The sequence below is a fragment of the Nocardia grenadensis NBRC 108939 genome (genome assembly GCF_001613445.1).
In the GTDB taxonomy this organism is placed as follows: domain Bacteria; phylum Actinomycetota; class Actinomycetes; order Mycobacteriales; family Mycobacteriaceae; genus Nocardia; species Nocardia grenadensis.
Genome location: NZ_BDCJ01000005.1, coordinates 1 through 183161, shown reverse-complemented (window position 1 = coordinate 183161; position 183161 = coordinate 1). Strand labels below are relative to the sequence as shown.

Below are 183161 nucleotides of genomic sequence, written 5' to 3'. Positions count from 1 at the left end.
TGGCGCACGATATCGCGGGCGGTTCGGCCCCGTTGAGCGCCGCGCTGTCCAAGCGGCTGCTGTGGGAGGGTGTCGGACTCGAACCCGATGTGGTGGCGCGGCTCGAAGCCGAGCTGAACGAGCACATCGCCGACGGCCGGGATGCCGGGGAGGCGATGGCGGCCTTCCGGGAGCGCCGCCAGCCCTCGTGGTCCGGCTCGATCAATGACGAATGGCCGAGCTGGGCGCGCACGAAATGGTCCGGGCAGCAGAGCCTGGACTGACGTCGCTCAGCCCCCGCCGAGCAGCACCACCAGGAACAGCACCGCCATCACGACCATGAGTATGGTGCCGATGACGCCCAGGATGAATCCGACGACGACCTGCGTGTGGCCACCGTATGCGCCGCCGGACTCCTCGATCTGATCGAGTGCGCGCTTACCCATCGCCCAGGCCACCGGCCCGGTCAGCCCGCAACACAGCACGCTGAGCGCACCGAGGAACAGCACCGCTGTCGCGTGCGGGTGCTCTACCGGCTTACCGATGGGCGCGTTGGGTATCACCACATGACGAATTCTACGGTGCGGTGCCGGATTTGCGGTCCGGGCACGGCGGATTCACTCCCGAACCGGCCGCTGACCGCACCCCGACACGCTCGATCGCCGCGCCGCGGCCGCGGTTCGCCGGGCCGTGGGCCGGGCGGGCGGGACGCCGTGCTCGATCGGTCAGGCGCGGCGCTGCCGGGCGGTTTCGGCCAGCACAACGCCCGCGGCGACGGAGGCGTTGAGCGATTCCACCGGGCCCGCCATCGGGATGCTCAGGACCGCATCACAGGTCTCCCGGACCAGCCGCGACAGTCCCTTACCTTCCGATCCGACGACGATCACCGTGGGGGCGGTGGCGTCGAAATCGTCGAGGGACAGATCGCCGCCGGCGTCCAGGCCCACGATCTGGACACCGGTAGCGGCCCAATCCTTCAGCGTGCGGGTGAGATTGGTGGCACGGGCGACCGGGAGCCTGGCAGCGGCGCCGGCGCTGGTCCGCCACGCGACCGCGGTGACGCTGGCACTGCGCCGCTGCGGGATCACCACCCCATGCCCGCCGAAAGCCGCGACCGAGCGAACGACGGCGCCGAGGTTGCGCGGATCGGAGATATTGTCCAGCGCCACCAGCAGTGCCGGCTCGGCGGATTCCTTGGCCCGGTTCAGCAGATCGTCCGGGTGGGCGTACCGATAGGGCGGCACCTGCAGCGCCACGCCCTGGTGCAGGCCGTTGGAGCTCATCCGGTCGAGATCAGTACGCGGCACCTCGAGTATGGAGATCCCGGTATCGGCCGCGAGGCGGACACTCTCGGTGAGCCGCTCGTCGTTCTCGGTACCCACCGCTACGTACAGCGCGCTGGCCGGAACCCCGGCCCGCAGACACTCCACCACAGGATTGCGGCCCAGCACCAGCTCGGGACCGTCCTCGCTCCGCCTACCGGCGGGGCGCCCGCGGCCGGGCGGATTGTTCTGCGCGGCCTTGGCCTTCGCCGCCGACCGCCGCGCCGCCGGATGCTTCGTGCGCTGTTCGGCCGGTGGTGTCGGCCCGCGGCCCTCCAGCCCGCGACGCCGCTTGCCCCCGGACCCCACCACGGCTCCCTTCTTGGTGCCGCCTTTACGGATCGCCCCGCGACGTTGTGAATTGCCGGCCATCAGCCCGCCTTTCCAGGGGTAGGTGCGCCCAGCGACCATTCGGCACCGTTGGGTGTATCGGTTACTTCGATTCCGGCCGCCTGCAGCCGATCGCGGACCGCGTCGGCGGTCGCCCAGTCCTTGGCGGCCCGGGCCTGCTGCCGCCGTTCGAGTTCGGCGCCCACCAGCACATCCAGGGCGGCGTCGGCGGCCGAATGGTCGGCGGCGGCGTGCCAGTGCGGGTCGAGGGGGTCCACGCCCAGGACATCGAGCATGGCCCGGATCTGACCGGCGTGTTCCCGGGCGGTGTCGAGCACGCCCGCGTCCAGCGCGCGGTTGCCTTCGTGCACGCCGTGATGGATCTCGGCGAGCGCCTTCGGCACCCCGAGATCGTCGTCGAGCGCGGCGGCGAATCCGTCGGTCCATTTGCCCATCGGAATATCCCCGCCGCGTTCGGCCACCCGCTGTATGAACGCTTCGACCCGCTGATAGGACTGGGCCGCATCGTGCAGCGCCTTATCCGAATATTCCAGCATCGACCGATAGTGCGCACTGCCCAGGTAGAAGCGTAATTCCACCGCGCGCACCGATTTCAGCACATTGGGAATGGCCAGCACGTTGCCGAGCGATTTCGACATCTTCTCGCCGCCCATGGTGACCCAGCCGTTGTGCAACCAGTACCGGGCGAAACCGTGCCCGGCCGCCTTGGACTGCGCGATTTCGTTCTCATGGTGCGGGAAGACCAGGTCCATTCCACCGCAATGGATATCGAATTCCGGCCCCAGATAGAACTCGGCCATGGCCGAGCATTCCAGATGCCAGCCTGGACGGCCCGGGCCCCAAGGTGACGGCCAGGTCGGCTCTGCCGGTTTGGCGGCTTTCCACAGCGTGAAATCACGGGGATCGCGTTTACCGAGGCCGGCGCTTTCGCCCTGGTGCACATCTTCGAGCCGGTGCCCGGACAGATGCCCGTAATCCGGGTAGCTCCGGACATCGAAATACACATTGCCTTCGGAGGCGTAGGCGTGCCCCCGGTCGATCAGCCGCTGCATCAAATCGACCATCTGGGTTATGTGGCCGGTCGCGCGCGGTTCGGCGGACGGCGGCAGCACACCGAGTTGCCGATAGGCCTGATCGAAGGCGCGTTCGTGCGTCGCCGCCCATTCCCACCAGGGTCGGCCGGCCGCGGCCGCCTTGGTGAGGATCTTGTCCTCGATATCGGTCACGTTGCGGATGAACGCCACATCCGAGCCGTTGGCCGCAAGCCACCGGCGCAGAATGTCGAAGGCGACCCCGCTACGCACATGACCGATATGGGGTAGCCCCTGTACGGTCGCCCCACACAGGTACACCGAGGCGTGGCCGGGTACCAGCGGCGTGAAATCACGCAGGGTCCGTTTCTCGGTGTCGAACAGGCGCAGCGTCACGGCAGTCGATCCTAGTTTCGTGTATGGATTGCACTCGAATTTGGTGCAGGGGGATATGGGCAGGGTAACGGTGCGGCCGGGTGTTCCGGCAGTCGGCTCGGCCGCGCGTGCGAACTTCGGTATTCCACAGGGGCACGGTCGGCGGTTGGCGCGGTGAGCGCTTCACCGGCTCGAACCGATCACCGGTCCGGGCCCGGCGCCGGGCCACAGGACTGTGCGGGCGACCTCGCGGGCCCTATGCCGGTCGCACCTCGCGACCGTCTCCGGGCTGTCCACTCGGCCGCTCCGGACAGTGCAGCAGCGCGGTGGCGACCGCGGCGATCCCCTCACCCCGGCCGGTGAGGCCCAGGCCGTCACTGGTCGTGCCGGAGACCGATACGGGCGCGTCCAGCAGATCACCCAGTACCTGCTGGGCCTCGGCACGACGCGGACCGATCCGCGGCCGGTTACCGATCACCTGGACGGCGGCGTTGACGACCTCGTATCCGGCGTTGTCGAGCAGCCGCCGGACTTCCTTCAGCATGGCGGCCCCGGACACCCCGGCCCATTCCGGCCGGCCGGTACCGAAGACCGACCCCACGTCTCCCAGGCCCGCCGCGGCCAACAGGGCGTCACAGAGGGCGTGCGCGGCGACGTCACCGTCGGAATGCCCGGCGCAACCGTCCTCGCCGGCGAACAGCAAACCGGCCATCCAGCAGGGACGACCCGGTTCGATCGGATGTACATCGGTGCCGATCCCCACTCGCATGTTCAGCACGGCGTCACCACCGGGTACGCAGCGCGCAGGGATTCGGCCAAACGCAGATCGAAGGGGGTGGTGATCTTGAATGCCAGCGGATCGCCGGCGACGGTACGCACCTCGACGCCCAGCCGCTCCACCAGGCCGGCGTCATCGGTCGCCGAGCCCGCGTCGGCGTACGCGGCGCGTAATGCCCGCGCGGCGAATCCCTGCGGGGTCTGGATGGCCCGTAACGCGCCACGGTCCGGTGTACCGGTGACATTCCCGCCGGAATCGACGGTTTTCACGGTGTCGACCACCGGCAGTGCGGGCACGACAGCGGCATGACCGGCACGCAGCTCGTCCACCACCCGGGCGATCAGCGCGGGCGGCGTGAGCGCGCGGGCCGCGTCGTGCACCAGGAAGAACGCTGCATCACCGGCAGCGGCGAGACCGGCGCGTACCGAATCGGTGCGCTCGGCGCCGCCGACCACGATCCGCACCGGCGCATCGGGGGGTAGGAGAGCTGCCGTCCGGTCGACGTGTTCGGCGGGCACCATCACAATGATCTCGTCGACGACCGCGGCAGCCACCAGCCCGTTCACAGCCAGTGTGAGCATGGGTGTGCCGCCGATCGGGACGAACGCTTTGGGTTCATCTGCACCCAAGCGCACGCCACGACCGGCGGCAGGAACCAGTGCTGTGACGGGACCGGCGTCACGGCCGGGACCGTCTGTTTTGTGCACGATCAGGAAGCCGCGGCGAGAACCTCGTCGAGAAGCGTCTCGGCCTTGCCGTCATCGGTGCCCTCGGCGAGCGCGAGCTCCCCGACGAGGATCTGCCGAGCCTTGGCCAGCATCCGCTTCTCGCCCGCGGACAGGCCACGATCCTGTTCCCGACGCCACAGGTCACGAACGACCTCGGCCACCTTGTTCACATCGCCGGAAGCGAGCTTCTCGAGGTTGGCCTTGTAACGGCGGGACCAATTGGTGGGCTCTTCCGTATGTGGCGCACGCAGCACCTGAAAAACCCGATCCAGACCTTCCTGGCCCACGACATCGCGGACGCCGACATATTCCGCGTTTTCCGCGGGAACCCGAACAGTGAGGTCACCCTGTGCGACCTTCAGGACCAGATACTCTTTCTGCTCACCCTTGATGGTGCGGGTCTCGATAGCTTCGATCAAAGCCGCCCCATGATGGGGATAAACGACGGTATCTCCGACCTTAAAAATCATGTGTCCCGTGCCCCTTTCGATGTTCACAGTTTAACACGCGACTCGATAACGGCGCGATCAACTGCGCAGGTCAGGGCCACAACGACCAGGTACTGGGGCTTGACAGGACGAGTTTGGTGTGCATCACGTTGTGCCCGAACGAGTGTCGGGCACGGGCCCTCCGAGGGCATATGAAAACGCACTCCGCGCGGTCACGCAAGTGGGTCGCGGAGGCCCGATCGTTACCGGTCAGCGCGACGTCCCGGGATCTACACGACACCCGGTCGGCGCACCGGCCCCCGACGCGCACCGGAGCGCTGCCGAGACTACGATCCGCGACCCGCCGGACACACCATGACGTGCGACAAATCACACAACACACGGCACGTAATCCCCCCTGACGCCGCCCGGTGCTCCCCGGTCCCGAACCCAACTACTACAGTGCCTAGTTGGAGTGCGCCCACTCGGACATGGAGGACAACCCGTGACTGCCCTGACTGCTGTGACTGCCGCTGGCCCGGTCCCGACCCGGCGGCGCCGCATGGTTGCGGCCGCCGCGCTCGCCGCCGGTGCGGCGCTCATCCTGTCCGGCTGCAGCGCCGGTCAGATCTCCCAGACCGCCGTACAGGTCGCCGCCATCAACGGCAACACGGCCAACGCCGGCGATATCGCCCTGCGCAATGTGCACATCGTGTTCCCCGGCAGCGCCACCACCACCCACACCGCCGGCGGCAAGGCCGCGCTCGCGCTGTCGATCGTGAACACCGGCGCGGTCGGCGCAGACGAACTCACCAGCGTCACCACCGACCTCGGGACCGTCCAGATCACCCCGGGTAAAGGCGGCAAACTCGAGATCGCCCCCTCCGAGACGATCGTGGTCTCCACCCCGCAGGCCGGCGTGGAAACCCACACCGGCGACGAAACGATCAAAACCGAAGGCGGCGAGACCACACCGGCCCGCATCGAGATCACCGGCCTCACCAAGGACATCATCCCGGGCCTCGCATACGACGTCACGTTCAACTTCAAGAACAACGGGAACGTCCTGGTCCAGGTGCCGGTCGACGCCGGCGTAGAAGCGCCCCGGCACGAATCGGAACTCTCCAAGAGCACCACGGGCTCGGCAGGCGGGCACTGAGCTTTCCCTGAGCCGATGCCGGCCTCCCGGTGCCGGAACTTACAGCTTCCGGCACCGACCGAATCGAGGAGGCTCGCTCCACAGGGCGGGCCCGATTAGCGAAGGTGGAGGTGTGGGCCTGCTCGCGAAAGTGGGGGACGTGGGCCTGCTCGTGAAGGTGCTGTGTTTTCGGCGCGCTGGCGCGCGCGGGGTCGAGGCCCCCTTGGTCTCGCCGTTTCGGCCTCGGGACTCGCGCTTCGCGCATGCGATGTGCGGTGGGCCGTCCATAGAGTGCGACCGTTGAGCACCTTCGGCCAAGGGGCGAGACGGCCGCAACCCTTCGAGGTGTCTCGTAAGACTCGACTCATGCGGGTTGCGTCGGCAGTCGATGATCGGAGATCGGATGCCGACTCGACCACTGGTCGGCCTGGCCCCCGATCGCCTTCGCGAACTGGCGCACCCTCTCGGCGCCGAGTCTTACGAGGCCCTGAATGGGTCGAGGCCCGTCCCGAGGGGGCCTCGACCCCGCGGCGCCGAAGGCGCCGCCAATAAACACTGTCGGCGGGGCTGCGTAGGGTGCGGCTGTGGCAGGGACCAAGAACAAAGCCGTCTATCGGTGTTCGGAGTGTGCGCACGAGGTCGCCAAATGGGTCGGTAAATGTCCCGGCTGCGGGTCCTGGGGGACCGTGGACGAGGCGATGCCGGTGGCGGCCGCGGCGGCGGGGCCGGCGCGGAAGGCGATGCTCCCGAGTACCGCCGCGGCGCCGATCTCCCGGATCGATTCGCAGACCACCACGGCGCGGCCCACGGGGGTTTCCGAGCTGGACCGGGTGCTCGGCGGCGGGATCGTCGCGGGGTCGGTGGTGTTGCTGTCCGGCGAGCCGGGGGTGGGTAAATCGACCTTGCTGCTCGAGGTGGCGCATCGCTGGGCGCGCCAGCGCGACGAGCGGGCTCTCTACGTCACCGCGGAGGAATCGGCGGGACAGGTGCGGTTGCGTGCCGACCGGACGGGTGCGGTGCACGACCGGGTGTATCTGGCCGCCGAATCCGATCTCTCGGTGGTGCTCGGGCATGTCGATCAGGTGAAACCCACACTGTTGGTGGTCGATTCGGTACAGACGATGCTGGCCGCCGATACCGACGGCGTGATCGGGGGTGTCACCCAGGTGCGCGCGGTGACCGCGGCGCTGACCTCACTGGCGAAGGCGAGCGGTATCGCCGTACTGCTGGTGGGGCATGTCACCAAGGACGGCGCGGTCGCCGGGCCGCGCACCCTGGAACATCTGGTCGATGTGGTGCTGCAATTCGAGGGCGACAAGAACACCACATTGCGGATGGTGCGCGGGATCAAGAACCGGTTCGGCAGCGCGGACGAGGTGGGCTGTTTCGAACTCCACGACGACGGAATCGCCTGTGTGACAGACCCTTCCGGCCTGTTCCTGCACCACCGCGCGGATTCGGTGCCGGGTACGGCGGTCACCGTCGCGATGGACGGGAAGCGGCCGCTGGTCGGCGAGGTACAGGGGCTCACGGTGGAAACGCAGGCACCGGCACCCCGCCGGGCCGTCAGCGGACTGGACTACAACCGGGTGGCCATGGTGCTGGCGGTGCTGCAGAGCCGGTGCGGTGTCTATGTCGGTAAACAGGATGTCTACGCGGCCACCGTGGGCGGTATGCGGCTCACCGAACCGGCCGCGGACCTCGCCGTCGCACTCGCCATCGCCAGCGCGGCTCGCGATACAGCGCTACCGCCCGGTTGGGTGATCCTCGGCGAGGTGGGGCTGGCCGGGGAGGTCCGGCGGATCACCTCGGTGACCCGCCGGCTCGCCGAGGCCGAACGACTCGGGTTCACCACCGCGGTGGTGCCGCCGGGTACCGACGGCAAGGCCACACCGATGACCCTGCACGAGGCGTCCGGCCTGCGCGGCGCGCTGCGGTTGGCCGGCCTGACCGAGAAATGACTCCCGCTCAGGCGATATTGAAAGGTTCGGGCGCGCTGCGCACCGAACCCATCTGCGCCACCACGTTGTAGGCACCCGCGGGTACCTGCACCCGCTCCCCCGCGCATTCCGGCTGCGAGGTCGCGCCGGTCCAGGTGACCGTGAACGCGGCCTGCTCACCGCGGTCGAGGGTGCGCACATCCGGGTCGCCGTCGGGGAAACAGTCCGTGCTCGCCCACAGTTGCCGCCCACCGTCGAGCGAGTGCACGGATACGCGCTGCAGCCCGGATCCCACGTCCCGGGTGCACGCCGCACCGGAGATATTGGTGATCACGATCCCGAACACCGGCTCTTCACCGACCTGGTAGGTGGGCTGCCCCACCGACACCTTGATGGCCAGTGACTGGTCGGCGCATTGACCGGCGGCCGCCGGGGTGGGTTCGCTGCTGCGCGTAGCCGATATCGTGCCGGACGCACGCGTGCCGGTCGCCGTGGTGGACGATGCGGCCGGCCCCGGGCCGGGCTCGGTGGTCTCGGAGGCCGATGCCACCGCGGCGGCATCGGGCGCGTCACCGCCCCGGGAGACGGTGACGGCCAGCCAGATCACCACCGCGAGCGCGACCACGAGCGCGCCGATGGCGAACACACGACGCCGCCAGTAGATCTCCGGCGGTAACGGTCCTGTCGGTTCCAACACGTGTCAACGGTAAGCGCAGCGGGCGGCAGCGGTCGTCAACGGCACACCCGAAGGTGCCGCCGGCAGCCGCCCACGGAGTCAGACGGTCTCGCCGATATTGCCGACCACGCGGTGTAGCTTCGCCCGGCCGTCGACCAGTTTGTAGGTGACGCAGGCGATCGCGCATTTACCGGCCTGCACCCGCTCGGACACGATCATCGACCGTTCCATCAGCAGGCTGCTGGTCTCCACCACGTGGCGGGCTTCGAGCTCGTCCACCGATTCGAGCCCCTCGCGGCGCCCGATCAGCATCGACGGCGTGACCTTCTCGACGATGCTGCGGATGAATCCGCCGGGCACCTCGCCGCCGTCCAGCGCGTCCAGCGTCGCTTTCACCGCACCGCAGCTGTCGTGGCCGAGTACCACGATCAGCGGTACATCGAGCACACCGACGCCGTATTCGATCGATCCCAGCACCGCGGCGTCGATGACGTGGCCCGCGGTGCGGACCACGAACATATCGCCGAGACCCTGGTCGAAGATCAGTTCCGCGGCGACTCGGGAGTCTCCGCAACCGAATAGCACGGCGGTCGGATGCTGGCCGGCGACGAGCTTGGCTCGATCGGCGGCTCCCTGACTAGGATGCAGCAGCGTGCCGTTCACGAAGCGCTCGTTTCCCTCGCGCAGCGACTTCCAGGCACTTACCGGGTTGGACTGAGGCATGGTGTCCATTCTGCACGATTTGATGTGCTCACTTGCTTCCGTCCCGTTACCGCGCGGCGTCGGGCCACGCCGAACCGGTGGAACTGCACGGTGAGGTGGATGGAGTGGGTCGGTGAGCAGCGCAGGTATCGGGAAGCCGGGTTCGGGCGGGCGCGGTGTCGTGTCGATCGAACCCGGCGCGATCGACTCCGACACCCTGATCGATTGGTACACGCGGACGGCCCGGGACCTACCCTGGCGGCGGCCCGGAGTGAGCGCTTGGCAGATCCTGATGAGCGAGATCATGCTGCAGCAGACGCCGGTGTCGCGGGTGGAACCGATCTGGCGGGAATGGGTGCGACGCTGGCCGGTGCCCTCGGCCATGGCGGCGGCGAGCGCGGGTGAGGTGCTGCGGGCCTGGGGGAAACTCGGCTATCCGCGCCGAGCCCTGCGCCTGCACGAATGCGCCCAGGTCCTCGCCGCCGAGCACGGTGACCAGGTGCCCGACGATGTCGAAGTGCTGCTCGGGCTGCCCGGCATCGGCGCCTACACGGCGCGGGCGGTCGCCTGTTTCGCCTATGGGCAACGAGTCCCGGTGGTGGACACGAATGTCCGCCGGGTGGTGGCCCGGGCCGTGCACGGCCGGGAGGCCGGTAATCCGGCCGCCCGCGATCTACGGGAAACCGAGGCGCTGCTGCCCGGCCGGATCGACCGGGCAGCGGTGTTCTCGGCGGCCCTGATGGAACTCGGCGCGACGGTGTGCGCCGCGCGGACCCCGGATTGCGGGCGCTGCCCGCTGCCGCGTTGCGCGTGGGTCGCCGCGGGCCGGCCGGCGGCCGAGTCGGTACGCCGGACGCAGAAGTACGAGGGTACCGACCGGCAGGCGCGGGGGCGGCTGCTCGACGTGCTGCGGGCCGCGCACGCGCCGGTGGAACGCGTCCGGCTGGATCTCGCCTGGACCCGCGATCCCGGCCAGCGCGACCGCGCATTGGATTCGCTGCTGGTGGACGGGTTGATCGAGCAGACCGACGATGGACGGTTCGCCCTGGCCGGAGAGGGCTGACGCCCGCCGCGGCCGGAGCGCTCAGGTCTCGGCGACAGTTCCGGGGACTCCGCGCAGGCGCGCGAGGAAACGCTCCACCTCGGCCCGGTAGTACGCCGGCTGGTCATCGTGCACCAGGTGACCCGCATCGGGAACCAGGACATGTTCGGCGGCGGGATGTAATTCGGCCATCCGGCGCATCTGCCCCGGCGGGGTGATCGTGTATTCGCCCTCTAGCAGCAGCGTAGGGACGGTGAGCCTGCCCCACTCCGCCCAGAACGACCGGGCACCCCACTCCTCCGAGATATCCCGGAAGGTGGCCACCTCGCCGTGCAACCGGTAACCGTCCGGGCCCCGCTGGAACGAATCCCGGAAGTAACGGCCGGCGACCGGGCCGAAATGCGCCACCAGGGCGGCCTCGTCCGCGAAGGGCTGCGGCCAGGCCTCGACCATCGCGGCCCAGTGGGCGGCGGTACGGCCGGTGAAATCGGCTGCCATATCCTCCACCACCAGCCCGCGCACCCGGTTCGGATGCGTGGCCGCGAACACCCAGCCGTGCAGACCACCCATGGAATGCCCGATCACGATCATCGGCTCGGCGATGCGCGCGGTGGCGGCGGCCAGATCGGCGACGAAAGCGTCGGTGGTGAGTTCGGGCGGTGCGGGGCGCCCGTGCCCGGCGGCGTCGAAGGTGAACACCCGGCCGTGGTCACGCAACCACCGGACCTGGTTCTGCCAGGTACGGGCGCTGCCCATCAACCCGTGCAGCAGCAGTATCGGGATCCCGGTCCCGCCTTCGTCGTGCAACACCGGGCCGAGTTTATTCACAACCCTCCACAGGGCGGGGTCGGCGCCACCGGGCGGTGCACGTAGTGACCCGCTGTGGCGTGCGGCACTGTCCCTCCCGGACTCGCGATACCTAAGCTCAGGGGTATGGCTGTTGTGAAGATCAATGCGATCGAGGTCCCCGAGGGCGCGGGTCCCGAGCTGGAGAAGCGGTTCGCCCATCGCGCGCACGCGGTCGAGAACTCCCCGGGGTTTCTCGGCTTCCAATTGTTGCGGCCCACGGCCGGCGAGAATCGGTATTTCGTGGTCACCCAGTGGGATTCCGAGGAGTCCTTCGCGGCGTGGCGCGACGGCCCCGCCAAAGAGGCACATGCCGGACAGCAGAACAAGCCTGTCGCCACCGGCGCTTCACTGCTGGAGTTCGAGGTCGTACTCGATGTAGCGGGTAAACCCGCGTCCTGATCGCCTCCCCCACACCGGCCACGCCGCCGACCACCGGCGGCGTGGCCGGTGATCGTTCGTGGACATATTGACGGCGGCGACGGCCGGTGTCACAGTTCGAGGTGAAAGCAAAGGTGATGCGGTAATCCGGTGAGAACCCGGAGCGGTCGCGCCACTGTGATGTCCGCGCCGGAACGGGTGGGCAGAGTCAGACACCGGCACCTGCGCACAACTCGCGAACCGGACGCGAGCATCCGGATGAGGAGGACCCACCATGGCCATAGCCCATGTCCCGAGCAGGGCCGCCGATACGGCGGCGACAGTGCTCGTCACAGTAGGCGTCGTCCTGCTGGCACTGCTGACGCTCTACCTGGTCGGATTCGATCAAGGCGCCGTATCGCGCGGCGGTATGTTCCTGCACGAGCTGATGCACGACGGGCGCCACCTGCTGGGTGTCCCGTGCCATTGAGTGGATCTTTCGGTGCCCTGCTGCTCCGTGGTCTGCTCGCCGGCCTGATCGCCGGTCTCCTCGCGGGTGTCGTCGGAAATTTCGTCGGCGAGCCCAAGGTCGATGCCGCCATCGCCATCGAGGAGGCCGCGGCTCCCACGCCGGAGCATGCCCAGGATTCGGGTACCGGACATACGCACGGGGAGACAGCGCACACGCACGGGGACGAGGCCGTGGTGAGCAGGCCGTGGCAGAAATTCGGGCAGTTCCTGGCAAACGCCCTGGCCGGGATGGCGTTCGGGGCGATCGTGGCGACCGCGGCGCATTACGCCCGGCGGTTCACCGCGCTGCCCGGTCATCGGTTGATACTCGGGCTGGGCCTGGGCGGCTGGGTCGCGGTGGTGGCAGTGCCGTTCTTCAAGTATCCGGCCAACCCACCGGCGGTCGGTGACCCGGAGACGATCAACGAGCGCACCCTGCTCTGGCTGGCCTCGGTGGTGCTGGGCCTGGTGGCCGTCACGGCCGGTGTGTACATCTGGAAGGCGCTGCGGCCGCGGCCCGAATCCCTCCGGCTCGTCGCGGCCGCGGCCGGATTCGTACTGGTGATCACCCTCGGCTACGTGCTGTTGCCCGGGGTGAACGAAGTGGGGGCCGACTTCCCGGCCTCGCTGCTGTGGGAGTTCCGCGCCGCGTCGCTGGCCGTATCCACCGCGCTGTGGGTCGGGATCGCTCTGGCCTTCGCCGCGCTCACCGAGTGGAGCAACCGCGGTGGTACCCGGGTAGCGGAGGCTGCTGCTACAGCGGGTTGATCCGGGGAGCGGTAGTCACCGGGCATGGTCGAGGTATGCACGACACCACGCTCGCCCACCCGGACAGTCCACTCGCCCGGCGGCCCGCAGCCGTCACCATCGCCTTCGTCGCGCTCGTGGCGGCCGTGGGCTGCGGTATCACCGAAGCCGCGGTCCGGGGCGCGTTGCTGGGCGACGCAGCGGATATCGGCGAGCTCACCGGCGGTTGGCTACTGCGCGCCGGGATCTATCTGGCGGTTCTCGGCGTCGCGTGGCGGATGCTGCGGGGCGAACGCTGGGCCAGGAATCTGCTGGCCGCCGGGATAGGCGTGGTCGGTACGGCCTCATTGGTCGTGGAGCCTGTTCGGATGCTCGCGAACGGAGGCGCCGGTGTGTTCGCCGATATGAGCGCCGCGACCGTATTCCTGGCGCTCACCCGGGCCGGCCATCTATGCGCGGTATTCGTCGCGATCCCCGCCATGTACACACGGGGCGCCCGGGCGTGGTTCCGGGCCGGACACGGCGCCGGTAGGCCCTGGTAAAGGCCCTTCCCTGTCCCGGGCCCGCGCGGGGCCCGGGACAGGCATCTCAGGATTCCAGCGCCGCGTCCAGGGTGATGTCGTCCACTCCGCCCAGGGCCTTGCTCACCGGGCATCCGGCCTTGGCCGCAGCGGCCGCGGCGGCGAAACCCGCCTCGTCGAGGCCGGATACCCGGCCACGTACCTTCAGTGCGATCCGGCTGATCCGGAAACCGCCCGCCGGGTCGGGGCCCAGGGTCACCGCGGCCGAGACGTCGAGGCTCTGCGGGGTACCGCCGGCCTGAGCGATCTCGTTCGACAGCGCCATCGCGTAGCAGGACGAATGTGCCCCGGCGATCAGTTCCTCCGGGCTGGTTGTGCCGTCGGCGTCATCGGCCGACCGCTTCGGGAACGACACCTCGTACTTACCGACCCCCGAGCTGATCAGCTCGACCTGGCCGGAGCCGTCCTGGAGACCACCGGTCCATGCGGTGCGCGCGGTACGTGTGGGCATCACGATCCTTTCGAAGACGATTCGTTGTGAGTCGGACTCGAACCTACTAGTACCCTCACTTGGTCGCAGTTCGTTCGTCGAGGCGGGCCAGCACCGCGGGCCAGACGTCCCGATGCCGGTCGCGGGCCGCTTCGTCGGCAAAACCGCTGTGCCGCAACCGCAACCGGATGCCACGGGGTTGTTTGACCAGTTCCACCCGCACCACCGTTTCCGCGCCCTCGGTGCCGCCGGCGCCGGTCACCCAGGTCATTTCGACGAGCCGGCCCGGTTCCAGACGGAGGAAGCGGCCGTAATGCGGCCGAGAGTTCCCCTCCTCCCGGGTCTCGAAATAGAACGGCTCGTTCACCTCGGGCCGCATCCGCACCGAGGACGGTTCCGCGAACCAGATATCGAAGCCCTGGGTCCACGCCAAGTAGAGGAGTTCGGGTGAAGCGGTCATCACCCGCTCCACGGTGAGTTCGTACGGCCGTGTGGACAGGTCCGGTACACGCACTTGCTGGTCGACCATCACTGGACCATACCCGCGCCGGGGCGGGTACTGCCGCAGATGCGGTGATCACGCGCCGCTGCCGACCGGCCCACCCGGAACCGGCGCATTCGTCGTCGGAATACCATTGCGGCACCGGTAATCCGGGTGTGCGCCGACGACCGAGCACAACAGACGAATAGGGTGGTGCAGGTGGAGAGTGCGCGATGACGGGCTGGCAGATGGTCGGGCTACTGGGCTGGGTCGCGCTGGCCGCGGCGCTGTTCGAAGTGCTGCGGCACCGTCGCCTGCTCGCACAAACCCGGCAGGCCCTGGACACCGCCGAACGCATGGCAGCGCGGCAGCAGCGGGAACTCGAGGTCGGCACGGAGCGCCTGCTGATCGCCCGGGAGCTGCACGATGTGGTGGGGCACAATCTCTCGCTCATCAATGTGCAGGCCGGAATGGCCCTCCAGCAGGTGGAGAACAAGTCCGCGAAAGCGGCGGGGACGGTCGCCGAGATCAAAACGACCAGCCGCAACGCGCTCGAGGATGTGCAGGCACTGCGCCACGCGATCCAGGCGGTGGAGCCCCTATCCGGCGCACCCGCGCAGCCGCCTCCCGATCACGACCCCGCCGACGCCGCGGATATCGGTCCGCGCGAGCGTGCGAGGCGTTCGCGCCGAGGTGGTTTCGGCCGCCGCGACCGGCCCGGCGTCGACCGGTCGCGAGCGAACGGCTCCAGCGCGGGCCGCCCGCCGGCCGCCACCCAAGCGCCGTCCCCACCACCTCGCGAACCCGACCCCACCATGTCCGACCTGGACGAACTCCTGCGCAAACCCCGGCTGGCGGGGCTGACGGTGCACACCCGGGTCCTGGGGACCCCCGATTCCCTGCCCGCGGCGATCGACGAGGCGGCCACCCAGATCGTCCAGGAATCCCTGGCCAATGTCGTGCGCCACGCCCCGGGCTCCGAGGCCACCGTGACGGTGCGCTACACCGGCGATTCGGTGGATCTCACCGTCGACAACACCCGTCCCACCGGCAAACCCGAACACGCCGGCCCCACCCGTGGGATGGGGATCATCGCCATGCGGGAACGCACTCACGCGCTCGGTGGCGGATTGACCGCCGGCCCCAAACCCAGCGGCGGCTACCGGGTTGCCGCGCGGCTACCGAGCCGCCCACTGCGGATCGCGATCGACCCCGATGCGCGGCCCCCGACCCGTAACGAGCCCGGCGACAACGATTCTCGCCGGCCGCCGGCACCGGTAGCGGTGACCTCCGAACCACGCGGAAGCGGCGGCTCCCCGGCCGATCCGGGACCCGCAGCACCCGAGTGACCCCGCGGTTCAGCCCGGGTTCGCGTCGCGACGCTCTTGCTCGGTGAACCCGGCCGCGCGGGCCGAGTCCGGTGCGCCCGCCGGGGCCTGTAGCCGCCGTGAATACGCCCCTGCTGCCCGGAACACCCCGGCGACACCCGCCGGCGCCGCCCCGTAGGTGATGGACTGCTGCGGGGCGAAGCCGAGACCGCTCCCGATCTCGACCGCGTCCATATTGGCGCCGAGAAACAGAAAATCCCAGCTGTAGACGTTCTGCTGCTGCTCGATCAGTGACCGCACGGCGGCATGCGTCCATTCGCGGCTCGAATTCTCGTGCCCGTCGGTGAGGACGACCACGATCACGGTGCCGGGCCGCTCCTCCTCCGGCCGGGCGGCCAGTTCCGCACCGAGATCGGTGACCGATCTGCCGATGGCGTCGTAGAGCGCGGTGCCGCCGCGCGGCTGCAGGACCGGCGGCGGGACCTGATCGATCGGGACATTCGAGTACACACATTCGTACTCGGTATCGAATTGCGCGAGGGTGACCCGCACTGCCTTCTCGACCTGCCGCTGCTCCTCGAAATAGGCGGCCAACCCACCCTCGGTATCGGATTTGATGGTCTGCATGGAGCCGGAACGGTCGAGCAGAACCGCGATCGTGGTCAGATCCGGATTCGTCATGGTGATACCCCCGATTCGTATCGAATGAACTGCCGTCACCGTACGCGCGCGCACCGACCGGAATGTCCCCCGCAGACCGGCAGGCGCGTCCTCTCACCCACACGAAAGGGCCTGCCCACCGGTGTGATACCGGCGGGCAGGCCCTCTGCCGACCTGTCGGCTACTCGCCCGAAGCGGCTTCGGTCGAACCCTCGGAGGCGCCGGTGAGCACGACCTCGGGCTTCTTCTCGCCGTCTTCCTTGGTGAGCTTGGCCTTCGGTGCGAAGGTGAAGCGGGCGTCCTCGCCGGAGCCTTCGCCGTCCCAACCCTCGACATCGACCTGGACGGTCTGACCGGGGCCGATCTCGCCGAAGAGGATCTTCTCCGAGAGCTGGTCCTCGATCTCGCGCTGGATGGTGCGGCGCAGCGGCCGGGCACCGAGCACGGGGTCGAAGCCACGCTTGGCCAGCAGGCTCTTGGCGTTCTCGGTGAGCGTGATCGCCATATCCTTGGCCTTCAGCTGCCGCTCGACGCGGGCGATCATCAAATCCACCATTTCCACGATCTGCTCGGTGGTGAGCTGGTGGAAGACGATCACATCGTCGATACGGTTGAGGAACTCCGGCCGGAAGTGCTTCTTCAGCTCGTCGTTGACCTTGAGTTTCATCCGCTCGTAGTTCGATCCCTCCGCATTGCTCTGCGAGAAGCCCAGACCCACGGCCTTCGAGATATCGGAGGTGCCGAGGTTCGAGGTGAAGATCAGCACCGTGTTCTTGAAGTCCACGGTCCGGCCCTGGCCGTCGGTGAGGCGGCCGTCCTCGAGCACCTGCAACAGGGTGTTGTAGATCTCCTGGTGGGCCTTCTCGATCTCGTCGAACAGCACGACCGAGAACGGCTTGCGGCGCACCTTCTCGGTGAGCTGGCCACCCTCTTCGTAGCCGACGTACCCGGGCGGGGCACCGAACAGCCGCGACGCGGTGAAACGGTCGTGGAACTCGCCCATATCGATCTGAATGAGCGCGTCGTCGTCGCCGAAGAGGAAGTTCGCCAGCGCCTTGGACAGCTCGGTCTTACCGACACCGGACGGACCGGCGAAGATGAACGAGCCGGACGGACGCTTCGGATCCTTCAGACCCGCGCGGGTGCGGCGGATGGCCTTGGAGACGGCCTTGACCGCGTCCTCCTGGCCGATGATCCGCTTGTGCAGCTCGTCCTCCATGCGGAGCAGACGGGTGGTCTCCTCCTCGGTGAGCTTGAAGACGGGGATACCGGTCCAGTTGGCCAGCACCTCGGCGATCTGCTCGTCGTCGACCTCGGCCACGACATCCAGGTCACCGGAGCGCCACTGCTTCTCCCGCTCGGCCCGCTTGGCGACGAGCTGCTTCTCCTTGTCGCGCAGCCGCGCGGCCTTCTCGAAGTCCTGCGCGTCGATCGCCGATTCCTTCTCCCGGCGCGCGTCGGCGATCTTGTCGTCGAATTCGCGCAGGTCCGGCGGCGCGGTCATCCGGCGGATGCGCATCCGGGCGCCGGCCTCGTCGATCAGGTCGATCGCCTTGTCCGGGAGGAACCGGTCGTTGATATAGCGGTCGGCCAGAGTGGCCGCGGCCACCAGGGCACCGTCGGTGATGGACACCCGGTGGTGCGCCTCGTAGCGGTCGCGCAGACCTTTGAGGATATTGATCGTGTGCTCGACGGTCGGCTCGCCCACCTGCACCGGCTGGAACCGGCGCTCCAGGGCGGCGTCCTTCTCGATGTACTTGCGGTACTCGTCGAGGGTGGTGGCGCCGATGGTCTGCAGCTCTCCGCGGGCCAGCTTGGGCTTCAGGATGGAGGCCGCGTCGATAGCCCCCTCGGCGGCACCCGCGCCGACCAATGTGTGCAGCTCGTCGATGAACAGGATGATATCGCCGCGGGTGTTGATCTCCTTGAGCACCTTCTTCAGGCGCTCTTCGAAATCACCGCGGTAGCGGCTGCCCGCGACCAGGGAACCCAGGTCGAGGGTGTAGAGCTGCTTGTCCTTCAGCGTCTCCGGGACCTCGCCGTTGACGATGGCCTGGGCCAGGCCCTCGACCACGGCTGTCTTACCGACACCGGGCTCGCCGATCAGGACCGGGTTGTTCTTGGTACGGCGGCTAAGCACCTGCATGACCCGCTCGATCTCCTTCGAGCGGCCGATGACGGGGTCGAGTTTGCCTTCCAGGGCCGCCTGGGTGAGGTTGCGGCCGAACTGGTCGAGCACCAGCGAAGTGGACGGGGTACCCGTCTCGCCCCGGGCGCCGGACTCCACGGGCTCCTTGCCCTGATACCCGGAGAGCAGCTGGATGACCTGCTGGCGGACCCGGTTGAGATCGGCGCCGAGCTTGACCAGCACCTGGGCCGCGACGCCCTCGCCCTCGCGGATCAGGCCGAGCAGGATGTGCTCGGTGCCGATGTAGTTGTGACCGAGCTGCAGCGCTTCGCGCAGGCTCAGTTCCAGCACCTTCTTGGCGCGGGGGGTGAACGGAATATGACCGGACGGGGCCTGCTGGCCCTGGCCGATGATCTCCTCGACCTGGCTGCGCACGCCCTCCAGCGAGATACCGAGCGACTCCAGGGACTTGGCCGCGACACCCTCACCCTCGTGGATCAGACCCAGCAGGATGTGCTCGGTGCCGATGTAGTTGTGGTTGAGCATCCGGGCCTCTTCTTGGGCCAGGACGACGACACGCCTCGCGCGGTCGGTGAACCTCTCGAACATCGCTCCCTCACTCTCCTGCTCCGGACTCTATGGCCGGCTGACGCCGTGGTGTGTCGTGGACAACCGTCGGCTTCAGCCTGCCATGAAGGCCAGGGGTTGCGGCCCCCGCCTCCCACTCTAGTTGGCAGGGGATTACGCCGCCGCCGCTCCACCCTAATGATGTGGGCCCGACAGCAGACCTATTCACTCATAACGCCCTTACCCACCGATTGGTTTCCCACTCCGGTTTTGCCCAGAGCGAACAAAACGACTCCCAGAGCTGGGGATATCGGATAGTCGGGGGGTGAGCGGCCGGGGGACGGCGGTCACAGATCGCGATCGGTGATCAGACCGCTGCGCATGGCCAGCGCGGCGAGCCGGACCCGCTTCTGGTTCTGCGGCAGGTCCTCGACCCCGAACTTGGCGAACAAGGCGCGCAGATGGGTCTTGACGGCGTCCACACTCAGGAACAGTTCATCGGCGATCTGCTGGTTCGTGGCGGGGGCCGCGAAACCGGCATCCCCTTTGAACGGGCGGCACAGCGCGACGAGCACACCCCGCTGCGCCTCGGTCAGTGAGCGCACGGTGGGCGTACTGGCGCCGGAGGCGCGGGTGGCGTCGTCGGCGACACCATTGAAGTCGTGGAAGGACACCAGCGAGGTGCCCACCCGGATACGGTCGCCGGGCATCAGCCGACGGCGGCCGTTGATGCGTTCGCCGTTGACGAACGTGCCGTTACGGGAGAGGCCGTCGTCCACGATGGTCCAGTGCGCGGCGAGGTATTCGACCGCGGCGTGCAACCGCGACACCTCGGCGTCCCAGCGCAGCGACAGATCGGCACTCGCGGAGCGGCCGACGGTGATCCGCTGCCGATCGGGGCTCAACATCACCTCGCACCTACGGCCTTCGTCATCGGTGAATCGAAGGAACGAACCGACGGATCCGGACACTGCGCCGATACCTCACCTCTCCATATCGGCAGCAACTGCCGAACACTGCGGACCTCTTGCACTGCGGCGCATGTGGCCCGGCCGATCACACCTATGGTGCCGGGCAGTTCGCCACTCGGGCAAGATGGAACGCCGCCGGGCGCAGCGGCCCCGGCGATCGACGCCGGGGCCAGCGGTAATTCCAAATAGCTATCGAGAAGACCAGCCGTCGGCGTGTTCCGCGAATAACCCGCACGCGCGACGGTTGAAAGAAGAACTATCCCTTCGCGGCCTTGTTGTACGCGTCGGTGATATCCGCGGAGATGCGGCCACGCGCGGAAACCTTGTGACCATTCCGGCGGGCCCACTCGCGAATAGCCGCGCTTTGTTCGCGATCCATGGTGGCGCGTGCCTTGGTGTTCCCGGATGCCGCGACAGCGGCCTTCACCCGACGCCGGCCGCTCACCCGGCGGGCACTGGTCACCCACTGCTCCAACTCGTCCCGAAGCTTCGTCGCATTCGTCGACGACAGGTCGATCTCGTACGACACCCCATCGATTGCGAACTCGATGGTCTCGTCCGCGATGGACTCACCGTCGACATCGTCGATCAGGCTAACGGTGACCTTCTTTGCCATGAGATGAACGTCCTCTCGAAATCGTGCGGCCCGCAATATCAGGCCGATTACCCGAGGCAAGAATACCTCGAATTCGGAAAATTCCAAGGCGAGCGGCCTGCTATGCAAACCGTTCGCTCAACGGCCTACCGGCCGCACTATTGGGAACAGTATCGTTTCCCGGATTCCCAATCCGGTGAGCGCCATCAACAACCTATCGATTCCCATACCGGTTCCGGTCGTCGGCGGCATCCCGTGTTCCATCGCGGCAAGGAAGTCTTCGTCGAGCACCATTGCCTCATCGTCACCGGCCGCGGCCAGGCGCGCCTGATCGACGAACCGCTCGCGCTGGATCACCGGATCCACCAACTCCGAATACCCGGTGGCCAACTCGAAGCCGCGGACATACAGATCCCACTTCTCGGTAACACCGGCCTGCGACCGGTGCTGCCTGGTCAGGGGGGACGTCTCCACCGGGAAATCACGGACGAAAGTCGGCACGTACAGCTTGTCGCCGTAGCAGTGCTCCCAGAGTTCCTCCACCAGTTTGCCGTGGCCGTAGCCCTTACCTTCGGGAATTTCCAGGCCGACCCGATCGGCTAGCTCGAGCAATTCCGGAACACTTGTTTCCGGGGTGATCTCCACCTCCGCCGACTCGGACAACGACGGATACATCTCGACCGTTGTCCACTCGCCGCTCAAGTCGTATTCCGAACCGTCGGCGAGGGTGACAACCTGCGTTCCCAGCGCTTCCTCGGCGACTTCTTGGATCAATTCCCGGGTCATGCGCGCGGAGTCGTCGTAGGTACCGTACGCCTCATAAGTTTCGAGCATCGCGAACTCGGGCGAATGGGTGGAATCGGCACCTTCGTTACGGAAGTTGCGATTGATCTCGAAGACCCGCTCGATCCCGCCGACCACGCACCGCTTCAGAAACAATTCCGGAGCAATGCGCAGGTAGAGATCCATATCGAGCGCATTGGAGTGGGTGCGGAAGGGCCGTGCGGCCGCGCCTCCGTGCAGCGTCTGCAGCATCGGCGTCTCGACCTCGAGGAAATCCCGGCGTTCCAGCGCATTGCGCAGTGCGCGCACCACCGCCACCCGGGTACGGGCCGTTCGGCGAGCCTCCGGACGCACGATCAGATCGACATAACGCTGCCGGACCCGCGTCTCCTCGCCCATCTCCTTGTGCGCTACCGGAAGGGGCCGCAGCGCCTTCGCGGCCATGGACCAGGAATCGGCCATGACACTCAATTCACCCGTACGCGATGAGATGACTTCGCCGTGTACGAAAACCATATCGCCGAGATCCACATCGGCCTTCCACGCCGCCAGCGCGTCCGCACCGACACCGTTCAGGCTCACCATGGCCTGCAATGTGGTGCCGTCGCCCTCCTGTAGCTGAGCGAAACACAATTTGCCGGTATTTCGCATGAAGATGACCCGGCCGGCCACACCGACGATCGTGCCGGTCGCGGTATCGGCCGCGAGATCCGGATAGGCGGCGCGGATTTCGGCCAGACCATGGGTGCGCGGCACCGAAACGGGATAGGCCTCCCCGCCCGATCCGAGCAGCCGCTCCCGCTTCTCCCGGCGGATCCGCATCTGCTCGGGGACGTCGTCGACCTCCACAGAGCGGCTGGATCGCCCCGCGGGAACAGCGCCCGCGGAGCCGCCGGATGACGAGATGTTCGGGTTGCTCACAGCGAACCACCCTAGCGTGCACCGCAAATCGATTCGTCATCCGCCCGCCCCAACCGCGCGATAAGGAATGACTTACGGAAGGCACAGCAGGGCGCGCCGGGAGAAATAGACCATTTGGTTGCTTAGAATTTTCCCGGGTCGCCACCGCGCGACGGAAATGTATTGTCGTCCGGCCGCATTCGGCCTAGGACAACAATTCAGAGAACGGCGAGCGAACGAACTTCCCTGGTGAAGTGCGCGGCACCGGTGGCAACGGAACGCATACCGGCGGCTTCCAGCGCCTTGTACCCGCCGACCAGATCGGTCGCGCGGTGCAGCCCCAATTGGCGCAACGACGCCGCGGCGAGGCTGGAGGTGTAGCCCTCCGAGCACACCACCACCCACTCGACATCGTGGTCGGTGGCCAGCGCCAGGCGCGCCGAGCTGCTGGGATCGAGCCGCCACTCGAGCACATTTCGTTCGATGACCAGGGCTCCGGGCAGTGCCCCTTCCCTGGCCCGCTGCGCCGCAGGCCGGATATCGACCAGAATCGCCCCGCGGGCGAGCGCGCCGGGCAGTTCTACGGGATGGATCCGCCGCAATTGCGCGCGGGCCTGGTCCAGCATCTGATCAATGGTCAGTCGCGACATCAGAGGTCACCTTCGGGCTGGTCGGTGAGAACGGTGTGAGTGCGCCGCAGGCTGCCGTGTCCGGTCACTTCGTAATAGGACATGGCGGTGAGCGGCGGCGAGTAGGCATGCACGCTGAGCGTGGGATCCAGCGGGCCGGTACCGGACGGGCCGGATACCGCGCTCCGGTCGGGGGCGCGCACGACATCGTGCACCCAGCCGATGGGGAACGCGGCCTGATCACCGGCGGAAAGCACCCGGTGTCGCAATTCGGTTCCGTTCCAGCGGTATTCGGCCAGCGCCCCGCTGAGTACGGTGAGCGCCCCGAGCGAACCGGCGTGATCGTGCAGTTTCGTGGATTTGTCCGGGGTCCAGCTGATCAGCCAGACATCGACCTCGTCGTCGGCGACCAGGCGGGTGGCCCAGCGGTCGACCGCCGGCCACAGACCGTCCGCGGGAAGCAGGTGGTCGTACCGTCCGGCGAGCACATCCTCACCGGTCTCGTCGGTCAGACGCAGCAGATCGGCCGGGCGCAGCCGCGTGGGCAGTGCCGGGGAGATCGGGCGATCGGGAATCGGATTCGCGGCCGCGGCGGAAGTGTCACGGGCCGACCGACGCACAACGGACGAGAGAACAGGCGAATGCATGAGCGCATCTCCAGGAAGTGAAAGAAACGGTCGAGGACTGCAGAATGCCTCGAACGATCGAGGCGAATCAGCCTCGACAACACTCGTGGGTACGCATGCGGTTCAGCACACGGTGAGTTTAGCAAGCCGGTGGCGGCTCGGCCACATTCGAATCAGCGGAATACGTCACAGCCGCGGGCCGCGGTATCAACCACGAGCGCGGCGCTGATTGCGTTCGAAGACCACCCGCAGCCCGGTGATCGTCAGATGGGGCTCGTGGTGCTCGATGGTCTCGGATTCATCGATGATCAGCGGAGCCGCCGCACCGGTGGCCACCACCGCGACGCCGTCATCGGCGAAACCCTCGATATCGTCCCGGATACGATCGACCAGCCCGTCCACCAGGCCGGCGAATCCGAAGATCGCACCGGACTGGATACATTCGACGCTGTTCTTGCCCACCACCGACCGGGGCCGGCTCAACTCCACCCGGCGCAATGCGGTCCGCTCGGTCAGCGCCTCGGTCGCGGTCTCCACTCCCGGTGCGATGACACCACCGAGGAACTCACCCTTCGCCGATACGAGATCGACGCAGATCGACACACCGAAATCCACCACGATCGCGGCACCACCGAATTGATGATGGGCGGCCAGACTGTTCACGATCCGGTCCGCGCCGACCTCTTTCGGGTTGTCCACCAGCAGCGGGATACCGGTCCGGACGCCGGGTTCCACCAGTACGTGCGGCACGTGCTGCCAGTAGCGATCCAGCATGAACCGCAGTTCACGCAAGACCGGCGGCACCGTCGACAAACCGGCCACACCGATCACCGCGTCGAGATCCGGGCCCACCAGACCCCGCAGACTCATCGCGAACTCGTCGGCGGTATGCAACGGATTCGTATGGATCCGCCAATGCCGGACCAATTCGGCCTGCGAGCCGGAGCCCGCGATCAGCCCGACCACTGTGCTGGTCGTCCGGACGTCGATGGTCAAGAGCATGCGCTCACCGCCGCCGCTCAGGCGAAGGTCAGGTTGCGCGGGCTGATCAGATCCGAGCCCGCCGGCGCATGCGCCGGATCCGAGCCCAGCTCGACCGGACGGTTACGGTCATCGACGAACACGACCTTCGGGTCGTACTCGCGCAGCTCGGCCTCGTCCATCATGCCGTAGGCAATGAGAATGACCAGGTCACCGGGGTTGACCAGATGAGCCGCGGCACCGTTGATGCCGATCACCCCGGACCCGCGCTCGCCCGCGATCACATAGGTTTCGAGACGGGCTCCGTTATCGATGTCGACAATGCAGACCTGCTCCCCCTCGAGCAGATCGGCCGCATCGAGAAGATCCTGGTCGATGGTCACCGACCCGACATAGTGCAGATCGGCATGGGTCACGGTGGCCCGGTGGATCTTCGACTTCATCATGGTGCGCAACATCATCGTCGCCTTTCTGTGTTTATCGGCGCGGGTCGGGGCCCTGTAACCCCGGTTCTTCACTCCGCCACTCAGTCGCTGCGCTCCTTCGCTCTGTCGCTCCAGAACCGAGGGCGGGCCCCGACCACGGAGGTAGACCATCCGGAATAGACAGAAGGTGAACGCCGTCGAGACCATCCGAAGCAGATGGAAGCGGGCCGTCGCGGTTGATGTGACCGGCAGTCTGCCGGGGGGCGATCGATGGCGCGTTCACTAAGGTTTCGTCCCGTCGGAGCTGCTCGGCGCGAACTGCCGAGTTCCAGGGGACACGATGTCGGCGTCGGGGTGGCCGTCCAACTGGGCTCCCAACCGAACCGGGGCGTTGTCGATCAGCCGGGTGGTGCCGACGCGGGCCGCGATCAGCAGCCGGGCATTGCCGGACTCGGGGGCGGGGCCCAGGTCGGCGGCGCGCAATTCCAGGTAGTCGAGTTCGATCCCGGGCGCGGCAGCCAGGACCGCGCGCGCGGCCTCCAGGACGGCGTCCCCGCCGGCCGCTCCGGAGCGCGCGCCGGCCAACAGGGCGGCCGACAGGGTGGTCGCGAGGCCGCGCTGGTCGGGATCGAGGTAGCGGTTCCTGGAGGAGAGCGCCAGGCCGTCGGATTCGCGCACCGTCGGCACCGCCACGATCTTCACGTCGAAGTCCAGGTCGCGGACCATCTGGCGGATCAGCGTGAGCTGCTGATAGTCCTTCTCCCCGAAGAATGCCTCGTGCGGGTGCACGATCTGCAGCAGTTTGGCCACCACGGTGAGCATCCCGGCGAAATGGGTCGGCCGGGAAGCACCCTCGAGATCGGCGCCGACCGGGCCGGGCTGCACGGTCGTCCGCGGGCCCGCGGGATACATATCCGCCGCGCTCGGCGCGAAGACCAGGTCGACTCCCTCGCCGCGCAGCAACTCCACGTCGGCGTCCAGGGTGCGGGGGTAGCTGTCCAGATCCTCGCCGGCGCCGAACTGCAGCGGGTTGACGAACACCGACACCACCACGACCTGATTGCTCCGCTTGGCGCGGCGCACCAGTTCGAGATGGCCTTCGTGCAGGGCGCCCATGGTGGGCACCAGGCCGACGGTGCGCCCGGTGCTACGCAATGCGCGAACGACTTTGCCGAGCACGGCCGGATCGTGTTGCACGGTGAGTTCGCCGGCGCGGTAGGCACCGCGCAGGGTCCCGTCTGTCATGCAGCCTCCCTCGATGCTGTTGTCAGAGGTCCGCGAAGGCCGAAGCGAAGGCGGAGGTACCGCATCATGCAGCCTCCCTCGATGCTGTTGTCAGAGGTCCGCGGAGGCCGAAGTGTTGGCGGAGGTAACGCATCATCGGTGGTCCTCCAACAGCTCGCGTAGTTCGGCGGGGGCCTGCGCCCGTTCCGCGGTGCGCCGCGACAGGGCCCGGTACCCGGCGGCGATTTCGGGGTCCGCTGCCGTGAGGGCCTCGAGGTGCGCGGCGACGGCCGCGGTGTCGCCGCGGGCCACCGGGCCGGTGAGCGCGGCCTGACCGCGGCGCAGCGCATTGTCCAGGGCGGCGGAGGCCAGCGGGGCCAGCAGGCGTTCCGGCAGACCGCCGGGCTGATCGTCGACCGTCTGCTGGCCCAGCAGGCCGGGTCCGGCCAGCGCCTCGCGCAGTGCCTCCACCGCGTCCAATACAAGCGTGACGAGATGGTTGCTGCCGTGCGCGAGCGCGGCGTGATAGAGCGTGCGGTGTTCCTCGGCCACCCGGACCGGTTCGCCGCCCATCTCGATCACCAGGGACTGGGCGATGGCATAGCCGATCTCGTCGGCGGCGGTGATCCCGAAACAGGCGTTGGCCAGACGGGGCAGGTCTTCGTCGTGGCCGGTGAAGGTCATCGCGGGATGTACGGCCAGCGGAAGCGCACCGGCTTCCCGGAGCGGGGACAGCACACCGATGCCGTTGGCCCCGGAGGTATGGGCCACGATCGTGCCGGGCCTTACGGTGCCCGAACTCGCCAGGCCGCGGACCAGACCGGCCAGCTCGGCGTCCGGCACGGCCAGGATCAGCAGCTCACTGCGGGCAGCGACCTCCTCGACCGGGAGGATCTGCGAATCGGGCAGCCGGGACCGTGCCCGGCGCACCGAAGCGTCGGATATCGCGGCGACGCCGAACACCACATGTCCGGCGCGCTCGAGCGCGGCGCCGAGGGCTGATCCCACACGTCCCGCCGAGACGATGCCTACCGTCAGTCGTGCGGGCGCCGGATCACCACTCGCGGCCGGGTTGCCAGGAGTCACGCGTGGCGAGGTCACCAGTGTCCTCTCGAAGTCGTTCCAGTCCCGCACTGCGGGTACCGGACGTTACGAGTCGAGGATAGGGCCGTCTCTCGCCGATGCGCCATGGGCGCCCCGGGTGATATATACCGCACTTCAGGAGCTGCGCTGCTCCTCTTCCTGACGCAGGTTCGCCATGATCTCGGCGACCGACAGCCGCCGGTTCCCGGCGGCATCGGGCCGGGTGCCGCGGCGGCGGGAATTCGCCGAACGCGGGAACAGGTTGGCCGCCGCGGTCGCGGCCGGTTCGCGGGGGTCTTCATCGATGGCAGTGCCGGTGACCACCGGCTCGGCCGATTCGGCTGCCGCGGTTATCGGCCCGGCGACCACCGGCGGGCGCGAGTCCGGAGCCTCACGCTCCGGCGCGGGCGGGCCGTGGAAGGGTTCGTCGCGCAGCAACGGGCCGTAGCGGTGCTCGCCGGCGTCGGGCTCGTCGTGCACCTCGGTGAACGCGTCCGCCCAGCTCGGCCCGGAGATGTCGGAGCTGGGCGCCCCGTGGGGCGGATCGTCGTCGAGCCGGACGATCGCCGTTTCGGCGGTGACCGGCGCGTCGTCGGGGCTCGCGAACCGCGGCCGGCCCGGGTGGTCGGTTTCGTAGACCGGGGTCACCGCTTTGCGTTCACCGGTATCGCTCGCCGGTTCGGCGGCCCCGGCTTCGGTATCGACCCAGCCGTCGGCGGCCTGCGACCAGCTCGCCGCGGCATTCGCCCAGGCGTCCACGGCCCGCCGTTCACCTTCGTCCGGCCCCTGCCAGCCGGGCGCGAGCCCCGGCCGGCCGTCCGTCCCGGGCAGCTCCTGGAGACGGAAGGCGGCCGCGCGCAGCGCGGGCCGCTCCTCCGGCAGGTCTCCGTCGAAGAGCCGCTCCAGCTGCCGCCGCAGCACCGTCAGCTCGGCGCGCAGCGCCGCCATTTCCGTCGCGTCGGCACCCAGTTCGGCACGCACCCGCGATTCGACCCCGAGTTCGTGTTCGCGGCGGGCACTGATCTCACGTTCGAGTTCGAGTTCGTAGATGCGGCGCAGATCACGCATCCTGGCCTGGTACCGGCCGGCCGCCCAGGCTCCCAGCACCGCCGCCCACAGCGCCACCACCAACCCCACCCGGATGAATTGCAGGCTATCGCTCAGCACGAGAAATACGCTGGCCACCAGACCCAGTAGGACGAGTGCACCGAGGAAGAGCTTGCCCACATCTTCCCGGCCGCGCGCGGAAATACTACTGCGGGACGGTGAAACCATGACCGCAAGGGTAGCCGCGATATTCGTCATCGCCCACGCCGGAAAGGGCGGGATCGATCACGGCGATCAGGCCTACGACGGCGCCGGATCGTCGGTCGGATCGTCGGGTGCCCGGCAGCAATATTCCAGCCACAGGGCGGCCACTACCAAGGCGATACCGGCACCGCATCCGATGAGCGCGCCCGGATAGTCCGCGTCGGCGGCCCGCAGATCCCCGCGCTGCGGGAAAATCCACAGCAGGAATCCGAGCCACACTCCGGCCACCAGCGAACCCACCTGGGCCGACGCCTTCGCCAGCGCGAGAGCCCGGGCGACGGTGATCGGGTGCAGTTGGCGGGAATCGGCGCCGATCTGCCTGTTGCTCACCCGGGTCCGGATATAGAAGCCCAGGGCGGCCTCCAGCATCGCGACCGGATACAGCGAGGCACCGGCGATGGTGGAGATCGGCGGGAAATTCGCGTAGGCCAGCCGCGTGGCCACCCAGGCGATCACCGCGGCGATCAGGACATTGGCCAGCAATTCCCGGATGCGGGTGGGTTTGAGCTTCATCCCCCCGTCGTCGCCATCACCCCGGCCGCCGCCGGTTTCCATATGGCCGCCGCCGCGAGTCATCGAACGTCCCTCGAAGGGGGTACCTGTGGCCCGCGGAGACCGCGGCCGAGGCGGGGGTATCGCATCATGGCACCGTCCTCGCGGCGGGTAGGAGCGTGAACTCCGTGCGCCGCACACCGTCACGTTCGGCGGGGTCCAGTTCCGCCAGTAGTTCGCGCACACGACGTTCGGTCCCGTCGACGGCCAGGGACGCGTCGGGCTCCACATCGAGCCACGGGATCAGTACGAACGCGCGGTGGTGCGCCTGCGGGTGCGGCAAGGTGAGTTCGGGAGCGGTGCTGCGCAGGGCACGAAGTCCGGTGCCGGCCCGCTCGGCGCAGGAGACGATGTCCACGTCGAGGGTCCGGGCACCCCAGCGCACCGTCCGCTCACGCCCGGCGGCCTGCTCCAACCGCTGTCCGTGCCGCAGCCAGGCACGGCAGTCGTAATCCGGATCCTCGGCCACCAGCACGGCATTGAGGAAATCATCCTGCTCCACCCCGCCCCACGGCGCGGTGGTGTACACCGGTGATACGGCCCGCACCCGGGCACCGAGCCCGGTGACGACACTGCGCAGCAGTTCGCGCCGATCCCCCATGTTCGAACCGATCGAGAGCACGGCACGCGTCACGGCGACCCCTGACCCCGGCGGCCCGCGGTGACGACCCGCACATCGGCGAAGTTGTGCGGGATGGGCGCGGCCGGTTTGTGCAGCACCACCTCGACATCGGTGACGCCGGGCACTTCGCGCACCCGGTCGGCGATCTCGGTGGCGACGGTTTCGATGAGATTCCGGGGCGGGCCCGCCACGATCCGCACGGCCAGCTCCGCGAGCGCGCCGTAGTCGACGGTGTGGGTGAGATCGTCGGTGGCCGCCGCGGCGCCGAAATCCAACCAGACGGTGAGGTCCACCACGAACTCCTGCCCATCACGGCGTTCGTGCTCGAAAACTCCGTGCCTGCCGAAAACCCGCAACCCCCGCAACTCGATCCGGTCCGGGCCGGGTGCCGGTGCGCTCACCGCGGAGTTCCCGGCTGTTGCGCGCGACGCCAGGCGTCGGTCACCGCGAGAGCGTCCTGAGATCCACGCACATCGTGGACCCGGACACCCCAGGCGCCGTGCCAGGCCGCGAGCGCGGACACCGTGGCGGTGGCGGTCTCCCGACCGGCCGGCGGGCGCGGACCGGCACCGTCGGCCAGCAGCGACCCCAGGAACCGTTTGCGCGAGGCGCCGATGAGCACCGGGAATCCGTCGGCGACGAACCGATCCAGGGCGCCCAGCAGCGCCCAATTGTGTGCTGCGGTTTTCGCGAATCCGAGGCCGGGATCCAGAATGATGCGGGCGGGTTCGACACCCGCGTCGATCGCGTGCCGCACCTGCACTCCCAGCTCGGCACGGACCTCATCCACCACATCGTCGTAGTGGTCGGCCGGTCCGGTGTGCCGGTAGTCCGACGCCGCCCGCCAGTGCATGAGGATCCACGGGATATCGGCGGCGGCGACAACCGCGGCCATCGCCGGATCGGCGCGGCCGCCGGAGACATCGTTGATCACCGTCACCCCGGCCGCGACGGCGGCTTCGGCGACCCGGGCCCGCATGGTGTCGACGCTGGTCGGTATCCCGGCCGCGACCAGCCCGCGCAGTACCGGCACCACCCGGTCGATTTCGGTCTCCACCTCGACCCGCACGGCGCCGGGCCGGGTCGACTCGCCGCCGACATCGATGATGTCGGCGCCCATCTCGTAGAGCCGGATACCGTGCTCGATCGCCCGCTGCGGATCCAGATAGCGGCCGCCGTCGGAGAAGGAATCACCGGTGACGTTGACCACGCCCATCACCACGCAGGAGCGGCCCGGACGCGGCTCCACGCCGGGCCGTGGCCGTACCCCGGTGAGGGTCGGTACGGCCACGGCCGTGCGCCGGTCGCTCACTTGCGCAGGATCAGGTCGAGGGCCTCGGCCCGCGAGGCCGAGCTGGTCTGCAGGATTCCGCGGACGGCCGAGGTGGTGGTACTGGCGCCGGGTTTGCGGATACCGCGCATGGCCATGCACAGATGCTCGGCCTCGACCACGACGATCGCGCCGCGTGGATCCAGTTTCCGCATGATCGCGTCGGCGATCTGGCTGGTCAGCCGCTCCTGCACCTGAGGGCGTTTGGCGTAGAGGTCGACCAGCCGCGCCAATTTGGACAGCCCGGTCACCCGGCCGTGCGGGCCTGGAATATATCCGACATGGGCGATGCCGTGGAACGACACGAGGTGATGTTCACAGGTCGAGTACATCGGGATATCGCGCACCAGCACGAGTTCCTGATGCTCCTCGTCGAAGGTGGTGTTGAGAACCGCGTCCGGTTCCACGTACAGCCCCGCGAACATCTCCCGGTAGGCGCGGGCAACCCGGGCCGGGGTGTCCAGCAGTCCCGGCCGGTCCGGGTTCTCGCCGACCGCGAGGAGCAGCTCGCGCACCGCCGCCTCGGCACGCGGCTGATCGAAGCGTCTACCGGTGTGCAGCGCGACCAGCTCCGCGGCGGGTGCGCCGCTCTCACCCAGCTCGGCGTGGATATCGGCCGGGTAGCCGTTGGTCTGCTGATCGGTCGACATTCGAGGACACCTCCACATCTCGGGCCCGGCAGTACACACCGGGCGCCGAACCCCTCCGAGCGTAATCGGCGGCGGTTTACTGCCGACCGTTCGGGCTGTCCCAGGAGTGCGGGCCACCACGGCCGGAATCCTCACCGGAGCCGTATCCGGATTCGTCGTGCCCGGGGTTCTGGTCGGGATGCGAGTACCGGGGCTGTTCCTGCCCGCCGCCGTAGCCGCGGTCGGCAGGCGGGGCCTGCGGTTCCTCGCGCGGCGGCCACCCCGGCGCCGACCAGCCTGCGGGGGCGCCGTAGTCCGGCCGGGAGCCCTGCGTGGCGCCGCGGGGATAACTGGGAGCGGGCTGCGGCGGGGCCGGGTAGCCGCTGGGCGGCCGGCCGTAACCGGGCTGCTGAACCGCGCCGCCGGGGAATCCCGCGGGCTGCGGCACGCTCCCGGCGAGCGCCGGGTCGCCCGGGCCGACACCGGCGGGGACGGCGGGTTGCGGAGGCCACGGTTCGCCACGTTCGGCGGCGAGCTCACCCGGGGTCTTCACCGGCGGTTTGTCCGACGGCACGCGATCGCCGAAATCGTTGAACGCGGTGATCCGGGGCCGCTTCTGCACCGCGGCGAGGATGGTTTCCAGATCCTTGCGGTGCAGGGTTTCGCGTTCGAGCAGGGCGGTCGCCAGATCGTCGAGCACATCGCGGTACTCGCTGAGGATCGCCCACGCCTCGGTGTGCGCGGCCTCGATGAGGTTGCGGACCTCGACGTCGATGGCGCCGGCGACCTCGTGCGAGTAGTCGGAGGCGGTGCCCATGGAGCGACCGAGGAAGGGATCACCCTGTTCCTGGCCGTACCGCACCGCACCGAGCCGGGAGCTCATCCCGTATTCGGTGACCATCGCGCGGGAGATCTTGGTCGCCTGGTCGATATCGGAGGAGGCACCGGTGGTCGGCTCGTGGAAGACCAGTTCCTCCGCGGCGCGCCCGCCCATGGCCATGACCAGCCGGGCGATCATCTCCGAGCGGGTCATCAGGCCCTTGTCGTCCTCGGGCACGGTCATCGCGTGCCCGCCGGTGCGGCCACGGGCCAGGATCGTCACCTTGTAGACCGGTTCGATATCGGGCATGGCCCAGGCGGCCAGCGCGTGACCGCCCTCATGGTAGGCGGTGATCTTCTTCTCGTGTTCGCTGATGATCCGGCTCTTGCGGCGCGGGCCGCCGATCACGCGGTCGACGGATTCCTCGAGCGCGTCACCGGTGATGGTCGAACCGTTCTCCCGCGCGGTGAGCAGGGCGGCCTCGTTGATGACATTGGCCAGGTCGGCGCCCGACATACCGACGGTGCGCTTGGCCAGGCCGTCGAGATCGGCTTCCGGGGAGATCGGTTTGCCCTGCGAGTGGACCCGCAGGATGGCGCGACGGCCGGCCAGGTCGGGATTGCTGACCGGGATCTGCCGGTCGAACCGGCCGGGACGCAGCAGGGCGGGGTCGAGGATATCGGGGCGGTTGGTCGCGGCGATCAGAATGATGCCGGTGCGATCGCCGAAGCCGTCCATTTCGACCAGCAGCTGGTTGAGGGTCTGTTCGCGCTCGTCGTGGCCGCCGCCGAGTCCGGCGCCACGCTGACGGCCGACCGCGTCGATCTCGTCGACGAAGATGATGCAGGGACTGTTCTGCTTGGCCTGCTCGAACAGATCGCGGACGCGGGAGGCACCGACACCGACGAACATCTCCACGAAATCGGAACCGGAGATGGTGAAGAAGGGGACGCCCGCCTCGCCGGCCACGGCACGCGCGAGCAGCGTCTTACCGGTACCGGGCGGACCGTAGAGCAGGACGCCCTTCGGGATCTTGGCGCCCAGCGCCTGGTATCGCACCGGATTCTGCAGGAAGTCCTTGATCTCGTAGAGCTCTTCGACCGCCTCGTCGGCACCGGCCACATCGGCGAAAGTGGTCTTGGGCATATCCTTCGACAGCTGTTTGGCCTTGGATTTCCCGAAGCCCATCATGCCGCCGCGGCCGCCGCCCTGCATACGCGACATCACGAAGATGAACAGGCCGAGCAGGATCACCATGGGCAGTACGAACAGCAGGATCTGGGTGAGCCAGCTCTCCTGTTTGACCACCGTGTTGTACGGGGCGCCCGAATCCTGAACGGCCTTGAAGATCTGAGCCGAGGTGTCGCTGCCACCGGGATACTTTGCGATGATCTTGTCGTGGCCCTGGGTGGCGTCGTTGCCGTTGTTCAGTTCGATCCGCAACTGTTGTTCGCGGTCATCGATCTGAACGTGGGCGACGTTCTCCTTGTCGGCGAGCTGGCTGATGGCCACCGACGTGTCGACGCTCTGCCAGCCGCGGGTGTCGTTGCCGAAGTAACTGAACAGATAGATCACGAGCAGAATGCCCGCGATTATCGCCAGGGTACGAAACACTGTCTTGCGGTTCATAGAGCGTCGGCCGGGCGGCCAGTCCTTTCAGGCGTCTCCGCGTTCTTGCCTAGCGATGCGTCGATCTCGGGCGACGCAACCCACATCCTTACCGCCCGCTGAGCGGATTCGGGTGCGGACATGCCACGTTACCGCGTACGGTCTAGTCGATACATCGCGCTTCCTGACTCGTCGCAAGCCAGTGGTTCGGCTGGTGATGGAGTTCAAGAGGTAAACGGCCGGAAAACCACGGTGGTTCCCGGGGTCGTGGTCTGTGATATCTCGTAGTGATCACAATCATGGCACGCATGTAGGACCGATGATGATCGCGTACGACCCGAGCGCAGGGGGTATGGACATAGTCGAGTTACGGACACCCACAGCAATCGTGCGGCACGGCGAAGGGCGATTGGTCGTCCTTCGCCCCGGTGCCGACGGCGAATCCGAGAGCGACGGCGAGCGGGTTCTCGACGTCGCGGTGACCGATCTACTGGAGGTGCGACTCAGCCGGCGAGCCGACGACGCGGTGGTCATCGAGATATATCTGCGCTATCCGACCCCCGTGCTGGTCGGCGTTCCCGCCGACCGGACGCCGCTGCCCGTATTGATCGCCGAACACGATGTACCGGCTGCCGCCGGCATCGTCGCCCGGATAAACGACCAGATCCTCGCCGCCCAGCGGATCGATATCGCCGCTCCCGAGCTGATCGCGCCACCCACCGAACAGACCGAGCACGGGCCGGTACGCGCCGATGTGGAGCGCGCGGTACGCCGGATGTCGGCCACCGGTCGGGGCGAGGCCGCGGTGGCCGATCTGGCCGGTTACGTCACACCTGACGAATACGTGCTGGAGACCGCGAGTGTCGTCGCCCACCCGCCGGTAGGCGACGACGACCCCTGCCTGTTCACCGTGACCACGACGCGGCTGCTGTTGGTCTCGCTCGGCACCGGTGAGGCGTATGCCCACGAACTGCCGATCCCCGTCATCATGCGGGCCCGCGCCACCGAGGAGGCGGTCTCGGTGGTGGAGGACATCCGGGTGCGGGACCGCCGTCCTCTGGTGGAAGTACACGACGGTAATACGACGATGTACTTCACCGCGATGGATCGCGCCGATTCCGAACGGCTGGCCACCGCGATCAACTTCGCCGTCCGGCTGGTCGCGGTGGACGGTGCCGCCGGCCCCGCCGACCCCAGCGTCGCGCATCTGTATTCGGAATGGGAGCTGCTGGTGGAGCGGCATTCCCTGGGCATGGTCGACGACACCCAGTTCCAGCGCTACGGCCGCGGGATTCTGCGCTCACTTCCGGGCATCTGAGCCCTGATCCGGCCGGGCCCACCGCCCGGCCGGACCGGTGCCCGTCCGGCTACTGCCACCCCACGAGACGCCGACGGGTTCGTTCCGGAGCCCATTCCGGTAACTCGGCGACGAGTTCGGCCAGTGAGGTGGCGGCCAGGCTCGCCCGCCACGCTTCGTGCGCCTCGGCCATCTTCACGGCGAGGAGGCACGGTTCGCGGCATTCCTCCGCGGGTAGTCCGCCGCGACCCTGCTGACGTATTTCACGGCATTCGTAGGGCGAGGCGCCGCCGTCCACCGCCTCGACGATCTGCAGCAGCGTGACCTCCGAGGCGGGCCGGGCCAGCCGGAATCCGCCGCGGGGGCCCGTGCTGGCACTCAGCAGGCCGGCCCGAACCAGGGCCTGGAGTTGTTTGGCGAGGTAGGGCGCCGGCAGATCGAAGTACTGGGCCAGCTGCGCCGCCGAGGCGGTCGTTCCCGGTTCGAGCTGCGCCAGCGAGGTGGCGCAGTGCAACAGCCATTCGGTACTCACCGGCAACTTCATGCCTGTGATTCTATCCAAGATATTGCAGATCTATTTAGTCCGAGATAATCTGCCGGCAGCAGCAGACCAGAGCTGGAGGAGACAGGCCATGACCATGCGAATCGCCGTCGCCGGCGCCACCGGCAATATCGGAAGACTCACCGTCGGGGCACTACGCTCCGCGGGCCACGAGGTCGTCCGCATCAGCCGCTCGCTCGGCGTCGACCTGCGCACCGGCGCGGAACTGGATACCGCCCTCACCGGGGTGGATGCCGTGGTGGACGCCATCAGCGTCGAAAGTACCGACCGCGCCGAGGTCGTCGACTATCTCGGCAGCACCACCCGCAACCTGCTGGCGGCCGAGCAGCGCGCCGGCGTGGCACACCATGTCCTGCTGTCCATCGTCGGTATCGGCCGGGTGGAGGGCAACGCGCACTACGCCGGGAAGCGGGAGCAGGAACGTCTGGTCACGGAGGGAGGTGTGCCGTGGACGATCGTCGCGGCCACCCAGTTCCACGATTTCGCCGCGACCGTCACCGGCTGGACCGAACAGGACGGCGTCGCCACCCTCGCGCCGCTGCTCGTCCAGCCGATCGCCCCGGCCGATGTCGCCGATATCCTCGCCGAACTCGCGACCGGCACGCCACAGGGCCGCTATCGCGATATCGCGGGACCGGAACCGCAGGACCTGGTCGATATGGCCCGCCGTACGAATGACGCGCGGGGTCGCTCGGTCCGGCTGGTGCCGACCTGGTCATCACTGTTCGGGCCGGAAATGGCCGGGAACACGCTGCTGCCCGCCGAGAACGCACGAATCGCCCCGACGACCTTCGACCAGTGGCTGGCCGCTCAGAGCCGGCCGTCGTGACCGGCCGCGCAGGCGGACGGCAGCCGGGCCGGCCGACGTATTCCGGGCTACACCAAACCGATGCGGCGCCAGGGGCTGGTCGGGCGGAGCCACAGGCGCATCAGTTCCAGGCGGCGGTCGACGCCACCGTCCTTCAGCTCGGCCAAGTCCTCACAGGCCTGCCAATAGGTCCAGCCGGTGAGGTAGGCGTCGCCGAACTGCCGCCAGTTGCGGTACTTGCGCTGGGCCAGCGGCAGCGCCCGGCCCAGATAGTCCCAGGCGACATCGGCTTCGATATAGCCGGCGGTGTAGGACATACGCGCCACCGCGACCACCCGCGCCAGATCCCAGGCGTGGATATCGGCCGGTAGGGGACGCGACAGGTGGTCGGTGAAACCGATTTTGATCGCCTGGGACCAGATGTCGTAGTCGCGGACGAGGGCCTCGGAATTGTCGATACCGCGGAACGAGGCAACCTGCCGTAGGAAGGCCCGGTGCCGATCGGCGCGTTCGCCGAACCGGTCGCGTTCGCTGGCGTTCAGTGAGGCGGTGACCAGTGGATGCACCAGGGCGTACAGCGGGGCGTGCATACCCTCGAGCAGCTGCTCCATGGACGCGCGCGCCTCGGTGCCGTCGGTGATCCCCCAGGCCCCGGTGAGGGTGTCGATGGCCAGCTCACGCCGGTCGCCGAGCGGATGGTCGCGTTCGGGCCCCAGCAGCAGCGCGTCGTGGAAGGCGTCCCAGCGCGCCGAATAGAAGGCGCCCAACGACAACGCGCGCAGGCGGTCATCGTCCATCTGCGCGCCGGACCAGTGGTCCTCCTCGCGCTTGTCGAGCTCCGGATAGGGGAACGGGGTCGGCGTGGGCAATCCGGCAGCAGCCATACCGTGAGTCTAGGACGCGCGGGCCCCGGCCGGTCCGGGCGACGTATTTTCACATTTGTTCCTTGCCCTGTCACAGGCTGTGTTCCAGCGCTAATGTGCATTCATGTGTAGAAACATCACCGTCTTGCGAGGTCTGGAGCCCGCCGCTACCGAGCAGGAGATCTATGCCGCCGCACTGCAGTACGTGCGCAAGGTCGGTGGCCTGTCCGGGTTGAGTTCGGCCACCAAGCCCGCCCTGGACAAAGCCGTCGCCGCCGTCGCCGCGGCCACCACCGAACTGCTCGCCGAATTACCCGACCGCCGGGTGCCTCCGGCGACCGAGCCGCCACTGCGCCGGTTGGCTCGCGAATCCCAATAGATCCCGGTATCGGACACCGCGACCGGGCGCGGTGTCTCGCACAGTGTGTCACGATCGATCCCGTGAGCTGATTCACAATGATCGGCCCAGCGGTTCCGAGCACGACGCAGTGGGAGAACGCAGTGACCAAAACCGAATCGGGACAACCCGACGCCACGGTGAAAACCGTGGACCCGACTCCGGACTCGGAGATCCAAGTCCTGAATCCCGCCACCGGCGAGGTGGTCGGCTCGGTACCGGATATGTCGGCCGAGCAGGTTGTCGCGGCCGTCGCCGAGTTACGCGAACACCAGCGCGCGTGGCAGGCCATCGGCGCCGACGAGCGCAAGGAATGGCTGCTCAAACTCCAGGACTGGATTATCGACAACACCGAGGTGCTGGCCGATGTCCTGCAGTCCGAGACAGGTAAACCGCGGGTCGATTCGCTCATCGATCCGATCTTCGGCAGTGATCTCATCGGCTATTACGCGCGCCGCGCCGCCAAGTTCCTCGCCGACGAGCATCCCGCCCCGCACAGTCCGCTCTCCCGGGTGAAACGGCTGACCACGGTATTCGAGCCGTATCCGGTGGTCGGTGTGATCACGCCGTGGAACTTCCCGCTGGCCATGCCGCTGCTCGATGTGATCCCGGCGCTGGCCGCCGGCGCGGCGGTGATCCTGAAACCCTCCGAGGTGACTCCCCTCTCCGCGCTCGAACTCGCCCGCGGCTGGGCCGAGATCGGCGCGCCCCCGGTGCTCTCCGTCGTCACCGGAGCGGGCGCCACCGGCGCGGCGGTGGTCGAGCACGCCGACTACATCCAGTTCACCGGTTCCACCGCGACCGGCCGTCGGATCGCGGCGGCCTGTGCGGCCCGGATGATCCCCTACAGCCTCGAACTGGGTGGCAAGGATCCGGCCATCGTGCTGGCCGACGCCGATCTCGACCGCGCCGCCCACGGCATCGCCTTCGGCGGCATGTTCAATTCCGGGCAGGTCTGTATCTCGGTCGAGCGGGTCTATGTGGAGGCGCCCGTCTACGACGAGTTCGTCGCCAAACTGACCGCCAACGTCAAGTCCCTGCGACAGGGCCGCGACGATCGCACGCCCCGCAACGATGTGGGCGCCATGGCCAACGAGAACCAGGTCGGCATCGTCCAGCGGCATATCGACGAAGCGGTAGCGGCCGGAGCGAAGATCCTGACCGGTGGCAAACGGACGGGTGTGGGCACCTTCTTCGAACCCACCGTGCTGGTGGACGTCGACCACTCCATGTCGTGTATCACCGAGGAAACCTTCGGGCCGACACTGCCCGTCATGAAGGTCGCCGACGAAGCCGAGGCCATCCGGTTGGCGAACGACTCCGTTTACGGGCTGTCCGCGACGGTGTGGACGGGAGACAAGGCACGCGGCGAACGGGTCGCCCGGGCGCTGCAGGCGGGCGCGGTCAATATCAACGACGTTTTCGCCAACCTGTTCAATTTCGCGCTGCCGATGGGCGGCTGGGGCGATTCCGGTGTCGGCGCCCGGTGGGGCGGCCCGAACGGGGTGCGCAAGTACTGCCGGGCCAAGGCGATCACCACGCCGATACTGCCCACCCAGGAACGCGAACTCACCTGGATGCCCTATGACCTCAACAAGATCCTGATCGGGCTCGGCGCCATGCGCGCGGCCGGAGCGCGCGGTATGCGCCGGATCGATATCCCCGCGCTGCTGCGACTCAAGGGAGACAACCGTGGCGAGTAGCACCGAATCCATCCGCGGCAAGGTCGTCGTCATCACCGGGGGCGCCCGCGGTATCGGCCTGTCCACCGCGATCGCCCTGGACAAGCTGGGCGCCAAGATCGCGATCGGCGATATCGACGAGAAGACCGTCAAGGAATCGGGCACCGGCCACGATTTCGACTACTACGGCCGGCTCGACGTGACCGATATCCAGTCCTTCACCACATTCCTCGACGATGTGGAACGCGAGATCGGGCCGATCGATGTCCTGATCAACAATGCGGGCATCATGCCGACCGGGCGACTGGTGGAGGAAACCGATCAGATCACCCGGCGGATCCTGGATATCAATGTCTACGGCGTGATCCTGGGGTCCAAGATCGCGCTGATCCGCATGCTCGCCCGCGGTAGCGGCCACATCATCAATATCGCGTCGCTGGCCGGCGAGACACATATTCCGGGTCTGGCCACCTACAACGCCTCCAAACACGCGGTGCTCGGTTTCACCGACACCCTGCGCGAGGAGTACCGGGGCACCGGTGTGGCGTTCTCTTCGGTGCTGCCGACACTGACCCGGACCGAACTCGGTTCCGGGGTGGCGGCGCCGAAGGGCCTGCCCGCGGCGGAACCGGAGGATATCGCCGCGGCGGTGGTCCGGCTGATCGCCAAACCTCGGCCCAAGGCCCGGGTCACCCGGGCGGCGGGCGCGATGTCGGTGTTCGTGAATCTGCTGCCGCAGTCGGTGGGTGATGCCCTCGGTCGGTCGATGGGGTCGGCCCAGACCTTCCTCGACGATGTGAACGCCGAGGAGCGCAAGGCCTACGAGGAGCGGGTCCGGGGGAGCTGATCCGCCGGTCGCCGTCACCGCGCCGCGGTCCGTCACCCGACGGGCCGCGGCGCACCGCCATCGGCCTGTCGAGACCCCACCGAAACTCTATTGTGATCAATATCACTTGACGTGCATAGTCGATGAAATGGCGGCGCGAGATCGTTTCGCGCGACCACCGCCGGATCGGACCGGAGTTCCATAGCCCGAGGTGACAGCACGCACCGGATGAACAGCTCTACCACTGCAAACGTGTCGGTTTTTACGTCGTATCGCCCGGCAATGCCCGACCGTCGGCGATCCGAAGAACTCATGATGCACATCACCGCGCCACCACATAAGCTGTCACTAACAAACCTGCTGACTGTTTCGGACCCGATATGCGGACCCACCGGACAAATTAGGGCTGGAAATTCAGCAACGATTCTGATAGCAAGGTGCTATGGACCCGCATTTGCGCGATCTGCGGTATTTCGTCGCCGTCGCCGAGGAACTGCACTTCACCAACGCCGCTCAGCGGCTGCACATCGCCCAACCGACCCTGTCGCGTCAGATCCGGCAGCTGGAACGTCAGCTCGATGTGGTCCTGTTCGATCGCAACCAGCGCAGTGTCGCGCTCACGGTTGCCGGTAAGGAACTGCTCAGCGGCGCCCGCAAGATCCTGGAGCTCTGGGGGACCACCAACAGCTCGCTGCAGGAGGCGGGCGAAGTCCTGCGTGTCGGCCTGCAATCAACGCTGGGTCGGGGACTGCTCAACGATCTCGAGAGCGCCAGTGGCCACCGATTGGCCCTGCATGCCGCCGCCTGGACCGACCCTTCCAGCGGCCTCGCCGGCCGCCAGGCCGATCTGGCGCTGGTCTGGCTCCCGCTGCCCGACCAGAACCGCTACCGCTGGCAGGTACTGCGTACCGAGCGCCGCTGGGTACTCCTACCGGAGAACCATCCCCGCGCCAATCAGGAAATGATCGATTTCGCCGACCTGATCGACGAGCGGTTCATCGCGCTGCCCGCCGAGGCGGGCGCCGTCCGCGATTTCTGGCTCGGTAACGACGCCCGCAACGGCCGCCCCGCCACCATCGGCGCGGAAGCCGCCACCCCCGAGGACCGGCTCGAGGCCGTCGGGCTCGGACTGGGCCTGTGCCTGCTCGCCGAGAACAACGTGCCGATGTACCGCTGGCCAGGGCTCACCGCGCGTCCGGTGACCGGCCTGCCGCCGTGCGAACTCGCGGTGGCCTGGCGTGCCGACGACACCCGGCCGACGATTCTCGAATTCGGCCAGCGAGCCGTTTCCGGCGGCTTCGCCGCGCCTCCCGCCATCCCGGCCTGATCCGGCGAAACGAACCGTGGGTAGGTGGGCTCGCCCACCTACCCACGGTTCGTTCAGGACTGTTCGCCGCCGTACACCCGCGGGTGTAGCGTGCCGATATAGGGCAGATCCCGGTACCGCTCGGCGTAGTCGAGGCCGTAACCGACGACGAATTCGTTCGGGATGTCGAAACCCACATTGGCGACCTCGACCTGGGTGCGCAGCGCGTCGGGTTTACGCAGCAGCGTCACCACCTCGAGCGAGGCCGGGTTGCGGGTGGAGAGATTGCGCATCAGCCACGACAGGGTCAGACCCGAGTCGATGATGTCCTCGACGATGAGCACATTGCGGCCGGCGATGTCCTTGTCCAGGTCCTTCATGATGCGCACCACGCCGGACGACGATGTGGAGGATCCGTAGGACGAAACGGCCATGAACTCCATCTGAGTCGGTATCGGCAGCGCCTTGGCCAGATCCGTCATGAAGAAGATGGCGCCCTTGAGCACACCGATCAACAGGAGATCGCCCTCCGGTGCGTCGGCCGGGTACCGCTTGGCGATCAGTTCGGCCAGTTCGCTGACCTTCGCCGCAATTTCTTCTTCGGTGATCAGGACCGAATCGATATCGTCCCCGTACACGTCAACTGGTTTCCCTTCGGTCTCGGCGTTCCCGATCGGTGCGGGCAAGTGTCAGCCTGCCATGCTCACGAACGACGACCAACCGCGTCCCCCGCTCACCGCCCCCCACCGCGACCCCGCCCTGCCCCCGCCAGGCCACCACCAGGTCGTCGATACCGCGGATATGTTTTCCGGTCACCCCGGAAATCCCCTGGGAGAGCAGCCATGCCCGCACCGCCCGGCGGCGCACCGCGGCGGCGGCCACCGCCAGCACAGCGCAGACCGGCGATCCGGTGCCGGCCCGCACCAGCAGCTCGCCGGCGAACTCGTCCAGAGCGGCATTGTCCTCACGCAACTGTTCGGCGGTCCGGGCCAGCGCCGGCGCCACCGCACCGCCGAGCACTTCCTCGAGCAGCGGTAGCACCTCGGTGCGCAGTCGTACCCGGGTGAACTCCGGGGCGCTGTTGTGCGGATCCTCGTAGGGCGTCAGCGCGAGGTCGGCGCAGAACTGCCGGGTCGTCTCGCGGCGGACCCCCAGCAGTGGCCGGCCCCACGGGCCATCGCTCGGGGCCATCCCCTGGATGGAACGCGCGCCCGAGCCCCGTCCGAGTCCCAGCAGTACGGTTTCGGCCTGATCGTCGAGGGTGTGGCCCAGCAGCACCGGCAAACCCGACCTGGCCTCGTCCAGCGCCGTGTAGCGCGCGTGCCGCGCCGCCGCCTCCATACCGCCGGCCCCGCTCACCTCGACCGGCAGCACCCGCGCGGAGCGGCAGCCGAGCGAACGCGCCGTCGCTGCGGCCGTGGCCGCGACCACATCCGATCCGTCCTGCAACCGGTGATCCACGATCAGGGCGTGCACTTCCGCGGCTTCGGCGAGAGCGGCCGCGGTGAGCGCCAGGGAATCCGCGCCGCCCGACAGCGCGACCGCCACGCACCGGCGCTGCGGGCCGAACCCGGTCAGCCACGCCCGCACCGCATGCCGCACACCGAGCACCGCGGGCGTCTCCGGTAACCGGATCGGCCGCTGTTCGGCGGAGGGCACCGCTCAGTCCAGCACGCGGGCGATCCAGCGCCGCGGTTCGTCGATCTCGTCGGTACGCGGCAGCGTATCGGCATCGGTCCAGATCACGTTGAACCGTTCCATTCCGACTGTACGCACCACCTCGTCGACGAAGGCCTTCCCGCGCACGTACTGCGCCACCTTCGCGTCGATACCGAGCAGCGCGCGCAGCAGGCGCTGCACCGGGTTCGCGGGCCGGGTCCGGCGTTTGTCGAACGCCGTCCTGATCTGCTCGACCGAGGGCACCACACTCGGGCCGACCGCGTCCATCACATGGTCGGCGTGCCCTTCCAGCAAAGTGCCGAGCAGCAGCAACCGGTCCAGTGCCGCCCGCTGTTCCGGAGGCTGGGTGGCCCGCAGCAGTCCCACCACGCCGCGCGAGGCCGGATCGTCGGAAACCTGGCCGCTGCGCCGCAGTTTCACCTCGGTGAGCAATCGGGACAGCATCTCCGAGGTCGCCTCGTCACCGATCTCGCCGAGCACCTCGACGTTGTCGCGCATATACCCGGCCAGCCACGGCGACGCCGAGAACTGCACCCGGTGGCACACCTCGTGCAGGCAGACCCACAGTCGGAAATCCGCCGCCGGCACCGCGAGCGCGCGCTCGACCCCCACGATATTCGGCGCCACCAGCAGCAGCGTGCCGTCCGGGCCGGTGAACGGGTCGTATTGGCCCAAGATCGCCGTGGACAGGAACGCCAGCATGGCGCCCACCTGCACTCCGGCCGGTTTACCGGTGAACAGGCCGGACCGGTCCGTGGTTCCGGTACCGGTCAGCTGGGCCATGGAATCGGCCGCCGCCCCGATCCAGCCGGGCCGGTCCACGACCCGGGCCGCGGGTACGGGCTGGTCGTCGAGCAGGCCGGTCACCGCCCGCACGGGCGCCTCGGCCCGCACCGAGGCCTCGCTCAGCTCGGCCACCGCCTGCTCCGCGGCCGGCCGGGAAGTACGGGGCCCGGCCGGTACCAGCGCGGCGCCGGTACGGGCCGCCCAGCGCCAGTCCACCGAGCCCGAGAAAGTGCGCCGCTCGTCACCGGAGCCGCCGTTCTCGGCCACTGTCCGGGCGCCGGGCCCATCGGGACCTTGTCGAATCGTCATGCGCCCTCCAGCCGTCAGGAACATCCACAGTTGCGCAGAGTGGTCGCGACGGCGTCCAGAGCGGGCCGACTGACCTCCGGGGGCCGATCGCTCGACATCAGTGTGAAGGTCAGGACCCGGCCGTCACGATCAAGCACGTAACCAGCCAACGTACTGGCGACCGACAATGTTCCGGTCTTGGCACGCACCCAGCCGGCACCGCCCTGATTCTGCGTGACATATCGGCTGCTCAGCGAGCCGGTACCGCCCGCGACCGGCAAATAGTCCAGCATCGGCACCAACCGGCTCGTGAGCGTGGTGGCGGCCGGTTCCGGCTGCGCCCGGCGGCCCGCGCCCGCACCCAGCGGCGGCGCGAGCGGCGCGGGCGCGCTGGTGGTGGGCTCGGCGTCCGGTTCGGGACCGGCCGCGGTATTGATGATCTGGTTCAGCAGCCGGGCGGGGATCCGGTCGTCCACCGAGAGCCCGCTGCAGTCGAACATCGTCACACCGGTCATATCGAAACCGTGCTCGGCCAGCACCGCCGCCACCGCGGCCGCCGCCCCCTCGAACGACATCGGCCGCCCGGTGGCCTGGGCGACCTCCCGGCCGATGGTCTCGGCCAGTACATTGTCCGAGTACACCATCATGTCGCGCAGCCGGTCGCGCAGCGGCGCCGAAGCGACCTCGCCCAGGCGTTTGGTACCCAGCGGTGCCGTGCCGATCCGCACTTCGGCCGGGTCGAGACCGAGCTCGGTGGCCAGCCGCCGGCCCACATCCAGCGCCGGACTCCCCGACCGCGGCGAATACTCGCCAGCGGGATCGAGTCGGCCACCGTCGAGCATCACCGATTCCAGTGGTGCGATCGAGCCGCCGGGGATATCGACCGGATCCCAGCCGCGGGCCATGGTCTCGCCCGTATAGACGGAGGTATCCACCACGATCGTGCCGGCCCGGATATCCGCGTTGCGCACCTGAGCGGCCAGATCCAACAGACTGCCCGCACCCGGGTAGTACCCCTGCCCGCCCGGCTGCGCGGTGAGCGTCGGATCACCGGCGGCCACCAGGACGATCTCATCGGGCGACGAACCCGCCACGACCTTGGTGTGCACTCGCTGATCTGCGGGCAGAGTGAGCAATGCCGCCGCGGTGGTCATGATCTTGGCCGTCGACGAGGGCACGCGCGGCTCGTCGGCGCGCTCACTCCACAACACGGTGCCACTGGCCGCATCGATGACCGATCCGGCGAAACCACCCAGATCGGGACTGGCGACCACCGGGCCGAGCGCCGCCGCGACACCCGCCGCGCTCGGCGCGGGCGCGGTATCCAGGGCCGGCGCCACCTCCGGCGAAACGATGGCCGGTGCGGGTGGCGCGACGATGGTGAGCCCACCGTGCCGGAACTCCGGCGTCCACGGTTTCAGGATCACCGCGGCCACCGCCGCCGCCCCCGCCAGCACCACCAGCACGATGATCGACCAAGTCCGTACGCCGCGGCGCCGGCGCGTGGCCGAACCATACATACCGCTGCCGCCCTGCACCACCACGTTGCCCGTCTTCTCCCATGTCCGGCGACTATCACACCCGAGCCCCCACTGAACCCATGTGCCCGCCGACAACAATATCGGTGTTCGGTTACCGTTCTCGGCGAACAACCGGGTGCGTCGGCGACGCCGGCCACCACGGCGCATCGTGAGAGCAGCGAAAGGAGTTGGCGTGGAGTTCGACGTCACCATCGAGATCCCCAAGGGTTCACGCAACAAATACGAGGTCGATCACGAAACCGGGCGTGTGCGCCTCGACCGGTTCCTGTTCACCTCCATGGCCTACCCGGCCGATTACGGCTACATCGAGAACACCCTCGGAGAGGACGGCGACCCGCTGGACGCGCTCGTCCTACTGCCCGATTCGGTGTTCCCGGGCGTCATCGTCGAGGCGCGCCCCGTCGCCATGTACAAGATGACCGACGAAGCCGGCGGCGACGACAAGATCCTCTGTGTCCCGGCCGGTGACCCGCGCTGGGACCACATCCAGGACCTCGGCGACGTCCCCGAGTTCGAATTGGCCGCCATCAAGCATTTCTTCGAGCGGTACAAGGACCTCGAGCCCGGCAAGTTCGTCAAGGGTTCCGAGTGGGTGGGCCGGGCGGAAGCGGAGGCCGAGATCCAGGCGTCCTTCAAGCGTTTGGAAGAACAAGGCCACTGAGGCTCAGCGGGCGGAACTCCTGCGAGCCGGCTTGGATCATGAGGTCGGTGATGCCCTGTCGGGCACAGGGGTTCTGCTCACGGGGTGAGCGGCACGCCCCATCAGGGGTGGGGTGGCACGCTCGCTCGCGAAAGGCGGGTGGCACATCCGTAGCGAGGACGGGGCTGTCCGTAAAGGCTGGAGGCAGGCTCACTCGCGAAGGTGGGGAAGTGAGCTTGCTCGCGAAGGTGCTGTGTTTTGACGCGCTGGCGCGCGCGGGGTTGAGGCCCCCTCGGTCTCGCCGTTTCGGCCTCGAGACTCGAGCTTTCGGCTCATGCGCTTTCGAGGCCGAAACGGCGAGACGGGCCTCAACCCTTTGAGGTGTCTCGCAACACTCGACACATGCGGTTACGTCGGCATTCGATGTCGGGCTCGCATGCCGACTCGACTCGAGACTCGAGCCGTCTCGGCTGGGGTGGGGTGGGGCTTGCCCGCGTAGGTTCTTTGTCCTGGCCGAGTTCATTGGACGGCGTCCGGGCGGCGATGAGAGGCTCACTCGCATGGATGAGTCCGGACACGGCGAGCTGATGATCACCCCGATCGACCACCGCCTGGTGCGCGGCGCACTCGAGCTCGAGCCGGCCGCGCACGGCGTCGTACCGCACCGGTTCCCCGCCTCCGCGCGCCGCCGGTTCGAGGACTCCTTCTTGACGATGGTAGAGGCCCAACCCACCGGCGCGCGCATAGTGTTCCGCAGCGAGGCCACCGTCGTCGAACTGGAGGCCCTGCCTACCCGCGTCGTCTTCACCAATGGGCTCGCGCTGCCGCACGGGGTATTCGAGATCCTGGTGGACGGCCGACTGTCCGGGGCGGCGAGCATTCCCACCGGCATCACGCATCGGATCGACGCCACCAGCGGAGCCATCGATACCGACCACGGTCCGGCGGGCACGGTGCGTTTCGCGAACCTGCCCGCGGGGCCGAAGACCGTCGAGATCTGGTTGCCGCACACCGAGTCCCTCGAATTGATCGCGCTGCGCACCGACGCGCCGATCGAACCCGCACCGGCACGGGACCGCACCTGGGTGCACTACGGCAGCTCGATCAGCCACGGCTCCAATGCCGACCGCCCCACCGGGACCTGGGTCGCCACCGCCGCCCGCGCCGCCGACGTGGACGTACTCAACCTCGGTCTCCGCGGTAACGCCCTGCTCGACCAGTTCGCCGCCCGCACCATCCGCGACGTCCCGGCCGATGTGATCAGCCTGGCGATCGGCATCAACCTGGTCAACGCCGACGCCATGCGGTCGCGCGCGTTCACCTCCGCGGTGCATGGTTTCCTCGACACCGTCCGCGACGGTCACCCCACCACGCCGCTGCTGGTCGTCTCGGCGGTTCTGTGCCCCATCCACGAGCACACCCCCGGCCCCTGCTCTCCGGAAGTCGTCGACAGCAGAGTGCTGTTCCGCGCCGACGGCGACCCGGACGATCCCACCCGGCTGACGCTGGTCCGGATGCGTACCGAACTCGCGCGCATCGTGGAACAGCGGGCCGTCGAGGATCCGAACCTGCATTACCTCGACGGACTGGACCTGTACGGCGCGGCGGATTTCGCCGAGCGGCCACTCCCCGATCGGCTACACCCCGATGCCGCCACCCATCTCCGCATCGGCGAACGCTTCGCCGAACGGGTATTCACCGCTCCGGGGCCCTTCGCCCGCTCTTGACCCGGTATATGCCGGATACGGCGGACCTCGGTTCGAGGCCCGCCGAGTCGCGGCGTTCAGCGCCCCTTGTACTCCGGGGTCCGCTTCTCGAAGACCGCCTGGATGGCTTCGGTCAGGTCCTCGGACGGCAGGAAGGCGGCGTTCCAGGCCGAGACGTAGCGCAGGCCCTCGGCGACCGCGGCGGAGTTCCGTTGTCCCAGCACATCCTTCACGCCCTGCACCACCAGCGGCGGGTTGGCGGCGATTTCGCGGGCGGTGGCGTGGGCTGCTTCCAGTACCGCCTCCTGATCGGCGAAGACATCGTTGACCAGGCCGATCTTCTCCGCCCGGGTCGCGTCGATGTCCTTGGCCGTGAAGGCCAGTTCACGCAGGTGGCCCTCCGAGATGATCCCGGGCAACCGCTGGAGCGAACCCACGTCGGCGACGATGGCGACCTTCGCCTCCCGCAGACTGAATTTGGCTTCCGCGCTGGCGTAGCGGATATCGGCGGCGGCGATCAGGTCCAGGCCGCCGCCGATGCACCAGCCGGAAACCGCGGCGATCACCGGTTTGCGGCATTCGGCGACGGCGGTGATCGAGGCCTGCAGGCGCCGGATATCGGCGAGGAAATCGGTCCGCGGGGCGGCGAGCGCGCGGTCGGCCATCAGCGGGCCGAAGGTGCCACTCATCGCGGGCAGATCCAGGCCGTAGGAGAAGTGTTTCCCGGAGCCGGTGAGCACGACGGCGCGGATCTCGGGGTCGGCGTCGAGGCCGTGAAAGATCTCCGGCAGTTCCCGCCAGAAATCCGGGCCCATCGCATTGCCCTTACCCGGTCCGGTGAGGGTCACCCGGGCGACGTGATCGTCGGTCTCGACGGTGAAAGCCTGCCAATCTGTCATCTGCCCAGCCTAAGGGGGCGCAGCGGGCGGCGGGCGCCGCCCACCGGACCGGCTCCGGTGCACGAGATCGTCCCGGCCGGCGAACGGCCTCGTCCGGTGAGTGGCGGAAAGCCACGCGGGACGCTGCGTCTCGCTCTACCCTGTGCCCATGCGCAGGTCGCTTCCACAGATAACCTGCCGGGTCTCGGATACTCTGATCGCCCGTGGCCACCACGGGCTGATCGTCACCGCGCCGGAATCGGCGACCGGTCCCGCGGAGACCGCCGAGGCGATGGAGGTGGACCTCGGAGCGCTCGTGCATTCGGAGGTCTTCCTACTGGGTGACGAGCCGATCCTGCTGCTGGTCTCGGCCGCGCACCGGGTGGATCCGGAACGTACCGGCGTGCGCCTCGAGGGCGCGCTCATTCCCGCGCCACCCCACCTGGTGATGCGCTACACCGGCCAGCTGCCGGGCAGTGTGGCGCCCGTCGGTCATCCGGCGAATCTGCCCACCTGGGTGGATTCGCGACTATCCGGTCATCGCGAACTGTGGGCCGCCGGTGGCAGCCCGGGGACCGTCTTCCGTACCTCGTACACCGAACTGTTGCGGATCACCGCGGGACTGTCCCTCGACCTGGATTGACCTCGCTCACCACCTTCCCGGACAGTGGACCAGCTCGCCGCGCCGTGCCGTTCCGGGCGTAGCGTCGGCGAGGTGACCGAAGCACCACGGCCCGATACCGGAATCCGGATCCCCGACGACCTCAGCGGTATCACCGCCGAGCAGTACCGCGCCTCGATGCGCCACTATCCGTCCGGCGTCACCATCGTGACGCTCGGCTCGGCCACCGGTCCGGTCGGTTTCACGGCGACCTCGTTCGCCTCGCTGTCCCTCGACCCGCCACTCGTCTCGTTCAACATCAGCCACACGTCGTCCAGCCTGGAGGCGCTGACCGCCGCCGAGTCCGTGGTGATCCATTTCCTCGGCGAACACCAGCGCCACCTGGCCCAGCGTTTCGCCCGGACCGCCGCGCACCGGTTCACCGATCCCGGCCTGTGGAGTGCGCTGGACACCGGCGAACCGGTTCTGCACGGCACCCCGCTGTGGTTGCGCACCACCGTGGAGCAGCTCATCCCGATCGGCGATCACACCTTCGTGGTCGGCCGGGTGGTCCGGGTGCACGACGACACCGGCGACGAAGCGGCCGCGGCTCCCCTGCTCTATTACAACGGCCGGTACTACCGGCCGACCCTGCTCGCCGACGACGTGGAATAGCGGCCCCGCCCGCTGACATCGGGTGTTACCCGTGGCCGAGTAATCTGTTCACCCGGTCGACCGCTGTTTGCCGTGCGGTAACCCTCGTATGAGAGAACCAGTCCGTCGGCTGGGCGATGGAAGGTGGGCCGGACTGATGCGGACGCAGGTGGACGCGGAGAGCGCGCTACGGCGGGCCGAGGCGGCGCCGCCGGCGCGCACCCTGGTCGATATCGTCACCGAGACGGCCGCCGCGTATCCCGATGCCCCCGCCATCGCCACGGCGGACCGCACCCTCACCTACGCGGAAGTGCGCACCGAGATCGAGAACTCGGTCCGGGACCTGGCCGCCGCCGGGGTGCGCCGGGGCGACCGGGTGGGTGTGCGGATGCCCTCGGGCACCTGGGAGCTCTACCTCACCATCCTGGCGGTGTTGCACGCCGGTGCCGCCTACGTCCCGGTGGACGCCGACGATCCCGAGGAGCGGGCCGACCTGGTCTTCACCGAGGCCCGGGTGACGGCCGTGGTGACGGCCGACGGCATCCGGCCGGTACCCGGGCGCCCGGACCCGGCGGAAGGCGGCGAGGCCGTCGAGCCGGCACCCACGGTCGACGACGATGCCTGGATCATCTTCACCTCGGGTTCCACGGGCACTCCCAAGGGTGTCGCGGTGACCCATCGCAACGCGGCCGCTTTCGTCGATGCCGAGGCCCGCATGTTCCTCCAGAACGCGCCGCTCGGACCCGGCGACCGCGTCCTGGCCGGACTCTCGGTCGCTTTCGACGCCTCCTGTGAGGAGATGTGGCTGGCCTGGCGACACGGCGCCTGTCTGGTGCCCGCACCGCGCGCGCTGGTCCGCACCGGCGCCGATCTCGGCCCGTGGCTGGTCCGGCAGGGCATCACCGTGGTGTCCACCGTCCCGACCCTGGCCGCGACCTGGCCCGCCGAGGCCCTGGAATCGGTCCGGTTGTTCATCTTCGGCGGCGAGGCGGTGCCCCCGGAACTGGCCGAACGTCTCGCCGACCCCGACCGTGAGGTGTGGAACACCTACGGCCCCACCGAGGCCACCGTGGTCGCCTGCGCCGCACTGCTGGACGGCACCGGGCCGGTGCGTATCGGTCTCCCGCTGGACGGGTGGGATCTGGTCGTGGTCGACGTCGACGGTGTACCGGTCGGCGAGGGCGAGACCGGTGAATTGGTGATCGGCGGCGTCGGACTGGCCCGCTATCTCGATCCGGCGAAGGACGCCGAGAAGTACGCGCCCCTGCCCACGCTGGGCTGGGACCGCGCCTACCGCAGCGGCGACCTGGTCCGTAACGAGGAGGCGGGGCTGATCTTCCTCGGCCGGGCCGATGATCAGGTGAAGATCGGCGGCCGCCGCATCGAACTCGGCGAGATCGACAACGCGCTCCAGCATCTCCCCGGAGTCGGTGGGGCGGCCGCCGCGGTGCGGGCCACAGCGACCGGTGCGCCGGTCCTGATCGGCTATCTCACCGGTGTCGCCGCGGACTACGACCTGGCCGCGGCCCGCGCCCGGCTCGCCGGGCAGCTGCCGGCCCCGCTGATCCCCCGGCTGGTGGTCGTGCCGGAGTTGCCGACCCGCACCTCGGGCAAGGTCGACCGGAACGCGCTGCCCTGGCCCCTCGCCGACGTCGGCAGCGGAATCGATCACGGACTCACCGGTACCGCCGCCTGGGTCGCGCAGCTGTGGACCGATGTCCTGGGCGCCGAGATCACCGGCGCCGATGCCGATTTCTTCGCGCTCGGCGGCGGCTCGCTGTCGGCGGCGCAACTTGTCACCGAGCTGCGGGTGCGATACCCGCTGGTCACGGTGGCCGATGTATACGACCACCCTCGCCTCGGCGCGCTCACCGAACTACTCGACCAGAGCGCCCCGGCCGCCGCCGCGCAGATGCGCCCGGTCCGCCCCACCCCACCGTCGGCCCAGTGGATCCAGGTACTGGCCACCGTGGCCCTGGCGACGCTCACCGGCCTGCAATGGATCACCTGGCTGGCCGTCGCCTCGGGGGTGGCCGCGTGGTTCGAACTGCTGCCCTGGCTTCCGCGCCTGTCGTGGTGGTGGACCGCGCTGCTGTTCGGAATCTTCATCACTCCGCTAGGCCGGATGGCGATCTGTGTGGGGGGCGCCCGGACCCTGCTCGCGGGTGTGCGGCCGGGCAGTTACCCGCGCGGCGGTTCGGTACATCTGCGACTGTGGGCGGCGGTCCGGTTGGCGGAGGCCAGCGGCGCGGAGAACCTCTCTGGAGCACCGTGGATGGTGCCGTTCGCGCGCGCCCTCGGCGCGAAGGTGGGTAAGGGCGTCGATCTGCACACGCTGCCCCCGGTGACCGGCATGCTCGAACTGCGTGACGGGTGCAGTGTCGAACCCGAGGTAGATCTGTCCGGCTACTGGATCGACGGCGATACCGTGCACATCGGTTCGATCGTGGTCGGCCGGGGCGCGGTGGTGGGTGCCCGCTCGGTGCTGCTGCCCGGAACCCGGATCGGCCGCGACGCCGAGATCGCCGCGGGGTCGGCGGTGTCCGGGAAGGTGAAGGCCGGTCAGGAATGGGCGGGGTCACCGGCGGTGAAGGTCGGGAAGGCCCGGCACCGCTGGCCCGCGGAGACGCCGGAGCGAGCGGTCCACTGGGTACCGGCCTTCGGGATCGGATCGCTGGCCCTGGGGGCGCTGCCGCTGTTCGGGCTCGCGGCGGGCCTGGCCGTGATCGCCTGGGGTATCCGGGACACCACGGATTTCGCGGACGCCCTGCTGCCCGCCTTCCTCTGGCTACCCGTCGCCACCATGTCCAGTCTGGTGGTCTACGCCGTCACGACCGTCGTGGCCGTCCGGCTGCTCAGTATCGGACTCACCGAGGGCTACCACCCGGTACGCAGCCGGGTCGGCTGGCAGGTCTGGGCCACCGAACGCCTGCTGGACTCCGCCCGCACCTTCCTGTTCCCCCTCTACGCCTCGCTGCTCACCCCGATCTGGCTGCGCCTGCTCGGCGCGAAGGTCGGCAAACGGGTCGAGGCGTCCACGGTGCTGCTGCTGCCCAAGTTCACCACCGTCGCCGACGGTGCCTTCCTGGCCGACGACACCATGGTCGCCGGTTACGAGCTCGGCGGCGGCTGGTTGCGAATCGGCGAGGCGAAGGTGGGCAAACGCGCGTTCCTCGGAAACTCCGGTATGGCCGCGCCCGGCCGGCGGGTGCCGAAGAACGGGCTGGTCGCGGTGCTGTCGGCGGCGCCGACCAAGGCGAAGGCCGGCTCGTCCTGGCTGGGCAGCCCGCCGGTCCGGTTGCGCCGGGCCGCGGGTACCGCAGATACCGACCGCACCTTCGATCCGCCACTGCGGCTGCGCGTCTTCCGGGCCGCGTTCGAGACCTGCCGCCTCGCCGCGGTCGTGGTGACCTTCGCCATCGGCCTCGGTGTCCTGCTGGCGCTGGCCCGGCTGGCCGACCGTTTCGGCTATCCGGCGGCGGCGCTGCTGTCCGGGGTGGTGCTGATGGTCGCGGGCGCGGTGGCCTGCGCGAGCGCGGTCACCGCGAAATGGGTGCTGGTCGGGCGGATCCGCACCGGTGAGCATCCGCTGTGGAGTTCGTTCGTCTGGCGTAACGAGGTATCGGACGCGTTCGTGGAAACCGTCGCGGCGCCCTGGTTCGCGCGCGCGGCGACCGGTACGCCCGTACTGAACCTCTGGTTGCGCGCGCTCGGCGCGACGATCGGTCGCGGGGTATGGTGCGAGTCCTATTGGCTTCCGGAGGCAGATCTGGTGACACTCGGTGACGGCGCGACCGTGGAACGCGGCTGCGTCGTGCAGACCCACCTGTTCCACGACCGCATCATGGCCATGGACACCGTGACCCTGAAGCCCGGCGCCACCCTCGGGCCGCACTGCGTCGCCCTGCCCGCCGCCACCCTCGGCGCTGCCGCCACAGTGGGCCCGGCCTCCCTGGTGATGCGCGGCGATACCGTACCGGCCTCCACCAGATGGTGGGGCAACCCGATCGCACCCTGGGCCGGCCCGGCGGCCGACCCCGAATCCGACGAGGACACGGACAGCTGATGGGGAGCAGGTTCTACGACGCGCCCATCGACGACTATCTACCGCAGAACGGGAACAGGGGCTATCGGGTATCACGGTACGAGCTGGACCTGAACTACAAGGTGGCCAGTAACCGGCTCGCCGGGCGGGCGGTGATCACCGCCGTCGCCACCGCCGAACGCCCACGCTTCTCGCTCGACCTGTCCCAGGCGCTGGCGGTGTCGAAGGTTCTGATCAACGGCGGCAAAGCCGGTAAGTACACCCATCAACGCGGCAAACTCACCGTCACCCCGCGCGAGCGGATACCCGCCGGCGGAATCCTGCAACTGGTCGTGCAGTACGCCGGCGCGCCGAAACCGGTCCGTGGGCCCTGGGGTGAGGTCGGCTGGGAAGAACTCACCGAGGGGGCACTGGTGGCCAGCCAGCCCAACGGCGCCGCGTCCTGGTTCCCCTGCGACGACCATCCCAGTTCCAAGGCGAGCTACCGGATCGCCGTCACCACCGATACCCCGTACTTCACCCTCGCCAACGGTGAACTGATCGGTAAGCAGACCAAAGCCGGCCAGACCACCTGGGTCTATGAACAGACCGAGCCGATGGCGACCTACCTGGCCACCGTCCAGATCGGGCGCTACCGCAGGCACCAGCTCACCGACCGGCGCACGCCCGTCCCGATCCACGCGGTGATACCCACGCCGCTACGCGCGGCCTTCGATCACGATTTCGCCCGGCAACCCGAGATGATGTCGGTCTTCAGCGAACTGTTCGGCCCGTATCCGTTCCGGAGCTACTCGGTCGTGGTCACCGAGGACGAACTCGAGATCCCGATCGAGGCGCAGGGCATCTCCATATTCGGCGCCAACCACTGCGACGGCCGCCGTGGCGCCGAACGCCTGGTGGCGCACGAACTCGCCCACCAATGGTTCGGCAACAGCCTCACCATCCAGCACTGGTGCGATATCTGGTTGCATGAGGGTTTCGCCTGCTACGCGGAGTGGATCTGGTCGGAGGCCGCGCATGGGCCCAGCGCCGATCAGCTCGCCCGTGCGGCCTGGCACACCCTGCGCCGGGAACCGCAGAACATCCTGGTCGGTGATCCGGGACCCGAGTTGATGTTCGACGACCGGGTCTACAAACGCGGTGCCCTCACGCTCCACGCACTGCGGCTGGAGCTGGGTGATACCGCGTTCTTCCGGCTCATCCGCGATTGGACCGCACGGCACCGGCACGCCTCGGTCTCCACCGAGGAGTTCACCGACCTGGTCGGCCACTACAGCGTGACGCCCATGCAGCCCCTGTGGCAGGAATGGCTCTATGCCGAACCGCTACCGCAACTGCCGCCGATCGGTGGGAGCGCGGGTCAGAAAACCAGGTAGCGTCCGGCGAGCTGTTCGATGAGCGGATCGTCCTCGGCGACGCTGTTCAGCGCATCGAGGTCGGCGACCACCGAGATGAGGCGTGGATCCTCCGGTTCGGCACCCTCCGGGCCGTCCTCGGTCAGTTGCCGCAGCAATTTGTCGCGTACCCGGTCCTTGAGTGAATCGCGCATCTGTACCTCGTCTGTCAGACCGGCGTCAGCCAGGTGCCCCAGGGGGTATTGCGCACCACCGTGTAGACGGCGATCGAGCCGAGCATCGCCCACATCGTGAAGCTGCCGATCCCGGGCACGCGGGGTCCTTCACCTCGCCATGCGCGGATCGCCCAATCGCCCACCCACAACACGTAGAGCGTCAACACCGGCAGCGCCAGCAGGTTGCTGTGCAGGGAGTCGACGATATTTCCCTCGGTCAGGTTGTGCACTGCGCGCATACCCCCGCAACCCGGGCAGTACACACCGAACAGGGCATAGACCGGGCACAGCCCGTACGAGCCCTCGATATGCGGGTCGCGGACGTGCAGCAACAGCACCGCCGCCGCCCCCGCGGCCGCCGCCGCCCCGGGCAGCAACAATCCGCGCCACCCGGACGACCCGGCGCCACCACCATCCGACGCGGCCGCTTCCGGAACCCCTGGGCCCACCAGCTCGCGCGGGTCTGCTGCGTCCGAGTCGTTCACGACATCCACGGTAGTCGCGGCCCGCGGGTTGACGCCACAACCTCCGGAGGTGCTTGCTCCGGTTGCATCGAAACAAGCCATGGATGCATCGGATGAGGCATAGAACGCCGGCGGACTGGGCAACCTGGAGCTAACAGAGCCCTGCACCGGCCCGATATTCGGGAAAACAACGACATCCCGGATGAAGCGAACCGGAACGGCGCTTGCTCTTGTAAGCACCCAGCTTGCAGGGTTACCGTGTCAGCAGGCACAAAGGAGTGTTCTGATGCTGGTGAAATCGATAACGGCGCTGTCGCAGGCGCATCAAGGCGCTCTGACCGCCCCGTACCGGGCTACCTTGCGCGCGCGCCGATTCCGGACGGCCCACTACAACGCGCCGGCCGCCCATCCCGAGGTCGTTCCCGTCACCACCGTGGACGGCGCCCGCCTGCGCGTGCACTCCTACGGCCCCGCCGATGCCGAGCCGATCGTGCTCATCCACGGCTGGAGCTGCTGCATCGAATACTGGCACCCCCAGATCAACGCCTTCGCGGACCGCTACCGCGTGATCGCCTACGACCAGCGCGGCCACGGCGACAGCACCCTCGGGCGCACACCGCTGGGCGACCGCACCCTCGCCGACGATCTCGCCGCCGTCCTCGACGCGACCCTGCGCCCGGGTCAGCAGGCCCTGCTGGTCGGGCACAGCATGGGCGGTATCACCCTGCAGGCCTGGGCCGCTCGCCATCCCGAACAGGTGAACCGGCGGGCCCGCGCGGTCGTGCTGGCCAACACCACCTCGGGCAATATCCGCTACGACACCGATCTGCTGCCGCTGTTGAACAAGCCGCTCAGCCTGGGAAGCCAGCCACTGAGCCTGCTCGGGTCGCCCCTCCGCCTACCGATGATCGTCGCGGAGTCCATCCTCACCACACCCCTGCCCCTGCCCGGCGGCTGGGCGGCCCGCGAGATACTGAAAGAACGCATCATGGCCCGCGGCGCCACCAACGAGCAGGCCGAGTTCGCCCTGAACATCGTGCGCTCGTGCCGTCCGCTGGCGCGCGGCCGGCATGCCGCGATCCTGGCGGATCTGCAGCTCGGGGCGGCCGCGGCGAATCTGACCGTGCCCACCACGATCATCGCCGGCCGCTACGACCGGCTGCTGCCGGAACGGATGTCGCGCCTCATCGCCGACACCATGGTCGAGGCCGGCCACCGGCCCGACTACCAGGTCTGGCCCACCGGCCACCTGGGCAATATCGAGCGGATCGACCATTTCAACAATGAGCTGACCGCCGTTCTGGACCGCACCAGCCCCCGGTCCGCGGCCGCGGGCTGAGCGGGAAGTCCCCGAGTCCGGTCAGTGTCGCCCGGCTCGGCGGACCCTCCGCACCGGTCGGCCCCGCCGTCCGGGCTCCGGAATATCGCTTGCGGCGCGTCGTTGCACGCAATGACAACCGCAACCGATAGGACTGGACTATGCGCGCAGCGACCTACGACCGCTACACCACCGACAACAGCGATATCCAGGTACGTGACCTGCCGAAACCCAAAGTCTTCCCGGGTTCGGTACTGATCGAGGTGCGCGCGGCCGGGGTCAACCCGGTCGATTGGAAACTGATGTCGGGTGCGCTGGACGGTCTGATCGATGCGACCTTTCCGGTGATCCCGGGCTGGGATGTCGCCGGGATCGTGGTCGGCAAGGGCACCGATACCCCGGAATTCGAGGTCGGGGACGAAGTTCTGGCCTACGCGCGCAAGGACGTCCTCAAGGACGGCACCTTTGCCGAACTGGTCGCCGTCCCCGCGGCGCGGGTGGCCCGCAAACCGGCGGATCTGCCCTGGGAGCAGGCCGGCGCGCTGCCCCTGGCCGGCGGTACCGCCCTGCGCGCGCTCGATCTTCTCCAGGTGACCGCCGAGGACACCGTGCTCATCCACGCCGCGGCCGGCGGGGTGGGCAGCCTGGGTGTCCAGATCGCCCGGGCGCGCGGTGCCCGGGTCCTGGGTACCGCTTCCGAACGCAACCACGATTTCCTGCGTGAACTCGGCGCCGAACCGGTGGCCTACGGGGAGGGCGTGATCGAACGTATCCGCGAACTCGCCCCGGACGGTGTGCAGGCGGTGGCCGATTTCGTCGGTGCCCAGCTCGACACCACCCTGGCCGTTCTGGCGAAAAACGGGCGCCATGCCTCGATCGCTGACGGCTCCGTGACCGAACACGGCGGCCACGCGGTCTGGGTGCGCCCGGACGGCCTCCAGACCCAGCGTCTGGCCGACCTCGCCACCAAGGGCGACCTCGTGGTCCCGGTCGCCGCGACCTTCTCTCTGGAGGAAGTCGCTGATGCCTTCACCGCGGGCCAGACGGGCCATACCCGCGGCAAAAACGTCATCGTGCTCTGACGCCGTCGGCACGAGCCCGTACGGCAAGCCGGTGGGATAGGACAGCGGCCACCACCGCGAGAGCGGTCGATATGCCTCCGACCAGGCATTTGTAGCACGGCCGTTCGGACCTCAGAATGGTCCGTATGGGTTCGAAAGAGGCGGCTTCAGCGATCAACCGGGCAGTGGGGGCCGAGCTCCGGGCCGCCCGGGCGCGGCGCGACTTCACGCGACAGCAACTCGCGGCGCTGACCGGCCTCGCCGTCAGCACTATCCAGCGGTTCGAAAACGGCCAGCGCTCACCGGATATGCAGCAGCTGCACGCGCTGTGCACCGCCCTGGAGATCCCGATGCGGGAATTCGTCGAGCTGGCACTCGAGGGAATCAAGCCGGCCGGCGAGTGACCGGCCCCGGCCGATGCTGCCGACAAGCGTCGGGTGACCGGGTGGACATCAGTCCCGCCCGGCCACCCGGAAACGGCGCACTCAGACAATGGCCGAGGTGACGAGCAATCCGACCAGAGCGAGGGCCTGCAGGATCACCCGCGGGTAGAGAATGCTGTCCCACCGGTCCTGCAGCGCACGGGCATTCGGCGGAATCACGCCCGATCGAGCGGCGGCCTTCTGCGCCGCGTTGATCGGCTTGGCGATGCGCGCGTAGAGAACGAGCCACACCACGAGGGCGAGCACCGCCAGCCCCGCGGAAACGGCGGCACCGGCGGCGCCGCTCAGGGCGGCGACGACCGCGGCCCCCAACGCCGCTACCACTCCGGTGATACCGATCGGCGGCATACGCGAATCCGCGTAGTAGTGCCCCCAGCCCGCACTGACGGTCATGGCGGCGTCGTCGAGCCGGCGATGCACCGACCGCATGACCAGCGCTCCCAAGACATCGGTGCCGTAGACGACAGCATTGGCGAGAACCGCGATGGCGGCGAGGATCTGAATGGACACGGTCATGACAGGCTCCCGAGTGTTGCGAATTTCGGCTGCTGGTGGACGTTTCGACGGTTACGCCGGAGTGGAGGCGGACGCTGCGGGCTCGCGGATGAGCAGCAGCCCGGTGATGCCCACGAGCACTGCCGTGAGGCCGTGGACTCCGAATGCGGTCGCCGTGGAGCCGTCGTAGGCCAGCACGGTGGCCATATCACCAATCGGGATCAGCGCGATGACGAGCATGGCGACCCCCAGCGCGAAGCGCTGCCCGAGCGCCAGCAGCGCGAGGATGAGGATTCCGCTGACCGTGTCGCGTACGCCCTTCAGATTCATGAATGCCGCGGCGTCACCGGTCGGCCACGCGGGCAGGCCGAATCCGGTGGCGATCGACTCCGGGGTGATCAGGTAGCTGATCCCGATGTAGAGGATGAACGCCGCCCCGATCAGCGACAGTGCGGTGGCAATACGCCGAGTGGTGATCATGGTTGCTCCGATATCTAGCGTCGCTATGTTGTAGAGCGACAGTAACGCACCTCGGTCCCCTTGTCTAGCGATGCTAGGATTTCGAGCATGAGCATTCAGAAAAGGCGGGAACGGGAGCGGGCGGAACGCCACCGGCTGATCATCGATACCGCGCGCGAACTGGCGGAGACCGAGGGCTGGGACGCGGTGACCGTCCGCAAGCTGGCCGACCGGATCGAATACAGCCAACCCGTCCTCTACAGCCATTTCGCCGGCAAACGCGCCATCGTCACGGCCGTCGCCGAGGACGGGATCGCCGAACTCGCCGCGGCCCTGCACCGCGCCCGGGCCACCGCCGAGTCGGAGTCCGACGCACTGGCGGCCCTTGCCCGCGCCTATATCGAATTCGCCATCGAGCATCCCGCCGTCTACGACGCCATGTTCGCCATGTCCACCGATCTGAAGTTCGGCCCCGAGGCCACCCAGGTCCTCCGCGACGCGTTCGCCGAACTGGTCGCCGCACTGGCCCCCTTCGCCGGCGACCACGACGTGGAAACCTTCACCGAAACCGGCTGGAGCGCACTGCACGGGCTGGCCACCCTCGAACGCGGCCAGCGCCTACGCCCGGGCCTGCGCGAAAACCGGGTGGAAATCCTCAGCCGGTTATTGGAGCAGGCCGGCTCCGCGCCGCACTCGTAACCCGCCGGGACCGTCCGCTCAACCGGTGAGCGCCCAGATCACCCCGAGCGCAACGGTCACCAGCGGCGCAGCCCCCTGCTTGACCGCCGATGCGCGCTTGTCCGGCGACGAGAGCAACAGCACCAGCGCGGCACCCAGCATCGCCCCGATACCGGCGAAGATCAACGCCACCCCGACACCCCGATCCCCCGTTGCCGCCACCACGATCCCCACCGCCGCGATGATCGCCAAGAACAGGTTGTAGAAACCCTGATTGAAGGCCAGCTCCCGGGTCGCTGCAGCTTCCTCGGCACTGATGCCGAACACACCCCGCGCCGCACCGGTCCACGCGAACGACTCCAAATACCAGATGTAGACATGGAGTAGCGCCGAAACCGCCGCGAACACTGCGATAGCGATGAGCACGAGCACCGACACTAGTCGACAGACCACTCCGACCTGTGGTTATCGCTGCGGAACCGCCTGTCGAGTTCGTTGACTGGTGGCGGCGGGCACGCACGAAAACCGACGCCGCGAGCGCTCCGCGATGCGTTACTTATCCTCGACGGCCTGGGCCTCCAGCGCCTCCACCCTGCCGCGGAGTTTGCCGACCTCCCGGCCCCGCCAGCCCTGGCGGCGGCTCGAGATCCCGGCGACTGGGGCGTCGGCAGTGTGAACATGCTCCGCGCCGAGTGGTTGCGAGGACTCGTCGGCGCGAGAGTGCGGCGCCGTTGCAGCCGGACAACCGGATATCACTACCCACAGCCATGCCACCGCGGCCGATACGCGCGTGTCAACTGCCCTGTAGGGCAGTCGGTACGGCACCTCGGCTTGCCCCTCCGCGGATACAGTTCTGCTTCGGAGGCGGTTTTCTGATACCTCCCGGTGTCCGACTCCGTTGAGCCACCTGGCATTTCAGTTGGCGATCATTCGGTTCGGTGGGTGTTCGGGGCTGCCACGGTTTCGACGAGCCTCGGCGGTGTCGTGGGCCACCGCGGGTGTTCGGCGTCGATGACGTAGGCGTTCGTAGGCGTGGGTGTGCCGCTAATAGCGGGCTTCCACGCGTACGTTCGTCGCCCTCGCTCTTCCCCGAGTCCCTGATCGCCTCGGTGCCCGACCGGTCATGCTCACCGGTGCGGTACCCCTGCTCGCCGCACTCGGATCGGCCCTCGCCCTGTCGTTGGCCGACTCCGGTGACCGGCGCGCGGCCGCCGCCATCGCGGTATGGGCCGATATCGGTGTAGAGACCGCGGCGAAACTGACACCCACCGGGCAGGTCCCGCGCCGCTCGTCCCGACCGGCCGACCCCCCCGCGCTGTTCGCGGCCCAGTTCCCGCTCTCGCACCTGGCGTGGCTGCTCACCTACCCGATCGCCGGACAGCTGACGACCGCTACCGGTTCACCACGACCTGGTTGGTCCTCGCGGTTCTCGATGCCACCGGATTCGCCGCGGCACTGCGGTGGTGGCAGCGCCACGATCAGGAGGTCCTGACCCACCTGCACGAGGCCGCCACAATCGACCCCGTGCGACTCGGCGACGCTACAGTCGATGTGGATGTGGCCGGAGGCCTGGTCACCATCACCGCCACGAAACCGGTCCACCGAGACGCGTTCGCCACGGCAGTCCGATAGGCAGGCTTCGACCGCACCGCATGAACACGAGTGACGACCGGTGCCACCCGCCCGAAACGGACGGATGGCACCGGTCGTCCAGTATCGAGGACATAGGCAGAGCATCCACTTCCGTTGGCCGCCTACGGGTTGGGCATCCATCGTTGCGGGTCACCGTCGACACCGCCACGACGAAGAGCACTCCCATATTGTCGAAGCCGATACAGCGGAGATGTCGATAATGGCTTGTCGACTCCGCCCCGGGGCAGACGCGGGCACTCGGCCGCACAACACAAAGGAGGCCTGGCATGGCGATTCAGCGTATGGACAACGTGCTGATAGTCGTTGAGGATCTGGACGCTGTCATCGCGTTCTTCGTCGAACTCGGCATGGAACTGGAAGGCAAAGGCCCACTCGAGTGGCGTGGGGCTGAACGCGTCATCGGACTCGACGATGTCCGGCAGGATGTCGCCATGCTGCGGATCCCGGACGGTCCCGGCCGAATCGAGCTGGCCAAATTTCATAGACCGAAGGCGATCACCCCCGAACCGAAAGACGCACCGGCGAACACGCTGGGTATCCGTCGCATGATGTTCGCCGTGGACAACCTCGACGACGTCATCGCCCGCCTGCGTGACCACGGCGCCGAACTCGTCGGTGAAGTGGTGCAGTACGAGAACATCTACCGGCTCTGTTACCTCCGTGGCCCCGAGAACATCATCGTCGGACTGGCCGAACAGCTCGGCTGAGAACTCCGTGGACAACCATCACCGGATCCGATCCGCCGAACACCCTCCGAAGCCCCTGGGGTAGCCCACATGGACCGAAGACGAAAGGCCCTTCCCTATGATCCGGAAAGGGCCTCTGGCCTGGAGCCGCCTAGGAGAATCGAACTCCTGACCTTTTCATTACGAGTGAAGCGCTCTACCGACTGAGCTAAGGCGGCGTGCCTTTCGGCGTGGCGAGTCTATCGTCTCCCACCTGGTAACGCGAAAACGGCTGGTCAGGAGGTTTGCGCGATCAGGGTGGCGGCCATGGCGGCTACCGCGAAACGGGGCTTGACGTTCCGGTCGAGGGCTTCACGGCAGGCGAGGACGGCGTCGATGGAGCGGAGCAAGCCCTCGGGGCGGACTCGCGCGGCCAGCTCGCGGGCGCGGTCGGCCATATCGGGGTGGGTCATGGTGATACCGGCGGGGTCGCCGAAGGCGATGGCGAGGGCGTCGCGGTAGAGGCCGGCGATATCGAGAAGGGCGCGGTCGAGGGCGTCGCGGCCGGTGCGGGTGGCGCGGGATTTCTGGCGGCGTTCGAGGTCCTTGAGGACGCCGGCCGAACCGCGGGTGGCGCTTGCGGCGCCTTTACCGGTGCCGCCGGCGCCGAGGGCGGTGGCGAGTTCTTCGCGTTCGCGTTCGTCGCGTTCGGCGCTGAGTTGTTTCGCCTCGTCCTCGGCGGCCTTCACCAGCTCGTCGGCGGCGAGGTAAGCGGTGCCGCGGGCCACGGCGGTCACGAGGTCCAGGGCGCGGCGGCGGCGGGCGCGGCTCTCGTCGTCGGTGGCGAGGCGGCGGGCGCGGCCGATATGACCGCCGCTCACGGCGGCCGCCCAGTCGGCTGTTTCCGGATCGAGGCCGTCGTGTTCGCGCAGGACCCGGGCTATCGCCGGAGCCGGCGGGGTGATCAGGTGGATGTGCCGGCAGCGGGAGCGCAGGGTGACGGAGATGTCCTCTGGATCCACCGAAGGGGCGCACAGCAGGAACACGGTCCGCTCGGGTGGCTCTTCCACCACTTTGAGCAGTACGTTGCCGGCGGCCTCGGTGAGCCGGTCGGCGTCCTCGATCACCACCACCTGCCAGCGGCCGGTACTCGGGCGCCGGGCCGCGATCTGCACGATGCCACGCATTTCCTTGGTGGAGATACTCAACCCTTCGGGCACCACCCGGCGGACGTCACCGTGGGTTCCGGCCATCGTGGTGGTACAGGCGTGGCAGCGGCCGCAGCCGGGCTGTCCGGGATCGGTGCACTGCAGCGCGGCCGCGAAGCACAGCGCGGCGACCTCGCGGCCGGCCCCCGGCGGGCCCGTGAACAGCCATGAATGCGTCATAGCGCCCTCGGCCACACCGGATCGGCCGGCGACCGCGGCAGCGGTCAGATCGGCGGTCACCGAACTCTGACCCACGAGACGCTCGAAGACACCCACCACGCTCACACCCTAATACGCCCGACCGACCACAACCGGGCCCCCTCGCGAATACTCCCCGGCGCGCCACGCCGGACGGATAGCGCGGCACCGGACACGACTCTCCCGGGGCCGGACCGGACGAATCCCCTGAGTGCGTCGGCCGAGACCCGATCCCCGCGAACACCGAGTAGCCGGCCTTCGCCGCGGACGCCGGCTCGAACCTGTTCGAAGCAGCATTGGGCGAGCCGATCAGCTCAGGTGGCGACACACGCGGAGCCTCGAAAGACCCATGTTGCGTAGCGGGCACGGCTCGTCGCCGTATTGCCCCCGATCGCCAGAACTCGCCGGCCGCGTCACCCGGCGCGCTGCGCGGTGGTGTTCGCCCCGTCCAACTGCTCGCGGAGGATATCGGCGTGCCCGCTGTGGTGGGCGATCTCACGGAGGATGTGCAGGATCAGGAAACGCGCGGACCACCACACGCGGCCCGGTACCCACGGATTGGTAGGGGTGGGAATCGAGGCATCCAGATCGTCCACCGAGCGCACGAGCTCGGCGGTGTTTGCGGCGACGCGCTCCCATTCGGCGAGCAGACCGGCCACTGTCTCATCGTCGGCGATGAGGTATTCGCCCTCGTAGTCCTCGAGTTTCGTTTCGGCGTTCTCGTCCCGCTCGACCAGCACTTTCGTCCAATCCCGCTCACAGCGGACGATATGGTGCAGCAGCCCGCCGAGGGTCAGTTCGCTCGCGGTGGTCCGCTGCCGCGCCTGCTCGTCGTCGATACCCCGCAGCGTTATCCGGAACATCTCACGCTGTTCGTCGAGTAGTTGGACCAGATCTTCGCGTTCCCGGCTACCGGGCATCGGCGCTCCTTGTCTTGGACGATATTCGCGCGCGACGTTACTGCGACGGTCCGACAGAAACCCTGGGCCTAATCGTCGTTCGCGGCGGCCGACCGGCCCGCGGACTGCTTCGCCGGAGCCTTCTTCGCCGGAGCCTTCTTGGCCGCCGTCTTCTTCGCGGCCGCTTTCGCGGTGGTCGTCTTCTTCGCCGCGGTGGCGGTCTTCTTGGCGGCGGCCTTTTTGGCCGGGGCCTTCTTGGCGGGAGCCTTCTTCGCCGCCTTCTTCACCGGACCGCGCGCCCGCCGGTCGGCCAGCAGTTCGGAGGCGCGTTCGTCGGTGATGGATTCCACTTCGTCGCCCTTACGCAGGCTGGCGTTGGTCTCACCGTCGGTCACGTAGGGCCCGAAGCGCCCGTCCTTGATGACCATCGGCTTCCCGGTGGCGGAATCGTTGCCGAGTTCCCGGAGCGGCGCGGCTGCCGCGGCCTGTCTACCTCTGCGTTTGGGTTCGGCATAGAGCTTGAGGGCCTCGTCGAGGGTCACCGTGAAGATCTGGTCCTCGGTGGCCAGCGACCGCGAATCGGTGCCCTTCTTCAGATAGGGCCCGTACCGGCCGTTCTGCGCGGTGATCTCTTCGCCGGAGGCCGGGTCGTTGCCGACCACGCGCGGCAGCGACAGCAGTTGCAACGCGTCCTCGAGAGTGACCGTGGCCGGGTCCATGGATTTGAACAGTGACCCGGTGCGCGGTTTCGGCGCGTTCTTCTTCGCGGTCTTCTTGGCCGCCTGGTCCTCGTCGGTCTCCGGCAGGATCTCGGTGACGTAGGGGCCGAAACGTCCTTCCTTCACCACGATTTCGTGACCGTTGTCCGGGTCGTTGCCCAGGGTGCGGCCCTCCTGCGGAGTGGAGAAGAGCTTCTCCGCCACCTCCGGGGTGAGCTCGTCGGGCGGCAGATCATCGGGGAGATTGGCGCGCTGGGAAGTCGGTTCGGCATCCGGTTTGTCGGGATCGGCGACCATACGCTCCAGATACGGCCCGTACCGGCCCACTCGCACCACCACATCGCGACCGGCGTCGTCGCTGAAGAGTTTGATGGAGTTGATCAGGCGGGCATCGATATCGTCGAGCCGCTCCCCGACCATCCGCTTCAGACCGCCGGACCGCGCGACCGAACCCTCGGCACCGTCGTCACCGCCGAAGTAGAAGCTGGACAACCAGTTTCCGCGCTGCGCCCGGCCGCCGGCTATGGCGTCCAGGTCGTCTTCCATGGCGGCGGTGAAATCGAAATCGACCAGGCGGCCGAAGTACTGCTCGAGCAGCCCGGTCACCGAGAAGGCCACCCAGGACGGCACCAGCGCACTACCGCGTTTGTAGACGTAGCCGCGGTCCAGGATGGTCTTGATGATCGACGAATAGGTGGACGGCCGCCCGATCCCGAGTTCCTCCAGCGATTTGATCAGCGAGGCCTCGGTGTAGCGGGCGGGCGGGTTGGTGCTGTGGCCGTCGGGGTTCAATTCCACGGCGGTGACGCCCTCGCCCTCGGCGAGCTGCGGCAACCGGGTTTCGGCGTCGTCGGACTGGCCACCGGCCTCTTCGTCGACACTTTCCACATAGGCCTTCAGGAAGCCCGGGAAGGTGATGGTGCGGCCCGAGGCGGAGAACACGCATGCCTCGCCGGTGCCGGCGGTGCCGGTGATCCGCAGGGTGAGGGTGGTGCCCCGGGCGTCGGCCATCTGCGAGGCGACGGTGCGCTGCCAGATCAGCTCGTAGAGCCGGAACTCGTCGTTGTCCAGCCGGGCGTGCAACTGGCCCGGGGTGGCGAAGGTGTCGCCCGCGGGACGGATGGCCTCGTGCGCTTCCTGCGCGTTCTTCACTTTCCGGGTGTACTGCCGGGCGGTGGGATGCACGAATTCGGCACCGTAGAGCTGGGTGGCCTGGGTACGCGCGGCATTGATCGCCGACTCCGACAGCGTGGTCGAGTCGGTACGCATATAGGTGATGTAGCCGTTCTCGTACAACCGCTGCGCGGTGCGCATGGTGCGTTCCGAGGTGAACCGCAGCTTGCGGCCCGCCTCCTGCTGCAGCGTGGAGGTCATGAACGGCGCATACGGTTTGCGGGTGTAGGGCTTGGACTCGGCGGAGGTGACCACCAGGTCGGCGCCGTGCAGGGCCTCGGCCAGACGGCGGGCCCGGGCCTCGTCCAGCACCAGCGCCCGCGAATCGGCCTTGAGCCGGCCGTCGGACCCGAAATCACGGCCGGTGGCGACCCGCGAGCCGTCCACGTCGACGAGGCGGGCGGCAAAGACCCGCGGATTGGCGGAGTCGGCGTCGCCACCGGCATCCAGTTTCGCGGCGATATCCCAGTACTCCGCCGACCGGAACGCCATCCGTTCCCGCTCACGCTGCACGATCACCCGGGTGGCCACGGACTGCACCCGACCCGCCGACAACCTCGGCATGACCTTCTTCCACAGCACCGGACTGACCTCGTAGCCGTACAGGCGGTCCAGGATGCGCCGGGTTTCCTGCGCGTCGACCAGGTCGTTGTCCAGGTCGCGGGTGTCAGCGGCGGCCGCGCGGATCGCCGGCTCGGTGATCTCGTGGAAGACCATCCGCCGGACCGGCACCTTCGGCTTCAGCGTCTCCAGCAGATGCCAGGCGATGGCCTCGCCCTCACGGTCGGGGTCGGTGGCCAGATACAGTTCGTCGGCGTCGGCCAGCAGACCCTTGAGTTCGGTGACCTTGCCCTTCTTCTCCGGGCTGACGACATAGATGGGTTCGAAGTCGTTGTTGACGTCCACCCCGAGCCGCGCCCAGTCCTGGCCCTTGTACTTGGCCGGGACATCGGCCGCACCGCGCGGCAGATCCCGGATATGGCCGACCGATGCCTCGACCGTATAGTCCCGCCCCAGGTAGGGCGCGATTTTACGGGCCTTCGTCGGGGATTCGACGATGACGAGACGACGCACGGGACGACCCGCCTCGGCTGCGTTTCGGTCTCGTGTTGCCACCGGCGAATCCCTTTCCTTCTCGACCCGCTGAACACTGCTCGGTACGGCAGGACGCGGTTGATTGAGCAGACGGTGACGCCTTACATCACCACCAGTCACGTTTATACCTTGACGCCGCGCGTGGTCGAACGGTTGCGACCATCGGGCGATGGCGCGTCGATGCCGTTCAGTATGCAGGGCCGCGCCGACAGCCGGCACGCACGGTGCATCACGAATCCACGCAGTATCGAGTTGACCGGCGTGCGCGGAGGCCGATCCGCCTCCGGTCCGCGCGTGGCGCGGAGCACGTTCGACGGGTACGAGCGACGGGCGATCGGCGTGCCTCGGCTCAGGGCGGCCCGCCACCCTCCGGCCCCGGTCGGCGCCACACTACCCGCCGAGCGTTCGGCGGGGGACGATTCCGGAAAGCTCGCGTCCGCAATGGATACGGAACTCCGCGATGAACACACCGTATCCGGACCGCTGCGCGCGGAGGACACGGGCCCGGCGGACACACCGTCGCGCGAACGTCTCCACGGCCCGGCGGCGCCGAAATGCCGAACGCGTATGGCGGACGCTCCGCTATGCGATAGACGCACGGGCGAAGAGTGCGGCCGGCAACCGCCCGGACCGACGAACGACACATCCGACCGAGGGCCGGTCGGGCGCACGACGGCAGCCGAAGCCCGCGAAAGCACGGGTCGAGCGGACGCTCCGGTGCGCCGCGACCACAGGGCCGGAGCCGATGCCCGACTGTGCCGAACGCACACCGCCGGAGCGGATACCCGGCCGAGCCCGGTCGGTGCGGCAGACAGGTACGCCGGAGCCGGACGCGAGGGGGCGGCCGGCACGGATATTCGACCGGGCTTCGGGCATATGACCGAAGCCGATGCCCGAGCACGACCAGGGCGCTCGGCCGGAGCGATGGCCCGGATGCGCGAATAGGTCATGACAAGGGCGGGCGCCGGGGTACGCAAGAAGTGCGTGGTCGAAGCGGACAAGGAGGTACGCGAAGAACTCACGCCCGGAACAGAAGCCCGGGTACACACAGGGCATCGGGCCGAGGCGAATGTCCGAGCATGCGAAGTGCGCATGGCCGGAGCGAATGCGGGGGTACGCATACCCCACATATAGTTCGTCCCTCGCTCCCGTTACGGGAGGCGAGGGACGTACTGGGAGGGGACTCGCTCAGCTGAGCGCGCGAACTCCGGTGGCCTGCGGGCCCTTGGTGCCCTGGCCGACCTCGAACTCGACCTTCTGATTTTCTTCGAGGGTGCGGAAACCCGAACCCTGGATCTCGGAATAGTGGACGAAGACGTCCGCAGAGCCGTCTTCGGGCGCGATGAAGCCGAAGCCCTTCTCCGCGTTGAACCACTTCACAGTTCCCTGTGCCATTCTGTTCCTTCTCTTTTCTTACTCGGAACGGCGGACAACTGGGTTTCGTCCACCGGGCCTGTTGCGATCGACGCTACTCTGGGCCCCCATGGGGGCCAACGTATGCCGTTCACAACATCGATCCTGCCAGGGTTAGGACTTTGCATCCGTCCCTCGAACACAGAAGCTTGCGACCGAGAACCAGTGAACCATGTCTTTGGGAAATTCAACAGCGGAGTTACCGACAATTTGCAAAAAAAATGATCTCGCGAATGCGGGGGTAAGGGTTAGTCCGCTCGAATCTGAACCTCCGGTATGTTTGCCTTCCGATAACCAGCGGCCGGACCGCGTACTCGGCTGTGACCCAGATCGCTATTGGGTATCGAACTTGCAGGTGACGCGAGGCGGACGGCGATATTTCACATTGTTCGAGGACCCGGAAGGCGCCCAGACATGACTCGAGAGATCCAGCCCGATCTGTCCTATGGGCGATCGTTGCTGAATCGTGTCCTCGACGGCGTTCCGGCCACTGATTCGCGTCTGACCCATATCGCCGAGATACCGGGCCGGGCCGCCGCACCGGCCGATTGGCCGGTCTGGTCGGCGCCGGAGGTGGTGAACGCGCTGCGTGCGGAAGGTATCGAGGCGCCGTGGGGGCATCAGGCGGCCACCGCCGACCATGCCGCCCGCGGACAGCATGTGGTGGTGGCGACCGGGACGGCGTCCGGAAAATCGCTCGGCTACCAGCTCCCCGTTCTCACCGCACTGCACGAGGACCAGCGGGCCACCGCGCTGTATCTCGCCCCGACCAAGGCATTGGGCGCCGATCAGCTCCGGATGGTCGGCGAACTCACCCGGCACGAACCCCTGCGCCGGATCCCCGTCGCCGCCTACGACGGCGACACCCCCACCGAGATCCGGCAGTGGGTACGCGCGGAAGCCCGCTGGCTGTTCACCAACCCGGACATGCTGCACCTGAGCCTGCTGCGCTCGCATCGCAGCTGGTCACGCTTCTTTCGCCGCCTGCGCTACGTGGTGGTCGACGAGTGCCACACCTACCGGGGGCTGTTCGGTTCCCATGTGGCGCTGGTCCTACGTCGCCTGCGCCGGCTGGCGGCGCACTACGGCGCCGATCCGGTATTCGTCCTCTGCTCCGCGACGGCCGCCGATCCGGCCGCGGCAGCGTCCCGGCTGGTCGGCGCCGACTGCGTGGCGGTGACCGAGGACGAATCGCCCCGCGGTCCGCGCACCATCGCGTTCTGGGAGCCGCCGTTGCTCACCGCGGTGACCGGTGAGAACGGTGCGCCCGTCCAGCTCGGCGCCACCACGGAGGCAGCCCGGATCACCGCCGACCTGGTCCTGGAAGGAGCCCGGACACTGACCTTCGCCCGGTCGCGCCGGGCGGCCGAGCTGATCGCCGTCCACACCCGGCAGCGCCTCACCGAAATCGACCCCGAACTGGCAGAACGCGTCGCCGCCTACCGCGGTGGATACCTACCCGAGGACCGGCGGGCCCTGGAAGCCGGACTATCGAACGGGTCCCTGCTGGCCGCGGCGACCACGAACGCCCTGGAACTCGGGGTGGACATCGCCGGCCTGGACGCCGTCGTCCTGGCCGGATTTCCCGGTACGGTCGCCTCGTTCCGTCAGCAGATCGGCCGGGCCGGGCGCCGGACACAGGGAGCACTGGCCGTACTGGTGGCGCGTGACGACCCACTGGACACCTACCTCGTGCACCATCCCGAAGCCTTGCTCGACCGCCCGGTGGAAGCCGGGATCATCGATCCCGCGAACCCGTATGTACTCGGTCCGCAACTGCTCTGCGCGGCCATGGAACTGCCCATCACCGACGCGGAGGCCCGAGCGTTCGACGCCCCTGGAGTGCTCACGGAACTAGCAGGTCAGGGGCTCGTCCGGCGACGCGAAGCCGAGGGCGGCAGCCGTTGGTTCTATACGGGCGCCGAACCGCCACACGACGAGGTCGACGTCCGCGGCGGTATCGGGACCCAGGTCGCGATCGTGGTCACCGAGACGGGACGGCTACTCGGCACGGCGGATGCCGGAAGGGCCCCGGCCACCCTGCACGAAGGCGCCGTCCACCTGCACCAGGGCGAAAGTTATCTGGTCGAGGAACTGGACCTCGAGGGCGGTGTCGCACTCGTCCGCGCCGATACCCCCGGCTGGACCACCAGCGCCCGCCGAGTCACCTCCCTCACGCTGGACACCGTGCGCGAGAGCGCAGCCTTCGGCGAGGTCACCGCGGCTTTCGCGGACGTGACGGTGCGCAGCCAGGTGGTGGGCTATCTGCGCACGCTGATCACCGGAGAGGTCCTCGACCTGGTCGAACTCGACCTGCCGGAGCAGACCCTCCCCACCACCGCCGTGCTCTACACCGTGACGCCGGACCTGCTGGACCGAGCCGGGATCGACGCCGCCGCGCTGCCCGGCGCCCTGCATGCTGCCGAACACGCGGCGATAGGCCTGTTGCCGCTGGTGGCGACCTGCGACCGATGGGATATCGGCGGGGTTTCCACAGCTCAACACGCCGATACCGGCCTGCCCACGGTTTTCGTGTACGACGGGCAGCCCGGCGGGGCGGGCTTCGCCGAGCGCGGCTACACGATGCTGCGGCGCTGGCTCGGTGCGACCCTTGCGGCGGTCCAGGCGTGCTCGTGCCGGAGCGGGTGTCCATCCTGTGTGCAGTCACCCAAGTGCGGGAACGGCAACTATCCCCTCGACAAGACCGCGGCGATCCGACTATTGACCGCGGTTCTCGCCGAGCTGACGGGCCCGACGCATCGATGCGCCCCTGCTATGGAGCAACCCGATGGTCACAGCGTTGCCGGGTGAGCCGGAGCGGCGACCGTACGCCTACCGGACCACAGAATTAAGAGGATAAGCATCATATTAACTGAATTGTTGCTAAAGGACCGGTCGGTAGCTACAGAGTCTCTTTTCTTATCAATTCCAGAACATATGACGAATGCGGCCAACAAGGCCATTAATTGCCGTCGCTAAGCGAATACAGTATTCGTCGTTAACAAAATTCCCTATAGGCAGATCACCTTGCTTCTCCGACCGGCCCGGCTCGCGCGACCGCTCGTATACTCCGTGTCCCGAACGGACCCAACGGTACTTTTCCTTCGATCGTGATCACGGCATCCCAGCCGTCTATCTCGCAGCGCGCGACATGAGCAACCATGCGTCGTCCGAGTGATTCGGCCGCCGCACATCCAGCCTCCGCGCCGTGCCATAGTTCACCCGCGGCCGCCAAGGCGGCGAGGTCCGCCGCGGCCTGGGCCCGGTGCCGCGCCACGACCACCCCACCCAACTGGACGACGAGCACGGTCACCACGATCAGACCCGCCAGCGCCAGACATGCCGTGACCGTCGCCGCCCCCTCATCTCTCCTCGGATGCCGTGCCCGTTCCCGGATCGGTCCGAGAGACCGATCCACCGCGACCGGACGCGGGTACCGCGGACCTCCCGCCGGCGGCGTTCGGCTTCGGTGACTCATGCGTCCGTATCCGGCTCGGCTGCCGCCACGGCCTCGGCTTCCAGCCGGAGCACGGGTAACAGTGGAGTATCGGAAGCTACGACGGCGATCACCCGACCGCCCTCGTAGCGCACCGAGATATCCGCCCCCGCCGGTGCCACCCGGCGAGCGGCGACCTCCGCGGCGCCGCGATCACCACGGGCCGCCAGCCGGGCCGCCTCACGCGCGGCGTCCACACACCGCACCTGGGTCACCGCGGCGAGCACCGCGCCCACACACAGCGCGGCAGTAGCGGCGAGGGCGGCGAGGGCGATCGCCGCTTCGACGGTCACCGACCCGGTCTCACCGCCGACCGGGCGCCGGAACACACCGACAGCATCCTCGCCGTCCGCGGCGCCGGCGCCCGACGACCCGACCGGCGACCTCAAACGCCGGTGTTCAGCGCCTTCTCGATGATCCCGGTCAGCGCGTCGGGAATGCTCTCGCCGGTCACCACGGTGTACAACACCGCGCCGAAAGCAGCCGCGGCTATGGTTCCGATCGCGTACTCGACCGTGCTCATCCCCTCCTCCCCCGCCACCACGCGCAGCAGCCGAGTGTTCGCGCTTCGCCATGCTCCCCGCATCAGCTCCCATGCCTTCCACGTCGTCGTTCGGCTCATCGGCACCCCGACCCCCTCTCTTTTGGGCTCGTACAGCCGTTCCGTACGAGCACATCTCGGTATCCGCCGCCGGCCGCGGAGTCACAGCAGGCCCTCGCCGAGCACCCCACCCGCCAGGCCGATGATCACCGGCACGATGCCGAGGCAGATGAACGCCGGTAGGAAGCAGAGCCCCAAGGGGCCGCCGATCAGGACGCCGGCCCGTTCGGCCCGCGCGGTCGCCGCTTCCTCCACCTGGGTGCGACGCTCCTCGGCCAGTTCGCCGATAGCCGCGGCCAGCGACGTGCCCGAGCGGGCCGAGCGCCGCGCCAGCCGGGCGAGCGCGTCGAATTCGGGAGCGCAGGGGCCGCCGGCTTCGCTGGGAGCCCACGCCACAGCCGGATCGGCACCGAGGGCGAGCAGATCGGCTGCCCGCTGCAGCCGATCCGATAGCGAATCGGGTGCGGCCGGCGCGACCGCACGCAGCGCGGCGGCGGTCGGCAAACCGGCCCGCAGGCAGGCGGCCAGTAGATCGAACAGCGTCGCGAGCGCGACCGGGTCGGCGACCGCGGTGGGTTTCCGGGACCGCACCCGCCGGTGAGCCGTGGCCTGGCTCAATCGGGCGACCGCCGGCGCCGGGGCCGGTACCAGCAGTATTGCTGCCGAGAGCAGGAGGAACGGCCAGCCGTGGATCGCCATCGCGTGTCCTTTCGGCATTGTTCGAGGTAACCGAACGGATGGGCACCGATCCGGTGCAGGCGGCTGCCGTAACAGGGTCGGCGGGTCTGTCCGGGGCGTCGCTACGCGTGCCGGGTGTCCCCGTTGCACCGGGAAAAGGTCCGCGGCGGCACGGCGGCCGGCGTCGGCGGGTATACGCAGGGTTGTCGCGCGGTATATGCGGGGTCATCGCGGGGCCACCCGGCGGGTTATCTCGTCTGCCCACAGCAGCCCGACGCAGGCCAGGCCGGCGCCGAGCGGCAGCAGAAAGCGACCCGCCGGGGAGACGAACAGCACCTGGAGTGGATGGGCACCCATCAACTGCCCCAGACCCACCCCCAGCATCGGCAGTACCGCCAGAATCGCCGCGGTAGCGCGAGCACCGGCCAGCGAAGCGTCGGTCCGGGACCGGAATCTGATTCGGGCGGCGAGGTCGGCGCGGGCAGCCGCCAGGAGTTCGGCCAGCGCCAGACCGTGCAGCTCGGCGACCTGCCAGGCATCGGCCACTCGGCCAAGTTCGGCGGCGATCACCGAGTCGGGACGGAGCAATCCCTCCGCACCGGACCCGCCCAGCCTGCTGCGCGCCGAACCGACCGCGAAGGCCGCCGCCGCGCTACCGCCGCTCTCCCGGGCGGCGACCGCGGCCGCGGCACTCGGGTGCGCGCCCACCCGGAGTTCGGAGACCACCGCCTCGAGACAGTCGAGGAGGTGTCCACATTCGACGCGGTGCAGACGAGCCCGGCGGGAGCGGCGCAGCCGCACCGCCACAGTGCCCGCGACGAGCAGCGCGGCCATCATGCCGCCGCTCCCCAGCGCCAACGCCAACGCACACCCGATACCGCCCGCCCCGCGTATCACCCACCGCGTCGGAAGAAACTGCGCCGTCCGGACTTCGAACACCCTGCCGAATCGCCGCCTGCCCGCAGGCCCCGGTGTGAGCACCAGGGCCAGAGCGGTGCATCCCAGGGCCGTCGCGACAGGGCCGACTGCTGTCACCATCGGGGTCATCACCCGGCCCGTTCCGCCAGCACGGCCTGGAGCAACCCGGCGGCGGGCGCCGGACCGGTCGCGCGCCAGGCCGGGCGGATCTCCACCCGGCCGGCGTTGTCCCCCTGCACCACACCGATTTCCGCGAGATACCGGAACCCGTCGGCGCGCCGCCGGACGTGCAGTACCACGTGCACGGCAGCGGCCACTTGACTGTGTAGCGTCGGCCGGTCCATTCCGCCCAGCCCGGCCAATGCCTCGAGCCGTGCGGTCACCTCCCGGATCGAGTTGGCGTGGATCGTTCCCGCGCCGCCGTCGTGCCCGGTGTTCAACGCGGTGAGCAGGTCGACGACCTCCGCACCGCGCACTTCGCCGACCACTATGCGATCGGGACGCATACGCAGCGCCTGCCGGACCAGATCACGCAATGTGATCTCCCCCGCCCCTTCGATATTGGGCGGCCGTGCCACCAGCCGGACCACATGTGGATGCGGAGGTGCGAGTTCGGCCGCGTCCTCGACACAGATGATGCGCTCAACCGGGGCGACCTCGGCGAGTAGCGCGGAGAGCAAGGTGGTCTTCCCCGCGCCGGTGCCTCCGACCACGAGGAAGGCCAGTCGAGCGCGAACAATTTGTTGCAGTAGGGCTTTCGCGTCGGATGGCACCGCGCCGGATCGGGCGAGCGCATCCAGCCCCTGGGTCGCCGGACGGAGTATCCGGAGCGACAGGCAGGTGCCACCGCGAGCGATGGGGGCGAGCACGGCGTGCAGCCGGACGCCGAAGCTCTGGCCCAGTGCCAGTTCCCGGCCGGACAATTGCCCGTCCACCCAGGGCTGGGCATCGTCGAGGCGGCGGCCCGCCGAGAGGGCCAGGCGCTGTGCCAGCCGCCGGACGGCGGCCTCGTCCGGAAAGGTCGTCGGGGTTCGTTCGACCCCGCGGCCCCGGTCGATCCACACCGCGTCCGGGGCGGTGACCAGCACATCGGCGACCGCGGGATCGTGCAGCAGCGGTTCGAGGACGCCGGCTCCGGTGAGTTCGGTCTGCAGCAACCGCAGGGCCCGCAGCAGATCGGTATCCCCCAGCATTCCCCCGGCTTCGGCACGGATGGCCGCCGCGACCCGTGCGGGTTCGGGCTCCGCGCGGTCTCCGGCCAGCCGTTCCCGGACCCGCTCCAGCAGTTCGGTCGTCACCACCTCGGAGTGTCCGGTGCCCGCGCTCATCCGGCCCGCCGCGGGTCGGGTGGGCTCAGCACCGCCAGTACCGCGTCGCAGGCGTCCCGCAGGGGCCCGCGCCGTAGCCGCAGACCCCGGCGTTCGAGCCGCGCGGCCAAGCCTGGTTGTGCCCGGACCGCCGCCAGCAGCGGCAGTTCCAGCACGGCGGCGATATCGTGGCCGCGCAGATTTCCGGGCGCCGGACCGCGCACCACCAGGCCACGGTTGGGGTTGCGCTGCGCGATCCATTCCGCCGCGGCGCCGGCTGCCGCCACCGCGCGCAGCTGCGCGGGTACGACGAGCACCACGAGATCGGCGGCGTCGAGTATCCGGTCCGTATGCGGTCCGCGCTCGCTGGAGATATCACAGACCACGAGATCGCCCGCGCCGCGCGCGGCTTCGACTACCGCGTGTACGGCGGCCGCACCGATGGGGCCGGTCCGGCCCCTGCCCCGGCCGCTGGACAGCACCGACAGGCCGCCGCCCGCGGCGGGGAGCGCATTGCGCAGTTCCGCGGCGGCGACCCGGCCGTCGTCCACGACCAGATCCGGCCAGCGTAGGCCGGGTGCGCCCTCGATACCGAGCAGCAGATCGAGACCGCCGCCACGGGGCGCGCCGTCGACCAGCACCGTATGCGGCCGGAACCCGGCGGTGGCCGAGCGCAGCGCGGTCGCGGCGGCGAGAACGGACGCCCCGGCACCGCTGCCCGCACCGGCCAGGGCGATCACTACTCCGCCGTCGGTGCGCTGCTCCCCGTATTCGGCGAATTTCTCGATGAGGTCGACCGCGGCGGCCGGGAGCGCGATCACCCGTTCGGCTCCGATCACCGCGGCCGCCTGCCAATCGGCCAATCCGGGTTCACCGTCGGTGACGGTCACCACGCCACTGCGCCGCGGGGGCGCCGTGCTCGCGGACACCACGGCGGCCTCGGTGTCTAGCACCACGAGTGGTGCCGCCGACCAGGGGTGCCTGCCGGCCGGCGCCTCGGCTTCATCGATTCGCCGGCCGGCCGCGGCGGCGACCCGGCGAACTTCCTCGCGTAACCGCTCGTCCCGGATGAGCACCAGCACCGCGGGTGGCTCCCCGGTGGTGGGTGTCGCGTCGTGATCCATGGACCCAGCGTCGCCCGTCCGGACCTGCCGGAACCGGTGACTGCGGCGATTGTGGACAACTCGCGGGCTGTGGAGAACTTTTCGAGGCCGGCGACCGTCCCCTGGATAGAGGACGGCCCCAGCCGGGGGGGGAGGAGGCTGGGGCCGTCGGGGTTCAGCCCCGGGGGGTCGGGCTGAACACGCCTGGAACATGTCCAGGTGCCAGCAATACTACACCCAAGAACGGGCCGGAACGCAAGCCCGGCGGCAAAGAAGTTCCACAGGTCACCCTCACTCCCCTTCTGATGGGAAAACCACTGGTCAGCATGTATGCGGGCGCGTAGCGGGCACGACACGCGTCGCGCTGATGCCTATCCTGGAACGGTGACGGGCTCCGGTAAAACGACACCGCCTCCCGGCGATCGGCACCACGAGAACGGCCGCGTCGCCGCCTTCTTCGATCTGGACAAGACGGTGATAGCCAGATCGAGCACCTACGTGTTCAGCAAACCTTTCTTCGATCAGGGGCTGATCAACCGGCGTGCCGTCCTGGAGGGCAGTTACGCGCACTTCATGTTCCTGCTCGCCGGGGCCGACCACGATCAGATGGAGCGGATGCGGGCGCACCTCACCGATATGGTCGCCGGCTGGGATGTCGCCCAGATCCGGTCGATCGTGGCGGACACCCTGCATGAGCTGGTGGATCCACTGATCTACGCGGAGGCCGTCGACCTCATCGCCGACCATCGTATTCGCGGACACGATGTGGTGATCGTCTCCGCCTCGGGCGAGGAGGTGGTGGCCCCGATCGCCGAAGCGCTGGGCGCCACCCATACGGCCGCGACCCGGATGGAGGTCGTGGACGGCAAGTACACCGGGGCGGTCGACTTCTACTGCTACGGCGAAGGGAAAGTCACCGCGATCGAGAAGCTCGCCGCGGCAGAGGGTTACGATCTCGCGCGCTGCTACGCGTATTCCGATTCGATCACCGATCTGCCGATGCTCACCGCGGTCGGCCACCCCACCGCGGTGAATCCCGACCGCGGTCTACGCCGCGAGGCGACGAGCCGGGGCTGGCCCGTACTCGCCTTCTCCAACCCGGTCTCACTGTGGTCACGCTTTCAGGCACCGTCGAAAACCATGGCCACCGGACTCGCTGTCGCGGTCGGTGCGTTCGTTGCGGGAGCAGTGACCTACCGACTGCTGCGACGACGATGAACGCCATCCCGAACTGGACTTATAGCATACGACTCCGACCGATGTGCCCGATTTCCCTTTGTTCCACGAAGTTGCGCCAGCCCTTGATGTGAGTGCAGTCACAGTGTAAAAATGGAGGCACGGAAGGAAGGAAGGCCAAGGCGGAGCCGGAAGAGAAGGCTCAGTCTCCCGACCCACCCTTCCCAGTACGGACACCCGGTACCCACGCGGAGCTCGCCGCGACAAGGGCAGAAGCGTTGTGGGCCTGCGAAATCCGGTCCGTTGCCGGCGATGGCCTCGCATAGCTGCGGGGATGAGCTGCTGCGGAGCCCGGAGGAACGCCGAGGCCGGAGAACACAACCCAAACCAGCACGCATGGTAACCAGGTAGTCCGTGCTCGCGGGCGGTGAGGTCTCACGACCACGCCGCCCGCTTTGACGTTCCGGGGGAAATCGCCCGCCGGCGCTCGCTGATTCAGCCGGCAGCGTCCGCTATCGATATCGCTTCCCGCGCGCCGTCCTCGAGCGCACCACAACAGAACAGCACCCACCCGCCGATACCGTCGGCGGTCCCGGACCCGAACCCCGCCGCCGCGTCGAGGTAGGCCTGTCGTCGGCGCAGCCAGAAGACTTCAGGCACGCCGAGCGACCGGACATCGAGCCCGCTGGCCACCGTCACCAGTCGGGAGGCGGCCCGCGCGACCAGTCCGTCGGCCGAACCGAACGGTTTCAGGGTGAGCAGCTCACCGTGCACCACAGCCGCGGTGACCGGGGCGGGTGCGGAGGTGGTGAGCAGCGTCTGCGCCAGCATGTCCAGGCGGTCCGCGACGCCGGCGTCGGCGCGGGGACGACCCAATTCGTTCTCCTCGGCGACCAGGTCGGCGGCCGCCAGCAGATGTAGCCGGGCCAGTGCCTGCAGCGGCGCGCGTTCCCAGATGCCGACCAGGTTGCGCAGCGCGTCGCCGTCGAGCGCCTGGCCCACCCGCAGCGCACCGGCCAGGATCGGGTCGGTGATCGCGCCGTCGGCCGGCAACTCCGTACTACCGCCCTCCAGCGCCGCCGACGATCGGGCGGCACGCACCGAGGCCTCGGCGGCGGTGGTTGCCCAGCCGCGGCGGTTCGCCCGGTGCCGGTGGACCTCGGCCAGTGCGTCGCGGGCCTTGTCGGCGGCGGCCCGAACCCCGGGCAGTTCGATGAGCGGCGCGAGCGGATCGGTCACGGATCAGCACGCTACCGCCGCCGGATCCCGGCGCGAGCGCCAGCCCCGCAGGCAGGACCCGACCCCCGCCGCCGACGACGGTTGCGGCCGGTTCAGCCGGTGAGCAGGTCGCGGCCGGGAATGGCCTCGAGCAGGCGGCGGGTGTATTCCTCGCGCGGCGAATCGAAGATCTCCCCCACCGGCGCCGCTTCGACGATCCGGCCCCGATGCATCACCAGGACCTCGTCGGCGAGCTGACGGACCACCGCCAGATCATGGGTGATGAACAGATAGGTAAGGTCCAGTTCGTCCTGGAGCCGGGTGAGCAGATCGAGGATGTTCTGCTGGACCAGGACGTCGAGCGCCGAGACCGCTTCGTCGCAGACCAGCAGTTCGGGTTCCAGAGCCAGGGCGCGTGCGATGGCGACGCGCTGCCGCTGGCCGCCGGAGAGTTCGTCGGGATAGCGGGAAAGCACGCTGCTGGGCAACGCGACGTGTTCCAGCAGTTCGCGGACCCGGCTCTCCCGCTCGTTGCGGGTGCCGATCCCATGGGTGCGCAGCGGTTCATCGATACAACGATGGATCGAGTACAGGGGGTCCAGCGAGGCGTACGGGTTCTGGAAGATCGGCTGCACCCGGCGCCGGAACCGTATCTGCTCGCGCCCCTTCAGGCGACCGATATCCCCGCCGTCGAACACGACCGCCCCGGAGCTGGGTTCCAGCAGACCGAGCGCCAGCTGCGCGACCGTGGACTTGCCGGACCCGGACTCCCCGACCAGCGCGGTGGTGCGCCCGCGGTGCAGCGTGAACGACACATCCTCGACGGCAACGGCTTCCCCGGATCGCCACGGCACCGAACCGCGGGTCCGATATTTCTTGGTGAGCCGGTCGGCCACCAGCACGGCATCCCGGGTGGCGAGTTCACGAACGCGTTCTGGGCGCCGGGCGGCCGCCAGCGAGGGCGCCGATTCGACCAGTTTGCGGGTGTACTCGTGCCGCGGATCGCGCAACAGTTCCAGCGCAGGCCCCGATTCCACCACCCGGCCGCGATACATCACCACCAGATGTTCGGCGCGTTCGGCGGCCAGGCCGAGATCATGGGTGATGAGCAGCATCGCCGTGCCGAATTCGGCGGTGAGGCTCTCGATATGGTCGAGGATCCGGCGCTGCACGGTGACATCGAGAGCGGAGGTCGGTTCGTCGGCGATCAGTAACCCGGGGCGCCCCGACAACGCCATCGCGATCAACGCACGCTGCCGTAGGCCGCCGGACAATTCGTGCGGGTACTGGTCGGCCCGTTGCTCCGGATCGGGTATCCCCGCGGAGCGCAGCAGTTCCACCGCCCGGTCCCGGGCAGCGCGGCCACGGGCGATACCGTTGGCCGCGAGGGTTTCCCGGATCTGGAATCCGATCTTGTGCACCGGGTCGAGGTTCGACATCGGGTCCTGCGGAACGAAACCGATTCGCTTGCCCCGCAGTTCCACCAGGCGCGATTCGGCCGCGCCGGTCAGTTCCGTGCCGTCGAATTCGATACTGCCCCCGACGATCCGGCCGGCGCGCGGGAGCAGGCCGATGATCGCGTGCGCGGTGGTCGATTTCCCCGACCCGCTCTCGCCGACGATCGCCACCGTCTCCCCGGGGTACACCGTGAGGTCGGCACCGCGGACCGCGTCCACCCTGTCGTCGCCCTCCCCGAACGCGATCCGCAGCTCCCGGATCCGCAGCAGTGGCCGCTCCTTCTGCACGTCGGTCATATCCGCTCCCCGGTCCGTGGTGGTCACCTCGCCGCCCGCCCTTTCGGATCCAGGGAGTCGCCGAGTGCGTCACCGAGCATGATGAAACCGAGCACCGTCAGCGCCAGCGCGGTGGCCGGATAGAACAGGATCAGCGAACCGCCGCGCAACTGCTGCTGACCGGTGGCGATATCGGCGCCCCAGGACACCTCGGTGGGCGGCAGGCCGACACCCAGGAACGACAGTGTGGCCTCGGTGACGATGAAAACCCCGAGCCAGATCGCTGTCACCACGATCACCGGGCCCAGCGAGTTCGGCAGCACATGCCGGGCCAGGATGCTGAGCCGGGAGACGCCGAGCGCCCGGGCCGCGAGCACGTATTCGCTGTTCTTCGCGGCGATCACCGCGCCACGGGCGATCCGGGCCGCCTGCGGCCAGGTGAAACCGGCGAGGGTGACGATCACCAGCCCGACCGTGCGCGTGGTCGACAGCTGCATGAGCACGATGGCGGCGAGCATCAGCGGTACGGCATAGACGATTTCGGAGATCCTCGATATCACCGAATCGAGCAACCCACCGTAGTAACCGGCCAGCGCGCCGAGCGTCGCGCCGATCAGCACGAACAGCAGGGCCGCACCGACGCCGACGAGGACCGAGGCCCGCGCCCCGTAGACGGTGCGGGCATAGATATCGCAACCCTGCAGGTCGAACCCGAACCAGTGCGCCGAACTGGGCGGCAGCAGACTGTTGTCGACCACGCAGTAGCGCGGGTCCTGATCGGTGAACAGCCCCGGGAAGGCCGCGACCACCAGGACCAGGGCGATGATCGCCATCGCGATCAGGAAGAGTGGGTTGCGCCGCAGGCCGCGCCAGGCCTGCCCCCAGAACCCCAGCGGTGCGCCCGCCACGTGCACTCGATCGGTGGTTTCGACGGTCACCGCGTCCGGGGCGGCGACCCAGCGTTGCCGGTCGGGCCTGATGGGGCGGGCCGGCTTCTCATCGGACATGACCGCACTCCTGTTCAGGCATAGCGAATCCGCGGATCGAGCACGGCGTACAACAGGTCCACCAGCAGGTTGGCGAGCAGGAACACCACGATCAGGACCGTGACGAACGAGACCACCGTCGGGGCCTCTCCCCGGACGACCGCCTGATAGAGCGTGCCGCCGACACCCGGGATGTTGAAGATGCCCTCGGTCACGATCGCACCGCCCATCAGCGCGCCCAGATCGGCGCCCAGGAAGGTGACCACCGGAATGAGCGAATTGCGCAGGATGTGCACCCGGACCACCCGGCGTCGCGGCAGCCCCTTGGCGGTGGCGGTACGCACATAGTCGGCGTCCCGGTTCTCGGCCACGGCGTTGCGGGTCAGCCGCAGTACATAGGCGAAGGACAGCGAGCCGAGCACCAGGGCGGGCACGATCAAGCGACCCCAGCTCGCATCGGCGCCGACGGTGACCGGCGCGATCCCCCATTCGACGCCCAGCAGGTACTGCGCGAGGAAACCGAGGACGAACACCGGCACCGCGATCACCACCAGGCTCAGCACGAGCATGGTGGTGTCGAACAGCTTGCCCTTGCGCAATCCGGCCAGCGTGCCGAACAGGAGCCCGAACACAGCCTCGAATACCAGCGCCAGTACCGCAAGCCGGAGGGTGATCGGAAAGGCACGGGCCAGTTCATCTTTCACCGACCGTCCGGAGAATGTGGTGCCGAGATCGAAGGTGAAGATGCCCTTCAGGTAGTAGAGGTACTGCACCAGGAAGGAGCGGTCGAGGTGGTAGCGCGCCTTCAGCTGCGCCTCCAGCGCGGGCGTGAGGGTGCGGTCACCGGCCAGAGCCGCGACCGAGCCGCCGGAGATCTTGTAGATCAGGAAGTAGATGAGCAGGGTCGCGCCGAAGAACACCGGGATCATCTGCAGCAGACGCCGCACTACATACCACGCCATGGGCACTCCTGCGGTCGGGGCGAGGATTCGCGGGCGGCGGTCATATCAGCTCGATGTTCTCGAAATCGGCCAGGCCGTTCCAGCCGAAGACAACACCGCGCACCCGCTCGGAGTACCCGGCCGAGTTGACGTAGTCGAAGATCGGGATTGTCGGCATATCGCGCAGCAGCAGCGCCTGCGCGCGGCCCACCAGCGCCCATGATTCGGCCTCGGTCGACGCCGCCTCGGCCGCCGCGACGAGCGCGTCGAATTCCGGGTTGTGGTAGTCGAAATCATTGGTCTCGGAGTTGCTCAGGAAACCCGGCTCCAGGAACTGGAGCATGGTCGGATAGTCGCCCTGCCAGCCCGACCGGAACGCTTTGCCGACGCTCCGGCCGGTGATCTGATCGCGCAGTTGTTTGAACGTCGGCAGGGCCGCGCCCACGGCCTCGATACCGAGGGTGTTCTTGATGCTGTTGGCTACCGCGTCCACCCATGCCTGATGGTCGCCGTCGGCGTTGTAGGCGATCTCGAAACGCCCGGACCACGGCGAGATCTCGTCGGCCTTCGCCCACAGCCGGCGCGCCTCGTCGGGGTTGTAGTCCAGCACTTGCGCGCCCGGCAGATCGCCGTCGTAGCCCGGGAGCACCCGCGAGGTGTAGTCGCGGGCGGCGGCCCGGGTGCCCCGGAAGATCTTATCGCCGATGGCCTGCCGCTGGATGGCCATCGAGATCGCGTGTCGGCGCAGCCGGCCTTCCTCGCCGCCGAAATGCGGCAGGCCGGGCTGGGTACCGATCCACTGGTTCTGCGCGGTCGGCGCCGAGACCGCCCGCTCCCCCAGATCGTCGTCCACCACGGTCAGCGCGCTGGCGGGGACCGTATCCAGTACATCGAGATTGCCGGCCAGCAGATCGGCGTAGGCGGCATCGAAGTCCGAATAGAACACGAAGGTCAGGCCTTTGTTACGGGCCGGACGCCCACCCCGGTAGCTGTCGTTGGGCACCAGGTCCAGTTTCACATCGTGCCGCCAGGCGTCGGCGGTCGCGAAGCGGTACGGGCCGTTACCGATCGGTCGCTGCCCGAACGCCTCCATATCCGCGTACGCCGACGCGGGCAGCGGATAGAACGGGGCATAGGCCAGCCGTGTCCGGAAGTCGATGGTGGGTTCTTTCAGCGCGACGGTGAAGGTGAGATCGTCGAGCACCCGCAGCCCCGACATGGTCTGTGCCCGAGGCGGGTCGGCCTGCACGTCCTCGAACCCGGTGATCGGCGCATAGGTATAGCTCTGCAGCTGCGCGTTGGTGACCAGGGCGCCGTAGTTCCAGGCGTCGACGAACGAATGCGCGGTCACCGGGGAACCGTCGGAGAACGTCCAGCCGCGTTTCAGCCGGACCCGGTAGAACTGCTGATCGGTGGTCTCGATGGATTCGGCGACCTCGTCGTGGAGACTGCCGTCCGCCGCGATGCGGCGCAATCCGGCGAACAACCGGTCCACGATGCGCCCGCCGCCGTTCTCGTTGGTATTCGACGGGACCAGCGGGTTCTGCGGTTCGGAACCGTTGACCGCGATCGATTCGCCGAGGGCCGGCGTCACCGTGCAGGACGGCAGTACCGTCGCGCCGACCAGGACCAGTACCAGTGCGGCCGTCCGCAGCACCCACGACGATCCCCTCACACACCCTCCCGGCTCGTCACGACCACGGCCTCGGCACCCCGCAGAGTTGTGAGCAGACTATAGGGCCCGTTGCGCGATCCTGCCGGGTTCGTGGACTCTCGGAGCGACTGCCGGGCCGCCGCGACCGTGCCGCGGGTTGGCCGTTCGTCGGCCGCCGCCTGCCGCTCACCGGGTACCGGCGACCATTCGTCCCGGGATCACCTCGGCGGGCCGGAGCGAGAGTCTAGGGTCACAGATGGCCCCTTATGGTGCAGGTAACGCGAAGGAAGTGACTCAGATGACCGAAACCGCCGATCACCCGGACGCCTACCCGCCGAGTGCGGAGTTCGCTGCCGCGGCGAATGTCGATGCCGGTATCTACGAGCGTGCCGCGCAGGACCGCGAGGCGTTCTGGACCGAGCAGGCCGATCACCTGCACTGGCACGAGCGGTGGAGCCGGGTACTCGACTGGACCGACGCACCGGTCGCGAAATGGTTCGTCGGCGGCCGGCTCAATGTCGCCTACAACTGCGTGGACCGCCATGTGCTGGAGGGGCGCGGTGACAAGGTCGCGCTGCACTGGGAGGGCGAACCGGGCGATTCCCGCACCATCACCTATTCCGATCTGCTCGCCGAGGTGAGCCGGGCCGCCAATTACCTGACCGAACTCGGGCTGACCGCGGGCGACCGGGTGGCGATCTATATGCCGATGATCCCCGAGACCATTGTGGCAATGCTGGCCTGCGCCCGTCTCGGGCTGCCGCATTCACTGGTCTTCGCCGGTTTCTCGCCGACCGCGCTGCGCCAGCGGATCGACGACGCCGAAGCACGGCTGGTCATCACCGTCGACGGTCAGTGGCGACGCGGTAATCCCGCGCCGCTGAAAGAAGCCGTCGACGAGGCGCTGTACGCCAAGGGCGATGTGCCCTCCAGCGTCGAGCACGTCCTGGTGGTCCGCCGGGTCGGCACCGAGGTCGAGTGGACCGAGGGCCGCGACCTCTGGTGGCACGAGACAGTCGCGCAGGCCGATCCGGTCCACGAGGCGCAGGCCTTCGACGCCGAACATCCCCTGTTCATCCTGTACACCTCGGGGACCACGGGAAAGCCCAAGGGCATCCTGCACACCAGCGGCGGCTACCTCACCCAGACCAGCTACACCCACCGGGTGGTCTTCGACCACAAACCCGAAACCGATGTGTACTGGTGCACCGCCGATGTGGGCTGGGTGACCGGGCACAGCTATATCGTCTACGGCCCGCTGGCCAACGGCGCCACCCAGGTGCTCTACGAGGGCACGCCGAATTTCCCCGACGAGCACCGGCACTGGCAGATCATCGAGAAATACGGCGTCACGATCTACTACACGGCGCCGACGCTGGTGCGCACCTTCATGAAATGGGGCCGCCAGATCCCCGACGCGCACGATCTGTCCAGCATCCGCGTACTCGGGTCGGTCGGCGAACCCATCAACCCGGAGGCATGGCGCTGGTACCGGGACGTGATCGGCTCCGGCACCGCCCCGATCGTGGACACCTGGTGGCAGACCGAGACCGGCGCCATCATGATCTCGCCGCTGCCCGGTATCACCGCGACCAAACCGGGTGCCGCCATGACGCCCGTGCCCGGTATCTCGGCCGCGGTGGTCGACGAAGAGGGCAAGGCCGTGCGGCGCGGCGAGACCGAGGCCAACGGCTATCTGGTCCTGGACCAGCCGTGGCCGTCGATGCTGCGGGGTATCTGGGGCGATATGGAGCGGTACCGGGCCACCTACTGGGACCGTTTCGGCGAGCAGGGCTGGTACTTCGCTGGAGACGGCGCCAAACTCGATGTCAACGGCGACCTCTGGGTGCTGGGCCGGGTCGACGACGTGATGAATGTTTCCGGTCACCGTATCTCCACCGCCGAAGTGGAATCGGCGCTGGTCGGGCATTCCGGTGTGGCGGAAGCGGCGGTGGTCGGCGCCACCGACGAGACGACCGGTCAGGGCATCGTGGCCTTCGTGATCCTCACCGCCGAGGCCACCGACACCGGGGCCACGATGGTCGATGAACTCAAGGCCGAGGTGGCCCGCGAAATCAGTCCGATCGCCCGCCCGCGGGAGATCCACGTGGTGCCCGAACTGCCGAAGACCCGTAGCGGCAAGATCATGCGCCGGTTGCTGCGCGATGTGGCCGAGGGCCGGGAACTCGGCGATACCTCGACCCTGGTCGATCCGCAGGTCTTCGAATCCATCCGGGCCGGTCGGGCCGACTGACCGGAACCGGGCGCCCGCCCACGCGAACCCACGGCCTTCGCCGGCCGGCTTGCGTGGGTGGGGCCCGACTCGCGGCGCGGGAGCGCCGCCAATAGAATTGCCGAAGGTGTGCCGGGAAGTCTGGTCGGCGAGATGGGCGCGCGTCAATGGAAGGAAAATTTCACGGCGGGCGCGGTAACGTCCATGCGACCGAAAGGTTTCCCCGTGGTCACCAACCCCCGGCTGGAACTCGCCCGATATCTGCGGACCGAAACCGTCGGTGGCGCACTGCTGCTCATCGCGGCCGCGGTCGCGTTGCTCTGGGTGAACTCGCCGTGGGGCCAGAGCTACCTCACACTCACCGAAACCCATCTGGCCGTTCCGCTGTTGCATCTGGATCTCACCCTGGCCGATTGGGTGAAGGACGGACTGCTCGCGGTCTTCTTCTTCGTGGCCGGTCTCGAACTCAAACGCGAACTCGTCGTGGGCGAACTCGCCGACCCCAAACGTGCGGCGCTCCCCATCATCGCGGCCGCCGGCGGGGTGGTGACACCGGCGATCATCGCCTACACGGTGGGTTTCGGGGTCGACGGAATGGACCGCGGCTGGGCGATTCCGGTCGCCACGGATATCGCCTTCGCCCTCGCGGTGCTGGCCATGACCGGTTCCCGGATCCCGGCCAGCGCACGAGTTTTTCTACTGAGTCTGGCCGTGGTCGACGATCTGATGGCGATCGTGCTCATCGCGGTACTGTTCACCACCGGCTTGGCCTTCACCTGGCTGGCCGCCGCACTGGCCTGTTGCGCGGGCTGGTGGTTCGCGCAGCACAAACGGTGGACCTCCCCGCTGATCTACCTCCCGCTGGCCCTGATCTGCTGGTATGCGCTGCACGAAGCGCATATCCATCCGACGCTGGCGGGGGTGGCCTGTGGTCTGCTCACCCGGGTCCGCCCGGACGAGGGCGAAGCCGAAGCCCCCGCCACCCGCTGGGAACACCGTTTCCAACCCATTTCGGCCGGGCTGTGCGTGCCGCTGTTCGCGCTCTTCGCGGCCGGAGTACCGATCAACGCGGAAGTTTTCGGCGATCTGTTCACCGACCGGCTGTCGCTGGCGATCATCCTCGGTCTGCTCATCGGCAAGACCACCGGCATCTTCGGGATCAGCTGGTTGGCCGTCCGCACCGGAATCGCCGAACGCCCGGCGCATCTGGGTTATCGGGACATGTTCGCCCTGTCGGTGCTGGGCGCGATCGGGTTCACCGTTAGCCTGCTGGTGGCGGAACTGGCACTGGAGAACTATCCCGATTCCGCCGAACTCGCCAAGGCCGCGGTTTTGGTGACGTCCATGGCCGCATCGTTGGCCGGTTCGGCGCTACTGTTGCGGCGTGGGCGTGTCCACCGAGCACGGCGCGACGCGGATGCGCTAGAACCAGAACAGTAAGACCGAGCAGGATCGGGACAGGGAGAGGGTCGACCACGTGAGTGTCACACAGGGCGGTAACGGAGACGGTGTACGAGGCGGCACGGTCACCTCGATTCCGCTGTCCGAGATCGACCCGCACGCATCGGCCAGTTTCGGCAGTCTGGTCCGCGACGCCTCCGAGCAGGTCTCGACCCTGGTCCGCGCCGAGGTGGCCCTGGCCAAGGCCGAGGTCACCGGTGAGATCAAGAAGGGCGTGCAGGGCAGCGTCTACTTCATCGGCGCGCTGACCGTACTGCTGTTCAGCAGTTTCTTCTTCTTCTTCGCCGTGGCCGAGACCCTGGATATCTGGCTCACCCGGTGGGCCGCGTTCTGGATCGTCTTCGCGCTCATGATCCTGGTGACCTCGCTGCTGGCGTTCCTCGGCTACCGCAAGGTGAAGAAGCTGCGCGCACCGGAGAAGACGATCGATTCGCTCAAGCAGACCCGTACGGTCCTGCCCTCCGGGTTCGGCAGCCACGACGAGCCCGGCGCGCTGGAGAAGACCGCGCAGCGGTAGGCAGGACCGCCACACGGTGATGTCCCGGCGTTCACTACGCTCGGACGACGTGGCGTCGAACTTTCCACCGGACCCGTCCAGCGTGCGCTTCGGCGGCCCCTGGACGCACCGCGATGTGCACGCCAATGGGATACGGCTGCATATCGCGAGTGCCGGGCCGGAGCATCCGGATGCGCCGCTGGTCGTCCTGCTGCACGGGTTCGCGGACTTCTGGTGGTCGTGGCGCCACCAGCTCACCGCGCTGGCCGAACTCGGCAACCATGTGGTCGCGGTCGATCTGCGCGGCTACGGCGACAGCGACAAACCGCCGCGCGGCTACGACGGCTGGACGCTGGCCGGGGATATCGCCGGGCTGATCCGCGCACTCGGGCACACCGGCGCGACCCTGGTCGGACATGCCGACGGTGGCCTGGTCTGCTGGGCGACCGCGGTCCTGCACCCGCGGCTGGTCCGGTCGATCGCGGTGGTGTCCTCGCCGCATCCGGCGGCCCTGAAGAGTTCGGTGCTGCGGGACAGCAGCCAGCGGCGAGCGTGGTTGCCGGACTTCCTGCGCGACCAGCTCCCCCGCTACCCCGAGCACCGGCTCACCCGCGACGACGGTGCCGGAGCCGTGCGGATCCTGGCCGACCGCGGCGCGCGGTCCTGGGCCCGGACCGCGGAATTCGCCGACAGCGCGAACCGGATGCGTTCGGCCATCCGGATTCCCGGAGTCGCCCACTGCGGGCTGGAATACCGGCGCTGGGCCTTCCGCAGCCAGTGGCGGGCCGACGGTCGCCGGTTCATGGCGGTGATGCGCCGGCCGATCGATATCCCGGTGGTTTCCATGCGCGGCGAGTCCGACCGCTACATCCTGCCCGCCACCGTGCATCGCGGCCCGGCACTGTCGCCGCACCGCCGGGTGGTCACCATTCGGGACGCCGCGCATTTCGCGCATCTGGAGAACCCGGACGCGGTCACCGCGGAGATCGCGAAACTGCTCGCCGGGCCGGACCGGCGAAAACCGGGCCGCCCTGCCTGAAACGCGCGGCCCGGCAGTGCATACCCACGACCGGACGCATGGCAGAACGTGAGCGCGGCAGGCGCCCGTCGGGGACCCGCATATGGCGGGAGCGTGGTCGGAGGTACTCCGGATGAGCGCCAGTCGGGCAGGACCGTCGCAATCCGGCGCAGCCGGGCGACCGGAACTCGGGCTGCGGCAGGGCACCCGGCCGGGCCGCCGCCGGCCATCAGCTCAGTACGCAGGGACCGGTATCCACCGGCGAACCGGCCGAGGGCGCCATATCGATACGCTCCCGGACCTCGTCGAGGGTGAGCACGTACCCGGTGTCGTCGTCGGTGACGGCGGCACCGAACACCACACCCAGCACCTTGCCCTCGGTATCGACCAGTGGTCCACCCGAATTCCCGGCCCGCACCGACCCGCGCACGGTGTACACCTCACGCTCCACCGTGCCGTCCCGGTAGATGGTGGGACCGGTCAGGTCCAGCGTCTCGCGCACCCGGGCCGCGCTCGCCGTGTACCGGCCACCTCCGGGGTAGCCGAGCACGATCGCGCTCTCACCCGATACGGCCGGCTCCGGCGCCTGCGGAATGACCGGCGCCACCAACCCGGGCACCGACAGCACCGCGATATCCATGGACGGATCGAACTCGACCACCGTGGCATCCAGCGGCCCGGCCGCGGAATCCACCGTCACGCTGGTGGTTCCGGCCACCACGTGCGCGTTGGTCAGCACCCGCTCCGGCGCCACCACGAAACCGGAACCTTCCAGCGCCCGCTGGCAGCTCGGTGCCACACCGCGGATACGCAGCACGCTCTGCTGCAGGGAGCCGGCGACCGGACTGGCCAGCACGCTGGGATCCGGCGGTTCCACCGCGGCGATGGGCGCACGCCCGAACGGGCCGATCACATCCGGCAGGCCCGAGGTGTTGAGCAGTTTGGAGAACTCGTTGGGCAATTGGCGCAACCAGTCCGGGGCGACCCGGTTGACGTCGGCGAGTACGCGGGAACTGTTGATGGCCGAGGCGATGGCGGGCTGCGACGAGGTCGCCAGTGGAAGCGCCAGCAGCCAGGCCGTCACCAGCACGGCGCCGGTCTGCAGCACCGCGCCCACCACACTGTCGACACCGCGCGCGAACGGATGGGTCATCCCGCTGCGCGCCGCCCGGCCCAGCACCATGCCCGCTACTTCACCGACGATCACCAGCAGCACGATGAGCAGGACCCCGGCCAGTACCCGGCTGCGGCCCTCATCGATGTGCACGAGAATGTGCGGGGCGATCAGGATTCCGGCAACCGCGCCGAGCACCACCCCGAGAAAAGCCAGTGCGGACGCCACCGCGCCCTGCCGCCACCCGGAGGAGGCGGCCAGGAGCGCCAATATGACAACCGCTATATCGAGCCACGCCGAGGAGCTCACAACACCATCCCCACCGCGGCCAAGGCCTCTTCCAGATCACGCACGTCGGTTCGGTCCCATTCCGATTCCCAGCCCAGTGAAGTCATGAGTCCGGCCAGTATGCCGCCGGTGAGCCCCCAGACCAACATTCCGTCCACCTGGAAGGCCGGACTCCGGTACCCGAGCGCGCTGCGCACCAGGAACCGGTTGGCCGGATCGAGGAGTTCCGCCATCGGAACCCGCACCACGCGATCGGTTTCGGCCCGGTCCACCACCCGCACCTCACTCGGCGTCCGCCAATAGGAGACGACCGGGGTCACATCGAAGCGCGACGGCGGGACGAACAGTTTCGGGAGTGTGGTGACCGGCTGCACGCCGGCGGGGTCCAGGCCGGTTTCCTCCCATGCCTCCCGTAACGCGGTGTCGACCGGACCGTCGTCGCCGGGGTCCACGGCGCCGCCGGGAAACGCCACCTGCCCGCGGTGCTGCCGCATGGTGGACGCGCGCTGGGTGAGCAGGATCTCGGCGTCGGCGGGCAGGCCGCCGGGCGCGGCCGGGTCGCCGGCCGGATCACCCGCGAAGAGCACCAGCACCGCGGCCTCGCGGACCTTGCCCGCCACCACGCGCCGCAGGCTCCGCGTCCGGCCCAGGGTGTCGGAGAAATCGGGCCGGCCCGGCCCCGCCGCCCCACTCAGCCAGGGCGGTACTCGATCTTCGCTCACAGGGCCTCCCTCGAGGGGGTTACATACGATCCGCGGAGGCTGAAGCGAAGGCGGAGGTAACGCATCACGCGGTGACTCCTAGTGCGGCGGCCACACTGGCGGCGATATCGTCCGCATCGCGGAACGGACGGGCGACATAGTCCGCGATCGAACCGTCCGGGCGGACCAGAACGGTGATCGGCAGGGCTGTCGGCGCCTGCGCGGCGGCGCGGACCCGGGCATCGGGATCCTGCAGGCCCGGCAGGTGCAGTTCGGCGCGCCCCTGCGCCCGCAGATCGTCATTGAGCGCGGCGAGCAGCGCCAGCGCTTTGGCCTCGTCCGGGTCACTGTGCACCGTGATGACCTGCACCGCGGAGCCCGCGCGGTCGGCGTATTCCTGGAAGAGCGGTAGTTCGGTGCGGCACGGCTGGCACCAGTACGCCCAAAGGTTGAGCACCACGGGCCGGCCGGTGAAGCGGCCCGGGTACGCCGGTGCGGCGTCGGCCAGACAGCTCAGCACCAGATCCGTCAGCGGACCAGGTGGCTCCGCCGGTGCCGAGGCGGTGGGGCATTGGGCGGCCCCCGACGCCGCTCGCAACGCGGGATCGATCGTCCGGGTGTGCTGCGGGGCGGGTCCGGCGTTTTCCGAACCACCGCGCGGCCAGAAAGCGATCGCGGCCGCCAATGCCACGATTACCGCCGTCAATGCCCATTTCCAGAAAACCGGTACGCGACTCAACGGCCCACCAGTTCGAGCAGATGCGGCGCCTCGGGTCCCTTCACGAGTTTGGCCGCCGCTTCCGGATCGGTCGGTCCGGCCCCGAACGAGGGGCAGTCCTTGGCCAGCAGACAGACCCCGCACGCCGGCTTCCGGGCATGACAGACCCGGCGCCCGTGGAAGATCACCCGGTGCGACAGCATCGTCCAGTCCTTGCGCTCGATCAGCGCACCGATCGCGTGTTCGACTTTTACCGGGTCCTCCTCGGTGGTCCACCCCCATCGACGCACCAACCGGCCGAAGTGGGTATCGACGGTGATACCCGGAATTCCGAATGCGTTACCGAGAATCACATTGGCGGTTTTTCGGCCGATGCCCGGTAAACGGACCAGTTCCGCCATCGTGTGAGGTAATTCACCGTCGTAGTGTTCGAGTAGTGCCTGTCCGAGGCCGATGAGTGAATTCGCCTTGTTGCGATAGAAACCGGTGGGACGGATGAGTTCTTCCAGCTCCGCACGGTTGGCCTCGGCATAGGCCCGGGCGTCGGGATAGGCGGCGAACAGAGCCGGAGTGGTCATATTCACTCGCACATCCGTGCATTGCGCGGACAGGATCGTGGCCACCGCGAGTTCCAGCGGAGTACCGAAATCCAACTCGCAATGAGCGTCGGGAAATGCGCGCGCCAGAAGCCGGTTCATCCGGCGGGCGCGACGCACCAGACCCAAACGCGTTTCCGCCGGTCGAGTACTGGATTTACGGGTGCGCGCCCCGCCGGCGGCCGGGCGCACGACAGCCGCCTCGACAGTGCCGGAAATGTCGCTTCCGACGGTTTCTGAGGGGGAGGTACGCACCCGTCCACCATACGGAACCGTCCGACAACGTTGTCTTCTCAGTTCTACTCCCGTATTCCATCTGAGACCTCGACAGTGTTAACTACCCGGCATGCAAGGACTCGCTGTGGTGCTCTTCCCAGTGGTGTTGATGCTGTTCGCACTCGGCATGGAACGGGTGGAGAACCGTCTGCGCAAACTTCTCGAGCCCGACGAGGAAGTCCAGGCCTACCTGGACAAGGCCAGCAACGCCGAGGTCAACGAGCTGACAAAGCTCGGACTACCGGCGGCGGTCGCGCGTATGCGCCGCCGCCGTAATCGCAGCGAGGAGGCGCGCGAGACCGTCGACATCGCCCGTGCGAGCTGATCGACAACGCCCGTGCGGGCCGATCGTGCGGGCGGCCGGACCGCCCCGACTCGCCCACGGTTAACCTTCCTTACGTGGTGTCTGTCACTGCGCGTCGATAAGGCCGCGTAGACTGCACTGTCGGCCGAACCGCATCGGTCCGCCCGACGACTACAGCCATTTCCCTAAGGAGCACATTCGTGGACGAGGCCCTCGCCAGAGCAGGCATCTTCCAAGGCGTTGAGCCCACCGCGGTGGCTGCGCTCGCCAAACAGCTGCAGCCCGTGGATTTCCCTCGCGGCCACGTCATCTTCAACGAGGGCGAACCGGGTGATCGGCTGTACATCATCACGTCCGGCAAGGTGAAGCTGGGCCGCCGCTCCCCGGACGGCCGGGAGAATCTGCTGACCATCATGGGTCCGTCGGATATGTTCGGTGAGCTGTCCATCTTCGATCCCGGCCCACGTACCTCCACCGCCACCACGGTGACCGAGGTCCGCGCCGTGACCATGGACCGGGAGGCGCTCAAGGCGTGGATCGATCAGCGCCCCGAGATCGCCGAACAGCTGCTGCGGGTGCTCGCCCGCCGGTTGCGCCGGACCAACAACAACCTCGCGGACCTGATCTTCACCGACGTGCCCGGCCGGGTCGCCAAGGCGCTGCTGCAGCTCGCGCAGCGGTTCGGCACCCAGGAGGCCGGCGCGCTGCGGGTGACCCACGACCTGACCCAGGAGGAGATCGCCCAGCTCGTCGGCGCCTCCCGCGAGACGGTCAACAAGGCGCTCGCCGATTTCGCGCACCGCGGCTGGCTGCGCCTCGAGGGCAAGAGTGTGCTGATCTCCGATTCGGAGCGGTTGGCCCGCCGGGCTCGCTGACACCTCCGCACGAACGGCTCGGAAGTCCGCCCGATTGCGGAGGGCGGATCACCCGCCGGCGCGCTCGGTATCTGCGGCGCTGCTGCGTAGAACGGGCGGCGCTCCGAGGGTTATCTGCCTCTCGGAGCGCCGCCCGTCGCCGAATTCGCTCGACTCAGTTCTGCGTGTCCCGCTCCGACCGCAGATACGTGAGCTGCGATTCCACCGAGCTGCGCGCGGCCGGCCACAGGCTCTCGTCGACGTCGGAGTACACCGTGCGCACCACATCCATGGCGTCCGCGTCGGCCCCGAGTTCTGCCAGGGCCGTACGGACCTGCGCGAGCCGCTCGTGCCGATGCGCGATGTAATACCGCGCTACCGGTTCCACATCCGGATGATCCGGACCGTGCGCGGGCAGCAGGGCCCGTCCGACCCCGGCTTCGAGCAACCGGTCCATCGACCCCAGGTAGTCCCGCAGCGTGCCGTCGCGGTCGAGCACCGTGGTGCCGCGGCCGAGAATGGTGTCCCCGCTCAGGACCGCGTCCTCCAGCAGGAAGCTCACCGAATCGGCGGTGTGCCCGGGAGTGTGCAGCACTGTGATCCGCACCCCTGCGGCCTCGACCACTTCACCGTCGGTGAGCGCCGCCACATCGCCACGCAGGAACTCCGGATCCATGGCCCGCACCGGTGTCCCGGTCAGCCGCACCAACTCGTCGATTCCGCCGGTGTGGTCGGGGTGCCGATGGGTGATCAGCGTGAGCGCCACCGCACCACCGGTCACCTCGGCGATCGCCGCGATATGCGCCGGATCGTCGGGGCCCGGGTCCACCACCACACAGTCCGCGCGATCGGGTGATCGCAGGATCCAGGTGTTCGTGCCGTCCAGAGTCATCGGTCCCGGATTGTTCGCGAGCAGTACCGACGCCGACGGCGTCACCACGCGCAGTTGCCCATAGGCCGGATGGGTGAGTGTCACCACAACACCTCCAATTCGAAAGTCGCCCGTTCGAATCTATGGGCAACGCGGCGGGTCTGCCCAACCGGGAGCGTCCGCCCTGCTCAGCGCACCTCAGCGATGAGTTCGACCTCCACCGGGGTGTTCTTCGGCAGTTCGAAGACGCCGACCGCCGAGCGCGCGTGCGCGCCCGCGGGCCCGAACACCTCACCGAGGAACTCCGAGGCGCCGTTGATCACCAACGGCTGATCGGTGAATCCCGGTGCCGAGGCGACGAACCCGACCACCTTCACGATCCGCACGACCTCGTCGAGACCGACCAGGTCGTGGACGGCGGCCAGCGCGTTCACCGCGCACCAGCGGGCGGCGGTCACCGCCTCGTCGAGCGAGACCTCGGCCCCGACCTTCCCGACCGCCGACAGTTCACCCGCCACGAACGGCAGCTGTCCGGAGGTGTAGACGTGGTTGCCGGTGCGGAGCGCGGGCACGTACGCGGCCACCGGAGCCACCACGGGCGGCACCGTCAAGCCCAGCCGGTCGAGATTGGCCCGCCATTCGGTCACGGGCCGGTTCGTTTCGGATTCCGCCACGGCGCTTACTGCTTCGGGCGCTTGAGGTAGGCGACATGCTGCTCACCGGTCGGCCCGGGCAGCACGGTCACCAGCTCCCACCCGTCGGCGCCCCACTGATCCAGGATCTGTTTGGTCGCATGCGTCAGCAGCGGTACGGTCGCGTATTCCCACTGGGTCACATCGCTCATGCGCACGGAGCCTACTGGGTGCCGTCCGCGAGGCCCACGGCGCGACCGCGGGTGCGGTGATAGAGGGCCGGCCCCGGTGTCTGGTACACCACATCCGCACTTACCGCAGTATGCGGGCATACGTCCAGTCCGAGTTATAGGCTCGCGACCGTGGCAGAACCAACGACGATGTCGGAATCGGCCGAACCGGGCCTGAAGACGGGGTGGCCCGACAGCGCGACGAACGCCCGCCTGCACTACGTATCCGGTAAGGGTGGCACCGGTAAATCCACGGTGTCCGCGTCTCTGGCCCTGGCGTTGGCCGCCGGGGGGCGGCGGGTGCTGCTGGTCGAGGTGGAGAACCGTCAGTCGATCGCCCAGTTGTTCGATCTGCCGCCGCTGCCCCCGACCGAAACGAAGATCGCCACCGCCGACGGCGGCGGCGAAGTGGTGGCCCTGGCACTCGATATCGAGCACTCGTTCCTGGAATACCTCGATATGTTCTACAACCTCGGCTTCGCCGGCCGGGCGATGCGCCGGATGGGCGCCATAGATTTCGTCACCACCATCGCGCCGGGCCTGCGCGATGTCATCCTGACCGGCAAGATCAAGGAATGCGTGGTCCGGTCCGACAGGACCGGGCGGCCCGTCTACGACGAGGTGGTCGTCGACGCACCGCCGACCGGCCGGATCGCCGGTTTCCTCGACGTCACCCAGGCCATGGCCGAACTCGCCAAGGGCGGCCCGATCGCCGCCCAGGCCGACGGAGTGTCCAAACTGCTGCATTCGGACCAGACGGTGATCCATCTGGTGACACTGCTCGAAGCGCTGCCCGTCCAGGAGACGCTGGACGCCATCGCCGAACTGCGCGGAAAAGATCTGCGTATCGGCGGCGTGATCGTCAATCGCGCCGCACACAGCCCGCTCAGCGCACAGACGCGGGCGGCCGCGGCCGCGGGTGAACTCGATACCGACGCCATCCGCGCCGGCCTGGAATCCGCCGGGATCACGCTGTCCGCCGCCGACTTCGCGGGGCTGCTCACCGAGACAGTGGAACATTCGGCCACCCTCGGCGCCCAGGACACCAGTGCGGCCGAACTCCTCGATCTGGAGGTCGCCCGGCTGCTGCTGCCCGCCCTCCCCAACGGTATGGACCTGGGCGGCCTCTACGAACTGGCCGCCCATCTGAGCGAGCAGGGAGTCCGATGAGCACTCGACCGGCCGGTCCGGCCCCCCTCGACATCTCGACCATCCTCGCCGACCCGGCGGCTCGCGTCGTGGTGTGCTGCGGTTCCGGCGGCGTCGGTAAGACCACCACGGCGGCGGCGATCGCATTGCGGGCGGCCGAGCAGGGACGCAAGGTCGTCGTCCTCACCATCGACCCGGCTCGCCGACTGGCCCAGTCGCTGGGCGTCGGGGACCTGGACAACAGTCCGCAGCGGGTCGAGCTGGGGCCGGAGGCCAAGGGCGAGTTGCACGCCATGATGCTGAACATGCGGCGCACCTTCGACGAGATGGTGCTGGAGCACACCACCGCCGAGAAGGCCGAGCAGATCTTCGCCAACCCCTTCTATCAAGCGGTGGCCTCCTCGTTTGGCGGCACCCAGGAATACATGGCGATGGAGAAGCTCGGCCAGCTCGCGGGGCGCCGCGAATGGGATCTGGTCGTCGTGGACACCCCGCCCTCGCGCAACGCCCTGGACTTCCTCGACGCCCCCAAACGGCTCGGCACCTTCTTGGAGGGCCGGATGATCCGGGTCATCATGGCTCCCGGCCGGGGCGTCGGGCGGTTCGTCACGGGCGCCATGGCCTTGGCCGTACGCGGGGTGTCGACCATCGTGGGCGGCCAGATGCTCAAGGACGCCTCGAATTTTCTGCAATCGCTGGAATCGCTGTTCGGCGGCTTCCAGGAGCGAGCCAACCGCACATTCGCCATGCTGGCCAAGCCCGGTACCCATTTCCTGGTGGTCGCCGCGCCGGAACCCGACGCACTGCGCGAAGCGTCGTTCTTCGTGGACCGGCTGTCCACCGAGCAGATGCCGCTGGCCGGGCTGGTACTCAATCGGACCCATCCGGTGCTGTGCTCGCTGCCCTCGGATCACGCCCTCACGGCCGCCGACCGCCTCGATGATTCGGATCCGCTATCGGCAGGGGTGCTGCGCGTCCACGCGCAGCGGGTCGCGACCGCACGGCGTGAACAGCATCTGCTGCACCGGTTCACGGGCGCGCATCCCCGGGTCCCGATCGTCTCGGTGACCGCGCTGCCGTTCGATGTGACCGATCTGGCCGCGCTGCGGGCGGTCGGGGCGCAATTGGCCGGAACGCAGACCGCCGGGGACCGCTGAGCAGCCCGGGCTCGGCTCCGCTCGCCCCGACCGGGCAAACCGCCGGGCACTCGAAATCTCGAGTGCCCGGCGGTCGGTAGTCCAATAGGGATTTGATTTACATAGCCACCTGATGCTGGCGCTGCGCGTGGAAGAAGTCCGACCACGAGGTCACCTCGGGATGCTGCTTGAGCAGCGCTCGCCGCTGTCGCTCGGTCATACCACCCCACACCCCGAACTCGACCCTGTTGTCCAGAGCGTCCGCTCCGCACTCCATCAGGACCGGGCAGTGCCGGCAGATCGTCGCCGCCTTGCGCTGGGCCGCGCCGCGGACGAATAGTTGATCGGGATCCACTTCCTTGCATCGGGCCTGGGCCACCCAGGCGATCCTTGCTTCGGCCTGCTCTACGTCCAATCGAGCGACGGGGGTTGTCATGTGCATTTGGTGTGCCCCTTTGCCAGTCCGAACACCGGGTCACGGCGCTCCGGAATCGCGTCCACTACGCAGCAACCCGAGCCCCGCCGCGAAGTGCACCACATTCCACATTGAGTGTTAGCTCTATCACACTGAGCTCTCAATCTAGGTAAAGGTATGCCGATTGCGCAAGACCGAGTGATGACTTTTTGGTACGTCCGTGCCTGCGACCCGGCGGCCGTCACTCGCCCTCCAGACCGTAAACGCACGTCAAACCCCATGCGCGATACTCCCCGCTCAACACACTGATCAGCGAGAACAACACCCGGAGTCCACACTTCACGAACCCAGAACAGTGACCCTCTACGCTGGTGCTGTGCCGATCACACGTGCGCTCCTCAAGCTGGCGGGCAGTTGTGTACTCGCCTCCGTGCTCGTAGCCGGATTGTTGTTCCCGGTCGCCGGAGGTTTCGGATTCGTCTCGAATCGCGCCGCCGACGCCGTCGACAACGTGTCCGCGGAACTGGTCGAGGGAACCGTCCCCGCCGTGTCCACCATGGTGGACACGGCCGGCAATCCCATCGCCTGGCTCTACGAGCAGCGCCGGTTCGAAGTGCCCAGCGACCAGATTTCCAACGATATGAAGCTGGCCATCGTCTCCATCGAGGACAAGCGCTTCGCCGACCACCACGGCGTCGACTGGCAGGGCACCATCCGCGCCTTCCTCACCAACACCAGCAGCGGCGAGGTCCAGCAGGGCGCCTCGACCATCGACCAGCAGTATGTGAAGAACTTCAACCTGCTCGTCGTCGCCAAGACCGACGCCGAACGCCGGGCCGCCATCGAGACCACACCCGCGCGCAAGATCCGCGAGATCCGCATGGCGCTGACCCTGGACAAGGAGCTCACCAAGGACGAAGTCCTCACCCGCTACCTGAACCTGGTCCCGTTCGGTAATTCCTCCTACGGCATCCAGGACGCCGCCCAGACCTACTTCGGTATCGACGCCAAGGATCTGAACATCGCCCAGTCGGCGATGCTGGCCGGCATGGTGCAGTCCAGCTCCAAGCTGAACCCCTACACCAATCCCGAAGGGGTCACCGCGCGCCGCAACACGGTGCTGGACACCCTGATGCAGAACATCCCGAGCCGGGCCGCGGAGTTCCACGCCGCGAAGTCGCAGCCGCTGGGTGTGCTGCCCGAACCGAAGGGTCTGCCGCGGGGTTGTATCGCGGCCGGCGACCGAGGGTTCTTCTGCGACTACGCCCTGCAGTACCTGGCCGAGGCCGGGCTCAGCAAGGAACAGATCGAAAAGGGCGGCTACCTGATCCGCACCACCCTGGACCCCGCCGTCCAGGATTCGGTGAAGCGCTCGGTCAATGCGAACGCCGACCCCCATCTGGAGAACATCGCCTCGCTCATGTCGCTGATCGGGCCGGGTAAGGACAAACACCCGCTGCTGGCGATGGCGAGCAGCCGCACCTACGGCCTGAACCGGGACGCGCACGAAACCCTGCTCGGCCAGCCGTACTCGATGGTCGGCGACGGCGCGGGTTCGGTGTTCAAACTCTTCACCACCGCCGCGGCGATGGAGAAGGGTATGGGCACCAACGCCCAGCTCGATGTGCCGTCCCGATTCGATGCCCGCGGTATGGGCAACGGCGGCGCTCCCGGATGTCCACCCGAGACGTACTGCGTCGAGAACGCGGGCAACTACCGGTCGCCCATGTCGGTGACCGAAGCACTGGCCACCTCCCCGAACACGGCTTTCGTGAAACTCATCCAGGCCGTCGGCGTCACCCCGACCGTCGATATGGCCGTCCGGCTCGGCCTGCGCTCCTACACCGAGCCCGGTACCTCCGGCCACGACGACAATCAGAGCCTGGCCGATATGATCAAGGGCCAGAATCTCGGCTCGTTCACCCTGGGCCCGCTGGCGGTGAACCCGCTGGAACTGTCCAATGTCGCCGCCACCCTGGCCTCCGGCGGAACCTGGTGCCCGCCCTCGCCGATCGCGGAAGTGATCGACCGCTACGGCAAACCCGTTCCGCTCACCGAGCAGGCGTGTGAACAGGTGGTCGAGCCGGGTCTGGCGAACACCCTCGCCAACGCCATGGGCAAGGACTCCGCCGGCGGCGGCACCGCGTCGGCGGCCGCCGGGAACACCGGCTGGAATCTGCCCGTTTCGGCCAAGACCGGTACCACCGAAAGCCACCGGTCCTCTGCCTTCTTGGGCTTCACGAACTCGCTCGCGGGCTCGGTGTACGTCTACGGCGACAGCCCGACCCCCGGCGAGATCTGCTCCTTCCCGCTGCGCAATTGCCCGGCCAGCGACGCCAACGGCCTGTTCGGTGGCAACGAACCCGCCCGCACCTGGTTCGGCGCCGTCAAGCCGGTGGTGGGCAATTTCCCACCACCGGCCCTACCGCCGGTCGACGAGAAATACGTGCGTGGCGCGGAGAACGCGCAGGTACCCGATGTGGTTGGAATGACTGCCGGCGAGGCGACCGGAGCGCTCACCGGCGCCGGCTTCAAGGTCACCTCGGTGACTTCACCAGGTTCGGCGCCCAAGGGCACGGTCACCGGGTCGACACCGAACGGGTCGGCCATTCCCGGATCGCAGGTGACGATCTACCTCAGCGACGGCACCGTCCGCGAACCACCGCCGCCGGGCCGGCCGGCCGCGACCACCCCGAACGCCCCCGGATTGCCGCTGCCGCCGTTCCTGCCGCCCATCCCCATTCCAGTGCCCATCCCCCGCTGACACCGGCGGTGCGGGCGCGGCCTACAGCCGCGCCTTCACCGCCGCCGAGATCCGGGAGCCGTCGGCCTTGCCGGCGGCCAGCCCGTTGGCCACCTTCATGACCTGGCCCATCTGCCGCATCCCGGGGCGTTCGCCGATTTCCTCGGCGACCTGGGCGATCGCGGTATCGGCCAGATCGGCGACCTCGGCGTCGGTCAGCTGGGTGGGCAGGTACTCGTCGATGATCCGGGCCTCGGCGTGTTCGTTGGCCGCCAGTTCCCCGCGGCCCGCCTGGGTGTAGATCTCGGCGGATTCGTTGCGTTTCTTCGACTCCTTGGTGAGCACCGCCACCACCTCGGCGTCGGACAGTTCGCGGGCTTCCTTCCCGGCGACCTCGGCCGTCTGCACAGCGGCCAACAGCATCCGCAGGGTGTTCAGTCGCAGCGAATCCTTCGCCTTCATCGCGGCGGTCATATCGGCGCGCAGCCTCGATTTCAGTTCCGACATGGGCAGAACGGTAGCCGCTGCACCCCGCCACGCCCACCCGATTACCCGCTGAACCGGGCGTGTTCGCTTCGGCTGTGATCGGATATTTCCCGAGGCCACAGGCCTGTCCCCGGTTGCCGCGGCAGGTAACCCGCCCGCCACACCACCGAAACTGTGGCTCAACACGCTGCGCGCCCGGCGACCTGGTCACCTATGCTGGGCAAATGCCCGTGATCTCGACGTCGGTCCTTCGCCGAACCGCATTCGGCGCCGCCGGAGCCGCGGCGGCCGGAGTCGGCTATGCCTCATTGATCGAACGCAATGCCTTTGTTCTGCGCGAAGCCACGATGCCGGTGCTGCGACCGGGCTCGGCTCCGCTGCGGGTATTGCACATCAGCGATCTGCACATGACGCCCGGGCAGAAGCTCAAACAGCAGTGGTTGCGCGAACTCGACCGGCTCGAACCCGACCTGGTGATCAACACCGGCGACAACCTGTCGCATCAGAAGGCCGTGCCCGCGGTGGTCCAGTCGCTGGGTGGTCTGCTGTCACGGCCGGGCCTGTTCGTGTTCGGCAGCAACGATTACTTCGCGCCGGTCCCCAAGAACCCGCTGAAGTATTTCGACAAGAACCACAAACGTGTGCACGGTGCTCCGCTGCCCTGGAAGGATCTGCGCGCGGCATTCACCGAGCGCGGCTGGCTGGACCTGACGCACACGCGCCGCGATATCGAGGTGGGCGGTATCCGCATCGCCAGCGCGGGCGTCGACGACCCGCACCTACAGCGCGACCGCTACGACACCATCGCCGGTGCCCCGAATCCGCTCGCCGATCTCCGCATCGGCCTGACGCATTCCCCGGAGCCCCGGGTCCTGGACCGCTTCGCCGACGACGGCTACGACCTGATCCTGGCCGGGCACACCCATGGCGGCCAGCTCTGCCTGCCCGGCTACGGGGCCCTCGTCACCAATTGCGATATCGACCGGTCGCGGGTCAAGGGCCCGTCCAAATGGGGTGCGCATACCCGCCTGCACGTCTCCGCCGGAATCGGTACCTCCCCCTGGGCGCCGTACCGCTTCTGCTGCCGGCCCGAGGCCACGTTGCTCACCCTCGTCGCCGCTCCGCCCAAGCAGCCCGCCGCCGATTCCGGCCACGGAGTGTCGACCTCGCAGGCCGTCGCCCGGTAGCCCGGGCCACTACCGGAAATAGGCCCTGAACAGTCGGTTTCTTTTCCGGACCGGACCTGATGTAAGCTATCGCAGGTCCACTTCACGGGGTGTGGCGCAGCTTGGTAGCGCGCTTCGTTCGGGACGAAGAGGTCGTGGGTTCAAATCCCGCCACCCCGACTCGTGTTGGTCGAGACACGACTAGGCCCCTGACCATCGGTCAGGGGCCTTTTTCGTATTCCGGACCGGGCTACACGCTGCCGGGTTGGTACGAACCGAACCGCCGGAATCGAATATCCGTCGTCAGAACTCGAGGACGATACATCCGCGCACCCACGGCCGCGGCGCGTACCCGGATTCGCAGCTGCCCGGGGCCGACGGCCGGTTCGGGGGGGGTCGAACGCGCGTAAGACCTCGGGCCCCCGGGCTCGTCGAAACCGATGACCCGCATAGTTTGCCCACCTTTCGGTTCGATAGCTATCGAACCAAACCAACGCGGGAATGCGCGGCCCCATTCCGCACCGGATGCTCGCAGCGTATGAATGCTGCGGAATTCCGCCCGCGGGCCTCATCCGGCCGAGGTCATCGACGCCCGTGCGCGGCGTGACCGCCGGAAAAGACCGGAAGCCCGGCGGTCCCAAGCCCTACTACGAACGTTCGTCCGAGGTCAGGGCACTGATCGCCTCTCCTAACCGGGCCCCGCTCGGCATTTCCGCACCCGGACTGCTCATCCACTGCATCACCAAGCCGTTGAGGATGACGAAGTACAGCTCGGCGACGGCACGCGCCCGGGAACCGTCGAGGCCGGGGTAGGACTCGGCGACCAGATTCGCGATCTCGGAGACCGCGACCTCGTACATCTCCCCCATCCGCGGCTGTTCGCTGGGGGTCCGGTAGATGCGGACCACATTCTCCATACTCGCCACCAGCACGTCCCGATTGCGGTCGAACAGCTCGGCGATACCGTCCCAGACCTCCGGGAACGCCGCGCCCGCGGATCGGCCGGCGGTCGCTCTGATCCGCCGTTCGAGGTCGTCACCGATCACCCGACCCGTCTCGTCGGTGAACGCCTCGGTGAGCAGACGGTCCTTCGAGCCGAAGTGGTAGCCGATGGCGGCCAGGCTGACTCCCGCGGTGCTGGCGATATCGCGGGCCGTGGTGGCGGCGAACCCGCGTTCGTAGATGCAGGTACGCGCGGCCGCGAGGAGATCCTCCTTGTTTCCCATGCCTCCACTCTAACCGCGTATTAGACATTTGTTCTAGACGTTTGTGCTACAGCTGTGTTAGACATATGTCTAAGACATACGAGTAACTCTCTGAGCGAGGACACGATGACCACACAGACCACCCCGCGCGTACTCATCTCCGGTGGCGGTATCGCCGGTAACGCGGTCGCCCTGCAACTGCTGCGCGCCGGAATCCGGCCCACGGTGATCGAACGCGCGGCCGCGCCGCGGCCGGGCGGCCAGGCCGTCGACCTGCGCGGACCCAGCCGGACCGTGGCAGAGCGGATGGGCCTCGTGCCGGGCATCCGCAGGCACCAGCTCGACGAACGAGGCATGGTGTACGTGGACGCCGCGGGTCGCGAAGCAGCCCGGATGCCGGCCGAACTCTTCGAAGGCAACGGAGCGGTGGCCGAAATCGAGATCACCCGCGGCGATCTCAACCAGGTGCTGCTGGATGCCATCGCCGAGGAGAACGCGCGCCCCGAGACATGCGGTATCGACTACCGGTACGGCGAGTCGATACACGCACTGCGCGAGCACGCGCACGGCGTCTCGGTGGAATTCGGTTCCGGAGCCACGGAGGAATTCGACCTGGTGGTCGGCGCCGACGGCCTGCACTCCACCACGCGGCGGCTGGCCTTCGGGCCCGAAGAGCAGTTCAGCACCTATCTCGGCGGATACACCTCGTACTTCACCATGCCGACCCCGGCGGGGATCCGCCCGCACTGGATGACCGTGCAACTGCTGCCCGGCGGCACCTTCCTCGGGTTCCGGCCGGACGCCGACCCGGCGACCACCAAGGCGATGATCACCATCCGGCGCCCCGCCGACCCGGCACTGCGGCGCGATACCGCGGCCCAGAAGCGGTTGCTGCGCGAAGGGCTCGCCGCCGGCGGCCCGCTGATCGCCGACGTCGACGCCGCGATGGACCGGGCCGAGGACTTCTACTTCGACGAACTCGCGCGGATCACCATGACGCGCTGGACGACAGACCGGATCGCATTGGTCGGGGATGCCGGATACTGCGGGTCACCACTGAGCGGGCAGGGCACGGCCATGGCGCTGGTCGGCGCCTACATACTGGTCGGCGAGATCGTGCGCACCCCGGACCGGCCCGCCGCCGCACTGGCCCGGTACGGCGAGGTCCTGCGCCCATTCGTGGAATCCGCGCAGCAGCTCCCGCCAGGTGGGGTGAAGGCCATGACCCCGCGCACCCGGGCTGGTATCCGGGCCTCACTGGCCCTGGTGCGGTTCACCACCTCCCGGGTCATGCAGCCACTGATGACCCGCATGCTGTCCGGCACCGACGACTACACGCTGCCCGACTACTCCACCGATCTCCCCACCGCGGAACAGGGAACACTGCCGCTGTAACCGGTGGAGAGCAGGATCGTCGCCGGCGCCCGGGCCCGCGCGGCTACACCGTTAGCCGCGGTACGAAGAACCCGGAGCGGCCGGCCGGAAGACCCACCTACTGTGGTCTCCACTTTCGACACCTCGACCACCATCGCCGATTCCCTCGAACGGTTACCTTCCGCTGGCAGCGGACCGGATCGACCACACTCGTCGCCTGTCCGATTCCGCTGCCGAGCATCCGGAAGAGCCGAACCATCGCTCGATGGCCGTCCGGGCCGGTCACCCCGCGAGACCGGCCCGGACGGACGTTGCCGCCGGCCGATGGTCGTCTGCCACCCCTCGGGACAGACCGACCCGGCCACCCGCAGTTCCCGGCTCCCACCGGTTCCCACGACCCCTACCGTCGAGGGGTTCCGATTCCTCCCCGGGCCCGAAACCACCTCACCCCTCCCGGCGGATCCCTCCCCTGGGTCCGCCCCATCCCCCGCCGGTCGTTTCCGGTTCTCCCCAGGTACCGGTCCGTACCCCCCACCGCGGCGTGCCCGGCCACCGTGGCAGCCGGCTACGCCGAGTTCGGTGCGATACCCGGCTCAGGCGGCCGGTCGCCGACAGGCCGGCGCCCATCTCGCCCGGTTCGTCGCCGCCCGCCCGGACGCTCTCCGGCTCGTCGGCGCGGGGCAGACCGGCTCGCGCGGCACCGACGATCGCGGTGCGGTACCGGATCCACCGGTGTCGTCCACGCCGACCACGCGCCGCGACGCGGTCGCCGGAGGCACCGGTATCGACGGCGACCTCGTCGCCACACCGCTCCGGCCGGCCGGAGCGGTGCCCGGCTCACCTTCGGTCGCCGCGGCGGGCTCGGCAGCCGCCACCACCGCGGCGGTGGCGCCACCGGGAGCGGGCGTGACGTTCAGCTTGCTGATCATTGCGGGTTCCTCTTCGCGGTGTCCTCGTTACCGGTTGTCCCGGCCTCGACACCAACAATGCGGCCCCGCGCTTGGCAGGCACTTAACGTGAACTTATAACGCTGCGACCACGATTCGTCACAGTGCAGACAAGGTCGGGGCACAGCCCGGGGACCTGCTCCGGGATCGGTGTATCTCGGGCATCATGGAGATATCCGCTACGACAACAAGTGGGAGTGTGGATGAACACGTTGGTGTTATGGGCCCTGGCCTGTGCGGTCTATTGGTTCGGTCTGCTCTGATCGGGCCCCGCGCCGACAACCCGCCGGCACCGCGATAATCGCGCCGGTAACTCGCCCCTGAACCGATCGTTTGATCGGGCAGGGGCGTCGTGCTGTGTGGGCCGCGAGATAACCGGCCCTGCGGCCGACCCCCTGATTAGGGTGATCCGCATGACGCGTTTCGGTGGGCTCCTGGCGGGGGTCACGGCGGTAACACTGATAGCGGGACAGCTCTTCGCGGCGCAGGCACAGGCGATACCGGAAACCGATGACACGACCGCCCGGTGCCAGGTGTCCTCCGGCCGGGGACCGGCCCGGGCCGCACCGGAACAGGTAGGGCTGGACGCGGCCCGGCTGACCGACGCCCTGGCCTTCGCCGCAGGCCGCAACCGCCTCAATATCCAGGTCTTCCGGCACAACTGCCTGGTCGGCGAGGGTCCGGACAACGCGCGCACCGGTACGACACCGTGGAACGTGTGGAGCGTCACCAAGAGCGTGGTCTCGCTGCTCACCGGGATCGCGTCCGACGACGGCCAAATCGATATCGAGGCACCCATCGACCGGTACCTGCCGCCGGGACTCGGTGATGCGCGGCGCCGGGCGATCACGGTCGAGGATCTGCTCACCGAGACCTCGGGTATGCGCACCGGCGTGGTCACCGAGGGGCTCACCGGAGCGGTACCGCTCGACCCCAACAGCGCGGTCCAGGCGCTGGGCGTCCCGCTGGACCACGAACCGGGCACCGTCTTCACCTACAGCCAGCGCACCGTCGACCTGCTGTCGTATGTGCTGGAACTGGCGGTCGGTGAACCGCTACAGGACTTCGCGCAGCGGGAACTGTTCGAACCGCTCGGCATCGAACGCGGCGACTGGTACTGGGCGCGAGACCGGTCCGGCCACACCTACGGGTACGCGCATCTACTGATCTCGCCGAACGATCTGGCCAAACTCGGCCTGCTGGTCGCGGGCAACGGCAACTGGAACGGCCGCCGCATCGTGCCCGCCGCGTATCTGTCCCGCGCGACCGCCCCCTCGCCGGCCAACCCCTGCTACGGATATCTGTTCTGGACCGGTCCCGGTTGCGCGGAGAACGCGGCGTTCCTGCCGCCGGACACCTATGCGATGGCCGGAGTGGGCCTGCAGAACGTCTTCGTCGTTCCGAGCCTGGACCTGGTGGTGGTGTGGACCGGGGTGTTCGGGAATTTCAGCGCCTACGGTCCGGCCGGCGTCATCGCGCACACCGGCGAACTTCCGCACGAGTTCTTCCGGCGGCTCATGGCCGCCTTCCATCGACCCCCGGTCTCCGACCCCGGCCCGTACGTGGAGCCGCCGCTGCGCACCGACCCGAACTCCTATATCGATACTGATATCCTGCTCGCGGTCTTCGGGGTCGGTAATTCCGCCTACCCGGGCTGCGATGTGTTCGCCTGCCTCGGCGAACCGCTCGCGGCGCCGTTCAGCGACGCGCCGCCCGGCTGTGTCCTCCTGGCGTGCCTCGGAAACGATCCGCGCACCCCGGGAACCCACTGAACCGGGCGGCGTACCCACGCCCGTCAGCGATCGGCGAGCAGGACCTCGGCGATCTGGATGGTGTTCAGCGCCGCGCCCTTGCGCAGATTGTCGCCGGAGATGAACAGCGCCAGCCCACGCCCGTCCAGGACGCCCGGATCCTGGCGGATACGGCCGACCAGCGATTCGTCCCTACCTGCGGCGGCCAGCGGCGTCGGGACGTCGACCAGCTCCACCCCGGGTGCCTTGGCCAGAATTTCCTGGGCTCGTTCCACCGACAGTGGATCGGCGAATTCGGCGTTCACCGACAGCGAGTGCCCGGTGAACACCGGCACCCGGACACAGGTCCCGCTCACCAGCAGCTCCGGCAGGTCCAGGATCTTGCGGCTCTCGTTGCGCAGTTTCTGGTCCTCGTCGGTCTCCCCGGAACCGTCGTCCACCAGCGAACCCGCCAGCGCCAGCACATTGAACGCGATCGGCGCCACGTACTTGTTCGGGGCCGGGAAATCCGCCGCGCCACCGTCGTGGGTCAGCTTCTCCGCGTCATCGATGACCGCGCGGGTTTGCGAGGCGAGCTCCTCGACACCGGCCAGACCGCTACCCGATACCGCCTGGTAGCTGGACACGATGAGGCGCTGCAAACCGGCCGCGTCGTGCAGCGGTTTGAGCACCGGCATCGCGGCCATGGTGGTGCAGTTGGGATTGGCGATGATGCCCTTGACCAGATTGCGGGTCTGCTCCGGGTTCACCTCGCTGACCACCAGCGGAACGTCGGGATCCTTACGCCAGGCCGAGGAGTTGTCGATCACGGTGACTCCCGCGGCGGCGAACCGCGGCGCCTGTACCCGCGACATGGTGGCGCCGGCGGAGAACAGCGCGATATCCAGGCCCGACGGGTCGGCGGTCTCGGTGTCCTCCACCACGATCTCACCGCCGCGCCACGGCAACTTCTTACCGGCCGAACGCGCCGAGGCGAAGAAGCGCACCTCGTCGGCGGGGAAATCTCGTTCCTCGAGCAGTTTGCGCATCACGGCGCCGACCTGACCGGTCGCGCCGACCACACCTACCCGTACACCCATAGTTATCGCCCCGTTCCGGCGTGAACGACGGCGACCTCGTCGCCGCCGAGGTCGAAGGCGCGATGCAGTACCTGCACCGCATCGTCGAGTTCGGTGTCCTTGACCAGTACCGAGATCCGGATCTCGGAGGTGGAGATGAGATCGATATTGATACCGGCCTCGGCCAGCGCCTCACAGAAGGTGGCGGTGACCCCGGGATGGCTCTTCATCCCGGCGCCGACCAGCGATACCTTGCCGATGTGGTCGTCGTAGAGGACCTGGGAGAAGCCGATCTCGCTCTGGTATTTGCTCAGCATCTCCACCGCCCGGACGCCGTCGGCCCTGGGGAGGGTGAAGGTGATGTCGGTCTTGCCGGTCTCCACCTTGGAGATGTTCTGCAGGACCATATCGATGTTGATCTCGGCTTCCGCCACGTAACGGAACACCTTGGCGGCGTATCCGGGTTCGTCCGGCAGCCCGACCACGGTCACCTTGGCCTCGCTGCGGTCGTGCGCGACGCCCGTCAGGATTGCTTGTTCCAAGGGAATGTCCTCCATCGATCCGTATACATAGGTGCCGTGCTTGTCGGTATAGGACGAACGCACATGCACGGGCACGTTGTAGCGGCGCGCGTATTCGACGCAGCGCAGCATGAGTACCTTCGACCCGCAGGCCGCCATCTCGAGCATTTCCTCATAGGAGACCTGCTCGAGCTGCTGCGCATCGCTCACGATGCGCGGATCGGCGGTGAAGACTCCGTCCACGTCGGTGTAGATCTCACAGACGTCGGCCTCCAGCGCCGCGGCCAGCGCGACCGCGGTGGTGTCGGAACCACCACGCCCCAGCGTGGTGACGTCCTTGCTGTCCTGGCTGACGCCCTGGAAACCCGCGACCAGGACGATGGTGCCCTCGTCCAGGGCTTCGCGGAGACGGCCCGGCGTCACGTCGATGATCTTGGCCTTACCATGCACCGACGTGGTGATGACACCGGCCTGGGAGCCGGTGAACGACCGCGCCTCGGCGCCGAGACTGTGAATGGCCATGGCCACCAGGGCGTTGGAGATGCGTTCACCCGAGGTGAGCAGCATGTCCATCTCCCGGGCGGGGGGCGCGGGAGAGACCTGCTCGGCCAGGTCGAGCAGCTCGTCGGTGGTATCGCCCATGGCTGAGCACACCACGACCACGTCGTGGCCCTGCTTCTTCGTCTCGACGATCCGTTCGGCGACGCGACGGATCCGGTCGGCAGAGGCTACCGAGGATCCTCCGTACTTCTGGACAACGAGTGCCACGAGGGGTCCTCCAATGTCAGCGAACAGGCGATCAGTGCAATAGCGTACCGATGCCGGCCACGCTGTTCCGGGAGTATCCGGCCAGGCTGTGGAATAACACACAGCAGCGTGACGTCACGTTTACCTGCGCGCCCGCCCGCCCCACGCGCGGGCGGGCGTGGCGGATACCCGAACAGGTCTCATACCCGATCGAACCAGGTCACCTGTGCTCCGTTACTGAACTCCTGCCGCCGCACAGGATTGAACAGTGCGGGCCGGAAATTTCCCCCCAGCGCGGGAACGCCGGCGCCGGCCAACACCGGGTAACTCTTGAAGATGAGCTGGTCGATCTCCTCGATCAACGCACCGGCGAGGGTGCCGCCGCCACAAAGCCAGATGTCCTTGCCCTGCGGTCCGTCCTCCTTCTTGAGTCGGCGCACCAGTTCGACCGGGTCGGTGCGCACCAGTTCGATCTCCGGGTCCGCACGTAGTACTACATTCGGAGTGGTGTCAAGAGCCGGCGGTCCTCGCGGACGGGGGCGCAGGTGGCCGAATCCGAGGCCGGGCACATATCGATCCGGTTGTCATCGAAGAACCGAACTCGAACACACTCGATATCCGGCGCCCGAATTGATTACGAGCCACCACCAATCAGGCGATAGCGATTCGATCGGGGTTGTGATGCCCGCCATAGGGCTCGAATAATGGGCTGCATGATGGCAAACGTCGGAGACCGGTTGCACGTGCACGGGCACACCGTCGGCGAAGTCGACCACGAGGGAGAGATCGTAGAGGTCCACGGCCGCGACGGAACGCCGCCATATCTGGTGCGTTTCGACGACGGACACGAGTCCCTGGTCTTCCCCGGCCCGGACGCGACAGTCGAACGAACACCCTGACCTGCCCACGCGACAGGCACAGCGGACCCCGGTTCAGGGCCGGCCCCGCAAACCTTTGCGGCCGGTGTACCCGCGGGCGGAATGACCGCTGCGGCGAAGGAGCGTGTTGACGATCACCTGACCCCCGGGAAGAATCGTGGCCGATTCGTAATAACCGGGGGCGAGGGACAGTATGCGTACGAAGACCGATATCAGATTCTCCGTCGAGGCCGACCCGGACCAGGTCATGGACGCGTTGATGGCGGTCGAGATGCTGTCCGAATGGTCGCCCGATTTCGAGGACGCGCGCGTGGCGGGGCGCGACGAAGAAGGCCGGCCGCGCCGGGTCTTCATCCAGGTCTCGGTCTCCAATACCCCGGATATGCAGGTGTGGGAGTTCGACTGGTCGGAGAACCGGATGTCCTGGGAGGTCTCCGACAGCACCCGCGGTATCAGGGGCGGCGGATACTTCGAGGTCACCGCGGGAGACACCGGTAGCGCGGTACTGCTGCACGTCGAGCAGTACACGCCGTTGCCCGTGCCCGGATTCCTGGGCAGGCGGGCGGTCCGCAGATCCTACGAGGCCCTGGTGGAGAATTTCGCCGCCTACGCCGAGCAGTTTCCCGAATCCGAGACCTACGACCTCGTTTGAGCCCGCTCGCGCCGTACCCGCGATCTCCGCGACGGCGGATTTCGAGCTGCCACGGGCAGGGCCCGACCGGCGGTGCTGTGCGCGGTCCCGACCGCACTTCTCGGCTGGGCGACACGGCGGTTCGCGGCGCCCCGCTACCGCATCAGGCCTCCCGCTGTGTGAAGTGCCGGGCAGTGAGGTGATCCGCGGTCGGACCGTAGGCCGACGGCGCCACCTTGACCCCGGTACGCACCGATTCGCGGATCTGGTCGACATTCTCCCGGATCATGTCCGAGACGAGTTCGTCGGTGCGCGGATCGGCCAGCACCTGGAACAGGATCCGGAACACGGTGTCGGCGACCAGGCGGATGATCTCGTCGTGGAACGGGATATAGCGGACGCGGCCGGTCTGCGGATCGTTCTTGATCATCTCGACGATCATCTCGTCGAGTTCGCTGCGGTTCTCCTCCAGCGCCGCCGCGATATTGCGGGTGTAGTGCCCCGTCCGCAGGACGGCGGTGACCTCCTCCATGATCGCGATGGTCATCGGGCGCTTGATGACCTCCACGATCGTGCCCACCGAATGGTTGATCACCGCGGCCGTGACACGGTCTCCGAACACCCGGTCGGCGACGCGGGCCAGCCGGACCAGGATCACCACGATCCGCAGCAATCGGAAAGCTCGGAAGAACGGACTGGCCACCGGGATCATGCCGAGGACCTCGTACCAGTAGACGAACGGGAAGGTCCACGGCCAGCCGCCCCGGCGCCAGCGCCAGAGGAACTCGATGGCGAACACCGCGCAGATGGCGTAGTCGACACCGACGATGACCCGGTAGGTCTCGGGGGGCACTTCGAAGAAAGTGATCCAGCACACCAGCACGACCGAGATCGCGGCCAGCGCCAGCATGACGAAATCGGTCCACAGGGCGGGCGGTTTCCGCGGGAACCTCTCGGGCTCGGGGGTTTCGGGTGCATACCCGGGACCGGACTCCGTGGACGACGGTGTTGACACCTACATTCCCTTCGACGCCGAAAGATCGCCGCCCAGTATTACCCGCCGTTCCGGTGCGCGGCCCGTGTACGGTGCCCGTGAGCGGCAGCTGCACCACTCAGCAGGACTCACTCGGGCGGGCGACCGGTGTATTCCGGTATCGCGGTCCACCGCCGTCGTCCGCCCCGGAATCAGCCGCCCGCGCCGATGATGGCCTCGATATTTCGCTCGGCCAGCGCGGTGATGGTCAGCGACGGGTTCACGGTGCCGGTGCTGCCCGGGATCGCCGCGCCGTCCATGACGTAGAGGCCCGGATGCCCGTGCACGCGGCCGTAGGAGTCGGTGGCCCGGCCCAACACCGCGCCACCGAGCGGATGCGCCGTGAACTGGGCGTTGGCGTCGTATCCGAGCGCGCTGTACTCGGCCAGCGCACCGGCCCGCTCGGCGATACGCCGGTCCACCGCGCGTGCCGCCGCGGCGGCCTCGTCCTGGGCCCGGCGCGGCCAGCTCAACCCGACACCGCCGGAGACGGGGTCGTAGCCGAACCGTGCGCGGGTCGGGTCCAGGACGATCGCCAGTGAGGCGAGCGCACCCGTCTCGAACGGGATACCGGGGATGTACCAGTTCTCGAGGGTCAGCGCCGTACCGGTGTCGTCGAAGATCCGGCTGGCACTGGGCACCCCCTGCCCGTTACCCGACACCGAACTCGCTCCGCGGGCGAGCACCACATCACCGTTGGTGCCCCAGCCGTCGCCGATATGTTCGTTGAGATGCGGCAGCGTGCCGGTCTCCCGGGCCCGGACCAGCAGTTCGGAGGTACCCACCGAACCCGCGCCCAAGAATAGTTTGTCGCAGGTGAGGATCTTTTTTCCGCGTACCGCACCGGTCGGATCCAGGTGGGTCACCGTGACCACGAACCGGCCACTGGCTTCCTGGGCGATCGTATCGACACGGTGGCCCGGATAGATCTTCGCTTTCCCGGTGGCCTCGGCGTCCCTCAGATAGTTCTGGTTGAGGTCGAATTTGGCGCCGTTGGAGTTGCCGAGATTGCTGCGGCCGGCGGTCGCCGAGGCCCGCACGGTCCCCGCCAGTTCACCGCGCAGCACATCCCAGGTGAAGATCGAGTCGTTGAGCACCGGCCGGTAGCCGGCCTTGCGCACCTGATCGTCCCAGGCCCGGGAATGGGTGAACGGCGCCGAGCGGTAGATGTCCTCGGGCATCGGATCCAACCGCAGTTTCGCGCGCACCCGCGGGTAGTACACGGCGTCGAGCTCGCCGTAGTCGACCACACCGCCGAAGACATGGTCGAAGAACCGGCGTTCGGGCGCGATCATCGCGCCGGTGAAGACCACCGAGCCGCCGCCCACCGCCGCGCCGCGCCAGACATCGATCCCCTGGAAACGGGTGCAGTCCAGCACGCCCCCGAAATCGGCGAACTGCATCGGCACCTTGGTCACGCCGGTGAAGCTGGTGGCATGCCAGAAACCGCGACCGTCGGGCAGATCGTCGCCGGTGAAGATCTCGCGCCACGGGTCATTGGGCCAGCGGGAGCCGCGTTCGAGCACCGTGGTCGCGACGCCGGCCTCCGCCAGTCGCAAGGCGCTGACCGCCGCGCCGAACCCGGAACCGATCACGATGGCCTCGGTGTGCTCGGGTGGCGCCGGCACCGGGCCGAAAATCTCCGGAACCCACTGCGCGAACAGCTCATGCCAGATCGGCTCCGCCCCGGCCCGCGGCAGTGCTACCTCCGATCTCGGGATCACCGATCCCACCGCACCGATAAGAGCAGCCGCCCCCGCGGCCTTGAAAAGGGCACGCCTATCCACCCCACGACACCTCTCTGGTAACGCAACAGCGCACGGATGGTACCGAGAATCGACCGATGTGAACAGTCGTCGCGGGGAAGCCGATTCGGCTCCGCGGACCGCTAGCCGAAGATCAATCGGATCACCGCGAGGGTGCCCACCACCACGATAACCGCGCGCAGCACATTCGGCGGCAGCCGCCGCCCGAGCTTGGCCCCCAGCTGCCCGCCGATGATCGCGCCGGCCGCGATCAGGGCCACGACCGGCCAATCCACCTCGGCGACCACGATGAAAACAACCGCCGAGAGGCCATTGGTAAGCAGGGCCAGCACATTCTTCACCGCATTGAGGCGCTGGATGTCCTCGTGCACGAACACCCCGAGCAGCGCGAGCAGCAGGACCCCCTGAGCCGCGCCGAAGTAACCCCCGTAGATACCGGTGCCGAAGATCGCGGCGAGCAGAACCGGGCCGCCGTGCGGGCGCACGTTTTCGGCCTCGCTCTGCTGTTCCCGGATCCACACCGACAGCCGCGGCTGCACCACCACCAGCACCAGCGCCACGATGATCAGCACCGGGACGATGGCGGCGAAGGCGTCGGCGGGCAGCGTCAGCAGCAGGACCGCGCCGACCGCGGCCCCCAGCAGCGACGCCGAGCTGTAGCGCAGCACCCTGCCCCACTGCCCGGACAGTTCCCGGCGGTAGCCGATCGCCCCGCTCAGCGAGCCGGGAACGAGCCCGACCGTATTCGACACATTCGCGGTCACCGGCGGCAGGCCGATGGCCAGCAATACCGGGAAAGTGATCAGTGTTCCGGACCCGACGACGGTGTTGATGCCACCTGCGGCGATCCCCGCACCGAATACGGCCAGCATCTCCAGCCAAGTCATGCTCGAACCCTCGACCTTTCCGGACCGGCGTCCGGTCACTCGCAACCCTGAGGGACGCTAGCGGTTGACCCTCCCGGTGATCGCGACGGGTCCGGGCCAGGTCATGGAAGGCGTGCCCGTCGCGCTCCGCGCGGCCGATCGGGGTAATGGGAGCCCGTGCGACACGCCCGCGATCGGGCGGACGAAACAGCCGCGACCCGCCCTGCGAATAACCTCACGACGATCTCGATACCGCGCCGCGCGCCCCGCGAACGCGCGGCGACCGTCATCGGCGGCAGGACCGCGCCGCCTTGTGAAGTACCGGCCCTCCGGACCGCCCCGGCAGGCCCGGCATCAGAGGAGGTAGACTCGCACGGGTCATGCAGCGGGCACTTCTTCTCAGCCGCCGCGACGGGGTCTGATCGGACCGGCTTCCCGTCGCGGGGTTCCGCCACGCCGGTCGACCCATTTCGGGAAACAATCTCACCCACGGAGAAATCGCATGTCACCCGCTGACGCCTTCGTATCCGGCACGCGCACCATCACCGCGCCCGCCAAACCCGCGCCCGCCGACCAGCCCGCGTGGAACAAGCAGAAGAACTCGTCGCTGCCCGTCTTCCGCTATCGTCCGTTCGCCGAGGAAGTCGAGCCGGTCACGCTGCCGGACCGCACCTGGCCGGACAAGGTGATCGACCGGGCGCCCGCGTGGTGCGCCGTCGATCTCCGCGACGGCAATCAGGCGCTGATCGACCCGATGAGCCCCGCTCGCAAGCGTCGTATGTTCGACCTGCTGGTGCGGATGGGTTACAAGGAAATCGAGGTCGGCTTCCCGTCCGCCAGCCAGACCGATTTCGATTTCGTCCGCGAGATCATCGAGGACGGCGCCATCCCCGACGACGTCACCATCCAGGTGCTCACCCAGTGCCGTCCCGAGCTGATCGAGCGCACCTTCGAGGCATGTTCCGGCGCCGCGAACGTGATCGTGCACTTCTACAACTCCACCTCCATCCTGCAGCGGCGGGTGGTCTTCCGCGCCGACCGCGAGGCTGTGCAGAAGATCGCCACCGACGCCGCGCGGCTGTGCCTGGAGACCGAGCAGCGATACCCGGATACCACCTGGCGTTACGAGTACAGCCCGGAGTCCTACACCGGCACCGAACTGGAGTACGCCAAGCAGGTCTGCGACGCGGTCTCGGAGATCATCGCCCCGACCCCGGACAAGCCGCTGATCATCAACCTGCCCGCCACCGTGGAGATGGCGACGCCCAATGTGTACGCCGATTCCATCGAATGGATGCACCGAAACCTGGCCCGGCGCGATTCGATCGTGCTGTCGCTGCACCCGCACAACGATCGGGGCACCGCGGTAGCGGCCGCGGAGCTGGGCTACCAGGCCGGCGCCGACCGCATCGAGGGCTGCCTGTTCGGCAACGGTGAGCGCACCGGCAATGTCTGCCTGGTGACCCTGGGCATGAACATGTTCTCCCAGGGTGTGGACCCGCAGATCAACTTCTCCGATATCGACGAGATCCGTCGCACGGTGGAGTACTGCAACCAGCTGCCGGTCCACGAGCGCCACCCCTACGGCGGCGACCTGGTCTACACCGCTTTCTCCGGCAGCCACCAGGACGCGATCAACAAGGGCCTGGACGCCATGAAGTCGGCCGCCGACGCGGCCGGCGCCGATGTGGACGATATCTCCTGGGAGGTGCCCTATCTGCCGATCGACCCGAAGGATGTGGGCCGCACCTACGAGGCCGTCATCCGGGTCAATTCGCAATCCGGCAAAGGCGGCGTGGCCTACATTATGAAAACCGATCACGGGCTGTCCTTGCCGCGCCGGCTGCAGATCGAGTTCTCGCAGGCCATCCAGCAGATCACCGACGGCGAAGGCGGTGAGATCACCCCCAAGGAGATGTGGGACGCCTTCGCCGACGAGTACCTGACCCCGATCCGGCCACTGGAGCGGATGCGCCAGAAGGTCACCGCGGCCGAGACCGACGGCGGCACCGACCGCATCACCGCGGTGGTCAAGGTGGACGGGGTCGAACAGGAGGTCACCGGCAGCGGTAACGGGCCGCTCGCGGCCTTCGTCGATGCCATCGCCGCGGTCGGCTACCAGGTGGAGGTGCTCGATTACTCCGAGCACGCACTGTCGGCCGGCGACGACGCCCAGGCCGCGGCCTATGTGGAATGCGCGATCGGGGACCGGATCGTCTGGGGTGTGGGTATCGCCACCTCCATCACGACCGCTTCGCTGCGGGCCGTGGTCTCGGCCGTGAACCGGGCCGCCCAGAAGCAGTAACCCGCACTCACCGTTCAGGCCGCCGTCACCGTACCGGTGACGGCGGCTTCATCGGTGGTAAACCGTCCGGCATGCGAACCTTCGCGCACCTGCTAGCGTTGGTCCGGACTCCACGCCGCCGAGCTCTCTGCTCGAAAAACCCGAGCAGATGGGGGAACTGTGACTACTGACGAACACGATCCGACTTCCCAGCCCTGGCCCCCGAGTCAACCGGCGGAAATCGCCGGCCGCGGCGGCGACTCGGATGCCGTGCCGCCCGAGGATCCGGCGCGAAACGAGTCGGAGCCGCGCACCGACTCCGACGACCCCGCCGAGCGGGTGTCTTCCGAAGCGCCACCAGCGGCAACCGGTCCCGGGGAAGCCGATCCGGCCGCGGGAACCGATACTCCGGAGAAGTCCGCGGAAAATCTTCCGGGCGACCCGGAAGACCCCCGCACCACCGATTCCGAGCAACCGACACCGGGCGACGGTAGCGGCGAAGACGGTTTCCCGACGGCGAGCCCGGCCGAACCGGGCACCCCGCCGGGGCCGGACGGCGACGGGTTCGCACCACCGGCATCGACCGATGGCGGTGCTCGCTACGGGAACTCCCCGTTCGATCAATTCGCCCCGCCGGAACCGGGCGGGGCTTTCAGTGCACCTGCCCCGGAGCAGTTCCCGGGCCCGGGCAGCGCGCAGTTCCCGCAGCCGGATCCGAACGAGTTCCAGCCGGCGAACATCGGGCCCGGCACGGACGCCGCGCAGGCCGGCCCCGGTCAGTTCCAGGCCCCCAACACCGGATACAGCAGCGGCCAGTTCCCACAACCCGATGCCGGCCAGTTGCCGGCGGGCGCGGGCGGATTCACGGCCCCCGACGCGGGGCACGGCAGCGGCCAGTTCCCACAACCGGCCCCGGACCAGTTCCAGGCCCCCAACAGCGAATACGGCAGCGGCCAGTTCGCACAACCCGACGCCGGCCAATTCCAGACCGGTCCGGGGCAGAACCCGCCGGACTCCTTCGCGCCGCCCGGTCCACCGACCGGGCAGTATCCGCACCAGGATCCGAACGGGTATTCGGGACAGCCGAACAACGGGTATTCGGGACAGCCGAACTTGGAACAGCCACCGTACGCGCCCCCGCCCACCGGCGGCTACGCACCGCCGGCCGCTCCGCACCCAGGTCCCGCGCCGGCGCCGGAGAGCGAACAAGGCGGCCCGATCTACAGCTGGGCCCCGCCGCCGATACCGGCCGCGCCACCACCCGTACCGCAGCCGCAGTACCAGCCGCCACAGCCCCCGGCCGCGCACAATCCGCCGACCGGGCAGTTCCAGCCGCCCGCCTGGGGTGACCCCGGCCCGCCGCCGGCTCCGCAGCAGCCGCCCCAGCAGCAGTTCCAGCAGCCCGGCCAACCGGGTCAGCACGGTCGGCCCGGACAGCAGTTCCCGCAGCGCCAGATGCCGGAACCGGGTCAGCTCGGCAATTCGGTCAACGACCTGAATCTGCTGAAACGAGCTCGTAAGGCGCCGCGCGGCGGCTGGCGACGGGCGGTGCACAAGGTCTCGCGCGGGGCGATCAATCCGGGCGAGTCGGCCTCCGATGTCGTCCACCGGGATCTGGTGAGCCGGGTTAACGCACCGGTCTACGGTGATTTCCGGATCGCGATCCTGTCGCTCAAGGGCGGCGTCGGCAAGACCACCACGACCGTCGGCCTCGGCGCCACCTTCGCGTCCTTGCGAGGTGACCGGGTCATCGCGATCGACGCCAATCCCGACCTGGGTACCCTCGCCCACCGGGTACCGCGCCAGACCCGATCCACCGTGCGCAATCTGCTGGAAGACCAGAACATCACCCGCTACTCGGATGTGCGGGCGCACACCTCGCAGTCACCGAGCCGGCTGGAGGTGCTGGCCAGCGAGCAGGACCCGGCGGTATCGGAGGCGTTCAGCGAGGCCGACTACCGGCGCGCGATCGGGATCCTGCAGTCGTTCTACAACATCATCCTCACCGACTGCGGTACCGGACTGATGCATTCGGCGATGTCCGGGGTGCTCGATATGGCGAGTTCGCTGGTCCTGGTGACCTCCCCCGCCATCGACGGCGCCCGCAGCGCCTCGGCCACCCTGGACTGGCTGGACTACCACGGCTATTCACATCTGGTGCAGCAGACCGTGGTGGTGGTCAACGCGTCCCGGCGCGGGTCCACCTCGGTGAACCTGGACCATCTGCGCCGGCTGTTCCTGGACCGCACGCGGGCCGTCCAGGTCGTGCCCTTCGACGATCACCTCGCCGAGGGTGCCGAAATCGACCTGGAACTGGTGAGCAAACCGACCCGGCAGGCCCTGCTGGAACTCGCCGCGATGGTCGCCGACGATTTCGCCAATGTGGACGGTTATCCGTACGGCAACCGCTACTGATCGGTCCCGGGCGGCTGTTCGGCGGTGACCTGCCGGGCCGCCGCCGTGAACGAGTCCAGTACCGCGGCGATCGCGGGACGGTTCTCGGCGCGCGGCCTGGTGACCAGGTCGTAGAGACGAGCCGCCCGCACCCCGGACAATCGCAGCTGGGACAACCCGGGGTGGGTGACGGCGTAGCGGGGCATGAGCGCGACGCCGTATCCGGCACCGACCAGTGTTTCGATCATCCGGAAATCGTTCAGTCGCTGCACGATTCGCGGTTCCACACCGGTTATCGTGGCGATCGATCGGAGTACATCGTCGACCGGGAAGCCGCCGCGCACGCTCAGCCATGCCTCCGCGGCCAGTTCCTCGGCGGTGACCGCGTTCTTTCCGGCCAGTGGATGGTCTGGTGCGACCAGGACATCGATGGGTTCGCGCATGAGTACCCGGGAGCTCACCCGTGGCCCGGTCACCGGTGCCGCGCGTTCGTCGCGGTGGGTCAGGACGATGTCGTAGTCGGCGAGCAGACCGGGTGTCTCGTGTGGCGGCACGTCCTCGTCTCCGGCCACGATATCCACCCCGCTACCGGCCATCGCGGGCAGTACATGGGGCAGGAGCAGGGCACCGCCGGAAGGGAAGACCCCCACCCGGACCTGTCCGCGCGGGGACCCGCGATAGTGCGCCATCTCCGCGATGGCGCGCTCGAGTGCGGCGAGGACCTCGTCTGCCCGTACCACGAGGGCGTGCCCGGCGTCGGTGAGGCGGACCCGGCGACCACTCGGTTCGAGCAGGGTGACGCCCGCCTCCCTGGTCAGCACCTTCAGTTGTTGTGATACCGCCGACGGGGTCATGGACAGGGCGGCGGCGACCGCGCCGATCGTGCCCCGGTCGGCGAATTCGCGCAGGATGCGGAGCCGTTCCACCGACAGCGAGGCATGGGCACCGACCATTAAGCGATACTAAATCATCAATCCATTACAATTCGTTTGTGCTGACAGGTTGATACATCCCATGATTACTGGGTGACGTCCCGTGACCGCCTGATCGCCCTGACCGTCATACTCCTGTGGGGTCTCAACTTCCTCGGCATCCGCGTGGGACTCGACCATCTACCACCGTTCTTCTTCGCCGCGCTGCGGTTCGCGGTGATCGCGGTACCGGCGCTGCTGTTCATCCCGCGCCCCGCCGTCCGCACCCGCTGGCTCCTGCTGTACGGCACGGGCTTCGGAATGTTGCAGTTCGCGTTCCTGTTCACCGCGATGCGGCTGGGCATGCCCACCGGCCTGGCCTCACTGGTGCTGCAATCCGCGGCGCCGTTCACCGTGTTGCTCGGGGCGCTGCTGCTGGGCGAGCGGTTGCGGCCGGTGCAGATCGCCGGAATCGTTGTCGCGGTCGTGGGGATGGCGGTCATCGGCTGGAACCAGTTCGCGCACGCCGCGCTGCTGCCGGTGCTGCTCACACTGGCGGCCGGGTTCGGCTGGGCACTGGGTAATCTGGGCGCGCGTCAGGCCGGAGTGGAAGCGCCGGGCAGCAATCCGCTGCATCTCACGCTGTGGATCACCGCCGTGCCGGTGCTGCCCCTGTGCGCGGTCTCGGTGCTCTGGGAGGGCCCGACCACCGGCATCCGGGCACTGGCCGGCACATTCTCGGCCGACGGCTGGCCGGCGCTGGCCGGCCTGCTCTACATCGTGGTGCTCGGCACGATCGTCGGTTCCGGCCTGTGGACCTATCTGATGAGCCGGTATCCGGCCGGCAGTGTCGCGCCGCTGTCACTGCTGGTCCCGGTGGTCGGCTTCACCGCCGCCTGGATCTTCCTGGGCGAGACACCGGCGCCCGCGAGTCTGGCCGGCGGGGTGATCGTGATCGCCGGCGCGTTCGCGGCGACGGTCGGTGCCCGGAAGACGACTCCGCCGGCGCCCGCCGGCGAGATAGCCGACCTACCCGTGGATGCCGCCGCGGCGCGGCCGTTGGAACCCGCCGTCAGATGAGATGTCGCCCCATCGATCGCGCGGTCGGTGCACCGGCGCGGCCGGAACCCGTTTAGAGTTGGCGCGATCGAGACAGCTACCCCGGGTTAGGCAGCGGCAGACAACATGGCAGAACATCGGTGGCCCGCGTCGGGTGCCACGAAGGTTCCAGGTCGATCTGCCGGGGTGGGCGCGTACACCCGGCGAACCGTGCTCCGCGCCACCGCGGCCGCGGGCATCGGAGCGGCGGCCGTCACCGCACTACCCGGCACGGCCGCCCGCGCCCGGCCCACCGCGCGGGTGGCCGTACTCGGTGGCGGTGTCGCCGGGCTCACCGCGGCCCATGAGCTCGCCGAACGCGGCTTCGAGGTGACCGTGTACGAACGCCGGGCACTCGGCGGCAAGGCCCGCAGCATGCCGGTACCGGGCACCGGGACCGAGGGCCGGCCGGATCTGCCCGGCGAACACGGCTTCCGCTTCTTTCCTGGCTTCTACCAGCACATTCCCGATACCATGCGGCGGATCCCGTTCGAGGGGAACGCGAACGGGGTATGGGACAACCTGGTCGGCGTCCCGGACGCCCGGTTCGCCCGGGCCGACGCCGACGATATCCGCGCGCCGCTCGGTTTCGGCCGAGTGGACGCCGCGTCCCCCGAAGGGATGCGGGAAAGCCTCGCCTCGGTCATCTCCACAACACTGAAGATGCCGCCCGCCGAGGGCCTCTTCTTCGCGAACCGGCTGCTGGTCTTCAACACCAGTTGCGACGCGCGGCGCTTCGGCCAGTGGGAGCACACGTCCTGGTCGGATTTCGTGGGCGCGCACGCACGGTCCCACGAGTTCCGCGCGCTGGTCTCGCGCACTCTCACCAGCCTGCTGGTCGCGGCCAGGGACGAACTGGCCAGTGTGCGCACGATCGGGTCGATGGGCGAGCAGTTCCTGGGAAATCCGATGCAGATAGGCCACGACGGCGACCTCGACCGAGTGCTGAACGGTCCCACCAATGTCGCGTGGATCGACCCCTGGGTGGCCCGGCTGCGCGACCTGGGGGTCCGGTTCGAAGTCGGCGCCGAAGTGCGGGGACTGGAGATCCGGGGCCGGCGGATCACCGGCGCCCGGATCGTCTCCGGATCCGGGGCGGCCGAAACCGTGACAGCGGATCACTTCATTATGGCGCTCCCCGCGGAACGCGCCCGGGACCTGTGGAACGCCGACATCCTCTCCGCCTGGCCACAGCTGGCGTCGATGAGCCGGCTGTACACCGACTGGATGAGCGGTATCCAGTTCTACCTGCGGCACCGGCCCGAACTCGGCAGCGGGCACGCCGCCTATATCGACTCGCCCTGGTCGCTCACCTCCATCGCGCAGAACGCGCTGTGGTCGCGCAAACTGGACCGGTACGGCGACGGGACGGTACTCGATTGCCTGTCGGTGGACATCTCCGACTGGAACACACCCGGCATCCTGTTCGGCAAGACCGCCAAGGAATGCACCCACGAGGAGATCGCCAAGGAGACCTGGGCCCAGATCCTCGCGCACCTCAACGACCGCGACCAGGTGCTGGGCGACGCCGACCTGCACTCCTGGTTCCTCGACCCGGGAATCACCTGGCACGCCGAGCGCGGGGAGAACGCCAACGCCGACCCGTTGCTGATCAACACCGCGGGATCGTGGGAGCTGCGGCCCGAACCGCACGGCGGTGTCGAGAACCTCTATCTGGCAGGCGATTACGTACGCACGAACATCGACCTGGCCACCATGGAGGGCGCCAACGAATCCGCCCGGGCGGCGGTGAACGCGCTGCTGGAGGTCACCGGTTCGGACGCACCCCGCTGCACGACCTACACGCTCTGGCGAGCCCCGGAACTCGAGCCCCTGCGTCGCGCCGACGCCGACGCGTACGCGGCGGGGCGACCGAACGCTTTCGATATCCAGTTCTGAAGCCGCTGTCCGGTCGGGCACGGTCCGGCGACTGTTGCGTCCCGGTCCGACCGCGCCCGCCGAGCAGTCCGAATCGGCCTGGTCCCGGATGTTTCCCGGCAGGGCCACTCGGCGGCGACCGCGGTCGCGCGCCCGGCCGCCGAGCCGGGCGCCGGCGTGGACATGTCACTGTGGTGTGAACTCCCCGCGCCGCGCGAAGCCGGGCGCGCGGAGTCATTAGACTGCCCGGCGTGGCAGATATATCGGTGCGGGGGCGGCTGGCCCTCGGGGTGGCCGGCGCGGCGGCATGGGCCTCGCGCAAGGCGGGCCGTGGCAACGGGTCGATGATCGGCGGGCTGCTCGCGCTGAAGATCGACCCGCAGATCATGAAGCAGCTGGGCCGCGGGCGGCGCACCGTGCTGATCACCGGCACCAACGGCAAATCGACCACCACCCGGATGACCACCGCGGCGCTCAGCACACTGGGTGAGGTCGCCACCCAGGCCGACGGCGCCAATATGGACGCCGGGATCGTCTCGGCGCTCAATGTCCACCGGGACGCGCCGCTGGCGGCCATCGAAGTGGACGAACTGCATCTTCCGCATGTCACCGACGCCCTCAAACCAGAGGCGGTCGTCCTGCTGAACCTCAGCCGCGACCAGCTGGACCGGGTCGGCGAGATCAATATGATCGAACGGCGGCTGCGCTCGGGGCTGGCGCGGCACCCGGACACCGTCGTCATCGCCAACTGTGACGACGTACTGGTCACCTCCATCGCCTACGACCATCCGAATGTGGTGTGGGTCGCCGCCGGCAGCGGCTGGGCAATGGACGCCACCAGTTGTCCGCGCAGTGGGGAGCCGATCCTCTGGGATGGCACCCACTGGTACAGCACCGGCACCGATTTCGCTCGGCCCCAACCGGATTGGTGGCTCGACGGCGACAAACTCTGCGGGCCCGACGGTGTCCGGCTGCCGCTGCGGCTGGCGCTGCCCGGCCGGGCGAACCGTGGGAACGCGGCCCAGGCGGTGGCCGCGGCGGTGGCGGTGGGCGCCGGCACGGAACAGGCCTGCGCCGCCACCGGAACCGTGCGCGAGATCGCGGGCCGCTACCGCACCGTCCAGGTCGGCGAACACGCCGCCCGGCTGCTGCTGGCGAAGAACCCGGCCGGCTGGCAGGAAGCGCTGTCCATGATCGACCACAGCGCCTCGGGCCTGGTGATCGCGGTGAACGGCCAGGTACCCGACGGCGAGGACCTGTCCTGGCTGTGGGATGTGCGATTCGAGCATTTCGAGGACGTCCACGTCGTGGCCGCCGGGGAGCGCGCCACCGACCTCGCGGTGCGCCTCACCTACGCCGGAGTCACGCACACCACCGTCGCGGACCCCGTACGCGCCATCGCCTCCTGCCCGGCGGGCCCGGTCGAAGTTCTCGCCAACTACACCGCCTTCCGCGACCTCAACCGTGACCTCCAGGAGCGGAACCGATGAGTGATTCGACCGTACGCATCGGCCTGGTGCTGCCCGATGTGATGGGCACCTATGGGGACGGCGGCAACGCGCTGGTCCTGCGGCAGCGGCTGCGGCTGCGCGATATCGACGCCGAGATCGTGGAGATCACCCTGCCCGACCCGGTCCCGGACTCACTGGACATCTACACCCTCGGCGGCGCCGAGGACTCCGCCCAGCGCCTGGCCACCCGCCATCTGCTGCGGTACCCCGGCCTGCAGGACGCGGCCGGGCGCGGCACCCCGGTGCTGGCGATCTGCGCGGCGATCCAGGTCCTCGGCCGGTGGTACGAGACCTCGAGCGGCGAACGGGTGGAAGGCGTCGGTCTGCTGGACGCCACCACCTCCCCGCAGCAGACCCGCGCGATCGGCGAGGTGACGACGAACCCGCTGCTCGCCGACCTGTCCGCACCGCTCACCGGCTTCGAGAACCATCGCGGCGGCACCACCCTGGGCCCGGACGCCACCGGACTCGCCCGAGTGACCCGCGGTATCGGCAACGGTGTCGGCGACGGACTCGAAGGTGTGGTGCAGGGCTCGGTCCTGGGCACCTACATGCACGGCCCCGCCCTGGCCCGCAACCCCGAGCTCGCCGACTACCTGCTGTGCCGCGCTCTCGGCGTGGACGCCCTGCCCCCGCTGGACCTCCCCGAAGTCGACCAACTCCGTGCGGAACGCTTGCGCGCCTGAGTTCGCCCGGAGCCCGGGATCTCGTCCGGTCGGCCGCCTCCTCCGGCCGGGCAATAAACTCCTCTGGTGAGCTACGACCATATGCTGTTGCCGTCCGGTGTCGCCTCCACTCCCGCGGAAGTCGACGCGTATCTCACGTCCCAGCAGGGGCTGCCGGAGACGGCGGAGATCGCGGCCATGGCGGCGGAGCTCAATGCCCGCGACGCGGAACTGCCCGAGGAGGACGGTTTCCTGAGTGTCGCGCCGCTGGGCGGCGCGCCGACCGGGGCCGTGCTGCCGGTACCGAGCCCCTATGACGCGATCGGTTTCGTCCGGGATCTGCTGTTCCGGCTGGCGACCCCGCGTGACTACGCGATCTACGATCCGCAGCTGACCTGGTTGATCGACCCGGCCGGGCATATTCCGGTGACGGTGACCCACGGCGGGGCGGGAGAGTTCCCCTATCTGACCGAGGCGCTGGCCGCCCTGTGGGTGCGCGAACTCGGCGACCCGAACCCGTATCTGATCGTGGAACGCGCTCCCGAGGTCTATATCCAGACCTACCGGGAATCCGCCGACGACTACGCCCTCGAATACCGGGACGGCGGGCCCGACCGGCATTTCGCCACCCGTGTCTCCGGCCCGGATACGGTGGCCGGTCTCGTCTGGGACTGGGCGCGCGAGGACCGCGCCCGGCTCGACCGGCTCACCTGGGAACAGCTGACGTTGTGACCGCCGCGACCGGGGCCGCGGCGGTCCTCAGAGCGCCCGACGGCCGGAGAACGCCCGGCCCAGGGTCAGTTCGTCGGCGAACTCCAGGTCGCCGCCCATGGGCAGACCGGACGCGAGCCGGGTGACGGTGAGTCCAGGGAAATCACGCAGCATCCGCACCAGATAGGTCGCGGTCGCCTCACCCTCGGTATTCGGATCGGTGGCGATGATCACCTCGGTGACATCCACCCCGTCGTCCTGGCGGCCGATGCGGGTCAGCAGTTCCCGGATCCGCAACTGTTCGGGGCCCACCCCGCTCAGCGGGTCGAGCGCACCGCCCAGCACGTGGTAGCGGCCCCGGAACTCCCGGGTCCGTTCGATGGCCGGTACGTCCTTGGGTTCCTCGACCACGCAGATCATGCTGCGGTCGCGGCGCGAATCGGCGCAGATCCGGCACAGCTCGCCGTCGGCGACCGTGCCGCACTGCGCGCAGAAGCGCACACCGTCGCGGATCTTCTGCAGTACCGCCTGCAACCGGTCGAGTTCGGGCGGTTCCACCTGCAGCAGATGGAATGCGATCCGCTGCGCGCTCTTGGGACCGACACCGGGGAGTTTCCCCAGCTCGTCGATGAGATCCTGAACCGGACCCTCGTACACCGCGATCCCCCGGCGCGATCAGAAGCCGGGCAGGCCCGGCGCACCGCCGCCGGCCAGCGGTCCGAGTCGTTCGGCCGCCAACTGCTGGGCATTGGTCATGGCGTCGTTGACCGCACCGATCACCAGGTCCTGCAGGGTTTCCACATCCTCGGGGTCGACCGCCTTGGGGTCGATCGTCAGCGACTGCACCTCGCCGGTCGCCTTGATCGTCACCCGGACCAGACCGTTGCCGGCCTGGCCGTCCACTTCGGCCGCGGCGATCTCGGCCTGCGCGGCCATCACCTGCTCCTGCATCTGCTGGGCCTGTTGGAGCAATTGCTGCATATCGAACTGACCATCGGGCTGCACGGGATTCCTCTCTACGGACGGGTCACGATTCAGCCTAGACCGCCTCGGTCGCCGATTCCGCCGCCGCCCGATGCCGCCCTAAGATCGACTTCGCCGGTGCGATTGCGCCGCGCCGAGATCTTGATTGTTATTGGAGCAAACTGTGTCCAAGGGATATTTGCTGGGTGCGCTCATCATGGTATCCGGCGTGTTCCGCGCGGCGACCGCCGAAGCCGACCCCCATGAGGTGACCGACCACGGCAACGGCTGCGTCATCGATCCGGCCGCGCCGGCGGTCACCGTCGAATCCTTGCGTTCGCACTGCACCGCCCGGCAGCACGCCGAGATCTACCTGGCCGCCGAGGCCGGCGCGGTGCCGTCGGGGGTGAAGAACGGCTGGGTGACCTCCAGCTCGATCGCCCAGCCCATCGCGCCCACGTTCTGGCTGGGCAAAACCTTCGACACCGGGCCCGAGGGCGGCCGGTTGATCAACCGGGTCACCGGCGCCGATATCGGGGGCTGGCCGGCCGAGGTCTACCTGGCGCCGTCCCGGGAGGACGGTGAACCCACCTGGGTGCTCGATTACACACCCGCGATCACGCCGCAGGTCTACGACGAGATCCGGGAGGTCGTGCCCGGTGTGTGGCTCGGCTACTCCTGGTGGCGTGGCGAAACGCGGGCCCCGGTACTGCTGTCGTTCGTCCTCACCTGAGCCGGATTCGCCCGTGGACCGGCCGGAACCGCCGTACCGCCCCGCCCGGCCGACCAGGGGCACCGGCCCCGGACGATCACCGGCACGGATCGGAAATCCGCGGCCGGCGACCGTCCGGCCCGAGGGGGACCGTCAGGCGAGTTCGCGCTTCAGGTTCGCAAGCACCTCGGCCTGGATCTTGCGCAGGCCCAGCGGGGCGAAGATGCCCTCGAAGATGCCCTTGACACCGCCGGCGCCCTGCCAGGTGGTCTCCAGGGTGACCGTCGAACCCGATCCGGCCGGTGCGACCGTCCAGGTGTTGACGAGTGAGGAATTGGCGTCCTTCTCGGTGACGACATTATCGGCGACCGAGACCTGGGCACGGATATTGCGCACTCGTTTCTCGGTGGCCTGCAACGTCCATTCGGCGACGGTGCCGTCGCCCTGCCCGCCCTCGACCACCTTGTAGTCGCGGTAGTGCGCCGACAGGATCTTCGGGCGCACCTCCGTGTAATCGGTGACCGCTGCCAGCGTGCGCTGCGGGTCTGCGGCGACCTCGATCGAACTGCCGGCTTTGACCTGTCCCACGGTGAACTCCTTATCGGGATGTGTTCTGACAGTCCCAGTATCTCTGCCCCGCCGCCGGCAGGGCGGGGCAGAGGCTGTGTCTTTCGGCGCTGCCACGCGCGGAATCGAGCTTGTGGGCTGGTTCGCGAAGGTGGGGAAGGTGAACTTGCTCGCGCGCCAAAAATACCGACAATTCAGGAAGAGCAGTCAACCCAGGTAAACAGTTCTTCGAACACGGTGCAACGGATATGTGACATTTCGTCACCGACAATCCCCCCGCTGTGGCCGCTCGAGACCGAGTAGGGCTAGCGTCTAGACGTGGCAATGAGTCTGTTGGGGAAGGCCGGCCACGGTCCGGCCGCATATGAATCCGGGTTCGCCGCATATCGGGCAGGTGTCGATCGCCTGCTCGCGAGCTATCGTGCCATCCCGGACGACGCCGATGTGCGACTGGCCAAGAAGACCTCCAATCTCTTCCGCGCGCGGGCGAAGAACACGGCACCGGGGCTGGACGTCTCGGGCCTCACCCGGGTGATCGAGGTCGACCCGGTTACGAAAACCGCCGAGGTCGCGGGGATGACGACCTACGAAGAGCTGGTGGCCGCCACGCTGCCCTACGGCCTGGCGCCGCTGGTGGTACCGCAGCTCAAGACCATCACCCTGGGTGGTGCGGTAACCGGGCTCGGAATCGAATCCAGCTCCTTCCGCAACGGTCTGCCGCACGAATCGGTGCTGGAGATGGAGGTACTGACCGGGGCCGGCGAGATCGTCACGATCCGCCCGGACGGGGCCGACGCCGAACTCTTCCGCGGTTTCCCGAACTCTTACGGCACGCTCGGCTACACCACCCGCCTGAAGATCGAGCTGGAATCGGTGCTGCCCTACGTGGAATTGCGCCACCTGCGGTTCCACAATCTGCGAGAACTCGAATCGGTCCTGGAGCGGGTCGTACAGGAACGCAGCCATGACGGTGAACGAGTCGACTATCTGGACGGGGTCGTGTTCAGTGCCGGGGAGAGCTACCTGACGCTGGGCCGGCAGACCGATGAACCGGGCCCGGTCAGCGACTACACCGGAATGGACATCTACTACCGCTCCATCCAACACGACGGCCCGGCACCCAAGCGCGACCGGCTGACCATCCACGACTATCTCTGGCGCTGGGACACCGACTGGTTCTGGTGCTCGCGCGCCTTCGGGACGCAGAATCCGAAGATCCGCCGCTTCTGGCCGAAACGCTACCGGCGCAGCAGCTTCTACTGGAAGCTGGTCGCGCTGGACCACCGCTACAACATCGGCGACAAGTTGGCCGCGCGGAAAGGCGAACCGCCGCAGGAGCGTGTGGTGCAGGACATCGAGGTCCCGGTGGAGCGCACTGCGGATTTCGTGGAGTGGTTCCTGCGTGAGATTCCCATCGAACCCATCTGGTTGTGCCCGCTGCGGTTGCGCGATTCCAGCGCCCCGGACAGCGATCGCCCCTGGCCGCTGTACCCGCTGCGACCCGGTCGCACCTATGTGAATATCGGCTTCTGGTCGGCGGTTCCGAAATCGCCCGGCCGGTTGGATGGCGCGGCGAACCGTGCCATCGAGAAAACCGTCACCGAATTCGACGGACACAAATCCCTGTACTCGGACTCTTTTTACGAGCCCGAGGAATTTGCCGCTCTCTACGGCGGTGAAAGTTACAAAGCATTGAAGAAACGCTACGATCCCGGCCAGCGCCTGCTGGATCTGTACTCGAAGGCGGTGCAACGCAGATGACGACATTCAAGGATAGATCCGATGCTTTCGCGGACCTGGGCACCCGACTCAGTATCGCCGAGGTTGTCGAAACCTTGGTCGACGGCGATGTTCCCATCAAGCTGACCGCCTACGACGGCAGCACCACCGGACCGGTGGATTCCGAATTCGCACTCGATATCCGCAACCCGCGCGGGATCAACTATCTCGCCAACGCGCCTGGTGATCTCGGGCTGGCGCGCGCCTACATATCCGGCGATATGGATGCGGCCGGCGTGCATCCCGGCGACCCGTACGCCATCCTCGCCGCCATGACGGACCTCAAGTTCAAACGTCCGTCGGCATTGTCGCTGGTGGCGATCGCGCGGTCGCTGGGCTGGGAGCGGCTGCGTCCGGTCCCCCCACCCCCGCAGGAGACGCTGCCGCGCTGGCGCCGGATCGCCCTGGAGGGGCTGCGGCATTCCAAGGCCCGCGACGCGGAGGTCATCCACCACCACTACGACGTCTCGAACACCTTCTACGAGTATGTACTCGGTCCGTCGATGACCTACACCTGTGCGTGCTACGGCGAGCGGGACTGGACGCTGGAGCAGGCACAGGAGAACAAGTACCGGCTGGTCTTCGAAAAACTGCGGTTGAAGGAAGGCGATCGCCTGCTCGATATCGGCTGCGGGTGGGGCGGTATGGTCCGGTACGCCGCCAAACGCGGGGTCCGGGTCATCGGTGCCACGCTCTCCGCCGAACAGGCCGCCTGGGCCCAGCAGAAAATCGCCGAGGAGGGTCTCGGCGAGCTGGCCGAGGTGCGCCATTCCGATTACCGCGACGTCGCCGAAACCGGGTTCGACGCGGTGTCCTCGATCGGACTGACCGAGCACATCGGGGTCCAGAACTACCCGTACTACTTCGGGTTCATCAAGAGCAAGCTGCGCGAGGGTGGCCTGTTCCTCAACCACTGCATCACCCGGCCGGACAACACCCGCACCACCAAGGCGGGCGATTTCATCGACCGGTACGTGTTCCCCGATGGTGAGCTCATCGGCTCCGGACGCATCATCAGCGATATCCAGAACGTCGGCCTGGAAGTACTGCACGAGGAGAATCTGCGCGAGCACTACGCGCTGACCCTCGCCGAATGGTGCAAGAACCTGGTCACCAACTGGGACGCCTGTGTGGCCGAGGCCGGCGAGGGCACCGCCAAGGTATGGGGTCTGTACATGGCGGGCAGCCGGCTCGGTTTCGAACGCAATGTGGTGCAGTTGCACCAGGTGCTGGGCGTCGCACTCGGATCCTCCGGGCAGCCCGAGGTACCGCTGCGTCCCTGGTGGCAGCCGTAACCGGCTGCTCAGCTGAGCAGTTCGTCGAGGAAACGGATCGGGACACGGATCTCGCCGAGGGTGCGGACCGTGTCCGTTCCGTCCGGCGTGGTGACCGGCAGGTCGTCACGCACCACGCGCAGGATCTCGCGGACCGCGGGCCCGGCATCCAGTAGCGGCCGGGTCCAGCCGAGTTCGGCGCAGGTGGAGACCGCCGGTGCCAGCAGGGCGGCCGATTCGCCGACCCAGCCCGCGGTGGCCAGGCATTCGGCGAGCAGCAGCGACATATCGAGCTGAGCTCGGGGCCGCTGTTGTTCGCCGGTACGTCCGTAGAGGGCACGAGCATGGCGGGCCGCGCGCTCGTGATCCTGCCGGTCGTCGGAATCGAGCAGGGCGCGGATCACGGTGACCTCACCGGCTTCGATGTTCAGCACGGTGGGCGCACCGTCGGGATCGGAGCCACGGTCGCGCCCGGTCGATCGGGCCAGGACGCGCGCGGTGCTGTCCGCGGCCTCCGGCCGATCGCCTGGACCCGGCTGCACTATGCCCAGCCGGATCTGCTCGGCCCGGATATGCGCGGCCAGCCGGGACAGCTGGTCATCTGCGGCGATCCGCGCTCCTTCGGCCAAGCGCACCGCCGCCGCCGTGAGATCGCCGCGCAGCGCCTTCACCCGGGCGCCGGTCACCATGGTGGCGATCAGTGATTCGATCGGGCCGATCCGCGCGACCAGCTGATAGCTCTCATCGAACAGTTCCTCGGCGGCGTTCAGGTCACCGCGCCGGTATTCCAGTTCACCGAGGAGCCCGGCGACCGCTCGCACGCCGTGCGAACGTGGCCCGGACCGGGTCTGTGCCGTTTTGTAGGCCTGCCGGTAAGCGCTCAGCGCGGCCGGGATATCGAGTTGTTCGTAGGCGAGGAGCCCGCGGCCGCACCAGGCGAAGATCTCCCCGAGTGGTTCGCGGGACCGCTCCTGATACGGCCGCGCCCACTCGAGCATGTCCGCCGCCGCCGGATAGTCGAATTCACAGAGCCGGACATAGGCGCTGATATTCGCCGCGGTCGCCACCGTCCACGCCGGGAGCTCGTCGGGATGCTTCAGTGGTTCGGCGACCTGTTCGAGCACCCCGGTGGTGCGGTCGTGGGAGATCTCGTCGGAGGCGGCGAGCACCGCGGCCTGGCAACGTTGAGTGCGTACCTCGTTATCGTCCTCCGGGCCCCGGGACAGCACATTGGATAGCCGATTGAGGGCCGAGCGCGCCGCGGTGGACTGCTGCAGGTTCACATTCGCGCGGGCCACCGCCATCAGCAATTTCGACCGCGAAGCGACCTGCTGCACGGGCAGTTTCGAAACCGACCCGAGCAGCGTCGCCACCCGCGAACCGTCGATCAGGTCCATACCGCCGCTCTCCAACAGGTCGAGCGCGGTTTTGAAATCGGTTCCGGCCAGTGAATGATCCACCGCCCTGCGCAGCAGCTGGCGTTCGGCGAACCAGCGCGCGGCCCGCCGGTGCAGCGTCTTCACCCGGCCCGGCCGGGTCCGTTCCAGTCGCGCCCGCAGGTATTCGGCGAACAGTGGCTGCATCCGGTACCACTCGGGATCCTCATCGGTCCGGCGCACGAACAGTTCTCGCCGCTCGGCCTGCTCGAGCAGGCGCGGGGCCTCGTCGCTATCGGTGACAGCGGTGGCCAGGGACCCGTTCGCATGCTCGATCACCGCGAGATCGGACAGGAAGTCCAGCATCTCCGGTTCCAGGGTGTCCAGCACATTCTCGGCGAGGTACTCGCGGATGCCGTGACCGCCTTCGGACATACGGTTCAGCAGATCCCCGGGATCCGGGTTGTCGCGCAGGGCGAGGCTGATCAGCTGTATCGCGGCGGGCCAACCGTCGGTGGCGGCGTACACCCGGTCGAGCTGGCCGGCATCGAGCGGGAAACCGTTGCGCTGCACGAGGATCTCACCGACCTCGGCGCGCGTCAGGCGCAGTTGCTCGGAATCTATCTGCACCAGCTCATCGTTCATCCGCATCCGGCCGATCGGCAGGTCGGAAGGGTCCCGGCTGGTCACCACGAACCGCAGATGATGGCAGCCGCTGTCGAGTAGCGCCGACAACACCCGTAGGGCGCCCGGATCGGTGAGCCGGTGCCAGTCGTCGATGATCACGACCACCGGCTTCCCGCTGGTGTGCAGTTCGTCGATCAGGCTCGCTATCGCGAACGCGACGGTATCGGCGGGACGCTCCTCGAGCATCTGGCCCAGCCCGGTACCGATCTCGGGACGGATCCGGTTGACGGCCTCGATCAGGTGGGCCAGGAACCAGACCTCGTTGTCGTCCCGGCTGTCGATGCCTATCCAGGCGACCGGAAGATCGAGTCCGGCGAGTTCGTCGCGCCACTGCGCGGCCAGCACGCTCTTACCGAAACCGGCGGGTGCGTGGATCACAGTGAGCCGGCGGCCGACCCCCTCACGCAGGATGTCCAGCAAGCGCGGCCGACGCACCGGCTCCCGGGGTGGGGTGGGCGGGCGGAACTTGGTGGCCGGACTCGGCGGCAGAGTGGCCGGTGAATGTTCGAGTGCATGGCCGGAGGTGCCGAGACGGCCGGACGCGCTGCTGTGCGGGCCCGATCCGAGCCTGGGTTTGCGCGTGCCGGGGACACCGAACGGGCTCGCCTCGGCGGTATCGGCACCTTTGCGACCCGCGAGCGTCGGCGGCAGCAGCGGCCAACTACGCCGCGCGGTGACCGCCGGTGCCCGGTCGTGTGCGGGTGGCGCGGCATCGACCGCCGTGACGTCGGGGTCCAGCAGTGCCATCTCATCGGGGACTTGGTCGTGGGCAACCTGTACCGCACGCAGCATCTCCCCGAACTCGTAGGCCGAGGCCGGCCGTTCCTCCGGTTCCTGGGCCATGGCCTGTTCGATCACCGCGGCCACATCTGCGGGAATGTCGCGCTCCCGCAGATCCGGTACCGGTTGAGTTGTGATGCGCAGGAATTGCGCGACCACGCGCTCCCCCGCCTGCCTCTCGAACGCGGCATGGCCGGTGAGCAGGGCGAAAAGGGTCGCGCCGAGCCCATACACATCCGAGCGGACGGTGGGGTCGGCGCCCTTGAGGACTTCGGGAGCCGTGAAGGCGGGCGAACCGGTGATCTGGCTGCTGGACGTGCGGAAACCTCCGGGCATCCGGGCGATCCCGAAATCGGTGAGCTGTGGCTCACCGTAGGAGCTGAGCAGCACATTGGCCGGCTTCACATCCCGGTGCAGGATCCGCGTCCGATGCGCGCTCTCGATGGCGCCGGCCAGTTTCACCCCGACTCGCAGGGTATCGGCCCAGCTCAGCGGGCCCGTCTCGTGGATGAGCCGTTCCAGCGACCCGTGCGTGGCGAACGGCATCACAATGAACGGCAGTCCGCTGGCGATTACATCGACCTGCAGGATGTCGACGATATTCGGATGCCCGGACAGCCGGCCCATGGCGTGTTCCTCACGCAGGAACCGCTCCCGGCTCTCGGGGTCGAGGTCGGAGGAGAGCACCTTCACAGCGACCACGCGGTCCAGGGCACGCTGTACACACCGGTACACGATCCCGAACCCGCCCCGGCCGATCTCGTGGGCCTCGGCGAACCCCAGGGCCGCCAGTTCCTCGGCGATCCGTTCCGCTTCCTGCGGGTCGGCTTCCATGGGAGCGGCGACCCCCATGGTGGGCTCGGGCGTCACACTCCGCGCGGCGCCGCCGTCCGCCGATTCCGCGCCGGATTCGGCGGATTCGACATCCCGCGGCACAGCGCGATTCTCAGGGACGGCCGGATCCTCCGGGCCGGCGACGTCGGAAGCGAGGTAGGCGTTATCCGATTCGCGGCCCCCGGGGCCCGAACGCGTTCGTGGAGTCATCTCACCACCTCGCACTCGTAACGAATCGGCTGCGGTGGCGAATCCGCCGCGACAACCGTTCCGGTCCTCACTTCCAACGTAGCGCGCCCGATACCCCGATGGGCGGTTCACCCGGCTCGCGTGTCCTGTTCCGGGCTTCCGCGGTGCCCGGCCCCGGCCGCCGACCGGGACCGGCGCGGCCCCGCGAACAGCAGCAGCACGGACCGAACCGCCGTAGCCACCTGGGCCGGAGGGGCGCAATTATCCCCAGGCATCCACAGTATTCCGATGCGCGGCCTTGGCGCGGACAGCCGGTCCGGGCCCACATTCCGGATCTGTTCCGATGCGGTAACGCGGGCGCGGCCCGGGTCACCGCGCCCCGGAAACAACACAACCCGTCGCACCTCACGGTGCGACGGGTTGTGCCGAACGGTCTGGCGCGACCGGCCGCCCGGGCCGGCCGCCCCGGGACCTACTTGCGCAGCGACGCGGGAACCTCGAAGCGCTTGCCGTACTTCTTCGCCAGCTCGTCTGCCCGGGCCACGAAGGCGACCTGTCCGCCGGGGTAGCCGACGATGAACTGGTGGACACCACCGGTCCAGGCCGGGAATCCGATACCGAAGATAGAGCCGATATTGGCGTCCGCGGTGGACTCCAGAACACCTTCGTCGAAACACTTCTGGGTTTCGATGGCCTCGGCGAAGAGCATGCGGTCGATCAGGTCCTGCAGCGGCACGTCGAAACCGGCGGTGGTCTTGAAGTGCTCACGCAGCTGCGGCCAGATGTTGAGCCGCTTGCCGTTCTCGTCGTACTCGTAGAAGCCGGCCTTCTCCAGGCGACCTGGGCGACCCTGCTCGACCATGTAGTCGATCACGTCGAGGGCGGGGTGCCGTTCGGTGCCCATGGCCGCGTCACCGGCGGCGAGGGCGTCGGCGGTCTCCTTGGCGATCTTCTGCATGAGCTTCATGTTCAGCTCGTCGGTCAGCTGCAGCGGCGGCGCCGGGTAGCCCGCCTGCGAACCGGCCTGCTCGATGGTCGCGGGCTCGATACCCTCGCCCAGCATGGCGATCGCCTCGTTGACGAAGGTGCCGATCACGCGGGAGGTGAAGAAGCCGCGGCTGTCGTTGACCACGATCGGGGTCTTCTTGATGGCGAGGGTGTAGTCGAACACCCGGGCCAGGGCCTCGTCGGAGGTCCGCTCGCCCTTGATGATCTCCACCAGCGGCATCTTGTCGACCGGCGAGAAGAAGTGGATGCCGATGAAGTCTTCCTGGCGCTTCACGCCCTCGGCCAGGCCGGTGATCGGCAGGGTCGAGGTGTTGGAACCGAGCAGCGCGTCGGGGGTGACGATGTCCTCGATCTCCTGGAACACCTTGTGCTTGAGTTCGGTGCTCTCGAAGACCGCTTCGATCACGAAGTCGACGCCGGCGAAGTCGGCCGCATCGGCGGTCGGCTTGATCCGGTCGAGCAGCGCCTTGGACTTCTCCTCGGTGGTCTTGCCCCGGGACAGCGCCTTGGCCTCGATCTTCTCCGAGTAGCCCTTGCCGCGCTCGGCCGCCTCGACGCTGACGTCCTTGAGCACGACCTCGTAGCCGGCCTTGGCCGACACGTAGGCGATACCGGCGCCCATCATGCCCGCGCCGAGCACGCCGACCTTCTTGATCTCCTTCTTCGGCACATCCTTGGGACGCGAACCACCGTTGTTGATGGTCTGCAGGTCGAAGAAGAACGCCTGGATCATGTTCTTGGCGACCGGCCCGGTGAGCAGGTGCACGAAGTAACGCGATTCGATCAGCGACGCATTGTCGATATCGACCTGCGAGCCCTCGACCGCCGCGGCCATGATGGCGCGTGGAGCCGGCATATTGGCGCCCTTGAGCTGCTTGCGCAGGTTGGCCGGGAAGGCCGGCAGGGTCGCGGCGAAGGACGGGCTGGCGGGGGTGCCGCCGGGGATCTTGAAGCCCTTCTTGTCCCACGGCTGGACGCCGCCCTCGGGGTTGGCCTTGATCCACGCCTTGGCGGCGGGTACCAGTTCCTCGATCGAACCGACCAGCTCGTCGACCAGGCCGATCTCCTTGGCCTTGGCCGGCTTGTTGCGCTGGCCCTGCAGCAGCACGCCCATGAGCGCGTTCTGCAGGCCGAGCATGCGCACGGTGCGGATGATGCCGCCACCGGCGGGCAGCAGGCCCAGGGTGGCCTCGGGCAGGCCGATCTGGGAGCCGCGGACATCGGCCGCGATCCGGTGGTGGGTCGCGAGCGCGATCTCCAGGCCGCCGCCGAGCGCGGCGCCGTTGATGGCGGCCACGACCGGCTTGCCGAGGGTCTCCAGGCGGCGCAGCGCCGATTTGATCTCGGTCAGTTCGGCCATCAGCTCGGGCCCGTTGTCCGGGCCGACCTGCATCATGTTCTTCAGGTCACCGCCGGCGAAGAAGGTCTTCTTCGCCGAGGTCAGCACGACACCGGTGATGTCGTCCTTCTCGGCCTCGAGCCGGTCGACCGTCGCGGTCATCGACTTCTTGTAGAGGTCGTTCATGGTGTTGGCGCCCTGGTTCGGGTCGTCCATCGTCAGCACGACGATGCCGTCCGAATCCTTCTCCCAACCGATCATGTTGGCTTCGCTCACGGTTTTCTGTCTCCTCGTGAAGATAAAGGGTCGGGGGCGTCAGACGCGCTCGATGATGGTGGCCACACCCATGCCGCCGCCGATGCACAGCGTGATCAGGGCGTAGCGGGCGTTACGACGCTCCAGCTCGTCGACCATGGTGCCGGTGATCATGGCGCCGGTGGCGCCGAGCGGGTGGCCCATGGCGATGGCGCCACCGTTGACATTGAGCTTCTCGTCCGGGATCCGCAGATCCTTCTGGAACTTCAGCACCACCGAGGCGAAGGCTTCGTTGATCTCGAACAGGTCGATATCGTCGACGGTCAGCCCGGCCTTGGCCAGCACCTTCTGCGATGCCGGGGTGGGGCCGGTGAGCATGATGGTGCTGTCCGCACCGCTGGTGGCGGTGGCGACGATGCGGGCCCGCGGGGTCAGGCCCGAGGCCTGCCCGGCCTCTTCGGTGCCGACCAGGACCAGTGCGGCACCGTCGACGATGCCGGAGCTGTTGCCGCCGTGGTGGACGTGGTCGATCTTCTCCACGAAGTGGTACTTCTGCAGCGCCACCGCGTCGAAGCCGCCCATCTCACCGATACCGGCGAAGGACGGGTTCAGCTTGGCCAGGTCTTCCAGGGTGGTGCCGGGCCGCATGTGCTCGTCGTTGTCCAGCACGGTCAGGCCGTTGATGTCCTTGACCGGGACGATCGACTTGGCGAAGTAGCCGCCGGTGGTCGCCTTGGCGGCCAGATCCTGCGAGCGCACGGCGTAGGAGTCGACGTCCTCGCGGGAGAAGCCCTCGATGCTGGCGATGAGGTCGGCGCTGATGCCCTGCGGTACGACGTAGGTGTCGTAGTTGGTGGCCGGATCGAGCATCCAGGCGCCACCGTCGGAGCCCATGGGCACGCGGGACATGGATTCGACGCCGCCTGCCAGGACCAGGTCCTCGAAGCCGGAGCGCACCTTCTGCGCGGCCATGTTCACGGCTTCCAGGCCGGAGGCACAGAAACGGTTGATCTGCACACCGCCGACGGTCTGCGGCAGGCCGGCGGTCAGCACGGTGGTGCGGGCGATATCGGAACCCTGGTCACCGACCGGGGAGACGACACCGAGGATGAGGTCGGAGATCCGGTCCTCGTCGAGGTTCGGGAAGCGGTTGCGCAGCTCCTGCACCAGGCCGGTGGTCAGGTCGATCGGCTTGACCGAGTGCAGCGACCCCTTCTTGTTGCGGCCGCGCGGGGTGCGGATGGCCTCGTAAATGTAGGCCTCTGTGGTCATATCGGAATGTCCCTTCGTAGGAATACGCCCACCCGCACCAGGCGGAGCGGACGCGAGTTACCTCGCCGACCGGCCGTTCGACCGACCGTCCGTATTCAGTTGAGCAGCGCTGACGGGCCGGTCACCCGCGCGGGCATACGCTGTACAAACCACGGCACGGGTAACCGAGAGGGTACCGAGCAGCCCGTACCTCACGGCCCACCATAGAACCTCGTCTCGCCGAAGTCCGCAGCTACCCGCCCATAGTACCGCCGGATGCGAACTCCGGTTAACTTAACGTGGTCGAGACGGTGCTTGTCAACCGTTCAACGGGGTGGCGCCCAGCTCACTGGCCAGAAGCCGCAACGCGACCTCGTCCGGGTCGCGCCGATCGCCCGGCGCGACCGGTTGTGCCGACTCCGCCAGCATCTCCTGCTCTTCCTCCGGAGTGGACGCGGGCACGCTGTGCGGTGCGTAACCGTGATCACCCGGATCGTCGGGCAGATCCGGGTAGTCCGGGGGCGGGATGTCGTCGTAGGGGCTCGCCGCCGCGGCCCCGGACTTGGCCTGGCTCGGCCGCGAGAACCGCGGCCGGCGCGCCGGCGGTTCGGCACCGGCCCGCGCACCGTTCGCCGGTCCACTACCGGCGGCACCGGCCTGCGGGCCGCCGTCGCTGTCGGCGCGGCGCGGTGGGTCCGGCGTCTCCGCGCCCGCCCGGCTCGGCGCCGGGCGCTGCGGACCGCCTCGGCGACCGCCGTCGGAATCACCCGACTCCGAGTCACCGGCCCGGCGTCCGCCCCGCTCGCGGCCACCGGGACCCCGCGAGACCTGCTGGCCCGCGACGACCCAGCGCACCGGATGTTCCCGGCCGAGTACCGCGCGCACCGCCGAGCGGACCGCCGACAGCGGCTGCGGCTGCGAAAGCCGCTGGACCAACGCGGCGTGATGGGCCAGTACGATCTCGCCGTCCTGGACCCCGGCCACCGACGCCCCCGAGGTGAGCATCGCGCCGATGGTCGGCCCGAACTCCTTGACCGCGAGCTTGATCTCCGGCCAGGCGGCCTCCACGGCGGCCAGCAACTCCGGATCGGCCGGGGTCACGCCGGTATCGCGCCCGGCCGGACCGATCGGGTCGGCGCCGGACCCGGCCGCCGGGTCCGGTTCGGCAGCGGGTCCGGCCGCCACGGTCGGTTCGACAGTGGGCTCGGCCGCCGCGGACGCTGGAGCGAGGTCGGAGCCCTCGCCGCGATCGGCGGGTTGCCCACTCACCGGCGGATGGGCAGCGGTCTCCGCACTCGCCTGCCTCTCGGCCGGGGTCGAACCAGTACCGCGCGAAGTGTGCGCGCCGGGGGTGCGGGCGTGTTCCGCCTGTACCGGGGGGACGGTCGAATCCGGCTCGGGAGCCGAGTCCGGTTTCGGCGGTGCCGCGGCCGGTGCGGGACCGGCCGGCGCCGTCTCGGCCGCACGGGCGCCGGGCTCGGGATGCCGCGGCTCCACCGAGCCCCCGCCGACCGCGTCCACCGACGCCGCGGGGGCAGGTGGCATCTGCTGGTCCGGACCGCCCCGGTCGGGCCCGGGGCGCGTCGCGTCCGCTGCTCCGGACGTCGGCGGCTTGGCCGCAGCCACGCGTTCCGGCGACCGCCCGGTCTTGGACTCCCGCAGGGCGGCCAGCGCTTCGGCCCCTCGGCGGCGGGACGGGTCGGACGCGGCAGCCGGCCGCGCGGGTGCCGGGGCGGCTTCGGCGGGACCGGACACCTGCGCCCCACCTGCGGGCGCCCCACCCGGGGACGCGACCACACCGGCAGCGACCCGACGTTCCAGCTGTTCCAGCCGCTGCAGGGTCGCGGCCTCGGATTCGTCCGCGGCGGGCAACAGCATCCGTGAGCAGACGACCTCGAGCAGCAGCCGCGGCGCGGTGGCCCCCCGCATCTCACCCAGTCCGGCGTGCAGGAGTTCGGCGTAGCGGGTGAGGGCCGCGGGCCCGAGCCGGGCGGCCTGCTCACGCATCCGGTCCAGCAGGTCGGCGGGCGCGGCGACGAGGCCACGTTCGGTGGCGTCGGGTACGGCCTGCAGCAGGATCAGGTCGCGCAGCCGCTCGAGCAGGTCCACCGCGAACCGGCGCGGATCGTGCCCGGCCTCCATCACCCGGTCGACGGTGCCGAACAGGGCGGCGCCGTCCCCGGCCGCCAGCGCGTCGACCGCGTCGTCGATCAGCGCCACATCGGTCACCCCCAACAATGCGACGGCGCGCGAATAGGTGACGCCCTCGGACCCGGCGCCGGCGAGCAACTGGTCGAGCACGCTCAAGCTGTCGCGCGGGGAGCCACCGCCCGCGCGGATCACCAACGGGTACACCGCTTCTTCCACCGGCACCTGCTCCTGTTCGCAGATGCCGGCGAGCAGGCCACGCATGGTGGCGGAGGGTAGCAGCCGGAAGGGATAGTGGTGGGTGCGCGAGCGGATGGTCGGCAGCACCTTGTCCGGCTCGGTGGTGGCGAAGACGAAGATGAGATGGGCCGGGGGCTCCTCGACGATCTTCAGCAGCGCGTTGAACCCGGCCGTGGTGACCATATGCGCCTCGTCGACGATGAACACCCGGTAGCGGGATTCGGCGGGTGCGTAGAAGGCCCGGTCACGTAGTTCCCGGGTGTCGTCGACGCCACCGTGGCTGGCGGCGTCCAGTTCGATCACGTCGAGATTGCCCCCACCGCCAGGGGCCAGCGATACACAGGAGGCGCAGGTGCCGCAGGGTGTGGAGGTGGGGCCCTGCACGCAGTTCAGCGAGCGGGCGAGAATCCGGGCCGACGAGGTCTTACCGCAACCGCGCGGACCCGAGAAGAGATAGGCATGACTGATCCGGCCGGTGTCGAGCGCGGTACACAGCGGGTCGGTGACATGCTCCTGGCCCACCACGTCAGCGAACGTTGCCGGTCGGTACTTCCGGTACAGAGCCACGGCCAGAGGTTACCGGCGGAGACCGACAGCGCGCACCCGGCGTGGGTACCCGCCCGCCGCCTGGACCGGACCGCCTCTTCCATCCGTGGGTTAACAGCGTTACGCTAACGCCACTAACTTACTGATCCGGGGCCACCATATGTTGATCCGCGTCGCGCAGTTCACCACCCGATTCCCACGCGCAATACTCATCGGCGCACTGGCCGTCGCACTACTGTGCGGGATCTTCGGGGCCGGCGCGGCCGCCGGGCTGAAATCCGGCGGATTCGTCCCCGCCGACGCCGAATCGATCCGCGCCGCCGAGCAGCTCACCGAAAATTTCGACGGCGCGGCGCCCAACTACTTCCTCCTGGTCGAATCGCCGGACGGGGTCGACGCGGATCCGGTGCGGGCGCGTGCCCTGCAGGTCATCGATATCGTGCGAGCCCACCCGGACACCGCCGGCGTCCAGTCGTACTGGACCGCGCCGTCACCGGCGGTCGCGAGCGTGCTGCGCAGCACCGACGGCGAATCCGGGCTCATCGCGGTCAATTTCGCGGGCGACGAGACCCAGATCCAGGATGCCGCCGGCGAGCTCGGCGAACAGATCACCGGAACGGTCGACGGGGTGACGGTCCGGGCCGGCGGCACCGCGGCGACCTTCCACGAGGTCAACGAGCAGATCACGCACGATCTGGCCATCGCCGAAGCCGCGGCCATCCCGCTCACCCTGGTGGTTCTCGTCCTGGTCTTCGGCAGCCTGATCGCCGCCTCGCTGCCGCTGCTGGTCGGGCTGTTCGCGATCGCCGCCACGCTGGCCATCCTCGAGCTGTTCACGCTGTTCACCGACGTCTCCATCTACGCGATGAACCTCACCACCGCGCTGGGCCTGGCGCTGGCCATCGACTACAGCCTGTTCATCGTCAGCCGGTTCCGGGAGGAACTCGCGGCCGGCCGTGATCCGCGCGCGGCCACCGTCCGAGCCCTGCAGACCGCCGGTCGTACCGTGCTGTTCTCCGCGGTCACCGTGGCGCTGTCGCTATCGGCGATGCTCGTGTTCGACCTGTACTTCCTGCGCTCGTTCGCCTATGCGGGCGTCGCGGTGGTGATCGCGGCCGCCGTCGCGTCGATCGTGGTGCTACCCGCCGCGCTGGTACTGCTCGGGCACCGGGTCAACGCCCTCGACCTGCGGGCACCCATCCTGCGCCTGTTCGGCCGCCAACCGAAGCCGCTGGGTGCCATGGTGCCGGAGCAGACCGGCTGGTATCGCCTGGTCAAGCGGGTTATGCGGGTCGCGGTCCCGGTCTCCGTGGTGATCGTGGCGCTCATGCTGGCGCTCGGCTCGCCGTTCCTCTCGGTGAAGTTCGGCTACCCCGACGAGCGGGTGTTGCCCGATTCGGCGGCCAGCCGGCAGGTGGGCGACGTGGTCCGGGCGGAGTTCCCGCGTGCCGATCCCGGCGGAAACACCACGATCGTGCTGGACGGATATCGTGACGAACGCGGGATCGGCGAATACGCGGCCCGGCTGTCCGAGGTCGACGACGTCGCCGGAGTGCTGTCCGGTGCCGGCGTGTACGTCTCCGGTAACCGGCTCGCCCCCACGCCGCCCGGTATGACGAACGGCACCGGCACATACCTGACCGTCAACAGCGCAGTCGACCCGTTCTCCCCCGCCGGCGCGGAACAGTTGGACGCGTTGCGGGCGGTCGACCCGCCCGCCCCCGCCCTGTTCGGCGGTTCCGCCGCGGTGAACGAGGACTCGCTCGACGCGCTGGCCGAGCGACTACCGCTGGCCGGCCTGCTCATCGTGCTGTCCACCTTCGTGGTGCTGTTCCTGTTCACCGGCAGCCTCATCCTGCCGCTGAAGGCGCTACTGCTGAACACCCTCTCGCTGACCGCCGCGTTCGGTGCCATGGTGTGGATCTTCCAGGACGGCCATCTGCAGGGGCTGCTCGGCTTCACCGCCGTCGGCTATCTGGTGCCGACGATGCCGATCCTCATGTTCTGCCTGGCCTTCGGGCTGTCCATGGACTACGAGGTGTTCCTGCTGTCGCGCATCCGGGAGGAGTGGCTGCGCCGCCGAGCCGGGCGCGCGGACACGGAGTCGGTCCGGGAGGACAACACCGAAGCCGTCGCCGTCGGGGTGGCCCGCACCGGGCGGATCTTCACCGCCGCGGCCGTGCTGATGGCCATCGTGATCGGTGCCCTCACCACCTCCAAGGTGTCGTTCATCCAGCTGATGGGCCTGGGCCTGACCTTGACCGTGCTCGCCGACGCCACACTCATCCGGGCGCTGCTCGTACCGGCGCTGATGAAACTGATGGGCCCCCTCAACTGGTGGGCGCCGAAACCGCTGGCCGAGCTGCACGACCGGATCGGGTTCCGCGAAGAGCCCGTGGACGTGCCGGGCGCCGGCGCCGAACCACCGGTGCGCGTATGACCACCGGGCGGCCACGCTCCCCACGCGGGCACGGAAGCCGGCTGCGCGCGGAGATCATCTCCGCCACCCGGGAGCTGCTCGAACGCACCGGCGATGTCGGGGCGGTATCGATCCGCGCGGTCGCGAGTGTGGTGGGGGTCAGCGCACCCTCCATCTATCGCCACTTCACCGACAAGGGCGCGCTGATCGAGGCGGCGGTGGCCGAGGTCTTCGAAGCTCTGAACACCGCGATGCAGGCGGCGGTCGATCCGGCGGACCCCCCGGCGCTGCGGTTGCACCGCCTCGGCCTCGCCTACGTACGGTTCGCCCTGGACCATCCCGAGCAGTACCGGCTGGCGACCATCCCGACCACCCATCAGGGCGCGGTGGACATGGTGCTGACCAGCGGCGCGTTCCGGTACTTCGCCGCCACGGTCGAAGCGGCCATGGCCGACGGCCTCATCGACCGTGCGGACCCCACCCCGCTGGTGCTCGAGTTGTGGGCGGCGGCGCACGGGATCGCTTCCCTGCTACTCGCGAAACCCTTTCTACCCTGGGGCGATCCGATGGCTGTCGCCGAAAGGGTGCTCGAAGCGGCATGTTTCGGGCATGTGCTCACCGAACTGATGGGCCCGGACAAGTCTCCCGCCGAAATGACCCGGTGGGTGATGGATCTCCGCGCAGGGATACGCGAATCGGATTCCTCCGCCTGATTCAGCTCACCGCGTCGGCCGGCGCGGTGAAGGTGTTGCACTCGGCGGTCAGATTGTGTTCGACCCCCAGCCCGAACCAGAGCCCGCCGTTCTCCGGAGTGCCGTGATCGCGCATATCGCCGTGCTGATCACCACGATGGTCGGCATCGGTTCGGGCATCGGTGATCTGCTGGCCGGTGAGCGCACCGCCGTCGGCCGAGGAGACCAGATACATGCCGTCGAAGCAGTTGGCCTGCAGTTCCACGCGCCGCGACAGTTCGAGACCCTCCGGACTGCGCGCGCCGACCTCGACCCGGGCGCTGTTGGCGGCGAGCAGGATTCCGGACATGTTCTGGATGTGATGCCCGTATTCGTGTGCGAACACCGACAGGTAGACCACCCAGTTGTCGTGGTAGTAGTCGGTCTGCAACTGGCTGACCGGCATATAGATCGTCCGGTTGGCCGGACAGTAGAACGCGGCGAAGTTGTCGGTCGAACCGGTGCACGGTGTGGTGATGCCCTCGGTATTCGCCGACACCAGCACCGTCGGCGGCTCGAACGGCAGGCCCGCGTCCGCCAGTACCGGCTGCCAGGCCGCCTCCAGGCATTTCTCGGCGCTGGAGAAGAAGGCTCGGGCCGTATCCTCATCCGTCGACCACGGCGCGTACTCGCAGTCCGCGGGGATCAGCGTCGCATCCGGATCGGTGAGCAGCGGATTCGTCCCGGTTGCGGCGGGACCGGTCGCGCCGGTGTCGTAACTGTGTTCCGGTTGCGGGCCCAGCACTTTCAGGCCGTCGGAATTCAAACCGCCCCGCACGAGTGCGCCGACCACCACCAGGATCAGCGCGAGTACTACCAGTAACGTGCTGCCGCTGCTGCGGCGGCTACGCGGCCGCGGAGCGTTGGGCACCCGATAGGGCACCGGCGGCGGCATGGGCGGTGCGACGATCGGGCGATAACCGGAGCTCGGGCCCGGCGGTGGATAACCCTGCGGCGGCCGGTGCGAATACCCCTGCGACGCGGGCGGGTAACCCGGGCGTGGGCCCGAATAGGGCGGCCGCTGCGGTCCGCCGGGCCGCGGACCGTACGGGGGCCGGCCACCGGGCGGTATCGGCTGCCGGCCGGGCGGTACCGATCCGCGCCCGTAAGGTGGTTGTGACACTCCCCCGGACCCCCTCGCCTTCTCCGAACACCAACAGCCGCTGACGCAGGATAGCAAGCTGAGATCCCGGATTGCCGGGTTCGGATCGGTGTTCGGCCTGCGGCACCCTCGATCCCGTTCTCACGCCGGCGGATCGGGTGTTCACCTGCGGGTGCGGGTACCGCGCCGATCGGGGCCCGAATGCCGCAGTCGACCTGGCTGCCCGGCCGGCACTGCAGAAACAAGACCCACCACGATCCCCGGACCTCCGAGCAGGGGGCCGGGTTACCGATGCCCGCCGACGGGAAGGCACTGACCGGCACCCGATGGGTGCCGGCGCAACCGGGCCGGACGACGCGGGAACCAAGTTTTGTACCCCGGCCGGAGTAAGAGCCCAGGACGCCCGAGAAGGGCGGCGTTCGATAACTCATCGAGTTATCGGACGCGTTGTAAGGTTACGAGTCATGCTCACATTTCGGGGGGGTGCGCTCGCGCTGCTGCTGGCACTGACCGGATTACTCGCTGTTTTCGGGACGAGCGCACCGGCGGCCCGGGCCCAGGAGCCGGCCGGTTCGATCCTGTATCTGGATATGACGTTGAACCGCGAGGGCATCCTCGAAGTGACCGAGCGCGTGACGGTTCCGCCCGGCGAACAGTTCACCATGACGTTGCCGCTGCGGGTGCAGATCAGCGAGGACTCCGAACGCCGGTTCGCGGTCACCGATATCGAGACCAGCGGCCCGGGCAGCGCGACGATCGCCGACGATCTGTTCACCGTGGACGCGGGCCCCGGGGAGACCACGGTCCGCTATTCGGTACGCAACACGGTCAGTGATGCCGAGGGCAGTCAGGTCTTCCGCTGGTTCGGCGTGCTCAATGTCGATCTCGCCGAGATCCATGCCTCGCTCATCAGCCCCAGTTTCGAGATGGGCATCGTGGAATGCCTGCTGGGCCCGATCGGCAACACCCGGCCCTGCGCCCAGGTCCGGGTCGAACCGGACGGTGTCATGTACCTGGACCAGACGAATCTGCGCAAGGGCGAATCGGTCGACCTGACCCTGCAGATTCCGCCGGGCACCGTACCGCCGAACGCCGATATCACCGGCCCCGGCGATTCACCGTTCGCCGTGACCGGACCCGTGCTCATGGCATTCGGCCTGCTGGTGGCCGCCCTCGTGGCGCTGGCCGCCTATATCTTCTGGGTGCGCCGGCAGTCCGTCCCCGCCGAGCCGATGGAGCCGCTGGTGCGCAGCGGTGGGCGGACCCACTTCAGTTCCCCGGCCGGCATCCTGCCGGGTGAGGCCGGCGTCCTGCTCGACGGTCACTCCGACCCGACCGATATCGCCGCCACAGTGGTGGATCTCGCGGTCCGCAACTATCTGTGGATCTCCCGCATCGGCGAGACCCAATGGCGACTGACCCGCGTGAATCCGGGCGACGACCAGCTGCGCGCCTACGAGCGGACCGTCTACGACGCGCTGCTGCCGCCCGGCACCGACGCGGTCACCATGGCCGAACTCGCCGCACCGGGCCGCCTGCCCACCGAACCGCTGCGCCGGGCCATGGTCACCGACGCCGTCGACCGCGGTGCCTTCATCGACCCTGTCCGGCGCCGGATCCCGCTGTGGCTGGGCGGCGGCCTGATCGTCCTCGGCGCCGCGGTGACCGTCCTCGCCGCCCTGCTGGCCGGACACGCCCTGGTGGGTGTGGCAATCGCACTGGGCGGTGGCGCACTACTCGCGGCCCAGCGGTTCCTGCCGGTGCGCACCGCCTTCGGCCGGACGCTGACCGCGCAAGTCCGCGGATTGCAGCGGGGTCTGGAACAGGTCACCAGCCGGCAGATCCCGCCCGGCGACCGCGAACTCGTATTCTCCCGCGGTCTGCCCTACATGGTGGTCTGGAGCCGAGCCGACAACTGGGTCCGCACCTTCCGCGATATCGACCCCTCCGCGGACGACGATCCCGGGCTGTACTGGTTCGGCGGCTTCGAAGGCGACCGGGACCTGCACCGGTTCGCCGTGCACTTCCCGTATTTCATCACCGCGATCGAATCGCTGTTTCCCGCGAAATAACGGGAAACCCCGTGCGGCGAATGCCGCACGGGGTATGTCGGGACGCTAGCGCCTCATGCTGCTTTCACCGGGCATGAGCGAGGGCCCTACGTGGTTACGCTGCGCTACCGTCTCCGGGCCCGACTCGCTCATGCCGTGACCCGGCGCAGCGCGGCGAGCGGATCGGCGTACAGCGCGCTCAGCGAGGTGACGACGGCCGCGAACTCCTGCACCTTCGAGGCGTACCCGGTGACCCGGATATCCGTGGGCGGCAGCATCGTGGATTCATTGAAGGCACGCGCCACATGCGCGAGACCGGGCCGGTAGGTCGTGAACGCCTGCCCACCGAGCACCACCCGGTCGGGGTTCAGCATGTCCCGGACCAGTGCCACTGTCCGCCCGAGCACGGTGGCCCGTTCCGCCAGCAGTTCGCGGGCCGGTTCGGAACCGCGCGCCGCGGCCCGGTAGAGGTCGGCAATGCTCGAGCTGGCTTTGCCGTTGTGCGCGGGAATGATTCCCCGTCCGACGGCGCGGGCGTGCAGCCCACGGTCGCCGACGGTCGCCTCCAAGCAGCCGCGCCGACCGCACGAGCATTCGACCTCGGAACCGGTGGGCAGATGCGCTATCGAACCTGGACCGTTGCTCGGCGTATGCACCCGGCCGTCCAGGGTCACCGAGATACCGGCGGTCTCCCGGACATAGAAATAGAGACTGCTACCGTGCGCGGCCGGGCCGGCATCCTCCGCCGCGTCCTGGCTCACGCCCGGTAGCAGCAGTTCCGAAGCGGCCATGGCCTCGACGTGCGGGGCGATCGTCACCGGGAGACCGAGAACCTCGCTGAACACCGCGCCCACCGGCGCGGCCTGCCAACCCAGTTTCGGGTGATCGACGATACCGGTACCGGGATCCACCCGGCCGCCGATCGCGACGCCCACCCATAACGGGGTACGCCGGTACCAGCGCTGCAGAAAGGATTTCGCGCTGTGCGCGACGGTTTTCACCGCGAACTCCTGGCCGGTCTGCGGGGTGGCGATGGTGAGTCCGCCGAGGATCCGGCCGCGCAGATCCGAGACCACGATCCGGGTGGACGCCGCGCCGATGTGCACACCGAGGGTTCCGAACGTGTCGTGGTCCACCTCGAACGGTACCCGGGGCCGGCCGACCGCGCCGGAAGCGGTCAGATCGGCGCGCTCGCGCAGCAGACCGGCGGTGAGCAGCGAGGACACCTGGCGATTGACGGTGGCGATGCTCAGTCCGGTGGCCCGTGCGGTCTTGTCCCGGAAGACCGCTCCGGTGGTGGCGGCCCGGAGCACGGCCGCGGCGGGATTGTCCGATAACCGCAGATCAGGGGCGACGACCGGACGAGGAACTCGGGTACGAACAGTGGAAGCCTGCGACGCGGTGCGTTCGGCGGTGCGGACAGCCATATGAATTTCCTCGATGAATATCTCCCGCGAAACGGGATATGCCTACAACAGAAACGAGGCGGCTGGGAGATCCAAATCGCTCAACCGCGGCAACGGCGGCAACACAACTCGCGAGTGAGGGGCAGGCGCAGACCCAGAGCGGCGGTCACATAGGTGACCTTCCGCGAGTCGGCGCTGCTGGTAGACATAACAAATAAATTAACATCTCCCCGGGCGCAACACCAAGGTTTCGGCGATCTTCATCTCACCGGCCCGCGCGTTCGCCCTGCTCGACCCCATATTTCCGGCCCGCCCTCGGCGCCTTCCGATCGTGCACAGTCATTCTCGACGGCCCCACGGTGTGGTATCGGCCTCGCACCCGGGCCGCGGTGAATTCGAAACGCGGCCCGATCGAATTCTCCGTTATCGTCCGGGAAATAAGACCATAGTTGGTCTCCGCCATTTCCCGTCGACACCCGGAGAATATTCTCCGCCGCTGTGCGGGAAATATTCCCCGGAGATCGGCGGAGAATATCCGCCGTGGACCGGCGGACAATCGGAACCGCGGGCAGCCGGGCGCGCTGTTCGGGTCGTCACACCGCCCACGCTTCCGAAGGCGCGCCCGGCGAATCGCGAAGACCCTGGTACACGGCATTTTCCGCTGCTATGCTCCGAGCCGACGGTGGGGAGTCCGAAGGGGGAAGACGATGCCCGTACCAGATCTGGGTCGATCGGCCGCCGTCCGCCTGTACGAGGCGGCGCGGGCCGGAGAGTTCCATATGTCCGAAGCGGCCGCGCGCGGCCTGGCCGAATCGTGCGACCGGCTCGCGGAGCGAATACGGCAGGCACGGGTGGACGCGGCCGCCCTCACCGACGTGCGGGGGTTTCCGGAGCTGCCGTCGGGCCGTGCGCTGACGCGGGGTTTCGCCGCGAAGGGCCAGGAGTACCTGGACACTCTCACCGCTTTCGAACAGACGGCACTGCGACACAAGGCCGCCTATCTGGCGGCCGCCGCACTCTTTCGCGAGGCCGATGCCGCCAACAGCGCGGCCCTCACCCGCACGGTGGCGGATACCACCTGAGATGCGGCAGTATGTCCAATTACTCAGGGGTGCAGGAAAATTGAAACCATGCGGCCCGATGCATCGGAACGGTGCGCCGGATCGCGCAACCGAGGGGGCCGACAGTGGCACAGCAGGGGCAACCGGGCACCGCGGGGGCGGGCACAGACCCGGCCTACGTACCCGACCGTGAAGTATTCGGTGCGTACACCCACCAGCAGATCTGGGACCTGGTACGCGAAGAACTGGCGCCGGCCGAACTGAGCCGTCTCGCCGATACGTGGGGATACACCGCGAGCGCGGTAGAAACGGCATTCGACGAATTCGCACGCGATCTCACCCGGTTCTCCGGGGACTGGTCGGGTCTCGCGGCGGTGGCCGCCGCCCGGGCCGCGGCCGCGTTCGTCCGTACCGGCGACGACGCCGTCGCGGTCTGCCGCGTCGTCGAACAGTTGCTCGCGGCCGATTCCACCGCCGCCGAATCCGTTCGCGCGGCGATCCCGCCACCCCCGAGCCCCTACCTACCGGATCCGGACCCGGCCGTCGAAGCCGCCGCCGGAGCACAGCGGCGCACGGCCTACAACACCGCCGCGGCGACCCTGACGGCCGAGGCCCAGGACGCCATGACCTTCGGGTACAACCCGACGATCCCGGCCAGCGGCGACGCCGTTCCCCGCTTCTTTGCGCCGGGGGACCGGGCTCCGGCAGACGAGCCGACCACCGCGGGGGCACCGGCACCGGCACGGCCGGACACACCCGCGGCGCCGCCGGCCGCGGAATCCCAGCGCGGCCGCACCCCCTCCGCGGAGGCACCCGACCCGCCGCGATCGGCGAGCCCGGCGCCCGCGCCGGACGACACCCCGAAAGATCCTGCCCGCGAGCCCGATTCGGAACACCCCGATCCAGATCCCGGATCCCCCACCGCTCTACGCGGCGGAGAAAGCGACCATTCACCGGCAACACCGCGGTCGGCCGCCGAAACCGCGGCACCGGCTCCTTCTCCCACGGCATCGGCGCCGGCTGCCGATGGACCCGAGTCCTCTCCCGATGCACCGGCGCCGCTTCCCGATACGGCAATGCCGCCTTCCGATACACCAGCGGCACCGACGAATACACCGGCAAAGCCTCCCGCTGCGCCGGCACCACTTCCCGATACGGCAATGCCGCCTTCCGATACAGCAGCGCTGTCTTCCGACGCAGCGGGCAATCCTTCCGACCCCCCGCCGGCAAGCCATGCTGCCGGTTCAGCGGGCACGGTGGCGACCGCCACCGCCCCGGCCACGCTGTCCACCGTGGATCACCTCGCCGCCGACAGCAGCACCGGAACCACCGCTGTGCCCCGGGCGCCGGGCCCGATACCGCAGCAGACGGCCCTTCCGGACCGCGGCGACCCGAGCCCCGCTTCCGCGCCGACACCGCCGCGAGCGCCCGCGGCGGTGGCCGGGTGGAGTCCGGCGGAAACGGCCGGCCGCGCCGACAGCGCCCAGGCCGCACCGCACGGCGGCCACCGGCCCGGCCCGGCCAACTCGGCGATACCGTCCGCCCCCCGGTCCCCCACCCCACCCGATGCCGACGCAGGCGCATCGGCCGCCCAACGTCCCGGCCAGAGCGAACAGATAGCCCGCTCGGTCCTCTCCCGCCCAACCACCGAAGCGGCCGGGGAATCAGTCGCTTCCCCGGGCACCGGGACGGAACCGGGGATCTCTCAGCGCTCCGAACACCCCTGGACGCGGACGGTGCGACCGAGCGGCTTCCCGCTGCCGGCCGCCCCCGGACCGTTGCCGGCACGCGCACCCGAGGGCGAACGCAGCAGTCCGGACTACCTACACAGGCCGAACGAGCAGCTGACCGCTACCCCGCCCGCCGTTCCGCCGGTTTTCGGTGAATACACCGGGACCGAGGACCCGGACAGAACGCGACCGGGTGACGGGAACCGCTGATGGACTGGGTGTTCACGCCGGACGAGTTCGGTCATATCTGGCAGACCGAGACCGGGCTCGACCGGCGGCCCCACCCGATAGACCTGGCTCCCCGGGCCACCGTCGGCACCGAGAGTGCGCGGGCCGCGTTGGAACTGGACTCCCGGTTTCCACCCAACCACGATGCCGATCTCACTGGTACGCTGCGCTTCCTCGCCCGCACCGATGTCACGAGGGTGACCGTCTTCGGCGACGAGTTCGATGGCGACCGGCGCCGCCCCGACCCGATCCTCGCGCTCGCCGTCGCTTTCGGGAACTGGGGCGCGGTGATCCGCGCGCATTCGGGGCGGGTCAGCGTCACGGCCTGTCATGCCCGGAATATCGGTAAACACCTCGCCACCGCGCTCGGTCCGGCCGCGCCCGGAACCCTTCCGGCCATGCGGGAACCACGGGAGGCCGTCCTCTGCCCGGATCCGGGCCGGCGACAGCCGAGCCGGGCCGAACGGCTGCGCGAGATCCTGCACCGGCCCATCGACGCGCGGGGCTTCTTCACGGTCGCGGTGGCCCCGGAGGATCCCATGTCACCGCCACCCGTACACCGCACCTGGCTGGATTTCACCGGCGACGGCCGTTATCTACTGGCCGCCGGCAGCCATCTGGCGCTGACCCCGGTCGGCGAATCCGAGCTGGCCGCCGAACTCACCAGGCTGGCGCGGGTCCGCTGACCCGCCCGCCGGAGGACAGGTCACTTCTGCTTGGCGGCGGCCTTCATCTGCTTCTTGAAAGCGCGCACCTCTAGCAAGGTCTCACCGTCGACGATATCGGCCGCCGAGCGTCGCGAACCCGGTTCGGCGTAGTCCCCGGCAGCCGCTTCCCACCCGGCCGGCCGCACCCCCAGCTGCTTACCGAGCAGCGCCAGGAAGATGCGGGCCTTCTGGTCGCCGTACCCGGGCAGCGCCTTCAACCGCTTCAGTACTTCGCTGCCGTCGGGGTCGCCGACGGTCCAGATCGCGGCCACATCCCCGTCGTAGTGTTCGATCACGTAGCGGGCGAGGTCCTGGATCCGCCGGGCCATGGACCGGCCGTAGCGGTGGATGGCGGGCGGGGTCGCGGCCAGCTCCTCGAACTCGGCCTGGTCCGCGGCCGCGATCGCGTGGATATCCAGTCCGCCCATCCGGTCGGCGAGCTTTTTGGGGCCCCTAAACGCATGCTCGAGCGGATACTGTTGGTCCAGGAGCATCCCGATCAGCAGCGCCAGAGAGCTCTCCGAGAGCAACTCGTCGGCCTCGGGTTCCTGTGCCAGACACAACTTGGCCATGCCCTGCTCCTCACTCTGGACTACCAGCGATGATCCCACGGGCGACGCGCCGCTCTCCGCTAGGCTCGCCCCCATGCCAGACACGGCGACAAAGCCACCCACCACACTGGATGGACACGGACCCATGGACAGTTTCGGGTTACGCCCCGACCGTTTCGATGCCGCGGGCCAGGACCAACTGGTCGATATCCGCGATCTACAGGCCACCCTTCCGGGACTCACCCGGCTACGCGACTGGGCACACGAGGCCTTGGCGCTGCGGCCGGGCGAGCACGCGGTCGATATCGGCTCCGGTACCGGATCGGAGGTGATCACCTTCGCCGACGCGGTGGGGCCCACCGGTTCGGCGGCGGGTGTGGAACCCGATCCGCACCTGCTCGCCGCGGCCGTCGCGCGCGCCGCCGAGGCGCATTCGTCGGCCACCTTCCATTCCGGTGACGCCTACGGCATCCCATTCGGATCCGCCACCTTCGACGCCGTGCTGTGCGAGCGCGTATTCCAGCATCTGACCGCGCCGGCCCGGGCCGCGCGCGAAATCGCCCGGGTCCTGCGTCCCGGCGGCCGGGCCGTGGTGATGGACGCCGACTGGGGTTCGGCCATCGTGCACCCCGGCGAGCATCGCGTGGTCCGCGAGGTCGTGGACACCCTCGTCGCGGCGACGACCAACCCGTACTCGGGCCGCAGGCTGGCGGGTCTGCTTACCGCGGCCGGACTGGAGGTGGCGAGCACCGGCTCGCAGGCGCTGATCCAGAACCGTTCGGCCGGAGCCGGGGCGCTGGTCAGCCGGATCTCCGCCATGGCAGTGGCCCGGCGGGTGATCACCGAGGCCGAACGCGAGAAACTCCTCGCCGATCTGGCCCGGGGTGCGGCGGCCGGTGATATCCACCTCTCGGTGACCATGTTCGCCGTACACGTCCGCAAACCCGCCTGACCCCGGGACCCTCCGCTTCTACTTCAGCAGTTTCTCGGTCGCTGCCAGCAGCACGCAGGTCGCCAGGCCGTCCATGGCCTGCTCGAGTTCCGGCAGCGCCGGGAAACTGGGGGCGATCCGGATGTTCCTGTCCTGGGCGTCCTTCTTGTACGGGAAGGCCGAACCGGCCGCGGTCAGCGCGATTCCGGCGTTCTTCGCCAGTTCGATCACCCGCGCCGCGGTGCCCTCGAGTACATCGAGGCTGATGAAGTAGCCGCCCTTCGGCTCGGTCCAGGACGCGACCTTCGAGGCGCCCAGCCGCTCCTCGAGAATCCGCAGGACGAGCGCGAACTTCGGCTCCAGGATCGCGCGATGCTTCTGCATATGCGCCCGCACCCCGGCGGCATCGGTGAAGAACCGCAGGTGCCGCAGCTGATTGATCTTGTCCGGGCCGATGCTCTTCTTCCCGGCATGGCTCAGGTACCAGTCCAGGTTTTCGGTCGAAGCGCCGAAGAAACTGACTCCGGAGCCGGCGAAGGTGATCTTGGAGGTCGAGGCGAAAACCAGCGGGCGGTGCGGGTTTCCGGCCGCCGCGGCCAGCGAGAGTACATCCAGTACCGGTGCCGCAGTATCGGTGAGCGGGTGCACCGCGTAGGCGTTGTCCCAGAACAGCCGGAAATCGGGGGCCGCCGCCGGCATCGAAACCAGTTCGCGCACCACGTCTTCGGAGAAGACGACACCGGTCGGGTTCGAATAGTTCGGCACCGCCCACAGACCCTTGATCTGTGGATCGTCGGCCAGCAGCTCGGCGACGACCCGGGTGTCGGGCCCGTTGTGCCGCATCGGCACGGGGATCATCTCGAAGCCCAGCGATTCGGTGATCGCGAAATGCCGGTCGTAACCGGGGCTGGGGCACAGGAACTTCACGGTGGGTTCGTCGGCCCACCGCCGCGGCGAATCGGGTAGCCCGAACAGGGTCGCGAAGGCGATGGTGTCGTGCATCAACTCCAGGCTGGCATTGTTTCCCGCGATCAGGTTGTCGACGCCGATACCGAGCAGCTCACCGAAGATGGCCCGCAGTTCCGGAAGCCCGTGCAGCCCGCCGTAGTTGCGGCAATCGGTACCGGTGCCGTCCCGGAAATCACCGTCGCCGGGCAGCGACAGCAGGGCCGAGGAGAGGGCGAGTTGTTCCGGCGAGGGCTTACCCCGGGTCAGATCGAGGGTCAGCTGAGCAGCCTGCAGTGTCGCGTAGTTCGCGGACTGGAGTTCGTGCTCGGCGGTGAGTTCCTCAGGACTCATCAAACCGATCTGCGTTTGCCGGGGCATCGTGGACAGCCTTTCCAACTACCTGGTGCGGTGTACTCGCTTACGGACGGCCGCTGGGTCCGGCCGCCTCGAGCCACGTTACCCGGGCACCCGTCGCCACCGGGAGGGGTTGGGAGTCTGCGGGCTGTGTTCGCCGGCCCCGCTCTCGGCAGGCCTGGTCGCGGCGCTGCCGGCAGCGGCCACAGAGGTGGGCTGTGCGAAGTAGGAGAAGGCCGAGGTACGTCCGGAACACAGGAACCCCGCCTGAGATAAGGGGACCCCGCGCACCCGGCAGAGCCCGTTGACCCTTGCTGCCTTCCGGCCCTGGGGGAGTTCACAGGATGCGCGCCGCGCGGGATCCGTCGGCCAGTGTAGCGGCTACCCCCACCGCGTGCCGCAGGGGGCCGATACCGGTCGCGCCGGGCCGGGTACGAGCAGGCCCCGTGCTCGCTACCATCCTTTTTAGTTGGAGGGGAATATTCCCTCACCACACGAGGGGATGGGCGAGGATGACCAAGGAGAATCCGCCGGAGCACGAACGCACGGAGCAGACGAAGTGGTGGGAGACACCCGGCGGTGGGGCGGGGGGGCCGGGGCCGGGCGGCAGCACTCCGGGTGCGGATCCAACGATGGTGAACCCGAACGCCGACGCGCAGTTCCGCGGCGACCAGAGCCCACCCGCGACGCCGCCGTACTCGAGCGGCCAGCAGCAGTACTCGAGCGGGCAACAGCAGTACTCGAGCGGCCGGCAACCCCAGTTTCCCGGTGGACAGCCGCCGCCGAGCGGCGGGCAGCGGTTCCCGAGCGGGCAACAGCAGTACTCGAGCGGCCAGCAGTACACCGGCGGGCAGCCACAGTATCCGGCTCCGGGCCCCACCTGGCAGGCCGGGCCGCCCGCTTTCGCGAACCCCATCGGGTACGGGGCCGCCGCGGCCGCTCGTTCGCGGTCCAAGAACAACACCGCCCTGATCGTGGTCGGCGTGGTGCTGTTCGTGATCGTGCTGATCTGCGGGATCGGGGGGATCGCGCTGGTGAACTCCGACTCGGGGTCCGAGGGGGCGGACGGCGACTACGGCATGGAGAACGTCACCAATGCCTGTGACCTCGTCGACGCCTCCGTCCTGGACCAGTGGGCCGCCAACCGCGACGAGACCACCCATCAGGAGGACGCCCCGGCCAGTTACGGCGGCGGATCGCTGCACTGTCAGGTCAGCAATGAGGGCACCGACTCCAACAGCGCCCGGCTCGGCCTGGACGTCACATTCGACAGCGAATACGGCTCATACGGCTACGACGAGTGGAAAAAATCCGATACTGCCACCACCGGCACGGATTACTCCTCCGGTGCGGTGACCGAACTGGGCGAGGACGCCTACTACTCGTCCCAGGTCAACGACTACTCGTCCTTCCAGACCCTGGACTACACGGTCGCGGCCAAGGACAGCAACGTTTCGGTCAAGGTGAACCTGTACATCACCTACGACGGTGTGGTGGACCGGTCGACGGTGGATCGGAGCTGCCGGGACCAGGTCCGCAAGGTGCTCGACGAACTGCACAAATGACACAAATGAAACGAATCCGCCGGTAGCGTGACTGCTACCGGCGGATTCGGTGGCGGAGGATGCGGGATTCGAACCCGCGAGGGCTGTTAACCCAACCCGCGTTCCAGGCGAGCGCCATAGGCCACTAGGCGAATCCTCCGCCGAGCAGCATACCTGCCACCCCGGCCCATCGTGAAAACGCCCGCTCATACCCCGTTCGGACCCCGGCACACCGACCGGTCTCATAGCACGAATCCCGTTATCGGGCAAGATATCCAGCAGTTTGCCGCGCTGATCACCTAATTGTGACGGCCGTCGCGCCCACTCGCGCCGACGGTGCCATGATGGGCGCCGTGGATCCCCAGGTGATCGAAGTCGTTCAGAGTTCCCCGGCTTGGTGGCAGTCGTGGCTGCCACTGCTCGGTTCGCTCGTCCTCGGCGGCGCGGCGGTGATCGCGGTACTGGTCAACAACCGGACGAACCGGGATGCGATCGCTGCCGCCGACGAGCGCGCTCAGCGCACCCTGGCCGCGGCCGCCCAGCAACAGAACGACAGCGCGAAACGCCAGGTCGACACGACCCGGTTGCAGCTCGACGCCGCCCATCACCAGGTCGAATCCGCGCACGCGGTGGCGCTCGGGCAGGCGGGTGAGAATTGGCGCCGCGGCACCGTGGTCGCCGCGATAGCCGATACGTTGAGCATGTCCGGCAGGCTCTGCCAGGCGCTGCGGCGGGACGAGGAGTGGACCGACGAGCTCATCGGCGATCTGATCCACGACCTGGAGGACGGCTCGGAACGCGCGAATGTGCTGCGTCTGGTCGGCTCGGATCACCACTACAAACAGTGGCGCCGGCTGGCCGATACTCTCTCCGACGCGCTACTGGCCGCCCTTACGCTACAGCGCAAGAAACTGCAGGACGCCCCGGCCGAGGAGATCCGCGCCGCACGCGACCACAAGAACCAGCTGCTCGGCGAGGTCCGGGCGGCCGAGCGCGAACTCATCGGCGCCACCCGCGAAGAGTTGGACATCGAACCGAACTGAAGCGATCGGCGCGCGCCCGGGCCGTCCTCGCTCAATCGGCGCCGCGTATATCGCGCAATGCCGCACGCAGGTGTTCGGCATAGTTGTCGAGGTCCGGGACGACCGCGGGATCGGCGTGTAGGGAGAGGGTGACGGTGTCCCCAATACCGTGGATACCGTGCGTGAGGTGCATCACCGTGCCGAGCGCGGGAAAGCCGCCGGTGAACCGGACCGGGGCCGCGCCGAAGCGCAGATCGGCCGGGCCGCGGTCGACGCTGGAGACAACGGTATGGCCGGTGATCCGGTCCGGTACGAGATCGATCGGGTATTTCCGCACGTCGCGTCGCAGTAGCAGCGGCGGAAGTACCGCGGTCACCGCGTCCTGCGCGGCGAGTAGTGGATGGACGGCCCGGTCTCGCCGGGCGGCCAGATCGGCGGCGATCGCCGCGGCCCGCCGCACCGGATCGTCCGTACCGATCGCCAGATCGACGCCGAGGCTGCGATAGTTGTTGCGGACTCCGGGCCGCGGCGGTGTCGCCATCGGCACCTGAGCGCCCAGGGCAGCGGCTTCCGCACCGCGCTCGCGCAGATACCGCTGGAGCGCGAGCGATACGGCCGTCAGACCCACCACTGTGACGCTGCGGCCGGGCATCCGGAAATCCACCGTCCGACAGACCAGCATCCGCACCGCATGGCCGGTGACCGCGCCCGGCACATTGAGCACCCCCGGCGGGTAGCCCGGCGCGGCCGGCGGCACCTGCCCGGCGGCAGTGAGTTCCGCGAGTTCGTTCCGGGCCCGGCCGGCGGCGAGCCCGCGCCGGACGGTCCGTGCGATACCCGATGGCAGGGCCAGCCCCCCGCGCCCCGCCCGCACTGCCATCCGGGCACGCGGTACCGGGCGCGTGGCCGGTGTGGACGCGGCGCCGGGGTCGTCGGTGAATAGGGCACGGGCGATCCGGGACGCGCCGCGACCATCGACCAGTGCGTGCGATATCTGCAACACCACCACGGTCACCGTCGGATCGGGCGCCGGATTCTCCCGGATACCGCGGAAGACATGCAGCCGCCACGGGTACCGCACCGCATCGACTCCGGTGCCGAGCAACCGTCCGACGGCCGCGAGCAGGTCGGGCCAGTGCGGCCGGTCGAGCCGGTGCGTCACGAACTGGTCCGGTTCGGGTTCGGCGGGAACCCACACCGGGTAGGACAGGCCGGTGGGGTCCGGGCACAACCTGACCAGCAGTTCGGGGATCGCGGCACACCGTTGGACGAGCGCATCGCGCAATCTGGTGTTCTCCCAGGTGGATTCGGCGAAGCAGTAGAGGAGGAACTGGTCGTTGAGGGTGCGCCGGGAGAGCCAGTACATGGTCGCGTCCTGGGGCGCCAGCGGGATCACCGGCCGACCCTAATGGATGCCGCCGTCCGCGCCCCGGTCGCGGTCCGCGCACGCAAAGGCCCCGGACCCGCGAGGTCCGGGGCCGCCTTGCCTGATATCGGGAAAACCGTCAGGCGCCGTGGAAATCCGCTGCCGTTACTCCGGACAGGAACTCGGCCCACTCGCCCGGCGCGAAGGCCAGCACCGGCCCGCTGCCGTGATCCTTCGTATCACGGACCGCCACGTTGCCGTCTACGAGAAATGCCACCTCCACGCAGTTCCCGTCCGGGCCGCTGTATGTACTCTTCCGCCACACAGCACCCGTCATATCCACCTTCACGGCACTGCACTCCTTCGCTGCGTCGATAATGATATTCGATACCTGCATAGTTCCTGACTTGCTGGTATCCGGCGGATACCACCGAATACACGGATGCACGCGCAGATAGCGAGCAAATATCCGGTATGCCAGGATCGGACTCGCACTTCCGCGAACACATCTGACGCGGTGACCCAAAACCCCATGTGAGGGCGCCCCGCACTTCGAACACTAGCAGGTTCACACCAGATTTGCCGCTCTCTTGTGAACTGCGCCAATGCGTTTGGCAACGCTGCTAAGATGCCGTATTGCTGCGTAATTGCGGACTTATAAGGATGGCTTTGCTTCAAAAAAACCGCCACGGGCCCACTAATGGCCGGAAGTGATTGTTATGTGATCGACCGATTATCATTTGTCAATACCCCTACCGCCTCGGCGATTGTGCCCGGCGGGATGATGGCGGTATGCCCGAACGCGATCGAGACGAGCAGGGGCGGGCCACCAACGCCAGGCCCCGGGACCGACTGGGGCGCCCGCTGCCGCCGGGCAGTCCCGGAGTACCGCGGATACCCGACGACCTGGACCTCGCACCCGCTGCTGCCCTCGACTACGCCCAGCAGCTACTGGATCAGGGGCTGGCCTTCAACGCGCACGAAGTACTCGAGTCGGTCTGGAAGAACGGCCCGGACACCGAACGCATGCTGTGGCAGGGTCTCGCGCAGTACGCGGTCGGCCTCACCCATATCCAGCGCGGGAACCCGAAAGGCGCGCGTACGCTGCTGGAACGCGCGGTCGGGCGGCTCCGGGCCTTCGATCCGGCCGCCGCCGGGTACCCGGTGGGAGAACTCCCCTACGACCTCGACGGGCCGGGTCTCATCGCCCACGCCGAGGCCCTGCTGACCGAGTTGGCGACCACACCGGAAAGCAAGGCAGGCACCACCGGACGCGAGCACCCGGGGCCGGCGGACCGGTCCGGGCTGATGCCCCGGCTGCGCCGAGACATACCATGACCCCGATGCCGACCACCACGTCCGCCGCACTCGCGGGACGGTTCGCGCCCAGCCCGTCGGGCGATCTGCACCTGGGTAATCTGCGCACCGCCCTGCTGGCCTGGCTCTTCGCTCGCGGCACCGGGCGCCGGTTCGCGCTGCGTGTCGACGATCTGGACCGGGTGCGGTCCGGCGCCGAGGAACGCCAGCTCGCCGACCTGCGCGCCATCGGTCTCGATTGGGACGGACCGGTGACCCACCAGTCCGACCGCCTCGACCACTACGCCGCCGCCGTGGACCGGCTCACCTCCGCGGGAGTGACCTACGAATGCTTCTGTACGCGAAAGGAAATACAGCAGGCCGTCACCGCACCACACGGATCCCTGGGCGCCTACCCCGGCACCTGCCGTGACCTCTCCCCCACCGAACGCGCGCGGCGCCGCGCGGCCGGCCGGCCCGCCGCAGTGCGGCTGCGTTCGGCCCGTTCGGAATTCGAGATCACCGATCGCCTGCACGGCCGGTACCGGGGCCCGGTGGACGATCTGGTGCTGCGCCGCGGCGATGGAATACCCGCCTACAACTTGACCGTCGTGGTCGACGATGCCGAACAGGGGGTGGATCAGGTGGTACGCGGTGACGATCTGCTCCCGTCCACACCGCGGCAGGCCTATCTGGCCACGCTGCTCGAACTGCCGATACCCGAGTACGCGCATGTGCCGCTGGTACTCAATACCGCGGCCAAGCGGCTGGCCAAACGCGACGGTGCGGTCACGCTGGCCGATCGGCTCGCGCGCGGGGAAACCGTCGGCCAGGTGGTGGGCAGGCTCGCCGGCTCACTCGGCCTGGTGGGTCACCGTGCGGCCGAACTACTCCCCGGATTCGACCCGGAACGGCTCCCCCGCGAACCCTGGGTGCTCGACCCCGACAGCTTGGTGGTCGCGGGCCGCTGTCCGTAACCTGGCCTGCGACCAGGTCTTCGGATTCGAGTTCAGGCAGGCGAGATGACCAGTGGCGGGTACGACCCCAGCAACCACCCCCAGGCCGGGCAGCCGTACGGGCAGCCCCCGCAGTACCCGCAGCCCGGGCAGTACGCTCCACAGCCGGGCCGGTATGCGCCACAGCCGGACCCGTACGCTCCCCAGCCGCCGCACTACAATCCGCCGCCCGGACAGCCGCAGCCACAGCCCTACGGTCAGCAGGCCCCTCCCGCCCCTCCGGCCCAGCCGGCTCCCCGCTACCAGCAGACGGTGTTCCCGGAGGCCCAGTACGGCGGCCAACAGTACGGGCACTATCAGCCCGCGTTCGGCGTCCCCGGAAACCTGTGGCCGCGGTTCGCGGCCCGCCTGATCGACAATCTCATCATCGCCCTCCCGCTGGCCCTGCTGCTGAACTTCGTCCTCATGCCGAACATGACCGGTCTCACCGGGCCGGCGGTCAGCTACGCCATCATCTTCGCGGTCACCCTGGTGTACTACGTGCTCATGGAGTGGAAGACCGGCGCCACCCTCGGCAAGAAGATCCTGGGCCTCAAGGTCGTGGCACCGGACGGGGCGCCCGCCGTCCCGCCGCTGCTCGCGCTGAAACGCAATATCTTCCTGGCCGTGTTGATCGTGCCCTGTGTCGGCTGGGTGGCCGGGGCCGCGCTCATGCTCTACACGGCCGCCACCCTCGACAAGAACCCGAACCGGCAGGGCTGGAACGACAAACTCGCGGGCGGTACCCAGGTCATCGCGGCCTGAGTACCCGGCGGGTCAGGCCCCCGCGGCGCTCGCGACGATCATCACCACGAACCAGATGACGCCCAGGGCGATCAGGCCCACCCCGATCCAGATACCGGCGAGCGCCATCCCGCGGCCCTCCTGGCCGCTGTCGCGGATCTGATTGAGCGAGATGACGCCGAGGATGATCCCGACGATCGAAGTGGCGCCGCAGGTCGCGAAACCGGCCAGCGAGGTGACCAGCGAAGCGATGGCCAGGCCGTTCGTACCGCGGTTGGCCGGATAACCGTAGGGCTGGTAGCCCGCCGGATACCCGGCCCCCGGCGCGCCGTAGGGCGCGTAGGGCGGTGGTCCGGGGTAGGGAGCCGCGGGCGGCGGGGTCGCGTACGACGGTTGCCCGTGCGGCGGTGCGGGGGACCCGGCCGGGGTGGAGGGGTACTGCGGTGCCGACGGATAACTCGAAGGTTCGGACGGATGCTGCCCGGCAGCGGGGTCCGACGAAACGCCCGACCCCCCGTACTGCTTCCACCACTCGTCGGATTCACCGGGGTTCGTCATGACTACAGCCTATTCGAGAGTTTGATTGGATAGTCGGGTGGAAGATTCGAACAAAACCCCTTTACCCGGCAAGTCTGGACACCCCGCGCCCGCGCATGCGGCCCACGCACAGGTGGCGCGGGGGTACTACACACCGATCGTCGTACTGTTCACCGCAACACTCATCGTCTCCAATATCTGCGCGACCAAGGGGGTGCAGTTCTTCGCCGGCAGTTCGCTGACCCTTGGCCCGTTGGAGATCCTGCCGATCACCACCGATGCCGCGTTCTTCCTGTTCCCCCTCGCCTACATCGTCGGCGACGTGCTCAGCGAGGTCTACGGATTCCGTGCCACCCGGCACGCTGTCTTCTATGGTTTCGCCGCACTACTGCTGACTGTTATCTGTTTCGCCGTCGCGATCCGGCTGCCCGCCGCGGTGTTCTACGAGAACCAGGAGGCCTTCCGCAGCGTCATCGGCACCACACCGCAATTGGTGGCGGCCGGTCTGGCCGGTTACCTGGTCGGTCAGCTGCTCAACTCCGCGACGCTGGTACTGATCAAGGAACGGACCCGGGAGAAGTATCTGTGGGCGCGGCTGATCGGCTCGACGGTGGTCGGCGAACTCGCCGATACGCTGATCTTCTGTTCGATCGCCGCCACGGCCATCGGTATCGACAGCTGGGGCCAGTTCGTCAACTATGTGATCATCGGGTTCCTGTGGAAAACGCTCTGCGAGGTGCTGGTCCTGCCGGTGACCTATCAGGTGATCGCGCTGCTCAAGAAACACGAACCGACCTACGCCCCGAGCGACGCCGCCCCGCTGCGCTCCTGATCCGGACCTGTTGTGCCCGGTCACCGCGCCGGGTACAACACATTCCGGTCCGCACTCGGCAACCACCGTCCGGCACGACCGCACCCACTTATGTCTACTTCGGTTCGTCCGCGTTCCCGGTCGGAGCCCGTCCCGACTCCCGGACCGACGGAGCGCGTGCGGTCGGCCGTCCAGAGAGTGGCGACCTTTGAGCACCGACAATGGTTGTGCACCTACCGCGGCGGAACAAGGTGCACGTCAGCACTCATCTTCAGTCTTCTCCGGATGGTCGGCATCCGCAGTCGGAGGCCGCCGATATTACGGCGCGGTGATGCGGCCCTGCCAGCGGCCGAGGGCTTCGGCGCGGTACTCGTCGAAGTAGCCCCCGTCGATACTGGCCCGGATACGGTCCACGAGCCGGATGGTGAAGCGTTCGTTGTGGATCGTGCACAAGGTGGAGGCCAGCATCTCCTTGGCCTTGAACAGGTGGTGGATATAGGCGCGGGTGTAGTTCGCGCAGGTATAGCAGTCGCAGGTCTCGTCGATGGGAGTGAAATCCCGTTTGAAGCGCAGGGTGTCGATATTGAACCGGCCGGCCTCCACATAGATGCCGCCGTTGCGGCCCACCCGGGACGGATTCACACAGTCGAAGGTGTCCGCGCCGGCCTCGATGGCGGCGAACATATCCTCCGGTTCGCTGATCCCGAGCATATGTCGGGGCTTGTCCTCGGGTAGTTCGTCGCAGCACCAACCGACGATGGTGCCGAGATTGTTCTTCTCCAGCGCCCCGCCGATCCCGTATCCGTCGAAACCGGTTCCCGCGGTGCCGCGGATCTCGGCCAGGTCCCGGGACGCCTTGCGCCGCAGGTCCTCGTATTGCGCACCCTGCACAACCGCGAAAAGCGCCTGGTAGGGACGGTGTACGCGTTCGACGGTGAGCCGCTCGTGCTCATCGATGCACCGTTGCGCCCAGTCGTGCGTGCGCCGCACCGATTTCTCCTGGTACCCACGGGTGTTCATCAATGTGGTGAGCTCATCGAAGGCGAACATGATGTCCGCGCCGAGCTGGTGCTGGATCCCCATCGAAACCTCCGGGGTGAAGCGGTGCCTCGACCCGTTCAGATGCGACCGGAAGGTCACCCCGTCGTCGTCCACGGTCGCCAGGCGTTCCTTGCCCTTGGCGATGACGTCGTCGCTGCGCACGTCGACGGTCTCCATGGCCAGGACCTTCTTGAATCCCACCCCCAGCGACATGACCTGGAAGCCGCCGCTGTCGGTGAAGGTGGGCCCCGGCCAGTTCATGAAGGCCGCCAGACCGCCGGCCTCGTCGACGATATCCGGGCCGGGCTGCAGGTACAGGTGGTAGGCGTTGGCCAGTAGCGCCTGCGCCCCGAGTTCCTTCATAGCCTCCGGCAGGACCGCCTTCACGGTCGCCTTGGTGCCGACCGGGATGAAGGCGGGGGTCGCGACGGTTCCGTGCGGGGTACGCAGCACCCCCGTGCGACCGTGCCGCCCCTCGAGGCGGGTACCGACACTGAACGAGAATCCGACGCCATCCGACACGGCCGACATCCTCTCAGGCAGTATCTACTGGTCACGAGCGAGGGCCCCACATGGCCACGCTGCGCTACCTCCTCCGGGCGCGACCCGCTCATGCCGGGGTCCATCGGCGTGACCGGGTGCCCTGCACGCTTACGCTGCGCGGCTCCTCCGGGCCCGGCCCATGCCGGGGTCAGGCGTCGACCGCGGCCGCCGCGAACTGGGCGCTGTAGAGCCGGTAGTACGCGCCCCCGCGCGCCAGCAGATCCTCGTGCGTCCCGGTCTCCACGATCCGGCCCGCCTCCATCACCACGATCAGGTCGGCGTCGCGGATGGTGGACAGGCGGTGCGCGATCACAAAACTGGTCCGGTCGCGCCGCAGTTCCGCGGTGGCCTGCTGCACCAGCAGTTCGGTCCGCGTATCGACCGAGCTCGTGGCCTCGTCCAGCACCAGGATGGCCGGTTTGGACAGGAAGGCCCGCGCGATGGTGATGAGCTGTTTCTCCCCCGCGCTGACCCCGGTGCCCTCCTCGTCGATCACGGTGTCGTACCCGTCCGGCAGGGCATGCACGAACCGGTCCACGTAGGCCGCTCGGGCGGCGGCGAGAATATCGTCGTCACTCGCGGTCGGGTCGCCGTAGGCGATGTTCTCCCGAATGGTGCCTTTGAACAGCCAGGTGTCCTGCAGCACCATCCCGATCCGCGAACGCAACTGCTCCCGGCTCAACGCGGTGATATCGACCCCGTCGATGGTGATCACCCCGGAGTCGAGTTCGTAGAACCGCAGCAGCAGGTTGACCAGCGTGGTCTTGCCCGCGCCGGTGGGTCCGACAATGGCGACCACATGTCCGGGTTCGGCGACCAGCGAGAGGTCCTCGATGATCGGCGTCTCCGGTTCGTAGCGGAAGGAGACGTCGGCGAACTCCACCCGGCCGCGTTCGGGCGGGCGGGTGACCTTCTCGGCCGGGTCGGGGCTCTGTTCCGGAGCGTCGAGTATCTCGAAGATCCGCTCCGCCGAGGCCACCCCCGACTGCAGCAGGTTGGCCATGGCGCCGATCTGGGTGAGCGGCTGGCTGAACTGGCGCGAGTACTGGATGAAGGCCTGCACCTCGCCCAGCGACAGCTGACCCGAGGCGACCCGCAGCCCGCCGATCAGCGCGACCAGCACGTAGTTGATGTTCCCGAGGAACATCGACGACGGCATGATCAGGCCGGAGATGAACTGCGCCCGGAAACTGGACTTGTAGAGATGGTCGTTGCGCTCGTCGAACTCGGCGCCGACCTGCTTGCTGCGACCGAACGCGGTGATCACCTCGTGCCCGGTGTAGGCCTCTTCCACCTGGGCGTTCACCAGTCCGGTGTATTTCCACTGGTCCACGAAATGCGGTTTGGACCGTTTGGCGATCTGGGCGGTCACCACCACCACCGCGGGCACCGTCAGCAGGGCGACCAGTGCCAGCAGCCACGAGATCCAGAACATCATGCCGAGGATGCCGATTACCGAGAGCACCGAGATGAGCAACTGGCTCATGGTCTGCTGGAGGCTCTGCGAGACATTGTCCACATCGTTGGTGACGCGGCTGAGCACATCGCCGCGGGGCGCGGAGTCGAAGTAGCTCAGTGGCAGCCGGTGGATCTTGTCCTCGACATCGGAACGCAGCCGTTTGATGACCCGGTTGATCACATCGTTGAGCAGGAAGGCCTGCAACCAGCCGAAGACCGCGGCGCCCAGGTAGAGCGCGAGCACGAGCGTCAGCACCCGTCCGACCGCGTCGAAGTCGATGCCGACACCTGGTACGACATCCATCCCCGACAGCATATCGGCCATGGTGTCCTGCCCCTGGGCCCGCAGGCCGGCGATCGCCTCCTCTTTGCTCACGCCCGAGGGCAGCTGCCGGCCGACGACTCCGTCGAAGATCAGGTTGGTGGCCTTGCCGAGCAGGTACGGCCCGGCGATATTGAGCACCACCGAGACGGTGCCCAGCCCGATGATCACCCCCACCCGCACCCGCTCCGGCGCGAGCCGCCGCACCAGCCGTTTCAGCGAAGGTTTGAAGGATTTCGGTTTGGCGTCCGGAGCTCCCGGCGTTCCCGGCCTCACAGCACCTCCTCCGATGCGAGCCGATGCGGTCGGCGGACGCCACAGCGTCGGCGGAACTCGTGCAGTGTCGCGCCGCCTCGTGGCGGTTTCATCCGGTCCGCGGAGGGCGCGGCGAAGGTTTCGCAGTATCGCATCATCGCGCCTCCTCCACACTCAGCTGGGATTCGACGATCTCGCGATACTCCGCGCAATCACGCAGCAGTTCCTCATGGGTACCGACGCCCGCCATCTCACCGTCCTCGAGTACGACGATCCGGTCGGCGTCGCGAATGGTGGCGATCCGCTGGGCCACGATGATCACCGCGGCATCCGCGGTCGCCGGGCGCAGGGCCGCGCGCAGCCGCGCGTCGGTGGCCACGTCGAGCGCGGAGAACGAATCGTCGAACAGATACACCCGGGGCCGGCGTACCAGGGCCCGGGCAATGGCCAGCCGCTGCCGCTGCCCGCCCGAGACCGTGGTCCCGCCCTGCGCGACCGCGGTCTCCAGGCCCTGGGGCATGGCGCGTACGAAGTCGGCGGCCTGGGCGATCTCCAGGCAGCGCCACAGTTCCTCGTCGGTGGCGTCCGGATCGCCATAGCGCAGGTTGCTCGCCACCGTGCCGGAGAACAAGTACGCCTTCTGCGGCACCAGCCCGATCCGCGACCGCAATTCGGCCAGATCGAGGTCGCGCACATCGGTGCCGCCGATCTCCACCGTGCCCTCGGTAACGTCGATGAGGCGGGGGATCAGATTCAGCAGGGTGGTCTTACCGGACCCGGTGGAACCGACGATCGCAGCGGTCTCCCCCGGACGCACCGCGAAATCGATTCCGCACAGCACCGGTTTCTCGGCACCGGGGAAGCTGAATGCGGCGTCGCGCACCCGCACCTCGGCGGGATCACCCAGGAACGGCTTCGGCAGGTCCGGTGAGCGCACCGACGACGGCGTGTCGAGGACCTCGGAGATCCGGTCGGCCGAGACCGCCGCGCGCGGGGCCATCATGGCCAGGAACGACGCCATCATGACGGCCATCAGGATCTGCATGATGTAGGAGAGCAGCGCGGTCAGCGAGCCGATCTGCATCTCACCCGCGTCGATGGCCTTTCCGCCGAACCAGATCACCGCCACCGAGGTGACATTGCTGATCAGCATGACCGTCGGGAACATGAGCGCCATCAACCGGCCCACCCGCAGCGAGATATCGGTGAGGTCGTTGTTGGCCACTCCGAACCGCCATGTCTCGAGCGGCTCCCGGACGAAGGCGCGGACCACGCGGATACCGGTGATCTGCTCGCGCAGCACCCGGTTGACCTGGTCGAGCCGGGTCTGCATCTGCCGGAACGCGGGCACCATGCGGGCAATGATGAAACCCATGCTCAGCGCCAAGGCCGGCACCGCGATCAGCAGCAGCCAGGACAACCCGAAATCTTCGCGCAGCGCCATGACGATGCCGCCGACGCACATGATGGGCGCCATCACCGCCACGGTCGCCGCCATGACGATGAGCAGCTGGACCTGCTGGACATCGTTGGTGTTGCGGGTGATCAGCGAGGGCGCGCCGTACATCCCGACCTCACGCGCCGAGAAGGCCCCCACCCGGTGCAGCAGCGCGCCGCGCAGGTCACGGCCCGCGCTCATCGCCGCCTGCGCGGCCAGGAACACCGAGGACGCGGAGGCGATGATCTGCACGCCGGAGACCAGCAGCATCCGCAGCCCGGCCGTCCAGATGTAGCCGATATCGCCCTTGGTGACCCCTTCGTCGATGAGGTCGGCGTTCAGACTCGGCAGGTACAGCATCGCGATCACCGAGATCAGCTGTAGTACCACGATCCCGGTCAACTGTTTCCGGTACGGGCCCAGGAAACCACGGAGCAGTCGGATCAACATGATGACCGCACGCTACCGTCTGTCCCGGTGGGACGGCCTGTGATTTTCGGCGGCTCGGTGCGGTGCGGTTCGCGGCGCACCCAGGCGCCGGGGTCGGCGGTGAGCGTCCCGATGAATTCCGGCAGACCGTTCGCGGCGATATCGGCCAGGCTCACGTTCTCCAGCACCGCACGCAGGTTGACCCGCAGCGCGATCCACACCTGTAGCAGCGGTTCGGCCACCCCCGCGTACTGCACTTCTTCGGGCCGCAGGCCCCGTACCGAGGCGAGCGGGCCCTCGAGCGCACGTATGACGTCGGCGATGGAGATATCGGCGGGCGGGCGGGCCAGCCGGTAACCGCCGTCGGGGCCGCGCCGGCTGGTCACCAGCCCGGCCCGGCGCAATTCGGCCAGGACGCTCTCGAGCACTTTGGGTGGTATGCGCTGAGCTGCCGCGATGGACTCCGCCTTCACCGCGACAGCCTGGTCGGATGCCGTGATCTCGAGCAGGGTCCGCACGGCGTGATCCACCTTGGCGGTGATGTGCACGACTGACCTGACCTTTCGCTGTGCCGGGGCACGATGACGCGACAAAACTAGTCGGCGCCGAGTTGGAGAACCGCGAGCGCCGCGTCCAGCAGCGTCGCCTCCACCACATCATCTCCCGCGTCCTGTGCGACTTCGTTGGAAACAAGCGCGACGGCGAGGATTTCCATGGCGGCGCTCGCCCGTAGCAACCGGACCGCGCTGGGTTCGGGCCCGGCGAGCCAGTTCCGGAGCGCCTTGTTGGCGTCCACGATCACCGGATACTGGTCGGCCAGCGCGTTGACGATGGCCACGGCATTGCGCAGCATCATCTCACCCGCGTCGCGGTGGCGGATCATGGCCCGGATATAGGACTGCAGCACAGTCCGGCGAGTGGCGGCGTCCGACGGCATCTGCTCGACTTCCTCGGCGAGTGCACGCAGCTCGTCGAGGAGCGGGTTGACGATCGCCACGAGCAGTTCCAGTTTCGAGGCGTAGTGATAGTAGAGCGACGGCTTTGTGATTCCGACCGCATCCGCGACTTCGCGCAGGCTCGTCTCTTCGTAGCCTTTGGCCCCGAACAGCTGTACGGCGGCGTCCAGGATGGCCCGCTTGGTATCTCGACCTGCGGTAACGTGGTCGCCAGTTCTTCGATTCGCCATGCTCGGCCCCTTCTCGTTCTTCCGGTGACAGGCGCGGTCGGCACCGGAAGTCGAGCTTGTTCCTCCACTTAACCTACCGGTAGCCTACCTACCGTACGGTAGATAATCTGGCGTCCACCGTGTAGGCGGATCCACCGGCTCCTGGCACGCGAAAGCGTTCGGCCCGCGCAGCCCCGGTCCGCGATAGCGACGTCGGCCGTCAGTTCGTCACGCGCAATGACCAAACCGTCCCGGCCTCACTAGGAGAAATCCCTCGTGTCCGTATTCCTGTACAGATGGGGAAAGTTCGCTTTCCGCCGGAAATGGATAGTGCTGCCCGTCTGGGCGCTGATCCTGGTACTGCTCGGTGGGGCGGCAGCCTCGCTGTCGAAGCCGTTCCAGGACAGCTTCGAGATGCCGGGACTACCGTCGGAGAAGGCCACCGGCATCCTCGAGGAACATATGCCGCAGATGGCGGCGATGTTCAGCATCGATGCCATCAACGGCACCTATGTGATCGCGGCCCAGAACGGCAAACTCACCGACGAGCCGAATATGGCCGCACTCGACGCACTGGTCCAGCGGCTGAACGAGCTCGACATCGTCGACCACACCGAGCAGGCCGTCAACCCGGTTCTCGCCACCTCGATGATGCCCGCCAGCCAGGAAGCCGCCAAGGCCCAGGCGCAGGCCGCGGCCGGACTCGCGCCCGGTGAGGCCCCGCCGCTGCCGGAGCCGAACTGCCTCGACGGTCAGGGTTCCCCGGAGTTCAAAGGGCTGTGCGGCGGCGCTCCGCTGAACGTGCTCAACGAGAAGAACCCGGAAACCGTCGCCGTGCTCGACGTGAAATTCACGATGCCGAGTTTCTCCGATATCACCGAGGAGAACCGGCAGGCCGCCGAGGCCATCGCCCAGCAGGGCCGTGACGCCGGCCTGACCGTGGAGTTGACCGGCGCCATCGCCCAGACCCAGGTCGAATCAGGCCAGGCCGAGATGATCGGTATCGGGGTCGCGCTGATCGTCATGATCATCGCCTTCGGCGCCATCGTGGCGGCGTTCGTCCCGATCGTCACCGGCATCGTCGGTGTCGCCTGCGCGGGCGCGCTCATCCTCACCGGCACCTCGCTGACCGAGGTCCCGACCTTCACCCCGATCCTGGCCTCCATGATCGGCCTGGCGCTGTCCATCGACTACGCGCTGTTCATCGTCTCCCGGTACAAACACGAGCTGGTGGTCCAGGACTCGCCCGAGGAGGCCGCGGGTGTCGCGGTCGGCACCGCCGGTTCGGCCGTGGTGTTCGCCGGACTCACCGTGGTGATCGCCCTGCTCGGGCTGTCGGTGGTCGGGATCGGCTTCCTCACCATGATGGGTATCGGCGGGGCCACCGCGGCCGGGTTCGCGGTCTTGGCCGCTATAACCCTGATGCCCGCGCTGCTCGGCGCGCTCGGCCGCTTCCTGTTCAAGCCGAAACTGCCGCTGGTCGCCCAGCACGATCCCGAGGACGACGATTCGGTCACCAACGGGATGCGTTTCGCTCGGGTCATCGCCCGGGTGCCGGTACTGACGCTGGTGGCGAGCGCGATCGTGCTGGGCGCGCTCGCGGCCCCGGCAACTCAGCTGAACCTGGGCCTGCCCGGCGGCGACAGCATGCCCGAGGACTCCTCGGTGCGTAAGGCCTACGAATTGCAGACCGAGGGCTTCGGCGAGGGCAAGAACGGCGCACTCGTGGTCGCGGTGGACCTCTCCGAGACCCCGCAGGATCAGCGCGACGCGGCGCTGACCGCCCTGCGGGACAAGTTGGCGGGCTACGACGGCGTGGACTACCTGAGCGTCGCGCAGCCCAGCCAGGACGGGCAGGCGGCGCTGTTCCAGGTGGTACCCGATTCCGGCCCGAACAGTGCCGAGACCCAGGACCTGGTGGCCCACGCCCGGGATGCCGAGGCCGCGCTGCAGACGCAGTACGGCATGGAATACGGCGTCACCGGCCAGACAGCCATCTACGCCGACATCAACCATGTCCTGCTGGCCAGCATCATCCCGTACCTGGCGATCGTCGCCGCGGCCGCGTTCGTGCTGCTGCTGCTGGTGTTCCGGTCCATCCTGGTACCGCTCACCGCCGCGCTGGGCTTCCTGCTGTCGATGGCCGCAACCTTCGGCGTCACGGTGCTGATCTTCCAGGAGGGCGCCTTCGGCCTGGTCAAGGACACCCATCCGATCATCAGCTTCCTGCCCATCGTGCTGATCGGCCTGGTATTCGGGTTGGCGATGGACTACCAGGTCTTTCTGGTGACCCGGATGCGCGAGGAGTACGTGCACGGCAAGGATCCGAAGGCGGCGATGGTCAGCGGTTATCACCACGGGGCCCGCGTGGTCACCGCGGCCGCGATCATCATGATCTCGGTCTTCGGCGGCTTCATGCTCTCGCCGGACATCACCTCCAAGTCCATGGGCTTCGCCCTGGCAGCGGGTGTGTTCTTCGACGCCTTCCTGGTGCGGATGGTGCTGATCCCCTCGCTGCTGGCCCTGCTGGGCAAGTGGGCCTGGTGGATGCCGGCCTGGCTGGACCGGATTCTGCCGGATATCGATGTCGAGGGGACGAAGCTGCGGGAACTCCAGCAGCGCGCCAAAACCCCCGCGGCCGAATCCGAACCCGCTGGAGTCTGATCCACCGGTATCTCCGGAAAACGGCCGGCGTCCGCAATGGACGCCGGCCGTTCCCGTTCCCGGCCACTCTCCGTTCCTGCCACGGGGAAGGCCCACCCCACTCCGGTCGGACGGGTGCACTTCGTGCCGGTCGGATGGATGCACTCCACGCCGGGCGGACAAGTGCACTCCGCGCTGGTCGTACAGTCCCCTCCGCGCCAGGTGGACAGTCCCTGCGCCGCCGGGTGGACAAGCCCACTCATAGCCGGGCAAACGGATGCATTCAGCGCCGGGCAAGCAGTTCCACTCAGCGCCAGGCGGGCAGTTCCGGCAGCGGCTGCGGCAGCGCGCTGTCCGCACCACGGCCCAGCAGCCAGGCCAGCAGCGCCGACGCCGGCCCCGCCACGACCTGCTCCGGCTCCCCCGCTCCGATGATCGCCGTGAAACCCGTATCGGTCGCATCGACGGCGAAGGACCGCACGCCCGCACGCCCGCCCAGGTCGACGGCGGCCTCGGCGAGCAGTTCGGCCACGAAATCCGCCGGCCAGTGCGCGTGGGTGTAACCGGCGTCCAGGTCGAGGTGGTGGATCAGGATCTCCTGCAACCGCATCCACGGGATCCGGGTCGCCTCGACCGGTGTCCCCTGCCTGGTCCGGACCTCCGTCCGCCACTGCTCGGCGGAGAGCACTCCGGCCATCCCGGCCAGCCGGTCGGCCGACTCCACCAGGTCGGCGCGCTGTTCGGCGAGCGGACGCGGCGCACCCGCCGCGATATCGGAGTCCCGCAAGGCGGCGCTGGCGTACTGCGGCGTCTCCACCCCGGTGTGGGCCCAGAGCAGCAGATTGACCAGGCTGTCGGCATTGCGGGACAGATGGGTCAACACATGGCCCCGGGTCCAGCCCGCTAGCGCCGACGGAGCGGCGACCGCCGCGTCGTCCAGAGTGTCGACGGTGGCGAGCAGCGCGCGGGTGGCGTCGGTGACCGCCTGCGTCCGCGCGGTGAGCAGTTCGATGAAATCGCTGGGCACGGCTCCGACCCTACTTCCGGGATATGTCTGAATCCCAGCGGTTTCCGGGCCCGTCGGATCTTCCCCCAGGGCCGCCTGCACCCGGTCGGCGGCCCGCACCGGATCCTCGTGTTCCCAGATCCGGACGACCTGCCAGCCCGCCGCGCGCAATGCCGCGTCGGTGGCCCGGTCCCGCGCGACATTGCCGGCCAGTTTCTCCGCCCACCAGGCGGCATTGTTCTTCGGGTCGGTGGCATGGTCGGGACAGCGGTGCCAGAAACAGCCGTCCACATAGACCGCGATCCGCCGGCGCGGGAACACCACGTCCGCGCGGCGCCGCTGCCCCCGGATCGGCGCGCGGTCCACGAAGTAGCGCAGGCCCCGCCGATGCAGTTCACGACGCAGTGCCAGTTCTGGGGCGGTATGCGCGCGCCGCTGCCGCGACATCCGCGCACTGGTCGCCGCGTCGGTCGGCGGACGCCACGAGCCGTCGCCGGTCATGCCGCCCAGCCTCCCATCCGATCCAGGTGGGCCTGCACATCGTCGAGGAACCCGGCCGGGAAACGCAGCGACCCCATACCGGTGCGGCGCAGGAAACCAGCAGTGGCCCGCGCCGACAGCAACTGCGTGTCGGTGAGGAAGAAGCGCAGGTCCTCGTAGTGGTCGTGCACGGGCCACGGCGAGATCGGCACCTCGAACGCCGCCCCGGCCCGGCCCCACGCCGCGCCCGGCCACGGACTGCCCGGCGGCAGCGGGATATGCCCCGGGATCGGCTCGGCCGGAGTACGCAAACGGGAGCCGACCCACGCCGCCATCCGCACACTCACCGCATTGCCCACCAGTTTCCAGCGCTGTCCCGGCCGGAACCCCGGCGCGTCCAGCGCCGGTTCGGTCCAGCCGGGCGCGAAGCCCTGCAACCGCTCCCCGTCGGTGATCCCCGGCGTGACGATCTCCCCGGACGGCAGCCGCACCGCCGGCGGGCTGGCGATACCGAGACCCGATCCACCCTTCAACGTCGGGACGGCGTTGACCACCCATCCCAGGCCTCGCACACCCTCGGTCCAGTAGAAGCCGCACGGATCGTCCTCCGGGGAACCCAGCAGTCGCGGCCCGGCGTCGTCGGCGAACAACACCGTGCGCGGATCCTCGGTGCGCGAGGCCAGCATGATCACCCGGTTGCGTCGCTGCGGCAGGCCGAAGGCGCGCGCGTCCACCACCCGGTAGGCCCAGGTGTAGCCGAGTTCGTCGAGGGCCGCGGTGATATGGCGCATGGCCGCCCCGCGGCCGAGTTGCAGCATGAACGGCACGTTCTCGATGAGCAGCCAGCGCGGCCCACGTTTGCGCCGGACCAGCCGGAACACATGGTCGACCAGACTCGATCGGGTTCCGGTGATACCCGCGGTGCGGCCCGCCTGCGACAGGTCCTGACACGGGAAACCCGCGGCGACCAGTTCGGTATCCGGCGGCAGCGCCCGCAGCCGGGTGATATCGGTGTGCAGTTCGGCATCGGGGAAGCGGCTCGCCAGCACCGCCCGTGCGCCCGGGTCGATTTCACAGAGCAAAGTCGTTTGCCATCCGTGCGCCGACAGCCCGAGTTCGAGACCTCCGATCCCGGCGAAAAGCCCCACCATTCGCGCGCCCGCCACGAAGTCCTCTCTCCATCCGGTCCGGCTCCCGAAGGGAGATTACTCCGCGGATTCTTCCGGCTTTCCGGGTCGCGGTGCCCGAGTGCGCGATTCCCGAACGCGGCTCTCTCCAGGAGCGGTTCGCGGCCGTGAGATACACCACCGTCACATATGCGCCTGTCCGCGAGTCGATCATGGTCAATCCAGAGTTACTCAGCGACAACACCATAGAAATACCTGGTCAGGGGTTTATCGCTGGTGGTTTCAGGTTCGCGGTCACGGCCCGGAGGTCTGGCAGGATGGGCGCCATGAAGTTGCGTGTCGGTCTGGCCACCGTGGTGTCGGGCGCTTTCGCCCTGTCCGGTGCGATCCTGCCCGGCACCGCGACGGCCACCCCCGAACCGCCGCATGCCGCGCCCGCGCGGCCCGACACCGGTTCCGCCGAGGACCCCGGCCCGGTGGAGAAAGCCGAACCGGTCCCCGCCCCGCACGCCGCGATCATCGGTACCGAACCGGTGACCGACCGGCTGATGCGGGTGTTCGTCGATTCACCGGCCATGCACCGCACGGTGCAGGTGCTGGTCCTGCTACCCACCGACCGGAGCACACCCCGCCCCACCGTCTACATGCTCGACGGCCGCAGCACCCAGCCCGACAGCAACAACTGGCTCGACCGCGGCGACGCCGCCCGGTTCTTCGCCGACAAACCGGTCAATGTGGTGTTCACCGTCGGCGGGCCCGCCAGTTTCTACACCGACTGGCAGCGCCCCGACCCGGTGCTCGGCGTCAACAAATGGGAGACCTTCCTCACCGAGGAACTGCCCCCGCTGCTGGACGCCCGGTTCTCGGGGAACGGCCGTAACGCCGTGATCGGCACCTCAATGGGCGCCGAGGCCGCGATGATGCTCGCCATCCGCAAACCCGAGCTGTACACCGCGGTCGGCGCGCACAGCGGATGCTTCTCGACCGGCACCGATCTCGGTCAGGCCCAGGCCCGCATCGTCGTCTCCACCTACAAGGGCGATCCGGAGAACATGTTCGGCGCCCCCGACGACCCGGCCTGGCTCGCCCACGACGTGACCCTGCACGCCGCCGCGCTGCGTGGCAAAGCGCTCTACCTGTCGGTGGGCAGCGGGCGCCCGGGTGTCCACGACACCCTGGCCAACCCGGAAACCCCCACCAGCGTGGTGATGGGCGGCCCGCTGGAGGCCGCCACCGATTTCTGCACCCGCCGGCTGGCCCAGCGTCTCGACACCCTGGGCATCACCTACACCGCCAACTTCCGCCCGACCGGCACCCACTCGTGGCCGTACTGGGCCGACGAACTGGTCACCTCCTGGCCCACCATCGCCGGCGGGCTCGGACTCGCCTGAACCGCCGGTCAGGAGCCGGCGAAGCGCGCCGCGGTCTCCGGGTCGGTCGCGAAACCCAGGAACAGATCGTTCTCGTGCGGATCGCCCGCGGTCACCCGGACACCCTCACCGGCGAAGGGCCGGATCAGCACGCCCGCCGCCGCGCTCGCCTCCGCGAATTCGGTGGTCGCGGCGTCCAACGTGATCCACAGGAAGTTCGATTCGCTCACCGGCACCCGGTAGCCCGCCGCCAGCAGCGCGGTACGCATCCGGTCGCGTTCAGCGATCACCGCTTCGGTGCGGTCCAGTAATTCGTGGCGGGCCTCCAGGGAGGCGATGGCCGCGGCCTGGGCGACCCGGCTCACGCTGAACGGGATATGCACCTTCAGCAGCGCCGCGATCACCTCCGGCGCGCCCACCGCGTACCCGACCCGCAGTCCCGCCAGCCCGTAGGCCTTCGAGAAAGTCCGCAGCACAACCACGTTCGGCCGGTTCCGGGCCAGCTCGACCCCATCGGGATGATCACCGGGCGTCATCCGCAGGTACTCGTAGTAGGCCTCATCCAGCGCGACCAGGACATTGCCGGGCACCCGGTCCAGGAACCGCTCCAGTTCCGCCCGGCCGACAGCGGTGCCGGTGGGATTGTTCGGGTTGCACACGAAGATCAGTCGGGTCCGCTCGGTGACGGCAGCGGCCAGCGCGTCCAGGTCGTGCACATGATCACGCAGCGGCACGGTCACCGCGGTCGCGTTGCCGACCTGGGTGATGATCGGATACGCCTCGAACGAACGCCACGCGTAGAGCACCTCGTCGGCCGGGTCCGCGCAAGTGATCTGGACCAGCTCCTGGCACAGCGCCACACTCCCGCAACCGACCGCGATATTCGCCGGCTCGACGCCGAGGAACTCCGCCAGCGCCGCTCGCAGTTCGCCGGACTGGTTGTCCGGGTAGCGGTTGGCCAGTTCCACCGCCTCGGCGACGGCCTTGCTCGCGGCGGGCAGCGGACCGATGGTGGTCTCGTTACTCGCCAGCTTGACCGCGCCGGGATGGCTGCGGCCGGGAACGTATGCCGGAATGGAATCGAGGTCCGGCCGGATGTGCACGGTCACGTAACGAGCTTAGTTCCGGTCTCGATCGAGCCACGTTCGGGCTGCTCAACCACTAATTCTCCCCGGTCCCGGAATATCGCCCTACGCTGGGAACATGTCGGGCACTTATGACGATATCGCGCTCCTGCGGCGCGGCGAACCGGAAGCGAACGGATACGACCAAGCGCCGACAGGGGCTGTCACCAGCCCGAAAGCCGACGAACATGTGCCCATCACAGTCATCGAACCCGACGGCTTCGCCCGTGGCGGAATCGTCCTGTTGCACGAGGCGCGAGAGTTCACCGGATCGTTGCTGGAGTTCATGCGCGCCCTCGCCGTCGAGGGGTGGCTGGTCGTCGCACCGAACCTGTTCCACCGCGCCACCGCGTCGGCGTCCGGGGTGTACGGCGACGAACTCTTCGAGGATTTCGATGCCTGCTTCGACTGGCTCACCCACCGCGGCGTCTTCCCGGACTGCATCGGCGTGCTCGGTTTCGACACCGCCGGCACCGCGACCTTCCTCGTCGCCACCAACCGCCCCGTCGGCGCCGCGGTCAGCGTCGGCGCCACCGGTATCACCGCCCCCATCACCGAACAAGCCGAGGCACTGGTGGTGGCCGCACCACGCCTGCAGGCCCCCTGGCTGGGCCTGTTCGGTGGCGAGGCGGACACGTGCGCCGGCGATGTGGACGCCCTCCGCGACGCCACCGCCACCGCCGCCGTTGCCAGCCTCGTGGTCACCTACCCCGGCCGGCTCCACCGCGCCGACCACGCGGGCGGTGAGGACGGCGACGACCTGGTCGACCCCCGAACCCGTATCTTCGACTGGTTCGACAGCCATTTACGCTGATCTACCAGCCGTTTTGCAGTTTTCCTACAAGCTCGGGTAGCCTTCTTGCTCGGCGGTTCGAAAGGACCGGTGCCCTCGAAGAGAAGGCTCCAGGAGGCGTGCCAGAGCGGCCGAATGGGACTCACTGCTAATGAGTTGTCCCTTCACGGGGACCGGAGGTTCAAATCCTCTCGCCTCCGCCACGCCCGGGAAACCGGGCAACAACTGAATATGCGTATGCGCCCGTAGCTCAACGGATAGAGCATCTGA

165 protein-coding genes, 4 tRNA genes, 1 other RNA gene, 2 pseudogenes and 1 riboswitch are annotated in these 183161 nt (G+C 68.3%); of the genes and pseudogenes, 71 read left to right on the top strand and 101 right to left on the bottom strand.

What is annotated here, in order from left to right; translation table 11 throughout:
• A pseudogene (locus NGR01S_RS31470) lies at window positions 1-263 on the top strand (crotonase); the annotation flags it as partial.
• Window positions 264-269: 6 nt separating this feature from the next.
• Here the strand turns inward: NGR01S_RS31470 and NGR01S_RS06870 are convergent.
• The 6 genes from NGR01S_RS06870 to carD form a co-directional block, all read right to left on the bottom strand.
• Window positions 270-545, bottom strand: a complete 276-nt coding sequence (locus tag NGR01S_RS06870; RefSeq protein ID WP_030524119.1) for a DUF4190 domain-containing protein — start codon at window positions 543-545, stop codon at window positions 270-272.
• A 159-nt stretch (window positions 546-704) separates the two neighbouring features.
• The gene (gene rlmB, locus NGR01S_RS06865) at window positions 705-1673 is read right to left on the bottom strand and encodes a 23S rRNA (guanosine(2251)-2'-O)-methyltransferase RlmB (RefSeq protein ID WP_063035354.1); all 969 of its coding nucleotides are present in this window, start codon (window positions 1671-1673) and stop codon (window positions 705-707) included.
• Window positions 1673-3079, bottom strand: a complete 1407-nt coding sequence (gene cysS, locus NGR01S_RS06860) for a cysteine--tRNA ligase (protein ID WP_063035316.1) — start codon at window positions 3077-3079, stop codon at window positions 1673-1675. Before cysS ends, rlmB begins: the two co-directional genes overlap by 1 nt.
• Window positions 3080-3314: 235 nt before the next feature.
• Window positions 3315-3827 (bottom strand): 2-C-methyl-D-erythritol 2,4-cyclodiphosphate synthase, encoded by a 513-nt coding sequence (gene ispF, locus NGR01S_RS06855; protein ID WP_063035353.1) that lies wholly within the window; start codon window positions 3825-3827, stop codon window positions 3315-3317.
• Window positions 3828-3829: 2 nt separating this feature from the next.
• Window positions 3830-4543 (bottom strand): 2-C-methyl-D-erythritol 4-phosphate cytidylyltransferase, encoded by a 714-nt coding sequence (gene ispD, locus NGR01S_RS06850; RefSeq protein ID WP_084480445.1) that lies wholly within the window; start codon window positions 4541-4543, stop codon window positions 3830-3832.
• 2 nt (window positions 4544-4545) lie between these two features.
• The gene (gene carD / locus NGR01S_RS06845; RefSeq protein ID WP_011206964.1) at window positions 4546-5034 is read right to left on the bottom strand and encodes an RNA polymerase-binding transcription factor CarD; all 489 of its coding nucleotides are present in this window, start codon (window positions 5032-5034) and stop codon (window positions 4546-4548) included.
• Between the two features lie 481 nt (window positions 5035-5515).
• Between carD and NGR01S_RS06840 the strand changes: the two genes are divergently transcribed.
• Window positions 5516-6151 carry a copper chaperone PCu(A)C domain-containing protein gene (locus NGR01S_RS06840; protein ID WP_245664464.1) on the top strand — a complete coding sequence of 212 codons (636 nt, stop codon included), beginning with the start codon at window positions 5516-5518 and terminating at the stop codon, window positions 6149-6151.
• Between the two features lie 563 nt (window positions 6152-6714).
• On the top strand, window positions 6715-8091 hold the full coding sequence (gene radA, locus NGR01S_RS06835) for a DNA repair protein RadA (RefSeq protein ID WP_063035313.1): 1377 nt from the start codon (window positions 6715-6717) through the stop codon (window positions 8089-8091).
• A 7-nt stretch (window positions 8092-8098) separates the two neighbouring features.
• On the opposite strand, the gene NGR01S_RS06830 is transcribed toward radA, so the two are convergent.
• Both NGR01S_RS06830 and NGR01S_RS06825 read right to left on the bottom strand, forming a co-directional pair.
• Window positions 8099-8767 carry a hypothetical protein gene (locus NGR01S_RS06830; protein WP_063035312.1) on the bottom strand — a complete coding sequence of 223 codons (669 nt, stop codon included), beginning with the start codon at window positions 8765-8767 and terminating at the stop codon, window positions 8099-8101.
• 78 nt (window positions 8768-8845) lie between these two features.
• On the bottom strand, window positions 8846-9469 hold the full coding sequence (locus NGR01S_RS06825; RefSeq protein ID WP_063035352.1) for a carbonic anhydrase: 624 nt from the start codon (window positions 9467-9469) through the stop codon (window positions 8846-8848).
• Between the two features lie 181 nt (window positions 9470-9650).
• Between NGR01S_RS06825 and NGR01S_RS06820 the strand changes: the two genes are divergently transcribed.
• A complete protein-coding gene (locus tag NGR01S_RS06820; protein ID WP_245664472.1) occupies window positions 9651-10511 on the top strand; it encodes an HhH-GPD family protein in 861 nt (286 codons plus the stop codon).
• A gap of 21 nt (window positions 10512-10532) precedes the next feature.
• On the opposite strand, the gene NGR01S_RS06815 is transcribed toward NGR01S_RS06820, so the two are convergent.
• Window positions 10533-11300, bottom strand: coding sequence for an alpha/beta fold hydrolase (locus NGR01S_RS06815; RefSeq protein WP_063035350.1), 768 nt, complete (start codon window positions 11298-11300; stop codon window positions 10533-10535).
• A 123-nt stretch (window positions 11301-11423) separates the two neighbouring features.
• Between NGR01S_RS06815 and mhuD the strand changes: the two genes are divergently transcribed.
• The 4 genes from mhuD (at window position 11424) to NGR01S_RS06795 (ending at window position 13495) form a co-directional block, all read left to right on the top strand.
• Entirely contained in the window at window positions 11424-11738 is a 315-nt protein-coding gene (mhuD, locus tag NGR01S_RS06810) for a mycobilin-forming heme oxygenase MhuD (protein WP_039821787.1), read from the top strand.
• A gap of 69 nt (window positions 11739-11807) precedes the next feature.
• Window positions 11808-11955: riboswitch (cobalamin riboswitch) on the top strand.
• A 36-nt stretch (window positions 11956-11991) separates the two neighbouring features.
• Window positions 11992-12186, top strand: a complete 195-nt coding sequence (locus NGR01S_RS06805) for a CbtB domain-containing protein (RefSeq protein WP_063035311.1) — start codon at window positions 11992-11994, stop codon at window positions 12184-12186.
• Entirely contained in the window at window positions 12177-12974 is a 798-nt protein-coding gene (locus NGR01S_RS06800) for a CbtA family protein (RefSeq protein ID WP_063035310.1), read from the top strand. The genes NGR01S_RS06805 and NGR01S_RS06800 overlap by 10 nt, the downstream gene beginning before the upstream one ends.
• Window positions 12975-13009: 35 nt before the next feature.
• Window positions 13010-13495 (top strand): hypothetical protein, encoded by a 486-nt coding sequence (locus NGR01S_RS06795; RefSeq protein ID WP_063035309.1) that lies wholly within the window; start codon window positions 13010-13012, stop codon window positions 13493-13495.
• Between the two features lie 46 nt (window positions 13496-13541).
• Here NGR01S_RS06795 and NGR01S_RS06790 read toward each other — a convergent pair whose 3' ends face one another.
• Entirely contained in the window at window positions 13542-13985 is a 444-nt protein-coding gene (locus NGR01S_RS06790; protein ID WP_063035308.1) for an OsmC family peroxiredoxin, read from the bottom strand.
• Between the two features lie 55 nt (window positions 13986-14040).
• The gene (locus NGR01S_RS06785) at window positions 14041-14493 is read right to left on the bottom strand and encodes an SRPBCC family protein (protein ID WP_063035307.1); all 453 of its coding nucleotides are present in this window, start codon (window positions 14491-14493) and stop codon (window positions 14041-14043) included.
• 185 nt (window positions 14494-14678) lie between these two features.
• Here NGR01S_RS06785 and NGR01S_RS06780 point away from each other — a divergent pair, with 185 nt between their 5' ends.
• Complete coding sequence (locus NGR01S_RS06780) at window positions 14679-15794, top strand: sensor histidine kinase (RefSeq protein WP_063035306.1); 1116 nt, start codon at window positions 14679-14681, stop codon at window positions 15792-15794.
• Window positions 15795-15803: 9 nt separating this feature from the next.
• Here the strand turns inward: NGR01S_RS06780 and NGR01S_RS06775 are convergent, their stop codons facing one another.
• From NGR01S_RS06775 to ftsH, 18 genes are all read right to left on the bottom strand, one after another.
• Entirely contained in the window at window positions 15804-16454 is a 651-nt protein-coding gene (locus tag NGR01S_RS06775) for a vWA domain-containing protein (protein WP_174551668.1), read from the bottom strand.
• Window positions 16455-16614: 160 nt separating this feature from the next.
• Window positions 16615-19170: an ATP-dependent Clp protease ATP-binding subunit gene (locus tag NGR01S_RS06770; RefSeq protein ID WP_063035305.1), complete on the bottom strand. Its 2556-nt coding sequence runs from the start codon at window positions 19168-19170 to the stop codon at window positions 16615-16617.
• Window positions 19171-19475: 305 nt separating this feature from the next.
• Window positions 19476-20036: an FHA domain-containing protein gene (locus NGR01S_RS06765; protein WP_084480444.1), complete on the bottom strand. Its 561-nt coding sequence runs from the start codon at window positions 20034-20036 to the stop codon at window positions 19476-19478.
• Window positions 20037-20355: 319 nt separating this feature from the next.
• Window positions 20356-20715, bottom strand: coding sequence for a histone-like nucleoid-structuring protein Lsr2 (locus NGR01S_RS06760; protein ID WP_063035303.1), 360 nt, complete (start codon window positions 20713-20715; stop codon window positions 20356-20358).
• Between the two features lie 117 nt (window positions 20716-20832).
• Complete coding sequence (lysS, locus tag NGR01S_RS06755; RefSeq protein WP_063035348.1) at window positions 20833-22299, bottom strand: lysine--tRNA ligase; 1467 nt, start codon at window positions 22297-22299, stop codon at window positions 20833-20835.
• 296 nt (window positions 22300-22595) lie between these two features.
• Window positions 22596-23018: a rhodanese-like domain-containing protein gene (locus NGR01S_RS06750; protein WP_063035347.1), complete on the bottom strand. Its 423-nt coding sequence runs from the start codon at window positions 23016-23018 to the stop codon at window positions 22596-22598.
• An 8-nt stretch (window positions 23019-23026) separates the two neighbouring features.
• Window positions 23027-23653 carry a cupin domain-containing protein gene (locus NGR01S_RS06745; RefSeq protein WP_084480442.1) on the bottom strand — a complete coding sequence of 209 codons (627 nt, stop codon included), beginning with the start codon at window positions 23651-23653 and terminating at the stop codon, window positions 23027-23029.
• Between the two features lie 186 nt (window positions 23654-23839).
• Entirely contained in the window at window positions 23840-24634 is a 795-nt protein-coding gene (locus NGR01S_RS06740; RefSeq protein WP_063035302.1) for a type III pantothenate kinase, read from the bottom strand.
• 17 nt (window positions 24635-24651) lie between these two features.
• Window positions 24652-25071 carry an aspartate 1-decarboxylase gene (gene panD, locus NGR01S_RS06735; protein WP_063035345.1) on the bottom strand — a complete coding sequence of 140 codons (420 nt, stop codon included), beginning with the start codon at window positions 25069-25071 and terminating at the stop codon, window positions 24652-24654.
• A 249-nt stretch (window positions 25072-25320) separates the two neighbouring features.
• Window positions 25321-26283, bottom strand: a complete 963-nt coding sequence (gene panC, locus NGR01S_RS06730; RefSeq protein WP_063035301.1) for a pantoate--beta-alanine ligase — start codon at window positions 26281-26283, stop codon at window positions 25321-25323.
• A 132-nt stretch (window positions 26284-26415) separates the two neighbouring features.
• Window positions 26416-27363 (bottom strand): Rossmann-like and DUF2520 domain-containing protein, encoded by a 948-nt coding sequence (locus NGR01S_RS06725; protein ID WP_373861396.1) that lies wholly within the window; start codon window positions 27361-27363, stop codon window positions 26416-26418.
• Between the two features lie 117 nt (window positions 27364-27480).
• A complete protein-coding gene (locus NGR01S_RS06720) occupies window positions 27481-28620 on the bottom strand; it encodes a DUF6779 domain-containing protein (protein ID WP_157107153.1) in 1140 nt (379 codons plus the stop codon).
• A gap of 72 nt (window positions 28621-28692) precedes the next feature.
• Complete coding sequence (locus tag NGR01S_RS06715) at window positions 28693-29169, bottom strand: DUF3180 domain-containing protein (protein WP_063035343.1); 477 nt, start codon at window positions 29167-29169, stop codon at window positions 28693-28695.
• Window positions 29170-29296: 127 nt separating this feature from the next.
• Window positions 29297-29842 carry a 2-amino-4-hydroxy-6-hydroxymethyldihydropteridine diphosphokinase gene (gene folK, locus NGR01S_RS06710; protein ID WP_063035299.1) on the bottom strand — a complete coding sequence of 182 codons (546 nt, stop codon included), beginning with the start codon at window positions 29840-29842 and terminating at the stop codon, window positions 29297-29299.
• The gene (gene folB / locus NGR01S_RS06705) at window positions 29839-30231 is read right to left on the bottom strand and encodes a dihydroneopterin aldolase (RefSeq protein WP_063035298.1); all 393 of its coding nucleotides are present in this window, start codon (window positions 30229-30231) and stop codon (window positions 29839-29841) included. The genes folK and folB overlap by 4 nt, the downstream gene beginning before the upstream one ends.
• Window positions 30228-31046, bottom strand: a complete 819-nt coding sequence (gene folP, locus NGR01S_RS06700; protein ID WP_063035342.1) for a dihydropteroate synthase — start codon at window positions 31044-31046, stop codon at window positions 30228-30230. The genes folB and folP overlap by 4 nt, the downstream gene beginning before the upstream one ends.
• A gap of 92 nt (window positions 31047-31138) precedes the next feature.
• The gene (gene folE, locus NGR01S_RS06695; protein WP_063035297.1) at window positions 31139-31810 is read right to left on the bottom strand and encodes a GTP cyclohydrolase I FolE; all 672 of its coding nucleotides are present in this window, start codon (window positions 31808-31810) and stop codon (window positions 31139-31141) included.
• 76 nt (window positions 31811-31886) lie between these two features.
• Window positions 31887-34238: an ATP-dependent zinc metalloprotease FtsH gene (ftsH, locus tag NGR01S_RS06690; RefSeq protein WP_063035296.1), complete on the bottom strand. Its 2352-nt coding sequence runs from the start codon at window positions 34236-34238 to the stop codon at window positions 31887-31889.
• 331 nt (window positions 34239-34569) lie between these two features.
• Here ftsH and NGR01S_RS06685 point away from each other — a divergent pair, with 331 nt between their 5' ends.
• Window positions 34570-35535: a hypothetical protein gene (locus NGR01S_RS06685; RefSeq protein ID WP_063035341.1), complete on the top strand. Its 966-nt coding sequence runs from the start codon at window positions 34570-34572 to the stop codon at window positions 35533-35535.
• A gap of 49 nt (window positions 35536-35584) precedes the next feature.
• On the opposite strand, the gene NGR01S_RS06680 is transcribed toward NGR01S_RS06685, so the two are convergent.
• Window positions 35585-36058 (bottom strand): RrF2 family transcriptional regulator, encoded by a 474-nt coding sequence (locus NGR01S_RS06680; protein ID WP_063035295.1) that lies wholly within the window; start codon window positions 36056-36058, stop codon window positions 35585-35587.
• An 88-nt stretch (window positions 36059-36146) separates the two neighbouring features.
• On the opposite strand from NGR01S_RS06680, the gene NGR01S_RS06675 reads away from it, so the two are divergent.
• Window positions 36147-36905 (top strand): SDR family oxidoreductase, encoded by a 759-nt coding sequence (locus tag NGR01S_RS06675; RefSeq protein ID WP_245664463.1) that lies wholly within the window; start codon window positions 36147-36149, stop codon window positions 36903-36905.
• 47 nt (window positions 36906-36952) lie between these two features.
• On the opposite strand, the gene NGR01S_RS06670 is transcribed toward NGR01S_RS06675, so the two are convergent.
• Window positions 36953-37768 (bottom strand): DUF1266 domain-containing protein, encoded by an 816-nt coding sequence (locus tag NGR01S_RS06670; RefSeq protein ID WP_063035294.1) that lies wholly within the window; start codon window positions 37766-37768, stop codon window positions 36953-36955.
• A gap of 103 nt (window positions 37769-37871) precedes the next feature.
• Here NGR01S_RS06670 and NGR01S_RS06665 point away from each other — a divergent pair, with 103 nt between their 5' ends.
• From NGR01S_RS06665 to NGR01S_RS06650, 4 genes are all read left to right on the top strand, one after another.
• Window positions 37872-38126, top strand: coding sequence for a DUF2277 domain-containing protein (locus NGR01S_RS06665; RefSeq protein ID WP_063035293.1), 255 nt, complete (start codon window positions 37872-37874; stop codon window positions 38124-38126).
• 122 nt (window positions 38127-38248) lie between these two features.
• Entirely contained in the window at window positions 38249-39847 is a 1599-nt protein-coding gene (locus NGR01S_RS06660; RefSeq protein WP_373861395.1) for an aldehyde dehydrogenase family protein, read from the top strand.
• Window positions 39837-40673 (top strand): SDR family oxidoreductase, encoded by an 837-nt coding sequence (locus NGR01S_RS06655; protein ID WP_063035292.1) that lies wholly within the window; start codon window positions 39837-39839, stop codon window positions 40671-40673. Before NGR01S_RS06660 ends, NGR01S_RS06655 begins: the two co-directional genes overlap by 11 nt.
• A 421-nt stretch (window positions 40674-41094) precedes the next feature.
• On the top strand, window positions 41095-41979 hold the full coding sequence (locus tag NGR01S_RS06650) for a LysR family transcriptional regulator (protein WP_063035291.1): 885 nt from the start codon (window positions 41095-41097) through the stop codon (window positions 41977-41979).
• A 53-nt stretch (window positions 41980-42032) separates the two neighbouring features.
• Here the strand turns inward: NGR01S_RS06650 and hpt are convergent, their stop codons facing one another.
• Genes hpt through NGR01S_RS06630 form a run of 4 tightly spaced genes read right to left on the bottom strand, consistent with a single transcriptional unit; the run spans window position 42033 to window position 46232 of the window.
• Window positions 42033-42596: a hypoxanthine phosphoribosyltransferase gene (gene hpt, locus NGR01S_RS06645; RefSeq protein ID WP_063035290.1), complete on the bottom strand. Its 564-nt coding sequence runs from the start codon at window positions 42594-42596 to the stop codon at window positions 42033-42035.
• Between the two features lies 1 nt (window position 42597).
• Entirely contained in the window at window positions 42598-43617 is a 1020-nt protein-coding gene (tilS, locus tag NGR01S_RS06640; protein ID WP_373861394.1) for a tRNA lysidine(34) synthetase TilS, read from the bottom strand.
• Window positions 43618-43620: 3 nt separating this feature from the next.
• Window positions 43621-44733, bottom strand: coding sequence for an Rv3626c family coenzyme F420 biosynthesis-associated protein (locus tag NGR01S_RS06635; RefSeq protein WP_084480440.1), 1113 nt, complete (start codon window positions 44731-44733; stop codon window positions 43621-43623).
• A 14-nt stretch (window positions 44734-44747) separates the two neighbouring features.
• The gene (locus tag NGR01S_RS06630) at window positions 44748-46232 is read right to left on the bottom strand and encodes a D-alanyl-D-alanine carboxypeptidase/D-alanyl-D-alanine-endopeptidase (RefSeq protein ID WP_063035337.1); all 1485 of its coding nucleotides are present in this window, start codon (window positions 46230-46232) and stop codon (window positions 44748-44750) included.
• A 193-nt stretch (window positions 46233-46425) separates the two neighbouring features.
• Here NGR01S_RS06630 and NGR01S_RS06625 point away from each other — a divergent pair, with 193 nt between their 5' ends.
• Together NGR01S_RS06625 and NGR01S_RS06620 are read left to right on the top strand one after the other, a co-directional pair.
• Window positions 46426-46914 carry an inorganic diphosphatase gene (locus tag NGR01S_RS06625; RefSeq protein WP_030524167.1) on the top strand — a complete coding sequence of 163 codons (489 nt, stop codon included), beginning with the start codon at window positions 46426-46428 and terminating at the stop codon, window positions 46912-46914.
• A gap of 539 nt (window positions 46915-47453) precedes the next feature.
• Complete coding sequence (locus NGR01S_RS06620; protein ID WP_063035288.1) at window positions 47454-48620, top strand: SGNH/GDSL hydrolase family protein; 1167 nt, start codon at window positions 47454-47456, stop codon at window positions 48618-48620.
• Between the two features lie 56 nt (window positions 48621-48676).
• On the opposite strand, the gene NGR01S_RS06615 is transcribed toward NGR01S_RS06620, so the two are convergent.
• Complete coding sequence (locus NGR01S_RS06615; RefSeq protein WP_063035287.1) at window positions 48677-49498, bottom strand: crotonase/enoyl-CoA hydratase family protein; 822 nt, start codon at window positions 49496-49498, stop codon at window positions 48677-48679.
• Window positions 49499-49646: 148 nt separating this feature from the next.
• Between NGR01S_RS06615 and NGR01S_RS06610 the strand changes: the two genes are divergently transcribed.
• From NGR01S_RS06610 to NGR01S_RS06595, 4 genes are all read left to right on the top strand, one after another.
• Window positions 49647-50120 (top strand): YbaK/EbsC family protein, encoded by a 474-nt coding sequence (locus NGR01S_RS06610; RefSeq protein WP_063035286.1) that lies wholly within the window; start codon window positions 49647-49649, stop codon window positions 50118-50120.
• 72 nt (window positions 50121-50192) lie between these two features.
• Entirely contained in the window at window positions 50193-50753 is a 561-nt protein-coding gene (locus tag NGR01S_RS06605; RefSeq protein ID WP_063035336.1) for a flavin reductase family protein, read from the top strand.
• Between the two features lie 136 nt (window positions 50754-50889).
• Window positions 50890-54798, top strand: a complete 3909-nt coding sequence (locus tag NGR01S_RS06600; RefSeq protein WP_063035285.1) for a Pls/PosA family non-ribosomal peptide synthetase — start codon at window positions 50890-50892, stop codon at window positions 54796-54798.
• Window positions 54798-56153 (top strand): M1 family metallopeptidase, encoded by a 1356-nt coding sequence (locus NGR01S_RS06595; RefSeq protein ID WP_063035284.1) that lies wholly within the window; start codon window positions 54798-54800, stop codon window positions 56151-56153. The genes NGR01S_RS06600 and NGR01S_RS06595 overlap by 1 nt, the downstream gene beginning before the upstream one ends.
• On the opposite strand, the gene NGR01S_RS06590 is transcribed toward NGR01S_RS06595, so the two are convergent.
• Together NGR01S_RS06590 and NGR01S_RS06585 are read right to left on the bottom strand one after the other, a co-directional pair.
• The gene (locus NGR01S_RS06590) at window positions 56138-56326 is read right to left on the bottom strand and encodes a hypothetical protein (protein ID WP_063035283.1); all 189 of its coding nucleotides are present in this window, start codon (window positions 56324-56326) and stop codon (window positions 56138-56140) included. The genes NGR01S_RS06595 and NGR01S_RS06590 overlap by 16 nt on opposite strands.
• Before the next feature lie 14 nt (window positions 56327-56340).
• A complete protein-coding gene (locus NGR01S_RS06585) occupies window positions 56341-56832 on the bottom strand; it encodes a DUF2752 domain-containing protein (RefSeq protein ID WP_245664462.1) in 492 nt (163 codons plus the stop codon).
• A 265-nt stretch (window positions 56833-57097) separates the two neighbouring features.
• Here NGR01S_RS06585 and NGR01S_RS06580 point away from each other — a divergent pair, with 265 nt between their 5' ends.
• The 3 genes from NGR01S_RS06580 to NGR01S_RS06570 all read left to right on the top strand — a co-directional run bounded on the left by NGR01S_RS06580 (window position 57098) and on the right by NGR01S_RS06570 (window position 59594).
• Window positions 57098-58150, top strand: a complete 1053-nt coding sequence (locus NGR01S_RS06580; protein ID WP_063035282.1) for an alpha/beta fold hydrolase — start codon at window positions 57098-57100, stop codon at window positions 58148-58150.
• A 140-nt stretch (window positions 58151-58290) separates the two neighbouring features.
• On the top strand, window positions 58291-59211 hold the full coding sequence (locus NGR01S_RS06575) for an NADP-dependent oxidoreductase (protein WP_063035281.1): 921 nt from the start codon (window positions 58291-58293) through the stop codon (window positions 59209-59211).
• Window positions 59212-59336: 125 nt separating this feature from the next.
• Window positions 59337-59594 carry a helix-turn-helix domain-containing protein gene (locus NGR01S_RS06570; protein WP_063035280.1) on the top strand — a complete coding sequence of 86 codons (258 nt, stop codon included), beginning with the start codon at window positions 59337-59339 and terminating at the stop codon, window positions 59592-59594.
• Between the two features lie 81 nt (window positions 59595-59675).
• Here NGR01S_RS06570 and NGR01S_RS06565 read toward each other — a convergent pair whose 3' ends face one another.
• Window positions 59676-60149, bottom strand: a complete 474-nt coding sequence (locus NGR01S_RS06565; RefSeq protein ID WP_063035279.1) for a hypothetical protein — start codon at window positions 60147-60149, stop codon at window positions 59676-59678.
• Window positions 60150-60200: 51 nt separating this feature from the next.
• Window positions 60201-60608, bottom strand: a complete 408-nt coding sequence (locus NGR01S_RS06560; protein WP_157107152.1) for a DUF4267 domain-containing protein — start codon at window positions 60606-60608, stop codon at window positions 60201-60203.
• Between the two features lie 87 nt (window positions 60609-60695).
• Here NGR01S_RS06560 and NGR01S_RS06555 point away from each other — a divergent pair, with 87 nt between their 5' ends.
• A complete protein-coding gene (locus NGR01S_RS06555; RefSeq protein WP_063035278.1) occupies window positions 60696-61286 on the top strand; it encodes a TetR/AcrR family transcriptional regulator in 591 nt (196 codons plus the stop codon).
• A gap of 18 nt (window positions 61287-61304) precedes the next feature.
• Here the strand turns inward: NGR01S_RS06555 and NGR01S_RS06550 are convergent, their stop codons facing one another.
• Complete coding sequence (locus tag NGR01S_RS06550) at window positions 61305-61691, bottom strand: DUF1304 domain-containing protein (protein WP_063035333.1); 387 nt, start codon at window positions 61689-61691, stop codon at window positions 61305-61307.
• 697 nt (window positions 61692-62388) lie between these two features.
• Between NGR01S_RS06550 and NGR01S_RS06540 the strand changes: the two genes are divergently transcribed.
• Both NGR01S_RS06540 and NGR01S_RS06535 read left to right on the top strand, forming a co-directional pair.
• Window positions 62389-62757: a hypothetical protein gene (locus NGR01S_RS06540; protein WP_063035276.1), complete on the top strand. Its 369-nt coding sequence runs from the start codon at window positions 62389-62391 to the stop codon at window positions 62755-62757.
• A gap of 427 nt (window positions 62758-63184) precedes the next feature.
• Window positions 63185-63625, top strand: a complete 441-nt coding sequence (locus tag NGR01S_RS06535; protein ID WP_063035275.1) for a VOC family protein — start codon at window positions 63185-63187, stop codon at window positions 63623-63625.
• 121 nt (window positions 63626-63746) lie between these two features.
• Here NGR01S_RS06535 and NGR01S_RS06530 read toward each other — a convergent pair.
• The 5 genes from NGR01S_RS06530 to NGR01S_RS06505 form a co-directional block, all read right to left on the bottom strand.
• A tRNA-Thr gene (locus NGR01S_RS06530) sits at window positions 63747-63822 on the bottom strand.
• Between the two features lie 57 nt (window positions 63823-63879).
• Window positions 63880-65070 carry a DNA polymerase III subunit delta' gene (locus NGR01S_RS06525; protein WP_063035332.1) on the bottom strand — a complete coding sequence of 397 codons (1191 nt, stop codon included), beginning with the start codon at window positions 65068-65070 and terminating at the stop codon, window positions 63880-63882.
• 332 nt (window positions 65071-65402) lie between these two features.
• The gene (locus tag NGR01S_RS06520; protein WP_063035274.1) at window positions 65403-65909 is read right to left on the bottom strand and encodes a DinB family protein; all 507 of its coding nucleotides are present in this window, start codon (window positions 65907-65909) and stop codon (window positions 65403-65405) included.
• 68 nt (window positions 65910-65977) lie between these two features.
• A complete protein-coding gene (topA, locus tag NGR01S_RS06515) occupies window positions 65978-68896 on the bottom strand; it encodes a type I DNA topoisomerase (protein ID WP_063035273.1) in 2919 nt (972 codons plus the stop codon).
• A 1167-nt stretch (window positions 68897-70063) separates the two neighbouring features.
• Window positions 70064-70270, bottom strand: coding sequence for a cold-shock protein (locus tag NGR01S_RS06505; RefSeq protein WP_011206895.1), 207 nt, complete (start codon window positions 70268-70270; stop codon window positions 70064-70066).
• A 432-nt stretch (window positions 70271-70702) separates the two neighbouring features.
• On the opposite strand from NGR01S_RS06505, the gene sftH reads away from it, so the two are divergent.
• Entirely contained in the window at window positions 70703-73099 is a 2397-nt protein-coding gene (gene sftH, locus NGR01S_RS06500; protein ID WP_084480437.1) for a DEAD/DEAH box helicase, read from the top strand.
• Between the two features lie 211 nt (window positions 73100-73310).
• On the opposite strand, the gene NGR01S_RS30020 is transcribed toward sftH, so the two are convergent.
• From NGR01S_RS30020 to ssd, 7 genes are all read right to left on the bottom strand, one after another.
• Window positions 73311-73766 (bottom strand): Rv3654c family TadE-like protein, encoded by a 456-nt coding sequence (locus NGR01S_RS30020; RefSeq protein WP_084480436.1) that lies wholly within the window; start codon window positions 73764-73766, stop codon window positions 73311-73313.
• Window positions 73763-74113 (bottom strand): TadE family type IV pilus minor pilin, encoded by a 351-nt coding sequence (locus NGR01S_RS06495; RefSeq protein WP_063035331.1) that lies wholly within the window; start codon window positions 74111-74113, stop codon window positions 73763-73765. Before NGR01S_RS06495 ends, NGR01S_RS30020 begins: the two co-directional genes overlap by 4 nt.
• A 56-nt stretch (window positions 74114-74169) precedes the next feature.
• Window positions 74170-74370: a DUF4244 domain-containing protein gene (locus NGR01S_RS06490; protein ID WP_063035271.1), complete on the bottom strand. Its 201-nt coding sequence runs from the start codon at window positions 74368-74370 to the stop codon at window positions 74170-74172.
• Window positions 74371-74487: 117 nt separating this feature from the next.
• Complete coding sequence (locus tag NGR01S_RS06485) at window positions 74488-75084, bottom strand: type II secretion system F family protein (protein WP_157107151.1); 597 nt, start codon at window positions 75082-75084, stop codon at window positions 74488-74490.
• Window positions 75085-75288: 204 nt separating this feature from the next.
• On the bottom strand, window positions 75289-75927 hold the full coding sequence (locus NGR01S_RS06480) for a type II secretion system F family protein (RefSeq protein ID WP_373861393.1): 639 nt from the start codon (window positions 75925-75927) through the stop codon (window positions 75289-75291).
• Between the two features lie 182 nt (window positions 75928-76109).
• Complete coding sequence (locus NGR01S_RS06475; protein ID WP_063035269.1) at window positions 76110-77309, bottom strand: TadA family conjugal transfer-associated ATPase; 1200 nt, start codon at window positions 77307-77309, stop codon at window positions 76110-76112.
• The gene (ssd, locus tag NGR01S_RS06470) at window positions 77306-78412 is read right to left on the bottom strand and encodes a septum site-determining protein Ssd (RefSeq protein WP_063035268.1); all 1107 of its coding nucleotides are present in this window, start codon (window positions 78410-78412) and stop codon (window positions 77306-77308) included. The genes NGR01S_RS06475 and ssd overlap by 4 nt, the downstream gene beginning before the upstream one ends.
• A gap of 309 nt (window positions 78413-78721) precedes the next feature.
• On the opposite strand from ssd, the gene NGR01S_RS06465 reads away from it, so the two are divergent.
• Window positions 78722-79609 carry an HAD family hydrolase gene (locus NGR01S_RS06465; RefSeq protein ID WP_084480435.1) on the top strand — a complete coding sequence of 296 codons (888 nt, stop codon included), beginning with the start codon at window positions 78722-78724 and terminating at the stop codon, window positions 79607-79609.
• A 453-nt stretch (window positions 79610-80062) separates the two neighbouring features.
• Here NGR01S_RS06465 and NGR01S_RS06460 read toward each other — a convergent pair whose 3' ends face one another.
• The 5 genes from NGR01S_RS06460 to NGR01S_RS06440 all read right to left on the bottom strand — a co-directional run bounded on the left by NGR01S_RS06460 (window position 80063) and on the right by NGR01S_RS06440 (window position 86120).
• Window positions 80063-80806, bottom strand: coding sequence for a Fic family protein (locus tag NGR01S_RS06460; RefSeq protein ID WP_063035266.1), 744 nt, complete (start codon window positions 80804-80806; stop codon window positions 80063-80065).
• A gap of 92 nt (window positions 80807-80898) precedes the next feature.
• A complete protein-coding gene (locus NGR01S_RS06455; RefSeq protein ID WP_063035329.1) occupies window positions 80899-82539 on the bottom strand; it encodes a dipeptide ABC transporter ATP-binding protein in 1641 nt (546 codons plus the stop codon).
• A 23-nt stretch (window positions 82540-82562) separates the two neighbouring features.
• Window positions 82563-83525 (bottom strand): ABC transporter permease, encoded by a 963-nt coding sequence (locus NGR01S_RS06450; protein ID WP_063035265.1) that lies wholly within the window; start codon window positions 83523-83525, stop codon window positions 82563-82565.
• A gap of 14 nt (window positions 83526-83539) precedes the next feature.
• A complete protein-coding gene (locus tag NGR01S_RS06445) occupies window positions 83540-84466 on the bottom strand; it encodes an ABC transporter permease (protein ID WP_063035264.1) in 927 nt (308 codons plus the stop codon).
• Window positions 84467-84506: 40 nt separating this feature from the next.
• A complete protein-coding gene (locus tag NGR01S_RS06440) occupies window positions 84507-86120 on the bottom strand; it encodes a peptide ABC transporter substrate-binding protein (RefSeq protein WP_063035263.1) in 1614 nt (537 codons plus the stop codon).
• Window positions 86121-86397: 277 nt separating this feature from the next.
• Between NGR01S_RS06440 and acs the strand changes: the two genes are divergently transcribed.
• The 4 genes from acs to NGR01S_RS06420 all read left to right on the top strand — a co-directional run bounded on the left by acs (window position 86398) and on the right by NGR01S_RS06420 (window position 91328).
• Complete coding sequence (gene acs, locus NGR01S_RS06435; protein ID WP_063035262.1) at window positions 86398-88353, top strand: acetate--CoA ligase; 1956 nt, start codon at window positions 86398-86400, stop codon at window positions 88351-88353.
• A gap of 183 nt (window positions 88354-88536) precedes the next feature.
• Complete coding sequence (gene nhaA, locus NGR01S_RS06430; protein WP_063035328.1) at window positions 88537-89772, top strand: Na+/H+ antiporter NhaA; 1236 nt, start codon at window positions 88537-88539, stop codon at window positions 89770-89772.
• A gap of 37 nt (window positions 89773-89809) precedes the next feature.
• Window positions 89810-90310 (top strand): phage holin family protein, encoded by a 501-nt coding sequence (locus NGR01S_RS06425; RefSeq protein ID WP_063035261.1) that lies wholly within the window; start codon window positions 89810-89812, stop codon window positions 90308-90310.
• Between the two features lie 49 nt (window positions 90311-90359).
• Window positions 90360-91328, top strand: a complete 969-nt coding sequence (locus NGR01S_RS06420) for an alpha/beta fold hydrolase (protein ID WP_245664461.1) — start codon at window positions 90360-90362, stop codon at window positions 91326-91328.
• A gap of 208 nt (window positions 91329-91536) precedes the next feature.
• Here the strand turns inward: NGR01S_RS06420 and NGR01S_RS06415 are convergent, their stop codons facing one another.
• The 4 genes from NGR01S_RS06415 to nth all read right to left on the bottom strand — a co-directional run bounded on the left by NGR01S_RS06415 (window position 91537) and on the right by nth (window position 94916).
• Entirely contained in the window at window positions 91537-92730 is a 1194-nt protein-coding gene (locus NGR01S_RS06415; protein WP_063035259.1) for a MarP family serine protease, read from the bottom strand.
• Window positions 92727-93431, bottom strand: coding sequence for an NUDIX hydrolase (locus tag NGR01S_RS06410; protein WP_063035258.1), 705 nt, complete (start codon window positions 93429-93431; stop codon window positions 92727-92729). Before NGR01S_RS06410 ends, NGR01S_RS06415 begins: the two co-directional genes overlap by 4 nt.
• 64 nt (window positions 93432-93495) lie before the next feature.
• Window positions 93496-94149, bottom strand: a complete 654-nt coding sequence (locus tag NGR01S_RS06405; RefSeq protein ID WP_084480434.1) for a TlpA family protein disulfide reductase — start codon at window positions 94147-94149, stop codon at window positions 93496-93498.
• Window positions 94146-94916, bottom strand: a complete 771-nt coding sequence (gene nth, locus NGR01S_RS06400; protein ID WP_063035256.1) for an endonuclease III — start codon at window positions 94914-94916, stop codon at window positions 94146-94148. The genes NGR01S_RS06405 and nth overlap by 4 nt, the downstream gene beginning before the upstream one ends.
• A gap of 169 nt (window positions 94917-95085) precedes the next feature.
• Between nth and NGR01S_RS06395 the strand changes: the two genes are divergently transcribed.
• Together NGR01S_RS06395 and NGR01S_RS06390 are read left to right on the top strand one after the other, a co-directional pair.
• On the top strand, window positions 95086-95325 hold the full coding sequence (locus tag NGR01S_RS06395) for a hypothetical protein (RefSeq protein ID WP_081877169.1): 240 nt from the start codon (window positions 95086-95088) through the stop codon (window positions 95323-95325).
• 179 nt (window positions 95326-95504) lie between these two features.
• Complete coding sequence (locus NGR01S_RS06390; protein ID WP_063035255.1) at window positions 95505-96179, top strand: Crp/Fnr family transcriptional regulator; 675 nt, start codon at window positions 95505-95507, stop codon at window positions 96177-96179.
• Between the two features lie 154 nt (window positions 96180-96333).
• Here NGR01S_RS06390 and NGR01S_RS06385 read toward each other — a convergent pair whose 3' ends face one another.
• From NGR01S_RS06385 to sp36, 3 genes are all read right to left on the bottom strand, one after another.
• Window positions 96334-97149 carry an MBL fold metallo-hydrolase gene (locus NGR01S_RS06385; protein WP_373861398.1) on the bottom strand — a complete coding sequence of 272 codons (816 nt, stop codon included), beginning with the start codon at window positions 97147-97149 and terminating at the stop codon, window positions 96334-96336.
• Window positions 97150-97217: 68 nt separating this feature from the next.
• Entirely contained in the window at window positions 97218-97676 is a 459-nt protein-coding gene (locus tag NGR01S_RS06380; protein ID WP_157107150.1) for a RidA family protein, read from the bottom strand.
• A 32-nt stretch (window positions 97677-97708) separates the two neighbouring features.
• The gene (gene sp36, locus NGR01S_RS30815) at window positions 97709-97873 is read right to left on the bottom strand and encodes a Sp36 family protein (RefSeq protein ID WP_085995322.1); all 165 of its coding nucleotides are present in this window, start codon (window positions 97871-97873) and stop codon (window positions 97709-97711) included.
• A 168-nt stretch (window positions 97874-98041) separates the two neighbouring features.
• Between sp36 and bagA the strand changes: the two genes are divergently transcribed.
• Window positions 98042-99061, top strand: a complete 1020-nt coding sequence (gene bagA / locus NGR01S_RS06375) for an ATPase BagA (protein ID WP_063035253.1) — start codon at window positions 98042-98044, stop codon at window positions 99059-99061.
• Window positions 99058-100197, top strand: a complete 1140-nt coding sequence (bagB, locus tag NGR01S_RS06370) for an ATPase BagB (protein WP_063035252.1) — start codon at window positions 99058-99060, stop codon at window positions 100195-100197. Before bagA ends, bagB begins: the two co-directional genes overlap by 4 nt.
• 97 nt (window positions 100198-100294) lie before the next feature.
• On the opposite strand, the gene NGR01S_RS06365 is transcribed toward bagB, so the two are convergent.
• Window positions 100295-100618 carry a WhiB family transcriptional regulator gene (locus NGR01S_RS06365; RefSeq protein WP_030524217.1) on the bottom strand — a complete coding sequence of 108 codons (324 nt, stop codon included), beginning with the start codon at window positions 100616-100618 and terminating at the stop codon, window positions 100295-100297.
• Between the two features lie 349 nt (window positions 100619-100967).
• Here NGR01S_RS06365 and NGR01S_RS06360 point away from each other — a divergent pair, with 349 nt between their 5' ends.
• Window positions 100968-103355 (top strand): penicillin-binding protein, encoded by a 2388-nt coding sequence (locus tag NGR01S_RS06360; protein ID WP_063035251.1) that lies wholly within the window; start codon window positions 100968-100970, stop codon window positions 103353-103355.
• Window positions 103356-103376: 21 nt separating this feature from the next.
• On the opposite strand, the gene NGR01S_RS06355 is transcribed toward NGR01S_RS06360, so the two are convergent.
• Window positions 103377-103841, bottom strand: coding sequence for a GatB/YqeY domain-containing protein (locus NGR01S_RS06355; RefSeq protein ID WP_063035250.1), 465 nt, complete (start codon window positions 103839-103841; stop codon window positions 103377-103379).
• A gap of 203 nt (window positions 103842-104044) precedes the next feature.
• On the opposite strand from NGR01S_RS06355, the gene NGR01S_RS06350 reads away from it, so the two are divergent.
• On the top strand, window positions 104045-105007 hold the full coding sequence (locus tag NGR01S_RS06350; RefSeq protein WP_063035249.1) for a metallophosphoesterase: 963 nt from the start codon (window positions 104045-104047) through the stop codon (window positions 105005-105007).
• Window positions 105008-105092: 85 nt separating this feature from the next.
• Window positions 105093-105166 (top strand) — tRNA-Pro (locus NGR01S_RS06345).
• 467 nt (window positions 105167-105633) lie between these two features.
• Here the strand turns inward: NGR01S_RS06345 and NGR01S_RS32790 are convergent.
• Window positions 105634-106212 (bottom strand): TetR/AcrR family transcriptional regulator, encoded by a 579-nt coding sequence (locus NGR01S_RS32790; protein ID WP_063035247.1) that lies wholly within the window; start codon window positions 106210-106212, stop codon window positions 105634-105636.
• Between the two features lie 105 nt (window positions 106213-106317).
• Here NGR01S_RS32790 and NGR01S_RS06330 point away from each other — a divergent pair, with 105 nt between their 5' ends.
• A complete protein-coding gene (locus tag NGR01S_RS06330; protein ID WP_063035246.1) occupies window positions 106318-107586 on the top strand; it encodes an FAD-dependent monooxygenase in 1269 nt (422 codons plus the stop codon).
• Window positions 107587-108158: 572 nt separating this feature from the next.
• On the opposite strand, the gene NGR01S_RS31910 is transcribed toward NGR01S_RS06330, so the two are convergent.
• A complete protein-coding gene (locus tag NGR01S_RS31910) occupies window positions 108159-108494 on the bottom strand; it encodes a hypothetical protein (protein ID WP_063035245.1) in 336 nt (111 codons plus the stop codon).
• A gap of 431 nt (window positions 108495-108925) precedes the next feature.
• Here NGR01S_RS31910 and NGR01S_RS06320 point away from each other — a divergent pair, with 431 nt between their 5' ends.
• A complete protein-coding gene (locus tag NGR01S_RS06320; RefSeq protein ID WP_063035244.1) occupies window positions 108926-110284 on the top strand; it encodes a serine hydrolase domain-containing protein in 1359 nt (452 codons plus the stop codon).
• 23 nt (window positions 110285-110307) lie between these two features.
• On the opposite strand, the gene NGR01S_RS06315 is transcribed toward NGR01S_RS06320, so the two are convergent.
• The 3 genes from NGR01S_RS06315 to NGR01S_RS06305 all read right to left on the bottom strand — a co-directional run bounded on the left by NGR01S_RS06315 (window position 110308) and on the right by NGR01S_RS06305 (window position 113158).
• On the bottom strand, window positions 110308-111342 hold the full coding sequence (locus NGR01S_RS06315; protein ID WP_063035243.1) for an aspartate-semialdehyde dehydrogenase: 1035 nt from the start codon (window positions 111340-111342) through the stop codon (window positions 110308-110310).
• A 2-nt stretch (window positions 111343-111344) separates the two neighbouring features.
• Window positions 111345-112610: an aspartate kinase gene (locus tag NGR01S_RS06310; RefSeq protein WP_063035242.1), complete on the bottom strand. Its 1266-nt coding sequence runs from the start codon at window positions 112608-112610 to the stop codon at window positions 111345-111347.
• 179 nt (window positions 112611-112789) lie between these two features.
• Window positions 112790-113158, bottom strand: coding sequence for a dihydrofolate reductase family protein (locus NGR01S_RS06305; RefSeq protein ID WP_063035241.1), 369 nt, complete (start codon window positions 113156-113158; stop codon window positions 112790-112792).
• A 144-nt stretch (window positions 113159-113302) separates the two neighbouring features.
• Here NGR01S_RS06305 and NGR01S_RS06300 point away from each other — a divergent pair, with 144 nt between their 5' ends.
• Both NGR01S_RS06300 and NGR01S_RS06295 read left to right on the top strand, forming a co-directional pair.
• Entirely contained in the window at window positions 113303-113488 is a 186-nt protein-coding gene (locus NGR01S_RS06300; protein WP_030524229.1) for a DUF1918 domain-containing protein, read from the top strand.
• A 172-nt stretch (window positions 113489-113660) separates the two neighbouring features.
• A complete protein-coding gene (locus tag NGR01S_RS06295; protein ID WP_063035240.1) occupies window positions 113661-114119 on the top strand; it encodes an SRPBCC family protein in 459 nt (152 codons plus the stop codon).
• Between the two features lie 142 nt (window positions 114120-114261).
• Here the strand turns inward: NGR01S_RS06295 and NGR01S_RS06290 are convergent, their stop codons facing one another.
• The 3 genes from NGR01S_RS06290 to NGR01S_RS06280 form a co-directional block, all read right to left on the bottom strand.
• Entirely contained in the window at window positions 114262-115113 is an 852-nt protein-coding gene (locus NGR01S_RS06290) for an ion transporter (RefSeq protein WP_063035239.1), read from the bottom strand.
• Window positions 115114-115283: 170 nt separating this feature from the next.
• Complete coding sequence (locus NGR01S_RS06285) at window positions 115284-116918, bottom strand: GMC oxidoreductase (RefSeq protein WP_063035238.1); 1635 nt, start codon at window positions 116916-116918, stop codon at window positions 115284-115286.
• 101 nt (window positions 116919-117019) lie between these two features.
• A complete protein-coding gene (locus NGR01S_RS06280) occupies window positions 117020-117784 on the bottom strand; it encodes a sulfite exporter TauE/SafE family protein (RefSeq protein WP_063035326.1) in 765 nt (254 codons plus the stop codon).
• A 481-nt stretch (window positions 117785-118265) separates the two neighbouring features.
• Between NGR01S_RS06280 and leuA the strand changes: the two genes are divergently transcribed.
• Both leuA and NGR01S_RS06270 read left to right on the top strand, forming a co-directional pair.
• Window positions 118266-120068 carry a 2-isopropylmalate synthase gene (gene leuA, locus NGR01S_RS06275; protein WP_063035237.1) on the top strand — a complete coding sequence of 601 codons (1803 nt, stop codon included), beginning with the start codon at window positions 118266-118268 and terminating at the stop codon, window positions 120066-120068.
• A 159-nt stretch (window positions 120069-120227) separates the two neighbouring features.
• Window positions 120228-122462 (top strand): nucleotide-binding protein, encoded by a 2235-nt coding sequence (locus NGR01S_RS06270; protein WP_373861392.1) that lies wholly within the window; start codon window positions 120228-120230, stop codon window positions 122460-122462.
• Here the strand turns inward: NGR01S_RS06270 and NGR01S_RS06265 are convergent.
• The gene (locus tag NGR01S_RS06265; protein ID WP_063035324.1) at window positions 122456-123373 is read right to left on the bottom strand and encodes a LysR family transcriptional regulator; all 918 of its coding nucleotides are present in this window, start codon (window positions 123371-123373) and stop codon (window positions 122456-122458) included. The genes NGR01S_RS06270 and NGR01S_RS06265 overlap by 7 nt on opposite strands.
• 93 nt (window positions 123374-123466) lie before the next feature.
• Here NGR01S_RS06265 and NGR01S_RS06260 point away from each other — a divergent pair, with 93 nt between their 5' ends.
• The 5 genes from NGR01S_RS06260 to NGR01S_RS06240 all read left to right on the top strand — a co-directional run bounded on the left by NGR01S_RS06260 (window position 123467) and on the right by NGR01S_RS06240 (window position 129236).
• Entirely contained in the window at window positions 123467-124432 is a 966-nt protein-coding gene (locus NGR01S_RS06260) for an EamA family transporter (RefSeq protein WP_063035236.1), read from the top strand.
• A 165-nt stretch (window positions 124433-124597) separates the two neighbouring features.
• Window positions 124598-126349: a hydroxysqualene dehydroxylase gene (locus NGR01S_RS06255; RefSeq protein ID WP_245664460.1), complete on the top strand. Its 1752-nt coding sequence runs from the start codon at window positions 124598-124600 to the stop codon at window positions 126347-126349.
• A 230-nt stretch (window positions 126350-126579) separates the two neighbouring features.
• Window positions 126580-127818 (top strand): Mur ligase family protein, encoded by a 1239-nt coding sequence (locus NGR01S_RS06250; protein ID WP_084480431.1) that lies wholly within the window; start codon window positions 126580-126582, stop codon window positions 127816-127818.
• Entirely contained in the window at window positions 127815-128525 is a 711-nt protein-coding gene (locus tag NGR01S_RS06245) for a type 1 glutamine amidotransferase (protein ID WP_063035234.1), read from the top strand. The genes NGR01S_RS06250 and NGR01S_RS06245 overlap by 4 nt, the downstream gene beginning before the upstream one ends.
• 66 nt (window positions 128526-128591) lie before the next feature.
• Window positions 128592-129236 carry a hypothetical protein gene (locus tag NGR01S_RS06240; RefSeq protein ID WP_063035233.1) on the top strand — a complete coding sequence of 215 codons (645 nt, stop codon included), beginning with the start codon at window positions 128592-128594 and terminating at the stop codon, window positions 129234-129236.
• A gap of 27 nt (window positions 129237-129263) precedes the next feature.
• Here NGR01S_RS06240 and recR read toward each other — a convergent pair whose 3' ends face one another.
• Together recR and NGR01S_RS06230 are read right to left on the bottom strand one after the other, a co-directional pair.
• Window positions 129264-129872 carry a recombination mediator RecR gene (gene recR / locus NGR01S_RS06235; protein ID WP_063035232.1) on the bottom strand — a complete coding sequence of 203 codons (609 nt, stop codon included), beginning with the start codon at window positions 129870-129872 and terminating at the stop codon, window positions 129264-129266.
• A gap of 18 nt (window positions 129873-129890) precedes the next feature.
• Complete coding sequence (locus tag NGR01S_RS06230; RefSeq protein WP_063035231.1) at window positions 129891-130220, bottom strand: YbaB/EbfC family nucleoid-associated protein; 330 nt, start codon at window positions 130218-130220, stop codon at window positions 129891-129893.
• A gap of 142 nt (window positions 130221-130362) precedes the next feature.
• Between NGR01S_RS06230 and NGR01S_RS06225 the strand changes: the two genes are divergently transcribed.
• The gene (locus NGR01S_RS06225) at window positions 130363-130911 is read left to right on the top strand and encodes a hypothetical protein (RefSeq protein WP_245664459.1); all 549 of its coding nucleotides are present in this window, start codon (window positions 130363-130365) and stop codon (window positions 130909-130911) included.
• Window positions 130912-131043: 132 nt separating this feature from the next.
• Here the strand turns inward: NGR01S_RS06225 and NGR01S_RS06220 are convergent, their stop codons facing one another.
• Entirely contained in the window at window positions 131044-131478 is a 435-nt protein-coding gene (locus NGR01S_RS06220) for an SRPBCC family protein (protein ID WP_063035230.1), read from the bottom strand.
• A 303-nt stretch (window positions 131479-131781) separates the two neighbouring features.
• On the opposite strand from NGR01S_RS06220, the gene NGR01S_RS06215 reads away from it, so the two are divergent.
• Together NGR01S_RS06215 and NGR01S_RS06210 are read left to right on the top strand one after the other, a co-directional pair.
• Window positions 131782-133218 (top strand): FAD-binding oxidoreductase, encoded by a 1437-nt coding sequence (locus NGR01S_RS06215; RefSeq protein WP_063035229.1) that lies wholly within the window; start codon window positions 131782-131784, stop codon window positions 133216-133218.
• A complete protein-coding gene (locus NGR01S_RS06210) occupies window positions 133215-134531 on the top strand; it encodes a class I SAM-dependent methyltransferase (protein ID WP_063035228.1) in 1317 nt (438 codons plus the stop codon). The genes NGR01S_RS06215 and NGR01S_RS06210 overlap by 4 nt, the downstream gene beginning before the upstream one ends.
• A gap of 8 nt (window positions 134532-134539) precedes the next feature.
• Here NGR01S_RS06210 and NGR01S_RS06205 read toward each other — a convergent pair whose 3' ends face one another.
• From NGR01S_RS06205 to NGR01S_RS06190, 4 genes are all read right to left on the bottom strand, one after another.
• Window positions 134540-138205 (bottom strand): protein kinase domain-containing protein, encoded by a 3666-nt coding sequence (locus NGR01S_RS06205; RefSeq protein WP_245664466.1) that lies wholly within the window; start codon window positions 138203-138205, stop codon window positions 134540-134542.
• A 643-nt stretch (window positions 138206-138848) separates the two neighbouring features.
• Window positions 138849-140999, bottom strand: coding sequence for a 3-hydroxyacyl-CoA dehydrogenase NAD-binding domain-containing protein (locus tag NGR01S_RS06200; protein WP_063035227.1), 2151 nt, complete (start codon window positions 140997-140999; stop codon window positions 138849-138851).
• A 39-nt stretch (window positions 141000-141038) separates the two neighbouring features.
• Window positions 141039-142250 (bottom strand): acetyl-CoA C-acetyltransferase, encoded by a 1212-nt coding sequence (locus NGR01S_RS06195; protein WP_063035226.1) that lies wholly within the window; start codon window positions 142248-142250, stop codon window positions 141039-141041.
• Between the two features lie 297 nt (window positions 142251-142547).
• Window positions 142548-145184 carry a DNA polymerase III subunit gamma and tau gene (locus NGR01S_RS06190; RefSeq protein ID WP_063035225.1) on the bottom strand — a complete coding sequence of 879 codons (2637 nt, stop codon included), beginning with the start codon at window positions 145182-145184 and terminating at the stop codon, window positions 142548-142550.
• Window positions 145185-145323: 139 nt separating this feature from the next.
• Here NGR01S_RS06190 and NGR01S_RS06185 point away from each other — a divergent pair, with 139 nt between their 5' ends.
• Window positions 145324-147603 carry an MMPL family transporter gene (locus NGR01S_RS06185; protein ID WP_063035224.1) on the top strand — a complete coding sequence of 760 codons (2280 nt, stop codon included), beginning with the start codon at window positions 145324-145326 and terminating at the stop codon, window positions 147601-147603.
• Window positions 147600-148295 (top strand): TetR/AcrR family transcriptional regulator, encoded by a 696-nt coding sequence (locus tag NGR01S_RS06180; RefSeq protein ID WP_063035223.1) that lies wholly within the window; start codon window positions 147600-147602, stop codon window positions 148293-148295. The genes NGR01S_RS06185 and NGR01S_RS06180 overlap by 4 nt, the downstream gene beginning before the upstream one ends.
• A 1-nt stretch (window position 148296) precedes the next feature.
• Here NGR01S_RS06180 and NGR01S_RS06175 read toward each other — a convergent pair whose 3' ends face one another.
• On the bottom strand, window positions 148297-149208 hold the full coding sequence (locus NGR01S_RS06175) for a neutral zinc metallopeptidase (RefSeq protein ID WP_063035222.1): 912 nt from the start codon (window positions 149206-149208) through the stop codon (window positions 148297-148299).
• A 671-nt stretch (window positions 149209-149879) separates the two neighbouring features.
• Here NGR01S_RS06175 and NGR01S_RS06170 point away from each other — a divergent pair.
• The gene (locus tag NGR01S_RS06170) at window positions 149880-151487 is read left to right on the top strand and encodes a DUF2207 family protein (RefSeq protein WP_063035221.1); all 1608 of its coding nucleotides are present in this window, start codon (window positions 149880-149882) and stop codon (window positions 151485-151487) included.
• Window positions 151488-151615: 128 nt separating this feature from the next.
• Here NGR01S_RS06170 and NGR01S_RS06165 read toward each other — a convergent pair whose 3' ends face one another.
• Window positions 151616-152893: an ROK family protein gene (locus tag NGR01S_RS06165; RefSeq protein WP_063035220.1), complete on the bottom strand. Its 1278-nt coding sequence runs from the start codon at window positions 152891-152893 to the stop codon at window positions 151616-151618.
• A 686-nt stretch (window positions 152894-153579) separates the two neighbouring features.
• Here NGR01S_RS06165 and NGR01S_RS06160 point away from each other — a divergent pair.
• The 3 genes from NGR01S_RS06160 to NGR01S_RS06150 all read left to right on the top strand — a co-directional run bounded on the left by NGR01S_RS06160 (window position 153580) and on the right by NGR01S_RS06150 (window position 156577).
• The gene (locus NGR01S_RS06160; protein ID WP_063035219.1) at window positions 153580-153954 is read left to right on the top strand and encodes a hypothetical protein; all 375 of its coding nucleotides are present in this window, start codon (window positions 153580-153582) and stop codon (window positions 153952-153954) included.
• Between the two features lie 104 nt (window positions 153955-154058).
• Window positions 154059-155873: a hypothetical protein gene (locus NGR01S_RS31745; RefSeq protein WP_174551667.1), complete on the top strand. Its 1815-nt coding sequence runs from the start codon at window positions 154059-154061 to the stop codon at window positions 155871-155873.
• Window positions 155873-156577 (top strand): ESX secretion-associated protein EspG, encoded by a 705-nt coding sequence (locus NGR01S_RS06150; protein ID WP_063035218.1) that lies wholly within the window; start codon window positions 155873-155875, stop codon window positions 156575-156577. Before NGR01S_RS31745 ends, NGR01S_RS06150 begins: the two co-directional genes overlap by 1 nt.
• 20 nt (window positions 156578-156597) lie before the next feature.
• Here the strand turns inward: NGR01S_RS06150 and NGR01S_RS06145 are convergent, their stop codons facing one another.
• Window positions 156598-157170, bottom strand: coding sequence for an HhH-GPD-type base excision DNA repair protein (locus tag NGR01S_RS06145; RefSeq protein WP_063035217.1), 573 nt, complete (start codon window positions 157168-157170; stop codon window positions 156598-156600).
• Window positions 157171-157294: 124 nt separating this feature from the next.
• Here NGR01S_RS06145 and NGR01S_RS06140 point away from each other — a divergent pair, with 124 nt between their 5' ends.
• The gene (locus NGR01S_RS06140; protein WP_063035216.1) at window positions 157295-158101 is read left to right on the top strand and encodes a methyltransferase domain-containing protein; all 807 of its coding nucleotides are present in this window, start codon (window positions 157295-157297) and stop codon (window positions 158099-158101) included.
• Between the two features lie 18 nt (window positions 158102-158119).
• On the opposite strand, the gene NGR01S_RS06135 is transcribed toward NGR01S_RS06140, so the two are convergent.
• Together NGR01S_RS06135 and ffs are read right to left on the bottom strand one after the other, a co-directional pair.
• Complete coding sequence (locus tag NGR01S_RS06135; RefSeq protein WP_063035215.1) at window positions 158120-159406, bottom strand: aspartate aminotransferase type Ic; 1287 nt, start codon at window positions 159404-159406, stop codon at window positions 158120-158122.
• 248 nt (window positions 159407-159654) lie between these two features.
• Window positions 159655-159749, bottom strand: an RNA gene (gene ffs, locus NGR01S_RS06130) — signal recognition particle sRNA small type.
• Window positions 159750-159894: 145 nt separating this feature from the next.
• Here ffs and NGR01S_RS06125 point away from each other — a divergent pair.
• Window positions 159895-160947 carry a hypothetical protein gene (locus NGR01S_RS06125; RefSeq protein WP_157107149.1) on the top strand — a complete coding sequence of 351 codons (1053 nt, stop codon included), beginning with the start codon at window positions 159895-159897 and terminating at the stop codon, window positions 160945-160947.
• A 50-nt stretch (window positions 160948-160997) separates the two neighbouring features.
• On the opposite strand, the gene NGR01S_RS06120 is transcribed toward NGR01S_RS06125, so the two are convergent.
• Window positions 160998-161086 (bottom strand) — tRNA-Ser (locus tag NGR01S_RS06120).
• 145 nt (window positions 161087-161231) lie between these two features.
• On the opposite strand from NGR01S_RS06120, the gene NGR01S_RS06115 reads away from it, so the two are divergent.
• Window positions 161232-161969 carry a hypothetical protein gene (locus NGR01S_RS06115; RefSeq protein ID WP_157107148.1) on the top strand — a complete coding sequence of 246 codons (738 nt, stop codon included), beginning with the start codon at window positions 161232-161234 and terminating at the stop codon, window positions 161967-161969.
• A 31-nt stretch (window positions 161970-162000) separates the two neighbouring features.
• Here NGR01S_RS06115 and NGR01S_RS06110 read toward each other — a convergent pair whose 3' ends face one another.
• Both NGR01S_RS06110 and NGR01S_RS06105 read right to left on the bottom strand, forming a co-directional pair.
• Window positions 162001-163344 carry a wax ester/triacylglycerol synthase domain-containing protein gene (locus tag NGR01S_RS06110; protein ID WP_063035212.1) on the bottom strand — a complete coding sequence of 448 codons (1344 nt, stop codon included), beginning with the start codon at window positions 163342-163344 and terminating at the stop codon, window positions 162001-162003.
• Window positions 163345-163453: 109 nt separating this feature from the next.
• Window positions 163454-163651, bottom strand: a complete 198-nt coding sequence (locus tag NGR01S_RS06105) for a DUF397 domain-containing protein (protein ID WP_063035320.1) — start codon at window positions 163649-163651, stop codon at window positions 163454-163456.
• Window positions 163652-164106: 455 nt separating this feature from the next.
• Between NGR01S_RS06105 and NGR01S_RS06100 the strand changes: the two genes are divergently transcribed.
• The 3 genes from NGR01S_RS06100 to NGR01S_RS06090 are packed head-to-tail and all read left to right on the top strand — an operon-like array spanning window position 164107 to window position 166370.
• Entirely contained in the window at window positions 164107-164652 is a 546-nt protein-coding gene (locus NGR01S_RS06100) for a DUF309 domain-containing protein (RefSeq protein ID WP_063035211.1), read from the top strand.
• Window positions 164649-165587 carry a tRNA glutamyl-Q(34) synthetase GluQRS gene (gluQRS, locus tag NGR01S_RS06095; RefSeq protein ID WP_157107146.1) on the top strand — a complete coding sequence of 313 codons (939 nt, stop codon included), beginning with the start codon at window positions 164649-164651 and terminating at the stop codon, window positions 165585-165587. The genes NGR01S_RS06100 and gluQRS overlap by 4 nt, the downstream gene beginning before the upstream one ends.
• Before the next feature lie 45 nt (window positions 165588-165632).
• Window positions 165633-166370, top strand: coding sequence for an RDD family protein (locus tag NGR01S_RS06090; RefSeq protein ID WP_084480429.1), 738 nt, complete (start codon window positions 165633-165635; stop codon window positions 166368-166370).
• A 12-nt stretch (window positions 166371-166382) separates the two neighbouring features.
• On the opposite strand, the gene NGR01S_RS06085 is transcribed toward NGR01S_RS06090, so the two are convergent.
• Window positions 166383-166907 carry a DUF4190 domain-containing protein gene (locus tag NGR01S_RS06085; RefSeq protein WP_063035209.1) on the bottom strand — a complete coding sequence of 175 codons (525 nt, stop codon included), beginning with the start codon at window positions 166905-166907 and terminating at the stop codon, window positions 166383-166385.
• Window positions 166908-166944: 37 nt separating this feature from the next.
• Between NGR01S_RS06085 and NGR01S_RS06080 the strand changes: the two genes are divergently transcribed.
• Entirely contained in the window at window positions 166945-167718 is a 774-nt protein-coding gene (locus NGR01S_RS06080; RefSeq protein ID WP_084480428.1) for a queuosine precursor transporter, read from the top strand.
• A gap of 297 nt (window positions 167719-168015) precedes the next feature.
• Here NGR01S_RS06080 and tgt read toward each other — a convergent pair whose 3' ends face one another.
• The 5 genes from tgt to NGR01S_RS06055 all read right to left on the bottom strand — a co-directional run bounded on the left by tgt (window position 168016) and on the right by NGR01S_RS06055 (window position 174369).
• Complete coding sequence (tgt, locus tag NGR01S_RS06075; protein ID WP_063035207.1) at window positions 168016-169269, bottom strand: tRNA guanosine(34) transglycosylase Tgt; 1254 nt, start codon at window positions 169267-169269, stop codon at window positions 168016-168018.
• 160 nt (window positions 169270-169429) lie between these two features.
• Window positions 169430-171337, bottom strand: coding sequence for an ABC transporter ATP-binding protein (locus NGR01S_RS06070; RefSeq protein WP_063035206.1), 1908 nt, complete (start codon window positions 171335-171337; stop codon window positions 169430-169432).
• Window positions 171338-171470: 133 nt separating this feature from the next.
• Window positions 171471-173204 (bottom strand): ABC transporter ATP-binding protein, encoded by a 1734-nt coding sequence (locus NGR01S_RS06065; protein WP_063035205.1) that lies wholly within the window; start codon window positions 173202-173204, stop codon window positions 171471-171473.
• Window positions 173198-173731 carry an RrF2 family transcriptional regulator gene (locus NGR01S_RS06060; RefSeq protein WP_063035204.1) on the bottom strand — a complete coding sequence of 178 codons (534 nt, stop codon included), beginning with the start codon at window positions 173729-173731 and terminating at the stop codon, window positions 173198-173200. Before NGR01S_RS06060 ends, NGR01S_RS06065 begins: the two co-directional genes overlap by 7 nt.
• 47 nt (window positions 173732-173778) lie before the next feature.
• Window positions 173779-174369 carry a TetR/AcrR family transcriptional regulator gene (locus NGR01S_RS06055; RefSeq protein ID WP_063035203.1) on the bottom strand — a complete coding sequence of 197 codons (591 nt, stop codon included), beginning with the start codon at window positions 174367-174369 and terminating at the stop codon, window positions 173779-173781.
• 255 nt (window positions 174370-174624) lie between these two features.
• Here NGR01S_RS06055 and NGR01S_RS06050 point away from each other — a divergent pair, with 255 nt between their 5' ends.
• Window positions 174625-177012, top strand: a complete 2388-nt coding sequence (locus NGR01S_RS06050) for an MMPL family transporter (RefSeq protein ID WP_063035202.1) — start codon at window positions 174625-174627, stop codon at window positions 177010-177012.
• A 286-nt stretch (window positions 177013-177298) separates the two neighbouring features.
• Here NGR01S_RS06050 and NGR01S_RS06045 read toward each other — a convergent pair whose 3' ends face one another.
• The 3 genes and pseudogenes from NGR01S_RS06045 to NGR01S_RS06035 all read right to left on the bottom strand — a co-directional run bounded on the left by NGR01S_RS06045 (window position 177299) and on the right by NGR01S_RS06035 (window position 179628).
• Window positions 177299-178099: a maleylpyruvate isomerase family mycothiol-dependent enzyme gene (locus NGR01S_RS06045; RefSeq protein ID WP_373861397.1), complete on the bottom strand. Its 801-nt coding sequence runs from the start codon at window positions 178097-178099 to the stop codon at window positions 177299-177301.
• Window positions 178076-178498 (bottom strand): annotated as a pseudogene (locus NGR01S_RS06040) (very short patch repair endonuclease); the annotation flags it as partial. The pseudogene NGR01S_RS06040 and the gene NGR01S_RS06045, both read right to left, overlap by 24 nt.
• Window positions 178495-179628 carry a DNA cytosine methyltransferase gene (locus NGR01S_RS06035; protein ID WP_174551669.1) on the bottom strand — a complete coding sequence of 378 codons (1134 nt, stop codon included), beginning with the start codon at window positions 179626-179628 and terminating at the stop codon, window positions 178495-178497. The gene NGR01S_RS06035 and the pseudogene NGR01S_RS06040, both read right to left, overlap by 4 nt.
• 302 nt (window positions 179629-179930) lie before the next feature.
• Between NGR01S_RS06035 and NGR01S_RS06030 the strand changes: the two genes are divergently transcribed.
• Window positions 179931-180995: an alpha/beta hydrolase gene (locus NGR01S_RS06030; RefSeq protein ID WP_063035317.1), complete on the top strand. Its 1065-nt coding sequence runs from the start codon at window positions 179931-179933 to the stop codon at window positions 180993-180995.
• Window positions 180996-181003: 8 nt separating this feature from the next.
• Here the strand turns inward: NGR01S_RS06030 and hisC are convergent, their stop codons facing one another.
• Entirely contained in the window at window positions 181004-182083 is a 1080-nt protein-coding gene (gene hisC, locus NGR01S_RS06025) for a histidinol-phosphate transaminase (RefSeq protein WP_063035200.1), read from the bottom strand.
• A gap of 94 nt (window positions 182084-182177) precedes the next feature.
• Here hisC and NGR01S_RS06020 point away from each other — a divergent pair, with 94 nt between their 5' ends.
• Together NGR01S_RS06020 and NGR01S_RS06015 are read left to right on the top strand one after the other, a co-directional pair.
• The gene (locus NGR01S_RS06020; RefSeq protein ID WP_063035199.1) at window positions 182178-182912 is read left to right on the top strand and encodes a dienelactone hydrolase family protein; all 735 of its coding nucleotides are present in this window, start codon (window positions 182178-182180) and stop codon (window positions 182910-182912) included.
• 92 nt (window positions 182913-183004) lie between these two features.
• A tRNA-Ser gene (locus tag NGR01S_RS06015) sits at window positions 183005-183094 on the top strand.
• Window positions 183095-183161 lie beyond the last annotated feature (67 nt).

Excerpts from the sequence above, each read along its gene's own strand:
- sftH (WP_084480437.1), top strand. The coding sequence starts at position 70,703 with ATGACTCGAGAGATCCAGCCCGATCTGTCCTATGGGCGATCGTTGCTG.
- NGR01S_RS06740 (WP_063035302.1), bottom strand. The coding sequence starts at position 24,634 with ATGCTCTTGACCATCGACGTCCGGACGACCAGCACAGTGGTCGGGCTG.
- panD (WP_063035345.1), bottom strand. The coding sequence starts at position 25,071 with ATGTTGCGCACCATGATGAAGTCGAAGATCCACCGGGCCACCGTGACC.
- NGR01S_RS06620 (WP_063035288.1), top strand. The coding sequence starts at position 47,454 with ATGGATGAGTCCGGACACGGCGAGCTGATGATCACCCCGATCGACCAC.
- NGR01S_RS06575 (WP_063035281.1), top strand. The coding sequence starts at position 58,291 with ATGCGCGCAGCGACCTACGACCGCTACACCACCGACAACAGCGATATC.
- NGR01S_RS06635 (WP_084480440.1), bottom strand. The coding sequence starts at position 44,733 with ATGACGATTCGACAAGGTCCCGATGGGCCCGGCGCCCGGACAGTGGCC.
- NGR01S_RS06140 (WP_063035216.1), top strand. The coding sequence starts at position 157,295 with ATGGACAGTTTCGGGTTACGCCCCGACCGTTTCGATGCCGCGGGCCAG.
- NGR01S_RS06600 (WP_063035285.1), top strand. The coding sequence starts at position 50,890 with ATGCGGACGCAGGTGGACGCGGAGAGCGCGCTACGGCGGGCCGAGGCG.
- NGR01S_RS06775 (WP_174551668.1), bottom strand. The coding sequence starts at position 16,454 with ATGACGAATCCGGATCTGACCACGATCGCGGTTCTGCTCGACCGTTCC.
- ispF (WP_063035353.1), bottom strand. The coding sequence starts at position 3,827 with ATGCGAGTGGGGATCGGCACCGATGTACATCCGATCGAACCGGGTCGT.
- NGR01S_RS06100 (WP_063035211.1), top strand. The coding sequence starts at position 164,107 with ATGCCCGAACGCGATCGAGACGAGCAGGGGCGGGCCACCAACGCCAGG.
- NGR01S_RS06355 (WP_063035250.1), bottom strand. The coding sequence starts at position 103,841 with ATGTCGGAACTGAAATCGAGGCTGCGCGCCGATATGACCGCCGCGATG.
- NGR01S_RS06715 (WP_063035343.1), bottom strand. The coding sequence starts at position 29,169 with ATGAAGCTCAAACCCACCCGCATCCGGGAATTGCTGGCCAATGTCCTG.
- mhuD (WP_039821787.1), top strand. The coding sequence starts at position 11,424 with ATGGCTGTTGTGAAGATCAATGCGATCGAGGTCCCCGAGGGCGCGGGT.
- NGR01S_RS06465 (WP_084480435.1), top strand. The coding sequence starts at position 78,722 with ATGCGGGCGCGTAGCGGGCACGACACGCGTCGCGCTGATGCCTATCCT.
- NGR01S_RS06780 (WP_063035306.1), top strand. The coding sequence starts at position 14,679 with ATGACGGGCTGGCAGATGGTCGGGCTACTGGGCTGGGTCGCGCTGGCC.
- leuA (WP_063035237.1), top strand. The coding sequence starts at position 118,266 with ATGTCACCCGCTGACGCCTTCGTATCCGGCACGCGCACCATCACCGCG.
- NGR01S_RS06135 (WP_063035215.1), bottom strand. The coding sequence starts at position 159,406 with ATGCCCCGGCAAACGCAGATCGGTTTGATGAGTCCTGAGGAACTCACC.
- lysS (WP_063035348.1), bottom strand. The coding sequence starts at position 22,299 with ATGCGGATCCGCCGGGAGAAGCGGGAGCGGCTGCTCGGATCGGGCGGG.
- gluQRS (WP_157107146.1), top strand. The coding sequence starts at position 164,649 with ATGACCCCGATGCCGACCACCACGTCCGCCGCACTCGCGGGACGGTTC.
- NGR01S_RS06595 (WP_063035284.1), top strand. The coding sequence starts at position 54,798 with ATGGGGAGCAGGTTCTACGACGCGCCCATCGACGACTATCTACCGCAG.
- NGR01S_RS06650 (WP_063035291.1), top strand. The coding sequence starts at position 41,095 with ATGGACCCGCATTTGCGCGATCTGCGGTATTTCGTCGCCGTCGCCGAG.
- NGR01S_RS06765 (WP_084480444.1), bottom strand. The coding sequence starts at position 20,036 with ATGTTGAGCCCCGATCGGCAGCGGATCACCGTCGGCCGCTCCGCGAGT.
- NGR01S_RS06665 (WP_063035293.1), top strand. The coding sequence starts at position 37,872 with ATGTGTAGAAACATCACCGTCTTGCGAGGTCTGGAGCCCGCCGCTACC.
- NGR01S_RS06520 (WP_063035274.1), bottom strand. The coding sequence starts at position 65,909 with ATGCCCGGTAGCCGGGAACGCGAAGATCTGGTCCAACTACTCGACGAA.
- NGR01S_RS06125 (WP_157107149.1), top strand. The coding sequence starts at position 159,895 with ATGACCAAGGAGAATCCGCCGGAGCACGAACGCACGGAGCAGACGAAG.
- NGR01S_RS06485 (WP_157107151.1), bottom strand. The coding sequence starts at position 75,084 with ATGGCGATCCACGGCTGGCCGTTCCTCCTGCTCTCGGCAGCAATACTG.
- NGR01S_RS06180 (WP_063035223.1), top strand. The coding sequence starts at position 147,600 with ATGACCACCGGGCGGCCACGCTCCCCACGCGGGCACGGAAGCCGGCTG.
- NGR01S_RS06475 (WP_063035269.1), bottom strand. The coding sequence starts at position 77,309 with ATGAGCGCGGGCACCGGACACTCCGAGGTGGTGACGACCGAACTGCTG.
- NGR01S_RS06555 (WP_063035278.1), top strand. The coding sequence starts at position 60,696 with ATGAGCATTCAGAAAAGGCGGGAACGGGAGCGGGCGGAACGCCACCGG.
- NGR01S_RS06745 (WP_084480442.1), bottom strand. The coding sequence starts at position 23,653 with ATGCATTCGCCTGTTCTCTCGTCCGTTGTGCGTCGGTCGGCCCGTGAC.
- bagA (WP_063035253.1), top strand. The coding sequence starts at position 98,042 with ATGTCGGAATCGGCCGAACCGGGCCTGAAGACGGGGTGGCCCGACAGC.
- NGR01S_RS06535 (WP_063035275.1), top strand. The coding sequence starts at position 63,185 with ATGGCGATTCAGCGTATGGACAACGTGCTGATAGTCGTTGAGGATCTG.
- NGR01S_RS06175 (WP_063035222.1), bottom strand. The coding sequence starts at position 149,208 with ATGCCGCCGCCGGTGCCCTATCGGGTGCCCAACGCTCCGCGGCCGCGT.
- NGR01S_RS06210 (WP_063035228.1), top strand. The coding sequence starts at position 133,215 with ATGACGACATTCAAGGATAGATCCGATGCTTTCGCGGACCTGGGCACC.
- NGR01S_RS06615 (WP_063035287.1), bottom strand. The coding sequence starts at position 49,498 with ATGACAGATTGGCAGGCTTTCACCGTCGAGACCGACGATCACGTCGCC.
- NGR01S_RS06205 (WP_245664466.1), bottom strand. The coding sequence starts at position 138,205 with ATGGGGGTCGCCGCTCCCATGGAAGCCGACCCGCAGGAAGCGGAACGG.
- NGR01S_RS06565 (WP_063035279.1), bottom strand. The coding sequence starts at position 60,149 with ATGACCGTGTCCATTCAGATCCTCGCCGCCATCGCGGTTCTCGCCAAT.
- NGR01S_RS32790 (WP_063035247.1), bottom strand. The coding sequence starts at position 106,212 with ATGGGAAACAAGGAGGATCTCCTCGCGGCCGCGCGTACCTGCATCTAC.
- NGR01S_RS06280 (WP_063035326.1), bottom strand. The coding sequence starts at position 117,784 with ATGACTTGGCTGGAGATGCTGGCCGTATTCGGTGCGGGGATCGCCGCA.
- NGR01S_RS06195 (WP_063035226.1), bottom strand. The coding sequence starts at position 142,250 with ATGACCACAGAGGCCTACATTTACGAGGCCATCCGCACCCCGCGCGGC.
- bagB (WP_063035252.1), top strand. The coding sequence starts at position 99,058 with ATGAGCACTCGACCGGCCGGTCCGGCCCCCCTCGACATCTCGACCATC.
- NGR01S_RS06570 (WP_063035280.1), top strand. The coding sequence starts at position 59,337 with ATGGGTTCGAAAGAGGCGGCTTCAGCGATCAACCGGGCAGTGGGGGCC.
- NGR01S_RS06030 (WP_063035317.1), top strand. The coding sequence starts at position 179,931 with ATGAAGTTGCGTGTCGGTCTGGCCACCGTGGTGTCGGGCGCTTTCGCC.
- NGR01S_RS06170 (WP_063035221.1), top strand. The coding sequence starts at position 149,880 with ATGCTCACATTTCGGGGGGGTGCGCTCGCGCTGCTGCTGGCACTGACC.
- ftsH (WP_063035296.1), bottom strand. The coding sequence starts at position 34,238 with ATGAACCGCAAGACAGTGTTTCGTACCCTGGCGATAATCGCGGGCATT.
- NGR01S_RS06670 (WP_063035294.1), bottom strand. The coding sequence starts at position 37,768 with ATGGCTGCTGCCGGATTGCCCACGCCGACCCCGTTCCCCTATCCGGAG.
- NGR01S_RS06770 (WP_063035305.1), bottom strand. The coding sequence starts at position 19,170 with ATGTTCGAGAGGTTCACCGACCGCGCGAGGCGTGTCGTCGTCCTGGCC.
- NGR01S_RS06165 (WP_063035220.1), bottom strand. The coding sequence starts at position 152,893 with ATGGCTGTCCGCACCGCCGAACGCACCGCGTCGCAGGCTTCCACTGTT.
- rlmB (WP_063035354.1), bottom strand. The coding sequence starts at position 1,673 with ATGGCCGGCAATTCACAACGTCGCGGGGCGATCCGTAAAGGCGGCACC.
- NGR01S_RS06450 (WP_063035265.1), bottom strand. The coding sequence starts at position 83,525 with ATGTCCGATGAGAAGCCGGCCCGCCCCATCAGGCCCGACCGGCAACGC.
- NGR01S_RS06490 (WP_063035271.1), bottom strand. The coding sequence starts at position 74,370 with ATGCGGGGAGCATGGCGAAGCGCGAACACTCGGCTGCTGCGCGTGGTG.
- NGR01S_RS06680 (WP_063035295.1), bottom strand. The coding sequence starts at position 36,058 with ATGAAGTTGCCGGTGAGTACCGAATGGCTGTTGCACTGCGCCACCTCG.
- NGR01S_RS06300 (WP_030524229.1), top strand. The coding sequence starts at position 113,303 with ATGATGGCAAACGTCGGAGACCGGTTGCACGTGCACGGGCACACCGTC.
- NGR01S_RS06245 (WP_063035234.1), top strand. The coding sequence starts at position 127,815 with ATGAGTGATTCGACCGTACGCATCGGCCTGGTGCTGCCCGATGTGATG.
- NGR01S_RS06825 (WP_063035352.1), bottom strand. The coding sequence starts at position 9,469 with ATGCCTCAGTCCAACCCGGTAAGTGCCTGGAAGTCGCTGCGCGAGGGA.
- NGR01S_RS06685 (WP_063035341.1), top strand. The coding sequence starts at position 34,570 with ATGGACATAGTCGAGTTACGGACACCCACAGCAATCGTGCGGCACGGC.
- NGR01S_RS06590 (WP_063035283.1), bottom strand. The coding sequence starts at position 56,326 with ATGCGCGATTCACTCAAGGACCGGGTACGCGACAAATTGCTGCGGCAA.
- nhaA (WP_063035328.1), top strand. The coding sequence starts at position 88,537 with ATGCGACCGAAAGGTTTCCCCGTGGTCACCAACCCCCGGCTGGAACTC.
- NGR01S_RS06785 (WP_063035307.1), bottom strand. The coding sequence starts at position 14,493 with ATGGTCGACCAGCAAGTGCGTGTACCGGACCTGTCCACACGGCCGTAC.
- tgt (WP_063035207.1), bottom strand. The coding sequence starts at position 169,269 with ATGTCGGCCGTGTCGGATGGCGTCGGATTCTCGTTCAGTGTCGGTACC.
- NGR01S_RS06320 (WP_063035244.1), top strand. The coding sequence starts at position 108,926 with ATGACGCGTTTCGGTGGGCTCCTGGCGGGGGTCACGGCGGTAACACTG.
- NGR01S_RS06350 (WP_063035249.1), top strand. The coding sequence starts at position 104,045 with ATGCCCGTGATCTCGACGTCGGTCCTTCGCCGAACCGCATTCGGCGCC.
- NGR01S_RS06160 (WP_063035219.1), top strand. The coding sequence starts at position 153,580 with ATGCCCGTACCAGATCTGGGTCGATCGGCCGCCGTCCGCCTGTACGAG.
- NGR01S_RS06675 (WP_245664463.1), top strand. The coding sequence starts at position 36,147 with ATGACCATGCGAATCGCCGTCGCCGGCGCCACCGGCAATATCGGAAGA.
- NGR01S_RS31910 (WP_063035245.1), bottom strand. The coding sequence starts at position 108,494 with ATGATCAGCAAGCTGAACGTCACGCCCGCTCCCGGTGGCGCCACCGCC.
- folP (WP_063035342.1), bottom strand. The coding sequence starts at position 31,046 with ATGGGCGTGGTCAACGTCACCGGTGATTCCTTCTCCGACGGCGGCCGC.
- panC (WP_063035301.1), bottom strand. The coding sequence starts at position 26,283 with ATGACAGACGGGACCCTGCGCGGTGCCTACCGCGCCGGCGAACTCACC.
- NGR01S_RS06105 (WP_063035320.1), bottom strand. The coding sequence starts at position 163,651 with ATGACGGGTGCTGTGTGGCGGAAGAGTACATACAGCGGCCCGGACGGG.
- NGR01S_RS06505 (WP_011206895.1), bottom strand. The coding sequence starts at position 70,270 with ATGGCACAGGGAACTGTGAAGTGGTTCAACGCGGAGAAGGGCTTCGGC.
- NGR01S_RS06035 (WP_174551669.1), bottom strand. The coding sequence starts at position 179,628 with ATGGTGGGGCTTTTCGCCGGGATCGGAGGTCTCGAACTCGGGCTGTCG.
- NGR01S_RS06295 (WP_063035240.1), top strand. The coding sequence starts at position 113,661 with ATGCGTACGAAGACCGATATCAGATTCTCCGTCGAGGCCGACCCGGAC.
- acs (WP_063035262.1), top strand. The coding sequence starts at position 86,398 with ATGACCGAAACCGCCGATCACCCGGACGCCTACCCGCCGAGTGCGGAG.
- NGR01S_RS06020 (WP_063035199.1), top strand. The coding sequence starts at position 182,178 with ATGTCGGGCACTTATGACGATATCGCGCTCCTGCGGCGCGGCGAACCG.
- NGR01S_RS06315 (WP_063035243.1), bottom strand. The coding sequence starts at position 111,342 with ATGGGTGTACGGGTAGGTGTGGTCGGCGCGACCGGTCAGGTCGGCGCC.
- NGR01S_RS06610 (WP_063035286.1), top strand. The coding sequence starts at position 49,647 with ATGCGCAGGTCGCTTCCACAGATAACCTGCCGGGTCTCGGATACTCTG.
- NGR01S_RS06185 (WP_063035224.1), top strand. The coding sequence starts at position 145,324 with ATGTTGATCCGCGTCGCGCAGTTCACCACCCGATTCCCACGCGCAATA.
- NGR01S_RS30020 (WP_084480436.1), bottom strand. The coding sequence starts at position 73,766 with ATGAGTCACCGAAGCCGAACGCCGCCGGCGGGAGGTCCGCGGTACCCG.
- NGR01S_RS06065 (WP_063035205.1), bottom strand. The coding sequence starts at position 173,204 with ATGTTGATCCGACTGCTCCGTGGTTTCCTGGGCCCGTACCGGAAACAG.
- NGR01S_RS06085 (WP_063035209.1), bottom strand. The coding sequence starts at position 166,907 with ATGACGAACCCCGGTGAATCCGACGAGTGGTGGAAGCAGTACGGGGGG.
- NGR01S_RS06720 (WP_157107153.1), bottom strand. The coding sequence starts at position 28,620 with ATGGTTTCACCGTCCCGCAGTAGTATTTCCGCGCGCGGCCGGGAAGAT.
- NGR01S_RS06090 (WP_084480429.1), top strand. The coding sequence starts at position 165,633 with ATGACCAGTGGCGGGTACGACCCCAGCAACCACCCCCAGGCCGGGCAG.
- carD (WP_011206964.1), bottom strand. The coding sequence starts at position 5,034 with ATGATTTTTAAGGTCGGAGATACCGTCGTTTATCCCCATCATGGGGCG.
- sp36 (WP_085995322.1), bottom strand. The coding sequence starts at position 97,873 with ATGAGCGATGTGACCCAGTGGGAATACGCGACCGTACCGCTGCTGACG.
- NGR01S_RS06455 (WP_063035329.1), bottom strand. The coding sequence starts at position 82,539 with ATGACCGACGTGCAGAAGGAGCGGCCACTGCTGCGGATCCGGGAGCTG.
- NGR01S_RS06365 (WP_030524217.1), bottom strand. The coding sequence starts at position 100,618 with ATGCACATGACAACCCCCGTCGCTCGATTGGACGTAGAGCAGGCCGAA.
- NGR01S_RS06145 (WP_063035217.1), bottom strand. The coding sequence starts at position 157,170 with ATGGCCAAGTTGTGTCTGGCACAGGAACCCGAGGCCGACGAGTTGCTC.
- NGR01S_RS06150 (WP_063035218.1), top strand. The coding sequence starts at position 155,873 with ATGGACTGGGTGTTCACGCCGGACGAGTTCGGTCATATCTGGCAGACC.
- NGR01S_RS06805 (WP_063035311.1), top strand. The coding sequence starts at position 11,992 with ATGGCCATAGCCCATGTCCCGAGCAGGGCCGCCGATACGGCGGCGACA.
- NGR01S_RS06760 (WP_063035303.1), bottom strand. The coding sequence starts at position 20,715 with ATGGCAAAGAAGGTCACCGTTAGCCTGATCGACGATGTCGACGGTGAG.
- NGR01S_RS06445 (WP_063035264.1), bottom strand. The coding sequence starts at position 84,466 with ATGGCGTGGTATGTAGTGCGGCGTCTGCTGCAGATGATCCCGGTGTTC.
- NGR01S_RS06630 (WP_063035337.1), bottom strand. The coding sequence starts at position 46,232 with ATGTATGGTTCGGCCACGCGCCGGCGCCGCGGCGTACGGACTTGGTCG.
- ssd (WP_063035268.1), bottom strand. The coding sequence starts at position 78,412 with ATGGATCACGACGCGACACCCACCACCGGGGAGCCACCCGCGGTGCTG.
- NGR01S_RS06790 (WP_063035308.1), bottom strand. The coding sequence starts at position 13,985 with ATGCCCACACGTACCGCGCGCACCGCATGGACCGGTGGTCTCCAGGAC.
- NGR01S_RS06795 (WP_063035309.1), top strand. The coding sequence starts at position 13,010 with ATGCACGACACCACGCTCGCCCACCCGGACAGTCCACTCGCCCGGCGG.
- NGR01S_RS06215 (WP_063035229.1), top strand. The coding sequence starts at position 131,782 with ATGAGTCTGTTGGGGAAGGCCGGCCACGGTCCGGCCGCATATGAATCC.
- NGR01S_RS06560 (WP_157107152.1), bottom strand. The coding sequence starts at position 60,608 with ATGATCACCACTCGGCGTATTGCCACCGCACTGTCGCTGATCGGGGCG.
- folE (WP_063035297.1), bottom strand. The coding sequence starts at position 31,810 with ATGTCGACCGATCAGCAGACCAACGGCTACCCGGCCGATATCCACGCC.
- NGR01S_RS06540 (WP_063035276.1), top strand. The coding sequence starts at position 62,389 with ATGCTCACCGGTGCGGTACCCCTGCTCGCCGCACTCGGATCGGCCCTC.
- NGR01S_RS06055 (WP_063035203.1), bottom strand. The coding sequence starts at position 174,369 with ATGGCGAATCGAAGAACTGGCGACCACGTTACCGCAGGTCGAGATACC.
- NGR01S_RS06330 (WP_063035246.1), top strand. The coding sequence starts at position 106,318 with ATGACCACACAGACCACCCCGCGCGTACTCATCTCCGGTGGCGGTATC.
- NGR01S_RS06580 (WP_063035282.1), top strand. The coding sequence starts at position 57,098 with ATGCTGGTGAAATCGATAACGGCGCTGTCGCAGGCGCATCAAGGCGCT.